Consider the following 230,686-nt stretch of genomic DNA (forward strand, 5'->3'; position numbering starts at 1 on the left):
AGATCTCTATTGTATTGTTTTTATTGGGAGGCTGCACACATCAGCATCATTAAAGGTGTCATGTGCCTAGTATGTTTTTGAAGTAATGTCTTATGCTAGGTAAGAAGTTATGATGCAATTTTCTCAGAATTCTTTGCAAAAAGATATATGTGGCCTTAAGATATTCTATGATAGGAAAATAAGCTATATTCTTTTAAACATAATTTATCAATCCTATAACCATCTATGTCCACGACTTCTGCTTGAAAATCTTGCCATAGTACTTTCTTGCCTGTAGAGGGGATATGATTAGTAATTGAAATGAAAAGGCCAGCGACCAGAAAAAATTATGCATGAACTACCTTCAGAGACCTAAATATTTTAGTGGTTCAAAATATGGATTGCTTTTTAAATAGTTATTCTTCCACCAGCTACAGGTATAGTGGCGCCCGCGATATAACTAGCGTCATCTGATGCAAGAAATACATAAGCTGGAGCGACCTCAGCTGGCTGTCCTGCACGTCCCATCGGAGTATTTTTACCAAACTCCTCGTGGGCAGGAATCGTTGATGGGATGAGTGGTGTCCATATAGGCCCTGGGGCTACTGCGTTCACTCGGATGCCTTTCCCATTTTCCAGCAGAATTTGACTCAAATTAGCAGTAAAATTTTGTATAGCACCTTTTGTAGCTGCATAGGGTAACAATAATTCGTTAGGAGAATATGCATTGACAGAAGTGGTATTTATAATACTGCTACCCGGCTTCAAATGGGGTTCAGCGGCCTTACATAGATAAAACATTGCTGTAATATTGGTACGAAACGTTTTATCCCATTCTTCGGATGATACATCTTGGATACTTTCTCTTGCCATTTGGAACGCCGCGTTATTTACCAAAATATCTAATCCGCCAAACTCTTTCACTGCAGATTCTACTATATATTTGCAGTGCGACTCCTCTTTAATATCACCCTTAATTAGGATGGCTTTCCTACCCTCGTTCCGCACATAATCTGCAGTCAAGTTTGCATCCTCATCCTCTGAGTCATCCAAATAACTAATCAATATATCCGCACCTTCTCGTGCAAACGCAATGGCGACTGCTCGTCCTATACCTGAATCCCCGCCCGTGATAATCGCTTTCTTTCCTTTTAACTTACCACTACCCAGATAAGTATCTTCTCCATGATCTGCTTTAGGATCTAGTTTATCTTCCACACCTGGAACAGGTTGATCTTGCTTAGGAACGGGAGGTTTGGGATATTTTTGAGTGGGATCTGATGTATTATTTTTTTTGATCTTCATCTTATTGAATTTATCTGTCTATAACCGAAAACGCTATTACAGAGGTCTACAGCATTTGTTATTTATCAAGTATGAGGTTCTTATAGAACAAAACAATGTAAATCCGGAAGTGTTTTAACAGATGAATTATGTAAATATGAAGTGCTGATATATTCCGCCTTAATGTGATGTCTACACTAGCTTTTTTTTGAACATATAAAGAGAATTAAATTATAGTTGTCTTATGAAGCTGGCTTGGAAGCGCCTAAGATTAAATCTAAAGAAGGATTCTCCATATCTATTAATTCAAACAATTCAAATGGATTTTTAACAATTGCATCTGCCAGACTTTCTGAGCGCACGTCCTAAAAAACGGGATGTGCAGAGTAAATTATAAGGAGTATTTGAGATGATTAGTAGAAGCATATTTCTAGATTCAAATAGTTTAGTATTAGACCTCGAAGTTATCTAATCCTCAAATCTTCCCTTATAGAACTTACTTTTTTTCATGCGATCAAATTTAAAAAAGGGCATCAATCGTATAAAATAGCATTTTTTTGTTACACCAGTTTAATTTAAATTTCAGTAAAAATCTTAATATACACTTTTTTTAATTAACTTACTTTCATCGCAACAACTTACGATTAGAAATGGAAGATATTGAAATCTATAGAACGCAGCTTTCAGTCTTACAGCGAGAAAATGAAGAATTGAAAAAGCGTTGCGGATATTTAACAGACTTCGTAGAAAATGGATCATTACCATTTCGATGGGTAGATGGTCAAGGGCTAATAACTTGGGCAAATAATGCTGAACTAGATTTACTTGGTTACTCTAGTGAGGAATATATAGGCAAGAAAATGTCAGATTTACATGCTGAGATTCATGTTTTTGAAGACATCATCCAAAAACTAAGGGACAATCAACAAATTTTAAATTATCCTGCAAAATTAATTCATAAGGATGGCTCCATTCGTCACGTTCTTATTAATTCCAGCGTATACCGTGAAAATGGCCAATTTATTCATACTCGGTGTTTTACCAGAGACATTACCGATAAAGTATTACAAAGAAATCATAACCAATCATACAATTTAAAGCTGCAGGAAAGTGAAGCTCGTTTGCGCTTAGCAATTAATTCCACAGACCTAGGTACATGGGACTGGAACAGAAAGCAAAAAATAATTTACTGGTCTCGGGAATGTAGAAACATTCTGGGTCTCTCGCCCCGCGATCGCTTATCTTTCAAGGAATTTTTAGATTGTATCCATCCAGAAGATCGCCCGGACATTGACCAGCGTATACAGGACTTAGTAAATTCATCTGAGGACGGTCATTTCGATATGACGTTTCGAATATATAGAATTAACAATCACGAATGTCGCTGGCTAAGGGCTCAAGGAACCGTGTTTATTGATGCTGATAATACGCTAAATAGATTCTTGGGCACAATGCTTGATGTGACCAAAAGCAAGGAGTCGCAGGAGCAACATGCTAGACTTGCTGCCATTGTCGAATCGTCAGATGATGCTATTGTCTCAAAAACTTTAGAGGGCATTGTGACTACTTGGAATGACTCCGCAGAAAGACTGTTTGGCTATAGTGCAAAGGAAATCATAGGTAAATCGATCCTGCAAATTATACCCGCAGACCGCAAAACTGAAGAGGAGGATATTCTATTGCAATTAAGGCAGGGAGAATCTGTGAAACACTTTGAAACGGTGAGAGTCAATAAGTCCGGAGAATTTATTGACGTATCATTGACCATATCCCCCTTACTGGATTCGGATGGCCATATAATAGGTATCTCAAAGATTGCACGCGACATTACGGAACGAAAAGAGGGAGACAAAAGGAAAAATGATTTTATCTCTTTAGTCAGTCATGAGCTTAAAACGCCACTTACGTCCATTTTATTGTACACTCAACTTCTTGATAAGAAGATAGTTCAGGCACAATATGAGGAGCTGAGTCAGTTAAGTCGACGTGTAGAACTGCACGCCAAAAGGATGAATAATTTACTCGCAGATTATTTGAACCTAAGCAGAATTGAGCAGGGAAAGGCTGAACTAAATCTAATGCATTTCGATTTGGCAGATTTGATTAAGGAGGTGGTAAGTGATGCTGAATTATTTGAATCTCATCACCGCTTTATTATTAAAGGTGAACAAGAGTTACAGGTTTATGCCGACCGCGACAAGATTTGCCAAGTGCTAACGAACTTAATTAGTAATGCTGTAAAATATTCGCCCGCTGGTGGAGATATATTAATTACCTATACAATTGATTCGCGGCAAGCTTCCATCCGTGTATCTGACCAAGGAATAGGTATTAGTAAAAAGGATCAAGAAAATCTTTTCCAGCGCTTTTACCGTGTAAAAGATCAACGTAGCAAAAATGTTTCTGGTTTTGGTATCGGATTATATCTCGTAGCTGAAATCCTTCGACTACATGGTAGGCAAATTCTTATTGACAGTAAGATTGGTAAAGGTTCTACTTTTTCATTCACACTTGACGTAGCTGATACTTAATAAGATCCAATTCTAACTAATTTTAATTGTAGAAATATTCAATATACTATTTATAAGCAGTTTAATTGAAACCATATCTACATTGAGCTATTTATATAAATACCCGAATAACTATGATAGAAACTATTTTGCTAAGAACTGTATCATCCAACTGATAGAAACATTCTAACTTCTTTTATTAGAGCGGTTTTTGTGAAGATCATCAAAGAGAACAAGATGGAATAAAAGATACACAACCTACTTGTAATCATAATAACCCAACAAAGATTAACGCTTCGTAACTCCTATTGAGGGTCCGTAATCAAGATGTCGAGACAGTGCCTTTGCAAGCCAAGCAGGAAGTAGCCATTGTAAACGTATATATTACTCTTACCTTGACATTACGGTAAGAGGTTTGAACAGGGTATTCAGAGGTCTACCCTGACAATCCAAGAAAAGCCACCCGACTACTCCCATTTATATTCCTTGTTAAAGGTTTGAAATAAAACACACTTCATCTCTTCGAATAAGCTGATTATTTCTATTACGGATCATCTAGGTCCAAATAGTCAATCTTTTAAAAGACCGTTGTTATAAAGTCCTGATCTCCAAGTAGCCGAATCACTACAGAGTTACGGTGTAGCCAAAGAACATTTAAATTATACCTATAATATCTCTTTAAGTCTGATGACGGCTACTAATGTCAGGAATGTCTGTAAACGCTTGACACTAAGTGGGTGCTTGGTATGAGGGCGATAAAACAGAGATTAGATTTCTCGTCAAATAAATCGTTAAGAATCAAAAATGAGCAAATGGTACTTAGTAATTTTACAGATTACTGCAAAATCCAAATGTGAAATTTACACGATTTGAGAGAGTGATGTGGTGCGTTTTCAAACACATCCAATATCGACACAAAAGCCTCTAGAACCGAGAAGCTTTTGTGTTTTTATAGATCTAGTGAGCAAACCGTCCATCGGTAGATTCACATCAGATGTGAAAGGTGTAGATGTTACTCCGATAAAAGGAGAATTTTCGAATTGATCAAATAATTTCTCAAAAGAGTTGTGTAATGTCAGCACTAATGGCATTTTTCCTTAATTATTTTCATAAAGCAAGTATAAATTTCTTAATGATGACAGATATACCCGTTTCAACAAATTCAAGAACGATCTGTTCAGAAGCCTGTTGTCTAATTGTTAACAATTGAATATATATTTTAATAAAAACATTATGGCTTTTGAAACAGGAAACGAGGGAGAAGTAACGAAACAAATCGAAATTGCAACATCTAAAGTGCCATCAGCGACATTTTTAATTGCCGCAGTAGCCGCGATGGGTGTTTCGCTAACATTAAAGTGTTTATGTAAAGATCAGAACGCCCTATTTGTGGGACAGTGGGCAGCGCCTTTTTTACTTTTGGGCATCTACAATAAAATCGTTAAGACTGAAGGTCACGATTAGTACAAAGCAGTATTGAGCACGATTTGAGTAATTAAGCGTAAACTTTATACCTTCTGCCACGTATGCAAAACGTTTTACGACCAATAAGTCTGATGTTTATACGAGTAAAAGTAAGTGAATCAGTGCACAAATCGCTATCTAGCTTGCTACATATAAAAAATTGGTCATTAACATTTTAATAAAAAAAACTATGCTAGCAATGAATTATAGAGGCCCTTATCGGGTTCGAACCGAACAGCGACCGATGCCAGAAATACAACATCCGGAAGATGCCATTATTCGTGTTACTCGCACATGTATTTGTGGTTCTGATCTGCATCTTTATCATGGAATGGTTCCTGATACGCGAGTTGGCTCCACATTCGGACATGAATTTACGGGTATCGTAGAGGAAGTCGGCCCTTTAGTACAAAATTTGAAAGTGGGCGATCAAGTACTTGTGCCATTTAATATCGCCTGCGGTCGGTGCAATTTTTGTAAGCAAGGTCTTTATGGCAATTGTCATGAGGCTAATACGATGTCTACCGCTGTAGGGTCTATTTTTGGCTATTCCCACACTGCCGGAGGTTTTGATGGTGGCCAAGCGGAATATGTACGCGTACCTTACGCGGATGTGGGACCGACCGTTATTCCAGCTGATATGGATCCCGACGATGCCGTGCTATTGACAGATGTCGTGCCGACGGGATATCAGGCCGCGGAAATGGCTGGCATTAAGAAAGGTGACACCGTAGTGGTGTTTGGAGCTGGACCCATTGGAATTATGGCCGCTCGCTGCGCATGGTTTTTCGGACCATCTCGTGTCATCATTATTGACCAGATCGATTACCGGTTAGAGTTTGCTCAAAATTATGCCAAATGCGAAGCCTACAACTTCAAAGACTATGAAGATCCCGTATTATTCATCAAGAAAATTACAGATTGGTACGGTGCCGATGTATGTATTGATGCTGTGGGTTGTGAAGCAGATGGAAACCCAGTGCAAACTTTTACAGGGCGAAATCTGATGATGCAGGCAGGATCCGCTACCGCACTACAATGGGCAATTAATTCCGTCAAAAAAGGTGGAATTGTATCCATTGTAGGCGTATATGGCCCGCCATTTAACATGATTCCTATCGGTAATGTATTGAACAAAGGCATTACAATACGTGCTAATCAAGCATCTGTTAAGCGCCTACTACCAAAATTAATCGATCATGTACAATCCGGAAGATTAAATCCTAAAGAATTAATCACGCATCGTGTACCACTGGAAGAAGTTTCAGACGCTTACCGTCTATTCTCTTCTAAACTCGATAATTGTATCAAAACGGTATTAATCCCTTCGACAAAAGCATAACATTATGGATATTGTAAATGAAAAATATCAACATATACCCGGATGGGGAATGGATGCAGATCCTGAAAATGAACCCACCTATCCGATGAAAAACTACACTGGTGATGACCACAATCGCAATGAGTACGAGCGAGCAGAACAACAAAAAGCTACTATTGAGTTGTTATCATCTAAAGAAAGGCCAGCTATTTCCCGTGTATTTGGTACAACCGTGCCACCCTCGGGTTGTAGTGGCGCAATTCGCCGCTATGCTTTTAAACATAGTGAGGATAAAATGAGACACTGGATTCCATTGATAATTGCAGATAGAGTGCAAGTCTGGGAAGGTTTGCTAGATGATTTGCGGAGCGGTTATATTCCTAATATCGCGGCCGAAAGAGGTTGGAAAGTGGAATGGAAATATAATCAGAAAGGAATGATTAAGAAAGTGGCAACTATTGCTGCTGTAGGACTAGTCATTTGCTTATTTTCCCGAAAAAAAAGTCGATAAAACGCAATACAATTTCGCGGTAAAGAAGTTCATCAGTACTTCTTTACCTTTTTATAATTAAGCTCACCTTTAATACATTTCTATCGATCACGATCTCTCACCGCTTAATAAATTCATGGCAAACCAATCAATCGTACTAACGTTTTGTAGATATGGCGAAGCTCAATAACTATCAGCAGAAATTGCCGCTGCAGAAATATCGTTGAGCACCTGTACACTTTCGATATCTTTAGGATGAATGAGACATTTGTGCCAGATAGCATTCCGCCAATAACATAAAGCGGACCAGCATTGCCATAAAGCGTACTTAATCCGCGAATGTTCAACACAGCTCCCTGACCGTGGCCGCCAGAATTTCGCACCTCCAATCCAGAAGCTTGTCCTTGCAGTGCTTTTGGCGAAGACCGCGCAACCTTTGCCGAGGTATTTTGCCTTTCTACTACAGATACCGCACCTGTTAAGTCTTTTCTGCGGATCGATTGATATCCAATAGCAACTACTTCATCGATATGGCTATAGTCTACCGGTAGCGTGGTGTGTATCGTAGGGCTTCCAGACAAAGTAATTTCTTGTGATTGAGAGCCCACTAATGAAAAGACCAGTGTTGCAGTTTCGCTACTCACAGCGAGTCGGCAGGAACCATTTGCTTGTGTGATGATTTCGGTAGTCGTATTCTTTTCGCGGGCAGATACTTCTTGCATAGGTTGCCCTTTGGCATCTTGCACAACTCCTGTTACCGACAAAATATACTACAAATCTGATAATTAACGGTTTTATAGCTAAATGATCGACGGTAATTGACTGTTAATGAGGTCAGTATTTACATGCAAATACCGCGGTCGATAACAAGCCTAGCAGGGCTGCAATTTGTCTGATATATAATGCTGTTTTGGGTCTATAACGAGCAATATATGCAGAGATTACGCTGTGTAGTTTGCCATATCTGATCAAATTATATCCAAATTGAAACTCATCGCTATTTTCCCTAACTACCTATATACCTCATAGCAAGTAAGATTTGCGATACAGTTTCTGTAGGAGAACGAGGCGTTTTGGCTCCTATACCATAATCGATCTTAATTTTAATACTGCCCAATAAATAACGGCACACCAATACGAAACGTGCGCGTTTTACAAGCATGGTTGCGCTTAAGGAATAAATATAGCAAAATTGGACAACGTATATTTGGAATACGAACTTATCGTGCATGAACCTGTCCATTAAGATCAAACGTTACACGGAAGAATTAATTTTGATAAATTTCGTAATCCTAATTTAATGGGAATGGAGGATGAGGATGAAGGCTATAAACTTTAAATGAACTATTCATTTGCGGCGATTGGGAATATTTTTGTTAGATAATGCGCACTAATACATTTAGTAATGTCTTAGGGATTGACCTCTATGTCAAAATTTCATAATAGAAAAGTCAAGAAATTCGATATAGTTTTACTGACTAACCTTAAGATGTTTAGTCTTTCAAGCACATTAACGTGTAACTATTTGAAAAACTCATAATCAGATACTTGCAACTGCCAAATAGTGTAACGCTGAGATTACTGTAACCTATTTGTAACTCCTCTCCTATTTTTTGAAAAGTTTAATTGAATGATTGAGTTGGAGGTTGAGATTATGAGACTTTCGGCCTGTACCTTTTTACATGATGCAATTTCAGCATTTACGCTTTACAGAAGCAATATATTAAGATTTTTTCGAACCGCAAAATCTTACTCTGTTACGTATTTGTTACGGTTTTTCTAATCAAATGAGGTTAATGTATAATAGCTATCACCTTATAAAGCTAATTGTGGTTGTTTAGAATTTTCTTTTGTTCCATCAATATATTATCAGCGGGCGGATGAAAATCAAATCTTTTAAGGACTTTTATAACCAATTCATTAGAAATTTTAAGACTATCCATTTTTAATTGAGTGGCCGGCAAATTGATTGATTCAGATATATTATCAGCCTTTGTCGTCTTAGTATCAAGCGTCCACAACCTTTCATAAGAGTCTAGATTCAGTTTTCTATCTTTAGTCTTACAGTACCTTAATTCAACTCTAATATTGCCTTCGATATTTTTTTCTATTATTACTCTCTCGAGAAAGGAAATGAATGCAGTTATAGGTTCTAATATTGTGGTAAAGTAAAACAAGTACTCACCAGAAGGATATCTTTCTTCCATTCCATTCCTAAACATATCCCCTTCTTCTCCGAACCAGTCCTCTGTGTAAGCACTAAAAAAAGAGAAAGAGCCATTAGTAAAAAAACGCCAAAATTCTTTTCTTGCCCACATATCCAGTTCCATTTCAAGGTAATCATCTCCAAATTGTAAAGAATTGTTTTCCAGTAAAAGTCGTGGGTGAATATAAGGGTAAGTCCAGTTAAAATTTACTTGACACCTTCGAATAATTTCTTTCAACTCTACTAGGTGCAATTCAAGTATTTTAGAAAAAGCAAACTTAAATTCAATAAAACCCTTCGACTTTATTTTAGTTATTAATTCCGCATTTGGCAGATCCAGTTCCGACCGTGTATTTATAACAGAGCTTTGAGTGAGTCCTAAATCCCGATACTTTTGAAACATTTTAATGGCTGCATGCTCTATAACAGCTCTCAAATCATGTGCATTAGAAATAGCTGCACTTTGTACCCTCTGATTTGTATTTCGATAATAGATGGTGTTGGCGACTAAATCCTTATCCCAGTCCCTGACACATATCATAGGTATTTCCTTAAATGGATGCACTTTTATTACCACAAAAGTTTTTCCATTACCATCGGACGGAAAATGCAGATCAAAATCTACAGGAGGATCTGCATATTTCATGAGCTTATCCTTCATCTGATCTTTATTGTAAGTTGTCAAATTTGCTTCAGACACTCCTGTAGCTTCAAATCCTGTGTTTCGCTCTTTCACTCCCATAACGATCAAACCTCCATCCCTTACGTCAGACATTGCAATGATATCTTTTGCCAGCTTTCGGAGATTTAAGGAACAATCTGCCTTGAAGTCAAGGCTTGGGTTCTCGGTTTGACCTTCTATTAATGATTTCAGTTGTTCGTAAATCATTTTAATTTTTCACTATAGGAATGTTCAGAATATGACACCTTAATCTTCCCATATTATACTTAATGCTTTATCTCTATATGGAATACAGTGCTCATAAAAAGCCCTCCCTGTATCTCTGTCTTTGACGTAGTTAAACCAATCTAACGCCCAAACCTGCTCAGTTTTATATATGTCTCGTGTATTTGATTTTGTGAAGTATTCTCCCATAACCGTATTCACAGGCACATTTTTATCATTAAGTAACCATTTATAAGGAAAATCATCGCTTTCCAATTTCCATTTGACTATTCCACTTTCTGCGTATACGATCATAATTGGATGATTACCTATTTGGGCAAAACGGAATGCGCAGGCCGTTCTGCTAACTTTATATTGCGTGCACAAATTATCGATTAATTGAAAGCTGAATTTCTTTTTGAAAACATCTTGTTTAAACCTTGATTCTGGCATCAAAATACAGGACGCAAAATAGTCTGCCTCCCTCTCGATGGAATTAAACTGCTTTCTATTGATTATTGAAGGGTGCGGTTCTAATATTCCTTTTTTTAGCCCTATTCGATGAGCATCTATAAAATAGTGGCCCAATTCATGAGCTAGTGTAAACCGGCCTCTCTCAGTATCCTCTCTATTCCCGTTATCTGTATTTAAATGGATGTAAAAACGGTTGTCTGCGTAGACAGTCATTCCGTCAAATGTTCTCTTATCATACGCATCGTAAAATAGCTCCAGCCCCTCATAGTCTGTAATTCGATTTACAGGGGTGATTTTTTCTTCATACTGCAATGCAATAAATTCGGCAAGCTCTTTAATATGATGTAAAGGCGTATTATCTATCATCCTTTCTGTGCTTTGCCCTCATTTTATCAATAACATGCTGAGGTAGATTATTTCCCTTTCTGGCTACCATTCGTAATTCCTCTATCTCTTCGCTCAAAGAATCTTCATTCGCAGACTTGATTTGCTGTAATTTTCGAAGCCCTCTTTTTATGATTTGTTCGGGAGCGTCCCAGTCCGCTGGACTTTCATTATCAACAGGGTTGAATAATTCAAATTCCTCAACTTCCTTCTCAGTCTCTGGAAAAAGTAACCCCTTCGACTGAAATAAATCGATTATCTTTTTTTTATTTGACATGTTTCAGAGGTGTTAATTGAGTATGTTTTAAAAAGTATTCCACTATCTTTTTTTCACTTCGTTCTTTAATCTTTCTGATATTCACATGTGTGGTATCGTATATTTTGCACAACATCTTTAAAACAACCGAAGGTGTATTCTTCCCTTCTTCATAGTATAAATACAATGTGAGAAGTATATGTCTATCTCGCTCTGATAGCATGTTTAACGCCTCATCCAATACCTTAAAATTCACATTGGTAAAAAGATCCTGTGCTAATTCTTCGCTCTCAATCGCTGGTTCAGAGCTCATCTTTTCCAACGCAGTAGTATCTTTATAATATTCGGCCAAAAGCCGTTTAAATTCGTTTTTAGCGACTCTGGATAACCAAGCCTTAAATCCCTTGTCATCTACCGCTTTCTCCGGAAAGGAAAAAATCAACGGGTTTTCGTACAGCTTATAAAATGTATTGTTTACGACAGTATTCAATATCTGTTCATCATAGATGCCACTGTTTTTCAATACAGATGAAACAACCGAATTTAAGAACTTACTGTAGCCATGGTACAAAGTTGTAAAGGCGGCTACAGCTGAATCTTCATCATACGATTTATCAGAAATGACCAGCAATACATTTTCAATTTCTTCTATTGTCATCTATGCAAATGTAAATACATAATAAAATTCCGTGACAAATTACAAAATTAATCCTTATGTCACGCTTTTCCCTTTATACTTACGAACGCACATTTCGTTTCGGGGTAAACCCTTTACACCAATAAGTTAAAGGGATATGTTCAATATAATTTATTTTAAAATGGCAACAAATCCACCAAAAGACAATGCAAGAAAAGGATCTGTTATGGAACGCTCTCAGACCTATAATCCGAAAACGGATTCATGGGTAAAACGTGACACCAATACTGGTAGATTCATGGATATGAAAACCTCTGACAGCAAACCTTTCAAAGGGGTACGTAAAGAAAAATAATCTTTATTTGCTCGGTCACTAAAAACGAAATGGGGGTTAAGCGCCCCTTTATTTAAAAACTAAATTCCAAAGCCTATGGCAGATATTTTTACATCATTATTGGTATTAACGAAGCCAATACTTAAAAAAGGAGCAACGATTGCGTGGGAAAACCGTAATCATTTAAAAGTATTTTTCAAGACGAAGTATGGAAAATATAAAAATAAGGACATCCGCTTTTCAATGAGTGGTCTGTATAAAATTCAGATACCTGACACCAACAAATACCTATTGGTGTTAAATCGAAGGATCGAGAATCAACTTCAGCCGATAGGCGGTGCCTATAAACGGTACGGTGACGATAGCCTGTTTAATAAATGGGGATATAAGCCTGATAATTCTAGAAATGGTCTAAATGTAGATGAAAAAAGCTTTTCAGATTTACGTTTTACTGTTAAGGGGAAAAATGCAGTCGATGTGTTAAACTGGTTTGAAGCAGGTGGGGAAAGGGAGACAGAGCCTCGAAGGGAGTTCAGAGAGGAACTATTGGACACGGGTATTCTCGACCCTCAAATTTTCCAACATTTCAACCACAAACATATTAGGAGATATTCGAAGAACTTATCCTGGAGCGATTACTTCAGTTGCTATGAGATTTTGACGTTCGATGTTTTTGAATTATTGCCTAACGAGGAGCAGAAGAAAGCACTTATTGACCTTACCAAACAGGAGAATGATCTATCACAGGGCTATGCAATTGTAAGTTGTGATGATATAGAACAACTAAGGTTAATGAGCAGAGATAAGCAACTTGCTCGTATAGGGCAACACACCAAATTATTAATTAATAAAGATTTTTAGCGATGATAGACATATTTGACAACTATATTCTACAAAGAGAAGAACTTTTGGCAAGAATTGCCCAAGAATTACAACTAGACAAAACTAGACTGGAGCGCATGGAGTCGGCTTATAATGCCGTTGCGGAACTGCTGAAAAAGGATGAGGATTTTTTTGATGGCCTTATAATCGAGGTTTACGCCCAAGGCTCTAAACGAATCGGAACAACTGTACGCCCTATTAATGAGGAGGATTTTGATTTAGATGTAGTACTCCATATTTACGATCCGTATTACAATCATACTCCAGAGCAAATCTACAATGCTTTGGTAAAAGCCCTAGAAAAACACGCTTATTACAAATCCATAATGGAAAAGAAAAAAAGATGTGTCCGCTTGAACTATAAAAGCGATTTTCACATGGATATCCTCCCTGCTTGCATGCCAAACTATTTTGAAAAGGAAATGATAAAAATTCCGGAAAAGGCTCTCAGAAACTGGTCCTCCGGAAACCCAAAAGGATTTTCTGGTTGGTTTTTAGGAATTGCTAATTCTGTAAAAGAACCGATGTTGAGAAAATATGCAGATGTTTTATTAGAGGCTCAAATAGAAACAGAGGAATTACCTAAAGAATTGTATCTGAAAACACCTTTACAAAGGACAGTTCAATTGCTGAAAAGATATCGGGATATCTATTTCCAGAATCGAGATTATAGGGTTTCCAGTGTTGTCATCACAACTCTGACTGCACAACTTTATCAGGGTGAAAGCTCGATTTTTGAGGCTATAGACAATATAGTGTCAAGAATTAGATCTAATTATACAGATGCTTTAAACAGAGGGTACAAATTTAAGGTTCTAAACCCGGTGAATCCGGAAGAAGATTTTACTGACTCTTGGACTAGCCAACATTACGAGAGCTTCTACAACTTTGTTACTGATTTTTACAAAAAATGGCAAAACTTGAAAGACTCTTTTGAAACCAGCAAAGAAGACTACATTGAGCTATTTGGAGAGGGTGTCTATAAGAAATCATTAAACGAGCAATTTAGAATGTTCTCGAAATCGACTAATAATCCACTTGCCAAATCTAGTGGGTTAATCGTTGGCGGCACGGCCTATACAAATGCAAAAGGCAATATTAACACAGACACAGGATTAAAAAATGGAGCTCATCACAATTTTGGAGGAGAATATTAGAAAAAACCACCAGAAGGACTGGTATTTATTCCTCTACGTTCAAAAGATACTTATGGAAAAATATTTCGATTGGTTAGAGCTATATATCAGTCCCAAATCAAAGTCTTTGGTAGGTAAAGGACAACTAAGTATCGGGAGCAAAAACTACAGTATCTTGCTCTCATATTCTCCATTTCATAACCATAGATATGATAGAATATATATAGACGATAAAACTATTAAATATAATAAAGAAATCCATTTGTACGGAGATCTTTCCTTGTGTTTATATCATCCTGTGATTGATAAGCCAGCGTTTCAAATCATACCTCTTTTCAAGATTATACCGTGGATAGGCGAATGGATTGTTTTTTTTGAACAATGGAAAAAATACGGAGTTTGGTTAGGTAAAGAAATTAAACATTGATTTTCTGTATTGCAGAATTAGATAGATTTTGTAGCGAAAGGGTGTAATCTTAAATCTCTACACCTCTTCATGTCACGTTTTATCTACAAATGGCGCTAATTTTTCCAATCACTTTATGCTGCGCCTTATTTTATAAGCTCATATACTTCGCTGGGTGGAAAGAGTAGATTTAACGCATTGGGTTTTATCTTGAATAGAGGTCCTTTTTCGACTACTCTACCTGAGCTATTTCTCTTAATTAAGTGGTCGAGGGTAATTATTCCTTGCTCAACGAGCACGTCAAACTGGCTTACAATAGGCTTTTTGGTATGTTCAACTTTTTTGAATTGAAAATGTTCGGCACCATCAATCATTTTTGAATCTGCAGCTATCCAGAAAGTTTCGCTATGTTTCTCTAATAATCTTTTGTGCAATACTTCTGTAGACCAGGCGACAAAGTCTCCGATAGTTCCTTTGTCAGAGTTTTCGAATAGGTATCTCACATCTGAATTCATATTGAGCTTTAACCCTTGGGGATTTCTAGCAATTGCAGAAACAGTACAATACAACTTAAAGTCAGCTCCCCTAGCATATCCAAAGTTATCCAATATTTCAGCGGAACTTTTAAACTTGCTAGCATTCCAGTCGGGCACTTGAGCAAATAGTGTCTTTCTGTTGCCACGCTTGTCTCTAAATGATTTCAGTTCTATTCCTTTATAATCTGGATTTCGTGATGAATTGATATTGATACCCAACAATGTTTCTAACGTACGCCCTATCGATGTATCGGCTTGTAGCATGCCCGGTATAAATCCGCGACCAGCGATACTTCTAAGTTGACCTAATAATTCGTTAGCGACCTCATTGGAATCGGAATTGATCTCCTTTACGAGCTCTTTTAGTGGATTGTGCTTCGGACCGTCAATTAGGCTCTTAAAATCTAATTGAGTTACATTTATGATAAATAGCTCCTGATCATAGTAGATGATGACTAAGATATCGTTTGGCTTGGCATGGGGCTTCAATTTGTAGACCCAAATACGAGGATCTCCGTCTTTGGTTTCCGGACGATAAAGGGATGTCGTTGTATCGACTACCGTATCGCCTAAGATAATTTTCGAATTAATAGATACCCCATTCTGATTAGCGCCCTTACCCTGTAATTCATAATCATGAACATCTTGTGATTTTAAATACAAGCGAACACTACCCGTGGCATCCATAATGGATTTTTTCAATCCATTTTCCGTAGGTTCGATCAAGGTAAACTCCACAGAGTTTTCTGTTAACAGCTTTACGCGTTCGAGTTCAGTAGGGGTTAATTGTCTCATTTTTTATAAAATTGGATTAAAACTTCTTTTATAAGTGGCTCAGCAAACTCTACGATAAAGTCTTCTTTATCTCGTGTCAAAATATATTCACCAATTTTAAAATGTGCGATACTACATCTAATTCTATAAATCCAGTAAGCTGTAATTGAAAGAATGAATTTATTATAGTCACCCGGTGCTACGCTAGCATGACGAGACACCGAACTAGTTGTCTTAAAAGCATCTGTATCATCGATTAATGCTTCGAACTTAAGTTGGTCATTTAGTCGCATATTAGTTTTGGTTCCTTTCCCAAACTTTATAAATATTTCAGCACCTAACGCTTTATAAGGTCTTATCGTATTTAACTTCTCCGCGAGAGATGAGATATCATTACAATATGACGTTAATAAATCCGTCAACCTTTCTAACTCACTTCGATTGTATTCATTCAATAGATCACCTATCGTATTACTTTCGTTAGGAATATTTAACTGTTTAATTTTCTTGATTAGGCCGTAATCAAACTCAAGTTCCAGTAAGTGGTAGAATTTCAGAAACCTTTCGAATGCCGATTTCTGTTCCAAGGCCCTATAGATACTATCTTTTGCATAGTCATCAAGGCTTTTCAATTCCTCTCCTATTTCGATAACTGGGACTTCCTTGGTATGATAATTAATAACTGAGGCATTTTCCGAGAGCTTGAAACCACCCCAAACAACTGATGTTTCACTATATTTAACATGAAATTCGTCGACGTAATCCGTATGTACTAACAGGTAGTCATTCTTAAATGTATATTCAGATAATGCTAAATCAGTTGGCTCACATTCGGCTAAAAATATATAAAACGATGAATCGCTCAAAGATGCAATTGTATACGTTTGATTTTTCAAATAAAAGATATCTCCGATAGGTAAACCAGCCAGTTTGATGGAAGTATTAATTACAGATTTTTGATACGATTTATTAAGTAATTCAATTTTATGAATTACCGAATTATCAAGCTGGAGAAAACTTAAGGAATTGGAATATTTATATTCACTAAAGGTAGCTAATGAATTTATCTGGAGAACATCAGATAAATTATCGTTTATTTCAACAATAGTCATACTATTGAGCAGCAATCTTTAAGCACTCAATAAATGTTTCTTCCCCCTCGTTCATAAAATATTCTCTGAATCCATCCATAATGGTCTTTCTTAGAGCAATACCGACGTTACTTTTCTTGGGGTCTATTCCCCCCTTAACGTCTTTAAAGACACCTAAACCTAATATATCGTTACCAACTTCTGCACCTCTTAAATCAAACAATAGCTTATCTAATGCAATATCCATCCTTTTCTCTCTTTTTTCATCAATTTTAAACTTAGAAACGGCAGCAAAAAAAGCTTTCATCGTATTTTCTTCGCTAAGCCAGTTTTTAAAATTACCTAAGAAGTCATCGCCGTTATAAATTCGATAAACTTCAAAATCTATTTCACAATATCTTTGCAAGTATTTCTTGAATGAAGTATAGTTTTCATTTAACTCCTTCTCGGTGGAGGACAGGACGTCGTCTTCATTCAATTTTTTTACTACCAAATTGTCCCTATCAATCTCAGCACTCTTCGTTAAAAAACTGTAATAGGAATTTACTATCTTATCAAATGCAAATTTTTTGGGTTTACTTCGAATTTGATTCTCCTTTTCTAGATACAATTCTAATCCTTGAACATCATTCGCTAAATTCTTTTTTAGAGTTATAAACAGCAATTCTACCTGATGCCTCATAGACATCTGTCTTTGACCAGAATTAAGAACTATAAGCCTATATATTAAATGGTCTATATTCTCCTCAAACCAAATTTCCAAAAGTAATTTTTGTCCATCTTTAAATTCTGTGTTTTCTCTTATTAAATCGTCAATTATATAGGTTCTTTGTAACCCATCTAAGATATAAATTTCATTTTCTTGACTAAGCAAATCGGCTACTCCACTGTAATCTCCCCTATCGATTAGCTCATAATACTTTTCAACTTCGGAAAATTCTATTGCTAAAGTAATCCCTGGTAATAATGCTCCCTGCTTTATATCATTTTTTAGCCTAATGTATTTTTTGGGGTCAACTCTTTTGCGCTGAATTTCAAATTTATCGAAATCTTCACCTACCAATGCTAAATAATCTTTAATAAGGATTTCAGCATACAAGACATTTGTTTCTGTTCTTAGATCTTTAGTTCTACCTATAATTTTTAAGCTGTTCATAACTTTAATCGTAATTATATCAATCTATGTGGTTTAAAATTTCTAATGCTACGGCTCTGGCCATTAAAGGCGGCACCGCATTGCCGACCAAACTGTATTGAGGAACTTCAAACTTCCGCTTGTTTCCGCCTGTTGAACGCTTTCCTTGAAAAACAAAGCTATCATCGAAGGATTGCAAACGGGCCATCTCTCGAACGGTTAAAGCTCGTGGGCTTGCGTAGTGCACGTAATCATCTGGAATGGTCATTACCGTTGGGCTTATGCCGTCCGCCTTCAACACATTGTAATTTCTTTTTTCAGAGCTCAGTCCTACTTTCTTCAACTCTTCCTTTGCCTCATCATAGTTGCCAGCATGTAGGATCACATCTAGACGCTTAACTACATCCTGATTTTGCTTGCTTGTTTTATGATTTTGTAATGGCGCCACCACATGTGTTAACGTATTTTCTAATTCGGTGAAATTCCTAACATAGAAAGGATTTTTAGCCGTCTTAAATCGTCCGTTCAGCCTTCCCGCTTTAGACCATTCTGCATATGTCAGACCGCTTTCTGTATTCGGCTTGCCGTCGATCGTACGTTTTTTCACTAACGCACTCATCTTAGCCGAATTACCATTATACTTAGCCTTTAAATCGACGTGCTCATAATTAAATTTTTCCTCATCATTTCCCAAAAAATCTAAATCATACAAGGCTTCAAAAACAGTGACCTTTTCATATTTAGAGACAGTAGCCGGCACTGTCTTTATCAGCTTCTGATCTTTTCGGCAGCCTATAAATAATACTCGTTCCCGATTTTGAGGAACGCCGTAATCGGAGGCTAATGCGACGAAAGGTTGGTCAATATTATACAAACGAATATGCGACAAAATATCATTCAGCTGATGCTCTGAATTTTGGCTTTTTGCTATTTTCGTCAATCCTTGCACACACTCATCAAAGGAATAATTATAGATTTCGAGTGCTAAAATGATATCCGCAATATCTCCCTTGAAAGCTGGTGCTGGGCTCAGTCGTTCAAACGAATCGTGTATCTCCTGTATTATATTGGTAGGCTCGATGGCTACCAAAAAATCATCAAATTTAGCCGCGAAGAAATCCTGATCCAGATCACTGTAGTTTTTCTCTTGAATAACTTTTTTACGAACGTATTGCAACTCCTTTGCTCGCTTTAGCAGCTTAAACCCATTACGAATGGTGGCTAAGTTTGGATCAGTCTTACTGGTTTTGTAGTCAGCAATCTTTGGGGTGAGAATCCTAAATCTGTTCTCCACACCTTGTATATAACTCTCTCTAATCGCATCCAGGTCCTTGTCTATCGCCTTTTCAAAGTTGAGCCGCTGTAAATAGCAGTCTAATATAAATTGATCGGAAGTGCTCGCTTTCTTCAACGTAGCCACAAAACTTATCAATTGATGAAATTCCTTTAAATCGATAATCGATCTAATTTCCTGTAAAATCATCTCTTTGATCTTCCCGCCTTCTTTTGTCAAGATGCCTTTCACATTTTCCATCACAAAATATTTTGGACGAAGAATCTTAATGACATTCAAATAGTGGGCAAATAAATCATCTTTCTTATCAAATTTTTTCCGCTTTCCTGCCAAACTAAAACTCTGACATGGCGGACCTCCACACACGACATCTATTGTTTGTCCGCTAACCTTTGCCATGAGGTTATCTATAAAGTCCGGTTCGGTGATATCTTGTCTCAGAAACTCGGCATCCATACCTAATTGATAGTTGTACCTCGCTAAGTGTGTTAGTTCACAATTATCATTGATATCATTGGCTAATCTAAAATCATAGTATTTATGCGCTGTTTCTGCTTGTAAAAAGCCTTCGCTAAACCCTCCCGCGCCAGCGAACAAATCGATAAACGCTATTTTTTCCATTTTATGGTATTTAACGGACTCTTCAAGCGAGATCTTGATGTCGTTATTCTCTTTCCTACTTTCCGTCAGATTTGTTATTAAGTCTTTTATGTTTTTATCCGTCAGTACTGAATGAGGAGTTTTTTCTATATGCTTTTCGACTTCACTTTTTAGAAATGACAAGTATTTATTGATGACTAAAAATGACTGATCAGTATGCTTGACCACTTGATTTTTGCTATCCCAGTTTTCTTTTAAAACCTTCTCCCCCGTCGACACCTTAATCTTCAAATCCTTTTGCCGAATCACCAAATGGATTGGACAATAGTTTAGCTTATCTGCCCGGTCTAAATAGTATTTTACACTCATCATATCTCGCTCGCTTATATTACGGACAAATTTACGGACAATACTTTATGCGTGTATATTTTATTTAAAATTTAAGTGATTTTTTAACATCTGACCGATTTCGTTTCTTGTTTCTTTCTTATTATGCCCTCTCGCCGAAAAATGCGGAACAGCCAGAATGGCACGCCCATTCCATTGGCCAGATTTTGTAATTCGGTCTATTTGTTCGATATCCGTAACTCCAATTTTTTTAAGCCACAATTTATCAGAAGAGAAAATCAATATATTTTTAGGATCCAGTATTTCGATCATCTCCTTGGTTTTCTCTACACAGTAGGTTTCTATCTCGTCACTCAATATAGTTAGGTCGCTAGAGCCAACCGTATTAAAGTATATCGCGTTCATCATGACTGAGTTTTGTAACACCGTAAAGAGTTGTTCATCGTGAAACATTTCCCTGAACTTGCGACGTGTTGATTGCATCCCATCTTCCCAGCCTTTACCTCCTTCCACGAGTAAATTTTCCGTGTAATGAATGCTATGTGGCAGTCTTTTGCTTTGCTTATTATTGGATAGGTAATCTGTATATTTTCCATTACTCCCAGGGTTAATCCCTACAATAAGTAATTCCGGATTGGAGATTATTTTGGTTTGAAAGGCATAAAAGTCTAAATCTGCTTTGATCGCAAACCCATGACAGCGATCGGTCACTTCCTGTAGCCAGCGTTCTATTTTATCGTTAAATTCGGTCATTGTCATACTAATTTTATCCCTTGAACTTCTTTAAAAATCTGATGATCAGCCATAGAGAACAGCAACATCTCTACCGTCCAGATCGGCTGCTCAATGAGTACATATTGATGCAAATATTTAATCAGCTTACAATACGTGAAATACGCTTGATCTCGCGTAAAAAGTAATGGCGTAATGCTATAATTGTTGGGTATTTGCAGAATCCTGTCCTTGTATTTTAATGCGATGATCGTGTTGAGGTCAAACAACTTCAACTTGGCGTTTCTGCTATCGGGCATTGGAAAAAATCGAGGTTCTGCTATGTCAGCTTTTAATATCAACCAGTTAAATGTGTAAACCGTTCGAGAATCGTAAACGAAATAGTTCTCTGCATCGCTAAATGAGCCTATTTTAGACAAAGAGGAGATGACGGAAAATAAATCTGTAGTAAGCCTGTTAGAATGAAGAGAATATAAAAACTTGGAGATTCTTGCCGTATTTTTTTGAGACCTCTTGAAGCTACCAATCCCTCCCCAGATGTTAATAATCCAGTAATATTGGTCTTCGGTAAGTACCAAATTGCTTTGCATGATGTGCTCCCGCAATGTATTAATCATCTCAACGGAAGTAGTGAATTCTCTTCTGTGACGCCCTAAGGTTCCAAAAATTTCGAGATCTAAATGTGGATAGTCCGCGTATTGATTTAAGATGCTGGTGTGGTCATATTTGAGAAGCTCACTTTTGATGGCGTCGAAAATTTTATGGTGATGCATGTTCTCTAGTTAGCTAAAAATTGTGTTTGGTGTAGATGCTAAAACCCTCAAGCGATTGATCGCCGTTATTTCAACTGACAAGTTTAGTGAATAAAAGAATATTCTACTTACGGAAAACCGTATTTTTAAAAAGAGTCTCAAACATCTTGATCCAAATTTGTATCATCTGCTTTAATGGATAACGAATCATTTGATTACAAAAATCGGTTGTTTTTTGTAATCAAATGATCTAGCTTACAAAAACTGTCATCAAACTCCCTCACTTCCTCTTATCCGATACCTCTTGATCGAAAGCAATGAGGTTTACCATCTCGCGTAAGCGAGAGCGTAAACAGTTGCCGTAGGCCTCTTCAATTTCTGTTGCGGACAGGTTGGTCGTGATATGGGTAGTTAATCCCTTAGATACATACAAATCGTAGCGAGAGAGTAAGATCTCGGCCATCACGTTACACTCGTTGCCGTAGTACTTGATATTATTCTCAATACCCAGATAATCAAAGCAGTAGCTTCGATGATCTGGTTGATAGAGTTTGCCACGACTGTAACGATGGATCACCTCATAGCAATCTTGAATAAACTCAAAGGTCACATCACGTGCGTTCTTGATTACAAAGCCATTGTTTCCCACTATACGCATGATGGTCATTAGGGAAGTCTTGCCGCTGCCGATCGGCCCGGTCAGCATAATGCCCTTACCCAGATCCAGTTGATAGGCCTCGCAGCGCTGCTCATCGCGCAGAAAATAAGCCGATAGCTGCATAATCACGTCTTTGTCGTGCGGACATAGGGCGAAATGACTCCCGTAGAGCTGCTGGCCTTTCTGATAGATGTATCGAAAGACTTTCTCCTGCTCAAAGTGGTTCGGAGTAATCATTTCGGTTGTTGGTGTGAAGCTGCTGTGCACGATTCGAGTTTGCATGGTTTTTGGGTTTAGCATAGTGATCAATATTGCCGATCCAGTTGCGGGCGGCAGCCTTCCAATCCTTCATGGGCGACTTACCGTCGACGAGCCATCCGTTGGACGAATAGTGGTCCACAAATCGCCTGACTTGCTGCTTGGTAGATTGCTGCTCTATGAAGAACGCGTAGACTAACTCCATACTCAGCGGCAGGTCTTTTTCTTTTTTCGCGCAACTTTTTTCTTTTTCAAAATCAAGAGCTGCTACCACACCATTTTTTGCACTAGTTGAATTTATTTTTTCTTCCCTCTTTTGATCGCGCGCGCGACTTCTATTATTTATAATAGAAGTATTATTATTTAAAGTATATAGTTTATTAAAAGGGTTCTTTGTGAGTCTGGTGGACAGCAAATGGTCAGGTATCGCAATTGAACTAGTAAGGGGTTCATTTACTGAACGGGTATCTAGTTCATCTGCTGTACTGGTATCCGAATTTTCTAGCGGAAAAAAGGAAATATGACTTCCCAAATGTGGGTGGTATGAAGGCTGATAATCGATGTATCGCTGATGGTGCAAACACCAGATTGCGCGGTGATAGGTTGCCTTGGAATGGATACGCCCTAGCTGCATGGCCTTATGCCGGGTAATCTGAAGCTGTGCCGTAAAGCGTGACTCATTCCAAAGCTGGAAAAGGGCCATAAACAGGCTGAGGTGCGTGGCCGACAGGTTGGCGTCTTGCTGCGTCAGGCTAAAAAACTGACTGAGTGGTTTGATGTAGTTCATGTTCTGCGGGATTAATGGGGATGAACGGTCTGTTTCTCCAAGATTTCTTCGATCTCGCAAAGGGGATAATAGATCGTGTGGCCAAACTTTCGGATATTGTATGGATGGCTTGGATAGGAGAAATAGAAGAGAAGGACGAATATTATCTGCCGCCGAACGGAGAAGAGAAGGAGATGCTGTATACCGTGACTAGTGTAACACGACATACAGTTGATGGTGAAGACGAAACGTATATTCCTTCTAAGAATGTTCGAGACTTGATGGGTATAAGTGAAATGTCAAATCACATTTTTCTGGACAACAACGGTAAAGTGATTGCAATTAATCATTCTGTTAGACGCGCAAATTATGACCGCCAAGAGATTACAGTAGTTCTGAAAACGGAATTTTTATCTAATATTGAGGAAAATAATTTGGAAATCGTTTGGTTCGTTGATATGTTTCGCAGTAAAAATGCCCTAAATGATAAAATCAAAAGCGACCAGCATCCTATGAAAACTCGCAAGTATATTGTTTGGTTCGAAGAAGGCAAGCTGCGTGCCGAAAAATTCTGGGATGCACGTTTTTCCAATCAACGAGACAAAGACCCTAACGAACCAAAAGAACAGGAGGATGAAGATTTGCCCAATTTCATGATGGATGATGATTATCTTGTCAATCTACAATCTGATCACTTAGATGAAGATGTTGGGCACATGGAAAAAACCTGCTCAGAAGAAGAATGAAGTCAGCCAGACTTAATTAAACAAGGGAATTTATAACTTAATATCAAGCTGGTATACGTTTTATCCCTATATGTTCTTTCTTCTCTCGCTAAAACTTACACACGACAAAAACCCCTGACCCAGTTAAAGATCAGGGGTGCAGGTGGGCTGGTAGGATTAGCCCATACTTGTAAAGGATTGATAGAACGTTTCAAATTGTGCTTTTGGTTTATGGGTTCGTATACCCGAACGCACACCAGAAAACTTTTCAAAACGGCTCAGTGAAAAAACACTGGCTGGAATAAAGTATCTTTTATTGTTAAAACGAAACTCCACTTGGTCATCGACAAGACTAAATCTTGCACTCGTACCGAGTTGCCACGTTGCCACTTTGCAATCGGCCACACGACCAATTATTCCCGCATCGAATACAGTATGTATTTTAGCATTTGGGAATAGGATTTTAAGCCCAGTAAACTGCTCTTTAGTTGGTAATAAACCCAACGAAGCAAATGCACTCAAGCAGGACGGGTTCATCCAATTGGGGTGATAATGACAAAAGCACAACAGATCGCTTGCGGAATGACCGGCAAAAAGATGGGTGACGAATATAGGCAAGCCCTCCGTCACCAACCACATACCTTTACAGACAGGAATACGGACACCCTTTTCACCCCAATGCTCATGTTCTAGTACCTGATTATCCAATTCGTAAGTAAACTGAATGTCATCCTCGACTATACTGATATACGGTGCGAAGAAGTTTCGCACTTCAGCTTTTAATTGGATAAATACCATTACCGCGCAACGGTATGATTATAGCCCATACCCTCTTGCTTATCCCTAAGATTTTGCGCAAGGTCTTGAACGGTTTTTTCTTTTCCTTGTTCTCTTTGTAATTTATCAATCAACATCATATTCGCTAATGCTTCATTATAGCCTCTGGAGTACCCCTCGTTTTGTGGTTCGAGCCTACCTCTTAGGTTATTGACTCCACGGAATACCATGTATGAGATACCGCCGTCCAATAGCACGGATAGGATAAGCCTTTTACTGTCTGAACGGATGCCTTTGTTATCCGTTGCCGAATGTTGGATTTTCGTTCCATCTGCGAGTTCCACAACTTCATCGCCACGGAAAGCCTCCTTTTGCTTTTCGGAAAGTTCTTCACCGTTTATTCGGATTGGCACTTGCATTTCTTCGGGATCATAAGAAACAAATTCCCTTGTCAGTTCATCATATTCAATGATGACTTTCTTCTGTTTGTTGAAGTCAATTTCCTGTTCTTTATTGACAGCGTGCTTTTCACCTGCGATCAATGCTTTTCCCTCGTCGTCACTCAATAGCGGATGCGATTGTGGTTCACGATAGATCGGATGAATGTTGAGCTGAACAGTACCGTTTTCTCCTCGGGTAAGAGATAACTTTGCATCAAGCCTGCGGATGGCAAAACCATCGATGTTCAGATCTGCCATACTTAACATACCGGTTCTTCTTCCTGCAAGCAGGGCTTCCATATTCTCTGGACTGATATTGAACCCTCCGTTTTTGTGAAGCCCCAATTTTCCGAATTCATTTATGGGCATTTCATTTTGTTTGATAGGATATTTCATGATGTAAATGTTTGTTAAGTTTTAGACATTATCTTCTGATACCATAGCTGGCTACAGCCTCCTTTTCGGCATTTACTGGGCGATGCAGATCTTCACCTACCTTGACAGTATCTGGTTGCTGTTTGGCGTGAAGCAAAGAATTGTATAACCGATCAGTTTTCGACAAGGGGAAAATATTTCCTGTAGTTAAGTCTTCCACACGCATACGGTCACGTTTCAGGTAGCCGTGCACTTTGTACAAAGTGTTGTTATATGGAATTTCGTCGCCTATATCTAGGCTGCTTTTCTTCGTTCTTTGGAATCTTGCGTCGGCCTGAACATTAGCATCCGCTTTGATCTCCCTTTTCTGCTCGAATGCCAAAAGGTAATTAAGAATTTTTTCACCATCGGCAGCGGCCGTGTGAATTTCAAAAGGTGTGTCGCGTAATATCTTTATCCAACTATCCACGTAAGCAATGTGCTGGCCTGGATCATGGCCAATATGGAGTTCCTGACCGATAAGCATGGAAGCGATTTCTGCACGGAGTTCTTCGCGGGCGTATCCCTCTGTTCCAAAGCTGCCAATCATACTTCTATCAAGACGATCCTTGTGCCCCGTCCAATGACCCAGCTCATGTAGCAAAGTGGAATAGTATTTATCCGATGCGTCGAATTGTTCACGCATCGGCATAGTGATGCTGTCAATTGACGGACTGTAGAAGGCTCGATCCCCAGCCTTGTGAGTTATGTCTGCTCCCGAGGCGTGAATAATATTTTCAGCCCGTTGAATGGGGTTCCATTGGATTTGCTTTACGTCGGGTTTTACCATAGGTTCAATACCGTCGATCTGCTGCGCATTGAATACCCATGCGCTGGTAATGATTGCTCTGTCCAAACCTACTTTAGCTTTTACAGGTTTACCCTGTTCATCCAAAATCGGCTTACCCTTTTCGTCTTTTTTGGCAATAAGCTCATGGGTCTTAACAAATTGAATTAGAGATGCTTTTTCCCCCTTACGCACATTCCAACCTTTAGCGGAAGCTTGATTGAACGTCATCCAACGTGGATCTTCCCGGTCTGACGATAACAATGACAGGCTGTTAATCCCTTTATACCGATTACCTGTGATGGCGTTATAGGGCAGTTCAAATGCTGGACTATTGCTATTCCACGGTTTCTGCCACGGTGCCCTACCTTGTTCAAGTTTTTTGATAATGTTCTCCGCAACTATTTCATGCAGAGATTTTGAATATTTACTATTCATCTTCATCCACCTCCAGAGATTCACCATCTGACCATTCATCTGCGTATTCCGCGCCATAAATGGCAGCTTCCGCTGGTGTAAGTCCTATGTCTTCACCGCTGGCCAGAACACTTAATTTTTGTTGCAGTGATTTTAAATGATAGTTCATGTTATTCGATATTTAGGGGTTGATTTAATTGTTTTCTTAGCTGGCGTAGGAATTTTAAAGGATCAAGAAATTGTCCATTGAATTTTACCGAAAAATGCAAATGTTCGCCAGTCACTCTGCCCGTCGCTCCCGTAATACCAATGGGTTGCCCCACAGTTACTGTATCACCAGGCGAAACGAGTATCCGGGAAAGGTGACCGTAAATGGTTTCCACATCTCCATGAAGTACCCGAACATATTTACCAAGTGTATTCTGCTTTCCAGTTGCTTTGATCCGACCGTCAAGCACATTGAATACAGGGTCGGAACGGGCGGCAAAGTCAACACCGCTATGAAGTGAAGCTTTACCGCTGATCGGATGAACACGATATCCAAACGGTGATGTAACTCCCAATTCTTTCAACGGTAGGCTATAGTCGGCAACTTGTCCACAAAGTATAAAGGGAACGAGCATCAACCATCCCAGAAAAAAAGCTGGCATGGCGAATCTGTTCCGAATGCCTGCGGAACGTTTGGGTTTCTTCATGATGTTTTGGCTTTTGGTTTAAGGCTTACATTATCTTTAAAAAGTCGGGTGACTATTTTCTTTTTTGTACTCCGTTATTTCACTTGATGTGGGAAATTGAATGCTGTCCTAGATGGAAACGAACTGTCCGACAATTTTTTCAACCTCCTTGTTAATGCGGAAAAAATTGGACAGTAGGATGTTTTCTTTTCGATCACCGAAGTCGTAATAAGTGGGCAGTTCCCGATAATTCGCTTCTTCTATTTTGATAGCTTCCATGTCCAGGTTGACACGACAGTTTACCGCGGTGGTCTCATATTTGCCCGTAAAGGTTTCTATTGTATCACGGGCAACGACACCAACAATTTCACCTGCTTTTAACGATGCTATTTTCCCTGCCGGAATGAGCGGTTCTAGTTTTTCGTTCAAAGAAAGCGAGGTTTTTGTACGGTCGATGCTTAGGCTTTCACCCGTTTGCTTGACCTTACCAAACAAGCGTTCCAACCATTCCAATGTTTCTTTGCTCCTGACTGCGCCGGACAGCACATTACCCATAATGGACGTGATGGTTTCCGCTGTTTCCTTGCCGTATTGTTGGCGCAACATAGGCAACTCCTGAAGCCCCAAGACAACCGCTGATAAATTGGATCTGGCCTGTGCTACCAATATGTCTACTCGGTGAATATATAAGCTAGGGGCCTCATCCACCACTAAACCTATGGGCAGGTTACCCTTTGTATTGATAAGTTTGGTGACCCGATTAAGTACCACTGACAAACAGGTGGAATTAATGCTTTGTGTGCTTGGATCGTTGGCGAGCACCAAGATACCGGGGTGCTTGGGGTTACTGATTTGGAGCTCGAAATCATCCGCACCGAAAACCCAAAAAGTTTCCTTAGTAGCCATTCGGCTAATAAAGATTTTGAGGGTACCAACTTGCCCCTCCAACTGATCGAATGCTTTTGCCTTGTAGGCAGACATGAATGGCGATAAAAGGGAAGCAAGCTCCCCATTACTGAACAGCACCGTAAAAATCTGTTCATACGAAAGATTAAGAAAGGCAAGTACATGGGGCAGGCTGGAAAAAACCCCATCTTCGTACCTGCTGAAAAAGAAGATACAGGCTGCAAGAAAATTGACGGCGGACTGCGTAAAGAATTGGTCGCTACCACCGCTTTTGTCTCCTTTTTTCAAGGCTTCGACAAGTGCTTCGGCCGTTTCCGAAGCATCGGCAAGCGTACTCAAGTATTCGCGTTTTAGAGGGTTTACTCGACGGCTCTTTGCGAGGTCGTTGAGATTGATAACATGGAAACGGTAATCCTTGCACCGACCGTTCTGCTTGGCCAGCAGGTAATGGTAATAGGCGATCTTGCCGAGATCGGGATATTTCAGATCGTACAAGCACATGGTAAACGAATTGGCGATCATTTGGCGGATAATCGGCATAATGACCCCAAACGATTTACCACTTCCGGGTACTCCGCAAATGAGACAACCCCTAAACAAATTCTCCAACGGTATAAATCCTTTGTGGACTTTGCGCCTGTGATAAAATAATATAGGGATGTTTACCGAATACGGAGTCACCACGGGTTTGATAGGCTGCATAAAAGATTCTTCCTCGATGTTCCAACGATCCTTTCCAAAGTTAGAGCTGATGATCTTGGACACGTTGTCCATTGCAACATGTACCAAAACTGCTCCCGCGAACGCACTCGTGATATAGGCAAGGTCATACCAATTCATTTGCCCCCATACTCGAGCCGCTTCACGTCCTTGCAACCACAAGCCCGAAAAAAGAATGAGCATCCCCAATACCAATGGGTAAACGATCTGAGTCTTGGAATTAAGGTCTTTTTTCTTTCGGCTTAACGTTCCGATGGAAACTAGACAGATCAGTACGAGCGTAAAGAGTTTACTGTTTATCAAATCGGCATAGAACAGCACCCTTGAAAGCCTCTCCGCAAAGAATAGCAAACTGCTATTTGCTACTCCTGTTAAGAGGAGTCTATCTACATAGAAAAACAAAAAGACTTCAAGGACGATGGATAGGTATATGCCAAATTGTAGGGAGCGGTAAAGTCCCTGTTGCTCTTTGGTTTCTTCCATAAATAACTTGTTTTTCATCTGCTAGAAGGCGGGCTTCGCCAGTCTTCCATCAGTGTCTGTGATTAAAAAGCTGGAAAAAACCGACCTAAAAGGTGTCGGCATTCAGAATATCTCCGTACTTTATCTTTAGGTTGACTGTACGGCCGGAAGTCTGCTTTTCAGTGAGCGTTACCCGTAGCACCTTACTGCCAGGAAAGGTTGCTTTTTTCAGCACGAACACATTGCGATGTCTTTTTTTAAACTCAGTCAACGGTTGGTATTGCCACAGGGGTTTAATCTCAACGACCTGCACATTTGTTGCTTTGGCAATCTTCTTGTCCTCAATGAAAAGTCGGAGCTCGTCCACATTGTAAGAAAGGTTCGAGGTATTGGTAAACGATACGTCAAGAAAGATATAGTCACCTATTGTATTTATGCAATTCAATGCGATACCTATACCGTAATCCCTCTTGCTCCTTAGCGGACGAAGGACATTTTTTGCGAGCAGGCCAAGTGCAAGGTTTTTCATCTGACTTCGGCTCAATCCGATTTCTGATATTTCCAACGGTCGGGTGTGATCAGGTTTGATTTCAAGCATGGCTGGAATACTCTTGTCATCAATCCATAGTGGGGCCGTTAGACGGTATTGCGCCAAGAAGTTATCGCCCACAATGGTAACTGTTCCAAGTTCGTAATCGAGGTATTCTGTCTGCGTGGTGTCCTCGTTCAATTTGATACGCAATACATTTTCGAGGGGCAGGTCGCCCGATACCTGATGCGAAGCAATATCAACGTACCTAATGGGTTCAGGTGAAAGTATATGCACTGTATGTCCACGGTGCATGCTCAACTCGGGAAGTGTTTCTAACTGGATATCCGTAGCCTGTTGACTGTGTGCTGAGAATCCTAGAAAACATAAAAGGAAAAGTATTGGAAAAGTATGTTTCTTTTTCATGGTGAAATATTAAAGTGGTTTTACTGTTTGTAATTCTGCTGGCTTTGGCGGAGAGCTTGTGGATCGATGAGGTACACCATCGTGTTGAATTTCAGCTTGGCCTTGTTCTTCCGAATTTGCTTCGACACGGCGGTCGTTGTGGATTGGAACATCCGTTGAATGGCACTCATGACCAACTGACTATTATTTTCGGACTGTTGCTGCAGGGTTACTCCCTGAGTGGTGTTACCGCCAAGCTCTCGGCTAAACTCCCTGAAGGCTGATGCAGGCACGTACAGTCCGGGAGAGCCGTCGTTGTCGTAGATTTCGAGGCTCACGGGCAATATGTTGTTTTCGTGCACAATGGAAGTAATGGTAAGCAACACCCGTTGTCCAGAAAAACCAGAAATCCTTGCAAATACGTGGCTGCCTTTCTTGACCACGTGCGGACCGACCAATAGATCATCCATAAGTCGAATACGTAAACGTGAATCGGCGTATCCTGTCATGTTCTCGTCAATGATGGCCTGTATGAAAGTATTTCCAGTCTCGGGACGGATGGTGTTGAATGTTCCCCGACTTGTACTGTATTTGGAAACGGATAGACGGGGCTGGTTTTCGAGTTCTCTTTTCCCTTCTTCCATGCGCTCACGTTTCTTTTGGGCGGCCTGCTGCTCGGGATCGTTCGCCCTTGCCATACTATCTGCGTAGGCCATCTGTTTACGAAAAAGTTCCATCGGATCAGTTTTGTCCGTTTCCGCTTTAGTTGATTCGGGTTTTCGCAGTAATGACGAAAGAGCTTGTTGCAAGGCTCTGTCCCCATCGTCATTTTCTAAATCTCCACTAGTGGAAATAGTTCGCTGATTTTTTAGCGCCCGCCCTATGGAATCAAGTCGACGTTTTTCTTCCTCGTTGTAGAGTTCATCAAAACGGAATTGTTCAGCTCTTTCTTCTTGTAATTGACCTATGGCCGTATAGCCATCACCACGGCGGTATTGTTCGCGATAAGCGGCAAGTTTGTCGGATAGCGCACGGCTCTTGACATCCTCTGATACCTCAGCAATCTGTCCCTGTAAGGGATCGCCCTCCTGCCCAAGTGCTTCTTCCTTAGCAAAACCTGTTTGGTAGACGTAAAAAAACAGGCATAGAAAAGGTAGCACTATGAGGGGGAGCACATAGCGCGGTTGTTTAAAATTGATTTTCATGTTTTTTGGATTGTATTAGGGTAAATTTTGGTGATTGCTTTCTTCGCTCAGTCGCCCTTCGAGAATCTGCATCCTGTCGATGGCACTTTCCATCAAAAGGCTGTCAGAACTGTCTAAACTTTCCTTTCGCATAAGTGTGTCGAGGACGGTACGGATTTCAAGTAGTTCCTTTAAAGCTGAAACGGTAGTAACAACACTCCCCATTCCATCCATTAGGGGTTGCTGTAGGGAAAGTTGTAAAGGCTCTTTCTTCGGTATTTCCTTTGGAAGAAAAAGAAAGCAACTGGCGGAAATCAGGATGGCTATCACCATTATGGAAAATACCGCATGTGGTCGAGCTTCAATTAATCGTTTGGCAGGGATGATACTTCCATCGATGTACTTGCAAAATTCTTCGTAAAATGCTGCCCATACCGTTGTATCCGGTGAACGGTTAGAAGTTATTTTTTTGAACATAGCTGATGTCTTTGTTTTCGAGTGTTTTCCATCGGGTTATCAGTACACCGTGACCATTATTCTCTGTGCGCATTTCGAGATTCCTTAAATAACCCTCGGTGACTAGCGAGCGTATTACGGTAGAGCTGCGCCGATCTATAGTCTGTTTGCCATAAAACTTAAAGTATTTCTTTAGCGGATCGACGTGGATGGAGTCCGTCCGGATGGTGAGCACGGAGCTGGACGATAGCACGGAGTTAAAAAAGCCTTTTTCCCGTAAATTATTATACTGCAATGCACCGGATTCATCGATCAGGTACATGGCTTTTTTCATCTGGTATTCGATAAACTTCTCATCGGGCGCGAGCGTAAAGAACAGCAAATGGAAAAGGTTGATATGTGTTCGGTATTCCACGGGCCTGTTTACCTCTACGTCGGTCTGGCTCGCGGACATGGGTACATTGTTGGCATCAAGTATATACACGGATTTCCGTGCATTGCCGACCTGTTTGTAGGCAAAAAAAGATACCGCCACTACCATGAGCAGGGCGGCGGTCAGGCTTGCTCCCGCAATAAAGGTGGCCAGTCTGATCTTGGATTCTATGTTTTTTATTATCATAAAACAAAGTGTTTAAAGGTTCTAAAATTTGGCGATCATCCTCCGTGCCATGCGGGTTGCATTGGTTGCGCCACGCCCCATTGTGCTTGCGGCCGAGGTGATACCGCTTGTCGATACGATCCATGTGCTGATGCTCGGTACGGTGAGCATGGTCAGCCCTCCAATCAGGAACGTCACGATGACGATGCCGAAACTCAAAAGTCCGTTACCTGCAAACACGGCCATCTTCTCCATTGTATCGCCCGTACTGTCAACGAGTTGTTGGTATCGGGTGATCTCGGCCTCCATTGCATACTGTTGGAACAGGCTGGCGATGTGCATGACCAGATAGGCAATGCCCGAATACAGATTGACCGAGATAAACCGGGCTATCCAAGTACCAAAGGAATCCCGAAAAGCAGGTAGAATTGAGACGGCGACACTAAACGGACCTAATATGATAAGGATGGTCGAATAGATGATCTGGATAATGAATATGATATAAACGCAGATGCGCAATATCCAAACGGCCAACGTTTCTAAGGTATAGGTTGCCAATAGCTGTAATCCGACTTGCATACGGTTTTTAAGTTCGACTATTGGATTCCATACGGAAGCAAAACCCTCTTTTACCGTTGAGGTGACCGCATCCCATGCCTGCCCGTACCACGTATCTGCTTCTTTTTCGGCAATCTCGGTTTCGGCCTGTATGGTGGTGAGTTGGTCGGCAACCTCAACCATGAGTTTTGCTCGTTGCAGGCGTAGGTTGTTCACTTCGATCTGTCCGCGGTCAAACAGGCTTTCCGTTTTGGCGGCAACGATGTCCGTGGGGTATGCAAGTACACGGGTAAACGTTCCCCACCAGATGATGACCATCACCAGCCCGAACGGCCGTAACAAAGGCATGATTTCCATTTTCTTGTCACCCGCCATCATCTCGTATGATTTGATGGCAAAGAATATGAGCATAAAGATGGCAGCGAGTGCCTGTGCATCGGTTATGAACGTGTCGAAATGTGTCCATACCGTGTTTTTCATGCCTTTGAGAAAGTGCATGACACCCTCCTCATAGACACCGTTCCCCTGCAAAAAGTTGAACGTTTCCTTAAAGGAATCGGGCACGTTTACAGGGTTTCCCTGCAATAAAAAACGGGACATTAGCCCCGTCATGTTTATAAAGTCCATAAAGTAATCTGATTTTGGTTATTGGGTTCTTTTTAGGATGTCCTCCGCAATCTGTACGTCGGAGCGATTGCCCGAAAACTCCGGATGGTCAGGATTGTCACTACGTAGGCGGTCACGGCTCCCCGCCAATGAAAGGAATTTGGCAGCATAGTTCTTTTTGGCTTCCCATGCGGACAGTAGTTTCCTGTGTTCCACAAGCAAACGATGGTAGGCCATGATACGGCTACCACGGTCTAGCGTGGTCGTTCGGGCCGCTTCCAGCCGTTCACCCAGTTCCGCACGTTCTTCGCTGTACCATTCCAATAGACCTTTGTTCCTCAAATAATCCCCGACGTCCCGTGAAAGTCCGGCAAGTGGGTCGGTGTCCGTGTCGCCCGTCAGGTTTCCAAATTCCCTGCGGTAATACAGGAGCCATAAGGGGTCGGCCTCCGTGACAAGACCGGAATAATTGAGGGCCTCCGTGACCGCTACGTTTCGGATGGTGTCCGTATGCTTTTTATAGGCTTCGTCCGTTTGTTGCATGCCCAATACCATACCCATCCTTAGAGTTTGCGGGCCCGTACCGCTCAACGGCCGGCGGTCGGTCTTGGGGTAGTTGGGGTGCCACGCCCAGGTGAGCCAATATTGATAGTTAAGACCGAGAAAGCCACTTGTCGGCGTAAACTTCTTGCGATCCCATTGCTTGTGAACCATGCGTTCCTGTTGGTTCACGATATGTTTGTCGGTCTGTCGCTTCACGTTCTGTGCCATTGTTCCCGTGATGGAGAACAGGCACAACAGTAGCGTTGTGATATATTTTGTTTTCATCGATTTAATTGTTTTTTAATGGTGATGAAGCTATCAGATTTATTCATCCCATTGGGTGGTTTGAATAAATCATGATGGTTTCATATTCAGTCTTTAAGTAGATAATAGTTCCGTATGATCTCGTCCGCTTTGCGCTTGTCCATATTGATAAAGTTTCGGTATGGATTCGCCGTTTTCAGTACGCCGCCAGCCTTCGCCCAATACATAGACCTTTCCATGCTGAACACCAACGCCCGTATCACTTTCAGTTCAAGAATGATCTTGCGCATGAGGTGGTCTCTTTTCTCGTAGTCCATCAGTACGTTTTTCCCCTCTTGAAGTACAAACTCGGAGACTTCGGCGGCAAGGTTTATTCCCCTGTCCTTTAGCTGGCGGCTGGCGTCCTCGGCAAAGAGTAGTAACCATGCTTCGCCTTTGGCGGTTTCCAACATTTTTGTGCTGTGGGTGGCGATGTCCTGAACGAGCCGTGAAATGTGGAGCGCGGAGCGGCCGGATTTCAGCGCCCGATCCACTTCGGTTAGTGAGCGGTGTATCATGTTCTGCACCAGCACCACGGAAGAAAGGTTGACATTAATATCGTCTATACTTCCACGGATGTTACCGAGCATATTGTTATGGGCCTGTTCGGAAACCAATCTGACCGCACCGTTCTCGTTTACGATGGCAAGGTGCTTGGCATCATAGACTATCGTCACATAGCTTTGTCCGAAAACCGACGTTGACAGGCAGATAAAAAGCAAGATTATGAGTTGTGTTTTCATGGTTTAAATTCCTCCAATTGCCTTAAAATATTATCGACTATACGCTTGTCCTCGTTGATATAGGCCGAAAATGGATTGAGGGAATCGAGCAGTTTTTTTCGTGTCGAATAGTACATGGTAACTGCAAGCCCCCGTGATGCTCCGGCTATCTTCCGAAGCTCCTGCAGGACGTGTCCGTAAAGTATTCGCCTGTCACTCGCTTTCATCTGGTTGAGCTCGCCGATACTGATAAAAAGTCCGGTCAGGTAACGGGCCAGCTGAACAGCTTTTTCTGCCATATCCCTTTCCGCATCTACGGCAAGCAACAGAAATTCGGGGTGTGCGGAAACAATGCCTATAATCCTTTTTTGTTGGTCTATGATCTCGGTTACGATGGGTGCAGATTCAAGTCCCATGCTAAGCCCCTGCAATGCCGTTCCCAAAACCTGAAAACGGCTGTGCAGTTCTCGGTAACGGGTTTTGAGTTTTGAGGTTTCCTCTCGGTTCACTTCTTCGTTGGCCGTGGTGATCGCCTGTCGGTTTCTTGTAGTAATCTGGCGGTCGTATTCATCTTTGCTGTGCTGTACCAATTGGTGGAGCAGTTCCACATTGAGCTGTGCGTTTGCTCTGGTCAAGGCGATGACCAAAAGCAATAGGGTTAGGATTATGTATCTCATCGTTTGAGCAATCTTGAATTACGGATAAGGTCATCGGCAATCTGTTTGTCGATATTGATAAATCCAGCATATGGGTTGAGTGAGTTAAGGATACCGCGTTGCTTCGCCCAGTACATACTTCTGTGCATCCCAAAGGCTACGCCTCGCAAGATGGTCAACTCCGTTCTTATACGGCCCAGCAGTTTTGCCCGCTCTCCCGAATCCATTAGGTTGTCCTTTCCACCTTTTAGCACAAAGGCGCTGACCTCGGCAGACAGGTTGGTCGCCCGTGTCTTAAATTCCCTTGCACCCGCTTCGGCGAACAGCAGGAGGGCCGGATTTCCCCTTGCGATGTTCATTGCCTTTTCCACGTCGTTAATGATGTCAAGGGAAATACCAGCAATGTCCTTTACCGTCAGCAGTGAACGAACAACGCCGGAAACTTCACTTAATCCTTTGTAAATCTTGTCCTGCAAATCGTTCACGATTAAGAACTGGCCGGTGACGGCCATTTGTCCACGTTGGATTAGCGTTAGGTTGCTGTTCACGCTATTGAGCTGGCTGTTCATTACTCCGGCATGGACACCCGTTGCGGCTGCCACAGCGGGGTCGATATAGATCTGACCTCTCGCATAAAACAAGGCAAAGGACAGGATCGTTATTGCAATAAATCGTTTCATGTAAAATCAGGTTTAAAATATTCTCTTGGTGTTTCAATGGGTGTGTTTGTTTGGTTTACCCGTCGTACAAACGTGTCCAGAACAAGTCCACTCTTTTCCAGATCGGACACAAATGCTTCCAGTCCCGATTGATAGTTCCCATGGTGGTTTACATAGATTTCCACGGCACTTTTTTCGGGTTTCTCCGTGGTAAATGCCAGGTATTGGTAAATGCTCACTTCCACGCCGAATACCTCACCTATTGACCCACGCCGGATGTACACCTCCTTAAATCGGGAGCGACCAACGGTATTGTCAAGTTTTCCGATCGTGAATATTTTCTTTCGTTCTGTTTCCGTGATGGCAAGGAGTTTGGCAATATCGCCATAGTTCTCTATAAACTTACTTTGGTCAAGGAGACACACCGTATCGGAATTGTTTAGGATACTGTCCTTTACCACGGCATTACCGATTATATCCACCAATTCCTGTGTGACCACGACCGCTTCGCCCCAGAACTTCCGTACTGTCTTGTACAGGTACAGGATATAAGAGCCCATTAATGGCGAAGCTATTGCTTTCCACGCTTCCTCAATAATCAGCGCTTTCCGTTGGTCTTTTCGGTGGCGCATCTTTTGGATGAACACATCCATGATGACCAACGTCACGATTGGGAACAAAATCTTATTTTCCTTAACCGCATCGATTTCAAAGACAATGAACCTTTCCGAAAACAGGGATGAATCGGCGGCCTCGTTCAATATGGCATCAAATTCCCCTCCGCGGTAGAATTTTTTCAGCACATAGCGAAACTCATCGAGGTCGAACGGTATCCTTTCTTTGCTCTTGATCTGGGGTATCTTGTGCAGGGCAAAGTCATAGAACGAATTAAAGTTGAGTTGGTCGGTACCGTTCTGTTTTTCGCCGAAGTAATCAGCGTAATAGGATGAAATAACATTGGAAATTACGTCACGTTCTACAGGTGATACCGTTCCGTCCGCACCTTTCCACAATAGGCAGACCAATGTGGCCAAAAAATCTTTTTTCTCGATATTGTATTCATCCTCACCAATGGCAAAAGGGTTCATGGTTATCGGCTTGGTATCTGACCAAGTGATGTACCTCCCCCCGAAGTAGTCGCATAGACCGGAATAGGAATGCCCTGTATCAACGATGACCACATCCATATTGTACAGCATATATTGCTGTACGAGTGCATTCATAAAGAAACTTTTCCCCGAACCGGACGGCCCTAACACAAACTTGTTCCGGTTGTTTATACGGTTGGTGCGCATCGGCAGGTCGGCTGGATCGATACCGACGGGGATGCCCTGTCTATCCGTGAACCGGATCAGGAAATCCGATTTTTCGTCTCTGGGCAGTGCTTCCCGAAAAAAGAAGCAAAGGGCAGCATCGGCGGTCGTCAGAAACCAGTCGTATTTTTTCAGTTCCACACCATTGCCCGGCAGGGCACAGCGGAACAGTTCCAACTGGTTGTAGGCATTCCGTGAGGGAATGATCCCTTGTTGGAAAAGGGCGGCTTCGATATAGTTGACCGTTTTATCGATTCTGTCCGTATCGGCACATACGATCATGGAATAATGGGCATTTACCAATAACTGGTTTTCACGGGCCACGTCCACTAATAAAAAGTTGATGTCCTCCACGCACATAAGGTTGGCCGGATCGGGTACGCTCGAATGCCTTTTTCGCTTTACTTCGAGTTTACCGAGTGTGACCTGTTGGCTGGGTATCTGCAATAGCTGATTATAGACAATGGTACGATAACCGGGAACACGGTGCATAAAAAACAGATTGTCCACCGGGAAATCACGCATACCGCTTGTCTCGGTTCTTGAAGCAAATGCCCCGACCTTTTCGGGCAAGTCTACGGAATCCGTATTGACCAAGCTAATACAGCGAACGGTCTGTTCTCCTATCTGCAACTCGCTGTCTCCGCAACGAAGATTGTTCAATGTGATATGGGGTTGTTCAAACTCCATTCCGAGTACCCTGTTCGTAAAGCGGTTTATCTCGGCTTCGGTCAGGTAAGCCGGCGAAAGCCCCGCACCTACGAGCAGGTCGAACACTTTGGCCATGTTCTGTCCAAAGTTAACGAGTACCCGCTTGTCGTATATATAGAAAGCCCCTCTTTTGATCTGGCGGGTGATGGTCAGGTAGGTTCTGATCTCCGTGTACTCCCGTCCGTCGAAGTGGTCCTGATATTTCTGTTGCAAAAATTCGGATGCTGGTTCAACTCTGTATTTTCGCCGGATAAAAACATCCTGTTTTTGGATGATATGCCCCTCGCCAAGTATTTTGACGACACCCAACAACACTTGTTGGAATGTGGTATAAGCTTCAGGATCGGCACCATATTGTAAGACGGGATTGGTAAGTCGCATCACGACTGAAAAATCACCGTGGCTACCGTACAGCATGGCCATCCCCTGATAATGGTCGATACCCACATAGGGTATCTCAAAGGTTGACTTTTTCTCTGACTTCATAACGAATTGATAAGTGGATGGGATGTATAAACACTCCGCGATGACGGGTTTTGTCGTGCAGGCCATCAGCTTGTTTCATGAATGTATAGGCAAGTCCTGCGCTCATTGGGACAAGGGTAAAGAATCCCCCGACATACATATTGGTCATGGCACCGATAAGGCCACCGACGGCCAGACCGCCGATAAGGGTGCCTATGCCCCAATAGATAAACTTGCCCTTGAAACCGCGGTAAATAAGGGGCTTTTGCAGCCCCTTATAGATCGGATAACGCTCTTGTATCATACGCCGAAAAACGCTTTGATGACCACCGACACGAGCACCAAGAAAAGACAGGAACCGCCCCAGCTCATCAATTCCTTATTGATGTCCTGATCGCCGGAGTTCCACTTGATGTACACCCGTATTCCCCCGATCAACCCAACCACGGCGCCGATGGCCAGAATGAGCGTCGAAATGGGATCTACGTAGCTGGTAAGCGATGATGTGGCGGCATCGATACCTACGGTACCACCTTGCGCAAATGTTGATCGGGCCGCGGAAAGACAAAGCGCGGTCATTGCAAACAGTTTTTTAGTGTTTACTGTCATAGAGATAATGGATAAAAAGTGAATAAAAAATGATTGGGCGGTTAGTGTACCCCGAAAAGGGCCTTTAGCGCGGCACCGACGAGCGACAGGAACAGGCAGGAAAAGAACCACCCCATGACCTGCGCATCGATGTGGTGCTTGCCAGACTGCCAATTGCTGTACACCCGTAATCCACCGAGCAGTCCACATACGGCACCGATGACAAGGGCAAGATCGGAGAAGCTGAAATAAAAACGGTTGACTTCTCCGCTGACCTTATAAAACTCATCAAGGCCGGGCTGGGCGGTGGCGCAAAGGGCAAAAAAAATGACAATAAAAGATACTATCGCAAAACGGATTGATCGCATAATGGATTTAATAAGGAATGGCTTTGGTGTACTCGACCACGTCACCCTGTACGAGCGATACGAGTTGCTTTAGGTTGACGCCTCCCGTGGATTGCAGGAGGCCGGACGAGATAACCGCTTTTCCCTCTTTTGCCGTTAGTTCGTTTTCTCTTTTGGATGGTTCCGTGATAACCCTTTCGAGCGGTGAATCTTCATCAAATGTCAATTCGCGTCCTCCATCGGCCGCCCGTGGAGCACGGCGGTGGATAAACAGGTCATACAGTACGTTAAGGGCATAGTAAATGCCATAGATGGCGGTAACGCCTAGCAGGAATTGTGTCCAGTTCATAGATCAATGGTTTTAATGTGTTCTTTGATGTATCGGGTCAGTTCGGGATGGTTTTTTAGAAATTGGTGCAGGCTGTAAGATATGATCTTGTTCATGTCAATACCTTTGGCAACTTTCAGTTGTTTGAGTAGGAAAAGGGTCTTGTCGTCCAAACGGATTAGTAGCTTTTCCCGCCCGGTCAGTTCATGGCTTAGGATATTTTCAAACAGGCTTTCCAACGTTTCCGTTTTTTTCTTTGGTGTGTCCTTTGGTGGTTCTGCTGGAGGATTTTCATTTGACTGTGGCGGTTTCCCTTTCCGCATGGAATCCCGAAGTTCGTCGGCAAGGCTTTTTATTCCGCTCATAATGGTTCCTCCTTAGCAATGTACTGTTCATAGATCAGGTCTAAGAGCGGCAGGATAACGGGATATAATATGATCGGCGTCTGGAACGTATTTACCCGTTGGAAGTCGATACGGTCTGGCAGACCGGGTGCGACCGTACCGAAACCGCGAAGTACCTTTTCGACTTCTGTCCGGGTTTCGTACTTGACGGTGTTCTTGATTCGGTTCGGCACAAAAATCAGGGGCGCCCGTTTGTTGATCCTACCAATGACCATTGCAAACAGCAATGTGGAATCGATGGAAAATTCGTCAAAGGCAAACGGACAGATTACCATATCGGCGGCGGCAAATATGGGGATCAGCCCATCGTCGTCCATCTTGCCGGGCAGGTCTATCAATACGATTTCGTCCCGTGATTTCTCTAATTTCCGTTGCATTGCCGGAAAGTGGCCAAGGTCGGCGGGTACGATTTCGTACAACGGTTCATTTTCCAAAATCTTTGCTTTCTCCGCTTTGGCGGAAAGTGATTGCTGATAGTCCATATCGAGCACCGTAACCCGCCGTTCTTGTTGTTGCGTCAGGTAGTTGGCGAGCAACAGGGTGAGCGTGCTTTTCCCTGCTCCACCCTTTTGGTTTCCTATTAATATGAGCATAGTGCATTGTTTTTATTGATATTTTTGATTAAAGAGTGTCGTCAACGGGTATTCGTCCGTGCCTTGCGCTTACGCCTCCTGTTGCGCCCGTGGATTGCCTCGTCGTCGATGTCGTCGGCAATGTCGATCTGGATATTTGGCATCCATTGCTCCGATGTTCCCTGTAAATGATCGGTATAGGTGGCGGTTTCTTGTTGTAGCGGTTTCCGTTCTTTTTCGGTTGGTTCTGTTCTGTCCGCTTTGTCCGGTATTTCGGATATGTCCTGCCATGGTGCGATAAATTCTGCCAACGGCATAAGGTCTTTGCCCTTGTAGACCATTTTCCTCGAATGGTCAATGACGGTATAACCGTATGGCGGTTTTCCGTCCTTGCCGTGGAATATGATCTGCACGCCGAATTTCGCCGATAACATCTGCGCCATTGCCGACGTATAATCGGATGGTGCGGACGGCCTGTTACCGGGAAGTGGGGCCGGAACATAAACGACCGCCGGATCGTATTGGCAACGGTACTTGGCAAAGACCGCTCGGAGCTGTGCCAAACGATCAATATCTTTGTCGAAAGTGCTGATTTTGGCATCCACTTGTTCCAAAGAGACCGTGCCTTGTCTTTTGCCGTAACGGCTGATCTGATACACCCCATCGGAGAGTTTAAGTGAATATCCCCATGCTTCAAGGAGCATCATAAATTGGGCGCGTGTGGAGAAACCATAGCTTAATGCTTTTTCGATATTCTTGTCGATCTCCTGTTTTTCGTCCACGCCGACTATACGGTTCAATACCTCGTAAGCACGGATTTTCTCGAAGCTGTCGTTTATTTTCTTGCCGTCTCGGTCTACCCGTGTGGAAACGATATGGATATGGTTGTTTGCGGTATCTTTATGAAACACCATGAGGTAGGGTTGCTGCCCGTAGCCCATTCCTTTCAGCCATTGTTCGGCGATGGCTGTAAGTTCTTGCTTGCTATGGGAACGTCCTTTGCAGGAAATGACGGCGTGGAGCTGTGGGTATTTCGTCCGTTTACTGACTGCGGATTGGGCTTCCAGATAATTGACGTAATCCTTTGGGCGGAGATTTTGCAGGGCCTGCAAGGCACCGAAATTTGCCACTTTCATGAGTTCGCCCTTGTCCTTGTCCACTTTGTTCGTGTTATAACGAACGCCTTTGAACGTGGCGGACGGTTTCAATATCTTGACGATCATGTCTGCCCCCTCATAAGTCTGATGAGCCGTCGAACGGACTGTTCCAGCTTCCGTTGCAAGCTGATATATTCGGTAAGCAACGGGGCAAGGTCACGCATAATAACGGAGTGCAACATTCCCTGTTGCCTGAGGGTATTGGCGTGTTTGGCCAGTTGGTTGATATTGTTGCCAGACCGCCCGATCTGTGTGCCGATACCGTCCAACAGTTTCATGATCTCGGTGGTATTGACCAGCATCTTTTTGGAGTGTTGGAGCACACGGATACGCACGATGTCCGCACGGCTTAGGCCAAGTGCTTTTTCAAGTTCGAGAAACTGCGCCCGTTCCGCTTCGCTTAATCGGAGTTCAAAGCGTCTGGTACGCTGTTCGCATGTTGCGGGTTTGTTGCTTCGTTTCCTGTTTTTCATGATGCCTTGTGATTCAGGGAAACAGACTGTATGGCTCGAAAGATTTCAAGGGCGACCTGCGGGACGATGGCATTGCCGTAAGCTTTTATGCTGTCGGTTCGCCACGCAGGAAAGGTAATTCTGTCCAGTCTTTCGGGAAGCCCATCATTTCTGCCAAAAACCGGGGATTCAGTTGGCCAGTCATCCCATTTAGGAATTTCATTGTATCCGTATTGATCTGCTGGTGGTTTTTCAGTTTCATTACACCAGATTCCGTTAGCGGAGGTAGCAAAGCTATCAATCTTTTGAGTGTTACATTGTGAATACTTCCATCGTCTACCTGTGTAGATATCATCCTTGCAGTTGCAGTCTTGCTGCCTTTTGTAGTAATCGCAGGTATCAGTCCGTTCTCTGCTGCCATGATAATAAGTGCATCCTTGATCGAACGCTGTCTTGGCGTCCCGTCTTTCATCGTCTGCTCCACAGTCTGCAGGGTCTGCGGATTGATTGTAATCCGCCCGATCTGAATCGTGTTTGGCGTGGGCAACAAACCACACCCTGTCCCTTCGGTGTGGTGCATTGACGGCAGCAGCTGGAATACACAGAATGACTGGCGTGCCGTCTTCAAGTGCCGGAAGTACATATCCTGCTGATCCAATTTCAGAAATAATTTGTCCAATAACTCTTCGTTGCAGACGGATAATTGTTGGGCTTGCTTTTTGATCGTTGTCTGTACAAAAAAGCTCAATCGCTTGGACTTCCATTTCAGAAAGACTCTCCTGCTCCAAAATGGTGAACAGTCCAGCAACATTTTCAAGAACAATCCACTCCGGTCGTACTTGTTTAATAATTCGGATAGTCTCTGGGAAGAGGTATCGGTCATCTTTCGTGCCCCTTCGCCGTCCGGCTTGACTGAACGGTTGGCAGGGAAATCCTCCGCTGATGATGTCGATATTTCCCCGAAACTCAGTTGCATTGAAATTGTAGATGTTTTCATAATGTGTTGTATTTGGCCAATAATGTTTAAGAATGTTGCGACAGAATGGGTCTTTCTCGCACGAGAAAACGTTTTGCCACCCCATCCAGGAAGAGGCTATATCAAAGCCGCCGATTCCTGAAAACAGGCTACCGTGTCTTAGCATGGTAATGGTTTTAAGGGTTCATAGATAGTTCGCCGTCACGGCGGCGGATATGGTGCGCTTCGCAGGAGAAAAAGGGAGTTGCGACCTTTTTCCTACCCGGATGCTGCCCATTCCCGCAGGGATTGGGTGGCTTCCGGGCAAGTTGGTTTTTGTGGGTACGGCCGAGGTACGAGCGCTGTACGTACAAAAACACAACTTGCACAACACGAAACAAAAAAGGGTGGTTATACCGCAAAGTGCAAAAAAGTGGGTTTGAGCGCATTTTTAGCACATAGATCCGGGTATGTCCGATTCATAACCCACGATTCGATCGGTCATATATCCATACATACAGCTATCAGTATGTATGTCTGTTCGGATAGCTGTTTATCTGTATGGGTAACTATGTGGATAGCTATATATGTGGATATGTGCCTATATGTATAGATTGATATGTATCTATACATATATCCGTATGGCTACCTATTTGGATATGTATATATCGGGATATATGAATATCTGTATGTACCGCTATCTGCATAGCTGTCTATCGAAATATCGGGATAGCGATATAGATAGCTATCGGTATATCCATATATATGTATATATGGTTATCCATATATCAGAATAACTGATTTCGCCCCCTCCGAAAGTCAACGTCTGGGGCCTGCCCGTTGGTGCTGTAATTCCTGTTCGTTTAGGACTGCCCTTAGCATATCATTATAATCCTTGTACGCCCTATAAACACCCGAACGGTCTTTGGCCTGTGGTACGGCTTCGATCAGTCTTTGGGTACAGTTTCGGCCGGGATCGTCGTTGTCGAAATACACGTCCACGATAGGTATGCCTTTCACTCGCTCGATAGCATTCTTTAATTGGACAATGGAATTTAGGACGATGGAGGTCGGTGCAGGATCTGGGCGGTTCATTTTAAGCCAACTTAGATAGTCCATATAACCCTCAAAGAGAACGGCATGGTCTGGATTGCCGGGGATCACGGATATAACTTTCTTGCCGATACTGCTCTTAAAACCTTTGGCATTGGTAAACTCCCAATTGTCCTGATCGTTCTTCCAGCCAATGGCATAGAAAATACTTTTATTTTCGTTGTCAAGACGGTTTCTGTAATAGATTTCGTGCAGGTGTCCATGTGCAACGTCCAATATCCCACGTTCTTGAAGGTATTTGGTCAGGACAAAGTTTCTGCCGATTGGCTGTGTTCGCACAAGTTCAAAGGTGTATCTTTTCTGCTCCTGTTCCGTTGGTGGTTTGACAGGTTTGTTGGCCGGAATCATAGGGACCTGCATATCGCAGGTTTCCTTTATCTTGTTTAGTACCTCGACAAAGGAGTGCTGGGGCCAATAGGCAAGGCCGAGCTGGACGATACTACCGCCCTGTATGCCCGTTGAGTTCGGCCCACCTCGGTCGACCCATTTTCCACCCTCATCCCAAACGGTCAGCGATGGGGTGTCTTTCTTGGTTTCCCGTAGCATACTGTGGTAAAAGAGTTCCTTGCCCGACTTGCGTACCGGATGGTGGCCAAGCCGGGCCAGAAAGTCCGAAATTGGGATTTCTCGGAGATCGTCCATGTTTACATATTTTGACATAAGTAGGGATTTGGATTATCAAAGGGGTATTACTTCTGTGTGCGGCAGTTTGTCCTTGAACATTTCGGCAAGCAATTGGTAATCGCCTCCTGTCTCATCGGTGTACAGCAGCACTCTTTGAAAATGGTGCGCACGTTTCAGCGATGCGGATATAAAATCGGGATGGTTCAATATCAGTACCGATGCATAGTGCAGATATTTGTCGCTCCGCCTTTTCAGATAGTCCACATATTCGGGGAATATGGCAAGCGCGGTTTCACTTGCCGAAATAAAGGTCATTCCTCTTGGGCCGGTACAGCCCGTATAATTTTGGGCGCGTACTTCCCAACCTCCGTTTTCGTTCTGCCAACCGGCGGCACAGAAGTCTTTGCGGTTGCCCTTTTGGTCGGTTACATAATAATGGACTTCTTGGATGTTCAGATCGGCGAGTTTCCAAAGGCCGCTTTCCATCAGAAAATCGGTGATCTCTTTATTATACCCCAATGGGCCGGTACGTTCGATCTGATAATGGGGTATCTTGGTCGCTTTGCGCTTGCGTAGGGGTCTATCTTTTTTAGCTATTTGGCGTTGTGTGCCCCGAAGTTTTTCCTCGATCTGTTCGGCGGATAGATCGGGCCAATAGGTACGGGCAAAGTCCATGAGGTTGCCACCTTTGCCGAGTAGACCAAGTGAGCTGTCAAACCAAGTGTTCAATCGGTTATTGACCGTTAGGACTATTTTGTTATTGGTTCGGTTCCCCAGTACGCTTGCGTACTGAAATTCATCGCCACCCGTCGATATGGGTTCATGCCCCAATGCTTTGAGCAGGGCGGCGATGGTCAACGGCTCATCGTGCGGTGTGTTGCCTATGTGAGATGTCATGAGAAAAATGTTTTTGATGTGGTGGATAGGTTTTTACAGGTAGCGCATGGCCTGGCGGGATTTGCTCACGGCTTCGATCTCCATACGGTCGATGCGCCATGCTGCGGAGTGATTGCCGTCCTTGCGCGGTGTGATCAGACCGAGACCGATCCAATGCTCTACATTTTTTCGTCCATAGCGACGGAACGCTTCTGATTTTTTGAGGTACGGCCTAATGTGTCCGGTCTTGGAAAGTGCCAGTTTTGCGCCCATTTCTGCTGCATAGGAAAGCAGTGTCTGCAATTGCAGCGGTGTCAATAGTATGTGCATAGCTTCTTGGGGTTTGATGGTTTACAGATATTGGGAGGTTTTAGTTACTCCGTTGGAGCCGACAACAGGTAACGAGCCTGTAATGATCCGCTCTTGTCGGCTAGTAGGTCTATCTGTCCTTTACGGGCAGGTAGGTAATTCGGTTGCTTGAACCCGAAACGGTTTCAAGTTCCGACCTGTCAAGGAAAGTCTGGGCGCTGTCATCTGTATGTGTGGAGATCAGCCCATACCGTAACCATCTGTCAACATTGCTTCGGCCGTAAAGGCGGTAAGCCGTGGCTTTAGTCAGTTTATTGGGGATAGGTTGTTCTTTTTTAATGGCATTATCAACCCCCTCTTGCGCTGCATTTTTTAACAGTATCGCCAGTTCCTTGCTCGAAAGGTTGTTTGTCCGTGTTGGCATAATTTTATGGTACTGGTTGCTGAATGGCCGTTTGTAAAATAAGAGGGGGCTGTTTACGCTGCCCCCTCCATATATGATATTTCTCGGTCAATGAATTTCTTTCATTTTGCTGTAAAATCAATAACGTATCGCTACGGAGCGGATCGCTCTACATGTTTCAATCGGGAATACACACGTGGGTATCTAAATACTCGCCGAAACCGGCTGCCTATGGTTCATCGAAGCTGTACTCCCAGCATACACGTATGCGGCGATAATACTGCCCGACTGCACAATAATTTCCGGTTCTTTACCGGAAATGCTTCTTCCCCCAATGTCAAAGAACGTGTCCTTACTGGGGTCAAAATTGGCGAGTGGGCAGACGGAACTTTCCCAATATGGAAGCATTGGTATCGATTTTTTTTGGTCGGATTTTTTACCTTTTTGTAAGGGGATTCTTTGAGTTGGAAGCGGTTGATTGTTTATGAGCTCGCAGATAAATAGCGTATCGCTAGCGTCATATAGATTTTACGATCCTGTTAGGAATACCTTGCAGGAAAATCTTTCACAAGATGTGTATATTGATAAAGTTTTTTTCTTCGGATAAAAGGTGTCTTCTAGCAGCCATTCAATTTTTTGAACGTCTTTTTTGAGGCTTGTATTTTAAAGAATTTGTAATATGTCCTTGGATGGCGCCGCGCATCTCGTCGAGATAGTTTGTATGACTAATGGTCTTACGCCTACTGATGTCCACGAACATACGGTACGCCTGTGCCAAATCTTCACTAAAGCTGTCCTCTAACCACGTTATTATATCCGAAATATCTGCTTTGCCGCCGTTTACTCTTCGCGTAAAATATATACCATAAGCAAACTCTACCAGTTCCATTTTAGTGCCTGACCATGAACGCTTTTTCTTAGCCAGAACTTGCTGAAGTAAAATCTGATCTGAGTTAATTTTCAATAGCTTAACTCGTTTGACTAGAAAATCAAGTAGCATGTCGCTAGCTCTGAATGCGGCAAATAAGTAATCCAACTCGGTAGAGAACTCATCATCACTTTCTACAATCTCTCGTCCAGGCGGGAATAATGATCTATTACGAATAAGAAAAAGATCTGCATCCATTGCAGATTCGTTCATAAGGTAATATTGATGGTAAAATGCGTGTTGTCTAAAAAATCTATTTATGATCTCTATTTCGTGCTTATAGTAATCCACCAACATGCTATCGGTTCCCTTTGGGGTAGAGGAAATTACCTGATTTAGTTCCACAATAAATATCTGCCACGCAAGAAATCGAGGTTTTTGAAACTTGAAAAAATGAATTTCTGTTTTTTCATCTATTTTTTCTAAAGATCTAAAATCAGATTTTAGGCTCTTCATGGTATTATTGATGCAGGTCAGGGACATCGTAAGATCATTAACAGCTTCTCTCAAACTAGCATTTATTTCACCAAGTTCTTTCATCATTTTCAAATAAAGCTCTTCACAGATTATGTTGATCATATTAATACCTGTTAGATGGATGTTTAATAACCTCAGGCAACACGTCCTTCGCATAAAAAAAAATGCAAATTTCAATTTCCTAATCAAAACCCATTTTGACAAGAAAGCATATTTCGAGTAAAGAACGAAAAGCTTTTCTAATCTGGCGCAACTACCTTAGCAAAGTTTGTTCTCATCTTCTAAGAACTGATCAAACCTCTTGAATATCTTCCTATCTCCTGATGGTAATTGTATTTTGTTTACCGTAAGATGAACTGACTTATTATGGTACTTTCGGAAGAAATTGATATTAAAGATATAGCTTTTGTGACATTGCAGAAACCAAATTCTAGGAAGCATATCGGCGATACGACGTAAGGAAATATTGGTGATCAAAGGCTTAGGATATCCGATTTGGTGAATTATGACCCTCTTATCTATACTTTCTATGTATAAGACATTTTTATACCAGACCAACTGTCTTTCAAATTTAGCTGGCCCTCTTACCTGAATATAATCACAAAGCTCCTCTAGTGAGTTATCGACAACTATACTATCTTTTAATTCATTGTTTACCCGTCGCAGGGCCCCTTTGAACCTACTAGGACTTACAGGTTTCAACAGCACATCTATAAAGGTTAAATCATATGCACGATCTTCATACTTTGAATATGCCGTATACAGTATTGTAGGAATTCTCGGGTTAGGTAGTGTACTAAGAAATTCAAAACCATTAAGGTTTCCTAACTCTACATCAAGAATTATAAAATCAACGCTGTTACGCCTAAGAAATGATTGTGCTCTGTAGGGATCCTGAAAAGTTCCTATAATTTCTACGTAATCAATATGCTTTGCAATGTCTATCAAATGGTCGATACTAGCTTGCTGATCATCGATAATAACGGTGTGGTATTTTCTCATAGATATATTTAAATTTCTATCGTGATTTTTACTTCGAACCAAGAATTACAATTGTATACCCTCATTTGAAATCCATCGTTGTAAACATATTCTAAGCGCCTTTTTAATGAATTAAGACCAACCTTATGGCTGATTGGACTTACGTTATTTCTAATCTTATTTTCAACGGAAATCATTATCTGATCACATAGTACACTAAAGACGACCTTTATTGACGATTTAGGATCGTCCGTCACTCCGTGCTTCATCGCATTTTCTACTAATGTCATTAGTGTGGTAGGTGGAATTGTATTACTATTTAAGTTTCCTATTATCTCCCACACTATCTCTATTGGTACTGATGTTAGCGATCTTTGTATATCAACATATGATTGCACTTTGTCTAATTCCACGCTACAAAGTATAGATTGTGGACCATTGGCGTCGTGGGATTGCATATAATACATCATGACCTCATACAATTTATTAATCTGATGTGATAGTGTTGGACTGTCATGGACAAAATGCATTTTCAAATATTGAAATACATTCACCATCGTATGTGCCGAAACTTGCTCGGCTAAAGTGATATATTCAAACTTGTCCCTTTGTTGTTGCGCAGAAATTCTTTGTCTCATCTGCTCCAGCTTATTTTTTACTTCGCAGATTCTTCGATCATATTCATTATAAAGTATGGCTAAAATTGTAAAATGACCGTGCATAATTAATAACGTCTGTAAAAACTCTCTGATACTAAATGGGTAATCAGATACCACATAAGCTCCATATAGTAATCCAGTATATTGATTGCCATACATCACGAAATAAATGAAACATGATGATATTGAATAGAATAAGATTGTAAGAATGAAACTAGTAACGAATTTCCTTTTCCGGAAAAAGTATCTCAAAATGCCTGATATGACATAGAATATTAATGCAAAGTAAGGAATACTGAAAAGCGCTAGTGTGAAGGACATATCCTTATTGCCCAATAAATTTACACTATAAAAGTATAACAGGTAGAATAACCAAAAGATGCTATGACGATACACACTGCGCCTAGTTTTCATATTATTTTTAACCATGAGAGATTAAGTTAGTGGCAGGAATAAAGGGGGTGTTTATTCACTACCTTGGGAAAATCGCTAATTTATAACTTCTAAATCTTTCTATTACATAATTTTTCGAATTTTTCTTTCGACACACCAATTGATTGGTAGTTTTTTTTATCTAAAATAAAATAGCTCCCCTTCAAAACAAATGAAGTATAACGATTTTCCACTGTCCAGTTCGACATGCTGGATTCCGGAAGGCAAGATTGATGTAAATAAAACCAACATTCCCACATTTCTGGATTTTTAATTAAAAAATCCGATAATTTCAAGTACATTTCAGTTAATACTCGCCTAGAATAGGCATCAGATGATTCATTTGATAGAACAGGGTAATAATTGGCCACAACATTGTCTCCTTCGCGATCACACGACTCAGCCGAATGGATGCAAAGTACCACAGGTAAGTTCGCCATATATGCAAACTTCAGAAACGCTGCTTTGCTAAAGATAAAACCATGTGCTAATGGTACTCGAAGTAAGGATTTACTGGATTTTAGGTATTTAGTTTTAACTCCTGAACCTCCATCTAGATAACACAACGTATGATAACCTAATTTTGAATATTTGGCTACCTTGAAAAATAGATAAGGATCTTCCGCATCCAAAAGAACAATATTTTTCGCTCTCGTTACGCCCAAAATGGCCTTATAATAAATTCTTTGTGAATCTAATATCTGTTTTGCAACAGGTATACAGACCTTGTAACCATCGTTCACTATTTTGAGTACTAGTGATCTGTAAAATCCAAAATGGAAGGTTGCTATAAAGGTTGGTTTACTAAGGGAGTTATAAAGTTGGATAGATAATTTATCTAACACATTGTTAGGATTCCAATTTGCTTGAATTTTTTGGAAGGTTTTGGTACGCTCGTAGATACCTGTTATTCTGCTCAAACTAGACACATTTAGAATGTGCTGAATATTTGCTGAGAAAAGTGCAAACTCTAACGAATCTCTATCGTCGAGATGGCTACGATACGCATCTTTGCTTCTCGATTTTGACATATCAATCTTTATTTTAAGTAGTTGGGAGATAAACATTAGACAGCGTCATTGAACGCTGCCTAATGTTTAAAATCAGAAAGGAAAAGCTATTAAGCACTTCCTCCCTGGTGAGTCCTCTTCTGCTGCAACCAAAATATCTTCTAGAGATAATGGAGCTTCTGAGAAGATTTCATACAGGCTTACAATTTGTTGTAAAACCATGACGTACCCCTCCTGCTTTAATAAAACCAATTACCGATCTCGCATCGGAAAAACGGCTTCAGGCCTTGAAGACTAATTGATCGATCTGTTCGCAATTTGGTGTATTCAATTATGTGCATCAAGGAATGGGTACTATTAAGCCTTTTAATGGTCTTAAGATATTATAAGGCCGAAATTAGCATTGCAAATGCCATTTCACTCTAGGCAAATGGCGTTACAGCCAATGTTTCGTGATAATAATTCCCTTTAAGTATCTTAACCGCAATATTTAAATTTTTTTAATCAGTATTTATTCATAGAAAAGGGTAAGAAATGAAAGCAGACTTACATTCTTTCCTAACAAAATTTGATAAAAATTATTTAGACGTGGTTCCAAACTTTTGGAAGTATATAAATACTGTCTCGCTTTTTGAAGGTGAACATCTATCAAATAGCCTCGGTGATGTATTTTTTGTTAGTAGTGGATACCTGGCTAAGTATTGCGAGGGAAAGCCTGAGAGATACGTCGGATCTGGTGAGCTTATATTAGTTCCATTATCCACCCATATGAATTATTTTAAATCTTTAACCTCTTCAAGGGTCTATCAGATAAAAAGGAAAAAGCTTTACTCCATAATTAAGAAATCTCCCGAAGCGCTCATACTATTTGAGAAAATAAAAGAAGTTCATTCTCATGATCTTGCATTTAGATACCGACTTTTAAAACTCCCCAAAAACAAAAGAGTAGAATACTTCATGGAAAACTACGCGATGATTATAAATTTAATTTCAAGAAAAGAGCTAGCTGATTATCTAGATATGAGCGCTGAGTATATAAGAAGATCGATTTGATCAAAAAGCGAATAAAGTTAAAGCGCTAGTCTATAGCGAATAACTATCAAATTATTTAATTTATAATGATAGTCACCAAGCGCTAGAGTTGGATAAAACATCAAAAAGATTCTTCTAATAATTTAAACCCCACCTTGTCATTTTAGGAAGTTCTACTTCAGGCATCTCAGTACAGAAGTTAAGCCTTAATATCTGCTGAGTTTGACTTATCTATATTATGAAGTATATCTATAGTCTTCTGATCTAATTTGCCAGCAAAATATTTATCGAGAACTTGTCCGAAGATATCACTATCAGAGGTAACTTGAGAGAACAAGGTCATACAGGAATTTAGCTTTAAATCATCTGGACTGCCAAATATATCGTATGCTGAAAGATCTGACAAATCAATAAGAGCATTCGAAACCGCTTTTAAATTTTCGCCGAGTACAGGGTGTTTTAAAAATGCGGATGCTTCTTGTAAATTTTGAATGGCGTAGAATTTAGAAGTATCACTATGGCCTAAACCTACAATTTGCGGAAAAACATACCACATCCAATGCGATTTCTTTTTACCGTTTTGAATCTCCTGCAATGCATTCAAATAAACGTGGTTTTGGGCTTTTAAAAACCTATCAAGATCAATAGTCATTTGGTGAAGTAGTTTTGCAAGCAATGTACAAAAATTGCTGTCAGTTTATCATATTTAATATCGAATTTGTCCTCTAGATAGATCTGTACCTCGTCTTGAGGGTGAGATCAAAAATGCATCACAGATAAATATTTTTTTCTAATATTTGCTTATGAAGATGATCAAACTAAATTATGACTGGATGCTGCTTGATGTCTCTATTCCAGCCGAAGAATTGGATTCTACGGTCAAAAAAGAATTGAAGTACGCTCCAGAGGAAAAGGGATTATATGTTTTTGCACTCCGTGCTGACTCTTCGCATTATAGTGTTTTCGCATATACGTTCGTTGATAGAGGAATAGATGTTGAAGATGATCTGAAATATCAAGAAGACACGCAGTTACTTACTCTTCACTACAAAAGAATGTTTGGGAACATCTAAGACCCTCACCAAACTTATTACCGTAATCGGTAACCAAAATATAATTCTTTCATCTTTTCGCCGTTTGGATTAAATGTATATCTATGTGTTTTAATCCAAGCAAAAAAAGCTCAAATCCGCGCTGGTACAACTACCCTTAACATTTTTAGATCAAGCTATCATCAAACTGCTCAATAAGCAGATAATATCCTCCAAGCATAGAATACTGCATATATCCTGCTTCTATAATTATACTCGACACTCAGCTGAGTAATTCAATATAATGGATCGCAATTATTTGCGATGCTTTCCCAATTTTTTGCGACGTTTTCCCAAAAAATTGCGATTGCTTGCGTGTAATTTTGACATGTAAGGCAATAGCAATTGAGCTTATTGAGAACTTAGATAACCCTTAAAAACAGCGACTATGAATACATTCAAAATATATTACAAAAGAAAATTCGCGGTATTCACGATATAGGTCTACTGTACACATCCGAACAGTAGGCCTTTTTAAGATCAGAGATATTTATGCTTACACTTAAGTAAGCAATTAACAAACATTCAAAATTTTAATAATATGAAAAATACATTCGCATTGAAGACATCATTCTTCACATTAATATTAGCGCTAATTGCAATCGGAACCTTTGCTTTTACAGCAGTGATGAATAAGGCTAAGACTCCAGCAAACAAGGCTGTTAGTACTTACCACTTTACCGGAGATAGTAACGATGAAGGTCAGTTTTCGGACATTGAAAACTGGGAACCAGGCCCCGCTACTGATGCTTGTGGTGACAGGGGAGAAAAGCCATGTGAAATAAGCGTGGAAGCAAATGATCTGGATGAACTGGAAACTTTCCTTAGTGGAATGAGTAACCAAGCAGTATTGCAACTGAATCCAAATTCGAAGCGCCCATAAGCCTTGTTGAGTTATAGAAATGGCGGTCAACAAAATGTTGTTGACCGCCTAATTTAATATCCACTAGTAGGAAGCCCATTCTTTCTATCAGCTGTCTTCATTTGAGAATCCCATTAGTTCAAGCTACTAGATGCTGCGCTAAACACAGGTCCCTTCATTATACTTCTACAATCGTAATCCTCATAAATCATGGGTTATCATAAACGCTAACATATTCTTACTTTTTAGATTTTGGCATCATACCTACCCTCAAGTTCGACTTTACCAATAGCCCTTATCACAGCCAAAAGATCTCCATTGCTGTTGAGCGCTTCACCAATACTGGCAAATAATACACTCGCTCTAACAACAAAGTGTTCATTTGCTACATCAAGCTGTTGCAGAAGTAACCGCTCCATCAGTATGATGTGCTCAGATTTCCAGCCTTTCATTTCTGCTTTATTACTGAGATAGTATTTAATAACATTCTCCTTTTTAATGAATAACATACTTGCATCTTCTTATCGTGGGTTCTGCTGAATATTCGATAGCGCAATCACTTCCTCTGGAATAGCAATTGCGTAGCGCGGATCATTTGGCGGTAGCTGGTAACGCTGACCACCAGAAACCCTTTCCAGCGTGATACTTACCCCATCCCGATTGTACCTTTTTATATCTGCCCATCTGAGCGCGCGCATCACCAGCTCTTTACGCCGCTCATCTCTAATGGTCACCATAGCGGTATCTTTATCCGTGAATGTGTAATCTGTGAAATTGGATACTAGGTAGCGAGTCACCAAAAGCTGATTCAGCGCATCGGCTGCGCCATCAAGGTCTCCCAGTTGCGCCTTGCATTCTGCTATCATCAGTAATATTTCTGCCGAACTTATCCCATTGGTTACACTCATCGCCGCAGTATGACCGCCCCGAAAAAAATAGGTACCATCTGGGTTTGCCCGATAATAGATACGCTTGCGCAGGTCATGCGCTGTATACATATCATATAACTCGGGGACTATTTTGGCTATACTTGTACTCAGGGGCCCGCCATAAAGCGTATTGCTCCATAGCAGCAACTCTTCGCTACTATTGCGCGTGACTGGAATCGGATACAGTGGCGTCTCGCTGAGCGTGTTGAAATCTATAAGGCTCAAGCTTGAAAGATCTATTTCGTTCAGGCTCTGTAGTGACTGGCCATAGTCTCCCATATATAAATATGTTCTAGCAAGCATCGCGAGCGCGACTGTTCTGGTCGGTGCTGTCTTTCCTGGTTGACGCTCAGGCAAGAGGGCGATGGCAAGCTGAAAATCGCTAATGATCTGCTGGTAGGTTTGTTCTAGCGTAGCACGTACCGAAGGTATATTGGGATCTGGATCAAGTTTTAGTACGATGCCCAGATCCTGCTGGGATGTATGGGTATTATAAGCAACACACCAAGTTTGCGCAGCATCCAAAAAGCGGCTTGCCCGCATAAATAGTGCATGTCCACGAATCTGATCGGCTTGCACTCCCGTCAGGTTTTGCCCATCCATACCCTGAAGAACCAGATTGCAAATGTTAACTGCATAATAGCAGTTGTACCACTCATCACCACCCGAACTTTGCGGACGAGCCACAAAGTCCGGTTGCCAAGTGTACAGTCTGCGATCACTTTCATATCCTAATCCCCGCACGTCGGCATCACTGAGATAGAAATCCGCTGCACTCACTTCTCCTGCGGCGGCGTAGTCATTGTTGATATTTCCAAAATTGTCTAGCATCGCTTGAAAGTCACCTACCGTGGCGGGAACAGATAAACGCTGATCTGCCTTTTGTTCTAGAAAGCTATTGCAGCTTGATAATTGGATCATACCTATGGCCATCAGGACTCCCAAATACAGGGTTTGTTTTGATGGTATGGCTAAAAGTCTGTCTCGCCAGTTTTTATATTTTCTGCTTTGTAATTCCATCGCTAAATTGATTTTTAAAAGTTTGCGCGCATTCCTATGGTGTAGCCTGCTGGACGCACTACACGTGTGCCCGTTGCGTTATTAAAGTCTGGATCAATCCCATGCTTATTCGCTCGCCAGAGTATCCCCAAATTATTGGCATTCACATAAAGCTGTACCTGATGCTGCCTGCCAGCAATCTGTAGGGGCAAACGGTAGTTCAGGTTGATGTACTGCAAGCGGATATGATCCCCTTTTTCTACCAGCGCGCTAGATCCAGCATAAAAGTTATCCCGCTGGGAGTCTGTGCTGTACATATTTGCAGGAATGTCGGTGTTTAGCTCATCACCAGGCTGCTGCCAGCGATTCTCATAATCACTATGGCCGCGCCAGCTATTAAATAAATTAGTGTAGTGAATCGATCCTCTGCGAAACCAGTAGCCGAACTTATAAGATATCCCTATCTGCAAACTGATGCCTTTATAGCCAAAGGAGTTAATAAATGAGCCAAAACTGGTCGGTATCGAAGAGCCAAAGAACTCTAGCTCTTCCAGCGTGGTTCCTGCGCCGATAATAGTACGATAGTCCGTGCTGATTTCTCCATCCAAGTACCCTTGTGCCGCTCCTGTCTGTGAATCCAGACCCGCCCAAGGGTAGGCAAATACCGAATAGACTGGTTTGCCCGCCACGCCTGATATAGGGACATTACTCGGATTGACATACTGATTGGCTAGCGTACGGTTGATCAGATACTGCTCGATCTGGTCTTTAAAAAAACTGTAGTTTACTATACTCGACCATTCTAGTGCGTTTGTTTTTATATTGATCGTTTTCAATTCCACATCTACCCCATTTCCCGACATGCTGGCGACATTACGTAGCGTATATGGCGGAATGCCAGTCGTGTAGTCTATGGGCGCAGCACCAAACAAATCAGTCCCTTTTTTACGAAAGTACTCCACACTAGCCACGATCCTGTTATCCAGCATTCGCAGATCAGCAGCTAGATTAATCATGTTGGATGTCTCCCAGCGTAATGAGGGGTTGTAATAGTTATTAGCAACGGCTACGGGCCTACCCGTGTAATTAGAATTGCCAGGCAAATAGCGAATGGTATTTACCGCCGCCATCGCTGGGTCAATATTACCACTAAAGCCATAAGTAGCTCGAAGATTTAGGTAGCCGATTAAATTCGAGCTGAAAAAAGATTCCTCAGAGATTTTCCATGCACCACCCACCGACCAAAACGGATTCCATTGATCATTGGTGTTTAGTCCGAACAGGTTACTGGCATCCCTGCGCACGCTGCCCGAGAGCGTATATTTGCCGCGATAGGTATAGGCCGCGTTACCGTATTGCGATAAAAAGCGTGTTTGGGTCTCTGAGACAAACTGATTGTTGGGGATAAAGCTACTACCTGAGATAAAACTAGGGTAACTGCGGGTAAAGTCCACCAGACCGCTGGTCATATTATCAGGGTTGAATCCATACAGCCGATGCTGATCGGACTCGCGGACAACTGAGCGCATCTCTAGACCAACAATTCCGCTGATATGATGTTCATCGCTGATACTGCGATCATAAGCCAGCTGACCGCGAACATTGTTGCTGCGGAGCATACTTCCAGAAAGATCTTTTATGCCACCTCTAGGCACTGCATAGCTGGCCTGTCCTTGATTATTGATTTGCGTATAGCGGTTGACAAAGTCACGCGCCATGTAGCTCTGTGGATCAGCCAGTGTACTTCCTTGATCATACTGCCGCTCGAACTGATAATTGACCGACGCGTTAAGCCCAGGCAGTATCTTATAATTAAGCGCGGCGGTAGCCAGCATGCTGGACGAGCGGCTAGAACTGGTATTATGCTGCCAGTCAGTTAGTGGATAGTAGTTCCAGTCTTGCAGTAACCCCTGCCCGACCGAATTGATATAGCTATTGTTCCATGTATTAAATACGGCCTTTGGCTGACCATCCTCGTCAGCAAGCTCCATGTATGGAACAAACACGCCGCCGTTCATAGAAATACCGTTATAACCCAGCCTACCTGAGCGTGTGCCCGACTCCGTATAATAGATACCCGTACGTATCGAGAGTGACTCTAGCGGCTTATAGGTGTTTTCAAAGCGCAGATTCAGTCTTCTATACCCTTCCCCTAAGTTATCTCGATTACGATCATATCCGGCTGCCGATGACCAAGATAACTTTTCTGATCCTCCTTGTAATCCCAAATAGTATTGCTGATTTACTCCAGCTCGATACATGTGCTGATTCAGCTGATCCCGTGCATCGATGCCTCGTAGCCGCTGTAATTCGGCATCTACCTCACTGGCATCTAAAGATCCCTCTCGGAGTTTGCTCAGCATATCCACCACTGGTGAGATCACCGGCCGAGAGGCCGAAGAGATTCTACTATTGTAAAATCCTCGATTAAAAAGCTCTACTTCCATATCGATATAGTCCGCACTAGACATTTGGCGGATGTAACATAGATCTGGTTTGGCAGTAATGGTCATATGGCTATTGAACTCGATAGATATTGGCCTATCGAACGAACCTTTTTTTGTGGTAATTACGATAACGCCATTAGCCGCTCTAGCGCCCCAGATGCTGGACGCAGCGGCATCTTTTAAAATCGTGATACTCTCGACGATATTAGGATTAATGTTGCCTATATCACCTTCATATGGAAAGTTGTCCAGCACAATGAGCGGATCACGAGGTCCTTGAATGGTGGATAACCCTCGAACCATCAGTCTTGGTGTAGCTAAGCTGTTATCGGTCGTGATGCTACTTGCAATCGCGGGTAGCCGAGAGATGATATCAGGACCTACCTGCTGATTAAAAAGTTCCCTGTCTACTGATGAAAAAGAACCAGTTGCCCGTTCGCGCGGTACCTGCTGATATCCCGTGGAGACCACTGTAACTGAGTCTACCGAGCGCACATTAGGCTCTAGTCGAACAGTCAACGTGTCCACATACGCATTCATGACTGCTGTTGTAAATGAGCGGTAGCCCTGATGTTCGATCACAAATTGCCTTTCGGCAGATGGGTGTACCCCCAGTACAAAACGGCCACGAAGATCGCTAAGCGTTGAATTATCTAAACCCGACTGACGGATTGTTGCCCCGCGGATGGGCAGGCCATCTTTTTTCGATACCACCCTGCCGCGAAGCTGCTGGGCAAAGGCAGCATGATAAGATAAGGCTAGGGTTAATGCTAGTAAGTATATTGTTTTCATAATAGGTCTAGGTTATGCTGTATTAGAGGCTTTGTTTATCAAGGTGGTATTCGATGATATCCTGCACAACTCCGCCTCCACCTGTAAATGCACGGATAAAGCCGTTTCTAGATATCCAAACGTAATTAGGTATTAAGTGGTGGGGAAATTGCGCGATCAGCGTTTCATCAAAAATAATCGAGGGCAAATCCTTGCCGCCAATATCGGGCAGTACGTCCTTGTAGCACTGGTCGATTTTTTCAAAAGTGTCTTTATACTTCAGAGGATTGACTAGCACAAAGACCACATCATCGGGATACTGCTGGGTGAACTTATCCAGTTTGGCAAAGCCTGAACGGCACGCCCCGCACCAAGTAGCCCAAAAGTCCAGTATCAACAGCTTACCTTTAAACTGCTCGAGTGTTCCGCGAACAGTGTGACCAGCGGTGTAAAATAGATGTTCCTGACTCCAGAATTCATCTGGCAACTTCTCCCCCATAAAAATGGGGCTTACTGCTATAACCTTCACTCCGGCCTCGCTACTTGAGCGAGACTGGGCAAAGGCGCTATTAACAAACACGTATGAACTTACAGTGAGTAAAATGGATAACATTACTCGGCTTGTAAAATTGTATTTTGGTTTAGGCCACAGCGCGGCCAAGGCATTGGAAAATGTCATAATTTTTAATGTATTAGGATTGTGAATTAGATCTTCGACTGATTGTTATAATCAGCTACAGTGCAGTCAATATTTTATGAAAATCGATTAGCAAACCATGTGGTTTAACTTGGCGATCGAATAATATTTTTATAAAGAGATTTTTTCATACTCGCGGTAACAAATGCGAGTCTTCTAAGGTGGGGCTTATAATATAAGCAGAAGGATGATCCGCTCCACACTTTGTGATCTTGATTGACACCCAAGGACAAAGGTTTCACAGCAAGACCATCCCCTGCTACATTTACAAATATAGCAAACACAGGGTAATGGTTAAACCTTGCCGTCTCGAACCTTGGGTGTCAACTTCGATCTACGAGACTCTTACATATTATTTACTAGACGCAATTTAAGTACACCTAGATGATTATCAGTTATATTCAAACATACAAGAAAAAAATAAAAAGGACAAATATGTCCTAACATTTTTTTTATTATTTATTGAGATTAGCTAAAATGGCGGCGAAGCAGTATAGGGATCAGCAATATTTAATACAATTAGGCGAACGGATTAAAGCAATTCGCGAAAGTAATGGCTGGACTCAAGAACACTTCGCGGAAATATGCAATATCGACATTAGGCAATTAGGACGAATTGAGAGAGCTGAAACAAATTCTACCATATCAATTTTGAAAATGATCGCAGACAAGCTGCGATTACCTCTTCATGAATTATTTAAATTCTAAGCAGCTCCTTTCGCTAAAAATATTCTTAAAACAGCCTCAGGTATATCCCGAATATTTTGATTCGTAATCTGCAAGTTGTTTTTGTACGTACAGTTTTCCTGCGTCAAACCTGCCATACAAAAACGAACTTGCCTTAGTTATTTGCAAGATCTGATCTTGCAAATAACTAAGGGGAAATAAAAAGTTCGCAACTCACTTTTTGTATGTTTGGCAAATACACTTATTAAAAGTTGAATAGAAGTACTCTGAAGAACTATCCAGCACATCTACATAGCCAGATATATTCACATCCTGATGTCATTTCGCACTTATTGAGATTTCAATAAGAATAACGCAATGCAAGACTACTATAGTAATACACGTTACGTTTACTAAATATTAGTTTTATAATCAAAAATCAGATCTAGTTTTTTTTCTTACGATATTCAAGTGCCCTGTAATTTTTTCAGGCATATTCCCAGCGATTATTTCATATTCTATTTTGCAATTCCTTAAATCCGATTGTTCTGGAAATATTACAAATAATTTTTCTACATGGTTGCTTTGATGATGTTTAATACTTCTGAGAGTATATGATATGGAACTTGATTGGTAGTGTTGTATGATTCCCCTTATATCGCTATCCAAAAATTGTGGTGATTCTTCCAAATCTACAATTGGTAGATAATTAGCTAAATCAGTTACAGGGAAAGATGATCTAAATTGACTTTTCGGTATATTTGGAGGAAGAGGTTCTATTGGTTCACTTGGATAATGATCTTCATTTAATACTGCTATATCATTTTTAAAATATAATTTAATATCTAACTCAGTTGCAGGTACAGTACCTCTATTATGAATTTCTATACAAAGCGGAACAGTTCTGCTCAATATGGTCTGGTATTCGTAAAGATTGATTAAATATCCATGATAGTGATTATAAAATCTCTTCAAATCTCTATTATAGGCTGATATTTGATCATCAGAAAGTTTTGTAGAGCCAAAACGATGGATTCCAAAGGATTTTTCAATTGTTTCGCTGAGTAAATCTCGATCTATTGCCATACCCATTAACTCCGTTAAATCTTGTTTGTCGTCGTAAACTAAAAAAGGCAAGTCAACTAACTTTTTTTGATAGCGTTCTTCAACAAATTCTAATTTGTTAACCGTGGTTTCTTTTGCTATATATTCAAAAGTGTTGCCCCCCTCTTTGAAAGTAACAGAAATCTTTGGTTGTCTATTCTTTAATGATTCAAGTTCGCTTTTTAATTTTTTTATTGTCTTCTGGTCAGTTAATAATTCATTTGGAGTTACAAGTTCCTCTGGAAGCTTTTTGCATCTTACCCCGACAGCAATTGAAGCCTTACCCTTTTTCAAACAGTGAATAAATATAAAAACGTTCTTTACGTTTTCAAAGATTCCTTCATATATAACCACGGACTTAGTCCATTTAACGATTTGTGTGGGTGATTACTGTTGTAATCGATCTGCCATTCGTAAGAAATAGCATTGACTTCTGGCAGTGATCCGAACAAGTAAGCGTCCAAGACGTCCTCTCTAAACGTCCGGTTTAGTCTTTCAATATAAGCATTCTGCGAGGGCTTACCAGGTTGTATATATTGTAGCTCAATATCATTCTCTTTACAAAAATCAACAAAAACCCTAGACAGAAACTCTGGCCCATTATCGGTTCTGATACGGCGAGGCTTAGGCCTAGAAAAGATTAATTCTTTCAATTTCTGAACCAGCCTAACACCCGGAATCGAATAGAAGCTTCATTTATCAGAGACTCTCTGTTATAATCATCCATCACATTTAGTATTCGAAACCTGCGGCCGTTTGAAAGCGAATCGCTCATAAAATCGATTGACCAAGTCCTGTTAATTCCTTCCGGAACTATTAGCTTTTCTTTAATTCTAGATGGAATTCGACGTTTCCGCTTACTACGCAGCTTAAGATTGATCTTTCTGTAGACTCTTAGAACCCGCTTTCTGTTCCACACCAAACCCTCCATTCTAATTTTTCCATAATAGGTTTCAAAGCCTCTGGTTGGATAGTTGCCCGCCAGATCCATGAGTTTAGCAACCACTTCCTCATCATCTTTCGTGTGGTTATAATAGTACATGCTGCGGCTCATGCAGACAATTTTACAAGCTCTATGAATACTGATCCCTTCCTCAGTCACTACAGACCCCACCAGCTCTTTACGTTCACAAAGCTTTAAAGCTTTTTTTCAATAATATCTTTTAGAATTCGGTGATCAAGGCTTAAATCGGCAAACATGCGCTTCAGTCGTGAATTTTCTTCCTGAAGAGCCTTTAGCTCTTTTAGGTGTTGCGCATCCATACCTCCATATTTCTGCTTCCACTGATAGAAAGTTGGTGCTGATATGCCGTGCTCACGACAGATATCTTTAGTGGCTTTACCAGATTCATATTCTTTAAGAATATTGATAATCTGATGCTCTGAAAATTTGCTCTTTTTCATAATGTTTAACAAACTAAATTTAATATTTCTATTTGGTTTGAAAAACTGGTAAGGCTACCAAAATGGGGTACTTACAATTGGATTATATCCAGAAAATGGTCATGCTGATAATAACCGATCAACCAGAAAAAGATTTGAGTATCAAATAAATTGAATACATAAAGCACTTCATTAGTCTTTGCTTTTTTGTAAAGCACTCCTAGAGCATTAATTTTAATACTGGCTACGCTTGTTATGTAGCAGCTTAGTGTCGATGAGATAGTGGCGATCTTGAAGTTTGAACAAAAAGTAGATTTGAAATTACAGCAAACTAAGTTTACCCTTTTTTCATCCTTTGTAGTACCTCCATACATGCCCTTGCATTATGATATGGGCATTTCCAAAAACCGACCTTATCTTCACCTGCCATTATATTTAATGCTGCATCACGTCCCCAATGCCACTCCCCGTGCTCATAATCTATAATGTAGGAATGTGTGAAAGTCCATACTCTTTGGGCAATATCTAGATATTTATGCTGCTGTGAAACTTCCCAGGCATTAACAAATCCTACCAAAGCCTCTGCTTGTACCCACCAATGTTTTTCTTGGACAAAATGAGATTTACTCAGATTATTCTCGTACATCACCGCTCCGTACTCATCTATTCCGTCCCTAGCGGCTTCTGCTAGGTTTATGGCAACCTTTTCAAACGAAGTGATCAGTTCCTTATCACGGATCACCTGCGCTGCTTCTAGTAATAGCCACGAAGCTTCGATATCATGACCATACGAGTAGATCATGTCCTTACTCTCCCACCTTTCATTCATAAACAATTTAAGATGACCAGAATCGGGATCAATAATATGATTTTGGAAATCACCTAAAAGGTTTTTAATTTGAGATTTTAAATCAGCGTTCTGCCAAATTCGGTATAGATTTGTATAAGCTTCAATTACATGCAAATGCGTATTCATTGTCTTTTTCTCATTGGCATCCTTCTCACTTAACCTCAGATCATCTATTTCTTGCCAATCTCTACTAAAAGCCTCGAAGTAACCACTATTATCGCGGTCGAAACTATGTTGTTCTATTGTATTAAATAACTGAACACATAACTCAAGTACCTCTTCATCGTTATTTATTTTATAATATTCCGAAAAACCATACAGCGCAAAGGAGAGCGCATATGTTTGTTTCTTGGTGTCTAAAGGTTGACCTCTATAGTCAACTGACCAATAAATGCCCCCAAATTCTTTATCAAAAAAGAAAGTTTTGATATACCGATATGCCCTTTGTGCTAGGTCATAGTGAAGCGGATTATTGGTGTAGGCATAAGCAGCCGAGAATGTCCATAAAATCCTAGAATTTAAGACCGAACCCTTGGGCATAAATGGCACAATTGCATCACTTTGATCTCTGCGACCTAAGAAACCTCCGTGACGATCATCAACAGCCTGAGTCTCCCAATAAGCAAGAATTCTATACAACTCCTGTTCAATTTCTTCTATAAATTTCATCAAACTTTATGACTTGTATTTCGACCTTGTTATATATTAGACACTTGCTTATTATTATCAATCAGCGTGATAATGTTTTCTACAGATAATGAGGATTTAAAACCGTCTTCAGGCGTATTGATCAAGTAATCCATTAACTGATCTATAGAAGATGTTGCCACGTGCATACGTGTATCTGAGGATGCATAGTAAATAAAAACTTTTCCATCATCATCTGCAATCCAACCATTGCAAAAAGCTACATTAGAAACATCACCCACTCTTTCTTCTCCCTCGGGTGCAATAAAATATCCCGCAGGCCTATGAATGACTTTTGTTAAATCGGCTAGGTCAGTCATAAACATATACAAGACATACCTCAGTCCAGCAGCGGTATTTCTTACGCCGTGTGCAAGATGCATCCAACCTTTCTGCGTTTTGATCGGAGCTGGACCTTGCCCATTTTTCGATTCATATACCGTATGATATTGCTTTTTAAACAATATGTGCTCCTGCAGGATCTGGGAATTCTCTATCGAATCCGACAAACCAAAACCTATTCCTCCCCCACTACCTGCTTCAATAAAGCTATCTTGCGGACGTGTGTAAAACGCATATTTACCATCAACGAATTCTGGATGCAAAACGACATTTCTTTGTTGTGGAGATGGCGTTTTAAGGTCTGCTAGTCTCTCCCAATTTTTTAAGTCTTTTGTTCTGATAATTCCACACTGTGCCAAAGCCGATGTCTGGTCTCCCAAGGCTGCCGAAGGATCTCTTTTTTCTGTGCAGAAAAGGCCATAAATCCATCCGTCTTCATGTTTTACTACGCGCATGTCGTAGACATTGGTATCCTCATCATTATGCCCATCAAAAACGATGGGATAATCCCAGAATTTAAACCCTTCGATTCCGCTCTCGCTCTCCGCTACGGCAAAAAATGATTTTCTGTCCGAGCCCTCTACACGAGCGACCATGATATACTTATCATTAAACTTTATTGCTCCAGCATTGAAGACGGCATTTACACCAATTCGTTCCATAAAATACGGATTAGATTGAAGATTAAAATCATACCTCCATTCTAATGGAGCATGGGCAGCTGTCAGTACAGGATATTTGTATCTGTCATATATCCCGTTTCCACCGTCTTGTATTTGATTTTTTGTACTTAAAAGTGTTTCATGTGCTCGTCGAAGCTGTTGAACACGGTTTTTAAAATTAGATGTCATGCGTTATTTTGGTGTTGTTTCATCAGGATCAATACGGCTGTATTGACCGATTGACGCTGTGTTAGTTTTGTAATAAAAGTTGTTCATAAAGCCTTAATTAGGCTTCATCTCTCGTTCTTCTTTGCTGCAGGTCATTTGTTATACTCAACATTAAAGAATCATTAAGCTTGTAGAAAGCTATAAATATAGCGGAGATCAGCGCCCCAGCAGCAGGTATGACACTTAACATCATTCTAATTCCTTTTTGTGTCTCTACCGTTTGCATCATGTTGGCTTCGAATCCATATATCGCAAGCATCCAACCCGTTAATGCTCCGCCTAGCGTCCAGCCTAATTTCTGGGACATGGAGGAAGAGGAGAATATCAGACCAGTTGCCCTTCGTCTTGTTTTCCATTCAGAGTAATCTGCTATATCTGCGTACATAGACCAGAGTAATGGAAATATGCTACCTGCACAAATACTGATCAAAAACTGAAATAAAAAGATTAAGAAAACATCGTTCTCCTTAAATACATAAAATATGCAGCTTAGAATTGCTGCGAAAACCATCGCATAGAAGAAAGTGCTTTTCTTGCCAATTATATCCGAAATAGGTTTTGCTAAAACGACCCCGACAATGTTCGCTGCCTGACCCAGCACAAGATAAAGCGTGCTGTAATTAATATTAATACCGATTAACGAAATGTTAAATGCCTGCTGATTTTGGAAATAATATTTGAAGTAAAAAATCGCTGATCCATCTCTCAGTGAATTGAATATTAAAGTTGATACGCCAGCACCCAATAAGATAAACCAAGGTTTATTATTCGCTAAATTTTTAAGATCAGATCTTAACGAACTTTTCTGTTCTTTGGGAGGACTGATCCGTTCTTTTGTCCATGCAAATGTGAGATAGAACAAAACTACAGCGATGATAGCATAGACAACCATAACAAGCAACCAGCCTCTTTGCGCATCTATTCCATCGGCAGATTGCCCAAGCAAACTGACCAATGGCTCTGCAGTTGCTAATACCAGAATACTACCTGCAAAAGCAAAAATAAATCTAAATGTTGATAACGTAGTTCTTTCTTTTATGTCAGAAGTCATGACGCCCATTAATGATGCATACGGCACATTGATCGCGGAGTAGACCATCATCATTAAGGTATAACTCACGTAGGCGTATATCACTTTACCAGTTAAGCTCAAATCTGGGCTTGTAAAGGTCAAAACCCCTATGACCCCAAATGGAATACTCACCCATAATAAGTAAGGTCGAAATTTACCCCATTTCGTATCAGTTCTGTCAGCGATAATTCCGATAATGGGATCTAATGCAGTATCCCATATTCTGGTGATCAGAAACATCGTTCCTACTACCGCCGCAGATATGCCGAACACATCGGTGTAGTAAAACAATAGATATACAGAGAATATCTTCCAAAACATGGACGAGGCAAAATCACCGAAACCGTAAGCTACTTTCTCTTTGAGTCTTATTTTTTGATCCATTGGTATTTTAAAATCCGCATTTACGAGATGGTATATTAGTGTTAAAAAAATCAAGGATTAAGTAAACCTATATTTTTTAAGGAATACCTAATCCTGATAACTATAATAAACTACTGAACATTACTTTTTGATATGGGAAGTATTATAAATGGATAGCTGCTTATAAGCCATCCATTTTGGTAGATTCTAGAGACAAAATAACTTACCTGTTTTCCAGCGTTACTACTTTTGGATTTGCGTAGAATGATTGTATCATCTGATCTTGATTGGCACTTGTTAGGTGATCATACCAAGTCATAAAGAATGACCATGTTACATCTTGGGCAAAACTCTGATCAATATTCGGAATGGTACCATTTTCGCTCATTCCGAGTATTTTCGTACCTCGTGTAACTTCGTATATTTTTTCAAACTCATCTTTTACAATTACGTAACTAAACGGCTCTCCATAGAAGTCTATACTGGCCATATCACATTTATCATCTCCGACGTACCAATCCGCATCATTTCCGTTCCAGACCCAAATAAGATTATTCAGCTGATGATGAATGGTAAGTCTGTCATATAGTATATCCCAGAGGGTTTTAAAAACTTCTGGACCTTTTGTGCTCCACCAAAACCAAGTACCGCCCAATTCGTGAAGTGGTCGCCAAAGCACTGGCACGCCAGCGTCCTGTAATTTTTTTAACTGTACTGCGATCGCATCAATGTCTCTTATTGTTGCTATGTATTCTGGCGTACCTTGAATGACTGCTTTTGAGACATCAAAATCAGTATCACTTGTGTAGAAAGTATTCGTTCCCGCCGTTCCTCCAAGGGGAGAATGCCAGTGCCATTGAAATTGAATAATAGGCTTCTTGTTGTTATTATTATACCAAGCTATCGCGTCATCCGTATTTGTTGCGCTATTATTGGGACCAAAAGCGTGACAGCCGCACTCATTATCCCAAGAATAAGAATAGCGTGGGCTGTAAGGCTGCATATCATAGCCGCGTAAAAGCGGCGTTTTTCCAGTAAGGTTTTTGATGTAGGTAAACTCTTCTTCTCTGTCAGTTTGCCCAGAAATCATACGCTCGCGAAACTGTTGGATCATATAAGTAAAAAGCTCTTTTGTTTCTGCAGTTGATGCCGGGTTAGACAATGTTGTTTTTAGATCGTAGGTTCTTGCACCAACGCCAACAAGCCGTACGTAGTCTATATTAATCCAGCCCCAGCTTGATTCAATCAGCAGGTTATGAACACCTTCGGTTAGGGTGATTCTAGATGCAAGTTTTATATCCTGATAAGCCGAAGATTGAGGTACAAGGAAGCTTCCCTCCGACTCATTTAGCACGAAATTATTTGTTTTTTCTCCACTAGGAGCTGAGGCGTGCAGATAAATATCATAACTACCGGCGGTTGCTACATTCAAGGGTATACTAAGACTTCCAGATTGTAAATCTACATAAGCTCCTGCCGAACTTTCTGAATGTTGAACCACAGTAGCTCCATCACTGACTGTTCCAGACTCAGCTTCTTGCGTGAAAGGTGCCGGTGGCGGACTCAATTCATTTTCAATTTCTGGATTCTCAAAGATGTTTTCTTGTTGACACCCACTCCATAATATGGCCGAACTAACCAGCGCAATAGCGATCTTTTTAAAGATAGTTTTCATATGTATAGTCAATTAGTTTCATCATAAACAACCCTTACCAATCCTGGAACTGCCTTATTTTAGATAGAGGGATGTCGGTTTATATCTCTTTAGTTTGAGATACTCAAATGACGAAGTTTTAAGACAAAAGAATTAATACTTTTCGTCCTATTATTGGTAGTATTTTGATAGAATATGAGGATTCTGGAAAAAAAAACAAAGTGTTGACAATAAAAAGATAAAACACCTATTTTCTGTATTCATCACGTTTGTTTATATTGGGTAAAGAGAAAGCTATACAGCTTTTTTCAAGATATTAAATATACAATCTACTTCCGATGTATTCTTTTCGGAACTCTTTTGGCGTACATTGTTTTTTCTTTTTAAAAAGCCTGTTAAAATTTGAAATGTTATTGAAACCGCATTGATAGCAAATCTCTGCAATAGAGTGAGTTGTTTCAATCAACATGCGCGTAGCATGGACTAGTCGAATGTCATTAAGACTGTCGATAAAAGAGATTCCCGTTCTCTTTTTTAAAAATCTGCTGAATGATACTTCGTGCATACTTACTACATTAGCCACATCATTTAGTGTGATGGGTTGTCTGAAATTAGCGTGCATAAATTCATATGCCTTATCTACGCGCCGGCTTTTATACGTAGCAATCTGCTCAGGGGTGCTCGGTGATTCCAACAATATTCTTTGAGATATGGAAATGGAGAGTTCATGTAGGATACTCATCAACTCAAGTACAGCATCAAATCCCTGAGCCTTTTTTATATTTAAAATCCTTGGGTAAATCCTTTCAATCGTTTCTTTAGAAAAAAGTATTCCCCGCATGGATAGTTCAAACATCTTTCGCATGAAAGCCAGCTGATGCTTATATAAAAAGCTTTTATCAAACAGATTCGCATGCCACTGGATAGTCACTTCAGTGATTTTACTGCGCCTGCAAGCATGTTTCGTCCATACATGTGAAACGTTGGGACCAACTAATACGAGCTCAAGATCGGTGATCTCTTCCATATGTTCACCGACAATGCGCCGGGCACCTTGGGCACCTAAAATTAAATTTAACTCGTACTCTGGATGAAAATGCAACGGAAAGTCAAACTCATTTTTTTCTCTATGAAAAATAGTGAAGCAATCATTCTGTGTCAGAGGAATTACTTCTTTGATGATTTTAGTCATGCCGTAACTACTTATTGATTGGCGAAAGGAAAATTTAGGCTTTTTAGATCGTATCTACTTTTTGCAAAAGCAAAAAATGCATCATCATTTTTATTTAACCGAGAGAAATTACATCCAGGATTTCTGCAAAGGATAGTTTACAAAGATCAATTTACCGTATTTTTAGAATCGGGGTCTGAAATACCGGCCTTATCTGCAAGTTGCAGAAAATTCCACATGGCAGGTCTCCATACACCACCACTGTGCCCCTGTCCTTTAGCAACCCATGAGTGATGAGGAATACCTATGCTATTACAAAAATCAACGGTCGCCTGATTAGAGATAATAAACCCATCATAATCGTGCTCAGCCCATGAAATAAATAAACACTTTAATTTCTCTTTGGCATCACTACCATCATCAGGGAATAATATGGCATCTTCTAACTTATTTGGCGCTGCTGAAGATGGACTGATGTAATGAAAGTAATCTAAATTGTTAAGACCAACATTAAATGCATATCCACCACCTAATGAGTAACCAAAAATTCCTCGATGTTCCGCATCTGCATAAGTAGCATAATTGGAATCGATATAAGCTATTGCATCGATGATGGTCATATCCTGTACATTACTGTTTCTGCCATTGTACTGATCATCTACCGCGACAATGATCACACCTTGAGATATCTTTCTTTCACCAATTAAATTATCACTGATAATCCCCGCTTTCACCCAATCTCCATTGAATACGTGGATCGCACTATCACCTAAGCCCTGATAACAGTATATAACACCATATTTTTTATCCTTGCTATAGTACGGTGGTGTGTACACTACCATATCAACGTTTTTACCAGCGACCGAGGAGTAGAAGTTTACTGATTCCACTTTACCTGCCGGGTACCGATTTGGTTTATCATAAGAACCGTTATCAGGCCCATCATTAGGCATCGTAGGAACGGTCTTCGCGTTTAAACTGGATGAAATGAATAAAGCCAGTAAAAATTTATAAAATGTATTCATGGTATCTGCTTAAATAGGTAGATAAATTCTAATTCCCTTGGAATTCTAAACGCATTGATATATAATCTCGATCATTGATTAATTCACCATAATCTCGACTTGGACATCAGGTAAACCTTTGCTTTTAGCAGTAAGGATAATCGTTCCCTTTTGTGATCCCGATTGTACAATCGCTAAGCATTTGCCTAAATATGCTTTTGTACTTTTTTCTTTATAACTGACATGGCTTTTGTCATCGCCATTTCCCGTTGCGTTCAATGTTCCTGCACCAGTTACTTCAAACTCAATCGTATTATCAGCAAAGGGTACAGGCACATTGTTTTCATCCAAAAGATAGGTTTTAACGTAAGATAAATCTTGTTGATTTGCTTTAAGCAACTCTCTATCAGCTACCAGTTGAATCTTTGCAGGTTTCCCGGCTGTTTGTACTTTAAAAGTTTTCTTCTCACCGTTTGGCAATGTGCCTATAGCTTCCAACACTCCTTTTTCATAAGGCACATTCCAGATCAGAAATGCATGTTTATTTAGATCCCAATGTTGTGACCCCAAGGATTTATCATTCAGCTTTAGTTCCACATCAGGCATATTGGTATACACGTGAACAGCCAATGAATCACCTGCCGAATTGTGATTCCAGTGCGGTAAAACTTTTGGCCAGTTCCAAAATGAACTATTTGACCAATCTTTCGCTGAAGAGTCTGTTTCAACGGCGAGATACACCACGGGTTCCTCCGTCCACAATGCTTTTCTAAAATAGTATGATGGCTTTTCAAACCCACAGATATCTACTAAGCCGCTAGTAGCTCCTTTTGATGGCCACCATGGCCACACCAAATCGGTATCACATTTTTTGATTACTTCGCCAATTCCACCTTCACCGATATAGTCAAAACCCGTCCAAATAAATTCTCCTGCAATATAATCGTCCTTTAATGTAGACAACCATTGTTCGTAAGATCTCATCTGCCAGCAATCCCCAGCATGGTAAGGATACATCACCGTTTCCGACCCATAAATCACTCTATTAGGGAAATTCTTGTGATCTTGTTCGTACATCGATTCTTGATAATTATAGCCCACTAACTCCAACAAGTCTCCCATGCCACTTGAATTTATACCTGGTATACCATCAGCACCAATGGTAAACGGACGGCTTGTATCGTACTTCTTGGCAGCAGAAAGAATTAGCTTAGCTATTTCTGGGCCCTTGATCGAATCCCATTGTTCGGGCACTTCATTTCCAATACTCCAAGCTACAACCGAAGCGTGGTTACGATCCCGCTTTATCCAGTTTCTGACATCTCTTTCATACCATTCATAGAAATGTGGTGCATAGCCATGCACTGTCTTGCCCTTTACCCACTCATCAAATATTTCATTAATAACTACGAAGCCCATCCTGTCGGCAGCTTGAAGCAATTCCGGAGCTGGAGGATTATGACTCATCCGAAGCGCATTACAGCCCATTTCTTTCAGAATAGTCAATTGCCTTTCATGTGTATAATCTAAGGTAGCCGCTCCAATCGGACCACCATCATGGTGGTTATTTGTACCCTTAAGTTTTACATGTTCACCATTCAGGAAAAACCCTTTATTGGGATCAAATTCAAACGTTCGGATACCAAATGGTGTATTATAGCTGTCCATTATTTTTCCATCCACATGGATATCAACATGTACCTGATATAAATGAGGATCATCAATAGACCACAAGTTGGGTTTGTTAACGATCAACTGCTGGGTTATTTTTAGAGAATCACTAGCTTGGATGGTAAAATCCGAACTTTTAGTGCTTGTTTTTTGTCCATTAGAATCTATCAAATAAGTATTGATCTTACCTTTTTTTATCCCTTCAAATTTGTTGACGACCTCTAAATCAAGACTTAATTCAGCACGCTCTTTGCTTGCTTTACTGGTTTTGACAAATACACCCCATTCATCAAAATGCACTTTATCACTCGTTAATAACCACACATGTCTGTAAATACCAGCACCGGTATACCACCGCGAATTCATTTGCTCAGTAGTATTTGCTTTCACGGCAATGACATTTTCTTGACCAGAAGGATTAAGATAAGGAGTAATATCATAATGGAAAGACGAGTAGCCATATGGTCTTAATCCAAGATAATGACCATTAATCCACACCTCGCTATTTCGGTAAACACCATCAAACAGAATAGATACGATTTTATTCTTCGTTGATTTTTCTAATGTGAAATGCTTACGATACCAACCGATTCCACCATAAGCGAAACCTCCACCGCTATTACTCGTATTTGTTGAGTCAAAAGGGTGTTCAATACTGAAGTCATGCGGAAGATTTAATGATCGCCAATTAGCATCATTAAAGTCTACTTCACTTGCCTGGGGAAAATCTCCAAGGGCAAACTTCCAATCGAAGTCAAATAATTGCCGATTAGGATTTTGCGGAACTTTAAATGATGAAAATGATGTCCATAATAGAAAAAGTATAAACCATAGCTGTCTCGTTCTCATTCCTTAATAAAATCTAAAAGTTTTAAATAAATAGTTTTCCTAAATTCACCAATAATGTGGCTCATTACCATATACATCTCCTATCACATAGCTTCAGCTTCCTTTTGCAGCATTGCTTCTGCACAATGGTTTGCAGACACCATATTTATAAAATAAAAAATGGCTATAAAGATGAAGTAGAATAAATAGGTTTATCTATATCAAAAGAACACTGTTTAGCACAGCATTCTCTATGATACAATAGTAGTAAAAGGGCACAAAATATACTTATCATCTTTTAAGGAAAACATATCATTTTGGGGATTTAAAACCAATAAATTCACTTCTAGGCATTTTTGGGAGTTATTTGCGAGAAGTTTACCTCATGTAATAATGCAGAGCGCAAAGAATGGGACTTTTCGTAATTAATCAATCACCAATTGCCACCCAACCTGTCAATGTCATGAATATTTTCATTAATTTTTCAGGAATTTTCTTCTGCGCTACTGTATCTAGCGTAAGAATGGACTTGATTTTATTCGCTTCTCCACGCTCAACTAATTCTACCCAATTCGGATTGATAATCAATGTTCTTCCAATCGCGACCATAGATATTCCCGAGTCTATAACATCAACAGCCTTTCCAGGAGTTGTTACACCGCCAGCAACGAGTACAGGAACTCTATTGTTAATGTAATTATTTAATACAATAGAGATCGGCTTTTCTGAAAATCTGGAATCAATTGGTTTTTGATGGACAGCATCCATCAGTGAGAAATGTAAGTAGTCTATTTCCGCTTCAATCAACTTATCAACCAGAACAAAAGTATCTTGAAGTCCATACGAGTTTTGCGGAAATTCTTCTGGAGAAATTCTGTAACCGATTAAAAAAGGTCTGGCAGCATATTTTAAAGCCACTTCCTTTACTTCTTTTAAAATTTCCAGACTAAGACGTAAGCGATTATCCAGCGTACCGCCCCATTGATCGGTCCTTTTATTAAAAAATGGAGATATAAAATTCTGAATCAGAAATCCATGAGCTCCATGAATTTCAACGCCGTCAAATCCAGCTTCAATTGCTCTTTTTGTAGTTTTACCAAATGCTTTAATGATGTCACGAATTTCATTTTCATTCAATTCCTTTGCAAGATTTTCTTTATCAGATAGTAAAATAGGTCCACTTGAAACCGCGCTCGAACTTACCACTTCACCATTTGGAATAAGGCCAGAAATTGCCTTATTCCCCGCATGAAACATTTGCAAAATTGCTGGCGCACCACCGCTCTTGGTTGCATTCGCTAACTTTTTCAAACTAGGAAGAAAAGCATCGTCATAAGCTGCAAATTCGTGTGTAAAACCTATTCCATTTTGTGTAACGTGCGTACATCCTGTAATCACCAATCCGACGCCATTTACTCTTTTTTGATAATATTCGACTTCTTCATCAGAAACAGTAAAATCATCATTAGATGCCCATGTAGTCATTGGCGACATCACTATTCTATTTTTCAAACTTATTCCGTTACTAAATGACAACGAAGTAAATAGGCTATTGTATGTATTCATTTTTAAAAATCGTTGGTTTACCAGTATTACAAGTTTTGTGAGGTTGGGCTAACAACGATGTCACTGACGTTCACATTCGCTGGCTGATCAAAAGCAAATAAAACTGCATTTGCAATATCATCCGATTCAATGGCTTGTTTATTCAATTCTGATGCAATCTCTGCACCCTCTTTATTTGTTACCTTATCTGCCCAACCCGTATTGATTAGTCCCGGGCTGATCAGACTGATTTTAATTCCTCTGTGAACAGACACTTCCTTTCTCAAACTTTCAGTGATTGCCCTAACAAAGAATTTAGTGCCATGGTAAACACCAGCACCTACACCTATGTTGATCCCCGCTACAGAACCCATATTGAGAATATGACCTGATTTCTGCTCCAACAGTTTTGGAAGCACAGCTGCAATAGCATTTAAATAGCCTTTTACATTCGTATCAATCATGGCATTCCATTCATCAATTGCAAGGTCTTTCCATTGCGAAAACAGCATCAATCCTGCATTGTTAACTAAGTTATCTAGCCTGCCGAACTTTTGAATGGTAAATTCTACCATACCTTTCATCTGTTGAATATCTGTCACGTCGGCAATATAGATTTCTGCACTACCACCCTGTTGCTCAATTTGCTGCTTTACTGTTTCTATTTTATCATCAGACCTAGACACTAAGACGATTTTACTTCCAGCTTTGGCTAATTTTAATGCCGCTGCGGCACCAATACCAGAAGATGCTCCAGTAATGATGGTTACAGATTCATTTAACTTTCTCATATTTCTAAATTCTAAACGTTTGTAGATGTTCTAGTAAATTATTTTGATTTATAAATGATGGGGTGCTCCTGTAGTTTATCAAATGAGTCGAAAACTCTTTAGAATAAGCCTGCAGATTGTGGAACTCCAAGCCTTCTAAACTTTTCCATTGTTCATTTAGAATGAAAGTGTTTTCATCATCTATACTTTGATGAACATCATATTCGATACAAGCATCCTCTTTCTTGGATAATTCTGGAAGACGGTATAAAAGAGTTTGAATCTCTTGTCGATGTGATGGCTTAGCCTTCACAATAACCGTTAAAAATATTGACATATAAATGTATTTTTAGTATTAAAATGCAACCTCATAAGGTTTTGGAACGGGGATTTCAGAACGTAGTTGTTTTGCGGCCTCTAACGGAAAATAAGGGTTTCGTAAAAGTTCACGACCGATAAAAATAAGATCTGCATCTGCATTAACCAAAATAGTTTCTGCTTGATGTGCACTAGTAATCATACCAACAGTACCCACCAATAATTGATCTTTAAGCTCACGCTTAATTGTGCTGGCAAAAGGTAATTGATATCCTGAACCGACTTTTATTTTAGCATCCGAAACCGTACCGCCAGATGAGACATCAATAATATCAATTCCTTTTTCAGACAACTTTTTGCTTAACCATAGTGTATCTTCCATGTTCCATCCTTCCTGTACCCAGTCTATAGCTGAAATACGAACGGCAATAGGAAGTGTGGAAGGCCACACTCGTTTTACTTTATCAATAATTTCGAACAGAAATCTTGCTCGGTTTTCTCTACTACCACCATAATGATCAGTTCTTTTGTTAGGAATAGGCGATAAAAATTCGTTGATCAAATAACCATGAGCACTGTGGATCTCAATCAATTCGAAACCAGCAATTACAGCTCTTCTTGCAGCATCTACAAAAGCTTGTTGCACATTCTCGATATCCTGTATCGTCATTTCGCGTGGCGTTTGCATGTCAGAAGAAAATGCAATAGGAGATGGCGCGATGATTTCCCATCCATTTTCATCACTAGGGAACAAGGGATGGCTCTCACCTCCAGAAACCCACATACTGCCTTTTCTACCAGCGTGGGCCAATTGAAGAGCAGGAACACTGCCAGCGAGTTTTATCGATGAGGCCAACTTAGTTAACATTTCAATGTGTTCATCTTTCCAGATTCCCAAATCTCCGACGCCAATACGTCCATCAGCACGTACTGCAGTTGCTTCCAGCATAACCATTCCAGCGCCACCCATTGCCCTAGAGCCGTAATGAATCAAGTGCCAATCACTTGCAATCCCATCTTGTGCCATATACATACACATTGGCGATGTGATAATCCGGTTTTTCAGTGTTACAGATTTAACAGTCAACGGACTAAATAATTTTGACATTATGTGTTTTTTTAAGACGTAAAGTTCCGCTGGAAGCAAAATATGCTTCCAGAGTAAAACTTTAACGAGATGATTAATGATTACTTGGTATAAAGGTGGAATAGCTTTGCAACTACTTTCCACTCGCCATTGATCTTGATTAATGAGTGGTAATCTGTGAAATCCTCATCAGCCGCATCATGCTCCATTTCTATCCGCACAATTGCTGTGGTGGGAGTCTTATGCAAAACCGTTAGGTTGGTTTTAATATTTGGAGCTGCTCCAAATTTTTCGACATAAGAATACAAATTGTCTATACTACCTTGTGATAAGTCATCACCTAAGTGACCATACATGATAGCATCTTGATGAAAGGTTTTTTTTAAATCAGCGACATTTCCTGTTTTTAATCCATTAACGTAACCTTCCATAGCTTTCAAGACATCTTCATAATCTTGAACAGTATTAATATTTTTATTTATTGACATTGCTGTATTATTTAATTTGATAAATTTTGCTCACTATTTTCCAGTCCTTACCATCTTTTAACAGAGTAAACATATCTGCAAACTTGTCTGGTCCAAACTGAGATTCGATCCTCACTATAGCAGCATTACCTTCAACATCTATTTGAGTAAGTTCGTAATTATCTTCCATCGGTTCGCTTGCTGAAAACCCATCAAATAATACTTGAATGGGGACACTTTTTAACACTTCATCTTCAGACAAGACATTGTTGCAGTTGAGGCGAATGCCGGCTTAGCAATATTTCCATCTCCTTTTCTTCCTGCTTCAACATACAAATCTATTGCCTTCAGGATTTCTTGTTTTTGTTCTTGATTATTTTGCATAACTTCTATTTTATTATTTTTTCCACTTTTATTTTCACAAGAAACGAGCATTCCGCCAACTGTAAACACAGAAAATATGATTACCACTGGCAGTGAAGCAAATGTCTTGTTTGAAATTCTACCGATACCTCTAATAGCTGAATATCCCAGACGGGGATAATTGTTTTCGATTCTATAATCCTTTAGCATGACTGTACCTCGTATTTGATTAAATATTTGAAATATTAAATTGCTAATCATCAACTTGATAACTAAGCTAATTTATACTACAAAGATACAGCAACAGGAAAGTTTATATTTTTCTAAATAGACCAAATAATTTGACTATTTAGTTCTTTTTATTCTAGCCGGGGAGGCAATTATTTGATAAGCGAATGCTCACAATAAGTATTCGCTATCTACTCATTAGCATTAATTGAAAGATTTAACAGCATGCGTAGCATATAAATCCAAAGACGAAATATTATCCGATTTGAAGAATCGCTTGCTCGATTAAAGTGTCGCCATCATGCATTAAAATCACCTTACCAATGGTAGAATCATGCGCTAATATGGCTACTAACATATCTACCACATTTGCAATCGAATTAGACCCAGCATGGGTAACGTTTGTCTCTACTTTACCGCTTCCAGACTCATCTTTAAGAGCGCCTGGTTGCAGGATTGTATATGCCAAATCAGACTGCGTAGTAAGATACAGATCTGCATAGTGTTTGGCGATATTATAATTGGTTATCTCGCCAAGGAAAGACTCATTCCAGCGCTCTGGCTGCAAGGCAAACACCGAACTTAGCATAATATACCGTTTAACACCAGCTTTTTCTGCAGCTTGCATGGATTTTATAGCTCCATGCAATTCTATTTCTAAAAGATTTTTCCCCCGCGAACCTGAAACAAAATAAACGGCATCAATGCCATGCATAGTTTCTGTCAAGGTATTAACGTCACTAAGTAAATCCAAGTAGACATGTTCTACATTGTCTAAACTATTTGCTAAGTCTGGATTTCTTGACCCTGCTACAACCTGATATTGGGATACTAATTTTTTAACTAACAATGAGCCAACTCGACCGTTCGCTCCGATCACTAATACTTTCATAATGTTATATTTATTTGTTTAAGTACGAAACACTGTTGGTGCCTGACCATGAAACACTTTAAAAATTCTTGAAAAATGTGAGACATTCTCAAAGCCTAATGAGTAACAAATCTCGGCAACAGAAAGCGATGTCGTTTGCAACATGTCCTTTGCTTTTTCTAGCCTCTTTTCTCTAATCCACGTAGCTGGCGAGACGTTGTAAATATTTTGAAAGTCACGTTTAAAACTTGATAAACTTCTGCCAGAAAGATAAGCGAGTTCAGCAAGAGAAACCGGTGAAGCGTAGTGTTTTTCTACTACATTACGAACATCACTTTTAACAGGCTCGTGCAACTGGAGAATTTGTAAAAACATATTTCGATTACATTCGGCGACATCATAGAGCAATTCCATAATCTTAAGACGAAGCTGCCCTGGATGTACTACAGAATGATCAAAGAAATACGGTTTCATAGAATGAGCAAATGCTACCAAGCACTCATTCATAGGATAAACACCTGCTTTTATTTCTCCCTCAGGTCTTGAAATCTTGATTTCAGATGTAGATAAAAATGACTTAAGAAGATCATCTTTAATACTAAACATTAAACTATCGTAGATATTGTCATTATCAGTATTTCCGAATTTATGATACTTTACTGCGGTAGCCTTTTTCAGCAAGATGATCTCGTTCTTTCTAACCGTATAATGCTGTTTTCCATAAGTCAATATTACCCAACCTTCTAATACGATCAACAGTAAATGTTGTTCAAGAAACATTGTCCCTTTTACCTCCGTGCTGTGTATACACTGCTCTATTACTGAACAACCATCTAATACCAATGAGTTTTGTGGAGCATCTCCGCCAATCAAAGATGTCGGAACCTTAATCATTTTTTTCATCGCCCGTCTACAATTTTTATCAAATCCCTATACTGATCAACAAAACATCTTACTTGCCACTATTTTACAGTATATAAACACTCCATGACAACTATGCTTCCATATTAAAAAGTAAATGAATGTTAATGCAAATATAGAACGCTTTACACCATTTCATTGTTCTTATTAGTTCAATTAATTTTTCTAATCAGCTCAAGATGTTGTCATTCTCTCAAACCCAAATGTCATTTGACCAATTCTACACTTACACTTTGGCAGATCTTAGTAGCTGTCAATTCAAAAAAATCAAATCAATAGCTACTAGAGCTCCAGATTTTTGGAAACGCAGAGCCCTTAAAATCCAACATAAAGTACTATGTCCAAAAAATGTAAGTAGATATATATTGAGAAGAAATATTGGTTTGTTAGGACATCTTTTTATATTTAACCTTGTTTGAAAATTAGTTAGCTACTAGGAGTTGAACTCTCTAGGGCCAAAGCTAATCAATAAGCAATCACTACCATAATCTCTAAATTGAACACCCAACCCTATGCAGGCCAGTACTTACATAAAGTTTATTATACTACTGTGTTTTTGGCTGCCGCCATCGGGAGGCTATGCTCAATCAACTCAAATAAGTCAGGTGCAATTTACTCGGATCTCTACACAGAATGGTCTTTCTCAGAGTACGGTTAATAGCATTGTAAAGGACAAAACTGGATATATGTGGTTCGGCACAAATGATGGACTAAATAGGTACGATGGTTATAAATTTAAAATTTACAGAAATTCTTCTAGCGATTCCTCTTCTCTATCCTACAATCATGTCAAAACTTTATTTGTAGATAGCAAGGGATCATTATGGGCAGGCACCCTAGGTGGTGGACTAGTGCGATACGATGATCAAAAGGATGCTTTTGATCGGTATGACATTGGTTTGATCCAGCGAATCTTTGAAGACAGTCAACATAGAATATGGGTTGGTACATTCGATGGCTTATTCATCATTGACCAAAGCACATATCAAGCAAAAAGAGCGGAAAAATATGATCGCAAATACAAAATTCTAGAAGGTAAAAATATAACGGCTATTGCGGAAGATAGTAGCAATGGTTTATGGGTCGGCACCATGAATGGACTATTTTATTTCCATGGTGATCGGAGCAACGTAAATCAATTTTTCATAGGCCGAAAAGATGCAGTAACTTCTAGTTCCGAAATTGCAGATATCGCAATTGATCAGAATGGAATACTTTGGGCTGGTTCAAAAGAAGGACTATACAAGTATGAAGATTCACGCGGAGAGTTCTCTGCTGCTTCATTTTATAAGAATGGACGAGCTAAACCTTTAAAATCGGTCATAAATTCTTTAACATGTGACTCACAGCATACGATATGGATAGGAACGGATGATGGATTAGGTCGCTACGACTCAAAGCAAAAGCACTATGATGTCTGGAAAAGTGATGTACACAATAATCAATCTTTGAGCAGAAACTCTGTAAATACGGTATATGCAGATAGCAACATGGTTTGGGTAGGCACCGCGCTAGGTGGGATAAGTAAATACAATAAAAACGCCCCATTTTATAGTCACTACGGGATAATTCATCCAAATAACCAACAAGCAAACACCAACGTTGTCACCTCATTTTCAGAATATAGTCATCAAGAAGTATACGTCGGAACGGACGGAGGAGGGCTGTTTGGTTGGAACTCCCAGACAAACACCTTTAAGCCAATTCTGCCGCGATCTATGGAAGAGAATGGTTTAGGAAAATCTGTTTTATGTTTACTTAAAAGTAGAGATGCAGAAAAGTTATGGATTGGCACTTATGCAGATGGACTTTTTGAGTTTAACTTAAAAAACAACACGCTTAAAAGATTGTACTTCAATAGTGAGCTTGCTCTGAGCAATACTATTTATGCCATCGTAGAAGACCAAAATTCAAATATCTGGATTGGCACGAATGGTAGTGGCGTGCATGTACTTCAGGCAAATGGACGAGCAGTTTTACACTTAAATCGAGAAAGTCCAAACACCCTATCCAACAACTACATCCGAGCTTTGACAGAGGACAAGAGTGGAAACATTTGGATAGGTAGCTACGGTGGAATTGACATCTATAATCCCTCGAAGAATCAATTTGTGGCACTTCCACCCAAAGCATCGCAGCTTAAAAAGCATCTTGCCAGCTCGATTTTTGAAGATTCGGCAAATAGGATTTGGATTGGTACGCACGGAGCCGGATTATTTATTTATGAGGCTACTGGCAAAGATATGCTGCACGTAGATGAAAAGCATGGCCTAAGCAATAATAATGTAAACCACATTGTCGCAGACAAATTGGGTTTCGTATGGGTGAGCACATCAAGCGGATTAAACAAGTTCTCCGCAAACCAATCTTCTTTGAAGGCGCTGATTAAAAACGATATACTGTCAAGCAGTGAATTCACTTTAGGAGCAGGTTTGATGCGAGAAAATGGTGATATGTTATTCGGCAGCACGAATGGTTTCAACGTCTTTAACCCAGCAACCTTCACAAACACTCGTAGCGTTACGCCGATAGTAATTACCGATTTTAGTGTGCCGACAAGATCAGCTAAGACGGAGCTCATGAGTTCCTTCCATACTGCCTTGAAGAAGGGAAAGATAAATTTGGACTATACACAGTCTGTTTTCACTATCGAGTTTGCCGCTCTCAACTATACATCTAATGACAAAAACAACTATGCTTATATGCTTTCGGGTGTGGATAGAGACTGGCAATACACCACAGATGAACGAAGAGTAACCTACAACAATCTGAGACCTGGCGAATATGTATTTAAAGTGAAGGCTGCAAATCATGATAATACATGGAACAATGAAAGCGCTACTCTGCAAATCATCATTCGTCCTCCTTTTTGGAAAACATATTGGGCTTATCTATTTTATCTTATACTAATTTCCACCGTAGTCTACTGGATAATTGGAGAGTTGAAAAAACGAGCAAATCTTAAAAAGGAATTATTACTCCAAAAGGTACACGCTGAAAAAACGGAAGAAATGAACCAGTTAAAAATGGCCTTTTTTACCAATGTATCTCATGAGTTAAGAACGCCACTCACGCTAATTATTGATCCTGTACGCAGAATTTCTGATAGAGATCTTAGTGGCAGTCAAATTAAATCTCTAGCTGCCATAGCATATAAGAATGCTTCACAGATGATTACTTTGGTTAACCAACTCTTGGATTTCAGAAAATTTCAAGGAAAGAGCAACCTAGAGATCACTTCAGTTGCTATAGAACACTTTGTACGAGAAATAATCTTGGTATTCAGCGAGCAAGTCGCGCAAAGGAAACTTGTTGTTGAGCTCCTTTTTGATCTAGAATTTACAGAAGTGGATATCGATCGTGATAAGTTTCAAAAAATACTGACCAATCTAATAGCTAATGCTGTTAAATTCACTCCCGATGCTGGCATAATCACCCTCAGCACTTCTACTTTTACTAGTGATGATAACGAAAGGCTACTAGAAATTCGCATAGCAGATAGTGGTCCTGGTATCCCTATCAATTATAAAAACAGCATATTCCAGATGTTCTTTCAAATTAAGGGTATCCCGCGATTTGATATGCATTCCAGCGGTATTGGCCTTGCCATAGTCAGGGAATTAGTGGAGATTCATGGTGGCATTATATCAGAAGAAGGTGAAGCAGGAAAAGGAGCACTATTTGTTGTAAAGATTCCGGTAACAAAACCATCTTTATCGGTCACCAGCGACAATGCTTTGACAAACCAGACCTCCACTGCGGCATTCACGCCAGCAGAAACTAAAATTGCACTGGACCCCACCGTATTCGATGATGACATAACCATACTAGTGGTCGAGGACAATGCTGAATTAAGAGCATATATTTCGGAACAACTCAAAGACTATTATCATGTGGAACAAGCAGAAAATGGACAGCAGGGGTATGAAAAGGCAACTTTGTCCATCCCGAACGTCATAGTTAGCGATGTGATGATGAACGGAGGAGATGGATTGGCCTTGTGTAGTAAAATAAAAAGTAATGAGAAAACATCCCATATCCCCGTAATTCTTCTAACGGCAAAAGATGCCGACGAGGGCAAAATATTGGGATATAAAAGTGGTGCAGATGCCTACATTCCAAAACCGTTTAACTCTGATTTACTCATAACGCGCATCAAGAACCTTCTTCAGTCAAGACGAATGCTCAGTGAGCTGTACAGGGAACGCGGAGCCAACGACACATCGCAGCAAGAGCAAATATCTAAAATTGACGAAGAATTTCTTCAAAAAGCAACCGCTATTATTCGTGAAAACCTTTTAGAATCTAGCTTTGATGTAGCAACATTTTCGGATCTACTAGATATGAACAGGCGACAGTTGACCAGGAAACTAAAGGCTTTGATCGAACAAACTCCACAGGAGTTTATCATACACATCCGTTTAAAAACAGCCATCAAATTGATGCTCGAACACGATATGAATATTTCACAGGCTGCATTTCATGTGGGGTTCGCTGAACCCGCTAATTTCAGTAGATCATTCAGCAAGGTGTATGGAAAAAGTCCGAAGAATTATATAAAGGATCAATACGGCAAATCTACGTTATAAGCAAATTACAATTTTGCGATATTGCCGTGCAGAATAAAAAATGGGAATAATGATAAGTGTTTGAACAAAAATGATAAGTCGAAAAAGGGATTGATAAGTAATATTGCGATCTACCCAATCACTAAATTTTTTAATATGAATAAACAACTAATCAATCTATCAATCAACTTATTTATTAGCCTATTACTGACTTGTAGTACGTTAGCTGCACAAGAATCAAACACAGCCCTAAGACAGCGTATTCTCCTAGACAAAGATTGGCGCTTTGCATTCGGCCATCCATATGACACAGATCGTGATTTTGAGCATGCTACCAGTTATTTTTCTTATTTAGCCAAAGCTGTATATGGTGATGGCGCGGCATCAGCAAAATTCGACGATAGGTCGTGGCGCCAACTTGATTTACCACATGATTGGGCAGTAGAGCAAGATTTTAGTGAGAAGGCTAGTTTTAGTCACGGGTTTAAAGCGATTGGCCTGCAATTTCCTGAAGCAACTATCGGATGGTACCGCAAAAGCTTTACGATTCCTGAAGCTGACCTTGGTCGTCAAATCAGTCTAGACTTCGATGGTGTGTTTAGAAACTCAGCGGTATGGGTAAATGGGCACTATTTGGGGACAGAAGCCAGCGGTTATAACAGCTTCAATTATGATATTACCGACGTTCTAAATTATGGTGGCGATAATACAATCGCCGTAAGAGTTGATGTAGGTATGGAAGAGGGGTGGTTTTATGAAGGTGCGGGTATTTATCGTCATGTCTGGCTTTCAAAAACAGATCCAATACACGTGGCTAAAGATGGCACCTTCGTTAGTACTGATATCAACTTAGAAAACAACAGCGCTACGGTAAACGTGAAGACCGAATTGGTGAATACACTTCATAAAGAACAAACAATCTCTGTAGTCCACACCTTGGTAGATGCGCTAGGAAAAACGATAGTAACTAGTAGGAAAGACGATGTAAGAATCAAGCCTTTTCATCCTGAACCAGTAGATGTTAACTTCCCCGTAGAAAACATAACATTATGGGATCTAGATACACCATACCTGTATAAACTTGTCACCACCGTGTGGGCGAATGATAAACAGACGGATCATTACGAAACCACCTTTGGATTTAGAACGATACGCTTCGATGCCAAAAATGGTTTTTTCTTAAACGAAAAGAATATAAAACTAAAAGGCACAAATAATCACCAAGATCATGCAGGAGTAGGTGCTGCCATGCCTGATGAGCTTCAATACTATAGAATTAAGGCACTAAAGGATTTCGGATCTAATGCGTATCGTGCTTCACATAACCCACCAACACCTGAGTTATTAGAAGCATGTGACCGATTGGGTATGTTAGTCATTGACGAAAATAGACTATTAGCAAGCTCACAACCATTACTTGCCAACCTCACAAAAATGATTAAGAGAGATCGTAATCACCCTAGCATTATACTCTGGTCAGTAGGTAACGAAGAGTGGGGCATTGAAAATAATGTTACAGGAAGCCGTCTTGCCACTACACTTCAAGCTGTAGCAAAGAGTCTTGATCCTACCAGACCGACTACTGCCGGTGTGAGCGGAGGATTTAAAAGCGGTATTTCTGATGTTTTGGAGGTAATGGGCTACAACTATATAGCCAATGGGGATATAGACGATCATGTTCGACGGTTTCCAAATCAACCAGGCCTAGGAAGTGAAGAGGGCTCTACTTTTGCCACACGTGGTATCTATCAAACTGACGCACAAAAACACTACATCGCCGCTTACGACGCCAAACCTAGGCCATCTTTCTATAGCATAGAGGAGGGATGGAAGTTCTATTCGAGTCGACCACATCTCGCTGGCATGTTTATTTGGACCGGGTTTGACTATCGCGGTGAACCAACTCCTCATGGCTGGCCTAGCGTCACCTCTTACTTCGGTATGATGGATCTATGTGGTTTCCCAAAAGACAATGTTTATTATCTGAAATCATGGTGGACGCAAACCCCTACCTTACATATTTTGCCTCACTGGAATTGGCAGGGTAAAGAAGGCGAAGATGTAGATGTATGGGTATACAGCAATTGCGATGAAGTCGAATTGTTTTTGAATAAGAAATCGCTAGGAAGACAAACAATGGAGGTAAACTCACATTTAGAGTGGAAAGTAAAATATGCTGCTGGAACATTGCAGGCCATTGGCTATAAAGATGGTAAAGAGGTGATGCATGAGCAGGTAAAGACGACTGGAAAACCGGTAGCCATTAAATTGCAGGGGCATCAGGAATCTATTAGAGCCAATGACGAGGATATCCTGATGGTGAGGGTTTCTGCACAAGATATTGGCAAATTAGATGTACCTACTGCTGATAATGAAATTAGCTTTACACTCGAGGGGCCCGCTCGGATTATTGGCGTAGGAAATGGAGATCCTACTTCCTTGGAAAAAGAGCGTTTCGTAGAGGACATCCAGACAGTTAAGATTAACAATTTAAAAGAAAAAGAGCTAAATACACTTGCTGAAGGAAGATCACTGCTGCGCACAGATGGTTCATCGTGGAAAAATGCTTTTGTTAGTCGTGATTATAAAAATCTTGCTAAAGCTTATATTCATAGAGGTACATTTGAATTGCCTGTTGATCTAAAAAGTCAGCGTCTCACATTGTTCTTCAATAGTATTGGTAAAGAACAGTCGATATTCATTAACGGAACTCAGGTCGATGTGACTTTAAACGACGATAAAACCGCGTTTGCGATCGCTTTGAATAATAGCGTAGTGAAAGCAGGCGAGAATCAAATTGATATTATAGCTAAACCATTGACAAAACAAAACGATTGGGATTCTGTAAACATGGATCCAGGGGTAATTCAGTTGTTTGGTGAAGCAGGTCAGTGGAAAAGAAAGTTGTTTAGCGGACTTGCTCAAATCATTATACAAGCAACTGGGCAGCCAGGCATAATAACTTTATCGGCAAGTTCACCGAGCTTAGAAACTGGAAAATTGACCATTAATTCTACCGAAGCGACGATTCGAAAAAAATAATCCGATCATTACTTTGATCTATAGATACACAAGCACCTGCGCGAGGTTATTGCAGTTGTATTAATAAAAGCTCTTCCCAAAGCACAACAGCTTAGCGGAAGAGCTTTTTTCATTAGCTCTATTATAATAGCGTGCTCTACCCTGCGCATCGTAAATCAAATAAAACCTTAAAAATTACATTTACAGAAATAATTATCCCCCTAAGGCATAGTTGGTGAACCCATTTTACCAACGATTCAAGACGAAAGCGTCACTACTCTGAATGCAAGATGACATACCAAACTAAAGTTAAAAACCTACACTTGGTATCTGCGCTGTAATCCACAAAAAACATCCACCAACAATTGCTGGTGGATGCAAACTACTAAACATGAAGCTGCCAATTACCGTATCAAATAATGTAATACATTAACTGAGCAGCCCCGACCTAAAAAAAGTAGAGGATCCTACCCCCTACAAACAAAACACTATCTATTACATTTTATCGTTTCCATACACCTTTACAATATCTGGCAATTCATCTTTAGTAATGATAAGGTCATGCCAATAAACTTCCTTAAGATAAGCCTTATCGGTATTAGTCAAATGATCCGTATGCCATTGCATCCACCAGGACCACATAGCCCCCTCGCGTATACAAGCTTCTGGATTAGGTGGAGTACCGCATTCGTGATACACAACCGGAACGCCTGGGTTTACTACCTTTTTTGCATTTTTGTACATCTCGGTTTGTGGACTATCTCCAACGTTATAAATATCTGCACCTGCAAGATCTACATACTGCTTACCAGGATGCCATTTAGGATCAGAATCTTCCGTGTAGCATAATACCCATATGAGATTATCTAGTTTACGTGTCTCCGTAAAATAGGTATACATGGCTATCCAAAGCTTTTTAAATTGTTCTGGTCCCCCTTTACTCCACCAAAACCAGTGACCATTGAGTTCATGAAATGGACGCCAAAGTATAGGGACATTTGCATCACGTAACTGTTCTAGTAAGTCAGCCTTTTCTTTTAATTCTGACCAAAATATTTCGTACTCCTTTGTACCTTTCTCAAAACACCTTTCAATGTCAATCTTCATTTTACTACTTTCGTACCCCTCTCCCAAACCAGGCGCCCCCATGTGCCACATGATGGTTGAAATGCCACCAGAGTTCCACCAATCTAGCGCACCTTTCACTTCTGAAGGGTTGTCGATATCGTTGATAAAATCAAAACCGTTAATCGCAGGCTGCTTACCTGTTACCTCTTGAATATAATTGATCTCATTTATTCCCCAGCTTGAACTCATTTGACCCGAAAGAATCTTTTTACCAGATTGATCCACCAAATAATTAAATAGGGCAACAGCTTCTTTGGAAGCTTTCGGGTTAGACAAAGATTGCGCCTTAGTCATTGCTGGCAATGACACCGCGTAGAGAAATACTACGATAAGTGATTTGAAATTCATGTATATATTAGTCACTAAATAGTTAATTTACTGTGTAATCATTTTTTGGTGGTGAATATATAATGGTGTTTACTTAATCGAGAACTAAGCCAACTATACGGCTGACGTAATTCCATTAAAATAAAATCCAATGATATAAATGGTGTGCCTATAAACGCTTTAAGAGACACACCAAATTATATCACCTTAGCACAGCTATCACACCATCTGCTATGCTAATATCATACTTGCTATCTTCCGTACCGATTAGATAGACAACTTAAACATCAATACATCGTGACCAGCAAGGCTATGAGTCATTTTCTTACCTACGCTGCCCATGTCTTTCTTCGTCCAAACATTTCTTATTTTGTATGGAGTTTTTCCGGGATTGAATTGGCGATTTGAATGCTCATCAGTCACCTGTAAATCTTGCCAGTCTATCGAAACCGTCTTTACTTCTGTTGATCTGTTCAAGTAACACAGTGCCCACGCCCCATCTTCGAGTGGCTTAAGCCAGCATTCTACGCTATCTTTTACTAGATGTCTGAATCCTTGTATGCCCAAAGAGTCTTGATTAATAGCTATTACGCCTGGATTTGTTAATACTTCCAATGTATTTTTGTCCATGCTTCTTAGATCGTTGCCTGACATAAGTGGTGCGGCGATCATAGCCCACATAGAAAAGTGAGCACGATCTTGCGCAGGAGTCAACTGTCCATTTCCGATCTCAAGCATATCTGGATCATTCCAATGCCCTGGGCCAGCGTACTGCCGAAGTCCTTCCTGCATATCCAAAATTTGCATAATACCCAACGACTTCCATGTCCCATGATCGTGAATACAGTCGAAACAATTGTAAATATCTCCAGTAGTTCTCCAGAGATGACCTACATCCTGAGCCCATTCCCAAGGCTTATCACTACCCCATTCGCAAATGCTTAACACAATCGGTCGTCCTGCTTTTTTCAATGCCGCAGTGATTGTCTTATAAGCACCCTCAGCACGCAAGCCTTCGGTATTACACCAATCATATTTCAAGTAATCGATGCCCCATTCTGCATAAGTCATAGCGTCTTGAAACTCATATCCTCGACTTCCTGGCCTACCGCCACAGGTTTGAGACCCCGCGTCAGAATAGATGCCTATTTTCAACCCTTTACTATGCACATAGTCTGCTAGAGCTTTCATTCCCGAGGGGAATCGTTCTGGATCTGGATGAATAAACCCCAGACTGTCCCGATCTCCATGCCAGCAATCATCAATATTGATATAAGTATAACCGGCATCTTTCATTCCGTTAGCCACCATCACATCAGCAATTTCACGAATGAGTTTTTCATCTATGTTACAGGCGAATTTATTCCAACTGTTCCACCCCATAGGAGGCGTTAGAGCAAGTCCTTGAAACTTAGTATAATCTTGTACATAATTATTACCCTGACCAAAGAGGGATAGAGAACTTAAAATTAGGCTAAATAGCGCTATAAAACTTTTTATCATCATTTAACAAGTAAGATATTATCTAAATAAAGTGTGTGTGGATCGCCATTAATTTGCATGACAAAGGTTTCAAGATTTACAACTCCCGCACCTTTGAAGGTTTGTAAATCAATTTTAAAGTACTTCCAAGTATTAGCAGGTATGGCCAGAGTCTGTGTATTTTCCCAGTTGAAGTTGAAGCTAATATTAGTGGCTACAGATGCTCCTTTTACCCAGAATGTCACATAACGATAGGGATTAAGATTTACAGGTGTATTCATTGCAAGTTGCAAACCACCCCACGAACCAGTATACTCGGCTTTCAATGATGTATTACCGAATCGAACATATGCTGGATCCGAGTTGTTCGTCAAGCTTGCGCTCCATGACGAGTTATTGATATTCGTATTCATCGACTCACCGAAAATTTGATAGTTATTCTCGATGTATACAAACTCTTGTGTGGTAACACTCGATCCCGAACTGTTAAGAATTGCTAAACGTACTCTAGGTCTGCTAGTAGCAGGTAATCTGACAATCAGTTCCTTTTTTGATGTTGATATTATCTCAGCATCAATATCTGTACTATCCAAAGAGACTCTTGAAACATCTTCTAAATTAATACCTGTCATAGTTAACTCCATTCCTGCTGTAACATCGGTTGATGATACTGAAAGTACAGAGGGTACGGCGATTACTCGAAATGTAGCTTTTCCTACATCACCGCGAGTGTTGGTGAAAATAATATTTTGGATACCACCGCTTGCTGTATCAGGTACCCTGAACACTAAGGCTTCATCTGTATTGAACACTTGGTTAAATGTGGCTGGCACACTATCTCTCTCAAAAATCACTGAGCTAATTTGCCCTAGTCCTTGACCTTTCACAATCAAAACGGCACCACCCGAGGCGGAATCTGGCTCTATTCTTTCAATCTGCAAATTACCTGGCGAGGTTTGCGGGGTACCATCAAGATCCTTTTCGCAGGAAGCACATGCTATAACTAACAGCAGCATGAAAAGGGTGCTGTTGAGTATCGACTTTAAGTTTTTCATAATCTATATAAGTTTTTTATTGATATGGTACAGCAGGCTGTGCTAATAGTGGATTTAAGGTAACTTCTGCCGCTGGAATTGGAAGATATAGTTGATTTGGGCTAATAAACGTGTCTTTAACATCCATGTGCGCTATACTTCGCACTCCATCATTGACTACGTATTCTCCTCGCTCTTGTCTGTCCAAAATTTCTTTTGCCTTTGCGAAACCTTGCCGCTGCACATCAAACCAATAATCACCTTCAAAATAGAATTCGACCATTCTCTCATGTAGAATGAGATCTTTTGTAAGTGAGGTCTTATCAGCGCTCGCTGGGAAACCAGCTCGTCGTCGCACCATGTTAAATCGCTGTAGAGCTATCGCATCCGATGTGCTACCCGCATCAGCTAATACCGCTTCGGCGTAAATTAGTAGTACATCAGCATACCGCAAGATATAGGTACTCATATTATTGGATGCACCATTAACCTTTTCACCATTGCTTCCAGTTCCAATTACATATTTCGCTGAGTTTGTCCGTGTAGCAGTGTAAATTCGCATCCCGACCGGAGCAGTTTCTAACGTATCATATGTATAGCCATTCGGATAGTTTTTGTTAGTCCAGTCAGCACGGTAAAATCCATGTTCCATAATAGCATTACGACGAAGGTCACCGCTTTCAAAAGAATTTAATAGGTTGATTGATGGCACAACTGATGAGTATCCACCTGCTCCTACTGGATCTAAAAGGGGACCAGGTCCAATATTTGTTTGAGTATGATTCGCAGCAGCCCAGTCGCCATTCTCAATCCATTTGAATTCGAAAATAGACTCGATGTTACCGTTAGACGCTGCTGTAGAGAACATTCTATAATAGTCTGGGAATAGGTCATACCTACCAGAAGTGATAACTTCATCAGCTTTCAACTTAGCATTTTCGTAATCTTTCATGTAGAGATATACCTTCGCCATCATTGCTTTAGCAGCAAAAGATGTTACCCTACCACCGTTGGACTCTGGCAAACCAGCTTCAGCTGCTTGCAGATCCGCTATCACGAAGTTTAATACATCACTTTGAAGATATTTTGGAACTGTGAAATCCGTTGAGGTTGCTAATAATACTGGATCTGTAATAATTGGTACATCTTTGTAAATTCTAGCCAAATAGAAATAAGCAAGTGCGCGCATAAACTTTGATTCTGCAATACCTTTATCTAGATAAGCAGGATCTGGTACAGAAGATTTCTTGTCTTCAAAAGTATTAATGAGAATAGTAGCTACACCAGCCGATTTGTAGAAAGCTTGCCAAGCTCTCAAAACATTGGCGTCAGTCTCCGACACCGTAAAATTCATATATGGGGCATACGCTCCTGGTCCCGAGGTAATTCCCGTACCGCCCATAATATCGCCTATGCTCAGAAAAGCAAGATCCATAAATGGAAACCATGCCGCTCCATATAATAACCCGGTAGCCCCATCGACCTGCTCAGCAGTAGTGTAATAGGTCTCTAAGGTAGGTGCATTTTCATCTGGCCTCTCCAAAAAATCTCTTTTGCAGGATAAGTTTGTTAGTATAGCTATTGCTAGTATGTACAATTTCGTTTTCATTTTATCGCTAATTGAAGTAATAGATTAGAATGTGATGTTTGCTCCAATAGTATATGTTCTTGGATTGGGATAATTCCCGTTATCCACATTTGTAAAGAGCGCATTATTGTTGAACGACCCTAATTCTGGATCATATCCCGAGTACTTTGTAACTGTATAGATGTTCTGACCTGAAATGTAGATTCTGGCAGAAGCGATCTTTGCCTTGTTAACCAGTGCTACTGGAAGGTTGTATCCTAAAGACAAGTTTTGCAATCTAATGTAAGACCCATCCTCGATAAAACGATCTGACAATCTTCTGTTGTTTTCATGCCATTCATTATACCTTGGCAGTGTTCCAGCTGGATTGTTTGCTGAAAAACGATTTTCTAGGACATTGGCAGTTTGATTATTATACATATTGTAACTTCCTTCGGTTAATAATCGAGTAAAGTTTAAAATATCTGCGCCATAGCTACCTTGAAGAAATACCGAAAGGTCGAAACTTTTATAGGTGAAATTATTGGTGAAACCAAACGTAAATTTTGGATTTGGATTTCCAATAAATGTCTCATCAAAAGAGTCAATAATTCCGTCAGGAACACCTTCAGGCCCGCTGATATCCCTGTACTTTATATCGCCTATCCAAGTTCCTCTAGGCGTAACAGCTATCCCTTGTGAAGGGCTATTTTGGATTTCTTCTTGAGAGCGGAAAATTCCATCTACTTGATACCCGTAAAACATACCAACTGGTCTCCCTACCACCGAACGTGTCACTACACGATCAACGTTCAAAGCATCAGTTGCTCGATAAATCAGTTCACTAGTACCAGCATTTAATTCATTGAGTATGTTTTTGTAGTGTGAAAGATTTAGTTGTGTCGTCCAAGTAAAATCATCCTTGGTTATATTATGACTGGTAATTGCTAAATCAACACCAGTATTGGTCATTTTTCCAGCATTAGTAATAGGAGACTGAATATCATTATAGTTAGTACCAATACCCGAATAATATGGAAGTGCCGAAGGCAAAAGCATATCGGTAGTGACTTTCTTATAAAGGTCTACTGTAATATCAATCTTTCTATTTAATATTGAGGCGTCAACACCAGCATTGTATGTATTAACAGACATCCAAGCGAGATTAGGATTTGGCACATTGCTAGGCCAACTTCCTGGACCAAATGCACCTGTTTGTTGAATCAAGCCGGCCGTAAAAGCATTTGAGCCTCCACCGCCTGTCCCTCCTACGGAACCTGCACCTAAACGGATCTTTAGATAATTTAAGTTTTTAAGATCTCGCGCGAAGCTTTCATTGGTAATCGTCCATCCAGCAGAAGCAGCAGGAAAGTTGCCATACTTACGTGCAGGTCCGAAAGTAGAAGATCCATCTCTACGAAAAGAGAGATTTAAAGAGTAACGATCATCATAAGAATACCCGGCACGTCCAAAGTACGATGACATCGAACTTTTATAAATTCCACCACCAGTAGTTTCTCCTATTGCCGATCCTGCTCCAATAGAAGGGAAGTTTAAATTGAGATCATATCTATTGCCGAATAGTTGGTTTGAATCTGATTCCCAAGCCTCCTGTCCGATCTGTGCACTAACATTGTGCCTTCCAAATGTCTGGCTGTAGTTGGCATAATTAGTCAAATTCCAAAACAATGTTAAACCTCGACTTTCATTGATTTGACTTCGAGGGATAATAGATGCTGCGCCGTTGGTTACTTGAGGTTGAAAGAATGTATTTTGGTTTACTGTATAATCTACGCCAAACTGCGATCTTAAGGTGATGTTCTTTGTAACATTGATCTCTCCATATAAATTTGAAATCGCCTTAGTCTGAATAACTCTTACATCTCTCAGTGAGGCTAAAGCTAGGGGGTTTTGATCTATACCGAAATTAAATCCACCAACGTTTACCGCGGGCGCAAAGCCACCATTTGAAAAAATAGGAGCAGCAGGACTATTACCTGTGGCAATACTAATTGGAGTTGCAGATCCATTGGTAAGAGAAACTCGCTGGTTAGACCTAATTAAGTTTGTGGTCATTCCAACTTTGAACCATTCTTTGACTTGTTGATCTAAATTAACACGTGCCGTATAACGATCTAACCCTGAGCCTGTAACAACACCTTTTTGTGAGAAATAATTTGCAGATGTGTAATAAGTAGTTTTATTGGAGGCTCCAGAAAAAGCCAGTTGATGTTGTTGAATAGTACCATTTTGAAACAGGGCATCTTGCCAATCGGTTCCTCGACCAAGTACAGAAGGGTCAGCATATTCTCCGATTGGAACGTATGGATTGCCCGTTACCAGTGAGATCTCTTCAAGAACCTCATTGCTATACTGCGCAAACTGTCCAAGATCCATCATATCAATTTTCCGCTGGATCTGTGATTGGCCATAATAGGCATCATACAAAATTTTTGACTCGCCAGCCTGTCCCCTTTTTGTAGTAATAATGATGACACCATTGGCTGCCCGAGATCCGTAAATCGCTTGCGCTGATGCATCTTTCAAAACATCTATAGTTGCAATATCTGCTGGGTTTATTGTGGCTAAAGGGCTCTGCGCAGTTTGTGAAGCTCCTGCACCACCTGCACTATAGTTGGCCGAGGGTGAACTTGACAAAGGAACACCATCTACCACATATAGCGGCTCGTTTCCTGCACCTCCACTTACCGAAGTAATACCTCGCACACGAACAGAAACACCTCCACCTGGCTGTCCGCCGTTGGTACTAATACTTACCCCAGCAACCTTTCCCTGCAATGCTTGGTCAATTCCTGCCACAGGCAGGTTTTTGATGTCCTTTTCGCTTACAGATGAAATAGCGGATGTTACATCGGCTCTACGCGAGGTTCCGTAACCTACTACCACGACCTCATCTAGATTAGACGAGGACTGCTGCAAAATAATTTCTAAATTATTCTGAGTACCAACTACTACATCTTGACTTTCCAAACCTATATAGGAAATAGTCAGTATGTCGTTAGCACCAGAAATAGGAATAGAGAAGGATCCTCCTTTTCCCGTCTGAACGGAATTATTCCCTCCTTTAACTAATACAGTAGCTCCCACTATTGTGGCTCCTGTATAATCTGTTACAACACCAGTTACGATTCTGGTAGAATTGGATTGCGCATGCACGTGGTGATTCCCTGCAGCGATAGATAGCGAGAATAGCAATAGCATACAAAGCCATTCCCTACAAGTTGTTCTTGTCAAATACATCATTTGGTTTTATCATTAGGTTTATCAATGATATCCTTGAGAGGATTCATTGTTGCCAAAGTAGAAAGATCTATTTGACACATTGCCTAAAAATGGGGTTCCAAATGTTTAAAAAGAGCCTTAGATAATCCTTTTAGAGGCTTTTCATCTTATCAGCATATTCAGAAGGGGTCATATGGAATTTTTCTTTGAAAGATTTAACGAAATTCTTCGTAGTCTTAAAGCCTGTTTTGTGAGAGATAGCAGAGATTGTAAACTTCCCTTGTTCCAAGAGTTGTGCAGCCCTGCTTAATCGGTACGATTTTATAAATTCGAGAGGAGTCTGACCTGACAGCGCCAAGATACGAGTGTACAGCGTTCCCCTACTTACTAATACGAGTTTACTGAGCATATCCACGGAGAAATTACTATTATCAATATTCTTCTCAATCTCCAGAAGAACTTCTTGAAGAAATTGTTCGTCAGGTCCTTCTAAAATAACGTCTGGCGGTTTCACCTCTACTTGTTTGGAGTAACGTTTCCGTGCAGATTCTTGTTGATTCAATATATTTTTAACTTTTGACCTTAATACATCAAAACTAAATGGCTTTGTCATATAATCATTAGCTCCTGTGTTAAGGCCTTGCAATTCATGATTCTCACCAGAGAATGCCGTGAGCAGTACTATGGGTATTTGTTGCGTTCTAGCATCTGTTTTAATTTTATTACATAATGCTATGCCATCCATTTCTGGCATAGATATGTCGGTCACAACCATATCTGGATGATAAAACAATGTCTTTTGCCAACCCTCCTTACCATTTTTAGCCTCGATAATATCGAAGTCTTGTTGCAAATTGTCTTTCAAATAAAAACGGAGATCATCGTCATCCTCTACAATCAGGACGACCATTTTTTTCATTGATAGTGCTAGTTGCGGTGGATGCTGATCTTCCAATAATTCTTGGGTCTTCTCAGGTATTATGATTTCATCATTTAGGTTAGTCATTTCTAAATTCTGCCCATGTAATTCCGCACATGGAATCATCACCGTGAAGCAACTACCAAGCCCCTCATCACTATCTAAATGAAGGGTTCCTTCGTAGATTTTTACAAATTCTTTTACAATCGATAATCCGATACCACTCCCCTGATTAATGATTGATTCATCACTTTCATGCTGAAAAAAACTTTCAAATATTTTGGTGTGCTTATTTTTTGGTACGCCAATTCCCGTATCCATCACCTTAATTTCTAACATGGGTACAAGAAGGTTATCTGTCAAATAATTGAGACTTACGTTAATCTTACCGCCCACTGGTGTAAACTTGAAACTGTTTGAAAGTAGGTTAAAAAGAATTCGCTCTATTTTTTCATGGTCAAAACTACAATGAAGTGAATCATAATTGGAAGCAAAGCTCAACTGGATACTTTTCTTTTCTGCAAGATCTTTAAAAGAGTAGGTAGCGTCCTTAACAAAGGAAATAATCTCCCCTACTCTTTTATTTAGCTTCAGCTCTCTAGTCTCCATCTCTCTGAAGTCTAACAACTGGTTCACTAAATTTAAAAGCCGCTTTGCATTTTTTTGTATATGCGAAACAGAGTCTTTTACCTTCGTATCATAATCACTTTTCAGCATCTTCTCCACAGGAGCCAAAATAAGAGAAAGAGGCGTTCTAAATTCGTGACTAACATTGGTCAAAAATTTAATTTTTAAGGCGTCTAGCTCCCTATTCCTTAATGCAGCTAAACGTTCATTTTCTAAAAGACTCTCTGATTCCATCCGTTGCTGCTCAAGCGCAAATTTCTCTTTCAAACGCCTAATACCACGTCTTCTCAGAAGATATAAAAAGACCAACAAAAGTATGGCGTAGCATATATAGGCAAACGTTGTCGCATACCAAGGACTTGTAATTATAATATCAAGTGTAGCGGTATTTACATCTTGTTCTACCCCACTCAACACTGCCCTAATTTTAAATTTGTAATCCCCTGGAGGTATATTGGTGTAGGATACCTTACGCGTTTCGATGCTGGACTCAATCCAGTTCTTGTCAAACCCTTCCAGCATGTAAATATATTTAACGCGGTCAGGTCCAGTAAAATTTAAAGTAGCAAATTCAATCGTAAAGACATTTTGATCGTGCGCTAACGTAATATTTTTGGCTTCAATAATAGATCGGCTGGAATCATTTTGGAATATTTTTTTTAAAATCGTAGAAGGATCCATGCCAAAGACCTGAAAATTGGTGATGAATACGGTAGGACTTTTAATATTCTTTTGGATGGAAGATGGATAGAAAATGTTAATACCGTCTGGTCCGGCGAAGGCTAGTTCGCCTGTGCTTAGTTTCGTCGATGCGCTCCGATTGAACTCTTTTCCTTGAAGACCATCATATCTATCAAAATTTTCAAACTGCAAGGCTAGTTTTTCACCATATTTAACGCTTACTCGAGACATACCATTGGACGTACTTATCCAGAAATCACCCTGACTGTCTTCTCGAATATCAGTCAAATTGCTGTCTGGCAACCCGTCCAACATCGTGTAGTTTTGAAATACTTTCGTCTGAGGGTTATACACACTAAGCCCATCGCGAGTACATATCCAAAAATAACCTTTGCTATCCTCGATAAAGCTGTTAACATTGTCGTTAACCAGACTATTTTTATTATTGGGATCTCTTACTATTGCATGAAAACTATCATCCTTTTCTGTAAACGAATGTATTCCATACGAGGTTCCAATCCAAATAGTACGATTTCTATCTTCTAAAATTTTAAATACGTAATTGGAGGTGATTTTGCCATTTTCTAAAGTATATCTTTTAAAAGTGCCATTGGATCTATCCATATGGTTTATCCCACCCCCACTAGTGCCTACCCAAAATCTTCCTTTTGAATCCTCTAATATGGCTGCTATTCGATTATCACTTAGACTCTGGCTGTTATTCAGGTCATGTACGTAATTTGTGAATAGCCCGTTTTCGATGTAACCCAAACCTCCTAGGTAAGTTCCTACCCATACTTTTTTTGAGCGGTCAATATAGACTGATACCACCGCATCATGTGAAAGACTTCTTTTATTAGAAACGTAGTGCTTATAATGAATGGACTGATTAGTTTTTCTATTATAATAATGTAAGCCATTACCGTTAGTACCTATCCATATGTTGCCTAAATCATCTTCTTCTAAGGCGTTGATATCATTAGAGCTAGGCGCACCGAACTTAGCAGGAAGTTGGATTAAACCAAATTTAAATACGCTAGGGTGATATAAATTTATTCCCTTTCTGAATGTCCCTATCCAAACTACACCAAATCGATCGCAGTAGATACTGGATATACTATTTTGACTTAATGTTCTATCATCTGTTGGTTTATTAGACAGATGCACTATTTTCATGTCAGGCTTACTCACAATATTAATACCTCCATGATCAGTCGCGATCCAGATATCATGCTTATCGTCCTGAACAATCCCACTAATCATATCTGAACTTAGCCGATGTGTGCCACTTGCTTTGCTAAATCTAATCAGTTGCTTATTTGCAGGGTTATAGCAGTAAATTCCTACTGCAACCGCCATATTGTAAACCCACAATAACCCCTGCCTGTCAACAAAAATTCGATAAGAGTCGTTTCTGAAATTTGAAAACTTTTCCGAAAAGGATATTTTTTCGGAGATCGATCCACTACTTCTATTAAATAGCTCTACGGTACCATCAAAGCGAATAAGCCAAAAATTTCCGTCTTTGTCTTCAGCAGCATCTACAATTCGATTTTGCAAAATCGCATTCTGACTATTCGACCGAATGATAAATCGACTTGTCTTTTTGGTTTGAGGATCATACAAAAACAGAATATTTCCAGAAGAAAAGATAAATGTGCCTGATTGACTTTTTAAAAGTAATTGAACATTTGTCTCATCAATATTGTATTTACTTAATTCGGATGGAAGATCTTGTGAAAAAAAATCAGTATTAGGATCGTAAATATTGACCCCTGATCTGGTTTCAATCCATAATTTCTCGTCAGGCCCTTGTTTGATACTTCTGACATCGTTATCATCAAGAGAGTTTGACGTGGTAGAGCTGTGACGGAAATTCTTGAAATTACTACCGTCGAATCGTGCCAAGCCCGATAGTGTACCTACCCAAAGGAATCCCTTCTGATCTCTGAAAAAACAATTGATATCATTGTGTGGCAATCCCTTAGTAACATCTAGCCGAGAAAATCGGTACTGCTGATATTGTGCATTGGCAGAATAAAGGCTACAAATGCACAAAAGCACACCAATTATCATCCAACGTATGTTTTCAGACCCTCTAAGCATCATATAGTGGTAAATTTATTAGACTTACTTAAGCAAGTAGTTTTGATTATAGTTCTTATAACCTGAGAAAGATAACCTATTTAGATATTGATATATTTTTCAGTAATATAATGGTGATCAAAAATAGTAAAAGCTTTCTTTAACTCACTATTTTTTAGCAATAGGTTGATGCGGTACCTTTGTTATGGATTCGTTTTTTTAGAAAGCTCTATACTATTTTGATAAAATATAAGTCTAGTTTTGGTATGTTGATTTTGGGTGACAATTGTCTTTAGATCTCATTAATTATTTCAACAAAGTCTACATCAAAATCTTCTAAACGGGTAATTAGATCATCTGGTAGTATGATGGTTTCAGGAAGATACAGCCCTCCGTCTTTTACCGCGTCCTTTCCATTAAGGCCTAATACCCTTTCTGTTATTAGGTAGACACCCACAGCAGTAAGGTGGGCATTACCTTTTTTACCAGATACGATGGTTCGAATCTTTTTATTTTTCCCGGATAATAACACCCCTTCCATATCAATGTATAGATCGTGTGATGCTTCTAAACCTTTACTGCTACCTCGAGACTCTCCAGTAGCAAAATCAAATCTAATATTGCCCGCCTGGGTAAATGCAGCGATACTTGGAACATCCAGCGTACTCAATGGACAACCTACCGCGAATGACTGATTGTGTAAACAGATTTTTCTAGTATTTTCATGTGCTGGCACAGTTAGCCACTTCCCATCCTGCCGAATGAGTGCCGGACCCGCAAAACCATTGATATCATTTGCTACCTATTGCCCTACGGCATCCTTCTTGTCATATAACCCTGCCATTTCAATGTTTGTTATATGATCAAATTTGGCGGCTAGCTGCTTCACAACAAGAGTTAATATCCCTGCTTGCCAATGCCCGGCAAAAACAATCGGCGCAACAATTGTTTTGTGTAGGCTTAGAAATGTTGTAGGAGAAATTTGATCCGCTAATTCGCTGACTGTAATACAGGCAATACCATTCAAAATGGCCATCTCCCGTGAAATATTGAGGCGGTCTTGCATCGCGGTGATGATAAGATCAATCTTACAGAATTTGTTTAGCTCGAATCCTTTTTCCAAATTAACATAGGCCGTTTCGGAGTTACCTAATTCAGCGGCCAGCAGTTCTCCACTTTGAGGATTCCTTCCGGCAAGTACCAATTCGATACAGGTATCTGCACTTCTGATCAGGCGCGCTATCTTGCTGCCTACCATTCCATATCCGCCAATTATTAAAATTCTTTTGCTCTGAGATTCCATACTATAATTTTTAAGTAGTCTACTATTCAATTTTGTAACTTTAGTCTAAATACACCGTTTTTAAAATTCTGCTAGAAAGTTCATATATGATTTTACACCCTGCGCGATATGGTTTTCAGAAACATGAAAATCCATCCCATAAAAAGCGAACAATGGTTGATAGTCTGCTTTGACATATTCAAAACTTAGTTCGAAGGGTCTGGTCAGTTCTTTGAGTGGATATTTGTACTTGCCTGCTTCACTCAAATCCTCCTGTTCCACCCCTAGGGATATGGCCAGTGCTATTTTTTTTCTTTGAATGCGGTATCCACTTTTACTACCATATGCCCAGCCGTGCGTCATTACTTGATCGAACCATTTTTTTAACAAAAAAGGACTATTAAACCAGTAATAAGGAAACTGAAATACAATTTTATCGTATTGTTCAACTAAGCGCTGTTCGGCTAATACATTTATCTTTTCGTCCGGATAAGCTTCATACAATTGGTGAACAGTATATTTTTCTGGAAATTTTTGCATCTCCTCCACCCATCTCTTATTCATTGCAGATTCGCCTATGCTAGGATGCGTAACAATAATTAATGTCTTCATAGTAGTTTTATTAATTTATCTACTACAAATCTATAGTGCATTACATATATTCCGTACATTGCCTACCAATTGTTAGGTACTATAAATAATGTAAGTAATGAGTGAAATCAAGCAGACGTCGACTAACTTCTCCAATAAGATTGCGCTAAGTGATGAATGCCCAGAGGCGTATGCGTCTACAATTATCGGCGGACAGTGGACATTAGTAATATGCTCTTGGTTATTGAGCGGTAAGCTCCGGTTTGGAGAACTGAAAAAGAAATTGCCAAACATCACTGAACGTATGTTGACATTGCAGCTACGAAAACTTGAAGAAAATAAAATAATCAGTAGAACTGTTTATGCAGAAGTTCCACCACGTGTTGAGTATGAATTAACATCCATTGGATACGCTTTAAAACCTGTCATTAAAGAGCTCGAAGATTGGGGTGCTAGCCATAAAAAATTAACAAGTGCATAACTCGGATTTTTACGAATGACCGCCCTGAAGAAGGCAATATGGAATAGGATATAATTAAACTACCTAATGTTTAATGCGTGCATTTGATCATTAATTGTCAAAAGTAAGCAAACTTAAAACTCTCTTAGCATATTATACTGTTTAAGATCTGTTTTCTAATAAGCATATGCGGTCATTTTTATTTGTGAGTATAGCAATTTAGAAGCACTCTTGTGCTGCATGAATAGGAATTTTTTCAATAGATTATTTTCTTATCAAGTAATGCAACTTTTTCTATTTGAACCGGTTACAATTTAAAATGAAACCTATATTTCTTTTAATTGCCTCCACCTATGTGATCGGGTGTACAAAGATTCTGGGTGATCAGACAACTATTCTTTTATCTTGGAATAAACTACTGTGGATATTATTTTTGAGATTGACCACGTGTCCAATAACGATAATGGCAGGATGAGCCATTTCGTATTGTTGACATGTTTTTTTTAAATCTTTAACCGAGCAGGTCACAATTTTTTGATTTGGGCGAGTTGCATGCTGTATAATAGCCGCAGGAGTATCCGCTTTACCATATAGCACATACGTTCGCGCGATTTCCGTTAGTTTCCGCATGCCCATATAGATAATAACTGTTGAGTTGCTTTGCGCTGCAAGCATGAGGTCTGCTGCCATTTCTCCATTATTTTTCATTCCGGTCAATGCCCACACGCCCTCACTCACACCACGATGTGTCAAAGGAATATCATTTACGCCTGCGCCCTGCATACTACTGATTCCTGGAATATACTCTACGGCTATGCCTAAAGTCGTTGCATGCAGCCATTCTTCAAAACCTCGACCAAAAATATACGGATCACCTCCTTTTAATCGCACAACAGTAGAAAATCTATTAGAGTAATAACTTATTAGTGTGTTGATATCATCTTGTGGAACGTATTCGCCATAAGGATGCTTGCCAACATATACTTTTTTGCAATCTTCAGGGCATAAATCGAGTATTTCTTGACTAACAAGGTTGTCGAACAATACTATTCTAGATTTTTTTAAGGTGTCATAAGCTTTTACGGTCAAAAAATCAGGATTTCCCGGACCAGAACCTACTATTAATAATTTTTTTACCAAATCTCTCATTATTTTTTCATTTATTTATATCAAAAATACGTTTTTTATGATTTTAATCATAAAATATTTGATTTTATTAAAAATTTACACCTACTTTAGCTAAAGTAAATCACAAAAACACCATATTGTATGAATATTATAAAAAAAACAGTGGTAATTATAGGTAACGGAATGGTTGGCCACAGGTTTTGTGAAAAATTATTAGCTAAAAGCAACCAATTCAACCTTATCATCTTTAGTGAAGAACCTATTCGTGCTTATGATCGTGTACATCTTACAGATTATTTTAAAAATACCGCAGTTAATGATCTTTATTTGTCAGATTCCAACTGGTATTACTCAAATAACATAGACCTACACCTAAATGATCCGATAATAGCGATAGATAAAGAGCAAAAGTTCGTTCAATCAAAACAAGGTGTGCAGATTTCTTATGATTTTATTGTATTTGCTACCGGTTCTGCTGCATTTGTTCCGCCAATACCAGGTATAGATAAACAAGGCGTGTTTTTATATAGGACTATTGAAGATCTAGATCGCATTAAAGAATATGCGCCTCGTGCTCGCAAAGGCGCTGTGATCGGCGGGGGCTTATTAGGATTGGAAGCCGCGAAAGCATTAGTCGATCTTCAGATTCAAGAGACTGCCGTGGTTGAATTCGCTGGGCGACTGATGCCAAGACAGATTGACGATACAGCAAGCGCCACACTCCAAAATAAGCTGCACACATTAGGCCTTCATTGTCTACTGCATAAATCTACCACACAAATACTTGGAGACAACAAGATCACGGGTTTAGCTTTTGCTGACGAGACATCGATAGCCGCCGATATCCTAATCGTCTCGGCAGGCATCAAACCTCGTGACGAACTAGCCAAAGAGATCGGGCTAGCAACAGGCGCCCGTGGCGGCATCGTGGTCGATGAAAATATGAGAACATCCGATTCCAACATATTTGCGATTGGCGAGTGTGCCTTACATCAGGAGATGATCTACGGACTTGTGGCACCCGGTTACGAAATGGCAGAAATTGCCGCCTCCACTATTATAGGAGAACATAAAACTTTTTCCGGCTTTGATATGAGTACCAAACTCAAGTTGATGGGAGTAGATGTCGCTAGTTTTGGAGATCCTTTTATCTGCGAACCAGAGGCACGAACGATTCATATTGAAGATAAGAACAAGGGCATATACAAAAGATTGAACATTAGTGCAGATGGCAAAAGATTATTAGGCGGCATCTTGGTAGGAGAAGCGAGTAGTTACAATATGCTTTTGCAGACGGTAAATAACAATATGCCGATCCCCGAGCATCCAGAATTGTTGCTTTTTCACGAAAAGCTCAGCAACCAGCCTGCCGGAGCTGGCTTAGATGCGCTACCCGACACCGCATTAATCTGTAGCTGCGAAGGCATCACGAAGGCGCAGATCTGTGACGCACTAACCCAACCCGGTTGCGAGAATTTAGAAGATGTCAAGAAGTGTACAAAAGCCGGCTCAGGTTGCGGTGGCTGCATCCCTATGGTCAAAGACCTTGTGGCCCACACCATGAAGCAGCAAGGAAAATATATCCGCAATACTATATGCGAACATTTTGATTATAGCAGACAAGAATTGTTTGACCTGATCAAGATCCATGAGCTACACCATTATGATGAAGTGCTAGACGATCTAGGAAAAGGACATGGTTGCGAAGTCTGCAAGCCCTTAGTTTCTTCTTTGCTCGCCAGCATTTGGAATGAAATGATCTTGGGCAAAGGTAATGATGTCGCACAAGATAGTAACGACCGTTTTTTGGCAAATATCCAACGTGGAGGTACGTACTCTGTAGTCCCTCGCATACCAGGCGGCGAAATACGCCCGGAAAAGCTTGTAGTTATTGGAGAGGTTGCAAAAAAATACAACCTATATACCAAGATAACGGGCGGCCAACGTATCGACATGTTTGGTGCGCATGTTAATGATCTTCCTTTTATCTGGGAAGAACTGATCGCCGCCGGATTTGAAAGCGGGCACGCCTATGGAAAGGCACTTCGCACAGTCAAGAGCTGTGTAGGCAGTATCTGGTGTCGTTTTGGATTGCATGATAGTGTTTCTTTTGCGATCAAAATAGAAGAACGCTATCGCGGCGTTCGTGCACCACACAAATTCAAGTCTGCCGTCAGCGGGTGTATTCGCGAATGCGCAGAAGCACAGAGTAAAGATTTTGGCATTATCGCGACCGAAAAAGGCTGGAATCTCTACGTGTGTGGCAATGGCGGTAGCAAACCACAGCACGCGCTGCTATTAGCCAGCGATATCGATAGTGATACCTGTATTCAGTACTTAGATCGGTTTTTGATGTTTTACATCCGCACAGCCGACCCGCTGACACGTACAGCAACTTGGTTAAATAAGATGGATGGCGGCATCGACTACCTGCGGAATGTAGTCGTGAATGACAGCTTAGGTATGGCCGAGATTTGGGAGCGCGAAATGCAAGCATTGGTCAATGCGTATCAATGTGAATGGAAGGTAGCTGTTAATGATCCAAACATTCGCAAGCGTTTTGTACACTTTGTCAATGCGCCCGATCAAAAGGACGAAACCGTCAAATTTGACGAAATGCGCGGACAGAAGAAAGCGGCAGATTGGAATACCATAATTACACCATAACCATTTAAACATTTATAGACATATGGAAACAATGACGACAACAGCATGGGAATTAGCATGTCATATCGATGATGCGGTAGAAAACGGCGGAGTTTGCGTGCAAATTAGAGGTAAGCAAATTGCCCTATTTTACTTCAAACGGCGTAATGAATGGTATGCCACTCAAAACGAATGCCCACATAAAAAGCAGATGATTTTGAGTCGCGGAATGACCGGATCGCTTGGCGAAACACCAAAGGTCGCTTGTCCATTTCACAAGAAAACATTTGCCTTAGACACCGGGGAATGTCTTTCGGGCGATGAATGTGCTATTACCACCTATCCAGTCAAAGTAGAAGCTGGACTGGTCTACATTTCGTTAGAAAATTAACCCAATTTTTTCCACTAAAATATACCATTATGGATTACATTACGCCACAAGAAGTTGCCGACAACATGATGACGACGGCCATCAACAAGTCTAGATTAACAGTCGGAGATTTATTAATACGTGGAGCCCTTTCTGGTGCTTTGCTCGCCATTTCGGTCACGCTTGCTTTGATGGCGACTACCCAAACCTCGCTGAGTCTTATGGGTGCTTTTGTATTTCCTGTAGGATTTGTCATTATCGTAATTCTGGGTTTAGAACTGGTCACAGGCAGCTTTGCCTTAGTGCCAATAGCGTGGATGGAGAAGAAAATATCTGGGTTAAACATGCTGAAGAACTTGTTTTGGGTATTTGTGGGTAATCTGTTAGGCAGCCTACTGTTTGCCGTGCTATTTTGGGCGGCAAGCACAGAATCCGGACAATTACGCGAGATTGGCGTTATCGAGCAAGCATTGGTATCCATCAGCGAAAAGAAAACCGTAGGATACGCCAGCCACGGCGCTCCTGGTTTGTTCTCCGCATTTGTCAAAGCGATATTATGCAATTGGATGGTTTGCATGGGAGTTATTATGTCCATGACATCCAAATCTACCTTGGGCAAGATCTTGGCAGCCGGTATTCCCATCTTTATCTTCTTTGCTTTGGGTTACGAGCATGCTGTGGTCAATATGTTTGTCATTCCGGCAGGGATGATGTTTGGTGCAAAAGTGAGTATTGGCAATTGGTGGTTGTACAATCAGTTGATCGTTACGGCAGGCAATATTGTCGGAGGTTTGCTATTTACCGGTATGGCGATTTACTACACGCATACTACCAAGGCACATCGATTATCTACCAAATAAATCTCCGGATATGTCTTTTCTAAACATTCTGATCACCTTTCTCTGTTTATGTGTCGTATCTGCCAAAGGACAAGAAAAAACAGTAAGTACTAAGCTTTTTGAGGGAATAATTGTAGCGGGATATGTGGATGATGGCGCCTATATAAATTGTACTGGACCTGCGGTCAAATGGAGTAAACCAACATACAGTATTCTGCTGGGATTACTCCCTTCTATCAAGATTAAAGAAGATAGAGCAGCCGTCAAGAATTCAATTTTCACGCCAACACTAGGCTTTGGCGCTACCGTGATCGTACTGAAGAAGATCGCTATTCAGATACCAGCTTTCTATACGCCAAAGTCCGCGACCACTAATGGACAGTGGAAATTGGGCGCAGGTATTGGATACAAATTTTAGATTACCCGTCACAAAGAGTCGAATTGCTTGATCGCGTACTACCGGATAATGCGATATTGCTAAGGGATTAGATCAAGCTGTATTCGGTGAGTTTTGTACGATCCAATATCCGGATTCGCTTGTTGGCAGTCTCGATGATTTTTTCGTTCTCCAGTTCCAACATCATGCGGTAGATGCTTTCGTACGTGCTTCCGATGTACGACGCGATATCCGTTTTGGAAAGTCTGATGGCGATGTAGTCATCTTTTTCAAGCCCCATATCATGTGCTAATTGGAGAATACACCAAGCTAATCTACCTTTCACAGAGAGCTGAACCTGATTATTGGTCTTTTGTTCGGAAATTTGTAATTCGTCGGCATAAAACAACAGCATCTCGTAGGTGAACGCTGGATTTCCTTTCAACACTGTTCTAAAGAAATCTAGAGGAACAAAACATACTTCACTATTTTCTAGTGCAGATGCTGAGATAGGGAATAGTGTTTGCGATGAGGATAAACCTCGATGACCTACTATACTTCCTTTTTTAGCGAAGCGGACAATGCTTTCTTTATCCCCCCACTGCTTATAAACTTTAATCATGCCTTCTTGCACAAAGTAAATACCACTAGAAGGTGCGCCCTCCTGAATAAACTGTTCGCCTTTTTTTAATTTAATAACTTTTCTATTGGCAGTGACCACCTCTTTCCATGCAGGAATGATATGTGTACACATAAAGCAGGTGTTCTCACAGTCTTTTTTCTTTCTTACCATACTTTTTAATGAGACATTTTGCTCCATTAAGGTAAATAAAACCTATTTTTCATGGTTTACACTGCAAATATATAACCATATTATATTCATATATAGATTAGGGATCCCTTTTGTAATCCACCAAAGTTCTCGTATTGCGGCCGCTCAATTATTTTATCAGTTGGAATAAGACGAAAATTCTAGATAATTTTACTTATATCAACAGATATATCAAAAATAGACATTTTTAAATATGCTTATTGTGGCAATTAGTAAAATATACATAGGAACTCGGAAACTGATACTCACAAATTTCGACTTAGCAAAATAGCATCCCTTTCATTTGATGGTGCTATTATTGTTTTGAACTCTATATTTCCATCCGCAAGCCCAAGGAAATGTTTCGTCCTGACAATGGCGCCAAATATTTTAATGGTGAGTTCTGCGGTCGTGCCTCTACATTTAATAAATTGTTACCATCTATATATGTGAGTATATTTCTTTTTGCTACCGTAAAACGATAACCGATACGTGCACGCAACAAGCTATATGCTGGCATTGGCCGTTCCAAGTTTATGTTTTTCCCTAAGAATTTCTGTTTCAAATATCTATCCAGTGAAGCATTAGCCATCCAACGACCATTTTGAACACCTGTGGAAATTCCATATCGACTGGTTGGTAAATTAGGCATAAAATCCCCTTCCGCCCATTGACGCATTTCATCATCCGAGATATTTCTATTTTTCACCAGATCAAAAAACGAAGAGAATTCTACCATAGATCCTTCTTGCAAGGAATGATGATAATCAAATTGCGCTTCCCATCCGCTGATTTCCGTATCAGAAGCACGCCATTCCTTCACCAAAAATCCACCCGAACGCGACATACCCGTATGCGCCAGATACAAATAATTTTTAAAGCGGGATGAGTAATGACTTCCGGAAAGCTGAAAATTGTCAAACTTGATACCTCCGCCCAGTTCATAGGAATTAGCAGATTCTTTAGGCAACCGATCATCACCATTTTCTTCCACCAAAATAGCAAAATGATCATTGCCGGCGTATAATTCATTAAAGTCTGGCGCTCGCTGGGCATGACTGGCGGCACTACGAATGAAAAAATTGGACGATATATCCCAGCGAATATCTACCGTTGCTTGATGTAATCCAAAATCACGATCCGACAATTTTCCACCTGCCATTCCGCGACTTACCACGTATCCCTCATCATGCACCGCTCGCCGCGCCACCCAATCTCTACGATACCCCAAGCTGGCGTAAATATTTCTAATTTCGAACTTTTGTAATGTGAATATGCCTAACTCCCGACCTGACACATCTGGCAAGTAGCGCTGCTGACCATCACTTTGAATTTTCATATTGGAAAAATCTACGCCTGTAGTACCGCTCCAGAATCGCCATTTCTTTTGATTCACTTCACCTCGAACGCCGTGACGCTTACTATCAAACTTATTTACCCGATAAATTCCAACCAATTCCCGATCGTCCCCCTTTTGAAAACTATATCGAAGGTTAATATCATCTACTACCAGACTATTTTTTACTTGATAAGCGCCTTCCAGATGAACGCTGTGAGATAGCGTACGGGTGTTAATCGGCATATAAGTGGGTGCAACGACTTCCGATGGATCGTGCGTATGTTTTGGCTTGGATAAACGCGCAAAAGCAGGAACGCCATAGTATCCTTCAATTGCTTTATAGCCTATTCCTACTCGGAAATAATCTTGAATATAACTTGCACCAACATAGGCGGAGCGACTTTCAGCATGACTATTCGGCATAATTCCTTTACGAACCGGTGCGTAATCCCGAATCCCGAGTACCGTGCTGAAATAACTCGGGGTATCCTCCGGCTGACCAGCAATGTAGAGTGGATTCGGATCGTTTTGGACTCGCTCTCCATCAATATTGGAATATTGCTCATTGGTATACAGTTCCGATTCTGACAATCCCCACTTTGGATCGTCGATATTTTCCTGTACGAAACGACTCAAATAGCGATAAAGCGTTAAATTCCTTTCATCAAGTCGGTCGACTTCCACTTGAGCCATATCTGCCGTCAGATGGTCTATGTTAGGATCATAGGCAATATCCGCTTTCGTATTTCCCGGAATGCGCAAATCCCCGTGTTTCAGCTGTGATCCGCCGATGTGTAGCGCCCATCTTTTACCGAGATTTCCGTCTATCGTCACCGATTCCCGATGTCCTGAGTTCGTGCCCGCTTCCACCACAACAGATGCTTGAATCGGCTTTTGGTACATCACTTTCGGAATCGTATTATCATGCAGATTTACGGCACCTCCAATCGCACGCCCACCATACAAGACGCTCGCTCCTGATTTATACACTTCAATACCAGAAAGATTTTCCATATCTATCTGTGCATTGATATTCGGCGTAATACCCGATAAATCATTGAGTGACAAACCGTCGCTCATAACCCGAACTCGATTTCCACTCAAACTACGAATCATCGGCATGCCGGCATTCGGTCCGAATGAAGCATTCTGCACACTGGGCATTCTACCTAAGGTTTCTCCTAGCGTCTTTGATTCCAATAAATTCAATTGCCCTCGATGGATAAACACCTGCTGTCGAACATGCAAACCTTGACCAACGACCGTTGTTTTTGGTATCTGAATCATCTTCAGGGAGTCTCTTTTTGACGGATCAATCTGTCCAAAAATAGGTTTAGCAATAAAAAGAAACAGGTATAAAAAAGCGATTCGCATGATCTATTGAAGTAGTTACTTGATTTGAATTGCGTGCAAAAATAGATAAATAAAATTAAATGCAACAATATTGCATTTTAAATATTTGATATGTAGTTTTGTAGAAATTTTCAAATCATATGACGTTTAAACACCAAACTAATCGCATCACCAAGTTTTTCATGCTCCTACTCTTTGTGCCAATTTTCTCTAGCTGCCAAAAGGAAGAAACGATCCCAGAGATACCTATGGATCTTCCAAGCGCGGTGACATTAAATTTTGGACAAGAACAACAACTTGACCTGACCAAATCATACTCGGACAAAAACAACATTCAATTTTCGCTTGATTTCGCAAACACAGAAGATGTGGCCATTACGAACGAAAAATCGCTACGCCAATACCTAGAGAAAGGAATTGCTATTCATCCGGCAGATGGCTTATTGCATATTTCCTCAGAAGAATTATTTCCCAATGGCGCTTTATCGTCAAATAACGAGAAGAAGATCCCTGAAGATTATAAAGTGACGATCATCGCTACTGACGGAAATGGGAATGTAGTAGGAAGACACAATCTTAGCATTAAAGTACAAGCTCCTTCCATTGTTTTGACCAACCAAGATACCGACGCAAGTGCTGAATTTAGCTATATGCTCTACGGCGAAACAAGCGATAACAAATTCAACTTATCATTCGCCGACAGCGTTCAACGTACAGGCATTTGGAAAGTGATTACTAAAACAGGCACAGAACAAATAGGTAGTGTGTCCGGACACACACTGAGCATCAAAGCCTTGCCTAAACCTCAAGAAATTAAGGAAACGAATATCGATATCCAAACCTCTTTCGAGAAAGACGGATTTACTATTGCTGTCAGAGATTTTCGAATTATGTTTATTCCAAAAATCGACTTTTTCTTCGGACAATATTATCCAGAATACGATCTAACGATTGATGAAAGTTTGCGGCAAATAGGGCTTTCGAATGCATTTGTTTCTAATGCTCCGGCACTATTCCCTGAAAATTACAAAGGCACCTTTTCACTGCATGCGATTAAAAAAGATGGGAACGAATTTGAAGACACGAACAATGTTTTCAGCGTTGACCAGGCAACCGGTATCGTTCGAGTGAAGAAAAATGAAACATTAACCGCCGGTCGATATGCAATCACCGTTCATGCCAAAACAACACTAGGGCTAATCCTTCCTGCAACCTTGACATTGTCTATGGAATCTTACCAGGAATAGACTTTTACCAATTTTTTAAAGCGACACACCTTCACTGGTATGTCGCTTTTTTGGTTAAGAGAAACTCTAATGCGATCATACTCGCAATAGTCTACAGAAAATGATAAATACAAGACGGAACATTTATGAACCTCCTGTGTATTTTAGATAATGCTGATTTTTAAATTTTGATATTTCGTTGAATTGTGATCTGTTTGCCGTATCTACCTAGTGAGTGACAAATTGTATCCTAATCTTTTTTATCACACGGTGCTATATACAGATTTCAATATTTGTTCGTATAGGATCATTTTTGCAATCTATTCACAACAAATGATTAAATAGCTCTTGTCTTTTGCAAGAGCTATTTTTATATTAAGATCTAGCGACGCGATCCACTGGTGATGGTCCAAATAAACAAAAGCCATGCGCAAAATGCGATAGCATAACCGATCCAAGGTTCTTTCATACTCAAGGCAGCAAATAATCCGACCGTCGAAATAATGGAAGTAAGGATAAGTCTCAGTAGCGTTTTCATAAATAGTGCTTTTAAGTTTTCAGATATCAATTCTCTAACGTTTCAAAAGTTTACCCTCGACTTTTTTTAGTTCAGATATTACACGTCTTTGCACATCATCTACTATACTCCAATCCTTCGAAATGTATATATCTGTCGTTTGGTTAGCGTTGTCTACATGGTTTAAAGCTAATGCTACGTCGTCTTTGCTCATCCTACATTTGTTTCTGGCAATATTGGCAAAAGTATGCCGCGCCCAGTACAAAGTAACTTCAGGTAATTCTGTTATTACTTTTAATTGTTCCATACCCTTATATAAAGCCCAATTAAAACCATCAATTCCAGAATATCGATCGGTGATTTGACCAATATATTTCATCAATAAGGGCTTCGCTTCATCAACCAATTTTACACTTATAAAAGCATTGTCTTTTCGTTTACCCTGTGTTTTCGATCGATTGTAATCTACACGACCGTTGACTATGTTATCTACGCGTAAATTATATAGATCAACGGCATTCATTCCACATAAGTAGAAAGAGAGCATATACATATCTCTAGCGAGCTCAGCCCTGCTGTCAACTTTCGTAACACAATGTTTAATCTTTAAAACCTGCTCAATCGTGTGATTTCTTTTTTTTGTTAATGGTGCCGAACCAATTTTATACTTTTTGAAAGGATAATGTTTTATTCGATAGATTCCCAAATCTTCATTATTATAAAGATCTCGAGCAGCGTTGAACAACGTACGCAGATCACGCATGTGATTATGTAGTCCACTACTTGAGAGACCTTTATTCTTTGTTACAACTGTGGTTCCATTCTGATTAATACGAGTAATCATTCTTTCCGAGCGTAAGTATTTTTCATAGCTCGCAAGCATATTTGAATGTACCTCCTTTATCGAGATGGCTTCCCTTTTAAAATAATCAGTCAAGCTATTTCTGACGACTCTAAAGTTATTGGCTGATCCTACTCTACCGCTCTGTTTTAGACTTTCAATATGAGAAGAGCAAAACTTTAAAAAGTCGATATCCTCATTTTGATTTATCAGGTAGTCTCTCAATGCTTCTGCGCTAAAGAAATCTAACCGATCATCCAATTCACTAATCAGCTTTCTATACTCTCTTAACTGGGATTCAACTTTATCTGCGACGAAGGGGTCCTTGATTTTGAAGTCGCTCGTTAGTTGCTTTTTAACTACAAAGTGCGAAGTATCTAAATACTTCCTTAAACCTTTGTGTCGGATGCAAATTTTAACATTGTACGTTCCATCTGCTTTTTTGTGGTGATCAAACACCTTGGCGCTAACTGTTGCCATAATTCTACAATTGCCACGCAAAAGGACTGTAACCTATTTGTAACCGTTTTGCGTGAAGTTCAACAAAAAACTATGTAAATCACACCAATCGGAGAACTCCAATTAGTGCAGGGCACAAGCTCCTAAAGTACCCTGAGAAACAAAAAAAGTCGTTTTCCGTACAGAAAAACGACTTTTTAGATTTGTGCGCCCACCTGGGCTCGAACCAGGGACCAAAAGATTATGAGTCTTCTACTCTAACCGACTGAGCTATAGGCGCGGTTATTTTTGCTGTCAGAAACGATGCTTGAATAGCTGTTTTGACGATGCAATTATCGATATTTGTAGCGACAAATCAAAATCTTCGCATGCAAAATATCAAAAATATCATACTCGATTACGGCAACGTGATCTTCTCCATAGACTTTCTCCTGGCGCAACAAGCTTTTAGCCAATTAGGTGTACAAAATGTCGAAGAAGTATTTGGACATAAACAGCAAAATGAAATTTTTGACCAGTTTGACAAAGGATTGATTACTCCGGCACAATTTCGGGAAGGTATTAGAATACTGGCCAATGCTCCTCACCTTTCGGATACCGACATTGATCAAGCTTGGAATGCTTTATTGATCGGCGTATCCGCCGGCAAACACGAAGTGCTGGAGGCGCTGAAAAGCAAGTATCGGCTATTCTTACTCAGCAACAACAACGAGATCCATTACGCCTACTGCATGCAGCACATACAAGATGTGTATGGCGTAGAAAGCAATGCGGTATTCTTTGAGAAAACATATTATTCGCATGAGATGGGCATGCGAAAACCAGATCGTGAGATCTTTGATTTCGTGTTGAATGACGCTCAGATCAAACCAGAAGAGACATTATTTATCGACGATAGTCCGCAACATTTGGCTACCGCCAAATCGTTAGGTATACACACCGCATTATGCAGCGCTGAAGAGCCGTTAGAAAAAATCGTGGTTGACTGGCAGTTGTAGCGTTACCATTTTTTTAGAATAAAGCTTTCATATATCCCTGAATAAAGTTACCTTTGCACACCAAGAATTCCACGACGAAAGGAGGTATATAAAAAGCTATGATTATTGTAAATGTAAAAGAAGGAGAATCGTTAGATAGAGCATTGAAACGTTTCAAGAAGAAATTCGAGAAAACAGGCGTTTTGAGAGAGTTACGTTCACGTCAGGCTTACGAGAAAAAATCCATTACTCGTCGTACCCAAGTGAAGAAAGCGATCTATAAAGAATCCTTACAGTTAGACAACGCGTAAGTATACTTACCAAATAAATAATAAAAGCGACCTTTTGGGGTCGCTTTTATTATTTATAACCCATTGATTATTCCTGCAACATGCGCTCCATCTTATCAAACTCTTCTGTAATGCCGTCATCAGATTTGTAAGTAGCCAATGATACCAGCACATTAACCAACAGACCGGCAAAAAAGCCCGGAATGATCTCATACAGTTCCTTATAATCGTGCGGCACATAAACCCACAACAACACCACGATTCCACCAGTTAGCATACCACTCAGCGCTCCCCATCGAGTAGATTTGCGCCAAAGCAATGATAATAAAACAACTGGACCAAATGCCGCTCCAAAACCTGCCCAAGCATTGCCCACAAGATTCAAAATGCTATCTTGTGGATTTAAGGAAAGTAAAATTGCAATAAGCGCCACCAGCAGCACAGACATGCGACTAACGATCAGCATACGCGACGCAGAAGCTTGCTTATGGAGCAGGGCCTTGTAGATATCCTCCGTCATCGAACTCGCTGTCACGAGCAGTTGCGACGAAATAGTACTCATCACCGCCGCTAAAATGGCCGACAACAGGAAACCCCCAATCAGCGGGTGAAACATAATGCGAGATAAATAAATAAAGATGGTTTCCGCCATCTCCTTCGATGCATCAAACTGTGACATCATGGCTACATCATTTTTGTTCAGGTAAGCAATCCCGAACAAACCAACCAACATAGCACCGCCGACTGTAAAGATCATCCAACTAATACCAATATTACGTGCTTTCTTTAGCTGACTCACTTTATCAATCGCCATAAAACGAACCAAAATATGCGGTTGCCCAAAATAACCAAAACCCCAAGCCAGTAATGAAACGATACCGACGGTAGTCGTCCCTTTAAAAAGATCCAGATAGTCAGGATTTTTCTGCCGAATGATGGAAAACGTTTCTCCAAGCCCACCGAGTTCCATGATCATTACAATGGGCAGAATAACCAAGGCCAATACCATAATAGCGCCTTGTACAAAATCTGTTAAACTGACGGCCAAAAAACCGCCTAAGAAAGTATAGGCAACCACTACGGCGCTAGTGACCATCAAACCTGTCGTATAATCCATATTAAACGCGGACTCAAACAAGCGTCCTCCAGATACCATTCCAGCGGAAGTATATAGCGTGAAAAATATTAAAATGAGCACGCTGGCCGCTATTTTTAATAATTGAGATTTGTCCCGGAAGCGATTTTCAAAATAAACGGGTAGCGTAATGGCATTGTTAGCCACCTCGGTGTAGGCGCGCAGGCGCGGTGCTACCAGAATATAATTCATAAATGCACCAAACGTCAGTCCGATAGCGATCCATGAAGCCGACAAGCCCGACAAATACATCGCGCCAGGCAAGCCCATCAATAGCCAGCCACTCATATCCGAAGCACCGGCAGACAATGCCGTAACTGCAGCGCCCAAACTGCGTCCACCCAATAAAAATTCTTCGGTATTAGCCGTAGATTTCCGGTATGAATACAGCCCAATCAAGATCATCAAGACCATGTATAGGCCGATCGAAATACCTTCGTAAATGTTCATATATTATATTTAGAGGTCATAATTTATATGAAGATATCGAAAATTATCAAACAAAAAAAAGTGATAGGGCAAACCTATCACTTTTCTTTATATTAAACTTAATATTGTTACAAGAAACTCAAATTATTCCGCGTGAAGCCAAGCTTTTTTAGCCAATAATTCGTCTTCAGACTCTACCACATCTTCATCTTCCACACAACAGTCTACCGGACATACAGCAGCACATTGTGGTTCATCATGAAAGCCAACACATTCTGTACATTTATCTGATACAATGTAATACACCTCGTCCGAAACAGCGTCCTGCGATTCGTTTGCATCCAATGTTACGCCGTCACCAAAATCAATCACACCTTCTAGAGCAGTGCCCTCCGAGAATTTCCACGTTACGCCGGCATCATAGATGGCATTGTTAGGGCATTCTGGCTCACACGCTCCACAGTTGATACATTCGTCTGTTATTTTAATTGCCATTTATATCCTCTCAATAATATTTTTAAACTAGTTTTGCACTTCAAAGTTAAACAATCCCTTAATTAATATCTACAATTTTTATAGATTATTATTACACCGGATTGGAATTACTCGCAAAGATAGAGCAAAATTCGGTGAGATTTGTTCTAAATAATTTAAAGAAAGTAGCATTTTGACAAAGAATCAACGAATAAACGCATTTGTACAGCTGGGCAATTACTTACGTGCTGAGCAGGAAAACCTACGCGAATTCTTAGCGCTTGTGCAAGTAAAGAATCCATGGTATACTGCCGACAATGTACATAGACAACTAACAGCTATTGCACAAAATCTTACCCAAGAAAAATTAACATCTTGGGTGGCAACACTTCCCGACCAACCTTCGGATAAAACCGTTGCCTTGGTATTAGCAGGTAATATACCGTTGGTGGGCTTTCATGATATTTTAAGCGTGCTGATTAGTGGTTTCAATGTGCAGATCAAGCCGTCATCGGATGATGCCGGACTGACGACTTGGATTTTGCAAAAGCTGGTAGAAATCGAACCACAATTTACGGCTAAAATTGAAATCGTTGAGCGTTTAGGAGCGCATGATCTTATCATCGCGACGGGGAGCAACAATTCTGCTCGCTATTTTGAATATTATTTTGGTAAAAAACCACACATCATCCGCAAAAATAGAAACTCTGTCGCCATTCTGGATGGCAGTGAGACTCCCGAGCAAATAGCGCAATTGGGGCAAGACATCTTTGATTATTTTGGTTTAGGATGTCGTTCAGTATCGAAGATTTACATTCCAGAAAATTATGATATCGCACAGCTTTACGAAGGTATTGCAGACTTCCAATCGGTGAGCCAACATAACAAGTACGGCAATAATTACGACTATAATAAGTCTATCTTTTTAATAAATGCCGATGTCCATTTCGACAACGGGTTTCTATTGCTCAAGGAAGACAAAAGCTGGGCTTCTCCCCTCGCGGTAGTGCATTTTGAGCGTTATGCTACATTGGCCAATGTGGCTAATGATCTGGATGCGGCACAAGATCAAATCCAATGCGTGGTCACCAATGCGCAAATCACGCCCAATGTGCCGGTGTTTTCATTTGGCGAGAGCCAATGTCCGGCGTTGGATGATTATGCAGATGGCGTAGATATTTTGGCATTCTTAGAACAACACAGGTAGTGCATAGGTTAGCGTCGCTCGATCTAAAGAATTGTTAATTTTCCGAGCAATTCGGGCGCTTATCATGAAAAAACTATACATTTGATAATTGAACTTTACATTTGGCAACTAAAGTTTGCTTTTGACCGTTGAGATGTATTTAATAAAAGTAAAAGGTGTCGCAAAAATTCCAGATTACGTACAGTTACGTGATGAAGCCTTTACCCTATTGGCCTACTTTCGCGTAGATCGGCCGGATAAGTCGTTAGATAAAATAGGTTTAGGAGACAAATTGGATTACATTATGCAGATCGCCCAAGAAATTCCTTTCGGTCAGATCGTCAAACTTGATTTATAATTTTTTATGGCAGAACATTCCGTTATCAGACTCAAAAACATCGATATATATCAGCAGAAACACCTTGTATTGGCTAATGTCAATCTTAGCATACAGTCGGGTGAGTTCATCTATCTGATCGGACAATCGGGATCTGGAAAAAGTAGTCTTTTGAAAATCATCTATGGTGATCTATATATCGCTACAGGTGAAGGAATGATTGCTGGATTCGACTTGAAAAAGCTGCACGACAACGAAGTACCTTACCTACGTCGCAAGTTGGGGATCGTATTTCAGGATTTCCACTTGCTGAATGATCGTACCGTTGAGAAGAATCTGGAATTTGCCCTCAAAGCAACGGGTTGGAAAGATCGCGGACTGATCGAAAACAAGATGGTGGATGTTTTGGAAAAAGTAGGCTTGCGCTCCAAGTTGAAAAAGATGCCACACGAATTATCTGGTGGTGAACAACAGCGTGTGGTAATCGCCCGTGCTTTACTCAATGATCCAGAAATCATCTTGGCCGATGAGCCAACGGGTAACTTGGATCCTGCCACTTCAGAAGAAATCATTCTATTATTGCGCGACATTGCGGCATCAGGAACTGCGGTATTGATGGCTACGCACGATTATCAAATCATTCGTAATATGCCAGCTCGTATCCTGCGTACGGCCGATGGTGCACTGCACGACAATGTCACTATTTAAGCCCGTCAATAACTGACACAATTACACAAATCAGACAAATTGTAAGTCCACCTCGCGGAAAACTGACAGCCTGTCGGCGAATCGCGTATTGGCAAAAAAATTGAACATCCCTGTGGATAACAAGGGATTGTTTTATAGTATAGCAACATGGTAAACGAACACGAATATAATCAAGAAGAAGAGAGCTTGGAACAAGATAATCTTGAAACCAACGAGGGAAATATGGAGCAAGAACCGACAGAAATCGTTGAAGAGTCGGATATCGCATCAAAATTAGAGGAAGCGCAAGATAAATATGCGCGTTTATTAGCCGAGTTCGAGAATTACAAAAAGAGAACTTCTCGCGAGAAAATAGAGATCATTCAATCTGCTGGAAAAGAAGTCATTGGAAAGCTATTGCCAGTTTTGGATGATATGGATCGCGCACTTATTTCGATGGCTGCTGCACAAGATGTAGAAACCGTAAAACAAGGCGTTGAATTGGTGAATACCAAATTCAGAAAACTGATGGAACAGCAAGGTCTGAAAGAAATGGACGTTGTTGGTCAGGCTTTCGATTCTGAATTCCAAGAAGCTATTACAGCGATCCCTGCTCCCACCGACGACATGAAAAATAAAGTGATCGACGTGGTAGAGAAAGGTTATTTGTTGAATGATAAAGTAATCCGATTTGCCAAAGTGGTGATTGGTCAATAGAAAAGGATAAAGATGTCAAAAAGAGATTACTACGACGTATTAGGTGTTTCTAAAGGTGCAGAGGCCGCAGAGATAAAATCCGCTTATCGGAAATTAGCGATTAAATATCACCCAGACAAAAACCCGGATGATCCGCAAGCCGAAGAGCAGTTTAAAGAAGCTGCTGAAGCTTATGAAGTACTCAGCAACCCAGAAAAGCGCAGACGCTATGACCAGTTTGGTCATGCAGGCAACAGTGCCGCTGGCGGATACGGCGGCGGTGGCGGCATGAACATGGATGATATTTTCAGCCAGTTTGGCGATATCTTCGGTGGCGGCGGTGGCGGCAATCCGTTCGAAGGATTTTTCGGCGGCGGCGGTTCGCGCGGCGGTGGTCGTCGTGTGCAACGCGGTTCCAATTTACGCGTAAAAATAAAACTCACCCTAGAGGAAGTCGCTTTAGGTGTAGAGAAGAAAATAAAAGTCAACAAACAAGTTGCCTGTCAAACCTGTGATGGCACTGGCGCAAAAGATAAAAGCTCCTACCATACTTGTAGAACATGTAACGGATCTGGTTCAGTAAGACGCGTTACCAACACCATTCTTGGTCAGATGCAAACAACCAGCACCTGTCCTACGTGTAATGGTGAAGGAATTGAAATTACCGCTAAATGTACTACCTGTAAAGGGGAAGGCTTGACTCGCAGTGATGAAAACATTACGATTAACATTCCGGCAGGTGTAAGCGAAGGCATGCAATTGTCTATGAGTGGCAAAGGTAATGCGGCACCGCGCGGTGGTATTCCGGGAGACCTGATCATCTTGGTAGAAGAGATTCCACACGAATCCTTGAAACGCGATGGCATCAATGTAATTTATGATTTGTACATCAATTTTGCGGATGCAGCTTTAGGAACTAGCGTGGAAATCCCAACGATTGATGGTAAAGCAAAAATTAAAATAGAACCGGGCACGCAAGGTGGAAAAATCTTACGTTTAAAGGGCAAGGGTCTTCCTGAAGTAAACTCTTATCACAAAGGTGATCAATTGGTGTACGTCAATGTATGGACGCCAAAAGCAGTTTCCAAAGAAGAGCGTGATGTGTTAGAAAAACTAAAAGAGTCTTCTAACTTCAAACCACAGCCGGGTAAAAACGAAAAATCATTCTTTGAACGTATCAAAGAGTATTTTGAATAATTAGATTCGTCAAAAATACCCGATTTACAATACAAAGAGGTTGCCGATACGGTGACCTCTTTGTATTTTTAGCTTACCCTAAAGAAAAATGAATAGCATCTGTAGCGAAGCTGTATACTGCATCGTATAATGGATATTGAAAAACAATTAGTATAATAAAGAAGACTAACGTAAAATCTACATGAAAAAATTAGTGAATTTAAGGAATGCTTGTGCAGTAGCATTAAGCGTCGTGTTGTTTGGAAGTTGTATGAAGAATGAAGAACCAACTCCGCAACCACCAACTTCTTTCCTTTCTATTATCAACGCATACTCTCCTTTGCAGACAGGTATTCAATTGAAATTTGGTGACCAGACTGCAGGAACACTTCAATATGATAGAAATTCGGGTGCCCTGCCAAATACAAATTTAACAGATCTGACGCTAACAGCCATCAATCAAGCGACTAATCAAATCTTGGTTGATAAAGCACCAGTGAAAACAGCAGAAAATAAGTTTTACTCCGCTTACATTTTTGGAAATACTGTTCCAGCAAAATTTATTATGTTGAACGATACGCCGGATCAAAGCACAGAAACGGCACCACGTATCAGATTCCTTAATTTAGCTTCTGGAGTAGAAGCGGTCGATCTTTTTATCGCTGGTGAAAAAGTAACTGCACTAAGCAATAGAGTACCTGAAACTCAAGCTAACTCATCGAACAGCGAAAAATTCATACTTAGCCCTAAAAGTGGTGGAGCTGCCGATATTATTGTGAAAAGTCTGGATGGCCAAGAATTGGCTAAGTTAGCGTCTGCTGACCTGAGAAATAATAGCTATATCTCTATCGTGCTACTAGGAGATAAAGCTAGTACAGGAGACACACCGGAAGCGAAAGCAAAAGCATTGAAAATTTCAACATTCTTCTCTGGTCAATAATATTTTTTAGAGCACTATTATAAACCGCGTATGTTTTAGCGATAAAACATACGCGGTTTTTTTTGTTGTATGCCATCATACCATTCATAGTCTATATTATAGATTCAATGAAATGTAAACGACGAAGGAAATTATTCCACTGATAATTGTAGGTTGATTCATCCCACCATACCGTTGCATTGGTAGGAGATCATGTCCTCGATTAACAATGCACCAATATCGCTGATCGTGCTGGAGGGTTACGAATAAGAACGATCATACGGTAGAAATATAGTGTAAAACGCACATTTGTCAGTACCAAAAACAAGATTTTAAAATCACAAAGTGTATTTATGACACATTTGCAGTCTTCTTTCATTTTGTCCAATTGAAGAGAGATAGGCAAGAAATACCCTCTATAATGATTTTTTTGAGTCTGTCGATTTTATGGAAAAATAAAAAAATCGTCAATTTTCACACGTTTTGCATGGATATTGCTTCATTTTAGGTGAAAAAGTGAAGAAAATCTTCATTTCTACAAACTTTAAAATCAATATTACATATCTATGAAGGTACTCGTAATTGGAGGGGGAAATATGGGCTTCACCTACGCGGAAGCTATTGCAAAATCTACTATATTAAAAACGAACGATCTGATGATTTTGGACAAATCAGAGGAGCGTGTCGCAGAATTATCCACCAACCCATTGTTGGATGGCTATACCGAATTGAGCGCATGCTTGCCTGCAGCCGATGTGATCTTTATCGCCGTAAAACCTAATCATGCACAAGGATTAATGGAACAAATGCGCCCTTTTGTTAATGAGGAACAAGTTTTCGTTTCGATTATGGCAGGCGTTACCATCAAAGTGATTCAAGAAGGACTCGGCATGACAAAAGTGATTCGTGCGATGCCCAATCTGCCAGCACAGGTCGGATTAGGGATGACTTCCTTTACCGCATCCAAAGAAGTTTCGCGATTAGAACGCTCGACCATCAAGCAACTGCTTGATACGACTGGTCGCTCCATCTATTTAGATACCGAAAACGACATCGACGCTTCCACTGGAATCTCAGGAAGTGGACCCGCTTATATCTTTTATTTTATGCAATCTATGATGGAGGCAGCACAGCAAATGGGTTTCTCCGGTAGAGAAGCGCGCACGTTGGTTTACCAAACATTTGCCGGCGCCGTAGAACTCTTCGGCTCGTCTGACTTAGATCCCAATGCTTGGATGGCCAAAGTAGCTTCCAAAGGTGGTACTACACAAGCCGCACTGGACTCCATGGAAGACAATAATGTAAAAGAACAAATTAAAGAAGCCGCTTACGCTGCATTTAACAGAGCGGTAGAACTTGGAAAAGAATTTAATCATGCATAATACAATAGAGAAAGAATCTAAACCTATAAAACGTGTAGTCATCAAAGTGGGGACTCACGTTATTACCAACAAAGACAATCGCATCGTAGAAAAGGTGCTTCAAAAATTAGTGGACCAGATCGCTTACCTCCATGAGCAAGACATCATGACGGTATTGGTTTCTTCTGGTTCTGTGATCGCAGGCAAAGAGGTGATGCGCCATCAGTTGAAAACAGATGACAAAATCATTCGCCGTCAGGTATTTTCCGCCATCGGTCAGCCGCGCATGATGCGGCACTATTACACCTTATTTCGCTCGTACGGCATCCGTTGTGCGCAAGTATTGGCCACCAAAAGGGATTTTGATGCTGGGCCACACCGCGAAAACATGATTAACTGTTATGAAGGATTACTTCAAGAAGGGGTCGTACCGATCGCCAATGAAGATGATGCCGTTTCGCTATCGATGTCTACATTTACAGACAACGATGAGTTGGCGAGCTTAGTCGCCGAATTGATCAAAGCTGATATGCTCATCTTGCTGACGGACGCGGATGGTTTCTTTAGCGGACATCCAGAAGATCCAGAAAGTGAACTATTGAGTCACATTAGTGCTGACGAACCGGTGGAGCAATTTGTGCAAGAAAGCACCAAAGGGGAAGCACAAGGTCGTGGTGGTATGAAATCCAAACTTAATATCGCTAAAAAGACTGCTAATCTGGGTATAACCACTTATATTGCAAATGGTAAAAGACCCAACGTTGTATTAGATATTGTGAATGGCGTAGACGTAGGTACAAAATTTACCGTTTAGTCTATCATACCAATCTATTACATTAATAAAGAGAAATAACATGAAACGTTTACATACAGACATTAAAAATCAGGTGTTGACGTCAATGATCAACATATTAGACCATAGTCGCACCGAAATTTTAGCCGCTAACGCGGAAGATATTGCCCATTTCGAAGGTAAGGATCAAGCGCTTTACGACCGATTATTGGTCAATGACAAGAAGATCGACGAAATGATTCGCGCGGTACGCGCGGTAGCCGGACAGGAAGATCCTGTCGGCAAAACCATTTCTGATCTTACTTTAGAAAACGGCTTGCATATCGTCAATCAGACGGCGCCATTTGGCACCATTATGATTATCTACGAATCGCGGCCAGATGTGACGATAGAAGCAGCCGTATTGGCTTTCAAAGCTAATAATCGCATCCTGTTAAAAGGCGGTAAAGAAGCTATTCATACCAATCAAGCGTTGGTAGATTGTTGGCACAAAGCATTAGCCGAGCATGATCTTCCGGCGGATTGGATTCAGCTTTTAACGCTGAACCGAGAAGATACGCAAGAATTCTTGCGCAATCCACCGCAGCGCCTAGACCTTATCGTACCTCGTGGCGGTGAGCGCTTAATAGCATTTGTGAAAGAGCATGCGCGTTGCGCCGTATTGATCAGTGGCCGCGGCAATAACTTCGCTTACATTGCCGAAGATGCCGATTGGGAAATGGCACTCAAAGTAGTTGTACATTCCAAGGTCGACAAAATCAGTGCCTGCAACGCCTTAGATAAAATTTTAATTAATCCGGCTTTGCCGAATTTTGAGGAACGCGTTCGCGAGTTGGGCAAACAGTTTGCACAAGAATCTGTGGAGATCCTTGCAGATGAGTCACTTCGTGCTTATTTTGCGGCTGCTCAGCCACTTTCCGAGGAAGCATGGCACGAAGAATTCTTGGCTAAAAAGATTGCCATCGGCGTAGCGAACGAATTGCCTGCTGCCGTCGAAAAAATTAACGATTGCAGTGGTGGTCATTCGGCCATTATCTTCACCAAAGACACCGAGAAAGCGCAAGCTTTTATGGAGCAAGTAGATTGTGCAGCAGTATATCACAATGCGTCGACACGCTTTACTGATGGTGGACAAATGGGTGTGGGTGCTGAACTAGCCATTAGTACCGACAAATTGCATCATCGCGGACCGCTTGGTTTAGAGCAATTGGTTACGAACAAATACTATGTATTTGGCGAAGGACAGATTCGCGTGTAGCTATTTTTTTATAGCAAGAAATACTATAACTGAAAAAGGCATCCCATTGGATGCCTTTTTCAGTTTATTCGCTGCTACCCCACCAAGCGTCGAGTAACGCCTTATTCTCCGCTACCCATTCTCGGGCAGTTTCCTTTTCATTCTTACTAGCTTCCATGCGTGTTAACAATTCGGAAAGCACATCTTCTTCAAAAAAAGCATGTTGAAAATACCGATAAACTTCAGGATAATCTGCTTCAAAGTCGTCGCGTACGAATGTTTCGATGTGTTCGGTATCGCCATAAATCTTCTTCGGATCTTCTAAAAACTTCACATCGTAGCGGCCGAAAAGCCAATGCGGTTGCCAAGCGGTAACCACAATCCAGCGCTGCTCATCGATGGCTTTTTGCAATTCAGAAGCCATCGCAATCATCGAAGAATTCAATTGCCGATAATCTAAATCGTACGCCAACAGCACGCTATCCGTATAGGTAGCCATACCAGATCCACGTTCAATACCAACAATGCGTCCGCCAAACTTATCTTTGTTGGCGTTCAATTCTTCAATGGAATTGATATCGACATATTTGGGCACAACCAATCCTAAACGTGCGCCTTCGTAGTTAATTCCAGCGCTTTTAATATGATCAAAAGGAGCGACTTTATCGCCATGCGTCGTAGGCAGCCACACATTCATAAATACATCGGTATCGCCATTATCCATCGAAGCCAGCAGTAAGTTTGGCGCTGCTTTGTGCGTCACGACCAGATAACCTTTTTGTGATAAATATTCTTTGGTGACTAAGGTCATGGCATTACCCTCGGCCCAACCTTCTACCATTCCCATACTGATGCGTTTGCCAATCCTACCGCCACAGCTCCCAAATACGAGGAAGAGGACGATAGAAATGCCAACGCTATATATTATACGTCTCATTTTACACTAATTTTATTACCGAATCCTTGCGTGATACGATCCAACACGATAGCCAGAATGACCACGGACAAACCACTTTCAAAACCCAAACCAATGTCCAAATTATTGATACCTTCTAATACCTTCTCTCCTAACCCGCCTGCTGCAATCATACCTGCAATCACGACCATGGAAAGCGACAACAGAATCGTTTGATTCACGCCTGTTAAAATCGTTTTCAAGGCCAGCGGCAACTCTACTTTAAATAAGATTTGCTTTTGCGTAGCACCTAGTGATCGTGCTGCTTCCAACACATCTCCCGGAACTTGCTGAATGCCCAAAGCGGTCAATCGGACAGCCGGTGGCATGGCAAATATAATGGTGGCAAATGCGCCCGGAAGTTTTCCAATACTGAAAAATAATACTGCCGGAATTAAGTACACGAATGCAGGCATGGTTTGCATCAAGTCGAGCAATGGTCGAATAACGCGATGTGCAGTCATATTCTTGGCCGACCAAATACCCAACGGAATGGCGATGATCAAGGCGATAATGGTGGATGAAATAATCAAGGCCAGCGTCTGCATGGTCTCTTCCCAGAATCCCATCAGATAGATCAGTGCTAGGCCACATAAGGTAAATGCAGCTACACCGCGACTGGCATAACGCCACGCGGCAAACGTAAATAAAGCAATCGTAATGAAAAATGGTACGCTCACCAGTACCCATTCAATGCTTTCAATGCCGGCATTGCCAGAGGTTTTTATAAAATCAAATAATGGTCGCAGGTTGGCCATCAACCATTTGACTGCGATGGCGATGTATTGTCCTATATCTATTGTTTTTTCCATGTTTTAGTTGTGGTTGGCGTTTTCTTTCAATTCAGTTATCTCTTGCTCGTTGAAGCGCGTCGCTTCGATCACGACAGAGTTTTGGGATACAATACCCAGCAATACGCCGGTATCTTTCTCCGTCACCGCGATGGGCGATCTTGTGGCAGTAATTAGGGGCAACATTTCTTCGACAGTCACTTCGGTCGTCACAGTAGGCACTTCTTTTTTCAAAATGCTCTCCACCGTTGGATCTTTTCGTTTGGCACATAATACCGCATCATTGACCCATACAAAACCCAAGAACGTTTGATTATCATCTACTACAGGCAACACATCTAATCCCGTTGTGCGCATTTTGCGTAAGGTTCCCTCTGGACCATCTTTTCCAAAGCGCACCGTCGTTGGCTTCTGATGCATTAAGGAACCTGCCGTAATGATGGTCTTGCGATCTACCTTTTCCACAAAAGCTTCTACATATGGCGTAGCTGGATTAGTCAAGATTTCTTCTGCCGTGCCAATCTGCTCAATAATCCCATCTTTCATAATTACGATCCGATCTCCTAACTTGATGGCTTCATCGAGATCGTGGGTTACAAATATGACGGTCTTCCGCAGTTTGTTTTGCAAGCTGATTAATTCATCTTGCATCTCTGTTTTGATTAATGGATCTAATGCCGAGAACGCTTCATCCATCAGCAATACTTCTGGATCATTAGTAAGTGCGCGCGCCAAGCCCACCCGCTGTTGCATACCACCGGATAACTGGGCAGGCGATTGCTGTTCAAAACCTTGCAACCCTACTGTATCGATTGCTTGTTGTGCTTTCTTCGTTCTTGCTTCCAGATCTTCGCCTCTGATTTCTAAGCCAAACGCGACATTGTCCAGTACACTGCGGTGCGGCAGTAAACCAAATTTTTGAAATACCATGCTCATCTCTGTTCGACGTACGTCGAGTAGCTCTTGATGATTTTTTCGGGTAATGTCATTTCCGTTGACATATATATTGCCACCTGTTGGCTCAATCAATCGATTAAGACAGCGTAGCAAGGTGGATTTCCCACTACCCGACAATCCCATGATCACGAAGAACTCACCTTCGTATATTTCAAAATTTGCCCGGTTGATACCTACCGTGCAATGAGTTTTTGCCAATATTTCTTTTTTGGTATGGCCTTCTTTTAGCATCTTCAGCGCACTTTCTTTCTGCTTACCGAAAATCAATACTAAATCTTCGACCTTAATTTTTACGGGTCTTTCTTCTTTCATAATATGTATCTAGTGAAAATAGCCGCTGGGACTATCATAAATGGAATGGATACCAATGGTTTCCAAAAATTACCGATGCTTAATCTGCTATTATGGCAAGATCAAATAAGGTAGTATCAAAACAGTTTTAAAGGATAGGAAACTGCACCATTAGTGCGCGCACGGAGGGATCTTCAAAGAGTTGTTGCGCGAAGTCTTTCTGGTTTTATAAAATAAGCAATAGTTGATATTGTATATTTTGCATTTCCTCATTACTACAAAGATACAAAAAATAAAAAAAAACGTCCTTTTGGGACGTTTTTACACTCAAATAGCCTTCTTCTTTCGATTATACCAGATCATAAATCCAGTAACGGGCAACGAAGCACATATCAAACTGACCAAAAAGGCAATAATCTTAGTAGGTAGATTAAAGATGGAACCGACATGAATATCATAATTTGCTCCGACCATCTTTTCACCAAAATTTTTGTCTTTATAATCGTGTGTATGCAACAATTCAGCAGAGTGCTCGTCGAAAATCAACTGACTCATCTGATGATATGAATACGAAAGATGCTTGACGTACACTTCAAAGTTTGGATGAATGTGGTCGTCGAGGTGATCATCCCCCAGATCCAAGGCAAAGCCATAGCTTTCGGGATACAGTCTTTTTACCTGATTGGCAATCGAATCTAAGGTGTAGTCTGTCCGGACGGACTCCGGTGCCGTAGTGGTAATATGAGAATGATCGGGATATACCGTTTCGCCACCAGAAAATACAACATAGATAAAAGCTTGGATCACAAAATAACAATAGAACAAACCCGTGATCGAAAATATTAGAGCGAATATAGATCCGTAAAATCCAAGGATATTGTGTAGATCATAATTCTTACGCTTGGCCTTCGTCGTTTTTTTCCAATTAAATTGAAAGCGCTGCTTTCTACCCGCTTTGTTGCGTGGCCACCACAATACAATACCAGAAATCAGCATAAACACAAATAGACACACCGGTATGCCCACCACATACTTGCCCCATTCTGATTGTAAAAGAAAGCTGAAATGGATCATCTTCACAATATTGAAGAAGCCCATCTTCTCATCGTACACACGCAGGACTTCGCCCGAATAAGGATTCACATAAATGAGCTTGTAAATAACTACCTCATCAAAGTAATGCCATGCATCAGGATTTCGCTCGTAGTAATAGTACTGGTAAGACATGGCTGGATCGACAGGCACATTCACCCAATGCAACGGGTAATCTTCTGGACAAGCTTGCTCTACCTGATCTGCTAATACCGAAATGGGAATAAGTTCTTTGGATGCAATATCTGGTTCGTGATGGTAAATCACATCCCGACGGGTAAAATTCTCGAACTCATCTTTGAATACATATAAAGCACCAGTGATCGAAATAATGACCACAGGTATGCCCACGGCAAGGCCAAACCATAGGTGTAATTTGCCAAACCATCTTTTTATGAATGACTTTTTTTTATTTTTCTTCTCTCCCAACATTGATCTTTTTTCTTTCCTTCGTTAGAAACGGTATGTGATATTCCCAATAATATTCCGTGTTGGTTGCGCATTGGCCGTACTGTACCCAATCCAGTACCGCTCATTGGTCAGATTATCCATCCGTAAGCCAATCCGAAATTGCTTGTAATCATAATACGCATTCGCATTCAACACGGTGTATTTTGGTAATTCAAATACAGCTGTAGTCGTATTAAATATCGGTATTGCTCCCACGTGATTTCCTCCAAATCCAAAAGCGAGTCCTTTGAGCGCGCCGTCTAAGAAATTGTAGTTTGCGTAGAAGTTTGCCTGCCAAGGTGCAGCTCCTGTTGTAGGACGACGCCCTAATGTACTGGCGTCCGTGGTTTCACTAATTTTTGAATCATTGTAGCTCACACCGCCAATAACGGTAAATCCTTTTACTAAATAAGCATTGACTTCTAATTCTACACCACGACTCGTGCGCTCTCCCAATTGATCTTGCACTAGGAACCCTCCATCAGTCGTAAGCCCATTATTCTGCAAACTATTGCTAACAGTGATATCGTAATAGCTTAAGGAAGCATTCACTCTGCCTTTCAACAAATCCGCTTTCAGACCTCCCTCCCATTGGTTGGCCGTTTCAGGTTTAGACAATGCTACCGTTCCAGAAACATCTGAAATAAAATAACCATTAGAGGTAAAGCTATTCTGATAATTCGCAAAGACCGAAAATTTATCTTTCACAATCTCGTATACAGCACCAAATTTCGGCGACCAGCCCGATTGCTTGTACGATTCGGCCACGGCATTGTATAAGTTGCCACCTAAGAAGTCATTGCTCTCATAACGTAATGCCGCCATGACATTTAGTCTCGGTGTTAGCGTAAGTACATCAGACGCATAAAAACTATACGTGTCTTGATCATCAATCAATGGATAAGCAAAGGCATCAAAAGTGCCCTGATCACGTAGATTCTGATAATATGCATCTACGAACTCGGCATTGAATACCGCGTAATCTCCACCGGTGAATGGCATAAACCGCATGGTGGCAGAATAAAAGAACTGACGATTGTTGGTACGCATATAATCGCCACCGACGACCAAACGATTACGCATCTCGCCAATCTGCCCTTCAAAATTAAAGTTTTGCTGTATTTGGAATATATCTTGATGACTGTTTGCGGTTGACTGATCGGCTTGATGAATGCCTAATACACCTGTATTGCCCCAAAGATCCTCCCGACCAATATAAAAGAAAGGATTCCGGCCGTCGGATCGGTTGTAAGCTTTATTTACTGCCGTTGTAGACAGGATACGGTCTGATATCTGATAATGTGCTGTGGCAAATATGTTACTCGTACGACCGTTATTATACAAGCCATCACCGATATAAGATTCCCGATATTTCATCCCTGTATCTTCGACGAGGGCGTGCATATCGCTATAACCATACTGTGAAGGGGAATAGGAGAAAAATACACTCTGTTCTGCGATCGCTTTATTCTCGAAATGCTCGTATTCTAGATTAATATCCAAACGATCGTTTACTCTCCAAGTTAAGCTTGGTGCTAAGGTAAAAAATTGATTTCTAGCATCCTTTATTTGAAACGTTCCGGTATTGGTATATGCTGTATTTAACCGAAAAAGCAGGGATTTGTCTTCGTTGAGCGGTGTGTTGATGTCGGCCTGTGCACGATAATGATTAAAACTACCGCCAAAGATAGCCACATGGCCACCAAATTCTTCATAAGGCTTTTTCGTTACCCGGTTGATCACACCTCCATACGAAGTAGGTCCGGTACCAAATAAGGTTGCTGAAGGGCCTTTTAGCACTTCAATTTTTTCAATATTGATCGCATCCATCGTCGAAGTAACGGGCGCCACATAGCCATCACGCAAGGAATTGTTGGTCACAAAACCGCGTAAGTTGACGTACGCGCCACCATCTCCGCTTCGATTAGAAGCATTCCACATCTTTTGTAAACCAACAACGTTTCTGAAACCATCATCCACCGTCGTGATCTGCTGATTTTCTAACGCAGTGCGATCAATAGAAGAGAATACTTGTGAATTTTCGATCGCCTTGAGTGGCATGCGATTCACTGTAGGCGAATTCTTCTTGACATAGCCATCAATGATCACGTCTTCCACACTTCGCGTGGTGGAAGTATCGCGCGTGCGTTGTGTATCTCGCTGCTGTTGCTGCGCAGAAAGTGTTTGGATCGCTAAAAGGATAGCGATAAATGGTAGACTATGCTTCATGACGTATAATTTGTCTGCAAATATATTATTATTTTGAATAAGTCTAAATTAATGTTTAAAAAGATTTAGCTTATTAGCTATGACGCTTTATGAACCAAAAAAGGGCTTCCGAATTCGGAAGCCCTAAGCACAATTTTAAGAACAAACAATGATATTAATTATAACCCGGGTTTTGCGCCAAGTTTGGATTTAGAACACGTTGTCTATTTGGAATTGGGAACAACGTTTTGTTGATATCAGATGGTTGGTGATCCCACCAAGAGTTGGTGTGGAATACGCCAAAACGAATCAAATCTTGACGACGGTATCCCTCAAAGATAAATTCACGGCCACGCTCTGCTAACAACTCATTAAGCGTTAATGTAGCAGTTGTATAAAGGTTTGCTGCTTGATCTACTTGTGTAAAAGCACGAGATTTAGACGCATTGATCAGATCGACTGCTTCTTGGTTAGCAGTGCCTCCTGCCTTACGCATGATAGCTTCTGCTTTTGCAAAGTAAACCCAAGTTAAGCGATATACATTCCAATCCGTACTATTGTAACTTGGATGAGCCAAGTGTCCTAGCTTGTATTTATTAAAACGAACACCGCTATTTCCTTCTCCTGTACGCATATTGGATTCCAATAGTTCTGGATCAGTTCCATTAGCTTGCGCTACTAGGTTCAAACGAATATTGTCTACGAAAGCAATTGGACGCCCCTGATATTCATCAGACGCGCCTAGTACAGGCTGCGTCGGATCAGAGAATTTCATCTGCGGCCCAAATAAAAACCATTCTTTTTTACGTAAATCGGTATCTTGGAACGTAGTGTAAACACCAGGAATAACCACCGTACCGTTATTTCCATTACGTCCGCCACCAGTGATATCACGTTGATTGAAGTAGAAGAAATCAGCCGTCCATTGCGGCTGTGTATTCGAACGTTGGAACTCGTAAGCGATAGACATAATCACTTCTTTTGACAAATGGTTTTCAGGTCTGAAAGCATCTGTAAGATTCGGATCCAAAGCCATTTGGCCATTTTGCGCACCGCCAGCCCCATTGATCAATTGATTTGCTGCCGTAATACAATCATCCCAACGGGCAGTTCCTGTCCATACTTCTGCATTTAAGTATAGTTCTACTAACATCGCATAGCCTGCAGCACGCGATACACGACCTGTCATCGCCGTAGATAGCACTGGAACATTATTGATGTTTTCTTGAATTTCTTTCTCAATAAAATTGAAAACTTCCGTGCGAGACGCTGTCTCTGGATTAATGGGAATACCTACTTGCGTAACAATGGGAACATTCCCCCACAAGTCCATTATTTTTAAATAATGGAAAGCACGGAACAACTTTAACTCACCAATATAAGCGAGACGTTCTTCTTCCGTAATACCCATCGCAGAGGCATCACGACGCTCCAAGTTTTCGATTGGATCGGTACATAAGCCCATTCCCCAAAACATCAACCGCCAAGCATCCCTAACTGTATCCTCATCTGGCGTCCAAGAGTGGCCATGCAAGCGAATCCAGTTTCCGTTGTCCAAACCATGACGGCCTTTCTGAGGCCAAGCCAATTGATCTCCAGAATATTCACTTAAGCGCCACCAGCCGTTTTGACCGGGTGTAGCCCAAGCATTGGCGTGCGTATATGGACGGAGCACAGCTGACAGCGTCTCCATTTTGTTGTTATAATAATTATCGGTAATCAACTGATCGTAGACCGTTTCTTCTAAGTCTGTACATGCACTCATCGTAGATAAAGCGGTGACCATACCCATTGCATATACCCATTTTCTAATTTCTCTTTTCATAATAATGTGTTGTTAGAACATTAACTGCTTAAAATCCAATATTTAAACCAAATAAGAATGAACGCGTGTTCGGGAAAGGACCTCTGCCGTCAATACCTGGTGCTAAACCAGTATCGTTTACGTAGTCAGGATCATTACCTGAATACTTGGTAAATAGTGCTAAATTGGTTCCTGTAGCATACACACGCAAATTGCGGATACGTTCAGTATTTAACTTGAAGGTATAGCCCAACGTGAGTTCATCTAATTTTAAGTGAGAACCGCTCTCCAAATAATAATCAGAGTAAACATAGCCACCTTTCAACAGTTCTCCATGTCTATCGAAAGTATCATTCAACACGTTATTTGGCAATGTCACACGATTACCATACGCTAAGTGCATTGTGTTCAAGATATCATAATCAAAGCGACCACGGAAGAAGGCTCTGAAATCGAAGTTACGGTAGTTAACCACCGAGTTGAATGAGAAGTGGTATTTTGGAACACCATTACCAATAACGGCCAAATCTGTATTCGCAAAATCAGAAGTACTAGGATTTATTTGTCCATTAGGTACAGCTTCTCCAGCTCTATTGAAAAACAACCAATCCCCATCTTCCGAGAAGCCAGCAAAACGTCTTCCGTAGAAATTACCTACGCTCGACCCTTCAAAGGTACGAATAGCATCACCTAGCGCTCCAAAACCACCAATACTACCAAAAGTACGTGACTCTGCTTTGTATGTATCGTTAGAGAATGATCTTAATTTGTTTCTGTTGGTACTACCGATAATATCTACTGACCAAGTGACATTCTCATTACGAACAGGAACAAGATTTAACGTCAGTTCAACACCATTAGAGGCCATGGTACCTACGTTGGTAAAGATGTTATCAAGAATCAGAGATGGTTGTTGCGAAGTGTAGCTTCCCAACAAATCTTTGGTAACACGACGGTACACATCGATCGCACCGCCCACACGACCTTCTAAGAAGGAGAAGTCAACACCGATGTTGGATTCCGTTTTCGTTTCCCAGCGCAAGTTTGGATTAGGGTTTCTTGTAGGTCCATAAGTTTGACGCCATACATTGTCTGGATACATATAATTATTACCGGTACCCAGTGTAACTAGTGACATGTAGTTACCAATATCTTGGTTACCAGTCACACCGTAACTGGCACGAAGTTTCAAATCATTTACCCAAGCAACATTTTGCATGAAGTCTTCTTGGCTAATATTCCAAGCAGCTCCCAGCGCTCCAAAGTTACCCCATTTGTTATTGGCACCAAAGCGAGAAGATCCATCACGACGATATGTACCTTGGAAGCTATACTTTCCATCGAATGAATAAATGATACGACCTAGAAAACCAATAATCTTGTTATCATTTTTGAAACTGCCCATTCCAGCAAAACCTTGCGTCAGTGCATTACCTGCATTTAGATTATTCTCTTCAAAGATGTCATTTTGGAAACCTCTGTTGTTAGCATTAAATCCTTGGTTGACGTCATATCGATAACTATAACCTGCTACTGCATTAACTGAATGAACCTCGTTAATGATACGATTAAATGAAATATTCGGTTCAAAGGCATAATTAAACCGTAATTCAGTAGATTGTGAACCGTAACCTAATAAACCTCTGTCATTCTTGAATGATGGCTCTGAAGCTAATGTAGCGTAGTAACCGTCATTCCAGCCGTTACGTTGCACCGATCCGAAAACGTTGAATCTCAAATCTTTAATGATCTCGTATCCAACTGTAGCAGAGATAGTTGTTGTTTGTTGCTGGCGTCTACTATGTTCTTCATGTAGGCGAGCTACTTCATTAGTACTCGTTTGATCGTAAAACCAAGTACCATCAGCATTACGAATTGGTAATGTAGGGTTTCTGGTATATGCCCATTCCCAACCGCCGCCACCTAATAAATTGGCATTGTTAAAATTGGTTACAAAATCGACCTGAGTAGTTAATTTGTTATCTAAGCCCTTACCATTGAAATTAGCACGAATACCATACTCCGTCCTTCCATTTTCCTTAGCAATACTTTGCAAATCTCTAAAGTAGGTACTAGCACGGAAACTATTATTTTCGCCACCACCAGAGATAGCTAAAGTGTGATACTGGCTAAAATTATTGGTTCTTGTCAACTCATCAACAGCATTAATACTAGAGCCAAAATCTTGCGTGGGTTGAATAAGCCCTTCAGCAATTTTCTGACGGTATTGTTCTGCATTCATAAAATCAGGCTGACGCTGTAGCACATCCTTACTTGCATAAGTCGCATAATCAAAACGAGTCTTTCCCGGCACACCTTTCTTGGTAGTTACTATGACAACGCCACCATTAGCTTGCGTACCATAAATCGCCGCAGCAGATCCGTCTTTCAATACGGTCATGGACTCAATATCCTCTTGTTGTAGCAAATCTAGATTACCCCCAGGAATACCATCTATAATAATTAATGGTGAGTTAGTCCCTGAAATAGAAGTAGCACCGCGGAGCTGAATACTGACACCTGTATTAGGGTTTGAACCGCTACGCGTTACTTGGAGTCCAGCAACTTTACCTTGCAATAAGTCCATCGCGTTACGTGCGGCACTTTGGCGGAAATCTTCCGCTTTTACTGTAGTGGATGCAGCCGTGATTTCACTCTTGCGAGCAGTACCAAAACCTACCACGACGACCTCGTCCATACTGCGATTATCCGTACGCAATACCACTTGAAGACGAGAAGAGCTTCCAACTCTTACTTCCTGAGATTGGAAAGCGATGTAGCTAAATTGCAATACGTCGTTAGTACCAGCCTGAATGGTGAAATTACCATTGTCATCCGTTACAGCAGCGGTATTGCTTCCTTTTACGCGAACAGTAACTCCTACGAGCGGAGATTGATCGGTAGCACTACTAACGACACCACTTATATTCCGCGACTGCGCAGATAAGTTTTGTATACCAGTAGTAAATAACATGAGCAGCGTCAGAAACGCGCTTACCAGCAGCCTAGAGTGCATTCGACTCTGGCTACGCAATAAATTGTGTAGTTTATTCATTATTGATGTGATTGGTTTAATTTGGTTGGAAATACTAGGTCGGTAGACAAGCATTTAATTCCAATAAAAATGTTAAAACGTTTTAGTTGGTGTAGACTCCATTCATAGGCAATTCAGTAGTTTAGGTTATTGTTAATAATACCGTATTAGTTAGGGTAAATTTAAAGGATAAAGGAAGACCAACTTGTGAATGAATTCCCAATAGAATGTTAATAGATTGTTAATCGTTGTGAGTGGGGTAATGTAAGATTAACTAGTTTTTTCTTATCGGAGGTATCTGGGAGATGGCTCCGATAAGGATTTGTATTATAAATCGTTACGCAATAGGCAGAGTAAACCAGAAAGTAGACCCCTGCCCCTCTTCACTTTGTAAACCTATCGTGCCACCATGACGCTCGATAATATCTCTACATATGAATAAGCCAAGACCTAAGCCGGAATAATTATTAGACTCTTCGGCTCTGAAGAATCTGTCAAAAACATAGCTTTGCTTGTCTTTCGGAATACCGATCCCGTTGTCTTTCACAGAAACATACACTGTTTGTTCATCTTGTCTCTTCAGATGCACAGTGACATCTTTGGAGTCTGGAGAATACTTAATAGCGTTAGAGAGGAAGTTACTAATTACCTGTTCAATACGATATTGATCCGCCTTTACGACAACTCCTTCTGGTGAATGCACGGCAATATGCAAAGAATGATCTTCTGCTTGCAATCCACTTACCAGATCTGCCAATAATTCAGCAATATTAAATTCACTATAATTCAACTGCAACTTACCGGAGTGGATTTTAGTGACATCGAGCAAATCATTGATTAAAAATGTCAATTTATCGGTCTGCTTTAAACTTCGCCCCACAAATTCTTCGATAGTCGCTTTAGGTTTTTCCATCGTGATGTAGCGCGAAGCAATCTGCAACATACCTTTCAAACTAGTCAATGGCGTTTTCAATTCGTGACTAGCGATACTCATGAACTCATCTTTGCGTTGCATCAGATCTTTGGTCGCTAACTGCGCTTTCACCAACTCAGATACTTCAAAACCAAAGAAGGCTACGCCATCAATTTCTTCTTTTTCGTTGAAAACTGGTGAAAAGAGATAGTCCAAATAAGCTTTACCGATCTCCTTACCCTCTTTATCATACTTTGCAACAGGAAAAGCTTTACCAGAAACCGCCAGCCCTTTTTTCCAAATTTTTGCATCTGCCTGATACAATTTCTGATCTACTCCTTTCGCATGTGCGTCCGCAGTTGCTAATCCCTGAAAGCGCAAATCTTCATAAAAATGGTCAAATGCGCTATTCGTATACTCATATGTAAGTGTTTTACCTCTTCGAATAGAGATTAAAGCGGGGACATCGGCGAATAGTTCATAAAATTCCTTTTGCTGACGCAAAACATAGTCTTGAAGCTCCTGCTTGTCAGACTCTGCTTCTTTTACCCGCGTAACGTCGATGACTGAACCAACCATACGATAAGGTACGCCATTGGAATCTAATTGAATACTACCACGATCCAACACTTCTACATATGTATTATCAGCTTTAGCAAACCGATACTCCGCAGACCAATTCTCCTCGGAATGATTGATGGCTTTGTGCACACTTTCTTGTACGCGTTTTCGATCTTCGGGATGTATTTGCTCATACCAGAAACTGGTACTCTCGGTATGATCATCACGATCAAAGCCAAACATCTTATTGAAGTTATGATTGCGCCAAATCACATTGTTGACCAAGTCCCAATCCCAAATCGTATCATTGGTCGCCATCGAGACCAGGTTAAACCGATTTTCACTCTCGGCCAAACTCGATGTTCTTTCCCTAACCCGATTCTCCAGCTGATTGTTTAATTCTTTCAATGATTCGCGTGTCTGCACTAACTCATTAAAGTTCTTTTTCAGACTTTGCTCATTCTTTTTACGTTCAGTGACATCGGTATACGTAACAGCAAGCATATCACTCATCTTGGAAGCGGTCACAATGTACCAGCTTTGATTGCTGAGCTGCACTTCGGTTTCCAGATGATCGTCGCTACTGTAGATACGTTTGAATCTGTCCAGTAATGTGTCATCTGTCAAATCCGACAATTGATTTTTTAATTTCAATCCAGCCAACGAGTCATCGTGCCTATTAGAGATTGTGATAGCGGTTTTATTCGCGGCTAAACATTCGAAATCAATAATTTTTTCAGCGCTAGATCGAATGGGTTTGAAGATTAGAATGGCACTGAGGCTAGCTTTAAAAACCGCAGCAATAATATTATTCTGTTCATTTAGCGTCGTAATATCTATGAAGGTGATTACGACGCCGTCTTTCTTGCCATCTACTCTGGTATAGGGCAAGATTCGCATCAGACAGATTCTGCTATTGCTTAGTTCAATCTCTTTCTCTGTCAAATAATGATGATGCGCAAGTGCATCATTGATATCATGTAGAAAATGATTGTACTTAATATTATTGGAGATATGGCTGATCGGGCGGCCAATGTCTGCTTCAATAAGATTAACCATTTCTACGGCTGCCGGATTGAACTTTCGGATATGCCCATTTTTATCCAAAAAGATCTGACCAATGTCGACACTTTTAAAATAATTGTTCAAATCATCATTGAGCTCAATAAGCTCTGTGATTTTTTGCTGGTGCTCCGCATTTAGCGTATGTAGCTCTTCATTTAAAGACTGTAATTCTTCGTTGCCGGATTGGAGTTCTTCATTAGCAGATATCAATTCTTCGTTGCTGGATTGCAATTCTTCGTTCGTGGTTTCCATTTCTTCCACGGCGATCTGCAAGTTGCTACGCGTTTCACTCAATTCATTTTCTAACTCCAATACGTAGCCCGTTTGTTGCTCATTAGCATCAATTGGTACCACATATTGCGGTGCGGATATTTCCGTTTCGACTTCTTTAAAAACCACCAGCGTGTAGGGTTGAGCAATCTCATCACTAGGCGGACTAACGTCTATGTTGACGTAGACGTCATCTTTGCCTCTGCGTAGGCGCATACGCTTTAAAGACCCTGCTTTATTATCTTTCCAAACGGATCGAATCGTATTGCTTAGCATAAATGACAACTCCTTATGCACCATTTTTAGCAAGTTGACTTCAAATTTCTTATCCGGCAGGGATAAAAATCTTCTATAGTCTCCTACGGTATCACGCACCTCAAAATTGCGATCTATGAAAACACCGACATATCCGTACTGCGCGACCAAAAATTGCTGAAACTGTTCTTCAGCAGAAACTTTTACTTTTTGGCGCATCGGTATGCTAAAACGACCTGTAGTATCAATACGACCAGCGTTAGCAAAGTCATTAGGCCTAGGAATCACACCACTTTTACGATAGATTTTCCACTTCCCACTAATCTCAATAACGCCATCTTTGATCGGCGCAATCGTTTCACTAGGACCTAAAAACAGAAATCCTGCCGTATTCAGCGAATAATGAAAGGTCGTCAATATCTTCTGTTGCAATATGCTATTCATATAGATAAGCATATTCCGGCAGCAGATTAGATCATTTTTGATAAAAGGCGGACTTTTGATAACATTATGCTTTGCAAATACGATCTGCTTTCGAATGTGCGGAACAACCGATATGCTCTTGCCATCATGAATAAAGTACTCTTCGAGAATATCATCAGGAATGAATTTTATAAATGATTCTGGATAATTGTTTTTCGAAGCGATATCCAAGCTGGCATCATCTATATCCGAGGCAAAAATCTTGACTTCAATATGTTTATCGATCGTTTGCAAGTACTGATCAATGAGAATAGCGATAGAATACACCTCCTCACCGGTACTACAAGCGCACACCCATACCTTCATCGTATCGCCATCATCCTTGCGGGCAATGATTTCAGGAATTACTTTATTCTTTACGATCGTAAAAGCGGCTTCATCCCTAAAAAACTGGGTAACTCCGACCAGAAAATCTTTGCTGAGAATGGAAATTTCCTGTTTGTTTGCCAGCAAATACTGAACATATTCTTTTGTGAGCTCAATATTGAGTTCCTTCATCCTTCTACCGATACGTCGGAAGATGGTAGGCGTCTTATAGAGTGAGAAATCGTGTCCAGTACGCTCGTAGATGAGATCAAAGATCTTGTCTAAACTTGTCTCATCGATACCTCCGTTTTCAACTTCACGGATCGGAGCAGAATTAATGTGTGCCGTGATCTTATCATACATGCCGGAGGTCGGCACCACAAAATCTACGGCTCCAGAGGCAATTGCATTGACAGGCATACTATCAAATTTTGCCGTATCTGGTTGCTGCGCAATCACCAAACCGCCCTGTTCTTTAATCGCTTCTATGCCTTTGGTACCGTCATGACCTGTACCTGATAGCACAATCGCTATTGCACGTTCCTTTTTGTCTTTCGCTAAGCTCAAGAAGAAATTATCAATGGCATTATTGGGCACTTTTTCACCTTTCTTTTCGAGGTGAAGTCGTCCATTTTTAATACTGATCAGCTTGTCATTGGGGATCACGTATACGAAGGCGGGTTCTATCAACTTCCCTTCGGTCGCTTCCACCACTTTCATGTGTGTATGCTTAGACACGAGCTCCACTAGCAGACTCTTGTAATCGGAAGAGAGATGTTGAATCAATACATAAGCTACATCGATATCCGAAGGGACACGATCAAAAAAGTCATGTATTGCTTCTAAACCACCCGCAGATGCGCCAATGGCGACAACATAAGTTGACAAGGGCTTTACTGTATTTCCCATGAAGGTCAGTCTATTTATGATTTAAATTCCAAGAGGAAGCTGCGAATCGTACTTGCTATCTGAATTTCCTGTTCATGCCACGGCTGAGCTACTTGATTGACCGTTTCCAGCCAAACTTTAAAGGAGTGTCTCGGGTGATAATTTATGCCGTCGTCTTCAAAATTAATCGCTTGATTTGGATTGCCGCCCCATTCGATTGTTTTAATTACTTCTGGACGAAAACACACGATATAATCTGGTGCGTATGAAGAAATTGGAATAACTAGCATACCACTGGCGATTTCACTAAATCGTGCGGATTCTTGCATCACACCTGCCAAGTGATGTGTACTATAGACCTTATCTATATTTTTGGCCTGCAACCAAAGAAAAAGGTTATCTAAAAAGCTACCGTCAGGCACATCTCCATATATGAATTGCTTGCCTCCGCTATACAGTACTGCACCAGTCGCACGAAACAAATTCAATAATGACGCATCGGAATCCTCGTGGAAGAGCCCTTTGGTGACAGATCCTGTACTATATATTTTATCTACAATCGCATTACGAGTAGTCTGTAGCTGCGAAATAAATTGGTATTCACTCGCATTGATGATGGATGATATTTTGTTGGATATCACGTTAGACAGCAAGCCAAAGTTTGCACTTTCATCAAAAGTGAGATGATAGGCAGACGTGTGATTGCACGAGATCAACCCCCAAAGATTGCCATTGTGAATCACACGAATAGACATCGATCCAATCATCTTCATATTCTTCATATACTCTCGATGCACATCGGCCACACCTCGAAGATGACATGGCGACAAATCGGTAAAAGTATTGGTCAATGGATTGATAACGGGAAAGAGGCGAGCAGGTATATACGTACGGTCAGAGATCAAGCGAAGTGGATTTTTTAAATAAAGATCACGTGCTTGTTTTGGTACATCCGACGCTGGGAAAGTAACACCCAAATAATTTTCTAACCCATTGCTTTTTTCTTCTGAAATCACGGTTCCATTCCACTCTGCATCGAATTTGTACATCATCACGCCATCGATACTCAACATCTCTTTCAGTTCCGATACCAGTAGATCACACAATTCGGAAAGATCATTGATGCCTTCCATCGCAGTGACCAGATTCTTGATATCTTGCAAACCACCGGTAAGTTTTTTGTTTGGTGCCTTTTCTTGAAGCTCAACAATAATATAGACCTCTTTCTCATGCACTAAGGCATAAAAGGTTTTGTCCGCTATTTCTATCGTATACGTATCACGTTTACCAATTCGTACAGCGAATGAATCTCTAATCTGTGCCTCCGACTGATCGCACAATTCACAAAAAGTCATCCCGATAAGATCTTTATGATCAATTTGGAGCTGGTCAATCGTGTTCGTACTTGTCTGGACAATCGAATAGTTTTCCTTATCTATTACCAGCGTAATGCCATACGGTTGAATCGTATTAATATGATGTATAGGTAAAGCTCCGCAAAAATCAGCGTCAAAATTTTTATTATGCATTAAGTGTGAATCAATAAAATTCTCAAATGTAGAGCAAGGTAAGAAAATAATGTTATAATTGAGTTGATCTACCCGGTTAGTCCAGTATCATCATCGCATCAGTTCTGTCTTTATCTTTTTATTATCTTTGATCTCTACCTATCCCTCCGATTAGCGCCTTGGATCTGGTGCAGGCTACACGCAAGTATAACAATCGTATTGCTGGATTTGTGAGGGAATGATGAACATATTTATGCAAAAACAACATTTGTTAGCCTTAGATGGATTACGGGGCATGGCTGCCATTGCTATTGTAATCTTTCATTTTATGGAATGGATATTCCCGCAATTTGAGGATAATGCCATTGGTCATGGTTTTTTAGCGGTGGATTTTTTCTTCTGCCTATCAGGTTTTGTTATGGGTTATGCATATGATGATAGGATAAAGTCGATGTCGCTTCGCCATTTTTTCATCCTTCGACTTATTCGATTGCAACCTTTGGTCATCATAGGATCAGTTTTGGGGTTGATCGGTTTGTTATGGGCACCTTACAGCGCAGCCGAGCCCAAAAGTATCAGCCAATATATTCAGCTCTTTATTTATTCCATATTACTCATTCCCTATCCCGTATTGAAAGAAAAGGCATTTAATTTGTTTAGCTTAAATGCGCCTGCTTGGTCATTGTTTTGGGAATATGTGGCTAACGTCATGTATGCGCTTCTTCTGGTGCGCATTACCGCTAAACACATTTTTGTCATAGCTGCTTTAGCGGCAGTAGTTTTAATGTATACAAGCTATTCGTACGGCAATTTAGCTGGTGGATGGAGTGTAGATAATTGGGAAGTGGGTGGCATTCGGTTAGCCTATTCATTCTGCGTTGGATTATTAATTTATCGAAGGCAATGGATTATCAAGAATCGTTGTGGATATCTTGTACCAGTTTTATTATTGATTTCGGCTTTGCTAATGCCTTTCACGTCAATTAATTGGTTAGTCGAATCTTTGATTGTGCTTATTCTCTTTCCTTTTATTGTAGCGCTGGGTGCAGGCACATCTACACCTAAATCTTTACAATCGTCAAGTATTTTCCTCGGCGCCATCTCCTACCCGCTTTACATGACGCACTATGCTGCAATCTGGATTTTTGGAGATTATTTACAAAGTGAGGCAGTTCAAGAAAAGCATCTGCCATTCATTGTAATTGGAGGAACCATTGGATTAGTACTTTTTGCTTACTTTATCATGAAGGTGATCGATATCCCGATCAGGAAATACTTCACCAAACACTACCTTCGGATCACCTAAAGCATCTAATTTAATATTTTTCTGCCCATAGTTCTTACCTTTGCACTATGAAGAAGATGTTCAATAGTGTGGTGGAGCTACTCCCAGCGATGATAGAAGCTTTTCAAAATCGCTCGATGTACGACCAATTAGAAGAAGGAGATATTATATCTTTTATGCCCATCGAAGATACGGATGTAGCGCAAGATTTCGTTGCGAAGACCAACCAACTATTGGCAGATTATTTCGACGTGCACGATGAACTTTGCTACGTAGAAGACAGCTATTTGGACAAGGAAGATAATCCTATCTTCTTCTGGAAAGATTATCTCAGTTGCTTTTACACGTTCAAATTGGTAGACGAAGATCCAGCCGATAAAGATTTGATCGGTTCGCGATTTGGTTTGTTTGAGATCGTTGACATTGCTTACATCGATGAGGTGAACAAACGGATCAAGCAGCGTAGACTCAATGGCATTCGACTAGAATACAAAGTAAAAGCGACTCCAATGGATAGAAATAAGCATTGGAATCGCACTTACGATAAAGAGTTTTAAGCATATCGATCGCCTTGAATTTCGAACTTTGATAAATCAGCCGTAAGTTGCGTTAATTCTTCGTTGCTAAACTCGAAATTGGCGGCCCATAGGTTTTCTTGCAAATGCGCCAATTTGGTGGTACCTGGAATCGGCACGATAAACGGTTTTTGTGCGAGCAACCAAGTCAAAGCTACTTGGGCGATGGTCAATCCACGTTGGTCACCAAATTCTTTCAATACATCCAACATCGCCCAGTTGGCAATAATAGCTTCTGGTTGATAGCGCGGTAAGCTAGGACGATTATCATCTTTAGCGCTGTATTTAGTACGCTCGTTGATATATCCGGTAATAAGACCTCGACTCAATGGGCTATACGGCACAAAACCAATTTCCAATTCTTCGCACAACGCGAGCACGTCACTTTCGGGTTGTCGTGTCATGGTAGCGTATTCACTTTGTATTGCGGTAATGCGCGGTATCACATGCGCTCTACGAATCTGTGCCAGTCCATCTTTGATAAGACTAAAGTCCGTTTCGCTCATACCAACGTTGTAATTAATCTGCGCTCTTCTTTTCATGCATTTTGCGCAGCTCATCCGTTTTTATTAGCTTTAAGTAAATCTCTACAAGCATTGGCGGCAACTCCCGTCAATGCTTCTATGAACGGCATGCTAAAACTATCCTTACATCCGATACTGACATGTCTAATTGCGGCCGTTTGGCTTGCGAATGGTTTATTATGCAAAGTGCTTAATCTCGCACCAAGACACGAACAAATCGTGGCATCTATATTAGGCAATACCTACTCCAGCGAATGGACAGTATCCATTGGCATTGCTGAAATAATGATGATGATCTGGATATGCTCAGGCTACCTCAAACGTGTAAACGCAATGATACAAATCTTCATCGTGCTGCTCATGAATGTGTTAGAGGTTTTACTGGTTCCACAGCTATTACTTTGGGGATATATGAATTTGGTATTTGCGATCCTATTTTGCGTCGTCATCTACTATTCGCAGTTTGTGTTAGTTAATTCACTCAAAAAAAATAGCAAATGATCCGCCTACTAAAAAATCATCCCTTTGCTGTCAAGGCGCATTTTGACGAATCCTTGGTAGCTACCTTTGCAGTACCCAAAGAGGAGTTACAAGCGTTTATCCCAGATAGCCTTGAGCTGGATACTTATCAGGATCGTTGGGCTTTTATCGCCGTAGCACTGGTACAAACATCTGGTCTGCGGCCAGCGGTATTTGCACCGTGGCTAGGTCAGGATTTTTTTTGATTGGCTACCGTATTTTTGTTCGATATACTACTTTGGCAGGGAAGCGTTTGCGCGGTTTGTATATCCTAAAATCTGAGACAGATAAGCGAACGATGACTTTCTTGGGTAATATCTTCACCCATTATCATTATAAACATATCGATATATCCCGATCAAAAAAGGCTACAACGCACACGATCTATTCTGTCCGCTCTGATTTTACTTTATCTTGGGAAGATATTGACAATTCGCAACATGATATACCGGCTGATTCTCCTTTCGACAACTGGAACGATGTTAGAAAATTTGCCGGACCGCTACCGCATACTTTTAGCTACGACGCATCAAAAAAAACGATGCTCATTGTAAAAGGGGAGCGACAAGATTGGACGCCACAGCCTATCCACGTAACTCATTGCTCAATCGGGTTCATAAAACAATTGAAATTAAATGGTGTCGTATTGGCAAGCGCATTCAGCATCACAAATGTATCTTACAAATGGAATAAAGGCATCATAGAACAATGGTAATACAACGAAAGAAATTTCAGGGCATACGGAACATCATACGATTCAATTGGCACTTTTATGCGTTAGTTATCGGCCTATCGCTCGTGTTAATAGGGATGGCTTTCTTATCAAATACTTTATGGAGTACCATACTCTTTTCGCTGGTCGTGTTGGCGATCTTCACTATGATTGTTTCATTACTCGTTTCTTACTATGTGTACGATTTTTCTGATTTATATCAACTCTCCTTTTTGCCTGTTTTAACACGAGCAAATATCCTACACGTGCATGCACGGTTTGATGAGATTAGCACCATTTTGTCCAGTAAATATCCCACATGCGAATTAAGCAATGCAGATTTTTATGATCCCAATAAACATACAGAAGTATCGATCAGAAGAGCCAGAAAATCACATCTTGCAAACATTCCATCTTTGTCGATAGACAGCAATAGCTTACCTTATAGCCACCAAACGTTTGATCTTATCGTTATTTTTCTAGCGGCGCATGAGATTAGGAACGTAAAAGAGCGGGAAGAATTCTTCAAAGAATTGCGTCGTGTCTACAAACCAGGAGGAGCAATCTATGTCACAGAGCATTTACGCGATGCCAATAACTTTGCCGCTTACACGATTGGTGTGTTCCATTTTTATGCCAGAGAAAGATGGCATGCTTGCTTCCAACAGGCAGATTTAACGCTTACCGAGGAAATCAGGACGACCCCTTTTATGACCACCTTTGTCTTATCACCCAATGGAAACGCATATTAGAATAGTCGGCTTTATATCTGTATTACTAGCCGTGATTCATATTTTTTTCCCTTCCTATTTTCAATGGAAAAAGAACTTAGCAAGATGGCGGTTAATCGACCGGCAGATTATGCTGGTGCACACATTCTTTATTGCTTTAATCATCTTTCTTACCGGAGTTTTATCCATCAGCGCTGCTAACGCACTACATACGACCGCACTTGGACATCAAATCAACTTAGGTTTAGGAATTTTTTGGTTATTGCGGTTGTATTTCCAACTTTTTGTTTATTCATCGACATTATGGCGAGGCAAACGATGGGAAACGAGTATTCATCTCGTTTTTCTGCTACTATGGTCGTATATGAGTAGCGTTTATTTGATCAGTGCCTGTATGGGCTACTGTATGGGCTACTGTATCACCACGTAATCTTGAAAAATCATCGCTCTACGCAGAGTATAAATAGATGTAGTGCCACAAATTCAAAAAAAAGTCGGTTGCTATTAGCAACCGACTTTTTATATATACCCGGCGAGTAAATAATATTTTGAGAGGTTAGTTACAAGGCACAATTCTTCTTCCATACCCAGAACCAATCATATAAGTCTCACCAGTTACCGTTTGAGTGGCTACTACTGTATTGTCCGAGTTTCGATTCCAAGTGATTCTGTTAAAGGCGTTACCATTACTTAAGCGTAATTGTTGCAAATTACCTCCTGATGCACTTTTACTACCTAACAGCGAAATATCTCCAGTAGCGCTAATTATCACACGCAAGATTGGTGCAGATGCACTACCTGTCATATTATAGATTTGTGGAATATTATTCTCACCCCAAACTGTACCATCCGCAAATTGTACGTTACGTGGTAAGCTGGTAACACCAGACTGGAATTGTAGCTCACTAGTAGCCAACAATGTACCATTAATCCTCAAGTTGAACGAGTTATCTAAGCGGTGAATATCAAATGTAAAACCGTAATCCGCTGCTGGTGCACTAAACGTTTGCGAGTTACCATCGCGAAGATTGAAATTAGCACCACCGGAAACCACCTGTGTACAAGGACTTTGCAGTTTCATTACCAAATTATAGCGTGTGCCTGGCGTAATTTTAAGATTAGAAAGTGCCACATTTGCCTTGGTGATACTACTAGCAGTTAAACTTCCAACATTGAATTCGGCAGTTGTCGTGTTTGGTGAAATTAACAAAGTGGGAGTACTAGTTATACTACGTACACCTGTTCCTAAACTTGGAAAACTAACCGCCGTACCGTTTGCGACTGCTGTTCCATAAGTAATAGCACCATTGAAAAATTGGATATTTCCGTTTTGGCGAACTGGACGAATAGTTGGTGTACCCACCGCAGTAATATTTCCAGCCGTACTAGGATCTAATTCAATTCTAGTCGTAATTTGGCTATACTGATGTTTCAACGTGACATCCAGCGTATTGCTACCATGGTTTAAGGTAACATCTTTGCGGAAATACAGCAATGGTGTACTGATACTATTTAATGTAGCTGTACTCAGATTAGCTTTATTTGCAGGATCTGGCAGCGCGGTGGTACCGTTCACCGAATAAGCTACGAAAGTATATGATTTTCCAGCATCAAGTACGAAACCTGAGACCGAGCTTTCTTGTCCAGCTTGATAATCTTTTTCTTGCAGAAAAGTACCAGCCGCATCATAAACCAATACTCTATAACGCACATTAGTTGCAATTGGTGTCAACACCGTAGCTGCACGACTTTGATCTTTTAAACTGCTCTTGTTATTTGTATTTGTTGACAGTTTACTCGTTTTTGAAAGTGTAGCGACAATACTCATATCTTCACCAAATGGTAAAATCTGAGTCTGATCTTCTTCTGCTGATTTATCAATAGTTGCTGCGCGAGACGAAGAAGCCACGTTTACATCATCGTCATTTTCTTCTTGATCTTCTGCACCTAATAAGTGTACTGACACCGTAGCTTCTCCATTAGCAGCTTGTTCTTTTTCTTGCTTGGCACAAGAGGCAATAAGTAAAGTGGAGAACAAAACAAACGCAAATAAATATCTCTTTTTCATCTGATCTTTTAATGAAATTACCAAACAATAGTGCGATTATCGGTCGGATCTTCTTCCCACTGCTCCATCACTTGTTGGTTTTGATTGACAGGATTGACAGTGGCTGATCCAGCCGCTATGGAATGTTCTATCTCGATTTGAGATATTGTCAAAGAAAGACTCTCATACGGTCTTTTGCATGAATTACTCATTATAGATGTTTTTCTAGTTAAGATGATTTACTTTAAATCAATATCCGCTAATCGGGCTCTTAATTTGCGGCAAAGCTAAGTATTTATACTTATTTATATGACCCTCAGACACCTATATTTTACAACACCTCCTTAACCACCTATATATCTGACTATTAATTTTTACATGAAGAATTTATTCCCAATAAAGTTAATTTACAAAAACAGCATGTTATAGCAAATATTTGCTATTTGTTAAGTAAAATATTGTCAGCACTAAAAATGTACGTACTTTACATAAATTAAGAGAATTTGACCTAAACGCGTTAATCAGTTGCAATTAGTATTCATATTTTTGGAAATTTATTTACCAAAATAGAACGACTCGTTTTGTTGAAAGAAATTTTAATTGTTTCACAAAAAATGAACTAAACCGTATAGGATTCTATCTGACTTTTAAATTTTATTCACACATATTCATTAATAGGAAACCATATGCGAATAGCTGCAAATCCCAATATTATCGGTGCCATGATTAAGGTATTAGACAATAATTTATTTTGCATGCGCATCAGGTTCGCATGCGAAGTCAATTACTCTATAGATGAAGATGATTCCTACATCGAGTTCAAACCACGAAAAGGACAACAGCTCAATCCTGATGAGTTAGTATGGTTAGGTTTTTTCGCGAAGGATGAGCTTCATAGCACTAAATCACGTATCTAATAAATCTAACTATTCAAATTAGACGATCAAAAACAGTTCGTTTGCTTGCTAATGATATAGCAAAAATTTGCTACTCATCAGTGCCATTAAACCAAATTGCATAGTGTATATTTGCTTGCAACAGATTTTCTATGTCTCAAGATATCATATTACGCAGAAAGGCTTTTGTGCTGGACGATCACCAGCTATTTGCTGATTCCTTTACGCTCTTACTGGAACGTTACATGCATTTTGAAAATGTACAATCTTTTTCTAAGGCCGAAGATCTTATCGCACATATGACCGAATTTGGCACAAAGGAGGTTTATGTCTTCTTAGATTATTACCTGTATAATGACAATGGTTTGCAGGTATTTTCAGAAATAAAGCGGCTTAATAAGAAAGCATACATCATTTTTATCACCAGTGCCGTATCCACAAGTGTGATACGTAACCTCATTTTAGCAAAACCACATGGAATTTTAAGTAAGTCGAGTGATGTGCCTACCATGATTCAAGTAACGAATGATGTTGTAAAAGGAGAGATATCTATAGATAAAAATTTGCAAGACATACTTGACACCTTTGACCAAGTTCCTGCATTCACGCCACGCGAGCTTCAATTATTAAAACATTTCTCCTTAGGTAGTAGTATATCAGAAGTAGCTGAAAAAATGTTCCTCAGTAAACACACTATTGTAGCACACAGACGCAAAATGATGGCAAAAGCAGATTGCAATTCAATCGGCCAGTTGATAAGATTTGCGCACGACAATGATCTGATCTAGATAGAATAAGGTTATTTTCTGGCCACTTTTGTTCCTTCCTCATATGCCATCTCTAGATCAAACCAAAACTGAGCGCCTTCACCAGGTTCTGATTTCAGGTTTAGATGTGTATTATTAGCATTTAGATACAGTATACACAAAGACAAACCAATACCTGTAGCTTTCTCTCCCCAAGTTCCTAACACGCCTTTTTGAGAAAGTTCTGTTAATTTTCTATCGATCTTCGTATCGAATCCGACGCCTGTATCTCGAATCATTACGCGCACTTTACCATCTTCAATTCGTTTCACACTAATATCTATATGATCGTCCGCTGTACAAAACTTCAATGCATTATTCAATAAATTATTCATCGTTATCTTGATCATCTGCTTATCCGCTCTTACGAAAACGGCAGATGCTGCATCTACATTTAGTGCGATTTTCTTCTTCTCTGCACGACGCCTATAGATATCTACCGTTTCATCAACGACTGTGGACATGTCAAAAGATTCTGACCTAGAGCGAAGCCCATCTCGTTGGCCCACGATCCAAGTAAGCATCTCATCTAGGAATTTCTTAAGCGTATCCATCTCTTTCCTAGCTTTCTGCAACATATCTTTGGTTTCATTCTCGGAGAGGTAGCCATCTTCAAACATTTTTAATAATGAAATGATACTTGCTACAGGTGTACGAAGATCATGTGCCACTACAGATATCAAATGTTGTTTGAAGCGATATCCTTCATCTAATTGCAAATTTTGCCTTTCTACTTGATCCAATACGATGCGCAACTCTTTATTGTGCGATTTTTTTCGCCGAATAATGATATAGAGTAAGAATGTTTTAGAAATAACGGCTAAAGAGAAAATGCCGATAATCATCAAGGTACTCTTCCTACTTTCAGCCTGTTGATTAGCTAATGCTTCCGCTTGTTTGACGGTATATTCAGTTTTAAGTCGTTCTGTTTCTAATAAGCGCTGTGCAGTCGATTCTTTATACAGCTCGTTTTCGGAGTCTCGAGCAGATTTATAAAATTGAAGTGCACGGCGTAAATCTCCTTGATTCTCGTAAATAATTGCTAACCTATTGGCCGCTTCTAAAACATGTTGATAATCATTCTCACGTTTAGCAATATCATACGTAATTTTACTGTATTTTTCTAAACTATCCACAAGTCCCTGATCACTGAAATCTTCAGCGAGATCATTCAGCCGATTCAAGCTATCAATAGCTAATGGGTTTTCAGATCTATTCTCTGCTGCTGTTACTACTAAAAATAACAAGGATAGAAAAACGGTTGTGGTAATCTTTCTTTTAAAGATAACAAGGGTTGTCATTTTGGTATGTCTTAAATAGGTGTTTTTACATAGATGTACGTGCCTCAAAGCAAACTGTTCTTTGAAATACAGCATCTGATTGACCGTATTATCACATCAGATAGAAAAATCAATCGCGTAAATATACGTGTTTTATATGCAATACCACATAGACTTACACCGACATTATGAATAAAAAGAGTCTAAAAATTAGATCTTTTTGCTCAATTTCTACCTAAACTGTGAACTTACTGACGATTGGCTAGTGATGTGTTTTTTGAAACAAAACTTATACATACATACTATGCTAATTATTTACAAAATAACACAATATGGAATTCTTTCGTAATGTAAAAGTATGACCACAATGACACCTTATAACATAAGTGATGTTTTCTATATAGTATATTGGTAAAGACTCTATTTTTACAAAATAGAAATATATCTACTGGTTTATTTCGCACATAAGTGCAATTTACTGATGAGACGCTATCTATACACACTGAAATAGCTCATTATCACGAATATTAACGACATACTTCCTATATTTAAACTATATATGATTACATACAGCACCGCAGCGCTATTATTTCCTGCAATCAGTTTGATTATGCTAGCGTACACGAATCGTTTTCTCGCACTCGCAGCCTTGGTAAGATCGCTTCACGCTAAGTATTTAGAACATCGTCAAGGAGGTGTGTTAAAAGGTCAGATTGGCAACTTGCGCTTTCGGCTAAAATTAATTCGCCAGATGCAAGGTATGGGCGTACTAAGTTTTATTGCATGTATTGCATGTGTGTATGCTATTTATCTAGAAAATGTGATTCTCATCGAAACAACCTTTGCTTTAAGTCTACTATTTTTCACGATTTCACTGATCTTATCTTTCATCGAAATTCATTTTAGTAATCGTGCTTTGGAGTTAGAATTGAGTGATATGGAAGAGCAGGATGAAAAATCTCTGGTTAAATATTTTAAGAAAAAGCTCGACCCTCGCAAAAAGAGGTCGGAAACAAAAGACTCTGACATACAATAAATTGCTAGCCTACCATTTTCGATGCGATTTGACATCCGGCAGACAAAAAAATTACATGTTATAACACGTAATTTTTTCGTATCTTTGTACTAGATATTTAATCGTGTTCGCATGCAGATTTGCACAAACACATGAATCACTACGCTTATGAAAAAGTTAGGTTTTTTATCTTTCGGACATTGGTCTAATCATCCTGCCTATCAAGCGCGCACCGCGAGCGATACGCTTTTGCAATCCATTGATTTAGCAGTAGCAGCAGAAGATTTGGGTCTAGATGGCGCCTATTTTCGTGTACATCACTTTGCCAAACAATTGGGATCCCCATTCCCGCTATTAGCCGCCGTAGGCGCAAAGACAAATCGAATCGAGATCGGCACGGGAGTAATTGATATGCGCTACGAGAATCCACTATATATGGTAGAGGATGCGGGTGCAGCAGATTTAATTTCTGAAGGAAGATTGCAGTTAGGGATTAGCCGAGGTTCGCCCGAGCAAGTGATCGACGGTTGGCGTTATTTCGGTCACGAACTGAAAGATGGCGAGACGGATGCTGATATGGGTCGACGCAAGGCTTTGGAGTTTTTGGATAAATTGATCGGCCAAGGTTTTGCAGAGCCAAACCCTTATCCGATGTTTCCAAATCCGCCGGGATTGCTTCGCTTAGAACCTTATGCCCCGGGATTGCGCGACCGGATCTGGTGGGGAGCAGCTTCCAATGCAACAGCTATCTGGGCAGCCGAACAAGGCATGCACTTGCAGAGCTCAACGTTAAAATATGATGAAAATGGCAAACCATTCCACATACAACAAGCAGAACAAATCCGCCTATATCGCGAAGCATGGAAAAAAGCAGGCCATGCCGGTGAACCACGTGTTTCAGTGAGCCGTTCTATATTTGCCATCACCAATGATCAAGATCGTTTGTATTTCGGACATGAAAATGATAAAGGTGACAAAATTGGTGTGATTGAAGCCGACAAACGGGCTATTTTTGGTCGAAGCTTTGCAGCAGAACCAGATCAACTGATTAAAGAATTGGCGCAGGATGAAGCTATCCAAGAAGCTGACACCTTATTATTGACGATACCTAACACCCTGGGTGTAGATTACAATGTGCATGTGTTATCCAGCATACTAGAGCATGTAGCACCAGGATTGGGTTGGCGGTAAAATTCCACACTATCCGATAACAATAAAGCCTGACAATCAAGATGATTATCAGGCTTTATTGTTATTAAACTAATGCGATTACCTGAACAATATCAGGGCAATCACCAACGTTACAATCACATTGAAAGTTTGCGCGATTAAGAACGCGTATAGTGGTTTCTTGTTATTATGTTGAAATAGATCTTTAAAATTGGTTTCCAATCCGATCGAGGTAAACGCTAATACAAACCACAATCCTTGTAAGCTTTTCAGACTATCTTTCACCGCGTCGATTTGTACCTGAGGCACAACAAAAGAGAATAACAATGATGCCGCAACAAAACCAACCACAAACTTTGGAAAGCGTTCCCAGATTATTCTTAAGGTCGGTTTCTCCCGTTTTGTTTCGTCATCAACAGATTTGGAGTACGTCCAGTAGACACTGATGCAAAATGCGGCAATTCCCAACAAGACATTCTGTGAGAACTTAACGATTGTACTAATCTTCAAAGCTTCCTCTCCTACCAACGAACCCGATGCCACAACGGCTCCTGTCGTATCAATACTACCGCCTAGCCATGCACCTGTTACCTCTTGCGAAAGTCCCATCCAATCGGCCATATAAGGCATAAAGATCATCATCGGAATGGCGGTGATCAACACCAGAGAAATCACATAAGAAAGCTTTTTGCTATCGCCTTGAATGGCTCCAGAAGTCGCGATAGCTGCCGAAACACCACATATCGAAACAGCACTAGAAAGCATCAGCGACATTTCCTTATCGATCTTTAACTTTTTGCAAATCCAAAATGCAAAATACCAAACTGAAATAACAACCACTAAAGCCTGAATCAAGCCTAGAGATCCAGCTTTCAAGATATCTCTAAAAATAACCGTGGTACCCAACAGTACCAAACCAATCTTCACATACAGCTCGGTATTAAGCGATTCTTTAAACCAATCCGGCAATCGAAACAAGTTGCTAATGGCCAATCCAATTCCTAAACTGAAAATAACCGCCTCCAAATTATACTCCTGAATCCAGTTATTGCCAGCAATAGCAAGTGCAACGATAGTCAGTAAAAACACAATTGGGAATACAATGACGAGCGACTTTAACGGTTTTTTCAGCAAGATAGCACCCATTATTGCGATCGCAAAAGTAAGCGCAAACTGCTGCAATACTCGATATAAATTATCTGAAGAGAGTACTTTACTGGTGAATTGTTCGCCAGAGTCCCATCCAAAAGATGGTTTTGGAATAATTATACCAGCCAAAGCTAGCAAGATAATGGCCGCACCTAAAATAACGACTACCCAATCTTCAGATAGTTTGCTTGATCGTAACATGTATTGATTTTAATTAGTTATGTGGCTAGTAGCCGATCCGGTAAATATAGGTTTAATGTGTTGCTTCTCCTATTTCTTCCAAAGACTTCCCTTTTGTTTCGGGGATAAACAGGATAAAAATAAAGGACAATACGACCATAATTGCGTAGAACAAGAAGATGTAAAAGGCACCATCCGATATTTGCTCTACAATGATTGGGAACAAACCAGAAACAATGGCCGCGAACAACCAATGTGTCGTACTACCAAGTGATGTACCTTGTGAACGCACCTCGTTCGGGAAGATTTCTGAAATAAAAACCCAAATCACCGCACCTTGCGAAAGGGCAAATGCAGCAATAAAACCGACAATATACCACAGCAAATAAGGCGTACCGCCATCGAGAAGCCCAAAAGCCGCGCATAACAAAAACACAAACATTCCGACAGCACCGGTCAGTAATAATTTTTTACGGCCAAATTTATCAATGATACTCATACCGATGAGGGTAAATAACAGATTGGTACCGCCAATAAAGATCGGTTGCAAATAGGCATTTTCGCCATCGAATCCAGCCATCTCAAAGATACGCGGAGCGTAATACAAGATCGCGTTGATACCCACCATCTGATTAAAGAAAGCGAGTAATACAGCCATAATGATCGGCTTGGTATATGCTTTTTGAAAAAGATTGACTTGCTCTACCTTTTTGACAGGAATCATATCACTTGGAACTTGCCCAATACGATCAAACAGTGGCAAGGCTTCTGCCCTACTTCGGTGCAATAGCACCCAACGCGGACTTTCCGGAACAGTTAAGATCAGTATACAAAACAAGATAGATGGCACCGCCATAATACCCAACATATAACGCCAACCTTCATCTCCCATCCCCGAAAACAGGTAATTGGTTAGGTAAGCCGCGAAAATACCAGAAACCACCATGATCTGAAACAAGCCCGTTAGCTTGCCGCGATCTTTTGCGGGAGCAATTTCGGAGATGTAAACAGGTCCGGCTACGGAGCTGATACCAACTGCCAATCCACCTAAAAAGCGGAAAAACAAGAAAACAGACCAAATGGGTGCTACCGCACAGCCAATCGCAGAGAGTAAGTACAATACTGCGACAAAGGTTAAAGTAGGTTTTCGGCCGTACTTTTCTGCGGCTTTACCCGCGACGATCGCACCGATTATGGTACCGATCAACGACATAGACACCGTTAGGCCGTGCCAAAAGGAATCTAGGTCCCAAAGTCGTTGTATTATTCGCTCCGCGCCAGATATCACGGCTGTCTCAAAACCAAAGAGAAAGCCGCCCAAAGACGCTATCAGCGAGAATTTCCATACATTTTTCATAGGTTTATATTTGAAATCATTCCGTAAAATAGGTTTATTTCGTCAAAAGAGGCGACACGAATCGGAATTTCTATCCGATCACGTACTTTCTCTAGGAACAGGTGATGGGATTTTGCAATGCTCCCGCCGATAATGACATAATCAGGTGCTATAGCATGAATGTATTGTTGATGAAAGTCTATCAAACTATGGGAGAGAAAATCAACTGTGATGTCGCGATGCGTATCACTATTCGGATCACACATTACTTCCTTCACATTATTATACTGATCTATACCTTGCATTTTTAAGTGACCCAATAGGCCTCTGGTCGAGATATAGTCTTCTGCGATTCCATCGCGAAAAGCAGCAGATCCAAAATTAAGATCTTTCGCATGCCCGCCATCGTAGAGCGCCGAGCCCAGTCCAGTTCCCAGCGTCAAACCCACTACCGTGGCATCAGCCAACTGATGATGGTATATCTCACCCAATAAAAAGGCGTGTGCGTCATTGAAAAACACAATATGTTCTCTTGGAATAAGATATTTATCATATAAATACTGCTTGACATCCATACCAAGAATTGCCTGATATTTGTGCATACCATCCATTTCCGAAATGCCATTCACATAATCAAATGGCCCGGGAATAGAGATCACGCAAGCATGCACAGCAGACTGTGCTAAGTTCAATACACGGCTCAACACCTCATCCCAATCATTCAAAATAGATTCCCGACTAGCATTGCTGTCTACCTCCCCACGTACATACGCTTGCTGATGCAAACGCATCGTGTTTTTGTTAATCAAGGCGGCACTGATATGCGTGCCGCCTACATCTATTGCTAAGATTAGTTCGATCTCCATTTGCGCTTACGGTAGTGGATCAAAGTTGGCCGGACGACTTGGATCATACACAGAAACGCCCACTTTAGAATCAGCACAACCATAATACAAAAACCATTTGGATTTGTAGTAAGCCAATCCTTGGATGAATACTGTTCCATCTACGTATTGCCCCGACTTCTCAAAATCCTCCATCGGTCTTTTAAAAGGCGTATCCAACCGCTCGATAACCTTGGTAGGATCATTCGCGTCGAATAAAACTTGGCCGGCACTGTACGTGCCTAGTGTAAAACGTGGATCAGCCTGCTCCTGTCCGTCGTGGTTTTTGCCATTGTATAATAAAAGAATCCCTTTATCGGTCTTGATAGCTGGTGGCCCACATTCGGTGAGTGCAGAATCAAAATATCCTTTACGCACATTAATGAAAGTCGCTAATTCGCCTTGCTCGTCCAACACCGGTTCCCAATCAATCAAATTATCAGAAGTAGCTCCTTTGACGCCGTGCTCGCCCCAATACATCCAATATTTGCCATTCACTTTATCAATCACCAACTTATCGTTCTTCAACGTAGTAACGATCGAAGCCGATTTGTGTGGCATATCCATCATCTTGGTGTAAGTCGATTTTGCGAAGATTGGCCCGTGTTTCGTCCAGTTGCGCAAATCTTTGGAAGTGGCTACACCCAAACGAGGAACATCGCGATTCCATTGGGTGTAAAAGACCACGAAAGTACCATCTTCGGTCACCGCTACACGTGGATCTTCGATTCCGCCCGGCCATTCATAGGCTTTTTGAGTATCCTCATCGGGAAACAACACCGGCGTTTTATCTCTGGTGAAATGCAAACCATCGATGCTGTACGCCAAGCCTAAGCGCGATGTCCGGAAACCAATACCAATTCCATACTTATCTTCGGCACGATACAACACAAAAATCGTATCATCTTTTACCACGGCTCCGGGATTGAAGGTATCATTCTCTTCCCAACGCACCATCTTACCCGACATCGGATCTAGAAAAGTTGTGGTAGAATCTGGGCTGATCACTGGATTGATCCCTTCTGGTCGTTCAAATCCTCCTAATGTCCAATCGGGCGTTGTGATGGTGGATTCTTTTTTCTCGGCATCACCGCAAGCACTGATTGCAGCGATCGCTACGGCATAAAATAAAAGTCGCTTTTTCATATTAATATCCTGGGTTTTGTACTATTTTACCGGCAGTTTTGTCCACGTCACCTTGTGGTATTGGGAACAAATCGTGCATATCTAAATAAGGTTTTCCAATTTGGTTGAGCGTTGTTTTGGCTATTTTCCAGCGGCGCAGATCAGATAATCGATGCGCCTCAAAGCTCAATTCCACACGTCGCTCATGCCGCAACCATGTTGTTGCCAATTCTTTGCTGGCCGATGTCGCGCGATCAGGCAATACCGATTGGCTACCGCGAGCACGTTGGCGAATCTGGTTGATAATGGCTATACCTTCTGCGATTCGATTACTTTCAATAAAAGCTTCGGCTTTCCAAAGCAATACATCCGCATAACGTATATAAATTCGATCAACGGGCGAATTTTCATTTCCTTTGAATCCATCATTTTGCGCGCCCAAAAGTTTATAGATCGAACGGGAGTTGGTATTATAGGATTGGGTTAAACGCGGATCTCCGGCTTCGAATGCTTCCAAAAGCGGAGTGGAAGGCGCTAAGAAGCCCCATCCCATCAACGCCGTGAGGCCATTACCTCGCGGTGGCTGCAGACCAGCTTCATGATCGTAAATAAAGATATTCTCCTGTTCTTGATAGGCTTTCGCATTATCAAAAGCGTCGAAATAATTTGGATTCAACCCATAAAAACCGGTTTGCTCCAACTGATTGGTATAATCAATAACGCCATCCCAATCGTTTTCGAAAAGCGCTACTTTTGCTCTTAAAGCCAATACAGCACCGTACGATGCGCGCCAGCGCTCTTGCGCATTCGAGTATTTTGCGCGTGGCAGATTTTCTAATGCTATTGCTAAATCCGCTTTTATCTGCGCATAGACTTCACTCTTCGGCACACGAACAGCCACATCATACGCATCGTTGAAGTTTTCTAATGGTTGTAATACCACGGGTACATCTCCGAAATATTTGACTAGGTCGAAATAGTAGAAAGCACGCAAAAAGGCACTTTCACCTAGTAATTGCTTTCTTCTTTCCTCGCTAATATTAACCTTGGCTAGTGTTTCTGGATCAGTGAGCTGAAATAGCGTAATATTCACGCGAGCGATGCCGTCGTAGTTAAATCGCCAGATTCCTGCAAATGCACCATTTTCTGCCGTAAAATTATAATTGGCCACATCATCCATCCAAGCCTGATCGCCATCGGGCACCCATTTCTTTAGTGCATCGCCCGAGGCGATGTCTTCCAAAATAAAATCCGGACGAACCACTAATCCGCCAGTCCAATCCCATTCACCAAAAATGTTTAATGTACTAGAAAGTGGGCGATACGCAAATTGTACACCCGTAACAATCGTTCCTTCTGTAGGATCGACCTGTACCTGTTCTTGTGTCAGAATGCCTATCGGATCTTTATCCAACCATTTCGAACAGCTGGAAAACAACAAGGCGGCACTCGCTATATATATGAGTTTTGTATTCATGGTTTAAAAAGTTAGGTTTACACCAAATAAAAAGGTTTTGGCTTGTGGGTAAGTACCCCGATCAATCAATTCTGTATTTTCAGGATCTAAGCCCGTGTAGTTTGTCCAAGTGTAGAGATTCTGACCAGAGACATACACGCGTGCATTGGAAATTCCCCAACGCTCGGGTAGCTGACGAAATGAATAGCCCAATTCCACATTTTTCAAACGGAGGTAAGAAGCATCTTCGATGTATAAAGAGGAGAAACGGCTCACGCCTGTATCTTCAAAAGCGACGCGCGGCAAGCTATTAGTAGAACCTTCCCCATTCCACGCATCCAACATACGTGTTGTATAATTAAATGGACGGCTATCAAAATCCACAATACGCATACCATCATTGTAGCGATCTACTCCTTTTACGCCTTGGAAAAACACGTTTAGATCAAATCCTTTATAAGAAACATCGCCATAAAAACCATAGCTCAAACGCGGGATAGGATTTCCAATAAATGTACGGTCATCATCATTGATGATGCCATCGTTATTCAAGTCTTTGAAACGAACATCTCCGGGTTTACTCAATGGTGTGCTCAATCCATGCTGATGCGCAGCCACCTCCGCTTGGTTTTGGTAGATGCCTTCCATCACGTAACCGAAGTAAGCATCTAAAGGTTGTCCGACTTCGGCACGCGCTACTGGCCCAACGATGCGTGGTACGTTCTCGTGTAAAGCAGCTACTTTATTGCGCAAACCGGTTAAATTACCGCCAATGCTGAATGTACCATCTTTTGCAAAGGAATCGCGATAGCGTGCATTCAACTCCCAACCTTCATTGTTTACCTGACCAGCATTCACATAGGTGGCATCTACATTACCCACAAAGCTTGGCAAGCTCAGCAGCAATAGAATATCTTTCGTTTGTTTGCTAAACACATCGGCCGTAATGTCTAACTTATTGTTTAACCAGCGCATATCCACCCCAATATTGTGCTGCGTAGTCGATTCCCAACGCAAAGAAGGATTACCGTAACGGGTGATATTTCCCTCCCGACCATACATGGTGAGGTAGGCGTAGTTATTGATATTTTGATTACCTAATGTACCCGTCGAACCACGAACTTTCAAATAAGACAACGTGCTATTGGGCTCAAAAAAGGATTCGTTGCTCACGATCCAGCCAGCGGATATAGATGGGAAATATCCCCATTTATTGTCGGATCCAAAGCGCGATGAAGCATCAGCACGCAAGTTTCCAGTCAGCGTATAGCGCGATTTATACGCGTAGGTGGCCGAGGTAAAGACAGAAAAAAGTGCCCATTCTTGTGCAAAACCGCCATTCCAGAGATCTCGATTCACGTCTCCTAAATCTATGTAGTGGAACCGATCCGACTCATACTCGAAGCGGCGACGAGAGGCATTGATCGAGCTGCTATTGTTGACAATAAATTCGGTACCTACCAAGGCATTGATCTGATGATCTTCCCACTGCTTGTCATAGCTTAAGACATTGTTCCACGTAAGGGTGTAATCTTCGCCGCGGTCTTCATTCAAGCCATTTGGTCTATTTATCCTTCCGGTTCCTGCATCAATCGCTTCACCGCCACCATCATTGTCACCGTAGTTGGCAAAAAATGCTTTATTGTGGTTGAAGTTGAGTTCAAGCCCCAAAACTGATCTGAATTTCAACGACCGATCGGCCAAGATATCTACCGATCCTTCTACGTTACCAAATAGTTTAAACTGGCGCTGATTATTGTTGGAATAATAGGCCGCTGCGACCGGATTTTGAGACCACTCATACAGCTCAGAGCGGAAATTTCCCGGCCCTTGATAGAATGGTAAATCAGTAAATGGTCGATCGGCATTGTACGTCGGATCACTAGGATCTTTGTACACGCCCAAAACCGGCGGACGTAAGAGTGCATGTCGGATAATACCTGGCGCATCGCCGCGAGACGAAGCGACCATACGCTCCTGATGATTGAGCAATAAGTTGGAACGCACTTGCACACGATCATGCAACTTGGCCGACACGTTGCTACGGAATTCTAAACGTTGGTATTTGTCGTTATCAAATTTCAATATTCCGTTCTGACTAAAATAGCCTGTGGCCAAACGGTAGGTTACTTTTTCGGATCCGCCTGAAGCACCAATCTGAAAACTGTTCGTTTGTCCTGTTTCAAACAACTCATCTAGCCAATTGGTATTGGCCAAATCTGTCCGTTGTTTTTCTGCGGTGTATGGATTCGTTCCGCTACTATTGCTATTTGCCCAAGCCTGCTCTACCGTATTTAAATACTGAGTCGTATTCATCATCTTAGGAAGATTGGTCGCTTGTTGTATCCCAGAGAATACATTGACATCAAAACGGGCATCGCCCGCAACGCCTTTTTTAGTGGTGACCAAGATAACACCTGCCGCCGCACGTGAACCATAAATGGACGCAGCCGAAGCATCTTTCAATACCGACATCGATTCTATATCATTCGGGTTGATGAAACTAAAATTCGTCGTAGGAATACCATCCACTACAAATAAGGGCGAATTATTCCCAATCGTACCAACACCACGCACGCGTATATCAATCGGATCACCAGGTTGACCTGTTGCCTGTGTTACATTGATACCAGCGACTGCACCTTGCAACATTTGCGACACATCCTGCACCCGACGCTTCTCCGCTACCGCCATGTCTACGCGGCTTATTGCGCCGGACACGTTGGTTTCGCGCAGACTATTATATCCCATAATAACAACTTCATCAACCGATTGACTGCTTGAATTCATCGTGATGCGCAATTCAATCTCCGCGGTAAGCGTATGCGATAGGGTAGCGAAGCCTGTATACGCAATTTCGAATACTTGCCCAGGCTTTCCCTCCAACACAAACTCCCCTTGTGCATTGGATTGTGTGGCCGTGCTCTGTTGCAAATTTTTTACAGTGGCATTCGCCAGCGGATTTCCTTGCTCATCGACAATCGTTCCCCGATAACGCTGCTGGGCAATCCATAAATTTGCGGTGTTGTTGTGCGACACATCGCGCATAGCGAATGCGCCAATAGGCAGGTAAAGCGATGCGCAAAAAACAATGTACAGCCCTCCCTTCATTCGATGTAGTAAATGATGCTTTATCATAAGTAGTTTTATTAGGTTTAAAACTATCAATGCAAAACCGGTTTTGCATGATGCGATAAAGGTATATCAAATCAATAAAAAAAACAAATTACCCTTGAGAGGTACTTTTTCTTACAAGTAGTTTGGAAGGAATAATATGGTCTGTAGGTTGCTTTGTTTTGGCCTCGATTTGTGCCAGCACATTATCGACAATCTTTTGCGCGATTTCTTCGATAGGTTGGCGTACACAGCTAATTGGTGGGTCGAACAGCTCAAATACCTCATGATCATCAAAGGATAATAAAGCGTACTTTTTAGCTTGATCAGCTTGCTGAGTCGCTTTGATCCCAGAAATACATAAATAGTTGGTACTAAAATATATGGCATCTAAATTATTCGCTTTTAGGAAATTTTGAATAAACAAAACACGCTGTTCCGTAGGCGCGGAAAATGGTATCCGCAAAATGCGTTCTTCTAAATGATGCTGCTTTAACTGTGTCGTATAAGCGTCCAACCTTTCCAACATTTGAGACTGTTGCGAATCACTGGTTATCATAGCTATACGTGTGTATCCTTGCGCTATCAAATGCTTTACCGCTTGCTCGCTAGCGAGGTAGTTATTAGTCCCCACATAATTAACATCCGAAAGATTGGCTTTACGATCGAATACGACCAGCGGAATATGAGACAAAACTACTTTTGAAATCTCAGATTCTAAATCCGCTGTAGGAGAAATGATAAGACCTTCTACTTTTTGATCCATCATCGAGGCGATGATCTCCCGAGCTATTTCGGCACTGCCTATCGTGCTACTGTACAGCACGTGGTATCCATGGGCGCGTAAGTATTCTTCAATGTGCAATGCAATCGGCCCAAAAAAACTATCGCCAATATTTTCTACAATGAGTCCAATCGTTCGGGTTTTTCCGGTGGCTAGACTTTTTGCCAATGCATTGGGTTTGAATCCGATCTTTTGAACGTGATCCAAAATGCGCTTTTCCAATTCCTTACTGATCCGAGATTGCTCGGCCTTACCATTGATCACCAGAGAGACCGTGGATTTGGAAACATGTAATTCTTTCGCTATTTGGCTGATCGACATCTTCAAGATCTCAATATAGGACACTTTCTTTAATCACGCAAAAAATCTGCATACCACTTGCCCGAATCTTTTATGATGCGACGCTGCGTTTCGAAATCCACGTGTACCAAACCAAAACGCGGATCATAACCTTCGGCCCACTCGAAATTGTCTAAGAAAGTCCATACAAAATAGCCTCGAACGTCTACTCCGTCGTCTTTTGCGCGTTGCATATGTGCTATGGCATCTTGCAAGTATTGTGTGCGTGCAGGATCATAGACTTTGTCCTGCGTCACTTCGTCTGGAAACGATGCACCGTTCTCGGTAATCATCAAGGGAGGCATATTTTCGTAAGCGCTATATTTTTTCAAAATATGGTAAATCGATTCTGGATATACTTCCCAATTCATGGTCGTGACAGGCACTTGCCGATCTTGCGCCGTGACCAATTTGGCTCGTAAGTAAGGGATAAAATACGAATGCGCCACAATTTCACGGGTATAGTTTTGTACGCCTACTAAATCCATATCAAACTTTAGGTTTTTCTCGTCATCCGCTTGCATATACTTCTCAATCTTGCGAAGCGTTTTGATCTCCTCGGTAGGATAGCCTAGTCCAAGCAAAGGCTCTACAAACAAGCGGTTAAGTAAAGCATCTGCTCGCTTGGCAGCTTGCACATCACGATCTTTAGCGCTAAAAGGTTCGATATGAGAAGTGGAAAAAGTGGTGCCAACGATGCTTTCTGCTTGTAATGATTTTATGATGCGCGCGCCATGTGCTTGCGCTAATGCTGCATGATGGGTGGCCGCTAGAAAGGAGTTCAATCCGCGGCGCCCTGGCGCGTGAATTCCTAGAAAGTAACCTGCGCCAGTGAATACCATGGGTTCATTCAATACCATCCAATGCTTTACGCGATCTCCAAAATTTCGCACGCAACAGGCCACGTAGTCACCAAACCATTCGACGACATCTCGATTGGTCCAGCCACCTTTGATTTCTAAGCTCGATGGCAGATCCCAATGATACAAGGTAACCCAAGGTGTAATTCCTAAAGACAACATGTGATCAATCAGACGATTGTAATAATCTATACCTGCTTGGTTTACTTCTCCCCTGCCTACGGGGAAAATTCGACTCCAAGAAATCGAAAAGCGATGATGACGAATGTTCATATCGCGCATCAATTTTAGGTCATCGTCATAGCGATGATAAAAATCACAAGCCACATCTGCATGTTCTCCCTTGGCGATCTTTCCGGATTTCCGGACAAAATCATCCCAAATAGAAAAACCTTTGCCGTCTTGCAGATAACCGCCTTCAATTTGATAGGCTGCCGTAGATACGCCCCAAATGAAATCCGTACCAAACGGCTCCTTCGTTAATCCCATAAAAGCAATTTACTGAATTTTAAGATAACCGATTTCTAAGACATCTTCTGTAGCAGACTTTGTTGCTGCAGTAATCCTAATCGCATAATTCGTTTTAAACACTTCGCTCAGCAGATCGTTGATTTCGTAAATATCATCCACGTCGATCCCATATTTATCATCGACATGCGCTTGGTCATGATGTTTCCAAAAGGTGGAAGATTCGGCCATTTGTGCGGCCTCATCAAGACTCCCGGCTACCACCACTTGTTTATAATGATATTCTTCCATATCCTGTGGTTTGTAACCTCCAAGATTGACAAAATAGAGTTTTTGTTTGTTGTTTTCTATGAATTCATCCTTTGGAATTACGTCAATGCGGAAATCGCCCACCTTCGTCACCTTTCGCCAAGAATCAATATGCATCTTACCGGCTAGCTCCGGCCAGAATATATTCATCTCTGCAGCGAGTTCTTCCAATGATTTTCCAGCGCCAAAAAAAACGTCGTGTTGCTCAATGTGTCTACCTTCAGGCTTACCACCGACCACGACCATATATAATTCCATGTAGTACTATTTACGATTTTAGTCACAACAATACCTGTGCCCTAATATCTTGCATGCCATGTTCCAATAGCCATTTCAACAAGGTATAGAGTCGCATCCAAATGTAATCATATCACATTAAACAAAAATTAAAAAAACATCATTCCTATAATTCTCCCTAGGGCTATACCAACGATTATGCAATTATTCTGCCCGCATTCCAGATCAAGAAAACTGCACACACAATTGTTGCGACAGCAACAGTTAGTAAACAATATTGACTACCTAACAGAAATAAGTAATTCACTAAAAACAATATAAAATATTGATTACCAATAGTATATAACAATCGGCGTACTCCTTGTATAACCCCACAGAAGGATGCTAATTCACCTTAAATTAATTGCATAACCATGAGTCAAATTACAAAACAAACAGATAACAGCTTAAAGTTCGCGTATTGGGTACCGAACGTCAGTGGCGGATTGGTTATTAGCAAGATTGAGCAGCGTACCAGCTGGAGTATTGAATACAATAAAAAGTTAGCACAAATAGCGGAACAAAACGGATTTGAGTACGCACTAAGTCAGATCCGCTTTACAGCGGGCTATGGCGCAGAATATCAACATGAGCCCGTCGCATTTAGTCACTCCATTTTGGAGGCAACAGAAAAATTAAAGGTCATCATCGCCATTTTGCCTGGCCCTTGGAAACCAGTAACGGTGGCCAAACAGCTCGCCACAATTGATCAGCTCACCAATGGACGTGTCGCTATCAATATTGTAAGCGGATGGTTTAAAGGCGAATTTAACGCCATTGGTGAACATTGGCTAGAGCACGATGAGCGGTATAACAGGTCAGAAGAATTCATTAAAGTGCTGAAAGGTATTTGGACGGAAGACAACTTTTCCTTTCATGGCAATTTTTACCAGTTCAACAATTACACTTTAAAACCCAAACCGCTACAAACGCCTCATCCAGAAATCTTTCAAGGTGGCACCTCAAGAGCGGCCAGAGATATGGGCTCTAAAGTTTCGGATTGGTATTTCGCCAATGGTAATACAATCGAAGGTATAAAAGCACAGGTAGACGACGTCCGAAGCAAAGCAGCAGCAGAAGGAAGATCGATCAAAATCGGCGTTAATGCATTCGTCATCGCACGAGCCTCGGAAGAGGAAGCAAAAGCAGTTTTACAGGAAATTGTGGAAAAGGCAGATATCGAAGCGGTTCAGGCATTCGGCCATGCCGCAAAACAAGCTGGACAAGCTTCGCCAGAAGGCGAAGGAAATTGGGCTAAGTCGACACTGGAAGATCTGGTGCAATACAACGATGGATTTAAGACAAACCTGATTGGTACGCCCGAACAGATCGCCGACCGCATCATAGCGCTGAAAAACATCGGGGTTGATTTGATCCTCACCGCCTATTTGCATTTCCAAGAAGAGGTAGCCTATTTTGGAAAGCATGTATTGCCACTCGTGCGCGAAAGAGAAAACAAGCTTTCACCAAACAACTAAACTGAAAATACGACCATGCTACATATCACGAAAAAAGTGCAGCTCCACCTAAATACTTTACACACATGAAATTACTATGGTTTATTCCAACTTATGGTGATAGTCGCTATATAGGCTCATCCATAGGAGCCAGAGATACAAGCTACGATTACTTAAAACAGGTCGCGCAAGCCGTGGATCATTTGGGTTATTACGGCGCACTGTTACCTACAGGTCGCACCTGTGAAGATGCTTGGGTAATCGCTTCGGCTTTAGCAACCGAAACGAAAAACATGAAGTTTTTAGTAGCCGTTCGTCCAGGTCTTACATTGCCATCGGTATCTGCGCGTATGGCGGCTACGCTAGATCGTATTTCTAATGGCCGGTTACTGGTCAATGTCGTTGCGGGTGGTGATCCTGTCGAATTAGCTTCCGATGGGATTTTTCATACACACGATGAGCGCTATACCATTACAGATGAGTTTCTGGATATATGGCGAAAATTATCCATGGAGGAGGATCAATTCTCGTACGAAGGCAATCATTACAAAGTAGAAAATTCTAATCTATTTCTCAAAAGTAAACAACGCCCTTATCCAGAACTTTATTTTGGTGGGTCATCGTCTGCGGGACAAGCTGTAGCGGTCAACCACGCAGATGTGTACCTCACTTGGGGCGAACCGCCAGCACAAGTTGCCGAGAAAATTAATCAGATGAAGACACTCGCTAAAAATCATGGTCGAACATTACGCTTCGGAATTCGCCTGCACGTGGTCGTCCGTGAAACAGAAGCGGAAGCATGGCAAGTAGCGCACGATCTTATTAAGCATGTTACCGAAGAAAGTATACAGGCTGCGCTTCAGGTATTCAAACGATTCGATTCAGAAGGTCAGAAGCGCATGACCCAATTGCACCAAGGCAGAAAAGATCAATTAGAGATCAGTCCTAATCTTTGGGCGGGTATTGGATTGCTGCGCGGTGGTGCCGGGACGGCTATCGTGGGTTCTCCAGAAATAGTTGCGGCACGGATAAAAGAATACCAAGATCTCGGAATAGAAGAATTTATCTTCTCCGGATATCCTCATTTGGAGGAGGCTTATCGCTTTGCAGAGCTGGTCTTCCCCCTATTGAATTATCCGCCGAAGGCAGATAAAAAAGAAATACACACGCCTTATGTCAGTCCTTTTGGAGAAATCAAGGCAGCAGTAGATCGAAATTAATACCGAAACTAATCAACTAAAGCAGCATCATGTCGACACATACCTCAGAAAATAGACCTACAGCTAGGTATTCCGTATTATCTAGCGCAAAAGAAATCGCAGATACGTTACGCGAGACGGCTATTGAAAGAGACTTAAAAGGAGGTACAGCACTTGCCGAAAGGCAACTTCTGCGTGAAAGCGGATTGCTGAATACCATTATCCCAACTGCACTTGGCGGCTTAGGAGAAGATTGGAAAACCATGCTGCAAATTGTACAATTATTCTCGCAAGTGGATAGCTCTATTGGCCACCTATATGGCTTTCAACACCTCATATTAGCCACTATTGACCTTTTCGGAACAGAGAAACAGAGAGATCACTACTACAAAAAAACGGTGGACGAGAAACTATTTTGGGGGAATGCACTCAATCCGCTAGATAAAGGAACTACCGCAGTGATAGATACAGATGGGAACTATAGATTTAATGGTAAAAAAGGTTTTTCTTCGGGTTCATCGGATTCTGACATGTTGCTCGTATCTGGATTTTTGAACGATAAGATCACGATCGGCATGACTCCTTCCGCCGCGGAAGGAATCGACATTAAAAATGACTGGAACAACTTCGGACAAAGACAGACGGATAGCGGTACCGTTATTTTTGATAATTTGATCTTAAAGAAAGAGCAAATATTACTAGATCCAGGACCTTTGGGTAATGTACGGGCAACGTTACGCTCCTGCTTAGCGCAATTAATCCTGATTTACATCTATATCGGAATCGCTGAAGGAGCACTACAGGAAGCAAAAAATTATACGGTTGTCCAGACCAGAGCTTGGCATACTGCCGGTGTAAATACACCGCAAGAAGACCCCTATATACTAGCAAATTATGGCAATCTTTGGCTCAGCTTGCAGACGAGCTTGAGCTTAGCAAAGCAAGCAGCAGAAACGTTCCAGCAACAATGGAACATGCACGACAAGATCACGATCAAGCAGCGTGGCAAAGTGGCGCTAGATATCGCTTTAGCAAAGGTACAAGCCATTCGAACCGGCTTAGAAATCACCAACAAAATGTTTGACGTAACGGGTTCGCGTGCCACCAATGGAAGCGCGCGTTTGGACCGTTACTGGCGAAATCTCCGTACGCATTCCCTGCACGACCCAGTAGATTACAAGATCAAGGAATTGGGCGAATGGTTTCTAAACGATAAAATTCCGGAACCTGGCTTCTATAGTTAAATAGCCACAATTAATAGGATATTTTTTTATTATTAATTAATATTTTCGACATTTACAAGAAGCGCTAATCCTTCATATTTTTCCAATGAGCGAAAAATACTTAATCAAATTGTCCGAAAATGAAACAAATCCCCTATCCATTAGGGCAAAGGTATTGGTGTTTGAAGATCCTATTTCAAGAGATTTACTGCAAAAGCTGCGCAAAATTGCACCAAGTAATGCCAATGTCGTAATCATGGGCGAGACAGGTACGGGTAAAGAGCTATTAGCTCGGGAAGTGCATAGACAGAGCAATCGAAGCGAAAAGGCATTTATCGCGGTTAATTGTGGTGCATTTAGTGAAAACCTTATCGAGAGTGAGTTATTTGGGCACGAAAAAGGTGCTTTTACAGGCGCGCACATTACCAAACAAGGTTGGTTTGAAGAAGCTAATGGCGGGAGTCTGTTTTTGGACGAGATCGGCGATATGCCCTATCCTCTACAAATCAAGTTGCTACGCGTGGTTCAAGAAAGGCAGGTCGTACGGCTAGGCGGGAGAAAAACGATCAATATCGATGTGCGTCTTATTGTGGCGACCAACGTCAAGTTAGAAGAAGCCGTTGCAGCCGGTAGATTTAGAGAGGATTTGTATTACCGGCTGAATGTGGTCAACTTACAGCTGTTGCCGCTGCGTGATCGACCAAAGGATATTCTTCCCTTACTAGAGCACTTCCTAGAAGTGTACAGCAAGAGACTTTCGATGAAAAATAGGTCTTTCTCCGATCGCGCATTGAAATTTCTGATTGATGAATACGCATGGCCTGGCAATATACGAGAATTAGAAAACGTGGTACATCAAGCCATATTAGTATCGCAAGGTCACGTAATCCAAGTCGATGATTTAAACCTTTCGGGGAAGCTGCTTTTTTCCAAAAAAGAAGAAGATGTAAACCGAATCTCTATTGCTTCAGGTTCTGATTTATTAAAGATAGCGTTAACAAAATTGTATACGGAAAACCCTGAAAAATTGCACGAGACAATTGATAAAACCATCATGGAAACAGCTTTTGATTTCTCTTTCAGAAATCAGATGGAAACCGCCCGCTTATTGGGCATCAGTCGTAATATCGTACGAAGTAAATTGATTCAATATGAGATTTTCGCTGCGAAAAGCCAGAAAAAAGGCCATTGATAAAACCTAATTAGAGTCAAATAATTACTCTAATTAGGTTTTTATGATTTTATAGCGTTGCGTCAGCATTAGCATTTTCTTGCCTTCCCAATTGCATCAGCTTGGGTGTGAGAAAAGAAGCTATTCCCACCAACATCACCAAACCGCCAGCAATGATAAAGGAAGGTGCTACACCAACTTTTTCTGCGATCAATCCCGTAAACAGTAAGCCGATGATGCTAGGCAAAACCGCCATACTGAAATACAGAGAAAACACACGGCCCAACATTTTCGGTTCTACCTCTTCTTGAATCGTAGTCATGAAAGCAGCAGAAAAGATGGACATAGCGATTCCGGATAAGGTAGTGATGACCACAAAAGCGATAAACCACGTTGAAGGAAAGGCACCACACAGTAGGAACGAGAAGCCTAAGATGATATGCATCGCATTAACCAAAATAATTTTTGGGGTTTTGATACGAAGAATGCTTAAAACCGATCCACCAACCAGCATTCCAATACCCCAGACAATCTCGATTAAGCTGATTTCCCATTTGCCGCCGCCATAATAACCCGTTGTGAGTAATGGAAACATGATGGCGGCCGGCATCACAAAAAAAGTAACGAGCATAGCATAAAAAAACAAATACCCTAAGCCCCTATTGCGATGAATAGCCCCAAATCCGTCTTTTAATTCCGTAAAAACGGCCGCAATCGAACCTTTGCTTACAGACTTCAAATGTGGGATTCGCACGAAAAACAAGGAAGTAATCGCGAGCACAGCACCAATAATATCCAGATACAGCACATCCGCAATCGCAAAATACGTAATAGCCAGTGTACCTAGCGCTGGGCCAGCAATAGTGCTGACCGATTGCAACATCTGATTGATGCCCGATACACGCAACAATTCTTTCTCCGGCACGATCAACGGAGCAATAGCTTGCATTGCGGGCGACTGAAAGGCATTGCCTACAGATCGACAGGCTAGCAAGGCATAAATCCAAAATAAATCGACCTGCTCATTGCGTAACAAAAAAGTCATCGCAAAAGCACAGATGGCAATAAAACCATCGGAGAACATCATCACTTTCTTCCGATCCCAACGATCGATAAACACGCCAGCAAACGGCCCAATCAATGCCTGCGGCAACAGTCCGGCGATACCTGCCAAAGCCAAAACTTCAGGAGATCTATGCTCTAAGCTTAACCAGATAATCACGGCGAAATGCACGGCATAACTGGTGATCATGGAGAAGAATTGTCCCGTCCAGATAAATAGGTAGGTCCTATACCATTTTTGATTTTCCATAAAATAAATACTAAAAAACAACAATAAATTATACACGCTGTCTTCGGCAAGACAGCCAGATAATCAGACGATTCGACTGATTACTTAGTGACCATTGGCAGCCAAGGCTTGGCCACCATTGTTGTATAGATGGAGATGCTCATGGCGTAAAGATATAAATTCTTCTCAGATATTGGCTAAAAAGAAAAACGAGACTATCTGGTGAGATAGTCTCGTTTTATAAAAAATATAATTGTCTTTGATCGCTTAATCGTACGTTATCGCGAAGCCGAGGCTACGATGCTGTAGCGATCTTGAAGAACATCTTTGTCATTATCCTTCGATAGAAGGAACTCCTACTAATTCATTGGTATCTGCTTCGTAATCGATGCCTTCGACTTGGAAACCAAACAAACCGAAGAATTCTTCGCGGTATCCTTTGATATCAGAGATTTCTTCTAAGTTCTCGGTAGAGATTTGTTGCCACAAGGCCGCTACTTCTTCTTGTACATCAGCACGCATTTCCCAATCGTCTACGCGGATACGTCCTTTTTCATCCAACGCTGGTGCATGTCCGCTGTACAATTGCGTGGCGAATAGACGTTGCATTTGCTCTACTGTACCCTCGTGAATGCCTTTCTCTTTCATCACTTTGTACAACAAGGAGATGTATAATGGCACAACCGGAATAGCCGAGCTTGATTGCGTTACCAATGCTTTGTTGACAGACACGTACGATACGCCATTCAAATCAGCAAGCAATTCATTCAGGGCAGGAACTGTCGCTTCCAAGTTATCTTTTGCACGACCGATCGTACCATTACGGTAGATTGGGTAGGTCAGCTCAGGGCCGATGTACGAATAAGCAACCGTTTTCACACCTTCTGCCAAAACACCAGCAGCTTTCAGATCTTCGATCCAGAATTGCCAATCTTCCCCGCCCATAACCGCTACGGTGTTTTCGATATCCTCGTCATTTTCGATTGGATTGATCGTAATATCCGAAACCACACCGCTGTGAAAATCTACCGTTTTATCGGTAAATGGTTGGCCAATCGGCTTCAACACAGAACCGTGAGCCACACCTGTTTTTGGATGCGTACGGCGTGGAGACGCTAACGAATAGACCACTAGATCTACTTGACCTAAGTCTTGTTTAATTAATTCGATGGTTTGTTTTTTCACCTCATCAGAGAAGGCGTCGCCATTGATACTTTTTGCATATAATCCAGCTGCTGTAGCCTCTTTCTCGAAGGCGGCCGAATTGTACCAACCAGCCGTACCTGGTTTGCCAGCTGCAGCAGGCTTTTCAAAGAAAACTCCGATTGTCGCTGCGCCAGAACCAAACGCCGCGGTGATACGAGATGAAAGTCCGAAACCGGTCGATGCACCGATTACCAATACTTTTTTAGGACCATTTTCAATGGCTCCTTTGGACTGAACGTAATCAATTTGATTTTTCACGTTCTGAGCAGTACCATCGGGATGGGTTGTCAGACAGATAAATCCTCGTACGCGTGGTTGAATAATCATATGAAATGGGTTGTTAAACTAAATCTGTTTTTAAATCAAAGTGCAAAATAAGTAATTATTCCACAGAATCCCATCAACAGGCGTACTCTTTTGAGAATTTTCGCACAGCCACCGTATACGAAATCTCCCGATTTGTTCAACAAAAGCACTTTATGGCTCTTGGTATATTTTCTATCTTTACGGCTATGAATTGGGAGATCTGGAAGAAAGATTTTAAGCGATACCTCCTCTTAGAGCGGGGATTATCTGCGAATTCGATCGAAGCTTACTTATCAGATATCGTTAAGTTGGAAGCCTATGCCATAGAAAATGCTATTGCGCTTCAGCAAATGACTCCAATCGATATTCAGCAGTTTTTGGCGCATGTACATCAACAGGATATGGCACCGACTTCGCAAGCACGGTTGCTTTCTGCTTTGAAATCCTTCTTTACTTTTTTGCAAATTGAGCATGATCTGCCCAACAATCCAGCGGTGCTGATTGAAGCACCGCGACTGATGCGAAAATTACCGGATGTACTCAGCATCGTCGAAATTGATCGCTTGATTGACAGCATCGACTTATCACAACCAGAAGGTATGCGCAACAAAGCGATGCTAGAAGTGCTGTATGGTTGTGGATTGCGGGTATCCGAATTGGTTTCTCTAAAAATATCCAACCTCTATCTCGAAGCAGAATTTATAAAAGTAGAAGGCAAAGGCAATAAAGAGCGGCTAATTCCTATAGGCAGTCAGGCCAGCAAATACCTTAGCATTTATCTCCATGAAAGCAGGCCTCAAGTGCCAGTCAAGCCCGGGCAAGAAGATATGGTTTTCTTGAACAGAAGAGGTGCTGCACTATCTCGCGTGATGGTGTTTCTAATGATTAAAAAACAAGCCGAACAAGCCCAAATCACCAAACACATTAGTCCACACACTTTCCGACATAGCTTTGCCACTCATCTGGTGGAGGGCGGCGCCGACCTTCGTGCAGTGCAGGATATGCTGGGGCACGAAAGCATCAGTACAACAGAAATATATACCCATCTGGATAATGCCTACTTACAAACCGTGATGACCGAATTTCATCCCAGATCCAAAAAGCGTTCGCAGTAAGCAAATAAAACCTTGCAACATTATTGCATTTGATGTACCTTTGTTCCGTGTTGAAGAAAGGAAATTACTTTCGGCTAGTTGGAATGCTACTGAGTATCATGCTATGGATGTTTTCTATGGGCGTGGCTACCGTGCATCATCACCTGCCCGAAAATTCCCAAGAATCTCTACATTTCACACAAGAGAAGCAAAACGATCACCAACAGAAAAATGATCCTTGTCATCATTCCCATGATCATTCCTCCGATCAAGATTGTGGTATCTGTTTTCTCATCCATCACAACAATCCAGTAGTGCTCTCCTATTTTGCAGCAAGCTTTGCCTTGTTGTATCCTGCGACACTACCTTCATCGGCTACGCCATATTTGTGGTCATTTACGCAAGATCACGATCTTGGTGCGCCATCGCTGCGCGGTCCTCCTCTAGGCTAGAAAATACCCCAATTCACTTTCAAATTAGTTTTTCACTTTATAGATCGAACGTATGTTTCGTTATCTGTGGATGTTGGTTCTGCTGCTTACGTGCAGTGTAGGAGCAAATGCCCAAAACCCTTGTACATTAACCCTGTCAGGTACTGTTATTGACAGCCAAGCAAAACCTTTGGTAGGTGTTGCCATTCGCAATACAAGCAACAATAGCGTCGCCTATACCGATCGTCAAGGTCTGTTTAAATTGCAAAATCAATGCACTGGTGTACAGACTATAACCTTCAACTTTCTAGGTTATGATACGGTGCAGCGAATCATTTCGCTTCCGGCGCAGCAAACGCTACGGATCGTGATGAACGTGGGTGTTGTGCATGTACAAGATGTGACCGTGACAGGCATACAATCCGAACATATCACCAGCAGCAGGCATCATCTTTCGGAAGAAACCAAACAGGAATTTCGGGCAAAGCCTTTGGCAGAAATGCTCAGCCAGATTGCCGGCGTGAGCCAATTGAATACCGGTTCTAGCATTGCCAAGCCTGTCATCAATGGTTTGCATAGCAATCGCGTGCTCCTACTCAATCACGGTGTGCGCCAAGAAGGACAACAATGGGGCGCAGAACATGCGCCAGAAATTGATCCTTTCACTGCCGATCGATTAGAAGTCATTAAAGGCGCGGAAGGTGTGCGCTACGGCGCTGATGCTTTGGGCGGCGTGGTCATTAGTACCGCAAACCCAATTGATCCAAGCAAAGTGACTGGTCGTGTGGATTTATTGGGGCAATCCAATGGTCGTGGCGGCGTGAGCAACATTCGCTTGGAAGGAGGTATTGCATCGATTCCTAATTTGGGATGGCGTATTCAGGCATCGGGCAAGAAAATTGGGAATTTGCAAACCGCAGAATATGTGTTGGGGAATACTGGAGTAGAAGAGCTAAACCTTTCGGGCTTGTTGCAATACAACAAAGGCAATCACGACTTGGAGTTTTACTACAGCCATTTCGGCACTGACCTCGGCATTTTCTACGGTGCGCATGTGAGCACCTTGGACGATATTCTAGCTAATATCGAACGTGGCAGACCGTCTTCAACTTACGATTTCAGCTACAGCATTGCATCACCACGCCAACGCGTGGATCACGATTTAGCCAAGATCAAATGGGTGTATGCGCTATCTGGACAAACGAAGTTAGAAACCCAATTTGCCCTACAACATAACCGTCGCAAGGAATATGATCTGCGACGCGTCATGTCAGACGATACGCCCATGGCCGATATGAGCCTCACCACGCAAACGCTAGATATTGCCTTGAAATTCGGGCATCACCGCATTGGAATCGACGGTATGTTGCAGGTGAATAATAATGTTCCGGGCACAGGCACGACACCCATTATTCCCAACTTTGACAACCACAATCTCGGTGTTTATGCGATCACTCAGCAGCATTGGGGCAAGTTTCATGGCGAACTAGGCGCGCGATATGATTACCGCTATTTTGATGTAGCTGGCTTCCGATACGATTACAGCAGCATTGATGAGAATGGCATTGTCCGCCAATATCTGTTGACAGATCGTCGCCACTTTCACAATTGGAGTGGATCGGCGGGATTGGCCTATCATGCTTCACCAACGTGGACTTGGAAGACCAATCTGGGATTAGCTTGGCGTGCGCCTTCGGCGAATGAATTGTACAGCGACGGCCTGCATCACGGTAGTGGCACATACGAAGTGGGCGATCCAAACCTGTCTTCTGAACGAGGTTACAAATGGGTCAATTCCATTCTATTCAAAAGTGAAAACCTGGCCATCACCACTGATCTGTACGCGCAGTACATTAAAGACTATATCTATGCCACGCCCAACCCAGATTCGGTTCGTCAGACCATTCGTGGCACATTTCCAGTGTTCAATTATCGTCAGCAAGATGCCTTCTTTTATGGCGTAGATCTGCAATTAGATTGGCAGATCAATACCGCTTGGTCTTACACCCTAAAAGGTTCTTTGGTACGCGCACGCGATCTGGAGAATCACACGTATTTCCCATTCATTCCAGCAGATCGCATCCATCAAAGCATCAAATGGCAATACGGTACCGAAACGGAAAACTATATCCGCTTAGCGCACGTGTTTGTAGATCGGCAACGCCGCTTTGATCCGGCCACCGATTACACTCAACCGCCGGCAGCTTATCATTTATTTAATGCCTTTGCAAGTGCAAGGCTACCCATTAAACAGCGCAACATCCAAGTTAATCTAGGTGTAGAAAACATCTTCAACGTGCTCTACAAGGATTACATGGATCGCATGCGCTACTTCTCGCATCAGATGGGAAGAAATATCACACTAGGATTTACATTTCAATTTTAAAAAACAACACGATGAAAAAAATAGTAATTTTTCTATTTGCCGCAGTAACTACTTTATCTTTCCAATCTTGTCAGAAAGATGATCCGATTGCAGAAGTAGATCAAGAAGAAGTAGGAACGGCAACCATTATTTTTACCGAAGTAAACCGCGAAGCACACGATGATCATTTCCATTACGAGGATTTCGCGGGTGCGGACAGCGACACGGTGAAGTTTACGCCTGCTCCGAATGGACAATTGCTTCCTCCCGTAGGCGCACACTTTCACTTGGAGAAAGGCAAAACCTACCGTGTATCCTTACAAAGCACGGATTTTGCAGGCAGAAGATCAGAGCAAACCTTCGTGAGCCGTGATGATATCCACCAAGCCTTCTTCACTGCTAATCCAGCAACAGAAATCAGCACGTTTGATTATGTTTATGGAGATAAAAATGCAGCTGGCCAAAACGTCAATGTAGGTGTTACCGGTTACATGACGGTACTCGAGACATCAAGCACGTTTGTAATGCGCTATGTGATGCGCCACCTGAATCCAGGTGTAAAGGCAAACATCACGGCAGCAGACTGGAATAACGCAAATTTCCTGAACTTTGCCGGCGCAACGGATCTGGATCTCAGTTTCGAAATGCACTTCGTAGATGGCGCTGGCCACGGCCACTAACAAACAGAACATTCATTATCAAAAGGTTGCTTATTTAGCAACCTTTTTTTAGTAATAACACCGGAAAAAATAGTATTTTTGCCGCACTGCCTGCGTAGTTCAATGGATAGAATATCAGATTCCGGTTCTGACGATGTGGGTTCGAATCTCGCCGCGGGCACGTACAAAAAAAGCGCTTTACAGATGTAAGCGCTTTTTTAATGAATCATAGTGATCCACCAATTTATGTTGAAATTTCAGAAATATCGGTACTAATCATTTTTCATATTAGTCGTATCTGCCGCGGTCGTATCCAAGTTGATGACCTCTTCATTGGACTGATTGATATTATAACGTTGTTGATCAGCCGGTTCTACCGGTGTCAACTCGCTATCTACTTCATCCGCTCGCTCTTGCGACGAATGACAGGCCATAAAACTGAATGCACTTATTCCCAAGATGGTGTATATTAGCTTTTTCATAGTATTATTTTTTTGATTCCTAGTTTTAGAACAGTCTAAGTAGTAGAATTGTTTCCCGGAAGATTGCCTATCTTGTTAAAGTGCGCTTCCGCATAGCACAAAAATAGCTTACATGATACAGACACTTTTAATCATATTGATTGCCTTGGCAGTCATCAATATCCTCCTATTGCTCTTCAAAAAATCGGGCAACAGCTCTGTTGCACAATGGCAAAATTTAGAGCAGGGCTTACTGCGATTAGATCATCAGTTAGAGCGGATGGACAAGTCAACGCGCGATGATCTGCATCGGCATCGTACCGAGAATAGTGCACTAGCACAAGCCAGTCGCGAAGAACTAGCTGTCAACTTCCGTGCTTTAGAAAAGAGTGCGCAAGAACAAGCCCAAGCACTGCACCACTTTTTGGGGCAGCGCTTTGAAAGCTTGACGAAGCAACAGTACGAGATCAACAAAACGGCAAACGACCAACTCAAAGACATTAAGATCAGCATAGAGAATCATCTCAAAGCACTGCGTGAAGATAATAATCGCCAGCTCGAGCAAATGCGCCACACGGTCGATGAAAAGCTGCAATCTACGCTCGAAAAACGATTGGGTGAATCATTCAAACTGGTAAGCGATCGATTGGAACTCGTACACCGTGGCTTGGGCGAGATGCAAACTCTGGCAACTGGCGTAGGCGATCTTAAAAAAGTACTTTCTAATGTAAAAACACGTGGAATCTTGGGCGAATACCAACTAGCCAACATCTTGGAGCAGCTACTCACTAATGAGCAATACGCACAAAATGTCGCCACGAAAAAAGGGTCACAGGCGAATGTGGAATACGCCATCAAGCTACCGGGCAAAGACAGCGATGAAACGGTATGGATGCCAGTAGATTCCAAATTCCCCATCGAAAGTTATCAAGCATTGCTCGATGCCTACGAATTGGGCGAAAAAAGCCAAATTGACTTACAGCAGAAGATCTTGATGCGCAATGTAGAGGCTTTTGCCAAAGATATCAGCGACAAATACATTGATCCACCACATACCACCGATTTCGCGATCATGTTTCTTCCAATCGAAAGTTTGTACGCGGAGATATTGCGCCATCCCGGACTATTCGAAACCTTGCAACGCAAATACCGTGTTACGATAACTGGCCCTACTACCCTTTCCGCGCTATTAAATAGTTTACAAATGGGTTTCCGCACGTTGGCTGTACAGAAGCGCAGCAGCGAAGTTTGGAAAATACTAGAAGCCGTAAAAACCGAGTTCAAAAAGTTCTCCGACCAGTTGGATAAGGTCGACAAGCAGTTGAGCTCGGCATCCAAATCATTGCACGATTTGCGCCTCACGCGCACCAATATGATGAGTCGCAAACTACGCGATGTCGGCACGCTCGATGTACAAGAATCAAATGATTTGCTGGATCTACCAATTAATGAGGACGAGTAGATAGCACGCGACCAACCGGATACAGCATATGCGTATCCTCATAATAGGAGGATTTCTTGTAAATCCAATCCAGTTGCGCTCTGCCATTTTTGGCAAAGGAAGATTCAGTGGCTTTTTTATGTTCTAGTTCTTCCTTCCAGGCAGGATTGGCTTCCAGTAAACGCTGGGCTTCCTCTTCGAAAATGTAGGCCGAGAAATATTCCTTTTGACTCAAGATAGCATCAAAGAAATTCCAGCGGAAGAAAGAATCGTGTGCTTGCGGTTCTAGTGTTTCTACGATATAGCGGTTGGCCGTCTGATCCATATCGATCCACCAATCTCCGGCGTAGAATTGTCGCTCCATGAGCACCGGTTTTACGGCTACTCGCTCATGCATATAATGTCCTTCATAAGGCGAAGACGCCGTTTTTAGATCCGTAATGTAATACATTTCCAAGCGAATCGTGGTATCGCGTTCCAAAGGGCGAAGCTTCACCCCATTCGCACGCAGACGCTCTACGACACGATCATACGCTTGTGGGATCACGTAAGCCATCGGTTTCTCCACTTCCAATGTGACGTTGTAATGCTTCAGATGCGGGATTTGCATCGTTTTGGGTCGCTCCCGATCATAGTATAATCTGTTTTGTCCCGTTACTAAACTTGGTTTCTCGCCATACGCATAGCCCAAGAACGTTGTTGAATCCACACGTGTCGTATCAAGTGCCCAATTGATAGGGAATTGCTGTTGCGTTTTTACGCTTTCCTTAACCTGCTGACGCGTAGCGAGCAGGTTTTCTTTTTCGTACACCATGACTTCTACCAAATGCTGTAATAACGTGTAGGTCGATGCAACCCGTTGCTCGTAGGATTTCCACATGTGTGTCTCTGGCATAAAGCCAATGGTATGATGTAATGCGGCGAAGCCGGATGAATAACGTGACGTTTCTAAAAAGTCTACTAATCCTGATTCCGGCGTCGCGCCAAGCGTGTTTACATACGGGATCATTGGGTAACCGGAAGATTGCATGCGTTGGTACAATGGCTTGGTAAATCCATCCTCCATTAGCGAAGCTAATGATGGCGCCAACTTATCTTTTTGTGTCGCGATCAAGGTCATGATATATTGATAATCCGCGCCGTTGCTAGCGTGCGTATCAAAAAATAAATCCGGATCCCAAGTGGTAAATAGTTGTTGAAACAATAGAGAGTTTCTGGTATCAGCTTTAATAAAATCGCGATTCAAGTCATAGTTTTGGCGACTACCGCGAAAACCGTACGCTATAGGTCCATTCTGATTGACACGAGATACCCCTCTATTCAGCATACCAGCTACATTATATACCGGAATTATGCAAATCACCACGTCTTTCGGCAATTTGTTATCTCGTAAAATATCTCTGCAAAATAACATGCCCACATCAATGCCTTCCGGTTCGCCGGGGTGTATGCCATTATTTACTAGCAAAACAGCTTTGCCTTTTGCTTTGATACTTTCAGGATCAAAATCTTCATCTGCGGAGAGCACCATGAGGTGCAAAGGTTTGCCTACATCCGTCTTTCCCAACTCTAGCAGTTTAGCTTGCGGATATTGCTCAGCCAAAGTCTTGTAGAAAGCAACCACTTCATCATAAGTAGCGGTGGTATTGCGAGCAGCATCTCGTTCATAGGGCGTTATTTGTGCCGATGCACTAAAGCAAAAAGCGTTGCAAACAAGGAAAAATGCTAAGATAGATCTGCAGAAGGAAAACATAATATGATGCATACATCAAATATACACAAAGATGTGTGGCGCTAGAGCAGTCCTTCGTCTCGAAAGCTAAAATAATCCTGATCCGTAAAGATGACATGATCGTTGACGCGAATATCCATCAATAGGGCTGCGTCCACAATTCGTTTAGTCAATTGCTTGTCGGATGTGCTAGGAGATAATGTTCCCGACGGATGATTATGAATTAAGATCATCGAATGCGCATTAGCTTGCAAAGCATGGCGCAAAATGATACGAATATCTACCGGTGTAAAATCATTACCCCCGCGACCAATCAATTGCTTGTCTATCACCTTACAACCCGTATTTAAGTACAAAACCCAAAACTCTTCGTGCGGCAGATCCTGCAAGCGATCTCGAAAAAATGTATACACTCGTTTACTACTATTTAACACCGCCGAAGGCGCTTCTATGGCATCTTTACGTCGTCGGCCAATTTCCATTGCGGCGATAATACTGATCGCTTTAGCTTGCCCGATGCCATGATAACGACATAAATCAGCAACCTCTAGTTTGGAGAGCGTGGCCAAATTATTTTCAACTCCAGAAAGTACACGTCGGCACAATTCAACAGCACTTTCCTGTGCCGAGCCTGAGCCAATCAGGATCGCTAATAATTCGGCATTCGTTAGCGCGCGCCTTCCCTGATCTATTAATTTCTCTCGTGGGCGATCTGCTTCTGCCCATTCATGTATCGCCAACTTCATAACATCGTATTTAAACTCATAAAATTACTTTTAAAGATAATTTATTTTCCCTTAAATAACATAACAATTCTTGTCAGCAGGATCAATTTCCTGATTATCCTTAGAAAACGTATCTTTGTTTTTCAGTAATTTTAGATATGAGTAAAGCAATAATTAAAACCGAAAAAGGTGATATGACTGTGCAGTTCTACACACAAGACGCACCTAAAACAGTAGAAAATTTTATAAAATTAGCTAAATCAGGTTATTACAATGGATTGACTTTCCACCGTGTTATTCCTGATTTTGTGATTCAAGGAGGTTGCCCGAATACACGCGAAGGTGCGTCAGGAATGCCAGGTACTGGTGGACCAGGTTATCATATTGATTGTGAATTGACAGGTGAAAACCAATACCATGACCGCGGTGTATTATCTATGGCTCACGCCGGTAGAAACACAGGTGGTTCCCAGTTTTTTGTATGCCATAGCCGTACCAATACCGCTCACTTAGACCGTAATCATACTTGCTTTGGCAAAGTCATTGAAAACGTAGATGTAGTAGATGATATCCGTCAAGGCGATCGCATTTTGAGTATCGACGTGATCGAAGATTAATAATCCATCTGTTAATACTTAGAAATAAAAGCATGAATTTAAGAGGATTAGTATCGGTAACTGGAAAGCCCGGATTATTTAAATTGATTGGCCAGAACAAAGGTGGTTTCATTTTGGAAAGCTTAGACGCTGCTAAAGTGAAATCAGTGATTAACTTGTCGAACACGAAGATGGCGACTTTAGAAGATATTACCATCTACGGTGACGAAGAGGAAATCCGTTTGTTGGATATCTTTGAAACGTTGAAATCAGGTGATATTGAAGTACCAGCTGTGAAAGCAGATGGAACGACACTCCGCAATTTCTTTAGAGAAGTAGCTCCTGGTCACGATGAGAGCCGTGTTTATAGCTCAGATATCAAGAAAGTAATCACTTGGTACGCTATTATCAAAGAACTTCCCTTGTTTGACGAAGAAGCTCCTGAGCCTCTAGGCGAAGAACAAGCCTAAACTGGATTTGATCATCTGATCCTGCTAGAAGGCTAAAAGAAAAGGCCGGATTTACGTCACGTAAATCCGGCCTTTTTGCAATTGCTAATCCTTAGCAACTGTATTATTGCGCTTTATCAGCTTGTTTCTGGCGAATGATATTCAAGGCTGCACCGGCTTTGAACCAGCCAATCTGTTGTGCATTGTACGAATGATTTACCTCGATCTCATCCGAACTTCCATCTTCATGATGCAAGACCAATGTCAATGATTTGTTCGGCGCAAAGTCCGTTAAACCGATAATATCAATCGTATCGTTTTCTTGAACTTTATCGTAATCATCTTTGTCCGCAAACGTCAAAGCTAACATACCTTGTTTCTTCAAGTTGGTTTCGTGGATACGGGCAAATGATTTTACTAATACCGCACGAACGCCTAAATGACGTGGTTCCATCGCGGCATGCTCTCGTGACGATCCTTCACCATAGTTTTCATCACCTACTACGATTGAACCAATGCCTTCCGCCTTGTACGCACGCTGCGTGGCAGGAACTGCACCGTATTCTCCAGTCAGTTGATTTTTAACGGTATCGGTTTCATCATTGAAATAGTTTACCGCACCAATCAATAGATTGTTAGAGATATTATCCAGGTGACCGCGGTATTTCAACCAAGGGCCAGCCATAGAAATATGGTCGGTAGTACATTTACCTTTTGCTTTGATCAATAGTTTCAATCCTTTCAGATCAGTGCCTTCCCAAGCCTCAAATGGCTCGAGTAATTGCAAGCGATCGGAATCTTCGGCCACATCTACGCTGACATCTGAGCCATCTTTCGCTGGTGCTTGATAGCCCGCATCTTGGACCGCAAAGCCTTTTGATGGCAATTCATCCCCGGTAGGCGCATCCAATTTCACTTGTTCGCCATCTCTATTGGTCAAGGTATCCGTGACTGGATTAAAACCTAAATCTCCCGCTATGGCAATCGCAGCGACCATTTCTGGTGAGGTTACGAAGGCATAGGTATTTGGATTACCATCGGCACGCTTCGCAAAGTTGCGGTTGAATGAATGTACAATCGTATTTTTCTCCCGCTTATCTGCACCTTCCCGATCCCACATACCAATACATGGTCCACAGGCATTGGTAAATAAGGTGGCGTTCAAGTCTTCGAAGGTTTTCAATAAACCGTCACGATCCGCAGTATAACGCACTTGCTCTGATCCGGGATTGATACCAAATTCGGCTTTAGTCACCAAACCTTTATCGATCGCTTGTTTGGCGATAGAAGCCGCGCGCGACAAATCTTCGTAAGATGAATTGGTACAAGAACCGATTAATCCCCATTCTACTTTAGTTGGCCAACCGTTTTTCTCTGCCTCATCACGCATGCGTGAGATCGGTGTATACAAATCTGGAGTAAATGGTCCGTTCAATGAAGGTTCTAGATCCGACAGATTAATCTCAATCAATTGATCGAAATAAGTTTCTGGATCAGCATATACCTCGTCGTCACCCGTCAGGTGTTCTTTGATTTTGTTGGCTGCATCGGCTACATCTGCCCGATCCGTAGCGCGTAAATAACGCTCCATCGATTCGTCGTATCCGAATGTGGAAGTAGTCGCTCCGATCTCAGCACCCATATTACAAATGGTACCTTTTCCAGTACAAGAAAGTGATTGCGCACCTTCACCAAAATATTCTACGATAGCGCCCGTACCACCTTTTACAGTCAAGATACCTGCCACTTTCAAAATAATATCTTTTGATGTTGCCCAGCCCGATAATTTACCGGTAAGCTTCACACCGATTAGTTTCGGAAATTTCAGTTCCCAAGGCAATCCGGCCATCACATCGCAGGCATCTGCGCCACCGACACCGATTGCTACCATACCCAATCCACCAGCATTCACGGTGTGCGAATCCGTACCGATCATCATTCCGCCAGGAAATGCATAGTTTTCCAATACGACTTGGTGAATGATACCAGCACCTGGTTTCCAGAAGCCAATACCGTATTTATTAGAAACGGAACTCAAGAAATTAAACACTTCAGAGCTCTCTTCTTTGGCACGCGTCAAATCTTGCTGCGCACCATCTCTCGCTTGGATTAAGTGATCACAATGTACGGTGGAAGGTACAGCTACTTTTGGTCTACCGGCTTGCATAAATTGCAATAAGGCCATTTGAGCAGTAGCATCCTGCATCGCTACGCGATCTGGCGCAAAATCCACATAAGATTGTCCTCTCTCGTATGCTTCTTCCGCATTGCCATTCCACAAGTGCGTGTAAAGAATTTTTTCCGCTAAAGTCAAAGGTTTTCCAACAACTTTACGAGCAGCGTTTACACGCTCCTCGTAAAGGCTGTACACCTTCTCAATCATATTGATATCAAAAGCCATATAATTATAATTTATCTCTTCTCAATTTGTCTGTTAATAGATAAAACTATTACAGATTAGCTCACCAATTGTTTGTCAAGTGGTGTAAATTTTGTGAGGTTAATGCCCTCTACCGCGACTTTGTACTCTTCAATTGTCGGTATTCTTCCCAAGATGGCTGATAATACGACTACTGGTGTAGAAGCGAGTAAAGATTCTCCTTTTTTGCGCTCTGAATCTTCTACAACACGACCTTGGAAAAGGCGTGTTGAAGTAGCCATGACGGTATCTCCTTTCGCCGCTTTCTCTTGGTTACCCATACATAGGTTACAACCCGGACGCTCTAAATACATGATATTCTCGTATTCTGTACGCGCATTGTTTTTAGGCATCAAGTCACTAAATTCAAAACCAGAATAGCGTTGTAGGATTTCCCAATCTCCTTCTGCCTCCAGCTCATCAATAATATTGTAGGTTGGAGCTGCTACCACTAACGGTGCGTTGAACTCTACCTTACCTTTTTGTGCTTCCAGATTCTTGAGCATTTGCGAGACGATTTTCAAGTCGCCTTTGTGCACCATACACGATCCAACAAATCCAAGATCTACTTTCTTCGTTCCTTCATAAAACGATAGATCGCGAATAGTATCATGCGTGTAACGCTTAGAAACGTCTTTATTAGTTACATCTGGATCGGCGATCATCGGTTCGTCAATCACGTCTAGATCGATCACCACTTCCGCGTAGTATTTGGCGTTTTCATCTGGAGTCAAAGCAGGAATAGCGCCCGACTTAATTTCGGTAATACGTTTATCCGCTTTGTTAATCAAGCCTTGCAGTACTTGACTTTTATTATCCATGCCTTTTTCGATCATGATTTGGATACGGCTTTTCGCAATTTCCAATGATTCGATCAAGGTATCATCTTGTGAAATACAGATAGATGCTTTCGCTTTCATCTCGGCTGTCCAGTCGGTGAATGTAAAGGCTTGATCGGCCAATAACGTACCGATGTGCACCTCAATAATCCGGCCTTGGAAAACATTTTCTCCGCCAAACTGCTGTAGCATCTGTGATTGTGTCGCATGTACCACATCACGGAAATCCATGTGCTCTTTCATGCCTCCTTTGAAGGTCACTTTCACCGATTCCGGGATAGGCATGGAAGCTTCACCAGTCGCTAAAGCCAAGGCCACAGTACCAGAGTCAGCACCAAATGCAACTCCTTTAGACATTCTGGTGTGCGAGTCACCACCGATAATGATAGCCCATTCGTCGATCGTAATATCGTTCAGAACCTTGTGAATTACATCTGTCATAGCGTGATATTCACCCTTAGGGTCACGCGCGGTAATCAATCCAAAACCGTTCATAAACTTCATGAGTTTTGGAATATTTGCTTGCGCTTTTTTATCCCACACAGAAGCTGTGTGACAACCAGACTGGTATGCACCATCTACAATCGGTGAAATAACCGTTGCGGCCATCGCTTCCAATTCTTGCGCGGTCATCAAACCTGTAGTATCTTGCGATCCTACAATGTTTACTTGCACACGCACATCAGATCCTGCATGCAATACTTTACCCGGCGTAACGCCAACTGCATTTTTATTAAAGATCTTCTCTACAGCGGTTAATCCTTGTCCTTCTACAGAAACTTCTTTTGAAGGAGCGAAAACTAATGGCGTTTCGATGTCTAACAATTGCGCCGCAAAAGTTTGGATTTTCTTACCAAATACGATGGCATAAGAACCACCCGCTTTGATGAACTCCATTTTTTGTGGCGTCAATGCTTTGGAAATATCGATCAACTCTTTATCTCCTTGATATAACTTTTTAGTTTTGGTATTGATGGTCAATTCAGTACCAGTAGCAACTGAGTAAACTTCTTCTAAAATAGGTTCGTTTTTCTCGTTGCGTACCACATTGCCTTCCGCATCCACTTTTTTCACCCAGTTTTTAAGATCGATACCGATACCACCGGTGACGTCTACTGTGGTCAAAAAGATCGGCGATATACCATTGGTACCACCTACGATTGGCGCGATATTCACAAAAGGAACGTACGGGCTTGCTTGTTTTCCGGTCCACAATGCGACGTTATTCACGCCAGACATACGCGAGGAACCTACACCCATCGTACCTTTTTCGGCAATCAGCATGACACTTCTATCTGGATGTTGCATTTGCAAATCCTGAATTTGCTGCTGGGCTTCTGGTGTGATCATACATTTACCATGCAATTCACGGTCTGAGCGCGAGTGCGCTTGATTACCTGGAGAAAGCAAATCGGTAGAGATATCACCTTCACCGGCGATGAATGTGACAATCTTAATTTCTTCTGGAACCTCTGGAAGCTTGGTGAAAAATTCAGCTTTTGCGTAGCTTTCCACAATCTCTCTCGCAATGGCATTTCCATTATGAAAGGCTTCTTTCAAACGATCAGTATCCGCTTCGTACAAGAATACCTGTGTCTTAAGTACATCCGCAGCTTGCGTGGCAACAGCCTGATTTGCACCCAACGCTAAATCTAACAAAACTGCGATCGAAGGCCCACCTTTCATGTGAGATAATAACTCAAAAGCGTAAGTCGGTGTAATCTCCGCAACAGAAACTTCTTCTACTATAATTTCTTTTAGGAATTGAGCTTTGACAGTGGCAGCACTCGTGGTACCTGGTAACGTATTGTAGATAAACAATTTTAAGGACTCCGCTCTGTGCTCATGTCCATTATCTTTAATCTGATCAATAATGGCGCTTAATAGCTCATCACCATCAATTGGCTTAGGATGCAGCCCTTGCTGTTTTCTATCCTCAACTTCCTGTATATATTCGTTGTAAATACTCATAGTAAACCTTAATTCTTATTTAAATGACAGCTGGCCAATGGGAAGCTGCGCTTATTGCTTTTTAACCTACTAGGGAAATGATATGATACACACCAAATTATTTACCCAAACCTAACTTATTCAATAATATACAAAAAATATTTATTAAAAAGAAATCGTAAATATACTATTCTAGTAAAATTTCGTTTGGTACACTCGACTGTATTCACAAATTTGAACCTTAGCCCATTTTAATTACACTAGTGAAAGAAGACTTCTATCTGGATGCTTGTGGCATCATCCTCACATCAATCTAAGACCCCATTTCACCGCATTCTTGCAGATACTGGAAATACGAAATCTCTTTCTGCACAAAAATACGAAATAACAAACTTTTACACGAAAATATACCTACCGAGCTCGAAATTTGGAAATATTCTAAATTAAGGCATTATTAATTGATAATAAGCCATTTAAGTGTTAAAAGAAATAAGAAATTTTAAGAATAACGATAGATTCTTTTTACACTGTGTGGACATTGATATCCACCGCTTTAAGCGCCTGAATGGTTTCGGTAGGATCAGTAGAGTTAAACACAAAACTTCCGGCCACCAATACATCTGCACCAGCTTCAAGCAAAGCTGCGGCATTCTGTAAACTCACTCCACCATCAATTTCAATAAGCAGCTTGTCATTTACCCCTGCGGCCAACTGTCTAAGTTCGCGAATCTTGGTATAGGTGTGGTCAATAAATTTTTGGCCTCCAAATCCCGGATTAACAGACATAATCAGCACCATATCTAAGTCAGCTACTATATCTTTGAGCAAATGCACGGGCGTATGTGGATTGAGTGCCACACCAGCCAAACAGCCTAATTCTTTAATCGCCGCAATAGTACGGTGAAGATGCTTGCACGCCTCATAATGCACGGTAATGATAGCTGCACCCGCTGCCTTGAATTCTGCTAAATACCGATCGGGATTCTCAATCATCAGATGCACATCCAATGGTTTATTGGCATATTGATGTATGGCTTTCATCACGGGAAAACCAAACGATATATTAGGCACAAACAAGCCATCCATAATATCAATATGAAACCAATCCGCTTGACTTGCATTCACTAGCGCTACGTCGCGTTGGATATGGGCAAAATCTGCCGCCAGCATAGAAGGTGCAATCAGGTGTGGACGAGTGGTATTCATGATGATTTTTATTAAACTCAAAGATACGAGGTTCTGTATCAAATAACAACGAGAATATTTAGCTACCGAAAATCCTTAAAATATTGTTTGATAATATATTAGGTTTTGTAATATATTCCACTTATCTTTGCACCGCCTTAGGCAATATCGCCTATTGTATAATTTATTTCATGAACCCATTTTTAGAATTGGGAATCCGTCATGAGATTGTTAATGCAGTCACCGAGCTAGGTTTCGAAAAACCTTCTCCTATCCAGGAACAAGCCATTCCTGTTTTATTGACTGGCAACAACGATTTTGTCGGATTAGCCCAAACCGGCACAGGGAAGACAGCAGCATTCGGTCTCCCTCTATTAGAACAAATCGATCCTTCACAAAAGCATCCACAAGCCTTAGTACTTTGCCCGACACGTGAATTGTGTCTGCAAATCTCTAGAGATTTGGAAAGCTTCGCTAAATACATCGACGGTGTAAGCGTGGTTGCTGTATACGGAGGAGCGAACATCAGCGATCAATTGCGTCAAATCAGACGTGGTGTACAGATCGTAGTCGCAACTCCAGGACGTATGTTGGATATCATCGGCCGTAAAGCCATTGATTTCTCTGACGTTAATTATGTCGTGTTGGACGAAGCAGATGAAATGCTGAACATGGGATTCCAGGAGGACATTAATAATATCCTTTCTGAGACTCCTGACACGAAAAAAACATGGTTATTTTCTGCTACGATGCCTAAAGAGGTTCGTCGTATTGCGCAGAAATACATGACCGACCCATTTGAATTGACCGTAGGTACAAAAAATACGGGAAATGCAAACATCGAGCACCAGTACTTCTTGATCAGAGCGAGAGACAAATATGCGGCATTCAAACGCATTGTAGACTCTTATCCTCAGATCTTCGGAATTGTATTCTGTCGTACTAAGATCGAAACACAAGAGATCGCAGAAGCGTTGATGAAAGATGGTTACAATGCAGATTCATTGCACGGTGACTTATCACAACAACAGCGTGACCGCGTGATGAAACGTTACCGTGACCGTAGTCTTCAGTTGCTAATCGCAACGGATGTAGCTGCTCGTGGTATCGATGTAAACGATGTAACACACGTAATCAACTATTCGTTGCCTGATGAGGTAGAGAACTATACGCACCGTTCTGGTCGTACAGCTCGTGCCGGTAAAACAGGTATTTCGATTTCGTTGGTAAACGTGAAAGAGTTGAGCAAAATTCGTCATATCGAAAAAATCATTGGTAAAGCTTTCGAAAAGAAAAATGTGCCAACTGGTCCAGAAGTATGTGAAAAACAGCTTTTCAAAATCGTTGACAAAATCAATAATGTAACGGTTAATCAAGACGAGATTGCACCATTTTTGCCAGCTATCATGGATAACTTCCAAGATTTGAGCAAAGAAGAGATCATCGCACGTTTTGCTTCATTGGAGTTCAACAAGTTCTTAGACTATTACCGCAATGCTCCAGATTTGAATGTGGATGCGCGTGATATTCGCTCGGATCGTGGTGAGCGTGGAGATCGTCGTGAAGGCCGTAGTAGAGAAGGTTCTAAAGGATACACTCGTTTGTTTATCAACTTAGGATCTGTAGATGATTTCTCTCGTGGTGATATGTTGGGTTACATCTGTAACAATACGCGTATCTCTGGTAAAGATATCGGCAAGATTGATTTGAAAGGCGTATTTACGTTCTTCGAGGTGCAAGACGCAGAAGTTCAAAAGGTAATACAAGGATTCCAGAATGTAGACTTCAATGGTCGTGGCGTACGTATCGAGGTTTCCGGTGAAGGCGCTGGCGGAGATCGCCCTCGTGGTGGTCGCAATGGTGGCGGAGATCGCCCTCGTGGTGGTCGTCCAAGCGGCGGACGCTCTTACCGTTCTGACGATAACAAAGGCGGTGGATTTAAGGACTTCTCTGGAAAACGCAGATCATCATCTTCGTCGTCTAGAAGCAAATACTAAATCTTAGCTTAATCATACGAATAAGGGGTTAACAGCATGCTGTTAACCCCTTGTTTTTTTATGTACACTTTGGAGAATGAAACAGATCAAGTACAAAAGTTTTGTACTAAGCTAAGCCGAAACATCAAGCCGCCATACCACAAATCCAACCCTTTATTAACTCAAATAACTACTTATAAACCCTATTAACCTCTAATTAGCGTCCAAAGGACGGAAAGTCACCTTCTTCATATCAGGCAAGAAGTAAGCTATGATACCCAATAAAGGCAAATAAGAACAAACTTGATAGATAAAGTTAATGGAAGTATGATCTGCCCACCAGCCTAATACAGCCGAACCTAATCCGCCCATACCAAAGGCAAAGCCATAAAATAAGCCTGAAACCATGCCCAACTTGCGCGGCAACAATTCTTGCGCGAAGACGAGTATAGCCGCAAAAGCGGAGGAAAGAATGAGTCCGATAATAACGATGAGTATGCCGGTCCAAAATAGGTCTACGTAGGGCAATAGCAATGTAAATGGCGCACAGCCCAACACCGAGAACCAAATAATGTATTTGCGGCCCACGTAATCACCTAGCATTCCGCCTAACAGAGAACCGACCGCTACCGCAATTAGAAAATAAAACAGATATACCTGCGCCTGTACTTCAGTCAAACCAAAACGCTGAATCGTATAGAACTGAAAATAACTGGTAATACTAGCGGTGTAGAAATATTTCGAAAAGATGAGTACTAATAAGATGACGACTGACCAATTGATCTTTGCTGGAGATAAATCGGGCAGCAAGATTGCTTTCTTCGGGCGAGATTGTACCAAACGCAAATGTCGGCTGTACCAACGACCGATGTAACCTAAAATGACTTGCGAAACCATGGCGATCAGGGCAAACCAGAGAATATACAATTGACCATTCGGGATGACGATCCAAGCAATCAATAGCGGCGCTAAAGCGGCACCAGTATTACCTCCGATCTGAAACATGGCTTGCGCGAAACTTCTCCGGCCTCCGGCCGACATATACGCTACGCGTGCCGATTCGGGATGAAAGATCGAAGAACCAATACCAACTAAAATCACAGAAATCAAAATCCATTCGTAGTTGGCAGCATATGCTAATGAGATCATCCCCGCTGTAGAAAACAACATGCCGATTACTTGAGAATATGGTTTGGGGTGCTTATCGGTATAAGCGCCAACTACAGGCTGAAAAATGGAAGCCGATAATTGAAAGCACAGCGTGATAATCCCGATCTGTGCCATACTCAGATCGTACTGTGCCTCGAGACGTGGATAAATTGCCGGAATAACGGATTGTAATAAATCGTTGAACAAATGCGCAACACATACTGCCAGTAAGAGCGCATAGGTGGGCTTCTGTAGATTATTAGAAGCAAAAATAGAGGCCATAGAGCAAATAAGTTATCGAGGGAACGCCTTAATTTTTGTAGTTAATCAATTCGGTGTATAGTACTTCACCCGAACTTGGTCTTGGGGCCTGTTTCAACATGACTTCTCCATCTTTGGCGATGATGTAATAGGGAATACCAAATGCCTTACGTCCTTGATATATTTGTGAGAATTTTGCCTGAATATCTTTGTACAAAGCTTTATTAGCCCGCATTTGATAGCCCGTTAATTTGTGTTTTTGAATAAAGTCCTTCCACTTCTGATCGTCCTTATCCTGATCCATGGATAAATACAAGATATCAATATCATGTTTGGTAGCCACATCATGCAATCCATCTTTGTAGGCAAATTCGGCCACACAAGGTCCACACCAAGTAGCCCATAGATCAATATACACGGTACGTCCGGCAAATTTTTCTAGCACCTCGTCAAAAGAGTTTAGCTCTTCATAGCCTTCCACAAACTCGGTGAAAGGAGGCGTTACGAGAGTTGGTTTCTCAGCAGTTTGCTTTTTTGATTGGCCTACGGCCAATAAAGGTATTATTAGTAATAAAACAAATACGTGCTTCATGATAAATGTGTATTAATGTAACCGGATGCCATAAGAACGATGCCAAACCTGCAATTTCTTATTTATAAATCTGAATGTCAACCGTACCATCGGCCTTAATCGTGCCGCGGTACATGCCTGCTGTATTAAATGGCATAGCCACTTCGCCATTTTGATTGATCGCGATCAGTCCGCCATCGCCACCCAAATCGCCAATCTTTTTGATCACGGCTGTGGCAGCTGCCGCAATAGACAATCCACCATACTGCATGCGTGCGGCCACATCGTAAGCGGCTACCGATCGGATGAAAAATTCGCCCCAGCCAGTACAAGAAACAGCAACTGTCTTATTATCTGCATAATTACCAGCACCCGTAATCGGCGCATCACCAACGCGCCCATAGCGTTTATTGGTCATGCCACCGGTAGAAGTGGCTGCGGCCAGATTTCCAGCACGATCAACTGCTACAGCGCCCACCGTACCATATTTGTAATCTTTATATACTTCGGGGATACTTGATTGCTCATCATGATCCAATTGGGTAGCTAGAGAATCTAATGCTCTAGCTTTCTGCAATCCTTGCCAGCGTTCTTTGGTGTAGAAATAGCTGGGATCTACGATCTCCAAACCTTGTTCTTTTGCAAATTGCTCCGCGCCTGCTCCCACCATCATTACATGTGGCGAATGTTGCATCACGGCGCGCGCTGCTTCGATTGGACTTTTTACATTGGTGATGCCAGCCACTGCACCCGCACTCAATGTCTTGCCATCCATAATCGCAGCGTCGAGTTCGTTTTTTCCGTCATGAGTAAATACAGCACCTTTGCCTGCATTAAATAAAGGATTTTCTTCCAGCACTTTTACAGCAGCTTCTACCGCATCCAAACTGTTGCCTCCCTCCTGTTGCAACACACGATGACCAGCTAACAGCGCTTGCTTCAAACCATCTTTATACGCCGCCTCCAAGGAGTCGGTCATATTCTTCTTCAAAATCGTACCTGCGCCACCATGAATGGCCATTACGTATGTTTGCTGTTGCGCAACAGCAAATTGCAGCGTAAAACCAATAGATACAACAATTAAAAGGAGCTTGCTTAGGATCATCTTTTCAGCAGTAAATTAGGACTTCATCCCGCGTTGTCTGATCGCTTCATAAATCACTACACCAGCAGATACCGATACGTTCAGCGATTTGATTTCACCAAACATGGGTATTTTAGCCAACTTATCAGATATACGAATTAGATCGTCGGAAACGCCCACATCTTCCGCACCCATGACCACACAGGTAGGCCCTGTATAATCGACATCATAAATAGAGTCTTCTGTTTTCTCGGTACTTACGACCATCTGTACACCTGACTCGATCAGAAAACGACCGACTTTTCCTAACGAATCCTGACGACATACCGGTATCTTATACAAAGCTCCAGCAGAGGTTTTGATGGCATCTGGGTTGATCTCGGCAGATCCTCGTTTAGGAACTATGATCGCGTGAACACCAGCACATTCTGCCGAACGTGCAATGGCACCCATATTACGTACATCGGTCACGCCGTCTAGCATCAACAACAAAGGTATTTCGCCCTTTTCATAGATTGTGGGCAATAGATCTTCGATTTGTTGATAGGTAATTGGAGAGATCATCGCGATTACCCCTTGATGATTTTTTCCGGTAATGCGATTTAATTTTTCAATTGGAACTTGCTGTGATGGCAAGTTGTGTTCTTTGAGTAATGCTTTCAATTCCATCAGCAATCCACCAGTTAGTCCGCGTTGAATGAATAGGGATTCGATCTCCTTACCACTGTCAATGGCTTCCATCACGGCACGAATACCAAATACCATCTGATTCGACTCTCTTTTCTCACCACGAGGGTCTCTACGTTGAAATTGTTGCATAAATTTTTACTATTAAAAACCCAAAAGTAATCATTAAAATCGAGGTAAAACGGGATAGGAATGGGAAAAGATCATTCCGCAATCGGTCGTAAAATATTTATCATACTCAAAAATTAAAATTCTCCTCGATCTAAAAATTTCACCGAGTGCGGATTAATTTGTTATTTTTAAACAACAAAACCTTCGCTATGAAAGAGCAATTCATCGACAAAGTCACCGCATCGTACAAACCAAAGGGTGCTTTTATACAATTAGGATCTGGTATTTTGGCCGGCGAAGTAGTCACTGAAGCAAAAGTAAATTTAGCGCTTCGCATGATGAACCGCCATGGACTCATTGCTGGTGCTACGGGAACGGGCAAAACGCGTACTTTGCAACTCATAGCAGAACAACTATCAGATGCTGGTGTACCGGTATTTATGCTGGATGTAAAAGGTGATTTATCGGGTCTAGCTGAGCCAGGTAAAATCAATGATGCATTATTAGAGAGAGGTCAAGCGGTTGGAATTCCTTTCGAACCTGCTGCTTTTCCAGTTGAGCTCTTTTCATTAAGTGGTCAATTAGGCGCTCCAATGCGGCTGACCGTAGGTGATTTTGGCCCAGTGCTATTATCTCGCATACTCGACCTCAATGAAACGCAGTCAGGCGTATTGAGCGCAATATTTAAATATGCACAAGACACCGATTTACCGCTTGTCGATCTAGACGACTTAAAGAAGTTGCTTTCCTATTTATCAGAAGGTGCTGGCGCAGCAGCAATAAAAGACGATTATGGCCGTATCAGCAGCGCCAGTTCTGGCGCCATCTTGCGAAAGATTGTAGCCATCGAACAACAAGGCGTGGCGCATCTTTTCGGAGAAAAAGAATTCGATATTCAAGATCTTTTTGGCAAGGTAGATGGCAAAGGAGTAATTACATTGTTAAATATCGCGGATGTTCAGGATCAGCAGCTGCTATTCTCCACTTTTTTATTAAGCCTGCTAGCGCAATTATTCAAAAAATTACCCGAAGTGGGCGATCTGGATCAACCCAAATTGGTTTTCTTTTTTGATGAAGCGCATTTATTATTCAATGGTGCATCGAAAGCTTTCCTCGGTCAGATCGAACAGATTGTCCGATTGATCCGCTCCAAAGGAGTAGGCGTTTTCTTTTGTACACAGGCGGCAAGTGATATAGCAGAAAGCGTTCTTGGACAATTGGGAAACAGAGTGCAACATGCGCTGCGCGCATTTACACCAAATGATGCCGAAAACTTGCGGAAAACGGTGCGCACCTATCCTACTTCAGAATTCTACGCCATTGATAAAATATTGACGGCATTGGGAACAGGACAAGCATTAATCACCGTATTGAATGACAAAGGTATCCCGACCGAGGTAGTAGCCACGCACCTTGTGCCTGCGCGCGCCGTTATGGGCCCTGCATCGCATGAAACGTATAATCGTATCATTGCAGAATCTGATGCGACCATTAAGTATCAGGAACGGATTGAGCGCCGATCAGCCGCCGAAATTATTACCGAACGACAACAACAGCAAGAAGCAACTTTAGCGCGTGAACAGATCGAAAAAGCGGCACAGAAGTCGGCTACCAAGTCAAAAACAACATCTGCACCACGCTCCAGGCGACAAACTCCGCTGGAAGCAGCACAAACGACTGCTAGTCGCACATTAGCACGAGAAGGGACCAAATTATTAGGGAAATTAGCGAGCGGGTTGTTAGATATGTTCCTCAAAAGAAGGAAGTAAACTGTATCTTGTAGTTAGCTATGAAAATATTGACCGCTTCTGATATCCGCAAAGCCGATCAGGCTACCATAGATCAACAAGGCCTGCGGTCTTTCGATTTAATGGAACGCGCGGCAAACTGCTTATTTCAACACATGACGAAAGATTTCCCTTCGTTTGAAAGTTCTTTTGTGATCTTTTGCGGTGCAGGGAATAATGGTGGTGATGGCTTGGCGCTCGGACGGTTACTTTTTCAGTCTGGTCGCGACGTGCGGATTTTTCTGCATCAGTCAGACAAATACAGCGCTGACAATCAGGAAAATCAGAAACGGTTGCAACAAGCAGGCATTCCGATACACTTCTTTACCCATGCTATCCCGGCAGACTTTGCAAAGCAAGATGTGCTCATCGATGCGCTGTATGGCATTGGCCTTTCGAGGCCTTTGGCCGAAGCGTGGCGACCTTTTATTAACGCCATTAATGCATCCGATCGCCCGGTATTGGCGATCGATACTCCTTCGGGATTATTTGTGGATCAGCCGTCTTCAAACGAGATGCTCATCATCAGAGCGCAACGTACGTATACTTTGCAATGTCCTAAAATTGCCTTGTTACAACCAGGAAACGCAGAATATATAGGCGAACTTACCGTAGTCGATATACAGTTAGACGAAGCCGCTTTGGCCGCGGTTGATAGCTCCTATTACCTCACCACATTGGAAACCATTCAAGCACACTGCTCGATGCCAAGCCGCTTTGCGCACAAAGGCACATTTGGCCATACCTTGATCGTGGGCGGAAGCTACGGTAAGATTGGCGCCATTCATCTCAGTGCAAAGGCCGCACTTCGTACCGGATGTGGCATGGTAACTATCTACAGTGCCGCTTGCGCCAACCCGATTCTTCAAACTAATTTTCCGGAAGCGATGTTACAAACGGATTCCGAACTCACTCATATAAATTCTTTTCCAAAAACCATCGATTCCTATGCCGCCATCGGAGTCGGCATGGGAATGGGGCAACACGATGATACAAAGCAAGCATTTTATTGCTTTTTACGAGAGCTAGCTGATACTTCGAAACGACCTAAACTGGTATTGGATGCAGATGCATTGAATCTATTGGCGCAGCATCCCGAAAGCTTAAGAGATCTGCCAGCGGAAAGCATCCTCACACCACATCCAAAAGAATTGCAGCGCTTAATCGGTTCTTGGACAGATGACTGGGACAAAATGGAGAAAACGCGTGCATTTGCGCAGCAACATCAGGTCGTTGTATTAATTAAAGGAGCGAATACGGCCGTAGTACTACTTGATGGAACGATCTATTTCAATACAACGGGTAATTGGGGAATGGCGACTGCCGGCAGTGGCGACGTATTAGCGGGCATCATTACTTCTTTGCTCGCGCAAGGATTTTCGAGTAAAGATGCGGCACTTACTGGCGTTTATTTACATGGTTTGGCTGCTGATTTCGCTGTGCAAACCATGCATCCAAAAAGCCTGATAGCGTCGGATATTATCGACGGTATTTCAAAGGCATGGCAAACAGTTTTGCCTATAACAAGAAAGCATTAATTAGCTAAAATGCGCTAAGTAGGTTTTCCTCCTCCCAACAAAATTGATATATTGCAGTTCCAAATAGCAACTGTACCATGCAAATTTCCTTTCGACATATTTTCTCTAAATCTCGTCCTGTCTTGTCCGCACTGCTTTTTATGAGTGGCACATTTGCCTTTGCACAGCAAACGCAAAAACCGCCGTTACATGGTAAACATTGGATGGCGATTACCGGCAAACCGCTGGCGGCGACAGCTGGAGCGCAATTATTTCAGCAAGGCGGCAATGCAGTTGATGCGGCTTGTGCGATGTTGGGCGCCACCTGTACGATGTGGGATGTGTTGAGTTGGGGCGGTGAAACGCAGGCTTTAATTTATCACCCAGAACTCAAAAAAGTAATCGCGATTAATGCATTGGGTGTGGCACCTACTGGCGCAACGGTTGATTTCTTCCAATCTAAAGGATATGAATTTCCGCCCGAATACGGCCCATTAGCCGCAGTTACTCCGGGCACACCGGGCGGTTTATGCTATATGCTCGCCAAGTATGGCACGAAAAGTTTGAAAGAAGTGTTGCAACCATCTATACAAATGGCTGCGGGCTACCCGATTGAAGCACAAACGGCAAATAGTATCGAGCGTGGTAAAGAACGAATCAAAGAATGGCCTTATAGCAAGGAAGTATTTTTAGTGCACCACGGTGAAGAGCGCGAAGCACCAGAAGCCGGTGAAATATTTGTACAGAAAGAGCTGCTTCAAACGCTAGAGAAAATGGTGGAGGCTGAACAAAATGCATTGGCCGCCGGCAAGAGTCGCGAAGAGGCAATTATGGCGGCGCACGATCGCTTTTACACCGGAGATATTGCAACAGAATTTGTACGTGGTAGTCAAGAGCATGGTGGACTGATCACGATGGATGATTTGGCTAACTGGCGCCCGATTGAGGAAGAACCTTTGCAAATCAATTATAAAGGCATTGATGTGTATAAACTGCAATCTTGGACGCAAGGTCCGGCGATGTTGCAGGCCTTGAATATCCTCAAGCAATTTGATCTCAAAGGAATGGGATACAACTCTGCGCCTTATATTCACACGGTGTATCAAGCCATGAATCTGGCTTTTGCGGATCGTGATTTTTATTACGGTGATCCCGCATTCCAACCCAAAACACCAATTGACGGTTTGTTAAGTGATGGCTATGCGGTGAAAAGAGCCGCGCAAATAGATCCTGCAAAAAATGATCCTTCAATCCAGCCGGGCGATCCATATCCTTTTGAAAATCGTACCAATCCTTATCTTGATTTATTGGCGGAACGCCGAAAACTCACCGATACCACAGCGCGTGAACAAGATGATTTTGTTCCCAAACACGATGTTACTGCTTATCAGCAACATGCGGACAGCTTATACCAGGATCGCTTGCTTCGGGGCACCACGAGTATTGAAGCAGCCGATGCGGAAGGCTGGGTCGTGTCGATTACGCCGAGCGGCGGATGGTTGCCAGCATTTATTGCCGGCCATACGGGCGTAGGCATGAGCCAACGTTTGCAGAGTTTTGTATTGGATTCGCTGGTCAGTCCATTCAATGTAGTTGAACCGGGCAAACGCCCACGCGTAACTTTGACGCCTGCTATGGCGCTCAAAGATGGCAAACCTTATTTATCCTTCGCCGTGCAAGGTGGCGATACGCAAGATCAAAACTTATTACAATTCTTTTTAAATGTGACGGAGTTTGGCATGACACCACAACAAGCGGCGGAAGCGGCAAACATCAATAGCAATCAATTGTGGCTATCTCTGGGTGGAACAACATTAGCCGATCGCAAGCCTAGGGCTGGCAGTCTGCTGTTGGATAAACGCACTCCTGCTGATGTAGTGAAGCAGTTGGAAGCGATGGGGTATGCTATTCAATTTGGTGAAAGAAATAGCGGACCGATCAATGCCATTTACTTCGATGAAAAGCATGGTACGCTTTGGGGCGGCAGTAGTAATCATGGGGAAGATTATGGTATTGCTTGGTAGAAAAACTATTGATTCAGTAGACTAAAATAAATTGTTTTTACGTACTTTTGGGACACTTTTTAGAGCGTGTACCCAGAATGATTAATGTTAAGCATATTTCCAAAACATATACGACCAGTAAAGGAAGACAAGTTCAGGCGTTGGACGACGTCTCTTTCTCAGTCAAGAAGGGGGAAATTTTCGGAATTATCGGAAGTTCCGGTGCTGGAAAAAGCACCATCTTGCGCTGTTTGAATTTGTTGGAAAGACCGGATCAGGGCGAAATATGGTTGGCGGACAAACAGCTGACCAGTTTGAGTGAGCGCCAACTGCAACAAGAAAGACAACATATCGGAATGATTTTTCAGCATTTCAATCTGTTATCGTCCCGAACGGTATTCGACAATATTGCCTTGCCACTAGAGTTGAGTCAAACCTCGAAAAAAGACATTCATACCCGCGTTACAGAGCTTTTAGAATTGGTAGGGTTATCAGATAAAGCGAATGATTACCCAAGTAATCTTTCGGGCGGACAAAAACAGCGTGTGGCCATCGCGCGTGCACTGGCGAACAATCCAACGCTCTTACTATGCGATGAGGCCACCAGCGCATTGGATCCAGCTACTACAAAATCTATTCTCAACCTCTTGCAGACAATTAATGCAAAACTGCAAATCACCATTGTGCTCATCACGCATGAGATTCATGTGGTGAAAGCGATCTGCGATCGCGTCGCTGTAGTGAAGGATGGTAAGATTGTAGAATTAGGTGATCGTTCACAGATTTTTGGTGCACCTGAACATGCACATACAGCTTCATTTGTGGCTTCTGCCGTGCAAGCGGATTTACCAATTGCTTATCAACAACAGGTTCAAACGGAAAAAACAGCCGATACGGATGATCTATTGATACGCATCCAAGCGAAGGATAATACCGATTATGCCTTTTCGGCATTACAGCAGCAATTCGGCCTACAAGTCGCCATTATTGAAGCGCGTATCGAAACTATCGGAGAATTGAAAATCAGTTCTTCCGTATTACGTCTTTCAGGAGATCAATTAGAAGCAGCTGTCGCATTTTGCTCAACTCATTACTTTAACACCGAAATACTAGGCTATGTCTCCCGAAGTTATTAATCTGCTCCTTGCCGGAACGGGCGAAACGCTCGTTATGACCTTCGTCTCTTGTTTTTTTGGCTTCTGCCTCGGGCTTCCGACCGGAGTTTACCTTTTTGCATCACGTAAAGGCGGCATGTTAGAAAATCGTACGGCTCATAATATCACCTCATTTGTGGTGAACGTTTCCCGATCCATTCCTTTTATTATTCTGATCGTTTGGATGATCCCATTTACGAGAAGTATCGTGGGCACGTCAATCGGACTGAAAGCAGCCTTAGTGCCTTTGAGTATCGGCGCAGCGCCATTTATTGCGCGGTTAATCGAAAATAGCTTATTGGATTTGCCGGTCGGATTAGTAGAAACTGCGCGCGCTATGGGCGCTACACAATTCCAAATTATAAAAAAAGTACTATTGCCAGAAGCATTGCCTTCTATCATAAACCATGCAACAGTGACCTTGATTACGCTAGTTGGTTATTCAGCCATGGGAGGCGCGGTTGGTGCTGGTGGATTGGGGCAAATTGGCTATCAGTACGGCTATATTGGCTATGATGCACAAATTATGAATGCAGTACTTATTTTACTCATCTTCATGGTCATCCTGATTCAGTATAGCGGAGATTTTATCTCCAAAAAATTCGATCATCGTTAATTCATTTCAATTTAAAAAAATACCTTATGCGTCATATCATCGCACCTCTATTCTATATCGTTTTATCGACTCTTTTCGTTGCTTGCGGCAGCAATGCTACGGATGAAAATACCATTCGCGTAGGAATCGTGGCTGGGCCAGAAAAAGAAATTGCTGAAACGGCCAAAAAAGTGGCAAAAGAAAAATATAATTTAGAAATTGAACTGGTCACTTTCAACGATTACGTGATGCCTAATGAAGCTTTGAGTACGGGTGATATTGATGCGAATGCATTTCAACATGTACCTTATCTTACCGAACAATCTAAGCAACGTGGTTATAAATTGGCGGTGATTGGCAATACCTTTGTGTATCCGATTGTGGCTTATTCTAAAAAAATCAAATCGGTGGCAGAGTTAGCGGACAATGCAACCATCGCTATCCCCAATGATCCTACCAACGGCGGCCGCTCGCTATTGATGTTGCAAGAGCAAGGTTTGATCACCTTGAAGGAGAATACGGGCATAATGCCAAAAGTGATTGATATCACGGCTAATCCCAAAAACCTACGTATTCTAGAACTAGAAGCGCCCCAGCTTCCTAAAGTGTTGGATGATAAAGAAGTGGCTATTGCAATTATCAACAATAATTTCGCTGCACAAGCGGGTTTGGATGCCGATAAATTAGGACTGTTCCGCGAAAGTAAAGATTCCCCTTATATGAATGTGATCGTGACCCGTGAGGATAATAAGGATTTAGAAAAGGTGAAAAAATTCTTACAATCCTACCAATCTGATGAGGTGGAGCAAAAAGCATTAGAATTGTTCAAAGGCCAAGCGATAAAGGGCTGGTAACAGCTCTTAAAGATCAAATTTTTCGTTCAGGTATTTCCAATAGCGCTTAGGCACATGCTGCAAATGCAGTTTGGTATTCTTGCGTTCGGTGATATTGGTACTTCGAAAATAACGGCGCCACAGCTCATCATACAGCGCTTCGCGCTCTTCGCCTCGAGCGATCAGCTCCGCTTCGGAAGGAAGATCGCTCAAATGAATTTCCACAACTTCGGTCTGGTTGTAATACGCGCCATAATCGCGTTTGATATCATAAATCACCCACGATTGATCCGCGTAGCGATCTTTAAAATGCGGAATGATGAGTGGCAGAACATTGAAGTCAGGATCAATTTTGGCAAAAAACAGCTCATCACTTAATTTCCGAAACCGCACAAAAGCCTTGAATCGGTGTCGCTCACGCGATACCGATTTATTTATTTGCTTGATGCGCAACACATCTTCATGTCCATAATTTCGAGATAAATTCGCTCCTTCAGGGGTAAGATAATGACGCACCAATCGTAAGATGAGATCCTCTATCCCATCTATTTCAGAAAGATAAGCTGCATATAGCTCCTGAAAATCTTTCTTCCCGACGCGATCAATGATTCCTTTCTTCACGCGCGCGGCTTTTGCTTCATCGGTATGTACTTCATGGCGTGCGCCAAATAGATCGGTTTGATCGGCTAGCGCTTCGCGCTGGATCGTGACGTCGTTAAATTTGTATTCATATACTTCAAATAGCGCCGTCAACAATCCGATCCAACTCCCATCGTAGGATAACGTGATTCGTTGCTGCATAGCCAACATTAAAATAATGTCAATTGTTGATTGAAAACTTTCTTATACTTCGTATTCGAGGCTGCCAAAATATAATGCTTAATCATCTCAGCTGGACGATCGGACATTAAGGGTACAAAGCCTTGACAAGAGATAAAATACCGAACCTTATTGGCAGAAACACCAATTTTCTGCAAATGCTCCATACGCAGCGCTCCGAAACGCCGAGCAGCGACTATTTTTTTTGCGGATGTCACACCAATGCCTGGCACACGTACAATCGCTTCATAAGGCGCTCGATTAATATCCACGGGAAACTGATGAAGATTACGCAATGCCCATCCTAATTTCGGATCAATATCGAGATCTAAATTAGGATGACTTTCATTAACTATTTCATCCCGTTTGAAACCGTAAAAGCGTAACAACCAATCGGATTGATACAGTCGGTTTTCGCGGATAACAGGTACATCTGACCCTAAACCAGGCAAACGATTATCATTGGATATTGGAATATATCCAGAGTAATAAACGCGTTTTAAATTGTACTCGGAATAATAATGGTCGGCCGTTTTCATGATATGCATATCGGATTCGCCCGAAGCACCAATGATCATCTGTGTGCTCTGACCAGCTGGTGCAAATTTGGGTGTAGAACGAAAAATCTTCTTCTCTTCTTTGGTTCGAATGATTTGATTTTTCAAATAATCCATCGGCACATCCATATCTTTCCTATTCTTCTCTGGAGCTAATAATTTCAAACCTGTCTCGGTGGGTATTTCAAGATTTACACTTAGGCGATCAGCATATAATCCGGCCTCGTTGAGCAAATCGTCAGAAGCGCCCGGTATTGTTTTAAGATGAATATAGCCGTTGAAATTATGTTCCTGACGTAACTTTTTGGCAATGAGCACCAATCTCTCCATCGTATAATCGGCATTTTTGAAAATACCTGAGCTCAGAAAAAGCCCTTCTATATAATTTCTTCGGTAAAAATTGATGGTCAGATCCACCACTTCTTGCACGGTAAAGGCGGCACGTTTGATATCATTACTCCTTCTTGATACGCAATACGCGCAATCGAAAATACAGTGATTGGTGAGCAAGATTTTAAGTAACGAAACACAGCGACCATCCTCCGTATACGTATGGCAGATCCCCGCACCGGTGTTTCCCAAACCGCCTTTCTTATTTTTCCGATCGCTGCCGCTCGAACTACAACTTACATCGTATTTCGCGGCATCCGCCAATATTTCCAACTTCTCCTTAATCCGATCGTCTGCCATAGCTATTCACCTGTTAAAGTCTTATTTGCTCTAAATCAAAACTATTAAAAACTAATTATATTAGCAATAAAACTATAAAAAATAGTATTTAACGCAAAGGGGAATAGACGTGTAGGTGTGATGTGAAGAATAAAGGAAAGCGGTTTTTCTGTGGGATAAGTATTTGTAAGTTAAAAGGCAAAAAAAAGGTTTTCAAACGGGGAGAATGAAAACCTTTACTAACCAATTATAAACCTAAATTATGATGACACAAAGATAGTGTAAAAAATACACTATCAAAATATTTTCTCATTATTTTTCATTTTCGGACAATATTTTGACAAAGCATTCATGCAAAGAAACATCACATCGATTAATTTACATTTAGTTGTAGCATTTTTCTCAACTATGCGTTATTTAAAATAAAACCTATTATCATGAATAAGATTTATTGGATATTATCTACTATTTTATTACTTGTTTTTGGCTGTTCGGAAAGTGAAGTGATTCCTATTGAACCCGGAACAGAAGTGCAGGAACGAATGCGTAGTCATTTTAGTAGTGAATTGAAATGTACCAAGCAGGGTGAAATGCAGACAAATTTATATCAAGGTAATTATGAAGGAAAAATAGTTTACTATGTTTTTACGATGTGTCTTAGTTGCCTTCAGTCACCACCAAAAAGTGGTTTCACAGAAAAGTTAGTAGAGGTTACTTTCGCAGACTTCCGGAAGGTTAACGACATACAATTGATATATGATAGCTGTACCAAAAAGTTTGCGGACTAAAACGACAATTCTAGATCCTATCGCCTTTAATGGATCTGAGATAGGTCACAAAGGCTAGTTTTAAGGCGTCTTGGATCAAAAGCTCATCGGCATGGCTATCATTGCTACTGTGTCCTATGAGCTTTTGATTCTCTTCGTTATCACCCAAAATAGCCATGATGCACTTATTATTCTTAAAAAGCCCCACTCCTACAGGATGATCCCCGATGGCTACAAACCAAGTTTCATCATGCAACTCGTTTACTACTTTAGGAATATCTGTCCATTTCTTTAGCTGGGATAAGGTGATCTCGTTATAGTTCATGACGCTTCTTTAAAGATATAACAAGTACAATAGAATTTGGTGTGCGCTATTGAAGAATAAAAAAACAAGAGGCGCATCATTTTTTCAATTATATTAAAAAAATAACTTTCCTTACCCACATACAAAGATGTGCAAATGGTTAAGGAAAGACATAGCACACTTATTTCTTCAACTTTATCTCGATCTTATGCGTGCCAGCAACCAATTGTTGTGGCGCTTCTTCCGCAGCATTTTCTGGCAGATAAAGCGTTGCCGTGGCATTAGCAGGAACAGTTACCGTATAGGTCACCGTATTCTTCTTATTGCGTTTCCATTTGGAGACAATAGTACCGTAAGGCGAACGGTGACTTACTTCCGAATGCGTCAACCCTTCTGGAAACATTGGGCGAAGCAAGGTATGCTTAAAACCAGGCTGTCCTGGATCTGGGTGAATGCCGCCAATCGATTTGAAAAACCAGCCGCCAATCTCGCCAAACATCATATGATTATCGGAAATATCGCGTTCAGCTTCTAAATCCCAGTTTTCTAATAAAGTAGTTGCGCCGTTGACTACCCACCAACCCCAAGATGGATAGGTATCTTGTACGGCAACTTTATACGCTGTAGCGCCATAACCATTGTCTTTCAAGGCATCTAATAATGCCTTTGCACCCAATACACCGACGTCCAGATGGAAATTAGTTTCTTCCACTTTCTTGTTCAGATTCGCTGCTACTTTTGCGATCATATCTTCGGGCACCACTTTCCAAAACAAGGGCACACTCAGCTCAGTTTGCGTACCATCTGCATAAATTCCCTTCTCCCGTTCTAGGAACTTGTTATTGATCGCATCTTTGATCTTTTGGCTCAACGCCTCATATTTCTGCTGATCGTCGGCTTTCCCAAACAGTTTCGCCGCTTTTGCTAGAATCAAAGCATCCGTGTAAAAGTACACGGAAGATGTCAATTCCAGATTTGATGCGGACTTCACAGGCACCCAATCTCCACGTCCAAAAGTCGTCAAGCCTGTAGGGCTAATTAGTTCCACATAATCTACATACCGTTTGATATTTTCATAGGAATCGGCCAAGAGCTTAGCGTCGCCATAGAACATATAAACCTGCCAAGGAATGATCGCGATCGTGCTTGTCCAATCCAACCCATTCGCTGTGCCATATCCCCAGCCGCCTGTCGGAATGATATCTGGCAAAACGCCATTAGGTTGCTGTTCATCGCGATGATCAGCGATCCATTTTTCGTACACGGTAATTCCCTCAAAATTGTACAAAGCGGTTTCAATAGCCAAATGCCCATCACCTGTCCAACCATTCTTTTCGCGCTGCGGACAATCCGTCGGGTAGCCCATCAAATTAGATAGGTACGCATTATTTGTCACACGCCACAGATCGTTGATTAAGCTAGAAGATGTCTTCACTTCGCCCAGCGTTGCCACATCGCTATGCATAAAATAAGCTGTCACATTGCTAGCGTCTAATTGGATCGGTTCGCTGCTACTGATCTCCACGTAACGGAAGCCTTTGTAGTTGAATTTGGCAGTAAACTCATCCTCTTTTCGTCCACTCAATGTCAATACATCCGTCTGAAATGGATCCGTTTCTTTATCACCTCGGTAATACACATCAATATTTGATAAGTCGATCCGACCATTATTTTGCAAACGCTCTCCATGTTTGATCTTTAATACCGTACCTGCTTCTCCTTTCGCTCGAACATGTGTCACGCCAGCCATGTTTTGCCCCATATCAAAGACATAGATGCTATCGTTGATCTTTTTCACGGATAGCGGTTCGTACCGGCGACCAAAGCGAATGGGCACCATTTGCTGCGACACGATATTTTCTGAAGGAACACTACGGTAACGTACGCCTTGCCATTTCTGATCATCAAAACCCGGACTATCCCAACCATCTTGCTCCAGACGCGCATCGTAATGTTCTGCTGTATATATGCTATTAAAAGTAATCGGCCCAGAAGAAGTCTTCCAATCTCTTTCGGATTTGATGGTTTCTTCGGTACCGTCGGTGTACACGACATGTAGATCCAAGCAAAAAGTTGGTCTTGCTCGCCATGGTGCGTTATGAAAATCCCACACTCCGAGCGATTGATGGTTGTACCAACCGTTTCCCAATACTACGCCGAGCGCGTTTTGCCCTGCTTGCAACTGTGCCGTCACATCGTGCGTCACATAAAGCGTTCGCCGATCAAACCGGGTGTACATTGGATCCAAACGATGATCACCAACCTTACGACCATTGAGCGATAGCTCGTACAATCCGGCTACAGCAATGTAAGCCCGTGCTCGAGCGACTTCTTTTTTCAGCGTAAATTCCTTGCGGAAATAAGGTGCCGGTTTATGATCGATATCATGATGATCGCTAATCCATGCCCCCTGCCATTGAGCATTGCCCATCTTACCAGTTTCAAAAGCGCTAACCGCTGATGGATTTGATTTCTCGTCTTTATCCCAGGCGATAACTTTCCAAAAATACCGCGTTTGCGGCAGCAACTGCTTACCGGCAAAAGTCAGGAGTATATTGTTTGCCGTTTGTTTTCCTGTATCCCAGACCTGTCCACGATCGTTGACCACGGCCATAGAATCTGTATCGACCAACACGCGATAGGCGGATTGCACGGCGCCCTGCCGATTGTCTTCGATTTTCCAAGTCAATCGTGGATTTGGATTATCAATACCTAACGGCGTTACCAAATGTTCACAACGGAGCTCGACGGGTTGACCGTCAGTTGGTTTCGCTTGAGAAAATAAGCAGAGGGATATAAGAGCAAGAATAAAGGGAACGGCTTTTAGCATAATGGTTTAGGCATTAAAAAATCTAGGAGTGAACAAGTACATATTCTAATGATAAATAATTAAACGGTTAAAATGACCAATTATCTGTGCGGAAAGGTGCTACTGGCAGTCCTTGATCGTTAAAAAGATTGGCAATTCCGGCTTCTGTAAAGTTGAATCGTACAGCCTGTGGATCTTTAACTTCGGCAGCAGAAACAAGTAACTTGTTGCCACGAACAACGCCCTTTGCTGGATGAAAAATATGATCCGCGCCAGCAATGTACAGGTCTTCGAGATGATCCCCCTTTATTTGTAGCTTCCCATCGATATGATCGAAACTAATTTCGATCTGACTACCTTTTACGGTATGACTTTTATAGATCGGCGATTTGTAGTTTCTTTTAGCAGGCAATTTGTAGTGTTCCTGTAGAGCTAGCGCAGCTAATCGTTCGGCCACGGCACGTTTTTGAATAGGGTGAATGTCTTTGACATTGTCTACCAAATCGGAGATTACCACCATACCACTATTTGATAATGTGCGTGCCGTTTTTTCTTGTTGCTCCCGCAATAGCGCAGCCAAAGGTGCTTTGTTGTTATAGGTAAATGGTGCAATTTGCACAAAGTAAAATGGCAACTGCGATCCCCACGCGGCTCGCCAAGCTCCCACCATTTGTTGCATCAGCCGATCGTAAGACGACCATGCGCCCACATTACTTTCCCCTTGATACCAGAATATGCCAGAAATAGGAAATCGCCTTAATGGAAATATCATGCTATTCCACAGCGAAGCGGTACGATGAGGGCGATAAGCAGCGGCTGTTTGGTTTTCTGCCGCCTTTTGTAGCACCCCGTCATTGTCAAACACGCTTGATGGTGTCCACACCTCTGCTCCCGTACCACCCCAGCTCGCGTTGATAATACCAATAGGTATACCAATCTCTCGGCGGAAATTTTTAGCAATGAAGTAACCGATGGCAGAAAAAGGTTTTAGTGATTGTGCATCCAGCATTTTCCAGGTGTCTGGAATATCTTCTTGCGGATAAGCAGCTGCATAGCGACTCACTTGCAACAAGCGGATTTGATGGTCATTTGCCTGCGGCAATTCTTCGAGTATTTCGGGTAGATTCTGTCCGCCGCCCCACTCCATATTGGATTGACCGGAGCAAAGCCATACATCACCCAAAAGCAAATCTTCCAACTGCAGTTCCTGCGCTCCTGATATCACTTTTAAGGTATAAGGACCACCAGCGGCAGATGTACGAATTGGTACTTGCCAATTGCCTCCGCCATCTATCACAGCATGAATGGTATCGGACAACCAAGAAGCGTAAACCGAAACGTGAGCACCCGCAGTTCCCCAACCCCACACGTGCACCTCTGATTCTCGCTGCAATACCATATGGTCTGACAAGACATGTGGAAGTCGTAATTGAGCTTGTGCTGTTATACATAGCATGCATAGCCCGAACAGCAATTTGATGTTTTTCTGCATAATTATTTATTCATTAGTTAGCAACTAAAGACCGTTATACAATTGTATGTACCACTATAACTTCTATTAGTTTAGGTAGATAAGTATGCTATAAAGATAGTATTTCTTGAGTTATCTTCTACAAAGGATCGTTCTGCATACACACATTTATCTGGAAGACAAGCACCTAAACTACCGATGGTATTGCGAAGTATGCTTTTAAACCTTAGCTGATGCCAATGCATTTGCATCTGAAGCTTTTAAAAAAATATGATCTAGCATTTAGAATTTAAAAGAAATATATATTATCTTGTGAGACAATCAACGCCGCAAAAGTTACGATTTATTAACCAAAATATAACCAAAAGAGTGTCATGGATGCAACATTCCAAGCTGATGTTATTATCGTGGGAACTGGCCTAGCAGGACTTACTGCTGCGATGGAGATTACCAACGCTGGAAAAAAAGTATTGCTACTTGATCAAGAAACGGAAGAGAATATAGGTGGACAAGCATTCTGGTCATTCGGCGGTTTATTTTTGATCAACTCGCCACAACAGCGTAGAATGGGAATCAAAGATTCGTATGAATTAGCCCTTCAAGACTGGAAAGGTACTGCTGGATTTGATCGTGAGGAAGATTACTGGTCGCGACAATGGGCGCAAGCTTACCTAAAGTTTGCAGCCTATGAAAAATACAACTATGTATCAAAACTGGGTATCAAGTTGATGTTTATGGTAGGATGGGCCGAGCGCGGGGATGGCTTAGCCACCGGTCACGGCAACTCGGTACCACGCTTTCATGTAAAGGCAGGAAAGTATATTGCCGCACTTTGAGCAGTTTGCGATGTATATTTCTATCGTACAATAGATCCTTCGCAGCAAATAACTGAGGCAAAAACAGAAAACAAAAAAGAAATGAAAAGTTATTTCGACCATAAAGTAGTCTGGATTACAGGAGCTTCATCCGGTATCGGTGAAGCCTTAGTTATCGCATTAGCTGCAAATAGTAAGGCAAAAATCATTCTTTCATCCAGAAATGTTAACCAACTAACTCTAGTTGCTCAAAAGGCTATGTTGGACGCGGATCGATTTATGATACTTCCTATCGACTTAGAAAACTATCAAAAAATGTCCACATGGGTGGCCGAAGCTGTCGAACATTTTGGAAAAATCGACATCTTAATCAATAATGCCGGTGTTTCACAACGTTCATTGGCAATGGATACGGATATCGAAGTGGATAAGCGCCTAATGGATATTGATTTTATAGGAACAGTGGCTCTAACGAAAGCGGTACTACCCTATATGATCCAACGTGAAAGCGGACAAATTGTGGTTATTTCCAGTCTGATGGGAATCTTTGCTACTCCTATGCGTAGTAGCTATGCTGCGGCAAAACATGCACTACATGGTTTTTTTGACGCATTACGTGCAGAACTACATTCAAAAAAGGTCATGATAACCATCATTTGTCCCGGATTCATACAAACACCTATTTCCATTAATGCCCTCACCGGAAATGGTTCTGCCCAAGGAACTATGGATGATGCGACGCAAAATGGAATGCCTGTTGATGTATTTGCCCGTAAAATGCTTTCTGCCGTAGCAAAACAGAAAAATGAAGTCGCTATAGGTGGAAAAGAAATATTCGGTGCTTATCTTAAGCGTTTTTTGCCCAATGTCTTAGCCAAAATCGTCCGGAAGTTAAAAGTAGTGTAGTTGATAATTAGGTACATACGGGTAACAGACTTGCTATTTTGATAAAAATTTGTATTTTTATCCGATTAGAAGATCAATAAGGCATGCTACCTGCCTTTCACACTGTACTACATTTCAAAACACGAACAAATAATGATTTATAGACATCTCTATAGATTTTTTCTTTCTTGCTGCTACCCTATCCAACTTTCCGCCTTACCATCTTGTCTAGTTTTCACACTATTTTTTAGCCTTTCTTCTGTGCAGGCACAACAGCCCGCACAACGCTATGAAGGGCGATATAGGCTACTAGATTCTGTTACAGGAACAGCTATCTATGATTACATCATGTTAGATGGCGACACGGTAAAAAATGGAAATTTTCGCTTTCAACAATTCATCGAACACTATCAAGATAGCGATACCATCCACGGTTTTGTATTAGACGGTCCTTTTACACGAAACGTCAAAAATGGCGCTTGGCGTTTTGTCTCTCGAGATTTTACCGTATCTGGCAATCCTCAAGCATTGGACGCACGAGTTGTTTACAATGTTACTGGAGAAGAATCTCTACTAAAAACTACCTTCAAATCAGGCACCGTCGACGGCCAATATGAACTGCTGGATCGTAAATTGGTAGATTCTGATGCGGCTGATACCACTTATTACGCGCAACTCTCCTATCAAATGGGGCAACCTCGAGGCACACTCCGAGGTTTTGCACCGCAGCTACAGACGCAAGGACAATTTGACGAAGAAGGATTTCCACATGGCGACTGGCACTTTACGCATGCGCAAGACAGTGCGGCGGATATTATCGAAATCAGGCGCTATGATCACGGTTTCTTTAGCAAACATTTTTATGAGATCGATCAAGAGCGCTACGAGATAAGCCACATCGGTTTCGACACATTGGTACGTAGTGGACAAGGATTACTTACGCGTCTTCCAGTTACATCCACTTACTTTAGAGCTCTTGAGTACACCGAATTAGTGATGGATACCACGGCACTTACTGGGTTGTTTACGGATGGTAATTTGCAAATTCTACTGAGTCGAAGCAACCAATTTATGGAGCGCGTGTTAGCCAATCCGGCCTCATATCGTGGGAAAAATGTCTGGCAACGCATTGAAGGGAGCAAAATAATAAGCCCAATACGCATCAAGATTCGGAAATTCCCATTCTCCGACGAGGAGAAGCGATTGAACATGGCTAACGAAAAGTTGCTACGAGAAACACGTTTAATTATTGCAAACTTTCTAGATAATCCGGCTGTACAAACGGGGCGCTTCTCTCAATTGGAGCTCGCCCGCAGTTTCGCCGCTTTCCGTATTTATGAATCTCGGCTAACAGCTCTGGCGCCCTCCATTGCATTTCTAGTTGATCAGGCGGCAGAATATGTGGATCATCATGCGATTCTCAACCGTAAGAAGCTGGCTCTACGTTATCCTGATACGATTTCCTATGAATTTAAGAATGCGAACGCCACCTATTCATATGCTTTTCCACCTTCGCTAACAAACTATGATGTGGCTGCTATTAACCAACATCTTACCGAAGTATTCGATGATGTACAGCGTGTGGTGCACACTTCGGGAGCATTCCTAAGTAATGTCGTGGCACAAGGTGAATTAACGGAGAAAGAAGAACGACTTATTGATCTTCGGGATTCCGTTATCCAACTATTTTCTGAACAGGAACTCACCGAAACATTTACGAAGTTGCATCAGCGGTTTAGCGAACCGACAAACCTAGCGTTAGAGTCTACTTTTCGCGACTACAGCTTATTATCAGTACAAGATCGTTTGCTAGCAATCGATAGCCTATTATCTTGTTACCAAACCTACGGTGGTTTACACGCTACGCTAGCAAACCTTCAACAACGACTAGACGAACTGGATGCAGAATATACGCGTAGTATCTGGAATGCGTACACCTACACGTATATGGAAGAGCGTGTCAAAGAAAGGCTCTACAACATCTATAACGATCAGCTGATACCGTACCTACTGACCGCGCTGGAGCAAAATCTTAATTGCGATACATTGAGCGCTTCGCTTTCGCGCATTTATTCCTTGCTGGATCGCATGATGGAACTGCGGATGGAAGATACCCGACAGCTAGAACATCAGCTTCGACGTGCTCCAAAAGATCCTGAGCGTTACTTAGAAATCATTATCACTAACTAAGTAAACGAAGGATAATGATGAGACTCAAACTAAGTACCACATCTTTCGCATTGACGCTATTTTTGATGTTTGTATTGACGGCGAACGCGCAGGACGAGCGCCCAACCGAGGCGATCAAACAACCCCTATCGACCGCTGCATGGAATGGCTTTTATGGAAAATTCCGAATCAGTGACAAGATCTTTTGGGACGCCCAATTTCATTATCGGCGTGTTGGAAACGAATCAGCCGATTACTTTGGACAAATGGGGCAAATTTATAATAGACATGCTATTAACTATTTAGTCAACGAACGCTTTAGTGTCTCTTTAGGTCCTGTACTTAGGCTCAACTTTTCACCCGACCCCGGCAATCCTGAATTTGAGAGCTTAGTTTTAGAACCTAGGATCTGGCACGAATATCTTTTTGCCATGCCACTAACAAGAAGCATGATCTATCATCGTATTCGTATTGAGCATCGCTGGAGCCGATCGAATGCCGTTGGAGCAGATTGGATATTTCGTAATCGCTGGCGCTACAAATTCTATATGAACATCCCGCTAAACAATGATAAACTAGCTCCCGGAACGGTTTTTTTCACACCAGATGTAGAGATTATCATGCAAAATGGCAAGAAAGTGGTAGACAGCCCACTAGAAGACCTTCGGATCAATCCTTCTATCGGTTACATAATAAACCCTCGCATAAAGATTACGGCGGGGATGATGTACACGACTGGACAAACCTTGGATGCTGGTTATTTGTATACTAATCGCTGGATCTTCCGCACCAATGCGTACTTCTCATTAGATTTTCGCAAAAAAGAATCGCGCGTACCACGCACGCGCCTTTTTGATTAAACAGGATGGATTATTTATCCGCTACAAAACGATTAGATAAAGAATGACAACAGCACAAAAAGTGATTGGAGCATTAACGATTATTTCAGTTTTGCTCTTTGGAAGCATTATTTATGTTAGCTCCCAAAATAGGGAATTGCGGGAGAAAATAACAACGTTAGAAGCTCATTACGCAAACCAAGAGCTGGCAGACAGCGCTACCCACAACCCAGTACAATCCATCGATGAGATGCTATTCTCAGGACAATATGCTGATGCGCTGGAAAAATATCAAGACCTACAGCAGAAGAAAACATATTCCGTGAATGATGCGGATCTAGTTGCTAGAATATCGGTCGTAAGAAGTTTGATTGCCAATGCCAGCTCTTCTCGAGTCGATAAACCAATCCAAGCGGCTCGTGATAGTATTGCCAAACCAACCTCATTGGTCGAACGTGAGGATCCAGCAGATAGATCAAGTAAAAATAATAAAGACACTGATAGTCTTGAAAATAAGATCACCGAACTAAACCGAAGATTAAGTTCTAGAGAAAGAGCTTTGGAAGAGAAGGAAAAGCTCAAAGCGATGGCAATACAAGGCCCGACTGGCCAAACGATTCAATATGTAGGCGATACTAAAAACGGTATGGCGCACGGCACAGGAACTGGCGTATGGGATGCAACTGGCGGGACATACAACGGCGATTGGCAACAAAATAAGCGACATGGCTATGGTGTATACAATTGGAAAGATGGCGTACGTTATGAAGGCGAGTTCCGACAGGACAAAAGAGAAGGTAAAGGCTCTTATTATTGGCCAAGCGGTGAGCGCTACGTTGGTCTTTGGAAAAACAATCAAAGACACGGTCATGGGGTTTTATACGACAAGGATGGCAATGTAAGCTTCGATGGAAATTGGGAAAGTGATAAGCCTAAACGTAAGTAATGAAAAAGCCCATTAATAGTAAACTCACAATAAGCGATCACACACCGTAGAAACATTTGGCCAGATTTATGCTAATCATCCTATAAAGTTTATTTTTTAAACACTTAGATCTTACATATGAAACTTTATTTGGGAATTGTTGGATTCGTATTAACCATGATATCCTGTCAACAAAACGGCAATAAGTCACATACTGGCGACAGTATAAATGAGAAAGATAGCTCTTCTACATCAACGCATACTTTAGATGATGGCCACTATTGCTATATCCTTACAGAGGGTAACAATAATCAAGATACGACCAAGGTGCATTTTATAATCAATACAAATGAGGTGACCGGCGAAATGGACTGGTTACCTTACGAGAAAGATTCGCGTAAAGGTACACTCCAAGGAAGTATCAATGGAGAGAATGTCGACGTAAAATGGACGCATATGCAGGAAGGCATGAGCGACACGTTGCAACTTCAATTTAGGTTGACTAGCGGTATGGAATTATATCAAAAACCACTGAAAGTAAACACCGATAATCAACGAGAAGAGACGGACGAGTCTGCCGACTATTCGATAAAATATGCAGCGGTAGATTGTAAATAGTTTTTAGTTTTTTAACCTTATTTCCCCCTTATGTCACACTTACTATTCGTCGATATCAGTCCGCTTGCCATCGGAATTATCGTAGCTATTCCAGTCTTATTTCTTTTGGTGGCGATCTATCAGATTTTGAAAAAAGAAACAGGACTGACTAAAATTCTTTGGATCTTGGTCGTGCTTTTCTTTCCATACTTAGGAGCAGCGATTTATTTTATTTCTCGTTATCTCGACAACAAAAAACGTCGGGATGAAGAGCGTATAATCCGTCAGGATGCTGAAAGGAGAGATCTTTTGTAGATTGGCTAATAAACCTTCCTGATAATAAGAAGTAACTTCGTCATTCATTTTAGAGGAATGACGAAGTTACTTCTTATTAAACTGCTATCTAAATCCTAATCCCAGAAAGGATTTTGCACCAAATTAGGGTTTTTATCAATTTCGGACTGAGGGACAGGATACCAATAGTTTTTAGGGGTAAACACCCGACGTTGATAAACGGACCTTTTGAAAAAAGCTCTGGGATTGCTAGGGCTATCATCTCGCTCGGTACCAGAGAAATTCATGCCGAAGAAATTGCCATTGAGTGCCGTTTCGCCAATTTTCCATCTCCTAACATCTCTATACCGAATACCTTCATTGTTTAATTCCACACGTCTTTCTCTTCGGATAGCTGCACGCATTTGTTCTTGCGATGCAGGGACGGCCAGTGCATTCGCACCGGCACCATACTGAGGTATGCCAGCACGTACACGTATCCTATTTACATACTTCAAAATATCAGGATTTCCCGGTTCTACTTCATTCAGTGCTTCTGCATAATTCAAATATGCCTCACCTAGACGATAGAGTATACCCGGTCGGTAAGGATTCGTTCCATTGCGCGGATCATGATTAGGATGTACTTTTTTGCGCAACAGGTAACCATTCTGTGGTGCATCGTGCGTAGGCCCACCATCCCAGTTACCACTGTAAAACTGCGTGGTACGATTTTCTCGACGAAACCAAGCGCCATTGTACAACACGGAAATGTAAAATCGAGGTTCTCGCTTGGTATACATATTAAATGTACCAGCCAAAGTCACTTTACCATCACCTTTGGATTCTACCCATTGCGTATTGCGCACTTCATCATTTTCCGAAAAACCATTTTCCGTGTAACCAGACAGTGGATCATCAATAGGACGACCATTTTCCATAAAAAAGGCATCTACTAATGATTGTGTGACTCCCATACCGCCATTTCCACCGGTACCACGTGGCTGCGCATGCCTATCGTATTCCCAAACGTTAGATTCTGGACGCGCAAATAAAATTTCGGTATTTCCGTCCTGCGGACGGCGAAACATCATATTCTGATACGACAGAAAGGGATCTACACTACCATCTGGATTATATTCTACGTATAATTTATGTCCCGCAGATTCGGCTCTTTCAATCAATAATCTATTAGCTTCTACCGCTTTGATCCATTTGTTCGCATCTTGCGCGCTGCTGTAAATCTCTACCCCATCTTTGTTGGTAAATCCATTGTAATCCGCATTTCCATTGACCAGTGGACTCGCAGCAAAAAGTAGGAAGCGCGCTCGAACTGCCAGACACATAATGGCAGTGGCACGTCCATATTTTTGTGCATTGCTATAGTTGTTTGGCAGCAGCTGTGAAACATCTAGCAATTCTTGATCTACCCAGGCGGCAACTTCATCGAAAGGAGTTTGGCCGATCATCAACTCTTCTTGGCTCGCTGTAGGATCAGTCAATCCTAACTGAAACGGAATCGCCCCATAGGTTTCAAGCAATAGCGAGTAGTAATAGGCGATCATAAATCGCGCTTCTGCTTTCATTAATGCCACTTCCTCTTCTGTAACTAATTGCGCTGGATTAGCTTTTACATTGTCTAAAAAGATGTACGCAGAGCGAATGCGTTTGGGCAGCTCTACCCAATAATTCGGACCCCAAGAACTACTCGGATTCCAGTTTCCGGTTTGTTTTCCAATAACCGTCCAGCCGAATTGTTCCCAACCCGTTGAAGGTGCCATATCGTCGGAAAGTGGATCTAATTCGATATCTCTCGCATAACCCCAATATGGATCAGGAATATTACTGTAGATGCCTGCAAGCCAATCTTCGGTGCGTGTTTTATCATTGAACACCATTTCTAAGGTAAGCTGATCGTCGGGCATCCTATCCAAGAACTTCGAACACGATGTGGAGACTAAAGCCAATGCAGCACACAGTACTTTTAAAGTATAATTTATCGCTTTCATAATGAGCTGTTTGTCGTATTATTTAAAATTCATTTCTAGACCAAAGGATACCGATTTCATGATCGGATATCGAAGGCCATTGTTCACGCCAAGTTCTGGATCCCACAATTTGAAATCGGAAAAGGTCAGTAAGTTGTTGCAGCGTGCGAAGACACGGAAATTGCGAATATGGATCGGATCTAACCATTTGCTTGGCAAGCTGTATCCCAGCTCTACATTGCGCAGTCGGATAAAACTCATATCTCGCAACCACCAAGTCGAAGCCATATTATTGTTAGCACTTTGATAATCGGAAAGGCGCGGATAGAAAACATCCTGACTTGGGTTTTCTACTGTCCAGCGATCGTTCACATTCGTATACATATTTCCCATCGCACCATTCGCACTTCCTGGTATAAAATTCGATCCGCCAATAACGCGATAGCTGTTGCCAATGCCTTGTAAGAAGAAGCCAAAATCCACCGATTTGTAGCGCAGATTAGCACCAAAGCCAAATACGATCTGAGGATCTTCCGTACCACCGATATCCGTCATGTCGAGCGCATCGATAACGCCATCGTTATTCAAATCGCGGTACTTGATATCACCGGGGCGCACAGGGCCAAACGTATGCCGCGGAATCCCGTCTCGTAACACATTGTTTTCTACGTCTGCAAAATCCGCTTCCGTGAATAAGCCTTCATCCATTAAGCCAAACAGTTGGCCGACTGGTTTGCCTGTTGAAGAGCGCGATGTACCGATCACCACACTCGGTTCATCCTGCTCAATGATTTTGTTCTTCACGTAGGTAAATGTTCCGCGCATCGATAAAAACAGATCTTCGCTAAGCGCTCTGTTTACATCCAAGGAAAGATCGATACCACGATTTTTGACGCGACCATAATTGGCCCACGGTAACGCCGTGAACCCACTCGATCCTGGGATAGAGCGCCGTTGCATAAAGATATTGCTGCGATCTTCGTTGAAGAAGTCGACCTGTAAATCCAGCGCATTCCATAGTCCGAGCTCAAATCCAATATTGGCTTTAGCCACGGTTTCCCAAGTAAGATTTAAATTGCCTTGGTCACCTTCCATACGTCCTGCTCTTCTAAAATCGTTATCCAAACCCCACGAATAGCCATTCCCTTGATTAATGGTTGTAATGTAAGCGAAACGTCGTCCGTCTAGTCGATCATTACCTACCAAACCATAAGATCCGCGCAATTTCAACTTGGTAAAGGTGTCTTTTGCTTGTTGCATAAAAGCTTCTTCGGAAATGAGCCATCCTAATGCAAATGAGGGAAAGAATCCAAAACGCTTGCCTGGGGCAAAGTTTTCGGAACCGTTGTACCCAAAGTTAAACTCGGCAATATACCGGTTGTCATAGTTGTACGAAAACCGACTGGCAATACCTTGATTGCGGTAAGGCAGCAGATCTCCATTATCATAATTGCGTTGGTTGTACAGAAAAAGCGCATCTACATTATGCTTACCAAACATACGATTGTAGGTTATGGCGCCTTCCATATATACACTTTTATCACCCCATTCGGAGCCAGTGTCGTATCCCAGAAATTCCTGTCCGTAGCTATCGATGACTAATTGCAAATTGCCATTCTCATCACGCCCCACAGCCGGATTGTAGTAATCAGGGCTTTTGCTACGAATCACTGAATTGTTTGCGTAACGATCAAAAGAGAATAAACCGCGTGCTTTTAATCCGGGTAGAAAGAATTTCAAATCCTGCTCTACCGAGAAAAGTGATTCTATTTTGCTAGCGCTAAAACGCTCGTAACCGCGCTGCGTAGCGAGTGCCCAAGGATTGGTACGAGATGGCGTACGTGGGATTTCACCGGAAGAATAAATCGTTGGGTGTACATACGGCGGAATGACGAAAGCTTGAGAAAATAGTTCATCTACACTTTGCGGTGCACGACTGCGATCTTGTAGGTATCCACCAATATTGAGCCGGAACAATGTTGTCGGACTTACATTTACATCGACATTCGATCGTACATTATACCGATTTAATTTGGAAGAGGAATCCCATGATTGAGTGCGATCTCGCTCAATCAATCCGCCCTCACTAAAGTAGGATGTGACTAAGGAGTATCGCAGCACATCTGATCCACCATTGACACTCACATTGGCTCTAGAATTTTGCGCGCTATTCATCAAAATCTCGTCGAGCCAATTCACATCCGGATACAGATCCGGATCTACGCCATTACGAATATTATCCAAACGTTCTTGACTGTATAGCCCCTCCTCGCCACGCTCTCTGCGGATGCTGTTCATTACCTCCAGATAATCGGCTGCGCCGATAAATTCTGGCAATTGCGTGGGCGATGTGATACCTTGCTCGAAACGCGCTGTCACGGTCGGCTTACCGATTTTTCCGCGCTTCGTGTTGATTAATATGACACCGTTCGCTCCGCGAACACCATAAACGGCGCTTGCAGCAGCATCTTTTAGTACGGAGAATGACTCAATCTCTTCTGGATCCATATTATCGAGCGAACGCTCCACTCCGTCCACCAAAATAAGCGGATTGCGATTGCCTCCAAAAGTGCTTACCCCTCGAATCCAAAAGTTGGAGTTATCGTATCCCGGTTCTCCAGATCGCTGTACCGCAATGACACCGGCTAATTGCCCTGCTAGATTGTTGCTCATGGAGCGAGAAGTACTCATTTGCAAATTACGCGGTTGTGTGGTGCTGATGGCGCCAACTACCGATGCTTTGCGCTGTGTACCAAAACCGACTACGACAACCTGATCTAACGTACTCGTGCTATCTTCAAGCGCAATTCGATAATCTGTACGCGTATCGAGCGCCACCTTTTTAGACACGTAGCCGAGCACCGAAATGCTCAAATCGGTATCTACAGAAGATACGCGAAGCGAAAAACGGCCTGATTCGTCTGTGGTGGCTTGCCGGCGGCTGATGTTGGAAATGATAGTCGCATTGGCCAATGGTTTCTGGTTTTCGTCTACGATCTCCCCTCCGATCAGACGGTTTTGCTGCACATTGGTATTTCGAGCGGCTCGCTGTATGATGATCGTCCGATCTTTGAGCGTATAGCTCGCACCCGTGTTAGCGAATAGCGTGCGTAACACCTCGCCTACGGGCGTATTTACAAATCGGTGTGAAATTTTTTTACGATCGTCAAAATCACTCGATGAATAGATAAATTCTAATCCGGTCTGGGCATTTAAGTCTTGGAATGCTTGCTTATAGGTGATGTTATTAAACGATACAGTGATATTTTCCTGTAAGATATTCGTATTCAAGGTATGATTACCGTAAGAATAAAATGGCAGCACACAAAAGCATACGATAATTCGTGCCATAGACAGTAATAGTCTATGTTTTTCAATAAACAATTGATACATTTGAAATAAATTGATTAGTCAAATAGTTAATTTTTTAGTACCCAAGAGTATAGGTTAGGAATGTTGCACCATTCCTAACCCTTATTTTAAGCCAACATAAATCACTCCTTTCTTTTCATAATAGGTTATTGTATTTGTCATCTGAATGATATCCAGAATATCTTCTAATCGCTTGTAACGACTTATAATACCGGTAATTGGAAGATTTTGCACAGACTTTTGCACCGTGATATCTTTCCCGTACCATTCGGATAGTTCCATCATTACATCGCGTAGGGGCTGATCGTCAAAGTAGAATTGCTGTTTGCGCCAAGCCATAAGCTTCTGTTTATTCCCACCCGCAGATGCTACAAAGATGCGTGGATTGTCTGCTGCGACAAAGCCAGTCTGACCTGGTCGTAGAAGCACATGATCTTGGCTAGTATGATGGCTCAACCGAACGCTACCTTCGTGTAAATGCACGGAGTGTTCTGCACTAGAATTGGCGTCGACCGTAAAGACTGTTCCCAAGACAGCGACTTGTTGAATAGCCGTCTCTACAAAAAACGGAATATTGCGCCCCTGCCGTTCCATTTTGGCAACATCGAAAGACACTTTCCCTTGCATGTGCAATTTTCGAACAAGAGAAGCTTCACTCCATTGGTAAGCGATTCGTGCACCAGATGCTAGTCGCGCTATGGTACCGTCGGACAATAAGACAGCGAAAGCTGCCTTCGTCGGATTCGTGACAATTAAGCTATCTTCCGCATGCGCTGATTGCATAGCTGATAGATCCAACACGTTCTCCTCATTCAGCGCAAGGTAACGCGCCTCTTTCGGTACGCTATCTAATAAATTGGCATATTGCAAATTCCCTACGGTTAGCGTCGGGCCATTTTGATTTTTTTTGCCTTCGGCAAATGAATGATCGTCGAACCATCCGTGCCAATTAACCATAGTCGAAAACGTCAGAAAAATTAATAAAATAGCAGCAGCTGGTATAAATATTCGTCGAAAAGGATATCTAGCCGGTTGCTTGTTGGCGAGCTGCCGATCGATTTCCTTTTTCATCTGGCTTTTGATCTGGCTGAGATCCGATGTAGGCCGATGCTGTTCTTTAGCTTCAACTTGGTCAAAGAATTTTTCTACCAACTTCTGCTCCGCACGATTGGCTTTACCGCGCTTGTAACGGGAAAAAATAGATAACAGAAAGATCTTGACTAAATCTCTATTTCGAAACATCAGAAGTCGGTTTATCGATGGTTATTAACTATAAGTCGTAACAACCGTACCTAACTCCCAAATAAAAAGAATAAAAAAAGGTAAATAATTTTTTCGAGCAGTAATTTCAGGGATGTTTTGGAAGTCAAGATTTGGTTTTGAATCGTTTTGACGGAAACATCTAGCGCTGCACTAATCTCTTTGGTGGACCGTCCTTCCTCAAATTGCAATCTGAATATTTCTCGGCGTTTCTTCGGTAGTTTTGCCATCCAGTGGTCGATTGCCGCTGCGTATTCCTTCTGAAGTAGTTTGCTATCCGATGCCTCACCGTCTACGATATCATCAATAAAATGCTCCAATGCTTCGAATCGCGCACCTGCTTTGCGAAAGCGATCAATCGCTTTAAAACGCACCGCTTGCTTTAGATAGGTGTGTACGTGAGCGATCTGCTTAGCCGCGCGTTTGCACCAAAGATCGATATATACCTCTTGAATCAGGTCTTTCGCCAGATCTTCGTCCTTGAGCATCCCATATGCTGTATGGAAGAGGGATTCCCATGTTCTATTGTAGATTTCATCAAACGCAGTCTTATCATTCTGCTGGGTAAGCAGAAACAGTTGTTCAAGACTGTCATGTTGATAATTCGGCATCGGTAGATAGCTGGTTAGATAAAAATGCGTCGAGCAATTTATAAAATATTAGCTCGAAACGCAAAACTCAGCGCTCTAAGTCTACCTATTATCTTCATTTATCTGAAGAGAAGGTATTCTGTAGCATCATTAAGACGTATTTTTAAAAACGGGTAGAATAGCCCAAAAGGCGAGATCTTACCGGAGTGAGATCAATTGAAACCTGCTCGAAATTCTAGTGGACTTTGTTTGGTTTTACTTTTGAATACTTTATTAAATGATTGCGGATGTTCGAAGCCGAGCTCGTATGCTATTTCTGCGACGGATAAGGATGTCGTGCTTAATCGCATTTTGGCATAGTCAATCATTTTTCTCTGAAGATGTTGCTGGGTATTTTGCTGCGTGTAGATGCGCAGCAAGCTTCCCAGATAATTGGCAGAAATGTGCAGTTGATCTGCCATATCTTTCACTGTCGGCAAACCATTCTTACCTAGGCTTTCGGGCGTGAAGTGTTGAACCAAAATTTGCTCAAAACGGGTAACCAGTTCTTGGTTAGACTTTTTTCGGGTGGTGAATTGCCGTTGGTAAAAACGCTCTGAATAGATGAGCAGTCTCTCGATCTGTTTTATGATCAAGTCCTGACTAAATTGATCGATGGGAGATTGATACTCCCGCTCGATGCTTTCCATAATCTCTACGATCACGGTTTCTTCTTTATCCGAGAGAAACAAAGCTTCGTTTACGGCGTACGAAAAAAACTCATACGAGTTGATTTTGGCAGCCAACTCGCTGTGCCACAAAAAATCAGGATGTATGAGCAGTAGCCAGCCCGAAGGTTCGACTTGGGCGTCGGGGTTCATCTCAATTTTAAGAAATTGATCGGGCGAGCAGAATGATAGCAAGCCCGAATCAAAATCATAGTGTTGCTGTCCATAGTTGAACCGTGCATTCACATTCCTTTTCAGACCAATAGAATAAAATTGCTGAATCCACTTCAGTGCATGATCATTCACTGGGTAATTTACTTTACTGTAATCGATCAAGCTAATGAGCGGATGCTCCGGCTTTGGCAAACCGCAGAAAGTATGAAACTCACTCAGTGAATGAAAGTGAAAGGTATTATCCATCGATCTAAAAATACTACTTTTTACGTATCCAATTGCACTCCATTAAAATCCGGTGGAGAAAGTCAATTCTTTCCATTTCTCCGTCTCTTCCTGCAAAAGATTGATTTTCTGCTGCACCATTTCGTAAGCATCGGCACCCATTACTAGATGCACAGGCGGATTGTCTAATTGACTCACCCTAATCAGCAATTCGATCCCTTTTTGTGGATCATTTGGTTGATTGCCATTAATTTGCTGTAAGTGCTGCGCTTCACTTTCTCTAGCAGACACATAGGCGTCTACTGGAGAGGTTGGAGTTTTTGCCGATCCAGCGGTTAGAAATTCGGTACGGAAATAACCCGGATAAACTAAGGTAGTATGCACACCGAAAGGCTTCATCTCAACAGCGAGCGCTTCGGTAAAACCTGCGACGGCAAATTTGGTAGAGCAATAGATGCCAAAAGCTGGAAAGTTGCCCACTAAACCACCAACAGAGGCAATGTTAAAAATGTGTCCAGATTGTTGCTCGCGGAGATGCGACGCGGTGTGCCGGATCACATTTAGAGAGCCAAATACATTGACATCAAAATTTGTTCTGGCTTCTTCATCGGAGAGTTCTTCTAAGGCACCGATCTGACTATAACCGGCATTATTCACCACCACGTCAATACGACCAAATCGATCTACCGCTTTTTGTACTGCTTCTTTGACCTCCCCATCATGTACAATATCCAATTCTATTGGCAAAAAGTTCTCATGCTCTCCAATTGCCTCCGTTAGCGAGCTGTTGCTCCTAGATGTGCCAACCACATCGTACCCTTGTTTTAAAAGTTCTGTTACCAACGTTTTTCCCAAACCTTTGGAAGCTCCCGTAACGAACCATACTTTTTTCGTTTCCATCTTTAATTTGTTTTAATTTCTGATAGAACAAAGGT

At 41.5% G+C, this 230,686-nt stretch carries 202 protein-coding genes, 2 tRNA genes and 1 pseudogene; 70 read left to right on the plus strand and 135 right to left on the minus strand.

Features of this window, described 5'->3' with window-relative positions; translation table 11 throughout:
• Window positions 1-155: 155 nt before the first annotated feature.
• Complete coding sequence (locus tag GKO22_RS16855) at window positions 156-320, minus strand: transporter associated domain-containing protein (RefSeq protein WP_166333817.1); 165 nt, start codon at window positions 318-320, stop codon at window positions 156-158.
• A 67-nt stretch (window positions 321-387) separates the two neighbouring features.
• The gene (locus GKO22_RS05000) at window positions 388-1,284 is read right to left on the minus strand and encodes an SDR family oxidoreductase (RefSeq protein WP_166332997.1); all 897 of its coding nucleotides are present in this window, start codon (window positions 1,282-1,284) and stop codon (window positions 388-390) included.
• Between the two features lie 629 nt (window positions 1,285-1,913).
• Between GKO22_RS05000 and GKO22_RS05005 the strand changes: the two genes are divergently transcribed.
• The 4 genes from GKO22_RS05005 (at window position 1,914) to GKO22_RS05020 (ending at window position 7,069) form a co-directional block, all read left to right on the plus strand.
• On the plus strand, window positions 1,914-3,794 hold the full coding sequence (locus GKO22_RS05005) for a PAS domain-containing sensor histidine kinase (RefSeq protein ID WP_166332998.1): 1,881 nt from the start codon (window positions 1,914-1,916) through the stop codon (window positions 3,792-3,794).
• Between the two features lie 1,212 nt (window positions 3,795-5,006).
• Entirely contained in the window at window positions 5,007-5,237 is a 231-nt protein-coding gene (locus GKO22_RS05010; protein ID WP_166332999.1) for a hypothetical protein, read from the plus strand.
• A gap of 199 nt (window positions 5,238-5,436) precedes the next feature.
• A complete protein-coding gene (locus GKO22_RS05015) occupies window positions 5,437-6,579 on the plus strand; it encodes a zinc-dependent alcohol dehydrogenase (RefSeq protein ID WP_240920140.1) in 1,143 nt (380 codons plus the stop codon).
• Window positions 6,580-6,583: 4 nt separating this feature from the next.
• Window positions 6,584-7,069, plus strand: a complete 486-nt coding sequence (locus tag GKO22_RS05020; RefSeq protein WP_166333001.1) for a hypothetical protein — start codon at window positions 6,584-6,586, stop codon at window positions 7,067-7,069.
• Window positions 7,070-7,182: 113 nt separating this feature from the next.
• Here the strand turns inward: GKO22_RS05020 and GKO22_RS05025 are convergent, their stop codons facing one another.
• From GKO22_RS05025 to GKO22_RS05045, 5 genes are all read right to left on the minus strand, one after another.
• Window positions 7,183-7,812 carry a carboxypeptidase-like regulatory domain-containing protein gene (locus GKO22_RS05025; protein ID WP_206367823.1) on the minus strand — a complete coding sequence of 210 codons (630 nt, stop codon included), beginning with the start codon at window positions 7,810-7,812 and terminating at the stop codon, window positions 7,183-7,185.
• A gap of 1,059 nt (window positions 7,813-8,871) precedes the next feature.
• Window positions 8,872-10,143, minus strand: coding sequence for an AlbA family DNA-binding domain-containing protein (locus GKO22_RS05030; protein WP_166333003.1), 1,272 nt, complete (start codon window positions 10,141-10,143; stop codon window positions 8,872-8,874).
• A 39-nt stretch (window positions 10,144-10,182) separates the two neighbouring features.
• Window positions 10,183-10,980, minus strand: coding sequence for an ImmA/IrrE family metallo-endopeptidase (locus tag GKO22_RS05035; protein ID WP_166333004.1), 798 nt, complete (start codon window positions 10,978-10,980; stop codon window positions 10,183-10,185).
• Entirely contained in the window at window positions 10,970-11,275 is a 306-nt protein-coding gene (locus GKO22_RS05040; RefSeq protein ID WP_166333005.1) for a hypothetical protein, read from the minus strand. The genes GKO22_RS05035 and GKO22_RS05040 overlap by 11 nt, the downstream gene beginning before the upstream one ends.
• Window positions 11,265-11,912, minus strand: coding sequence for an RNA polymerase sigma factor (locus GKO22_RS05045; protein WP_166333006.1), 648 nt, complete (start codon window positions 11,910-11,912; stop codon window positions 11,265-11,267). Before GKO22_RS05045 ends, GKO22_RS05040 begins: the two co-directional genes overlap by 11 nt.
• A gap of 160 nt (window positions 11,913-12,072) precedes the next feature.
• Here GKO22_RS05045 and GKO22_RS05050 point away from each other — a divergent pair, with 160 nt between their 5' ends.
• From GKO22_RS05050 to GKO22_RS05065, 4 genes are all read left to right on the plus strand, one after another.
• Complete coding sequence (locus tag GKO22_RS05050; RefSeq protein ID WP_166333007.1) at window positions 12,073-12,246, plus strand: hypothetical protein; 174 nt, start codon at window positions 12,073-12,075, stop codon at window positions 12,244-12,246.
• Window positions 12,247-12,321: 75 nt separating this feature from the next.
• Window positions 12,322-13,086, plus strand: coding sequence for an SMODS-associated NUDIX domain-containing protein (locus GKO22_RS05055; protein ID WP_166333008.1), 765 nt, complete (start codon window positions 12,322-12,324; stop codon window positions 13,084-13,086).
• 2 nt (window positions 13,087-13,088) lie between these two features.
• Complete coding sequence (locus tag GKO22_RS05060; protein WP_166333009.1) at window positions 13,089-14,264, plus strand: nucleotidyltransferase domain-containing protein; 1,176 nt, start codon at window positions 13,089-13,091, stop codon at window positions 14,262-14,264.
• A 52-nt stretch (window positions 14,265-14,316) separates the two neighbouring features.
• A complete protein-coding gene (locus GKO22_RS05065) occupies window positions 14,317-14,670 on the plus strand; it encodes a hypothetical protein (protein WP_166333010.1) in 354 nt (117 codons plus the stop codon).
• A gap of 125 nt (window positions 14,671-14,795) precedes the next feature.
• Here the strand turns inward: GKO22_RS05065 and GKO22_RS05070 are convergent, their stop codons facing one another.
• From GKO22_RS05070 to GKO22_RS05105, 8 genes are all read right to left on the minus strand, one after another.
• Entirely contained in the window at window positions 14,796-15,980 is a 1,185-nt protein-coding gene (locus GKO22_RS05070; protein ID WP_166333011.1) for an MvaI/BcnI family restriction endonuclease, read from the minus strand.
• Window positions 15,977-17,071 carry a hypothetical protein gene (locus tag GKO22_RS05075; protein WP_166333012.1) on the minus strand — a complete coding sequence of 365 codons (1,095 nt, stop codon included), beginning with the start codon at window positions 17,069-17,071 and terminating at the stop codon, window positions 15,977-15,979. Before GKO22_RS05075 ends, GKO22_RS05070 begins: the two co-directional genes overlap by 4 nt.
• A 1-nt stretch (window position 17,072) precedes the next feature.
• Entirely contained in the window at window positions 17,073-18,206 is a 1,134-nt protein-coding gene (locus GKO22_RS05080) for a hypothetical protein (protein ID WP_166333013.1), read from the minus strand.
• A 19-nt stretch (window positions 18,207-18,225) separates the two neighbouring features.
• Window positions 18,226-20,451: a DNA cytosine methyltransferase gene (locus tag GKO22_RS05085; RefSeq protein WP_166333014.1), complete on the minus strand. Its 2,226-nt coding sequence runs from the start codon at window positions 20,449-20,451 to the stop codon at window positions 18,226-18,228.
• A gap of 57 nt (window positions 20,452-20,508) precedes the next feature.
• On the minus strand, window positions 20,509-21,180 hold the full coding sequence (locus GKO22_RS05090; RefSeq protein WP_166333015.1) for a hypothetical protein: 672 nt from the start codon (window positions 21,178-21,180) through the stop codon (window positions 20,509-20,511).
• Window positions 21,181-21,182: 2 nt separating this feature from the next.
• Window positions 21,183-21,932, minus strand: coding sequence for a hypothetical protein (locus GKO22_RS05095; protein WP_166333016.1), 750 nt, complete (start codon window positions 21,930-21,932; stop codon window positions 21,183-21,185).
• Window positions 21,933-22,191: 259 nt separating this feature from the next.
• Complete coding sequence (locus tag GKO22_RS05100) at window positions 22,192-22,806, minus strand: P-loop NTPase family protein (protein WP_166333017.1); 615 nt, start codon at window positions 22,804-22,806, stop codon at window positions 22,192-22,194.
• Window positions 22,784-23,614, minus strand: coding sequence for a hypothetical protein (locus tag GKO22_RS05105; RefSeq protein WP_166333018.1), 831 nt, complete (start codon window positions 23,612-23,614; stop codon window positions 22,784-22,786). The genes GKO22_RS05100 and GKO22_RS05105 overlap by 23 nt, the downstream gene beginning before the upstream one ends.
• Window positions 23,615-23,634: 20 nt before the next feature.
• Here GKO22_RS05105 and GKO22_RS05110 point away from each other — a divergent pair, with 20 nt between their 5' ends.
• Window positions 23,635-24,339 carry a hypothetical protein gene (locus GKO22_RS05110; RefSeq protein WP_166333019.1) on the plus strand — a complete coding sequence of 235 codons (705 nt, stop codon included), beginning with the start codon at window positions 23,635-23,637 and terminating at the stop codon, window positions 24,337-24,339.
• 156 nt (window positions 24,340-24,495) lie between these two features.
• On the opposite strand, the gene GKO22_RS05115 is transcribed toward GKO22_RS05110, so the two are convergent.
• The 33 genes and pseudogenes from GKO22_RS05115 to GKO22_RS05270 form a co-directional block, all read right to left on the minus strand.
• Window positions 24,496-25,116 carry a hypothetical protein gene (locus GKO22_RS05115; RefSeq protein ID WP_166333020.1) on the minus strand — a complete coding sequence of 207 codons (621 nt, stop codon included), beginning with the start codon at window positions 25,114-25,116 and terminating at the stop codon, window positions 24,496-24,498.
• Window positions 25,116-25,904 (minus strand): DUF4099 domain-containing protein, encoded by a 789-nt coding sequence (locus tag GKO22_RS05120; protein WP_166333021.1) that lies wholly within the window; start codon window positions 25,902-25,904, stop codon window positions 25,116-25,118. Before GKO22_RS05120 ends, GKO22_RS05115 begins: the two co-directional genes overlap by 1 nt.
• Before the next feature lie 55 nt (window positions 25,905-25,959).
• Entirely contained in the window at window positions 25,960-27,231 is a 1,272-nt protein-coding gene (locus tag GKO22_RS05125) for an ArdC family protein (protein ID WP_317165700.1), read from the minus strand.
• Window positions 27,167-27,322 carry a hypothetical protein gene (locus tag GKO22_RS05130; RefSeq protein WP_166333023.1) on the minus strand — a complete coding sequence of 52 codons (156 nt, stop codon included), beginning with the start codon at window positions 27,320-27,322 and terminating at the stop codon, window positions 27,167-27,169. Before GKO22_RS05130 ends, GKO22_RS05125 begins: the two co-directional genes overlap by 65 nt.
• A gap of 1 nt (window position 27,323) precedes the next feature.
• A complete protein-coding gene (locus GKO22_RS05135; protein WP_166333024.1) occupies window positions 27,324-27,848 on the minus strand; it encodes a M23 family metallopeptidase in 525 nt (174 codons plus the stop codon).
• Between the two features lie 108 nt (window positions 27,849-27,956).
• Window positions 27,957-29,936 carry a type IV secretory system conjugative DNA transfer family protein gene (locus GKO22_RS05140; RefSeq protein ID WP_166333025.1) on the minus strand — a complete coding sequence of 660 codons (1,980 nt, stop codon included), beginning with the start codon at window positions 29,934-29,936 and terminating at the stop codon, window positions 27,957-27,959.
• Between the two features lie 85 nt (window positions 29,937-30,021).
• Entirely contained in the window at window positions 30,022-30,870 is an 849-nt protein-coding gene (gene traN, locus GKO22_RS05145; protein ID WP_166333026.1) for a conjugative transposon protein TraN, read from the minus strand.
• Between the two features lie 20 nt (window positions 30,871-30,890).
• The gene (gene traM / locus GKO22_RS05150; RefSeq protein WP_166333027.1) at window positions 30,891-32,054 is read right to left on the minus strand and encodes a conjugative transposon protein TraM; all 1,164 of its coding nucleotides are present in this window, start codon (window positions 32,052-32,054) and stop codon (window positions 30,891-30,893) included.
• A gap of 15 nt (window positions 32,055-32,069) precedes the next feature.
• Window positions 32,070-32,510, minus strand: coding sequence for a hypothetical protein (locus tag GKO22_RS05155; RefSeq protein WP_166333028.1), 441 nt, complete (start codon window positions 32,508-32,510; stop codon window positions 32,070-32,072).
• Window positions 32,488-33,108, minus strand: coding sequence for a conjugative transposon protein TraK (gene traK, locus GKO22_RS05160; RefSeq protein WP_166333029.1), 621 nt, complete (start codon window positions 33,106-33,108; stop codon window positions 32,488-32,490). The genes GKO22_RS05155 and traK overlap by 23 nt, the downstream gene beginning before the upstream one ends.
• A gap of 21 nt (window positions 33,109-33,129) precedes the next feature.
• On the minus strand, window positions 33,130-34,272 hold the full coding sequence (locus GKO22_RS05165; RefSeq protein ID WP_240920143.1) for a plasmid transfer protein: 1,143 nt from the start codon (window positions 34,270-34,272) through the stop codon (window positions 33,130-33,132).
• An 18-nt stretch (window positions 34,273-34,290) separates the two neighbouring features.
• Entirely contained in the window at window positions 34,291-35,079 is a 789-nt protein-coding gene (locus GKO22_RS05170; RefSeq protein WP_166333030.1) for a hypothetical protein, read from the minus strand.
• A gap of 86 nt (window positions 35,080-35,165) precedes the next feature.
• A complete protein-coding gene (locus GKO22_RS05175; protein WP_166333031.1) occupies window positions 35,166-35,840 on the minus strand; it encodes a hypothetical protein in 675 nt (224 codons plus the stop codon).
• Window positions 35,837-36,496: a hypothetical protein gene (locus tag GKO22_RS05180; protein WP_166333032.1), complete on the minus strand. Its 660-nt coding sequence runs from the start codon at window positions 36,494-36,496 to the stop codon at window positions 35,837-35,839. The genes GKO22_RS05175 and GKO22_RS05180 overlap by 4 nt, the downstream gene beginning before the upstream one ends.
• Window positions 36,493-37,155, minus strand: coding sequence for a hypothetical protein (locus tag GKO22_RS05185; RefSeq protein WP_166333033.1), 663 nt, complete (start codon window positions 37,153-37,155; stop codon window positions 36,493-36,495). Before GKO22_RS05185 ends, GKO22_RS05180 begins: the two co-directional genes overlap by 4 nt.
• Window positions 37,152-39,644, minus strand: a complete 2,493-nt coding sequence (locus tag GKO22_RS05190; protein WP_166333034.1) for a TraG family conjugative transposon ATPase — start codon at window positions 39,642-39,644, stop codon at window positions 37,152-37,154. The genes GKO22_RS05185 and GKO22_RS05190 overlap by 4 nt, the downstream gene beginning before the upstream one ends.
• Window positions 39,616-39,927 carry a DUF4133 domain-containing protein gene (locus GKO22_RS05195; protein WP_206367824.1) on the minus strand — a complete coding sequence of 104 codons (312 nt, stop codon included), beginning with the start codon at window positions 39,925-39,927 and terminating at the stop codon, window positions 39,616-39,618. Before GKO22_RS05195 ends, GKO22_RS05190 begins: the two co-directional genes overlap by 29 nt.
• On the minus strand, window positions 39,924-40,232 hold the full coding sequence (locus GKO22_RS05200; RefSeq protein WP_166333035.1) for a DUF4134 domain-containing protein: 309 nt from the start codon (window positions 40,230-40,232) through the stop codon (window positions 39,924-39,926). Before GKO22_RS05200 ends, GKO22_RS05195 begins: the two co-directional genes overlap by 4 nt.
• Window positions 40,233-40,273: 41 nt before the next feature.
• Window positions 40,274-40,579, minus strand: coding sequence for a DUF4134 family protein (locus GKO22_RS05205; protein WP_166333036.1), 306 nt, complete (start codon window positions 40,577-40,579; stop codon window positions 40,274-40,276).
• A 7-nt stretch (window positions 40,580-40,586) separates the two neighbouring features.
• A complete protein-coding gene (locus GKO22_RS05210) occupies window positions 40,587-40,907 on the minus strand; it encodes a hypothetical protein (RefSeq protein ID WP_166333037.1) in 321 nt (106 codons plus the stop codon).
• Complete coding sequence (locus GKO22_RS05215; protein WP_166333038.1) at window positions 40,904-41,251, minus strand: hypothetical protein; 348 nt, start codon at window positions 41,249-41,251, stop codon at window positions 40,904-40,906. The genes GKO22_RS05210 and GKO22_RS05215 overlap by 4 nt, the downstream gene beginning before the upstream one ends.
• On the minus strand, window positions 41,248-41,883 hold the full coding sequence (locus tag GKO22_RS05220; protein WP_166333039.1) for a ParA family protein: 636 nt from the start codon (window positions 41,881-41,883) through the stop codon (window positions 41,248-41,250). Before GKO22_RS05220 ends, GKO22_RS05215 begins: the two co-directional genes overlap by 4 nt.
• Window positions 41,884-41,924: 41 nt before the next feature.
• The gene (locus GKO22_RS05225) at window positions 41,925-43,085 is read right to left on the minus strand and encodes a relaxase/mobilization nuclease domain-containing protein (RefSeq protein ID WP_166333040.1); all 1,161 of its coding nucleotides are present in this window, start codon (window positions 43,083-43,085) and stop codon (window positions 41,925-41,927) included.
• Window positions 43,082-43,492 (minus strand): plasmid mobilization relaxosome protein MobC, encoded by a 411-nt coding sequence (gene mobC, locus GKO22_RS05230; RefSeq protein WP_166333041.1) that lies wholly within the window; start codon window positions 43,490-43,492, stop codon window positions 43,082-43,084. Before mobC ends, GKO22_RS05225 begins: the two co-directional genes overlap by 4 nt.
• Before the next feature lie 85 nt (window positions 43,493-43,577).
• The gene (locus GKO22_RS05235; protein ID WP_394352157.1) at window positions 43,578-44,354 is read right to left on the minus strand and encodes a hypothetical protein; all 777 of its coding nucleotides are present in this window, start codon (window positions 44,352-44,354) and stop codon (window positions 43,578-43,580) included.
• Window positions 44,305-44,613, minus strand: a pseudogene (locus GKO22_RS16860) (DNA cytosine methyltransferase); the annotation flags it as partial. The pseudogene GKO22_RS16860 and the gene GKO22_RS05235, both read right to left, overlap by 50 nt.
• A 632-nt stretch (window positions 44,614-45,245) precedes the next feature.
• Window positions 45,246-45,899 carry a toprim domain-containing protein gene (locus tag GKO22_RS05240; protein WP_166333043.1) on the minus strand — a complete coding sequence of 218 codons (654 nt, stop codon included), beginning with the start codon at window positions 45,897-45,899 and terminating at the stop codon, window positions 45,246-45,248.
• Between the two features lie 318 nt (window positions 45,900-46,217).
• Window positions 46,218-47,060, minus strand: a complete 843-nt coding sequence (locus GKO22_RS05245) for a hypothetical protein (RefSeq protein WP_166333044.1) — start codon at window positions 47,058-47,060, stop codon at window positions 46,218-46,220.
• A gap of 33 nt (window positions 47,061-47,093) precedes the next feature.
• A complete protein-coding gene (locus GKO22_RS05250) occupies window positions 47,094-47,369 on the minus strand; it encodes a hypothetical protein (RefSeq protein ID WP_166333045.1) in 276 nt (91 codons plus the stop codon).
• Between the two features lie 1,010 nt (window positions 47,370-48,379).
• Window positions 48,380-49,258, minus strand: coding sequence for an RteC domain-containing protein (locus tag GKO22_RS05255; RefSeq protein WP_166333046.1), 879 nt, complete (start codon window positions 49,256-49,258; stop codon window positions 48,380-48,382).
• A gap of 156 nt (window positions 49,259-49,414) precedes the next feature.
• Window positions 49,415-50,158, minus strand: coding sequence for a LytR/AlgR family response regulator transcription factor (locus GKO22_RS05260; protein WP_166333047.1), 744 nt, complete (start codon window positions 50,156-50,158; stop codon window positions 49,415-49,417).
• Window positions 50,159-50,166: 8 nt separating this feature from the next.
• Window positions 50,167-50,958: a LytS family sensor histidine kinase gene (locus GKO22_RS05265; RefSeq protein WP_166333048.1), complete on the minus strand. Its 792-nt coding sequence runs from the start codon at window positions 50,956-50,958 to the stop codon at window positions 50,167-50,169.
• Window positions 50,959-51,299: 341 nt separating this feature from the next.
• On the minus strand, window positions 51,300-52,259 hold the full coding sequence (locus GKO22_RS05270; RefSeq protein WP_166333049.1) for a hypothetical protein: 960 nt from the start codon (window positions 52,257-52,259) through the stop codon (window positions 51,300-51,302).
• 513 nt (window positions 52,260-52,772) lie between these two features.
• Here GKO22_RS05270 and GKO22_RS05275 point away from each other — a divergent pair.
• On the plus strand, window positions 52,773-53,291 hold the full coding sequence (locus GKO22_RS05275) for a Crp/Fnr family transcriptional regulator (protein WP_166333050.1): 519 nt from the start codon (window positions 52,773-52,775) through the stop codon (window positions 53,289-53,291).
• Between the two features lie 178 nt (window positions 53,292-53,469).
• Here GKO22_RS05275 and GKO22_RS05280 read toward each other — a convergent pair whose 3' ends face one another.
• Window positions 53,470-53,922 carry a DUF1810 domain-containing protein gene (locus tag GKO22_RS05280; protein ID WP_166333051.1) on the minus strand — a complete coding sequence of 151 codons (453 nt, stop codon included), beginning with the start codon at window positions 53,920-53,922 and terminating at the stop codon, window positions 53,470-53,472.
• Between the two features lie 151 nt (window positions 53,923-54,073).
• Here GKO22_RS05280 and GKO22_RS05285 point away from each other — a divergent pair, with 151 nt between their 5' ends.
• Together GKO22_RS05285 and GKO22_RS05290 are read left to right on the plus strand one after the other, a co-directional pair.
• Window positions 54,074-54,343 (plus strand): hypothetical protein, encoded by a 270-nt coding sequence (locus GKO22_RS05285; protein ID WP_166333052.1) that lies wholly within the window; start codon window positions 54,074-54,076, stop codon window positions 54,341-54,343.
• 559 nt (window positions 54,344-54,902) lie between these two features.
• Complete coding sequence (locus GKO22_RS05290; protein ID WP_166333053.1) at window positions 54,903-55,244, plus strand: hypothetical protein; 342 nt, start codon at window positions 54,903-54,905, stop codon at window positions 55,242-55,244.
• Window positions 55,245-55,468: 224 nt separating this feature from the next.
• Here GKO22_RS05290 and GKO22_RS05295 read toward each other — a convergent pair whose 3' ends face one another.
• From GKO22_RS05295 to GKO22_RS05310, 4 genes are read right to left on the minus strand one after another with little or no spacing between them, the layout of a single operon-like run.
• The gene (locus GKO22_RS05295; protein WP_166333054.1) at window positions 55,469-55,732 is read right to left on the minus strand and encodes a hypothetical protein; all 264 of its coding nucleotides are present in this window, start codon (window positions 55,730-55,732) and stop codon (window positions 55,469-55,471) included.
• A 12-nt stretch (window positions 55,733-55,744) separates the two neighbouring features.
• On the minus strand, window positions 55,745-57,172 hold the full coding sequence (locus GKO22_RS05300; RefSeq protein WP_166333055.1) for a RagB/SusD family nutrient uptake outer membrane protein: 1,428 nt from the start codon (window positions 57,170-57,172) through the stop codon (window positions 55,745-55,747).
• Window positions 57,173-57,186: 14 nt separating this feature from the next.
• Window positions 57,187-60,390, minus strand: a complete 3,204-nt coding sequence (locus tag GKO22_RS05305) for a SusC/RagA family TonB-linked outer membrane protein (RefSeq protein ID WP_166333056.1) — start codon at window positions 60,388-60,390, stop codon at window positions 57,187-57,189.
• A 22-nt stretch (window positions 60,391-60,412) separates the two neighbouring features.
• The gene (locus GKO22_RS05310; protein ID WP_166333057.1) at window positions 60,413-61,048 is read right to left on the minus strand and encodes a TlpA family protein disulfide reductase; all 636 of its coding nucleotides are present in this window, start codon (window positions 61,046-61,048) and stop codon (window positions 60,413-60,415) included.
• 495 nt (window positions 61,049-61,543) lie between these two features.
• On the opposite strand from GKO22_RS05310, the gene GKO22_RS05315 reads away from it, so the two are divergent.
• Window positions 61,544-61,774, plus strand: coding sequence for a helix-turn-helix domain-containing protein (locus GKO22_RS05315; RefSeq protein WP_166333058.1), 231 nt, complete (start codon window positions 61,544-61,546; stop codon window positions 61,772-61,774).
• A 390-nt stretch (window positions 61,775-62,164) separates the two neighbouring features.
• On the opposite strand, the gene GKO22_RS05320 is transcribed toward GKO22_RS05315, so the two are convergent.
• The 20 genes from GKO22_RS05320 to GKO22_RS05405 all read right to left on the minus strand — a co-directional run bounded on the left by GKO22_RS05320 (window position 62,165) and on the right by GKO22_RS05405 (window position 81,303).
• Window positions 62,165-63,130, minus strand: a complete 966-nt coding sequence (locus GKO22_RS05320) for a hypothetical protein (RefSeq protein WP_166333059.1) — start codon at window positions 63,128-63,130, stop codon at window positions 62,165-62,167.
• A gap of 26 nt (window positions 63,131-63,156) precedes the next feature.
• Window positions 63,157-63,489 (minus strand): integrase core domain-containing protein, encoded by a 333-nt coding sequence (locus GKO22_RS16560; protein WP_206367825.1) that lies wholly within the window; start codon window positions 63,487-63,489, stop codon window positions 63,157-63,159.
• The gene (locus tag GKO22_RS16565; protein ID WP_206367826.1) at window positions 63,486-63,890 is read right to left on the minus strand and encodes a hypothetical protein; all 405 of its coding nucleotides are present in this window, start codon (window positions 63,888-63,890) and stop codon (window positions 63,486-63,488) included. Before GKO22_RS16565 ends, GKO22_RS16560 begins: the two co-directional genes overlap by 4 nt.
• Before the next feature lie 83 nt (window positions 63,891-63,973).
• Window positions 63,974-64,240, minus strand: a complete 267-nt coding sequence (locus GKO22_RS16570; protein WP_206367827.1) for a transposase — start codon at window positions 64,238-64,240, stop codon at window positions 63,974-63,976.
• A gap of 316 nt (window positions 64,241-64,556) precedes the next feature.
• The gene (locus tag GKO22_RS05330; RefSeq protein WP_166333060.1) at window positions 64,557-65,738 is read right to left on the minus strand and encodes an AGE family epimerase/isomerase; all 1,182 of its coding nucleotides are present in this window, start codon (window positions 65,736-65,738) and stop codon (window positions 64,557-64,559) included.
• Between the two features lie 29 nt (window positions 65,739-65,767).
• On the minus strand, window positions 65,768-66,949 hold the full coding sequence (locus GKO22_RS05335; protein ID WP_166333061.1) for a glycoside hydrolase family 130 protein: 1,182 nt from the start codon (window positions 66,947-66,949) through the stop codon (window positions 65,768-65,770).
• A 97-nt stretch (window positions 66,950-67,046) separates the two neighbouring features.
• A complete protein-coding gene (locus GKO22_RS05340; RefSeq protein WP_166333062.1) occupies window positions 67,047-68,444 on the minus strand; it encodes an MFS transporter in 1,398 nt (465 codons plus the stop codon).
• A gap of 202 nt (window positions 68,445-68,646) precedes the next feature.
• Window positions 68,647-70,098: a glycosyl hydrolase gene (locus GKO22_RS05345; protein ID WP_166333063.1), complete on the minus strand. Its 1,452-nt coding sequence runs from the start codon at window positions 70,096-70,098 to the stop codon at window positions 68,647-68,649.
• A gap of 295 nt (window positions 70,099-70,393) precedes the next feature.
• The gene (locus GKO22_RS05350) at window positions 70,394-71,269 is read right to left on the minus strand and encodes an AraC family transcriptional regulator (protein ID WP_166333064.1); all 876 of its coding nucleotides are present in this window, start codon (window positions 71,267-71,269) and stop codon (window positions 70,394-70,396) included.
• Window positions 71,270-71,415: 146 nt separating this feature from the next.
• Window positions 71,416-72,273 (minus strand): alpha/beta hydrolase, encoded by an 858-nt coding sequence (locus GKO22_RS05355; RefSeq protein ID WP_166333065.1) that lies wholly within the window; start codon window positions 72,271-72,273, stop codon window positions 71,416-71,418.
• 78 nt (window positions 72,274-72,351) lie between these two features.
• Complete coding sequence (locus GKO22_RS05360) at window positions 72,352-74,772, minus strand: sugar-binding domain-containing protein (protein WP_166333066.1); 2,421 nt, start codon at window positions 74,770-74,772, stop codon at window positions 72,352-72,354.
• Between the two features lie 408 nt (window positions 74,773-75,180).
• Window positions 75,181-76,317, minus strand: coding sequence for an NADH-dependent flavin oxidoreductase (locus tag GKO22_RS05365; RefSeq protein ID WP_166333067.1), 1,137 nt, complete (start codon window positions 76,315-76,317; stop codon window positions 75,181-75,183).
• Between the two features lie 26 nt (window positions 76,318-76,343).
• The gene (locus tag GKO22_RS05370) at window positions 76,344-77,087 is read right to left on the minus strand and encodes an SDR family oxidoreductase (RefSeq protein WP_166333068.1); all 744 of its coding nucleotides are present in this window, start codon (window positions 77,085-77,087) and stop codon (window positions 76,344-76,346) included.
• A 4-nt stretch (window positions 77,088-77,091) separates the two neighbouring features.
• Complete coding sequence (locus tag GKO22_RS05375) at window positions 77,092-77,403, minus strand: putative quinol monooxygenase (RefSeq protein WP_166333069.1); 312 nt, start codon at window positions 77,401-77,403, stop codon at window positions 77,092-77,094.
• A gap of 18 nt (window positions 77,404-77,421) precedes the next feature.
• Complete coding sequence (locus tag GKO22_RS05380; protein ID WP_166333070.1) at window positions 77,422-78,492, minus strand: NADH:flavin oxidoreductase/NADH oxidase; 1,071 nt, start codon at window positions 78,490-78,492, stop codon at window positions 77,422-77,424.
• A gap of 80 nt (window positions 78,493-78,572) precedes the next feature.
• Window positions 78,573-78,959, minus strand: coding sequence for a nuclear transport factor 2 family protein (locus GKO22_RS05385; protein ID WP_166333071.1), 387 nt, complete (start codon window positions 78,957-78,959; stop codon window positions 78,573-78,575).
• A gap of 7 nt (window positions 78,960-78,966) precedes the next feature.
• Window positions 78,967-79,200, minus strand: coding sequence for a nuclear transport factor 2 family protein (locus tag GKO22_RS05390; RefSeq protein ID WP_166333072.1), 234 nt, complete (start codon window positions 79,198-79,200; stop codon window positions 78,967-78,969).
• Window positions 79,179-79,511: a hypothetical protein gene (locus GKO22_RS05395; RefSeq protein WP_166333073.1), complete on the minus strand. Its 333-nt coding sequence runs from the start codon at window positions 79,509-79,511 to the stop codon at window positions 79,179-79,181. The genes GKO22_RS05390 and GKO22_RS05395 overlap by 22 nt, the downstream gene beginning before the upstream one ends.
• Before the next feature lie 274 nt (window positions 79,512-79,785).
• Complete coding sequence (locus GKO22_RS05400) at window positions 79,786-80,421, minus strand: SDR family oxidoreductase (protein WP_166333074.1); 636 nt, start codon at window positions 80,419-80,421, stop codon at window positions 79,786-79,788.
• Window positions 80,422-80,439: 18 nt separating this feature from the next.
• Window positions 80,440-81,303, minus strand: a complete 864-nt coding sequence (locus tag GKO22_RS05405; protein WP_166333075.1) for a helix-turn-helix domain-containing protein — start codon at window positions 81,301-81,303, stop codon at window positions 80,440-80,442.
• Between the two features lie 530 nt (window positions 81,304-81,833).
• Between GKO22_RS05405 and GKO22_RS05410 the strand changes: the two genes are divergently transcribed.
• Complete coding sequence (locus tag GKO22_RS05410; RefSeq protein ID WP_262886474.1) at window positions 81,834-85,910, plus strand: hybrid sensor histidine kinase/response regulator transcription factor; 4,077 nt, start codon at window positions 81,834-81,836, stop codon at window positions 85,908-85,910.
• A gap of 135 nt (window positions 85,911-86,045) precedes the next feature.
• Window positions 86,046-88,931 carry a beta-galactosidase GalA gene (gene galA / locus GKO22_RS05415; protein ID WP_166333077.1) on the plus strand — a complete coding sequence of 962 codons (2,886 nt, stop codon included), beginning with the start codon at window positions 86,046-86,048 and terminating at the stop codon, window positions 88,929-88,931.
• A gap of 474 nt (window positions 88,932-89,405) precedes the next feature.
• Here the strand turns inward: galA and GKO22_RS05420 are convergent, their stop codons facing one another.
• From GKO22_RS05420 to GKO22_RS05460, 9 genes are all read right to left on the minus strand, one after another.
• On the minus strand, window positions 89,406-90,401 hold the full coding sequence (locus GKO22_RS05420) for a glycosyl hydrolase (RefSeq protein WP_166333078.1): 996 nt from the start codon (window positions 90,399-90,401) through the stop codon (window positions 89,406-89,408).
• A gap of 231 nt (window positions 90,402-90,632) precedes the next feature.
• Window positions 90,633-91,748 carry a glycoside hydrolase family 27 protein gene (locus GKO22_RS05425; protein ID WP_240920150.1) on the minus strand — a complete coding sequence of 372 codons (1,116 nt, stop codon included), beginning with the start codon at window positions 91,746-91,748 and terminating at the stop codon, window positions 90,633-90,635.
• A gap of 119 nt (window positions 91,749-91,867) precedes the next feature.
• Window positions 91,868-92,902, minus strand: coding sequence for an IPT/TIG domain-containing protein (locus tag GKO22_RS05430; protein ID WP_166333079.1), 1,035 nt, complete (start codon window positions 92,900-92,902; stop codon window positions 91,868-91,870).
• Window positions 92,903-92,918: 16 nt separating this feature from the next.
• Complete coding sequence (locus tag GKO22_RS05435; RefSeq protein ID WP_166333080.1) at window positions 92,919-94,490, minus strand: RagB/SusD family nutrient uptake outer membrane protein; 1,572 nt, start codon at window positions 94,488-94,490, stop codon at window positions 92,919-92,921.
• Window positions 94,491-94,514: 24 nt separating this feature from the next.
• Window positions 94,515-97,670, minus strand: a complete 3,156-nt coding sequence (locus tag GKO22_RS05440) for a SusC/RagA family TonB-linked outer membrane protein (RefSeq protein WP_166333081.1) — start codon at window positions 97,668-97,670, stop codon at window positions 94,515-94,517.
• Between the two features lie 172 nt (window positions 97,671-97,842).
• Window positions 97,843-102,027 (minus strand): hybrid sensor histidine kinase/response regulator transcription factor, encoded by a 4,185-nt coding sequence (locus GKO22_RS05445; protein WP_166333082.1) that lies wholly within the window; start codon window positions 102,025-102,027, stop codon window positions 97,843-97,845.
• 268 nt (window positions 102,028-102,295) lie between these two features.
• Entirely contained in the window at window positions 102,296-102,739 is a 444-nt protein-coding gene (locus GKO22_RS05450; RefSeq protein WP_166333083.1) for a hypothetical protein, read from the minus strand.
• 66 nt (window positions 102,740-102,805) lie between these two features.
• Window positions 102,806-103,306 (minus strand): hypothetical protein, encoded by a 501-nt coding sequence (locus GKO22_RS05455; protein ID WP_166333084.1) that lies wholly within the window; start codon window positions 103,304-103,306, stop codon window positions 102,806-102,808.
• Between the two features lie 60 nt (window positions 103,307-103,366).
• Entirely contained in the window at window positions 103,367-103,897 is a 531-nt protein-coding gene (locus GKO22_RS05460) for an NAD(P)H-dependent oxidoreductase (protein WP_166333085.1), read from the minus strand.
• A gap of 97 nt (window positions 103,898-103,994) precedes the next feature.
• Between GKO22_RS05460 and GKO22_RS05465 the strand changes: the two genes are divergently transcribed.
• A complete protein-coding gene (locus GKO22_RS05465) occupies window positions 103,995-104,357 on the plus strand; it encodes a winged helix-turn-helix transcriptional regulator (protein WP_166333086.1) in 363 nt (120 codons plus the stop codon).
• A 363-nt stretch (window positions 104,358-104,720) separates the two neighbouring features.
• Here the strand turns inward: GKO22_RS05465 and cobA are convergent, their stop codons facing one another.
• Window positions 104,721-105,485 carry a uroporphyrinogen-III C-methyltransferase gene (gene cobA / locus GKO22_RS05470; protein WP_166333087.1) on the minus strand — a complete coding sequence of 255 codons (765 nt, stop codon included), beginning with the start codon at window positions 105,483-105,485 and terminating at the stop codon, window positions 104,721-104,723.
• Window positions 105,486-105,605: 120 nt separating this feature from the next.
• Between cobA and nirB the strand changes: the two genes are divergently transcribed.
• From nirB to GKO22_RS05490, 4 genes are read left to right on the plus strand one after another with little or no spacing between them, the layout of a single operon-like run.
• Window positions 105,606-108,131, plus strand: coding sequence for a nitrite reductase large subunit NirB (gene nirB, locus GKO22_RS05475; RefSeq protein WP_166333088.1), 2,526 nt, complete (start codon window positions 105,606-105,608; stop codon window positions 108,129-108,131).
• 22 nt (window positions 108,132-108,153) lie between these two features.
• Window positions 108,154-108,501, plus strand: coding sequence for a nitrite reductase small subunit NirD (nirD, locus tag GKO22_RS05480; protein ID WP_166333089.1), 348 nt, complete (start codon window positions 108,154-108,156; stop codon window positions 108,499-108,501).
• Between the two features lie 29 nt (window positions 108,502-108,530).
• Entirely contained in the window at window positions 108,531-109,340 is an 810-nt protein-coding gene (locus GKO22_RS05485; RefSeq protein WP_166333090.1) for a formate/nitrite transporter family protein, read from the plus strand.
• 10 nt (window positions 109,341-109,350) lie between these two features.
• Entirely contained in the window at window positions 109,351-109,737 is a 387-nt protein-coding gene (locus tag GKO22_RS05490; protein WP_166333091.1) for a hypothetical protein, read from the plus strand.
• A 67-nt stretch (window positions 109,738-109,804) separates the two neighbouring features.
• Here the strand turns inward: GKO22_RS05490 and GKO22_RS05495 are convergent, their stop codons facing one another.
• A complete protein-coding gene (locus GKO22_RS05495) occupies window positions 109,805-110,449 on the minus strand; it encodes a Crp/Fnr family transcriptional regulator (protein WP_166333092.1) in 645 nt (214 codons plus the stop codon).
• 388 nt (window positions 110,450-110,837) lie between these two features.
• Window positions 110,838-113,132 carry a TonB-dependent receptor gene (locus tag GKO22_RS05500; RefSeq protein ID WP_240920152.1) on the minus strand — a complete coding sequence of 765 codons (2,295 nt, stop codon included), beginning with the start codon at window positions 113,130-113,132 and terminating at the stop codon, window positions 110,838-110,840.
• A 206-nt stretch (window positions 113,133-113,338) separates the two neighbouring features.
• Between GKO22_RS05500 and GKO22_RS05505 the strand changes: the two genes are divergently transcribed.
• Entirely contained in the window at window positions 113,339-114,445 is a 1,107-nt protein-coding gene (locus tag GKO22_RS05505; protein WP_166333094.1) for a hypothetical protein, read from the plus strand.
• Window positions 114,446-114,806: 361 nt separating this feature from the next.
• On the opposite strand, the gene GKO22_RS05510 is transcribed toward GKO22_RS05505, so the two are convergent.
• The 3 genes from GKO22_RS05510 to GKO22_RS05520 form a co-directional block, all read right to left on the minus strand.
• On the minus strand, window positions 114,807-114,962 hold the full coding sequence (locus GKO22_RS05510) for a hypothetical protein (protein WP_166333095.1): 156 nt from the start codon (window positions 114,960-114,962) through the stop codon (window positions 114,807-114,809).
• Window positions 114,963-114,996: 34 nt separating this feature from the next.
• Window positions 114,997-116,262 (minus strand): site-specific integrase, encoded by a 1,266-nt coding sequence (locus tag GKO22_RS05515; protein ID WP_166333096.1) that lies wholly within the window; start codon window positions 116,260-116,262, stop codon window positions 114,997-114,999.
• Between the two features lie 185 nt (window positions 116,263-116,447).
• Window positions 116,448-116,521 (minus strand) — tRNA-Ile (locus GKO22_RS05520).
• An 88-nt stretch (window positions 116,522-116,609) separates the two neighbouring features.
• On the opposite strand from GKO22_RS05520, the gene GKO22_RS05525 reads away from it, so the two are divergent.
• On the plus strand, window positions 116,610-117,239 hold the full coding sequence (locus GKO22_RS05525; RefSeq protein WP_240920153.1) for an HAD family hydrolase: 630 nt from the start codon (window positions 116,610-116,612) through the stop codon (window positions 117,237-117,239).
• A 98-nt stretch (window positions 117,240-117,337) separates the two neighbouring features.
• Entirely contained in the window at window positions 117,338-117,529 is a 192-nt protein-coding gene (gene rpsU, locus GKO22_RS05530) for a 30S ribosomal protein S21 (RefSeq protein ID WP_066753982.1), read from the plus strand.
• Window positions 117,530-117,596: 67 nt separating this feature from the next.
• On the opposite strand, the gene putP is transcribed toward rpsU, so the two are convergent.
• Both putP and GKO22_RS05540 read right to left on the minus strand, forming a co-directional pair.
• Window positions 117,597-119,093, minus strand: coding sequence for a sodium/proline symporter PutP (gene putP / locus GKO22_RS05535; RefSeq protein WP_166333098.1), 1,497 nt, complete (start codon window positions 119,091-119,093; stop codon window positions 117,597-117,599).
• Between the two features lie 123 nt (window positions 119,094-119,216).
• Window positions 119,217-119,567: a 4Fe-4S dicluster domain-containing protein gene (locus tag GKO22_RS05540; protein WP_166333099.1), complete on the minus strand. Its 351-nt coding sequence runs from the start codon at window positions 119,565-119,567 to the stop codon at window positions 119,217-119,219.
• Between the two features lie 172 nt (window positions 119,568-119,739).
• Between GKO22_RS05540 and GKO22_RS05545 the strand changes: the two genes are divergently transcribed.
• The 9 genes from GKO22_RS05545 to GKO22_RS05585 all read left to right on the plus strand — a co-directional run bounded on the left by GKO22_RS05545 (window position 119,740) and on the right by GKO22_RS05585 (window position 127,959).
• Window positions 119,740-120,753 carry an acyl-CoA reductase gene (locus GKO22_RS05545; RefSeq protein WP_166333100.1) on the plus strand — a complete coding sequence of 338 codons (1,014 nt, stop codon included), beginning with the start codon at window positions 119,740-119,742 and terminating at the stop codon, window positions 120,751-120,753.
• A 133-nt stretch (window positions 120,754-120,886) separates the two neighbouring features.
• Window positions 120,887-121,090 (plus strand): fructose-6-phosphate aldolase, encoded by a 204-nt coding sequence (locus GKO22_RS05550; RefSeq protein ID WP_066753972.1) that lies wholly within the window; start codon window positions 120,887-120,889, stop codon window positions 121,088-121,090.
• Window positions 121,091-121,096: 6 nt separating this feature from the next.
• Window positions 121,097-121,777 (plus strand): cell division ATP-binding protein FtsE, encoded by a 681-nt coding sequence (locus tag GKO22_RS05555; protein WP_116774784.1) that lies wholly within the window; start codon window positions 121,097-121,099, stop codon window positions 121,775-121,777.
• A gap of 147 nt (window positions 121,778-121,924) precedes the next feature.
• Complete coding sequence (locus GKO22_RS05560; RefSeq protein ID WP_166333101.1) at window positions 121,925-122,473, plus strand: nucleotide exchange factor GrpE; 549 nt, start codon at window positions 121,925-121,927, stop codon at window positions 122,471-122,473.
• A 12-nt stretch (window positions 122,474-122,485) separates the two neighbouring features.
• A complete protein-coding gene (gene dnaJ / locus GKO22_RS05565) occupies window positions 122,486-123,649 on the plus strand; it encodes a molecular chaperone DnaJ (RefSeq protein WP_116774782.1) in 1,164 nt (387 codons plus the stop codon).
• Window positions 123,650-123,830: 181 nt separating this feature from the next.
• The gene (locus tag GKO22_RS05570) at window positions 123,831-124,568 is read left to right on the plus strand and encodes a DUF4397 domain-containing protein (protein WP_166333102.1); all 738 of its coding nucleotides are present in this window, start codon (window positions 123,831-123,833) and stop codon (window positions 124,566-124,568) included.
• 545 nt (window positions 124,569-125,113) lie between these two features.
• A complete protein-coding gene (gene proC / locus GKO22_RS05575) occupies window positions 125,114-125,929 on the plus strand; it encodes a pyrroline-5-carboxylate reductase (RefSeq protein ID WP_166333103.1) in 816 nt (271 codons plus the stop codon).
• Window positions 125,922-126,722, plus strand: a complete 801-nt coding sequence (gene proB / locus GKO22_RS05580; RefSeq protein ID WP_166333104.1) for a glutamate 5-kinase — start codon at window positions 125,922-125,924, stop codon at window positions 126,720-126,722. Before proC ends, proB begins: the two co-directional genes overlap by 8 nt.
• Window positions 126,723-126,762: 40 nt before the next feature.
• Complete coding sequence (locus tag GKO22_RS05585) at window positions 126,763-127,959, plus strand: glutamate-5-semialdehyde dehydrogenase (protein WP_166333105.1); 1,197 nt, start codon at window positions 126,763-126,765, stop codon at window positions 127,957-127,959.
• Between the two features lie 64 nt (window positions 127,960-128,023).
• Here GKO22_RS05585 and GKO22_RS05590 read toward each other — a convergent pair whose 3' ends face one another.
• The 9 genes from GKO22_RS05590 to GKO22_RS05630 form a co-directional block, all read right to left on the minus strand.
• Complete coding sequence (locus tag GKO22_RS05590) at window positions 128,024-128,875, minus strand: glycine betaine ABC transporter substrate-binding protein (RefSeq protein WP_166333106.1); 852 nt, start codon at window positions 128,873-128,875, stop codon at window positions 128,024-128,026.
• Window positions 128,872-129,705: an ABC transporter permease gene (locus GKO22_RS05595; protein WP_166333107.1), complete on the minus strand. Its 834-nt coding sequence runs from the start codon at window positions 129,703-129,705 to the stop codon at window positions 128,872-128,874. The genes GKO22_RS05590 and GKO22_RS05595 overlap by 4 nt, the downstream gene beginning before the upstream one ends.
• A 3-nt stretch (window positions 129,706-129,708) precedes the next feature.
• Window positions 129,709-130,953 carry a quaternary amine ABC transporter ATP-binding protein gene (locus tag GKO22_RS05600; RefSeq protein ID WP_166333108.1) on the minus strand — a complete coding sequence of 415 codons (1,245 nt, stop codon included), beginning with the start codon at window positions 130,951-130,953 and terminating at the stop codon, window positions 129,709-129,711.
• Between the two features lie 306 nt (window positions 130,954-131,259).
• On the minus strand, window positions 131,260-132,456 hold the full coding sequence (locus GKO22_RS05605; protein ID WP_166333109.1) for a PepSY-associated TM helix domain-containing protein: 1,197 nt from the start codon (window positions 132,454-132,456) through the stop codon (window positions 131,260-131,262).
• Between the two features lie 21 nt (window positions 132,457-132,477).
• Window positions 132,478-134,703: a TonB-dependent siderophore receptor gene (locus tag GKO22_RS05610; protein ID WP_166333110.1), complete on the minus strand. Its 2,226-nt coding sequence runs from the start codon at window positions 134,701-134,703 to the stop codon at window positions 132,478-132,480.
• Between the two features lie 154 nt (window positions 134,704-134,857).
• Window positions 134,858-136,507 (minus strand): RagB/SusD family nutrient uptake outer membrane protein, encoded by a 1,650-nt coding sequence (locus tag GKO22_RS05615; RefSeq protein WP_166333111.1) that lies wholly within the window; start codon window positions 136,505-136,507, stop codon window positions 134,858-134,860.
• Window positions 136,508-136,535: 28 nt separating this feature from the next.
• Window positions 136,536-139,541, minus strand: a complete 3,006-nt coding sequence (locus GKO22_RS05620; protein ID WP_240920155.1) for a SusC/RagA family TonB-linked outer membrane protein — start codon at window positions 139,539-139,541, stop codon at window positions 136,536-136,538.
• 316 nt (window positions 139,542-139,857) lie between these two features.
• Window positions 139,858-144,282, minus strand: a complete 4,425-nt coding sequence (locus GKO22_RS05625) for a chemotaxis protein CheB (protein ID WP_166333112.1) — start codon at window positions 144,280-144,282, stop codon at window positions 139,858-139,860.
• A 14-nt stretch (window positions 144,283-144,296) separates the two neighbouring features.
• A complete protein-coding gene (locus GKO22_RS05630; RefSeq protein WP_166333113.1) occupies window positions 144,297-145,790 on the minus strand; it encodes a GAF domain-containing protein in 1,494 nt (497 codons plus the stop codon).
• Window positions 145,791-146,022: 232 nt separating this feature from the next.
• Between GKO22_RS05630 and GKO22_RS05635 the strand changes: the two genes are divergently transcribed.
• Together GKO22_RS05635 and GKO22_RS05640 are read left to right on the plus strand one after the other, a co-directional pair.
• Complete coding sequence (locus tag GKO22_RS05635; protein WP_240920156.1) at window positions 146,023-147,075, plus strand: acyltransferase family protein; 1,053 nt, start codon at window positions 146,023-146,025, stop codon at window positions 147,073-147,075.
• A 47-nt stretch (window positions 147,076-147,122) separates the two neighbouring features.
• A complete protein-coding gene (locus tag GKO22_RS05640; protein WP_166333115.1) occupies window positions 147,123-147,611 on the plus strand; it encodes a hypothetical protein in 489 nt (162 codons plus the stop codon).
• Here GKO22_RS05640 and GKO22_RS05645 read toward each other — a convergent pair.
• Window positions 147,608-148,171 carry an aldo/keto reductase gene (locus tag GKO22_RS05645; protein ID WP_206367828.1) on the minus strand — a complete coding sequence of 188 codons (564 nt, stop codon included), beginning with the start codon at window positions 148,169-148,171 and terminating at the stop codon, window positions 147,608-147,610. The genes GKO22_RS05640 and GKO22_RS05645 overlap by 4 nt on opposite strands.
• 90 nt (window positions 148,172-148,261) lie before the next feature.
• Between GKO22_RS05645 and GKO22_RS05650 the strand changes: the two genes are divergently transcribed.
• The 5 genes from GKO22_RS05650 (at window position 148,262) to GKO22_RS05665 (ending at window position 150,545) form a co-directional block, all read left to right on the plus strand.
• Window positions 148,262-148,654, plus strand: a complete 393-nt coding sequence (locus tag GKO22_RS05650; RefSeq protein ID WP_166333827.1) for a DoxX-like family protein — start codon at window positions 148,262-148,264, stop codon at window positions 148,652-148,654.
• Entirely contained in the window at window positions 148,651-148,878 is a 228-nt protein-coding gene (locus GKO22_RS16735; protein ID WP_262886475.1) for a DUF2071 domain-containing protein, read from the plus strand. The genes GKO22_RS05650 and GKO22_RS16735 overlap by 4 nt, the downstream gene beginning before the upstream one ends.
• A gap of 32 nt (window positions 148,879-148,910) precedes the next feature.
• A complete protein-coding gene (locus GKO22_RS16740) occupies window positions 148,911-149,387 on the plus strand; it encodes a DUF2071 domain-containing protein (RefSeq protein ID WP_262886476.1) in 477 nt (158 codons plus the stop codon).
• Between the two features lie 95 nt (window positions 149,388-149,482).
• On the plus strand, window positions 149,483-150,136 hold the full coding sequence (locus tag GKO22_RS05660; RefSeq protein ID WP_166333117.1) for a class I SAM-dependent methyltransferase: 654 nt from the start codon (window positions 149,483-149,485) through the stop codon (window positions 150,134-150,136).
• Window positions 150,120-150,545, plus strand: coding sequence for a hypothetical protein (locus GKO22_RS05665; protein WP_166333118.1), 426 nt, complete (start codon window positions 150,120-150,122; stop codon window positions 150,543-150,545). Before GKO22_RS05660 ends, GKO22_RS05665 begins: the two co-directional genes overlap by 17 nt.
• 126 nt (window positions 150,546-150,671) lie before the next feature.
• On the opposite strand, the gene GKO22_RS05670 is transcribed toward GKO22_RS05665, so the two are convergent.
• Complete coding sequence (locus GKO22_RS05670; RefSeq protein ID WP_166333119.1) at window positions 150,672-152,183, minus strand: hypothetical protein; 1,512 nt, start codon at window positions 152,181-152,183, stop codon at window positions 150,672-150,674.
• Between the two features lie 17 nt (window positions 152,184-152,200).
• The gene (locus tag GKO22_RS05675; RefSeq protein ID WP_166333120.1) at window positions 152,201-152,374 is read right to left on the minus strand and encodes a hypothetical protein; all 174 of its coding nucleotides are present in this window, start codon (window positions 152,372-152,374) and stop codon (window positions 152,201-152,203) included.
• Window positions 152,375-152,848: 474 nt separating this feature from the next.
• Here GKO22_RS05675 and GKO22_RS05680 point away from each other — a divergent pair, with 474 nt between their 5' ends.
• Both GKO22_RS05680 and GKO22_RS05685 read left to right on the plus strand, forming a co-directional pair.
• Window positions 152,849-153,079: a hypothetical protein gene (locus tag GKO22_RS05680; protein WP_166333121.1), complete on the plus strand. Its 231-nt coding sequence runs from the start codon at window positions 152,849-152,851 to the stop codon at window positions 153,077-153,079.
• 131 nt (window positions 153,080-153,210) lie between these two features.
• Complete coding sequence (locus GKO22_RS05685) at window positions 153,211-153,846, plus strand: response regulator transcription factor (protein WP_166333122.1); 636 nt, start codon at window positions 153,211-153,213, stop codon at window positions 153,844-153,846.
• Window positions 153,847-153,857: 11 nt separating this feature from the next.
• Here the strand turns inward: GKO22_RS05685 and GKO22_RS05690 are convergent, their stop codons facing one another.
• Window positions 153,858-155,165, minus strand: a complete 1,308-nt coding sequence (locus GKO22_RS05690) for a tetratricopeptide repeat-containing sensor histidine kinase (RefSeq protein ID WP_166333123.1) — start codon at window positions 155,163-155,165, stop codon at window positions 153,858-153,860.
• Window positions 155,166-155,703: 538 nt separating this feature from the next.
• Here GKO22_RS05690 and GKO22_RS05695 point away from each other — a divergent pair.
• Together GKO22_RS05695 and GKO22_RS05700 are read left to right on the plus strand one after the other, a co-directional pair.
• Window positions 155,704-156,180 carry a DUF2721 domain-containing protein gene (locus GKO22_RS05695; RefSeq protein WP_166333124.1) on the plus strand — a complete coding sequence of 159 codons (477 nt, stop codon included), beginning with the start codon at window positions 155,704-155,706 and terminating at the stop codon, window positions 156,178-156,180.
• Between the two features lie 147 nt (window positions 156,181-156,327).
• Complete coding sequence (locus tag GKO22_RS05700; RefSeq protein WP_166333125.1) at window positions 156,328-157,350, plus strand: LLM class flavin-dependent oxidoreductase; 1,023 nt, start codon at window positions 156,328-156,330, stop codon at window positions 157,348-157,350.
• Window positions 157,351-157,428: 78 nt separating this feature from the next.
• Here the strand turns inward: GKO22_RS05700 and GKO22_RS05705 are convergent, their stop codons facing one another.
• From GKO22_RS05705 to GKO22_RS05745, 9 genes are all read right to left on the minus strand, one after another.
• Window positions 157,429-158,679 carry a YeiH family protein gene (locus GKO22_RS05705; RefSeq protein ID WP_166333126.1) on the minus strand — a complete coding sequence of 417 codons (1,251 nt, stop codon included), beginning with the start codon at window positions 158,677-158,679 and terminating at the stop codon, window positions 157,429-157,431.
• A 52-nt stretch (window positions 158,680-158,731) separates the two neighbouring features.
• Window positions 158,732-160,015 (minus strand): sugar porter family MFS transporter, encoded by a 1,284-nt coding sequence (locus GKO22_RS05710; RefSeq protein ID WP_166333127.1) that lies wholly within the window; start codon window positions 160,013-160,015, stop codon window positions 158,732-158,734.
• Complete coding sequence (locus tag GKO22_RS05715; RefSeq protein ID WP_166333128.1) at window positions 160,012-160,860, minus strand: ROK family protein; 849 nt, start codon at window positions 160,858-160,860, stop codon at window positions 160,012-160,014. The genes GKO22_RS05710 and GKO22_RS05715 overlap by 4 nt, the downstream gene beginning before the upstream one ends.
• 6 nt (window positions 160,861-160,866) lie before the next feature.
• Window positions 160,867-162,024, minus strand: a complete 1,158-nt coding sequence (locus GKO22_RS05720) for a glycoside hydrolase family 130 protein (protein WP_166333129.1) — start codon at window positions 162,022-162,024, stop codon at window positions 160,867-160,869.
• A 1-nt stretch (window position 162,025) separates the two neighbouring features.
• Window positions 162,026-163,480, minus strand: a complete 1,455-nt coding sequence (locus GKO22_RS05725) for a RagB/SusD family nutrient uptake outer membrane protein (RefSeq protein WP_166333130.1) — start codon at window positions 163,478-163,480, stop codon at window positions 162,026-162,028.
• A 3-nt stretch (window positions 163,481-163,483) separates the two neighbouring features.
• Window positions 163,484-166,597, minus strand: coding sequence for a SusC/RagA family TonB-linked outer membrane protein (locus tag GKO22_RS05730; protein ID WP_240920157.1), 3,114 nt, complete (start codon window positions 166,595-166,597; stop codon window positions 163,484-163,486).
• A gap of 88 nt (window positions 166,598-166,685) precedes the next feature.
• Window positions 166,686-167,702, minus strand: a complete 1,017-nt coding sequence (locus GKO22_RS05735; protein WP_166333132.1) for a LacI family DNA-binding transcriptional regulator — start codon at window positions 167,700-167,702, stop codon at window positions 166,686-166,688.
• Window positions 167,703-167,707: 5 nt separating this feature from the next.
• Window positions 167,708-169,045 carry a GH1 family beta-glucosidase gene (locus GKO22_RS05740; RefSeq protein WP_166333134.1) on the minus strand — a complete coding sequence of 446 codons (1,338 nt, stop codon included), beginning with the start codon at window positions 169,043-169,045 and terminating at the stop codon, window positions 167,708-167,710.
• Window positions 169,046-169,054: 9 nt separating this feature from the next.
• On the minus strand, window positions 169,055-169,591 hold the full coding sequence (locus GKO22_RS05745; RefSeq protein ID WP_166333135.1) for a DUF1543 domain-containing protein: 537 nt from the start codon (window positions 169,589-169,591) through the stop codon (window positions 169,055-169,057).
• A gap of 392 nt (window positions 169,592-169,983) precedes the next feature.
• On the opposite strand from GKO22_RS05745, the gene sfnG reads away from it, so the two are divergent.
• The 4 genes from sfnG (at window position 169,984) to GKO22_RS05765 (ending at window position 174,680) form a co-directional block, all read left to right on the plus strand.
• A complete protein-coding gene (gene sfnG, locus GKO22_RS05750; RefSeq protein ID WP_166333137.1) occupies window positions 169,984-171,087 on the plus strand; it encodes a dimethylsulfone monooxygenase SfnG in 1,104 nt (367 codons plus the stop codon).
• Between the two features lie 65 nt (window positions 171,088-171,152).
• Window positions 171,153-172,286, plus strand: a complete 1,134-nt coding sequence (gene ssuD / locus GKO22_RS05755; protein WP_166333139.1) for an FMNH2-dependent alkanesulfonate monooxygenase — start codon at window positions 171,153-171,155, stop codon at window positions 172,284-172,286.
• A gap of 29 nt (window positions 172,287-172,315) precedes the next feature.
• Window positions 172,316-173,509 carry an acyl-CoA dehydrogenase family protein gene (locus GKO22_RS05760; RefSeq protein WP_166333141.1) on the plus strand — a complete coding sequence of 398 codons (1,194 nt, stop codon included), beginning with the start codon at window positions 172,316-172,318 and terminating at the stop codon, window positions 173,507-173,509.
• A gap of 85 nt (window positions 173,510-173,594) precedes the next feature.
• Window positions 173,595-174,680, plus strand: coding sequence for a sigma-54 interaction domain-containing protein (locus tag GKO22_RS05765; RefSeq protein ID WP_166333143.1), 1,086 nt, complete (start codon window positions 173,595-173,597; stop codon window positions 174,678-174,680).
• A gap of 49 nt (window positions 174,681-174,729) precedes the next feature.
• Here the strand turns inward: GKO22_RS05765 and GKO22_RS05770 are convergent, their stop codons facing one another.
• Together GKO22_RS05770 and fabV are read right to left on the minus strand one after the other, a co-directional pair.
• Window positions 174,730-175,971, minus strand: a complete 1,242-nt coding sequence (locus GKO22_RS05770; RefSeq protein WP_166333145.1) for an MFS transporter — start codon at window positions 175,969-175,971, stop codon at window positions 174,730-174,732.
• A gap of 312 nt (window positions 175,972-176,283) precedes the next feature.
• Window positions 176,284-177,483 carry an enoyl-ACP reductase FabV gene (gene fabV / locus GKO22_RS05775; RefSeq protein WP_166333147.1) on the minus strand — a complete coding sequence of 400 codons (1,200 nt, stop codon included), beginning with the start codon at window positions 177,481-177,483 and terminating at the stop codon, window positions 176,284-176,286.
• Between the two features lie 185 nt (window positions 177,484-177,668).
• Between fabV and xerD the strand changes: the two genes are divergently transcribed.
• From xerD to GKO22_RS05800, 5 genes are all read left to right on the plus strand, one after another.
• Entirely contained in the window at window positions 177,669-178,577 is a 909-nt protein-coding gene (gene xerD, locus GKO22_RS05780) for a site-specific tyrosine recombinase XerD (protein ID WP_166333831.1), read from the plus strand.
• A gap of 47 nt (window positions 178,578-178,624) precedes the next feature.
• Entirely contained in the window at window positions 178,625-179,008 is a 384-nt protein-coding gene (locus tag GKO22_RS05785; RefSeq protein WP_166333149.1) for a DUF2946 family protein, read from the plus strand.
• A 52-nt stretch (window positions 179,009-179,060) separates the two neighbouring features.
• Window positions 179,061-181,373 carry a TonB-dependent receptor gene (locus GKO22_RS05790; RefSeq protein ID WP_166333151.1) on the plus strand — a complete coding sequence of 771 codons (2,313 nt, stop codon included), beginning with the start codon at window positions 179,061-179,063 and terminating at the stop codon, window positions 181,371-181,373.
• A gap of 11 nt (window positions 181,374-181,384) precedes the next feature.
• Window positions 181,385-182,032, plus strand: coding sequence for a hypothetical protein (locus GKO22_RS05795; protein WP_166333153.1), 648 nt, complete (start codon window positions 181,385-181,387; stop codon window positions 182,030-182,032).
• Window positions 182,033-182,120: 88 nt separating this feature from the next.
• Window positions 182,121-182,192 (plus strand) — tRNA-Arg (locus tag GKO22_RS05800).
• A gap of 91 nt (window positions 182,193-182,283) precedes the next feature.
• Here the strand turns inward: GKO22_RS05800 and GKO22_RS05805 are convergent.
• A complete protein-coding gene (locus GKO22_RS05805; RefSeq protein WP_166333155.1) occupies window positions 182,284-182,493 on the minus strand; it encodes a hypothetical protein in 210 nt (69 codons plus the stop codon).
• A gap of 112 nt (window positions 182,494-182,605) precedes the next feature.
• Here GKO22_RS05805 and rmuC point away from each other — a divergent pair, with 112 nt between their 5' ends.
• Window positions 182,606-183,934, plus strand: a complete 1,329-nt coding sequence (rmuC, locus tag GKO22_RS05810) for a DNA recombination protein RmuC (RefSeq protein ID WP_166333157.1) — start codon at window positions 182,606-182,608, stop codon at window positions 183,932-183,934.
• Here the strand turns inward: rmuC and GKO22_RS05815 are convergent.
• A complete protein-coding gene (locus GKO22_RS05815) occupies window positions 183,918-185,678 on the minus strand; it encodes a M14 family zinc carboxypeptidase (protein ID WP_240920159.1) in 1,761 nt (586 codons plus the stop codon). The two genes, rmuC and GKO22_RS05815, sit on opposite strands and share 17 nt — an antisense overlap.
• A 29-nt stretch (window positions 185,679-185,707) precedes the next feature.
• Window positions 185,708-186,391, minus strand: coding sequence for a RadC family protein (gene radC / locus GKO22_RS05820; RefSeq protein WP_166333159.1), 684 nt, complete (start codon window positions 186,389-186,391; stop codon window positions 185,708-185,710).
• 137 nt (window positions 186,392-186,528) lie between these two features.
• On the opposite strand from radC, the gene GKO22_RS05825 reads away from it, so the two are divergent.
• Together GKO22_RS05825 and GKO22_RS05830 are read left to right on the plus strand one after the other, a co-directional pair.
• On the plus strand, window positions 186,529-186,987 hold the full coding sequence (locus GKO22_RS05825; protein ID WP_116774680.1) for a peptidylprolyl isomerase: 459 nt from the start codon (window positions 186,529-186,531) through the stop codon (window positions 186,985-186,987).
• 32 nt (window positions 186,988-187,019) lie between these two features.
• Window positions 187,020-187,436, plus strand: coding sequence for a DUF5606 family protein (locus tag GKO22_RS05830; protein ID WP_166333161.1), 417 nt, complete (start codon window positions 187,020-187,022; stop codon window positions 187,434-187,436).
• A gap of 103 nt (window positions 187,437-187,539) precedes the next feature.
• Here the strand turns inward: GKO22_RS05830 and GKO22_RS05835 are convergent, their stop codons facing one another.
• The 3 genes from GKO22_RS05835 to rpe form a co-directional block, all read right to left on the minus strand.
• Window positions 187,540-189,816: an aconitate hydratase gene (locus tag GKO22_RS05835; protein WP_166333163.1), complete on the minus strand. Its 2,277-nt coding sequence runs from the start codon at window positions 189,814-189,816 to the stop codon at window positions 187,540-187,542.
• Between the two features lie 56 nt (window positions 189,817-189,872).
• The gene (locus GKO22_RS05840) at window positions 189,873-192,644 is read right to left on the minus strand and encodes a bifunctional aconitate hydratase 2/2-methylisocitrate dehydratase (RefSeq protein WP_166333164.1); all 2,772 of its coding nucleotides are present in this window, start codon (window positions 192,642-192,644) and stop codon (window positions 189,873-189,875) included.
• Window positions 192,645-193,145: 501 nt separating this feature from the next.
• Window positions 193,146-193,829 (minus strand): ribulose-phosphate 3-epimerase, encoded by a 684-nt coding sequence (rpe, locus tag GKO22_RS05845; RefSeq protein ID WP_166333835.1) that lies wholly within the window; start codon window positions 193,827-193,829, stop codon window positions 193,146-193,148.
• 170 nt (window positions 193,830-193,999) lie between these two features.
• Between rpe and GKO22_RS05850 the strand changes: the two genes are divergently transcribed.
• Window positions 194,000-195,805 carry a DEAD/DEAH box helicase gene (locus GKO22_RS05850; protein ID WP_166333166.1) on the plus strand — a complete coding sequence of 602 codons (1,806 nt, stop codon included), beginning with the start codon at window positions 194,000-194,002 and terminating at the stop codon, window positions 195,803-195,805.
• Between the two features lie 192 nt (window positions 195,806-195,997).
• Here the strand turns inward: GKO22_RS05850 and GKO22_RS05855 are convergent, their stop codons facing one another.
• From GKO22_RS05855 to rlmB, 4 genes are read right to left on the minus strand one after another with little or no spacing between them, the layout of a single operon-like run.
• Complete coding sequence (locus tag GKO22_RS05855) at window positions 195,998-197,215, minus strand: MFS transporter (RefSeq protein ID WP_166333168.1); 1,218 nt, start codon at window positions 197,213-197,215, stop codon at window positions 195,998-196,000.
• Window positions 197,216-197,243: 28 nt separating this feature from the next.
• Window positions 197,244-197,786 carry a TlpA family protein disulfide reductase gene (locus tag GKO22_RS05860; protein ID WP_166333170.1) on the minus strand — a complete coding sequence of 181 codons (543 nt, stop codon included), beginning with the start codon at window positions 197,784-197,786 and terminating at the stop codon, window positions 197,244-197,246.
• A gap of 58 nt (window positions 197,787-197,844) precedes the next feature.
• Complete coding sequence (locus GKO22_RS05865; RefSeq protein WP_166333172.1) at window positions 197,845-198,870, minus strand: isoaspartyl peptidase/L-asparaginase family protein; 1,026 nt, start codon at window positions 198,868-198,870, stop codon at window positions 197,845-197,847.
• A gap of 15 nt (window positions 198,871-198,885) precedes the next feature.
• Window positions 198,886-199,668 (minus strand): 23S rRNA (guanosine(2251)-2'-O)-methyltransferase RlmB, encoded by a 783-nt coding sequence (gene rlmB, locus GKO22_RS05870; RefSeq protein WP_166333174.1) that lies wholly within the window; start codon window positions 199,666-199,668, stop codon window positions 198,886-198,888.
• 188 nt (window positions 199,669-199,856) lie between these two features.
• On the opposite strand from rlmB, the gene GKO22_RS05875 reads away from it, so the two are divergent.
• The 6 genes from GKO22_RS05875 (at window position 199,857) to metQ (ending at window position 207,557) form a co-directional block, all read left to right on the plus strand.
• Entirely contained in the window at window positions 199,857-201,416 is a 1,560-nt protein-coding gene (locus GKO22_RS05875) for a helicase HerA-like domain-containing protein (protein WP_166333175.1), read from the plus strand.
• Window positions 201,417-201,436: 20 nt separating this feature from the next.
• Window positions 201,437-202,972: an NAD(P)H-hydrate dehydratase gene (locus GKO22_RS05880; protein WP_166333177.1), complete on the plus strand. Its 1,536-nt coding sequence runs from the start codon at window positions 201,437-201,439 to the stop codon at window positions 202,970-202,972.
• A 77-nt stretch (window positions 202,973-203,049) separates the two neighbouring features.
• Window positions 203,050-204,975 (plus strand): gamma-glutamyltransferase family protein, encoded by a 1,926-nt coding sequence (locus tag GKO22_RS05885; protein WP_240920160.1) that lies wholly within the window; start codon window positions 203,050-203,052, stop codon window positions 204,973-204,975.
• A 77-nt stretch (window positions 204,976-205,052) separates the two neighbouring features.
• Complete coding sequence (locus GKO22_RS05890; RefSeq protein WP_166333179.1) at window positions 205,053-206,090, plus strand: methionine ABC transporter ATP-binding protein; 1,038 nt, start codon at window positions 205,053-205,055, stop codon at window positions 206,088-206,090.
• Window positions 206,071-206,724, plus strand: a complete 654-nt coding sequence (gene metI / locus GKO22_RS05895) for a methionine ABC transporter permease MetI (protein WP_166333181.1) — start codon at window positions 206,071-206,073, stop codon at window positions 206,722-206,724. Before GKO22_RS05890 ends, metI begins: the two co-directional genes overlap by 20 nt.
• Before the next feature lie 26 nt (window positions 206,725-206,750).
• Complete coding sequence (gene metQ / locus GKO22_RS05900) at window positions 206,751-207,557, plus strand: methionine ABC transporter substrate-binding lipoprotein MetQ (protein WP_166333183.1); 807 nt, start codon at window positions 206,751-206,753, stop codon at window positions 207,555-207,557.
• 6 nt (window positions 207,558-207,563) lie between these two features.
• Here metQ and GKO22_RS05905 read toward each other — a convergent pair whose 3' ends face one another.
• On the minus strand, window positions 207,564-208,337 hold the full coding sequence (locus GKO22_RS05905; RefSeq protein ID WP_166333185.1) for a TIGR03915 family putative DNA repair protein: 774 nt from the start codon (window positions 208,335-208,337) through the stop codon (window positions 207,564-207,566).
• Between the two features lie 8 nt (window positions 208,338-208,345).
• Entirely contained in the window at window positions 208,346-209,602 is a 1,257-nt protein-coding gene (locus tag GKO22_RS05910; protein WP_166333187.1) for a putative DNA modification/repair radical SAM protein, read from the minus strand.
• Window positions 209,603-210,018: 416 nt separating this feature from the next.
• On the opposite strand from GKO22_RS05910, the gene GKO22_RS05915 reads away from it, so the two are divergent.
• Window positions 210,019-210,369, plus strand: coding sequence for a hypothetical protein (locus GKO22_RS05915; RefSeq protein ID WP_166333189.1), 351 nt, complete (start codon window positions 210,019-210,021; stop codon window positions 210,367-210,369).
• Window positions 210,370-210,379: 10 nt separating this feature from the next.
• Here GKO22_RS05915 and GKO22_RS05920 read toward each other — a convergent pair whose 3' ends face one another.
• From GKO22_RS05920 to GKO22_RS05930, 3 genes are all read right to left on the minus strand, one after another.
• Window positions 210,380-210,673, minus strand: coding sequence for a hypothetical protein (locus tag GKO22_RS05920; RefSeq protein WP_166333191.1), 294 nt, complete (start codon window positions 210,671-210,673; stop codon window positions 210,380-210,382).
• A gap of 160 nt (window positions 210,674-210,833) precedes the next feature.
• Window positions 210,834-213,482, minus strand: a complete 2,649-nt coding sequence (locus GKO22_RS05925; RefSeq protein ID WP_166333192.1) for a glycoside hydrolase family 78 protein — start codon at window positions 213,480-213,482, stop codon at window positions 210,834-210,836.
• 67 nt (window positions 213,483-213,549) lie between these two features.
• On the minus strand, window positions 213,550-214,953 hold the full coding sequence (locus GKO22_RS05930; protein WP_166333194.1) for a sialate O-acetylesterase: 1,404 nt from the start codon (window positions 214,951-214,953) through the stop codon (window positions 213,550-213,552).
• A 353-nt stretch (window positions 214,954-215,306) separates the two neighbouring features.
• Here GKO22_RS05930 and GKO22_RS05935 point away from each other — a divergent pair, with 353 nt between their 5' ends.
• From GKO22_RS05935 to GKO22_RS05965, 7 genes are all read left to right on the plus strand, one after another.
• Entirely contained in the window at window positions 215,307-215,768 is a 462-nt protein-coding gene (locus GKO22_RS05935) for an FAD-binding protein (protein ID WP_206367829.1), read from the plus strand.
• Between the two features lie 81 nt (window positions 215,769-215,849).
• Window positions 215,850-216,653 carry an SDR family oxidoreductase gene (locus GKO22_RS05940; RefSeq protein ID WP_166333196.1) on the plus strand — a complete coding sequence of 268 codons (804 nt, stop codon included), beginning with the start codon at window positions 215,850-215,852 and terminating at the stop codon, window positions 216,651-216,653.
• 240 nt (window positions 216,654-216,893) lie between these two features.
• Window positions 216,894-218,822, plus strand: a complete 1,929-nt coding sequence (locus tag GKO22_RS05945; protein WP_166333198.1) for a hypothetical protein — start codon at window positions 216,894-216,896, stop codon at window positions 218,820-218,822.
• A gap of 14 nt (window positions 218,823-218,836) precedes the next feature.
• Window positions 218,837-219,661: a DUF2490 domain-containing protein gene (locus GKO22_RS05950; RefSeq protein WP_166333199.1), complete on the plus strand. Its 825-nt coding sequence runs from the start codon at window positions 218,837-218,839 to the stop codon at window positions 219,659-219,661.
• A 43-nt stretch (window positions 219,662-219,704) separates the two neighbouring features.
• Window positions 219,705-220,586, plus strand: coding sequence for an MORN repeat-containing protein (locus GKO22_RS05955; RefSeq protein WP_166333201.1), 882 nt, complete (start codon window positions 219,705-219,707; stop codon window positions 220,584-220,586).
• 117 nt (window positions 220,587-220,703) lie between these two features.
• Window positions 220,704-221,183, plus strand: a complete 480-nt coding sequence (locus GKO22_RS05960; RefSeq protein WP_166333203.1) for a hypothetical protein — start codon at window positions 220,704-220,706, stop codon at window positions 221,181-221,183.
• Between the two features lie 30 nt (window positions 221,184-221,213).
• Window positions 221,214-221,477, plus strand: coding sequence for a PLD nuclease N-terminal domain-containing protein (locus GKO22_RS05965; RefSeq protein WP_166333205.1), 264 nt, complete (start codon window positions 221,214-221,216; stop codon window positions 221,475-221,477).
• 95 nt (window positions 221,478-221,572) lie between these two features.
• Here the strand turns inward: GKO22_RS05965 and GKO22_RS05970 are convergent, their stop codons facing one another.
• From GKO22_RS05970 to GKO22_RS05995, 6 genes are all read right to left on the minus strand, one after another.
• Complete coding sequence (locus GKO22_RS05970) at window positions 221,573-223,444, minus strand: RagB/SusD family nutrient uptake outer membrane protein (RefSeq protein ID WP_166333207.1); 1,872 nt, start codon at window positions 223,442-223,444, stop codon at window positions 221,573-221,575.
• Between the two features lie 18 nt (window positions 223,445-223,462).
• Window positions 223,463-226,774 (minus strand): TonB-dependent receptor, encoded by a 3,312-nt coding sequence (locus GKO22_RS05975; protein ID WP_166333209.1) that lies wholly within the window; start codon window positions 226,772-226,774, stop codon window positions 223,463-223,465.
• 123 nt (window positions 226,775-226,897) lie between these two features.
• On the minus strand, window positions 226,898-228,037 hold the full coding sequence (locus GKO22_RS05980; protein WP_166333211.1) for a FecR family protein: 1,140 nt from the start codon (window positions 228,035-228,037) through the stop codon (window positions 226,898-226,900).
• Between the two features lie 50 nt (window positions 228,038-228,087).
• Window positions 228,088-228,666 carry an RNA polymerase sigma factor gene (locus GKO22_RS05985; protein ID WP_166333212.1) on the minus strand — a complete coding sequence of 193 codons (579 nt, stop codon included), beginning with the start codon at window positions 228,664-228,666 and terminating at the stop codon, window positions 228,088-228,090.
• Window positions 228,667-228,857: 191 nt separating this feature from the next.
• Window positions 228,858-229,772: a helix-turn-helix domain-containing protein gene (locus GKO22_RS05990; protein ID WP_166333214.1), complete on the minus strand. Its 915-nt coding sequence runs from the start codon at window positions 229,770-229,772 to the stop codon at window positions 228,858-228,860.
• 42 nt (window positions 229,773-229,814) lie between these two features.
• Complete coding sequence (locus GKO22_RS05995) at window positions 229,815-230,651, minus strand: SDR family NAD(P)-dependent oxidoreductase (protein WP_166333216.1); 837 nt, start codon at window positions 230,649-230,651, stop codon at window positions 229,815-229,817.
• Window positions 230,652-230,686: the final 35 nt, after the last annotated feature.

Source organism: Sphingobacterium chungjuense, from assembly GCF_011316935.1.
GTDB classification, from domain to species: Bacteria; Bacteroidota; Bacteroidia; order Sphingobacteriales; family Sphingobacteriaceae; genus Sphingobacterium; species Sphingobacterium chungjuense.

Excerpts from the sequence above, each read along its gene's own strand:
- GKO22_RS05000 (WP_166332997.1), bottom strand. The coding sequence starts at position 1,284 with ATGAAGATCAAAAAAAATAATACATCAGATCCCACTCAAAAATATCCC.
- GKO22_RS05005 (WP_166332998.1), top strand. The coding sequence starts at position 1,914 with ATGGAAGATATTGAAATCTATAGAACGCAGCTTTCAGTCTTACAGCGA.
- GKO22_RS05010 (WP_166332999.1), top strand. The coding sequence starts at position 5,007 with ATGGCTTTTGAAACAGGAAACGAGGGAGAAGTAACGAAACAAATCGAA.
- GKO22_RS05015 (WP_240920140.1), top strand. The coding sequence starts at position 5,437 with ATGAATTATAGAGGCCCTTATCGGGTTCGAACCGAACAGCGACCGATG.
- GKO22_RS05020 (WP_166333001.1), top strand. The coding sequence starts at position 6,584 with ATGGATATTGTAAATGAAAAATATCAACATATACCCGGATGGGGAATG.
- GKO22_RS05030 (WP_166333003.1), bottom strand. The coding sequence starts at position 10,143 with ATGATTTACGAACAACTGAAATCATTAATAGAAGGTCAAACCGAGAAC.
- GKO22_RS05035 (WP_166333004.1), bottom strand. The coding sequence starts at position 10,980 with ATGATAGATAATACGCCTTTACATCATATTAAAGAGCTTGCCGAATTT.
- GKO22_RS05040 (WP_166333005.1), bottom strand. The coding sequence starts at position 11,275 with ATGTCAAATAAAAAAAAGATAATCGATTTATTTCAGTCGAAGGGGTTA.
- GKO22_RS05045 (WP_166333006.1), bottom strand. The coding sequence starts at position 11,912 with ATGACAATAGAAGAAATTGAAAATGTATTGCTGGTCATTTCTGATAAA.
- GKO22_RS05050 (WP_166333007.1), top strand. The coding sequence starts at position 12,073 with ATGGCAACAAATCCACCAAAAGACAATGCAAGAAAAGGATCTGTTATG.
- GKO22_RS05055 (WP_166333008.1), top strand. The coding sequence starts at position 12,322 with ATGGCAGATATTTTTACATCATTATTGGTATTAACGAAGCCAATACTT.
- GKO22_RS05060 (WP_166333009.1), top strand. The coding sequence starts at position 13,089 with ATGATAGACATATTTGACAACTATATTCTACAAAGAGAAGAACTTTTG.
- GKO22_RS05065 (WP_166333010.1), top strand. The coding sequence starts at position 14,317 with ATGGAAAAATATTTCGATTGGTTAGAGCTATATATCAGTCCCAAATCA.
- GKO22_RS05070 (WP_166333011.1), bottom strand. The coding sequence starts at position 15,980 with ATGAGACAATTAACCCCTACTGAACTCGAACGCGTAAAGCTGTTAACA.
- GKO22_RS05075 (WP_166333012.1), bottom strand. The coding sequence starts at position 17,071 with ATGACTATTGTTGAAATAAACGATAATTTATCTGATGTTCTCCAGATA.
- GKO22_RS05080 (WP_166333013.1), bottom strand. The coding sequence starts at position 18,206 with ATGAACAGCTTAAAAATTATAGGTAGAACTAAAGATCTAAGAACAGAA.
- GKO22_RS05085 (WP_166333014.1), bottom strand. The coding sequence starts at position 20,451 with ATGATGAGTGTAAAATACTATTTAGACCGGGCAGATAAGCTAAACTAT.
- GKO22_RS05090 (WP_166333015.1), bottom strand. The coding sequence starts at position 21,180 with ATGACCGAATTTAACGATAAAATAGAACGCTGGCTACAGGAAGTGACC.
- GKO22_RS05095 (WP_166333016.1), bottom strand. The coding sequence starts at position 21,932 with ATGCATCACCATAAAATTTTCGACGCCATCAAAAGTGAGCTTCTCAAA.
- GKO22_RS05100 (WP_166333017.1), bottom strand. The coding sequence starts at position 22,806 with ATGATTACTCCGAACCACTTTGAGCAGGAGAAAGTCTTTCGATACATC.
- GKO22_RS05105 (WP_166333018.1), bottom strand. The coding sequence starts at position 23,614 with ATGAACTACATCAAACCACTCAGTCAGTTTTTTAGCCTGACGCAGCAA.
- GKO22_RS05110 (WP_166333019.1), top strand. The coding sequence starts at position 23,635 with ATGAACGGTCTGTTTCTCCAAGATTTCTTCGATCTCGCAAAGGGGATA.
- GKO22_RS05115 (WP_166333020.1), bottom strand. The coding sequence starts at position 25,116 with ATGGTATTTATCCAATTAAAAGCTGAAGTGCGAAACTTCTTCGCACCG.
- GKO22_RS05120 (WP_166333021.1), bottom strand. The coding sequence starts at position 25,904 with ATGCCCATAAATGAATTCGGAAAATTGGGGCTTCACAAAAACGGAGGG.
- GKO22_RS05125 (WP_317165700.1), bottom strand. The coding sequence starts at position 27,231 with ATGGCGCGGAATACGCAGATGAATGGTCAGATGGTGAATCTCTGGAGG.
- GKO22_RS05130 (WP_166333023.1), bottom strand. The coding sequence starts at position 27,322 with ATGAACTATCATTTAAAATCACTGCAACAAAAATTAAGTGTTCTGGCC.
- GKO22_RS05135 (WP_166333024.1), bottom strand. The coding sequence starts at position 27,848 with ATGAAGAAACCCAAACGTTCCGCAGGCATTCGGAACAGATTCGCCATG.
- GKO22_RS05140 (WP_166333025.1), bottom strand. The coding sequence starts at position 29,936 with ATGGAAGAAACCAAAGAGCAACAGGGACTTTACCGCTCCCTACAATTT.
- traN (WP_166333026.1), bottom strand. The coding sequence starts at position 30,870 with ATGAAAAAGAAACATACTTTTCCAATACTTTTCCTTTTATGTTTTCTA.
- traM (WP_166333027.1), bottom strand. The coding sequence starts at position 32,054 with ATGAAAATCAATTTTAAACAACCGCGCTATGTGCTCCCCCTCATAGTG.
- GKO22_RS05155 (WP_166333028.1), bottom strand. The coding sequence starts at position 32,510 with ATGTTCAAAAAAATAACTTCTAACCGTTCACCGGATACAACGGTATGG.
- traK (WP_166333029.1), bottom strand. The coding sequence starts at position 33,108 with ATGATAATAAAAAACATAGAATCCAAGATCAGACTGGCCACCTTTATT.
- GKO22_RS05165 (WP_240920143.1), bottom strand. The coding sequence starts at position 34,272 with ATGGACTTTATAAACATGACGGGGCTAATGTCCCGTTTTTTATTGCAG.
- GKO22_RS05170 (WP_166333030.1), bottom strand. The coding sequence starts at position 35,079 with ATGAAAACAAAATATATCACAACGCTACTGTTGTGCCTGTTCTCCATC.
- GKO22_RS05175 (WP_166333031.1), bottom strand. The coding sequence starts at position 35,840 with ATGAAAACACAACTCATAATCTTGCTTTTTATCTGCCTGTCAACGTCG.
- GKO22_RS05180 (WP_166333032.1), bottom strand. The coding sequence starts at position 36,496 with ATGAGATACATAATCCTAACCCTATTGCTTTTGGTCATCGCCTTGACC.
- GKO22_RS05185 (WP_166333033.1), bottom strand. The coding sequence starts at position 37,155 with ATGAAACGATTTATTGCAATAACGATCCTGTCCTTTGCCTTGTTTTAT.
- GKO22_RS05190 (WP_166333034.1), bottom strand. The coding sequence starts at position 39,644 with ATGAAGTCAGAGAAAAAGTCAACCTTTGAGATACCCTATGTGGGTATC.
- GKO22_RS05195 (WP_206367824.1), bottom strand. The coding sequence starts at position 39,927 with ATGATACAAGAGCGTTATCCGATCTATAAGGGGCTGCAAAAGCCCCTT.
- GKO22_RS05200 (WP_166333035.1), bottom strand. The coding sequence starts at position 40,232 with ATGACAGTAAACACTAAAAAACTGTTTGCAATGACCGCGCTTTGTCTT.
- GKO22_RS05205 (WP_166333036.1), bottom strand. The coding sequence starts at position 40,579 with ATGCGATCAATCCGTTTTGCGATAGTATCTTTTATTGTCATTTTTTTT.
- GKO22_RS05210 (WP_166333037.1), bottom strand. The coding sequence starts at position 40,907 with ATGAACTGGACACAATTCCTGCTAGGCGTTACCGCCATCTATGGCATT.
- GKO22_RS05215 (WP_166333038.1), bottom strand. The coding sequence starts at position 41,251 with ATGAGCGGAATAAAAAGCCTTGCCGACGAACTTCGGGATTCCATGCGG.
- GKO22_RS05220 (WP_166333039.1), bottom strand. The coding sequence starts at position 41,883 with ATGCTCATATTAATAGGAAACCAAAAGGGTGGAGCAGGGAAAAGCACG.
- GKO22_RS05225 (WP_166333040.1), bottom strand. The coding sequence starts at position 43,085 with ATGATCGTCAAGATATTGAAACCGTCCGCCACGTTCAAAGGCGTTCGT.
- mobC (WP_166333041.1), bottom strand. The coding sequence starts at position 43,492 with ATGAAAAACAGGAAACGAAGCAACAAACCCGCAACATGCGAACAGCGT.
- GKO22_RS05235 (WP_394352157.1), bottom strand. The coding sequence starts at position 44,354 with ATGACCGATACCTCTTCCCAGAGACTATCCGAATTATTAAACAAGTAC.
- GKO22_RS05240 (WP_166333043.1), bottom strand. The coding sequence starts at position 45,899 with ATGCAGGTCCCTATGATTCCGGCCAACAAACCTGTCAAACCACCAACG.
- GKO22_RS05245 (WP_166333044.1), bottom strand. The coding sequence starts at position 47,060 with ATGACATCTCACATAGGCAACACACCGCACGATGAGCCGTTGACCATC.
- GKO22_RS05250 (WP_166333045.1), bottom strand. The coding sequence starts at position 47,369 with ATGCACATACTATTGACACCGCTGCAATTGCAGACACTGCTTTCCTAT.
- GKO22_RS05255 (WP_166333046.1), bottom strand. The coding sequence starts at position 49,258 with ATGATCAACATAATCTGTGAAGAGCTTTATTTGAAAATGATGAAAGAA.
- GKO22_RS05260 (WP_166333047.1), bottom strand. The coding sequence starts at position 50,158 with ATGAGAAAATACCACACCGTTATTATCGATGATCAGCAAGCTAGTATC.
- GKO22_RS05270 (WP_166333049.1), bottom strand. The coding sequence starts at position 52,259 with ATGTCAAAATCGAGAAGCAAAGATGCGTATCGTAGCCATCTCGACGAT.
- GKO22_RS05275 (WP_166333050.1), top strand. The coding sequence starts at position 52,773 with ATGAAAGCAGACTTACATTCTTTCCTAACAAAATTTGATAAAAATTAT.
- GKO22_RS05280 (WP_166333051.1), bottom strand. The coding sequence starts at position 53,922 with ATGACTATTGATCTTGATAGGTTTTTAAAAGCCCAAAACCACGTTTAT.
- GKO22_RS05285 (WP_166333052.1), top strand. The coding sequence starts at position 54,074 with ATGAAGATGATCAAACTAAATTATGACTGGATGCTGCTTGATGTCTCT.
- GKO22_RS05290 (WP_166333053.1), top strand. The coding sequence starts at position 54,903 with ATGAAAAATACATTCGCATTGAAGACATCATTCTTCACATTAATATTA.
- GKO22_RS05295 (WP_166333054.1), bottom strand. The coding sequence starts at position 55,732 with ATGTTATTCATTAAAAAGGAGAATGTTATTAAATACTATCTCAGTAAT.
- GKO22_RS05300 (WP_166333055.1), bottom strand. The coding sequence starts at position 57,172 with ATGGAATTACAAAGCAGAAAATATAAAAACTGGCGAGACAGACTTTTA.
- GKO22_RS05305 (WP_166333056.1), bottom strand. The coding sequence starts at position 60,390 with ATGAAAACAATATACTTACTAGCATTAACCCTAGCCTTATCTTATCAT.
- GKO22_RS05310 (WP_166333057.1), bottom strand. The coding sequence starts at position 61,048 with ATGACATTTTCCAATGCCTTGGCCGCGCTGTGGCCTAAACCAAAATAC.
- GKO22_RS05315 (WP_166333058.1), top strand. The coding sequence starts at position 61,544 with ATGGCGGCGAAGCAGTATAGGGATCAGCAATATTTAATACAATTAGGC.
- GKO22_RS16565 (WP_206367826.1), bottom strand. The coding sequence starts at position 63,890 with ATGAGCCGCAGCATGTACTATTATAACCACACGAAAGATGATGAGGAA.
- GKO22_RS16570 (WP_206367827.1), bottom strand. The coding sequence starts at position 64,240 with ATGAAAAAGAGCAAATTTTCAGAGCATCAGATTATCAATATTCTTAAA.
- GKO22_RS05330 (WP_166333060.1), bottom strand. The coding sequence starts at position 65,738 with ATGAAATTTATAGAAGAAATTGAACAGGAGTTGTATAGAATTCTTGCT.
- GKO22_RS05335 (WP_166333061.1), bottom strand. The coding sequence starts at position 66,949 with ATGACATCTAATTTTAAAAACCGTGTTCAACAGCTTCGACGAGCACAT.
- GKO22_RS05340 (WP_166333062.1), bottom strand. The coding sequence starts at position 68,444 with ATGGATCAAAAAATAAGACTCAAAGAGAAAGTAGCTTACGGTTTCGGT.
- GKO22_RS05345 (WP_166333063.1), bottom strand. The coding sequence starts at position 70,098 with ATGAAAACTATCTTTAAAAAGATCGCTATTGCGCTGGTTAGTTCGGCC.
- GKO22_RS05350 (WP_166333064.1), bottom strand. The coding sequence starts at position 71,269 with ATGACTAAAATCATCAAAGAAGTAATTCCTCTGACACAGAATGATTGC.
- GKO22_RS05355 (WP_166333065.1), bottom strand. The coding sequence starts at position 72,273 with ATGAATACATTTTATAAATTTTTACTGGCTTTATTCATTTCATCCAGT.
- GKO22_RS05360 (WP_166333066.1), bottom strand. The coding sequence starts at position 74,772 with ATGAGAACGAGACAGCTATGGTTTATACTTTTTCTATTATGGACATCA.
- GKO22_RS05365 (WP_166333067.1), bottom strand. The coding sequence starts at position 76,317 with ATGAATACATACAATAGCCTATTTACTTCGTTGTCATTTAGTAACGGA.
- GKO22_RS05370 (WP_166333068.1), bottom strand. The coding sequence starts at position 77,087 with ATGAGAAAGTTAAATGAATCTGTAACCATCATTACTGGAGCATCTTCT.
- GKO22_RS05375 (WP_166333069.1), bottom strand. The coding sequence starts at position 77,403 with ATGTCAATATTTTTAACGGTTATTGTGAAGGCTAAGCCATCACATCGA.
- GKO22_RS05380 (WP_166333070.1), bottom strand. The coding sequence starts at position 78,492 with ATGTCAAAATTATTTAGTCCGTTGACTGTTAAATCTGTAACACTGAAA.
- GKO22_RS05385 (WP_166333071.1), bottom strand. The coding sequence starts at position 78,959 with ATGTCAATAAATAAAAATATTAATACTGTTCAAGATTATGAAGATGTC.
- GKO22_RS05395 (WP_166333073.1), bottom strand. The coding sequence starts at position 79,511 with ATGCTAAAGGATTATAGAATCGAAAACAATTATCCCCGTCTGGGATAT.
- GKO22_RS05400 (WP_166333074.1), bottom strand. The coding sequence starts at position 80,421 with ATGAAAGTATTAGTGATCGGAGCGAACGGTCGAGTTGGCTCATTGTTA.
- GKO22_RS05405 (WP_166333075.1), bottom strand. The coding sequence starts at position 81,303 with ATGAAAAAAATGATTAAGGTTCCGACATCTTTGATTGGCGGAGATGCT.
- GKO22_RS05410 (WP_262886474.1), top strand. The coding sequence starts at position 81,834 with ATGCAGGCCAGTACTTACATAAAGTTTATTATACTACTGTGTTTTTGG.
- galA (WP_166333077.1), top strand. The coding sequence starts at position 86,046 with ATGAATAAACAACTAATCAATCTATCAATCAACTTATTTATTAGCCTA.
- GKO22_RS05425 (WP_240920150.1), bottom strand. The coding sequence starts at position 91,748 with ATGGGGTGGAACAGTTGGAATAAATTCGCCTGTAACATAGATGAAAAA.
- GKO22_RS05430 (WP_166333079.1), bottom strand. The coding sequence starts at position 92,902 with ATGAAAAACTTAAAGTCGATACTCAACAGCACCCTTTTCATGCTGCTG.
- GKO22_RS05435 (WP_166333080.1), bottom strand. The coding sequence starts at position 94,490 with ATGAAAACGAAATTGTACATACTAGCAATAGCTATACTAACAAACTTA.
- GKO22_RS05440 (WP_166333081.1), bottom strand. The coding sequence starts at position 97,670 with ATGCTATTGCTATTCTCGCTATCTATCGCTGCAGGGAATCACCACGTG.
- GKO22_RS05445 (WP_166333082.1), bottom strand. The coding sequence starts at position 102,027 with ATGATGCTTAGAGGGTCTGAAAACATACGTTGGATGATAATTGGTGTG.
- GKO22_RS05455 (WP_166333084.1), bottom strand. The coding sequence starts at position 103,306 with ATGGAATCTCAGAGCAAAAGAATTTTAATAATTGGCGGATATGGAATG.
- GKO22_RS05460 (WP_166333085.1), bottom strand. The coding sequence starts at position 103,897 with ATGAAGACATTAATTATTGTTACGCATCCTAGCATAGGCGAATCTGCA.
- GKO22_RS05465 (WP_166333086.1), top strand. The coding sequence starts at position 103,995 with ATGAGTGAAATCAAGCAGACGTCGACTAACTTCTCCAATAAGATTGCG.
- cobA (WP_166333087.1), bottom strand. The coding sequence starts at position 105,485 with ATGAGAGATTTGGTAAAAAAATTATTAATAGTAGGTTCTGGTCCGGGA.
- nirB (WP_166333088.1), top strand. The coding sequence starts at position 105,606 with ATGAATATTATAAAAAAAACAGTGGTAATTATAGGTAACGGAATGGTT.
- nirD (WP_166333089.1), top strand. The coding sequence starts at position 108,154 with ATGGAAACAATGACGACAACAGCATGGGAATTAGCATGTCATATCGAT.
- GKO22_RS05485 (WP_166333090.1), top strand. The coding sequence starts at position 108,531 with ATGGATTACATTACGCCACAAGAAGTTGCCGACAACATGATGACGACG.
- GKO22_RS05490 (WP_166333091.1), top strand. The coding sequence starts at position 109,351 with ATGTCTTTTCTAAACATTCTGATCACCTTTCTCTGTTTATGTGTCGTA.
- GKO22_RS05495 (WP_166333092.1), bottom strand. The coding sequence starts at position 110,449 with ATGTGTACACATATCATTCCTGCATGGAAAGAGGTGGTCACTGCCAAT.
- GKO22_RS05500 (WP_240920152.1), bottom strand. The coding sequence starts at position 113,132 with ATGATTCAGATACCAAAAACAACGGTCGTTGGTCAAGGTTTGCATGTT.
- GKO22_RS05505 (WP_166333094.1), top strand. The coding sequence starts at position 113,339 with ATGACGTTTAAACACCAAACTAATCGCATCACCAAGTTTTTCATGCTC.
- GKO22_RS05510 (WP_166333095.1), bottom strand. The coding sequence starts at position 114,962 with ATGAAAACGCTACTGAGACTTATCCTTACTTCCATTATTTCGACGGTC.
- GKO22_RS05515 (WP_166333096.1), bottom strand. The coding sequence starts at position 116,262 with ATGGCAACAGTTAGCGCCAAGGTGTTTGATCACCACAAAAAAGCAGAT.
- GKO22_RS05525 (WP_240920153.1), top strand. The coding sequence starts at position 116,610 with ATGCAAAATATCAAAAATATCATACTCGATTACGGCAACGTGATCTTC.
- rpsU (WP_066753982.1), top strand. The coding sequence starts at position 117,338 with ATGATTATTGTAAATGTAAAAGAAGGAGAATCGTTAGATAGAGCATTG.
- putP (WP_166333098.1), bottom strand. The coding sequence starts at position 119,093 with ATGAACATTTACGAAGGTATTTCGATCGGCCTATACATGGTCTTGATG.
- GKO22_RS05540 (WP_166333099.1), bottom strand. The coding sequence starts at position 119,567 with ATGGCAATTAAAATAACAGACGAATGTATCAACTGTGGAGCGTGTGAG.
- GKO22_RS05550 (WP_066753972.1), top strand. The coding sequence starts at position 120,887 with ATGTATTTAATAAAAGTAAAAGGTGTCGCAAAAATTCCAGATTACGTA.
- GKO22_RS05555 (WP_116774784.1), top strand. The coding sequence starts at position 121,097 with ATGGCAGAACATTCCGTTATCAGACTCAAAAACATCGATATATATCAG.
- GKO22_RS05560 (WP_166333101.1), top strand. The coding sequence starts at position 121,925 with ATGGTAAACGAACACGAATATAATCAAGAAGAAGAGAGCTTGGAACAA.
- dnaJ (WP_116774782.1), top strand. The coding sequence starts at position 122,486 with ATGTCAAAAAGAGATTACTACGACGTATTAGGTGTTTCTAAAGGTGCA.
- GKO22_RS05570 (WP_166333102.1), top strand. The coding sequence starts at position 123,831 with ATGAAAAAATTAGTGAATTTAAGGAATGCTTGTGCAGTAGCATTAAGC.
- proC (WP_166333103.1), top strand. The coding sequence starts at position 125,114 with ATGAAGGTACTCGTAATTGGAGGGGGAAATATGGGCTTCACCTACGCG.
- proB (WP_166333104.1), top strand. The coding sequence starts at position 125,922 with ATGCATAATACAATAGAGAAAGAATCTAAACCTATAAAACGTGTAGTC.
- GKO22_RS05585 (WP_166333105.1), top strand. The coding sequence starts at position 126,763 with ATGAAACGTTTACATACAGACATTAAAAATCAGGTGTTGACGTCAATG.
- GKO22_RS05590 (WP_166333106.1), bottom strand. The coding sequence starts at position 128,875 with ATGAGACGTATAATATATAGCGTTGGCATTTCTATCGTCCTCTTCCTC.
- GKO22_RS05595 (WP_166333107.1), bottom strand. The coding sequence starts at position 129,705 with ATGGAAAAAACAATAGATATAGGACAATACATCGCCATCGCAGTCAAA.
- GKO22_RS05600 (WP_166333108.1), bottom strand. The coding sequence starts at position 130,953 with ATGAAAGAAGAAAGACCCGTAAAAATTAAGGTCGAAGATTTAGTATTG.
- GKO22_RS05605 (WP_166333109.1), bottom strand. The coding sequence starts at position 132,456 with ATGTTGGGAGAGAAGAAAAATAAAAAAAAGTCATTCATAAAAAGATGG.
- GKO22_RS05610 (WP_166333110.1), bottom strand. The coding sequence starts at position 134,703 with ATGAAGCATAGTCTACCATTTATCGCTATCCTTTTAGCGATCCAAACA.
- GKO22_RS05615 (WP_166333111.1), bottom strand. The coding sequence starts at position 136,507 with ATGAAAAGAGAAATTAGAAAATGGGTATATGCAATGGGTATGGTCACC.
- GKO22_RS05620 (WP_240920155.1), bottom strand. The coding sequence starts at position 139,541 with ATGAATAAACTACACAATTTATTGCGTAGCCAGAGTCGAATGCACTCT.
- GKO22_RS05625 (WP_166333112.1), bottom strand. The coding sequence starts at position 144,282 with ATGGGAAATACAGTAAAGCCCTTGTCAACTTATGTTGTCGCCATTGGC.
- GKO22_RS05630 (WP_166333113.1), bottom strand. The coding sequence starts at position 145,790 with ATGCATAATAAAAATTTTGACGCTGATTTTTGCGGAGCTTTACCTATA.
- GKO22_RS05635 (WP_240920156.1), top strand. The coding sequence starts at position 146,023 with ATGCAAAAACAACATTTGTTAGCCTTAGATGGATTACGGGGCATGGCT.
- GKO22_RS05640 (WP_166333115.1), top strand. The coding sequence starts at position 147,123 with ATGAAGAAGATGTTCAATAGTGTGGTGGAGCTACTCCCAGCGATGATA.
- GKO22_RS05645 (WP_206367828.1), bottom strand. The coding sequence starts at position 148,171 with ATGAAAAGAAGAGCGCAGATTAATTACAACGTTGGTATGAGCGAAACG.
- GKO22_RS05650 (WP_166333827.1), top strand. The coding sequence starts at position 148,262 with ATGCTAAAACTATCCTTACATCCGATACTGACATGTCTAATTGCGGCC.
- GKO22_RS16735 (WP_262886475.1), top strand. The coding sequence starts at position 148,651 with ATGATCCGCCTACTAAAAAATCATCCCTTTGCTGTCAAGGCGCATTTT.
- GKO22_RS05660 (WP_166333117.1), top strand. The coding sequence starts at position 149,483 with ATGGCTTTCTTATCAAATACTTTATGGAGTACCATACTCTTTTCGCTG.
- GKO22_RS05665 (WP_166333118.1), top strand. The coding sequence starts at position 150,120 with ATGGAAACGCATATTAGAATAGTCGGCTTTATATCTGTATTACTAGCC.
- GKO22_RS05670 (WP_166333119.1), bottom strand. The coding sequence starts at position 152,183 with ATGAAAAAGAGATATTTATTTGCGTTTGTTTTGTTCTCCACTTTACTT.
- GKO22_RS05675 (WP_166333120.1), bottom strand. The coding sequence starts at position 152,374 with ATGAGTAATTCATGCAAAAGACCGTATGAGAGTCTTTCTTTGACAATA.
- GKO22_RS05680 (WP_166333121.1), top strand. The coding sequence starts at position 152,849 with ATGCGAATAGCTGCAAATCCCAATATTATCGGTGCCATGATTAAGGTA.
- GKO22_RS05685 (WP_166333122.1), top strand. The coding sequence starts at position 153,211 with ATGTCTCAAGATATCATATTACGCAGAAAGGCTTTTGTGCTGGACGAT.
- GKO22_RS05690 (WP_166333123.1), bottom strand. The coding sequence starts at position 155,165 with ATGACAACCCTTGTTATCTTTAAAAGAAAGATTACCACAACCGTTTTT.
- GKO22_RS05695 (WP_166333124.1), top strand. The coding sequence starts at position 155,704 with ATGATTACATACAGCACCGCAGCGCTATTATTTCCTGCAATCAGTTTG.
- GKO22_RS05700 (WP_166333125.1), top strand. The coding sequence starts at position 156,328 with ATGAAAAAGTTAGGTTTTTTATCTTTCGGACATTGGTCTAATCATCCT.
- GKO22_RS05705 (WP_166333126.1), bottom strand. The coding sequence starts at position 158,679 with ATGTTACGATCAAGCAAACTATCTGAAGATTGGGTAGTCGTTATTTTA.
- GKO22_RS05710 (WP_166333127.1), bottom strand. The coding sequence starts at position 160,015 with ATGAAAAATGTATGGAAATTCTCGCTGATAGCGTCTTTGGGCGGCTTT.
- GKO22_RS05715 (WP_166333128.1), bottom strand. The coding sequence starts at position 160,860 with ATGGAGATCGAACTAATCTTAGCAATAGATGTAGGCGGCACGCATATC.
- GKO22_RS05720 (WP_166333129.1), bottom strand. The coding sequence starts at position 162,024 with ATGAAAAAGCGACTTTTATTTTATGCCGTAGCGATCGCTGCAATCAGT.
- GKO22_RS05725 (WP_166333130.1), bottom strand. The coding sequence starts at position 163,480 with ATGAATACAAAACTCATATATATAGCGAGTGCCGCCTTGTTGTTTTCC.
- GKO22_RS05730 (WP_240920157.1), bottom strand. The coding sequence starts at position 166,597 with ATGATAAAGCATCATTTACTACATCGAATGAAGGGAGGGCTGTACATT.
- GKO22_RS05740 (WP_166333134.1), bottom strand. The coding sequence starts at position 169,045 with ATGGGATTAACGAAGGAGCCGTTTGGTACGGATTTCATTTGGGGCGTA.
- GKO22_RS05745 (WP_166333135.1), bottom strand. The coding sequence starts at position 169,591 with ATGGAATTATATATGGTCGTGGTCGGTGGTAAGCCTGAAGGTAGACAC.
- sfnG (WP_166333137.1), top strand. The coding sequence starts at position 169,984 with ATGAGTCAAATTACAAAACAAACAGATAACAGCTTAAAGTTCGCGTAT.
- ssuD (WP_166333139.1), top strand. The coding sequence starts at position 171,153 with ATGAAATTACTATGGTTTATTCCAACTTATGGTGATAGTCGCTATATA.
- GKO22_RS05760 (WP_166333141.1), top strand. The coding sequence starts at position 172,316 with ATGTCGACACATACCTCAGAAAATAGACCTACAGCTAGGTATTCCGTA.
- GKO22_RS05765 (WP_166333143.1), top strand. The coding sequence starts at position 173,595 with ATGAGCGAAAAATACTTAATCAAATTGTCCGAAAATGAAACAAATCCC.
- GKO22_RS05770 (WP_166333145.1), bottom strand. The coding sequence starts at position 175,971 with ATGGAAAATCAAAAATGGTATAGGACCTACCTATTTATCTGGACGGGA.
- fabV (WP_166333147.1), bottom strand. The coding sequence starts at position 177,483 with ATGATTATTCAACCACGCGTACGAGGATTTATCTGTCTGACAACCCAT.
- xerD (WP_166333831.1), top strand. The coding sequence starts at position 177,669 with ATGAATTGGGAGATCTGGAAGAAAGATTTTAAGCGATACCTCCTCTTA.
- GKO22_RS05790 (WP_166333151.1), top strand. The coding sequence starts at position 179,061 with ATGTTTCGTTATCTGTGGATGTTGGTTCTGCTGCTTACGTGCAGTGTA.
- GKO22_RS05795 (WP_166333153.1), top strand. The coding sequence starts at position 181,385 with ATGAAAAAAATAGTAATTTTTCTATTTGCCGCAGTAACTACTTTATCT.
- GKO22_RS05805 (WP_166333155.1), bottom strand. The coding sequence starts at position 182,493 with ATGAAAAAGCTAATATACACCATCTTGGGAATAAGTGCATTCAGTTTT.
- rmuC (WP_166333157.1), top strand. The coding sequence starts at position 182,606 with ATGATACAGACACTTTTAATCATATTGATTGCCTTGGCAGTCATCAAT.
- GKO22_RS05815 (WP_240920159.1), bottom strand. The coding sequence starts at position 185,678 with ATGCATCATATTATGTTTTCCTTCTGCAGATCTATCTTAGCATTTTTC.
- radC (WP_166333159.1), bottom strand. The coding sequence starts at position 186,391 with ATGAAGTTGGCGATACATGAATGGGCAGAAGCAGATCGCCCACGAGAG.
- GKO22_RS05825 (WP_116774680.1), top strand. The coding sequence starts at position 186,529 with ATGAGTAAAGCAATAATTAAAACCGAAAAAGGTGATATGACTGTGCAG.
- GKO22_RS05830 (WP_166333161.1), top strand. The coding sequence starts at position 187,020 with ATGAATTTAAGAGGATTAGTATCGGTAACTGGAAAGCCCGGATTATTT.
- GKO22_RS05835 (WP_166333163.1), bottom strand. The coding sequence starts at position 189,816 with ATGGCTTTTGATATCAATATGATTGAGAAGGTGTACAGCCTTTACGAG.
- GKO22_RS05840 (WP_166333164.1), bottom strand. The coding sequence starts at position 192,644 with ATGAGTATTTACAACGAATATATACAGGAAGTTGAGGATAGAAAACAG.
- rpe (WP_166333835.1), bottom strand. The coding sequence starts at position 193,829 with ATGAATACCACTCGTCCACACCTGATTGCACCTTCTATGCTGGCGGCA.
- GKO22_RS05850 (WP_166333166.1), top strand. The coding sequence starts at position 194,000 with ATGAACCCATTTTTAGAATTGGGAATCCGTCATGAGATTGTTAATGCA.
- GKO22_RS05855 (WP_166333168.1), bottom strand. The coding sequence starts at position 197,215 with ATGGCCTCTATTTTTGCTTCTAATAATCTACAGAAGCCCACCTATGCG.
- GKO22_RS05860 (WP_166333170.1), bottom strand. The coding sequence starts at position 197,786 with ATGAAGCACGTATTTGTTTTATTACTAATAATACCTTTATTGGCCGTA.
- GKO22_RS05865 (WP_166333172.1), bottom strand. The coding sequence starts at position 198,870 with ATGATCCTAAGCAAGCTCCTTTTAATTGTTGTATCTATTGGTTTTACG.
- rlmB (WP_166333174.1), bottom strand. The coding sequence starts at position 199,668 with ATGCAACAATTTCAACGTAGAGACCCTCGTGGTGAGAAAAGAGAGTCG.
- GKO22_RS05875 (WP_166333175.1), top strand. The coding sequence starts at position 199,857 with ATGAAAGAGCAATTCATCGACAAAGTCACCGCATCGTACAAACCAAAG.
- GKO22_RS05880 (WP_166333177.1), top strand. The coding sequence starts at position 201,437 with ATGAAAATATTGACCGCTTCTGATATCCGCAAAGCCGATCAGGCTACC.
- GKO22_RS05885 (WP_240920160.1), top strand. The coding sequence starts at position 203,050 with ATGCAAATTTCCTTTCGACATATTTTCTCTAAATCTCGTCCTGTCTTG.
- GKO22_RS05890 (WP_166333179.1), top strand. The coding sequence starts at position 205,053 with ATGATTAATGTTAAGCATATTTCCAAAACATATACGACCAGTAAAGGA.
- metI (WP_166333181.1), top strand. The coding sequence starts at position 206,071 with ATGTCTCCCGAAGTTATTAATCTGCTCCTTGCCGGAACGGGCGAAACG.
- metQ (WP_166333183.1), top strand. The coding sequence starts at position 206,751 with ATGCGTCATATCATCGCACCTCTATTCTATATCGTTTTATCGACTCTT.
- GKO22_RS05905 (WP_166333185.1), bottom strand. The coding sequence starts at position 208,337 with ATGCAGCAACGAATCACGTTATCCTACGATGGGAGTTGGATCGGATTG.
- GKO22_RS05910 (WP_166333187.1), bottom strand. The coding sequence starts at position 209,602 with ATGGCAGACGATCGGATTAAGGAGAAGTTGGAAATATTGGCGGATGCC.
- GKO22_RS05915 (WP_166333189.1), top strand. The coding sequence starts at position 210,019 with ATGAATAAGATTTATTGGATATTATCTACTATTTTATTACTTGTTTTT.
- GKO22_RS05920 (WP_166333191.1), bottom strand. The coding sequence starts at position 210,673 with ATGAACTATAACGAGATCACCTTATCCCAGCTAAAGAAATGGACAGAT.
- GKO22_RS05925 (WP_166333192.1), bottom strand. The coding sequence starts at position 213,482 with ATGCTAAAAGCCGTTCCCTTTATTCTTGCTCTTATATCCCTCTGCTTA.
- GKO22_RS05930 (WP_166333194.1), bottom strand. The coding sequence starts at position 214,953 with ATGCAGAAAAACATCAAATTGCTGTTCGGGCTATGCATGCTATGTATA.
- GKO22_RS05935 (WP_206367829.1), top strand. The coding sequence starts at position 215,307 with ATGGATGCAACATTCCAAGCTGATGTTATTATCGTGGGAACTGGCCTA.
- GKO22_RS05940 (WP_166333196.1), top strand. The coding sequence starts at position 215,850 with ATGAAAAGTTATTTCGACCATAAAGTAGTCTGGATTACAGGAGCTTCA.
- GKO22_RS05950 (WP_166333199.1), top strand. The coding sequence starts at position 218,837 with ATGATGAGACTCAAACTAAGTACCACATCTTTCGCATTGACGCTATTT.
- GKO22_RS05955 (WP_166333201.1), top strand. The coding sequence starts at position 219,705 with ATGACAACAGCACAAAAAGTGATTGGAGCATTAACGATTATTTCAGTT.
- GKO22_RS05960 (WP_166333203.1), top strand. The coding sequence starts at position 220,704 with ATGAAACTTTATTTGGGAATTGTTGGATTCGTATTAACCATGATATCC.
- GKO22_RS05965 (WP_166333205.1), top strand. The coding sequence starts at position 221,214 with ATGTCACACTTACTATTCGTCGATATCAGTCCGCTTGCCATCGGAATT.
- GKO22_RS05970 (WP_166333207.1), bottom strand. The coding sequence starts at position 223,444 with ATGAAAGCGATAAATTATACTTTAAAAGTACTGTGTGCTGCATTGGCT.
- GKO22_RS05975 (WP_166333209.1), bottom strand. The coding sequence starts at position 226,774 with ATGGCACGAATTATCGTATGCTTTTGTGTGCTGCCATTTTATTCTTAC.
- GKO22_RS05980 (WP_166333211.1), bottom strand. The coding sequence starts at position 228,037 with ATGTTTCGAAATAGAGATTTAGTCAAGATCTTTCTGTTATCTATTTTT.
- GKO22_RS05985 (WP_166333212.1), bottom strand. The coding sequence starts at position 228,666 with ATGCCGAATTATCAACATGACAGTCTTGAACAACTGTTTCTGCTTACC.
- GKO22_RS05990 (WP_166333214.1), bottom strand. The coding sequence starts at position 229,772 with ATGGATAATACCTTTCACTTTCATTCACTGAGTGAGTTTCATACTTTC.
- GKO22_RS05995 (WP_166333216.1), bottom strand. The coding sequence starts at position 230,651 with ATGGAAACGAAAAAAGTATGGTTCGTTACGGGAGCTTCCAAAGGTTTG.